Raw genomic sequence first — 230,686 nt, 5'->3', positions numbered from 1 at the left:
GGCGTATCTGCATCTGTAGGTCGAGTACATTCAGGCGAGGAACGCCGTCTCCTCCCACATATCCACCACGTCCTTTGACATGCATATCACCCCCAGAGCAGAAAGCTTTGTCGCCTGCTCCAGTCAGTAATACCACACGAATGTCAAGTGCTTCACGGCAATAATTGAATGCTTGTGACATCTCCCATACCGTACGAGGTGTGAAAGCATTGCGATAACGAGGGCGATTGATGGTTACCTTTGCTATGTGATTATACTCTTCGAAGAGTATTTCCTCAAAGTTAAAGCCCTCTATGGGTTTCCAGTTTCTTGTTTCCATATAATCTTTTTTGTATTTATTTCTGTTTAAAGCTAGGGTTTACAGTATGTGGTACGAGGTATCTCGAAGTCTATTAAAAGCTCTGATAATAGTCTTGTAGCGCCTGTGCATCATCTTCAGGACTGGTAAATACTTCCAAAAGTACCGGTCCTTCTTCTGCATTGAAGAATCTTTCAAGTCCCTTTGTCAGCTCTTCCGTATTATGAGCTGATAGGTAAACAATGTCATGCGACTGACATATACCCTCTGCAGAAGTAGTGTGTTGCGCTGCTATGGCAGTGTCTCGATAGGGAGAACGCCCTAATCCCGGTAGCTGATGGAAGATTCCTCCACCGCCATTGTTAAGTAAAAGGATTGAGAGATTGGGTGAAAGGTTTTCATTCCACAGTGCGTTCTGATCGTAAAAGAAGCTTAGGTCACCAAGAATACAATATACATCTTCTTCCTCTTGTTGTGCTACTGCATATCCAACTGCCGTTGACAGTGAGCCTTCAATGCCATTTACACCACGATTTACATAGATGTATTGATCGGAGAAGATGTTGCCAAGTCGTACAGAAGCGCTGTTACCATAGAATAATTCACCATCAATATCCAGTTCTCTCATCATCTTATGGAACGTCTTAACAGCTAATAGTTGTGAGTATCGAGGAGTTATTTTCTCCCGAATAGCCATAGCTTTGGTAAAGACAGAATCCCATTTATCAACAAATTCCTTTCGTTCTATACCTTCAGCTTCGTTGGCAAAGATGCCAAGAACATCTGTTGGAGCTCCTTGGATGACGTCTGTTGCGTGCATAAAGGTATCACAGCAGTTGCCATGTTCGTCTACAATGATAGAGCTTTTACACTTACTTTTACGTAGGAAGTGCTTAAGTCGTTTGCTAACGACACATCCTCCTATATATAATAGGTGGTCTGGACGGTAAGAATCATCATCTTCTATTATGCTAAGTGCTTCATCAATGGGCAGAGAAGGGCAGATGTCATCATCCGCCAGCTTCTCTTGTATGACAACAGCGACCTTCTTTAGTGCTTCAATAGCTTCGAGAGCGTCACCAACAACTTCGGGTATCATCTGCCCAAGGACAATCATGGGCTTCTCTCCACAGAAGAAATTGCTGGCTATTTCGTAGACTTCAGCATCGTTGATGACAGCCTGGTGTAAGGTGATTCGTCGTTCATCAGGAAGGTTTGCGGTGCTGTAATCGAACAAAGGCTCGGTTATTGGGACATTGATATGGACTGGTCCGCCACCATTTAGCATACAGGCATTGATGACTTCATTGACCAATCGGTTGCAATACCATCGTTCTTCGTCATTGTTTGGTTCGGGAAGAGTCACGCTTTTGCGGACATTTGGCTCTAAGGCTTCATGCTGTTGAATGGTCTGACCATCCTTTTGTTCAATCCATTGTGCAGGTCTGTCTGCTGAAATAATAATCAACGGACGGTTCTGATAGTATGCTTCAGCAGCTGCAGGAGCTACATTGAGCAGTGCAGATCCTGATGTTACACAGATGACAACAGGCTCATTATCGGCTAAAGTCATACCAAGTGCAAAGAAACCAGCCGACCGTTCGTCCGTAACAGGATAACATTCAATGTCAGGACATGCACAAAGGTTATGTACAATGGGTGAGTTTCGTGATCCAGGACAGACCACTGCTTTTGTTATTCCAGCCTTTACGAGTAGGGAAGTGAGGATGTTTACGTTCTCTTTTGTGCTGTACATCGTTGGGTGCAGATTAATTATTGACCTTTTAATAACTGTCTCATGGTATCGAGTTTGGCTTCTGTTTCCTGCCATTCATTCTCCTCCGTACTTTCTTTCAATAATCCTCCACCAGCATAAAGACGGCAAGTCTTGCGTGAAAAATGCATACAACGAAGGGTAACATATAACTTTGCCTCTCCTTTATCACCAAGAAAACCACTGAATCCACTGTAGTATTCTCTCTCTCCGTGTTCGTTTTGATTGATGAAAGAGCGTGCATCTTCCTTTGGTATACCACAAACAGCAGGGGTAGGGTGCAGCGTTGAGAGGAAACTGCCCAGTTGTTGACTCTCCTTGAGGCGGAAAGTGAAGTCTGTACGGAGGTGTACTAAGTGAGCTGCACGGGCTGTATACGGTTCAGTTTCTGTGAGTTCAGAGGTGAATGGTTGCAGACATGTGCGGATATAATCGGCTACTAATCGTTGTTCTTCCTGGTTTTTAGCTGACCACTTCATGTCTTCTCCTTCATATTTCATAGTCCCTGCCAATGCCATAGTCTGATAACCATCTGCGTTACCATGGAGAAGTATCTCAGGACTGGCTACGAGCCACATGCCCGTCTGTGGTGTATAGAACAGAGCAACATACTGTCGTGGATACCGTTTACAGGCACGTAGAAAGATATTCCGAGGTGTCAACGCCTCGTCTTTAGGCTCGATGACTGACCGTGCAAGGACCAATTTGCGGAAGATTCCTTGTTTTAATGCTCCATGAAAGCGTGTGAAAGCATGGTGATAGTCTTCACGTAGGTTGTCAGACTGCGTAAAAACGGCGTCATCTTGCCAGTCAGGAATAACCTGAAAGCCCTCGCTGCCATCCAAAGGAACGTCCATATAACTTCCACTTTCACCATCTAAAAGGCAAATAGGATGGTCTGGACCCTCCGAAAATGGGGATATTACAAATCCTTTATGGTCATTAAGCTCGCCCCAGTTTGTGAGAATAGAAGGTTCCTCCTTCTGTGTATAACAATGACAAAGCTCCTCTAAAGGTTCGCGATAGATAAAGAAAGAGTTCATTTACTTCTTCTGTGGGTCTATGACATAGTTGGTAACTTGTACGCTGGAGACGAGCTCTCCCTCGTTATTTTTGACTTCTATGCTCCACACATGTAGTGTGTGTCCCTTGTGAATCAGCTTTCCGTACGCTGTAACTGTTCCGCCATAGGGCATCGCTTTAACGTGATTACCATGTACATTAATGCCTAATGCCATCTTACCTGGGCATGCTGCCATAGACCCGACACCTGCAAGATTCTCAGCAAGGGCCAATGAAGCACCACCAGAAAGGAAGCCAAAAGGTTGTTTGTTACGGTCGTCAACAGCCATTCGAGCCTTTAAAGTGTCAGGCTCAGGGGTAGAGATAAACTCCATACCTAGCGTCCTGCTGAGTCCATCTTCTCGTTCTATGTTTTTTAATATATTGTCTATGTTCATGCCGCATCCATATTATTGGGTGTAAAAAGTAATGTAAGCCAGATAGAAAAGGGATTTGTTCTTATTTTACCAGCTACTGTTTATTTCATGCAAAGATAATAAAAAGTATATAGAATGCAAAATCATTGCAGTTGAACAAGCGGGAATATCCTTCCTTTGTTCTGCATGTTTTAGTGTGGAGAAAGGAGTAAGGCCAGAAATGTCAGGTGGTTTACCTGACTTTAGAAGAAACTTTAATGTGATGAAAGGAAGGACTCTTTGCTATTTTGAAACACCTTTACAAATAATCAGCAGTAATTCGTTTGGATTTTGATAAAAGCCGTTGTTTTTTACTTTTGTAACTATTTGGATGCCAGATAGTTAATAGATAGGTAAGTAAAAGACGCCCTTTTACGTTGCAAAAGGGCGTCTTTTACACCTCAAAAGGGCATCTTTTACATCGCAAAAGGGCACCTTTTACAATGCAAAAGGGCGTCTTTTATTTTCCGATAGTGAATTAATTTTACATAAAACACGCTCTCTGACATTTCATTATTATAATAATCAGTGTTTCGTTTCCTCTTTCATACAATTGGAATGACCCTGTTTCTGTCTCCTGAAGTTCTACCATGTATGTGGTATTTTAGTCGTTCCCGATAATATTTCTTGCTGCTTTATAGAGGTTTTCTCCAATAATATCTATAAATTTGCCCCAAGAAACTAAATTGAAACATTAACAATTATAAATAGAAAGAAGAATGAAAAGTTTATCATTATTGTTCCCAAATAAGTTTGAAAGTACAAAAACATCGTTGATACTATTGGCTTCTCGCCTTGTGTTCGGACTAACATTCGCCAGTCATGGACTTGAGAAACTGCAGCATTTTACAGAGACAGCAGCTCACTTCCCAGCCCCATTTGGACTAAGCGGAGACGTAGCTGTCGGTCTGAGTATCTTCGGTGAACTGTTTTGTGGATTAGCTTTTGTATTCGGATTCCTTACCCGTCTGACTCTGTTACCAATGATTTTTACGATGATAGTAGCCTTTACTACGGTTCATGGTGGCTCGGTCAGTGCTGGAGAATTGGCTTTCTTGTACCTCGTAATCTTTATTCTTTCTTGGTTCGCAGGTGCTGGTAAGTATTCCATCGATGGCTTTATCGCACGGAAAATAAGTAAATAAGCTATCTACATAGGTGGATTAATCCGTCACATATATAAATGAAACTCCCCCTGAAGCGCATGACTTCAGGGGGAGTTCTGTGTTAAAAACATCCAGATAGATGCATTTATTAACATAAAATGACTATCTTTGCGATATATACAATGTCTTTTAGACGTGATATCTAATATTTGAATGAACCTTAAATGACCTGAGAAGATATGATGTGGAAAATCATTGCCATAGCGCTTTTCGCCTTTATTACCTACTGTTTTGGTGACGTGTCGTACAGTATAGTAACAACTTTGAAGAAGAAAAGATACAGAGCTGCATGCCTTAACTTTGTCTTACTCTTGGCAATGTCTCTGATTTCATTTTTCCTTCTCAGTCCTTTCGACATCCTCAGGAGTGCATTCTGAGTCCGTTTCATCCCAACATTCAATGTCATCAGCTATCTCTGGCATCTGTGTCTTATGGAAAACGGGACTCTTTATGCCTGCATGTTTCTGCCGTAAGTAATCGTCCAGCAGGAAAAAAGCTTGTTTACCCAAGACAAGAATAGCGATAAGATTGCACACAGTTATGAGCCCCATGAAGAGATCTCCAATGCTCCAGACAAGGTCAAGACTGGCTATTGCACCGAATAATACCATCACTCCTCCCGTAACAATGCGCAAAGCAAATACTGCAGAACGGCGATTTGTAAGGAAACGGACATTCGCTTCACCATAATAATAGTTCCCGATAATACTGCTGAAAGCAAAGAAGAAGATGGCAATAGCAACAAAAGTTGGACCAGCACTGCCCACTTCGCTCTGCAAAGCATTCTGTGTCAGGAGGATTCCTGACTCTGTACTGTTTGTATAAACACCACTGATGATGATGATGAATGCCGTACAACTACAAACTACTAACGTATCTGTAAAAACGCCAAGAGCCTGAATCAAACCTTGTTTTACAGGATGTGTGGTGCTTGCAGTGGCTGCTATATTCGGTGCAGAACCCTCTCCTGCCTCATTACTGAACAGTCCGCGCTTGATACCATTCATCATCATAGCTCCTAAACTACCGCCTGCTATAGGACCAATACCGAACGCATTCTCGAAAATCAGACGTATAACATTCGGTACAAGATGGATGTTGAGGGCAATAATAACCAATGCTAAGATGATATAACCAACTGCCATGAAAGGTACAATGATACTACTTACGTTGGCAATACGGTGAATACCACCGAAAACGATACTCAATGAGAGGACAACAAGGATGATTCCCATCCATAAAGGATTTACACCAAAGGCGTTTTGCATGGCTCCACAGATGGTATTACTGTGTACAGAGATATATGCCATACAGAAAGTCATAGTGATTAATACGGCAAAAAGCTTCGACATCCATTTGTTATGCATTCCATAAAGGATGTAATAAGCTGGCCCCCCAATGAATGAACCATTGTGTTTACGCTTATAAAGTTGTGCCAAAGTAGACTCGACAAAGGCTGAAGCAGAGCCCAGAAGGGCTATAACCCACATCCAAAACACTGCACCAGGGCCTCCTATAGCTATCGCACTGGCTACTCCAGCAAGGTTACCTGTGCCTACACGCGAAGCAATAGACACTGCAAAAGCCTGGAATGACGACACATGCTTCTTACCATCATGCTTGTTTGTTGATTCACTCAGCAAGCGAATCATCTCACCAACCATACGAAACTGCACGAAATGAGTCTTCCATGTGAACCATAAGGCACATGCTATCAGTCCTGCAACAAGGATATACGACCAGAAAAAGTCGTTGAATGACACGATTGTAGTGTTTAGCCATCCATCAGCAGAGAATATTTCCATCATAGTAATATACTTTTTAAAGCGCAAAAATAGCAAAAAGGATTGATAATGTCAATCCCATTAAACAAAAAATATAGTTCTTATAGAGTTGAATTCATTATAAATTCACTATCTTTGCAAGCAATTATTTTAGGTATTACCTATACAACTGACCTATAAACTTATCTCTAACAAAAGCCTACTGACTCTTAATGCAGTGGGAATAAGCAGACAAAACACATGGCGAGAAAAAGAAAAAGCAAATTCAAAAACGTCTGGGAGTTCTTCATGATAGCCGTAGCTATGATATTAGGTAGCTTTGGTTGGTGTGCATTCTTACTCCCTCACAAGATTACAATTGGTGGTATTGCGGGTATAGCATCCGTCGTACAATGGGGAACTGGTGTTCCTGTGCAGTACACTTATCTTATTATTAATGGTATTTTACTCTTCGTTGCATTGAAAATATTGGGTTGGAAGTTCTGTGTAAGGACTATCTTCGCTGTATTAGTATTTGCTATTGCCACTTCCATCTTACGACAAGTGTTTGCCGAACATGCACTTTTTGCTGATGAGCCATTCCTTGCTTGTGTCGTTGGTGGTGTCTTGTTAGGTGCAGGAGTTGGTATTGCGTTGCAGTATAATGCAAGTTCTGGAGGCTCAGATGTCATTGCTGCGATGATACATAAGTACCGTGACATATCTCTCGGACGTGTTATTCTTGCGTGTGATTTGTGCATTATCACATCAAGTTACTTGGTTTTGAATGATTGGGAGAAGGTAATCTATGGCTATATCGTACTGTTTGTGATGACTTACTTCGTAGATTATCTCATCAATGGCATGCGTGGATCTGTTCAGTTCTTCGTAATTTCAGAGCATTGGGGCGAGATTGGAACCGCTATTAATAATGATGTAGAACGTGGTTGTACGGTGATTGAAGCCCGTGGGTTCTATACAGGCAAGAAGGTTGGTATGCTTTTTATTATTGCACGACGCTCAGAAGCACGTTCAATCTTCCAAGTTATTGATGAAATAGACCCTAATGCGTTTGTCTCACAAGGTGCTGTGAATGGTGTATATGGCATGGGCTTTGACAGAATGAAGGTTGCACATCGCAAGAAAGAGGCTGAAGAAGCTGTGCACAATAGGTAAGAAAACAAGAAGAAGGTGAAAGGATTGTAGGATGAACATAGAAGAATTAAAGGACAAACGGATTGCAGTTCTGCTTTCAGGAGGAGTAGATAGCTCTGTCGTAGTGTATGAATTTGCACGGCAGGGGTTACATCCTGATTGCTTTTATATCAAGATTGGACCAGAAGAAAAGGAGGAATGGGATTGCAATTCAGAGGAAGACTTAGAGATGGCAACGGCTGTTACACGTCGGTTTAACTGTAATCTGCAAGTAATAGACTGTCATAAGGAATATTGGGAGCAGGTAACTCACTACACAATGGCGAAGGTTAAGGCTGGATTTACGCCTAATCCAGACGTAATGTGTAACCGATTGATTAAGTTTGGAGCCTTTGATGAGAAGATGGGACATGCCTATGACCTCATAGCTACCGGTCATTACGCACAAACTGAGTGGATAAACGGGCGTAAATGGCTCACAACAAGTCCTGATCCAGTGAAAGATCAGACTGATTTTCTTGCTCAGATATATGATTGGCAACTGAAGAAAGCTATCTTTCCTATCGGACATTACGAGAAAAACGAGGTGAGAGAGATTGCTGAAAGAGAGCATCTTATCAATGCAAAGCGTAAAGATTCTCAAGGAATATGCTTCCTTGGGAATATTGATTACAATGAATATGTACGCCGTTACCTTGGAGAACAGGTCGGAGATGTCATTGAATTGGAGACAGGAAAGAAGATAGGGGAGCATAAAGGGTTATGGTTCCATACGATAGGGCAGCGTAAAGGACTTGGTTTAGGCGGTGGTCCATGGTTCGTTATCAAGAAAGATGTTACACAGAACATCCTCTATGTAAGTCATGGGTACGACCCAGAGACAGCCTATAAGAAAGACTTTCCACTGCATGACTTCCACTTCTTGACGGAAGGAGTAACTGATTTACCAGAGAAAATCACCTTTAAGATTCGTCATACACCAGAATATCATCCAGCAACCGTTGAACAATTGTCTGATGGTAAGTGCTTGATTCATTCAGCCGAGAGCATACATGGCGTTGCTCCCGGCCAGTTCTGCGTTGTCTATGATGAGCAACATCATAAGTGTTATGGCTCTGGAGAGATAACACTGTAGCATTATAAGCAACACCATTAATGGGGATGTAATCAATTGAGTATCACCATTAATGGGTATTTTTACCTGCTAAACAAATATATAAGATGCCAAATAAAAAGTTTGGTTATATATTTGTTATCTTTGCTCATGATATGTTTAACAATTAAACAAGTAAGTTATGAGTAAGAAAATTGTAGAACTATTAGGCAAAGATGCTGACTTTTATTTAGCTCATGAGTGCAAAACCATATCTAAATCCATGCTCAATCAGCCTGGAGCAGACTTTGTAGATCGTGTATGGAAAGACAGTGATCGCAACATACAAACCATCCGTAGCCTTTCAACTTTGTTTAATCATGGTCGCCTTGGGGGTACAGGTTACATGTCAATACTGCCTGTTGACCAAGGTATAGAGCATTCTGCAGGTGCCTCTTTTGCTCCGAATCCCGAGTATTTCGACCCAGAAAATATTATTAAACTTGCTATCAATGGTGATTGTAATGCCGTTGCAACAACATTTGGAGTATTGGGTAGCGTAGCCCGTAAGTATGCTGATAAGATTCCGTTTATCGTAAAACTGAACCATAATGAGCTGCTTACCTATCCTAATAGCTTCCAACAGATCATGTTTGGAACCGTCCGTGAGGCGTGGAATATGGGTGCTGTGGCTGTCGGAGCAACAATCTACTTCGGTTCAGATGATGCACATCGGCAGATTATTGAGGTTGCTCAAGCCTTTGAAGAGGCGCACTCTTTGGGTATGGCAACCATCCTTTGGTGCTATTTACGTAACCCAGCTTTCAAGAAAGACGGCGTAGATTATCATACTTCAGCTGACCTTACTTCACAAGCTATACACATTGGTGCAACCATACATGCAGACATCGTAAAGCAGAAACTGCCTGATTGCAACGGAGGTTTCACTGCCTTGAACTTTGGAAAGACAAGTCCGTTGGTATATGATAAGCTGACAACCGCACATCCAATCGACCTCACACGTTATCAGGTTGCCAATGCTTACATGGGACGTGTTGGTCTTATCAACTCTGGTGGAGCATCTTCTGGTAACGAACATGATGATCTTCGTGCAGCTGTCATCACTGCTGTTTGTAACAAACGAGCAGGTGGTATCGGTCTGATAAGTGGTCGTAAGGCGTTCCAGAAGCCGATGAAGGATGGTGTAGAACTACTTCATACAGTTCAGGATGTATATCTTGACAAGGAAATCACTTTGGCTTAATGAAGCTGTGTCTTATTAAACACATTACCAATGAAGGTTTAGTCTGAGTTTACAGGCTATTATTCTATAAGTTATAGGATTATAACAACTATATTTCAGAGAGTTTTATCCAACCTTAATAACGAGGTTTGATAAGACTCTTTTATTGTTTACTACTTCGTATTCGTTTGTATGATTCGAGTCGATTTACGTACGTCTGGACTAAATCATATGAGCAATAGCAAAGCAATACATATACTGACAGATAACAGTTCATACTGCTGTTTTGTAAGATTAATTCCCATGTGGTTTTTAAAAGGGCGTCTTTTGCATTCTAAAAGACGCCCTTTTGCGATGTAAAAGATGCCCTTTTACCATGCAAAAGGGCACCTTTTGAGAGTCAAAAGATGCCCTTTTGTTTTGCCTTCTGTAATCTGTTGGTATATAGACGGTTACAGATGCCTTAAAAATACGTTTTCTTTAAGAATTTAATCGATAGAGGTTCTTTATTTGTAAAGTCTTTTCTAAACACCCTCAACAAGACTTCTTTATGCACTAATCAAGGATTAAGTTATCTCCTATTCATCAGTCTGAGTAATTCCCCAACCCATAGAACGAGTGAAGTAACTAAGATGATTGCAATCCAATCAGTCAGACAAAGTGGAGTAACATTAAACATCTTACCACCGAATTGTACGATGATGATTTGTCCGATGAGGATGACCAGTACAATGATACCAAACCCTTTACAACCTTTGAAGTGGAATGTACTCTTGCCCGTAGCGAATGCCCGCGCATTGAACATGTTCCAGAACTGTAGCATAACAAAGACAGTGAAGAAGATACTTAGCTCATGATTGGTCAGTTCTCTTGGTCCTGTGGGGTGCCATGTGAGCAGGTCTGTCATGCTATTGATAGGTGCATACTCTAACATATAGAGCAGTCCTAAGAGTAAAATGAAGAATAAACCACCCACGCCAATAATCTGTCGTGACATAGATGGGTTGATGATAAATGCCTTTCGGTCACGTGGTTTGTTCTGCATTACTGCTTCTGATGGTGGGAGAGATGCAAGTGCCATTGCTGCAAAGGTATCCATGATAAGGTTTACCCATAGCATCTGTGTCACGGTCAACGGACTCTGTGTTCCAAGTAGTGCTCCTGCCAGTACGATAAGACAAGCTGCTACGTTCACAGTCATCTGGAAAAGGATGAAACGTTGTATGTTCTGATAGAGTGAACGTCCCCACATCACAGCGCGACCGATGGAGCTGAAGGAGTTATCTATAATGGTTATGTCCGATGCTTCCTTAGCTACGCTTGTTCCATCACCCATAGATAAGCCAACGTGGGCAGCCTTTAAGGCTGGTGCATCATTGGTACCATCACCCGTAACAGCCACCACGTGGTGTTTTGCCTGTAATGCTTCAACGAGCCGTTTCTTGTCCATTGGCCGTGCGCGGGCAATGATTTTCATACTGTTTACACGTTCTGATAGTTCTTTATCACTAAGAGCTTCAAACTCAGGACCCGTTATGACGCACCGATCACAGTCCTTTTCAGTCCATATACCTACCTGTCTGCCAATCTCTTTGGCAGTACCAGGAGTGTCACCCGTCACGATTTTCACATCGATACCAGCGTCTAAGCACTCCCGAACGGCATCAGGCACTTCCTTACGTACAGGATCGGCAATAGCAACGATACCTTGAAAAGTCAGTCCGTTATTACCATCTTTTATAGAATCAAGTATCTGACTGATGACACCTTCGTGTAGTTTGAATTCTGAACTGTCTGGTATTATCATGTAGGCGAACCCCAAGGTTCGCATAGCTTGGTTCTGCCATTTAAGCAGTTGTGCCGTAATGTCATCCCATGAGCGGTTCCCCATGATGTCAGAACAGTAGTATCGGATGATGTCTGTTGCACCTTTTAGATATAGTATGGTCTTACCCGGTAGCAGCCCAGAGCGTACTAATGTTCCCATACACTTGCGTTCTGTGGAGAAAGGTAACTCATCAATGATTTCAACATCAGCCCTTAGTTGACGGTAATCATAACCTTTTTCGTGTAACCACAGTAGGAGTGCACCTTCAGTTGGGTTGCCTAAAACGGTCGGATGCTGAGCATCAGAGAGATCAAGTGACGCCGTAGAGTTAACGGCAATCCCTTCTTTGGCTAATGCTTTATGCTCTTCCGAGTTGCAATCAACTTCGATTTTATATACCCGCATCTGATTCTGAGTCAGCGTTCCAGTCTTGTCTGTGCAGATAACTGTTGTCGCTCCCATCGTTTCACAGGCGTGCATCTTGCGTACAAGATTGTTGGTCTTGAGCATACGACGCATGGAGTAAGCCAAGGAAAGTGTAACTGCCATAGGCAATCCTTCTGGTACTGCAACGACGATGAGCGTTACGCAGATCATGATAGAGTCCAGGAGATATTGCAGAAAGTGCACCCATGTGAAGTCATAGCTGAGGAAGAACATCGCTATTCGGGCTATAAGGATGATTACAGCGATGGCATAACTTGACCAGGTGATAAGGTTTCCAAGTCTTTCAAGTTGTTCGGTGAGTGGTGTTTTTACGCTGTTGTCAATCTGCGATGCCACGAAAACCTTACCATTTTCAGTATTGTCACCTACCTTTTCCACACGGAAAACACCGTGTCCTTCCATAACTTTGGTTCCTCGCAACACGTAATCAGAAGGAAAGGTAGCGTCTTTGTCAAAGTCTTCTTCATGGGTACTCTTATTACAGATGGGTTCTCCGGTGAGTGTTGACTCATCTATGTGCAGTGAGATAGCTTCAAGTAGCTTGCCATCAGCAGGCACTTCGGCACCCGTATTCAGTAAGACAATATCGTCAACAACGATGTCACGCTTTGCAATTTTCTTTGGATTGCCATCACGGATAACCTCTACAGGCTCGTCATCATCCACCTGATTGAGTATGGCAAACGCCCTATTGGCTTTCTCTTCAAAGAAGAAAGCCATTCCTGTGGCAAGCAAAATAGCGATAAAGATGCCTACAGGCTCGAAAAAAACTTCTGTTCCTTCGTGTAATCCATGGTATTCATAAAATGAAATGGCGATAGAAAGGACTCCTGCAACAAGTAGAATGATGATCAAAGGGTCTTTGAACTTTGTTATAAAGCGTTTCCATAGTGGTGTTTGTGCAGGGGGAGTGAGGAGGTTCTCACCGTATTTCTTCCTGTTCTCTGCAACTTCCTGTGCGTTAAGTCCTGTGTATATCTTTTTAAGTTCCATAATGTATTGTTATTGGGACTGTACGTTTTGAACGGGATCAGTCCCTTATCTGGTGACTGTTTGGGCATGCAAAGATACAAAAATTAAATGAATAGGAAAGCACTCTCTTTCATAAGAATCAGAAAGAGAGTGCTTTGTCTTATTGTAAATGTGACGTTTCTTCGTTAGATTGTTATCCTTCTCGAAAGAAATCAAGTGCTTCTTTCACATCGTTTTCAGTGATTGACTGGTCGATACGGATGTCTCCTATACCGCCAAGGAGGGTGACATTGATTTCGTTGCCACGGTTTTTCTTGTCGTGATACATTAGCTCGATGAGCTCTGGATAGTCATTGCATGTAATAGGAAGTGTACCGTAATACTCACGGATGAAGCGCACTGTCTGGTGCATACGGTCTGTAGGAAAGCCTGTTTTGATCACTGCCAGATAGAGTTCGGGTATCAATCCAAAGGCAACAGCGTATCCATGAAGAATCGGTTGATGCTTCAGAGCCCATGACTCAAGGGCGTGTCCGAAGGTATGTCCAAGGTTAAGAGCCTTTCGAAGACCCTTCTCATGTGGGTCTTTCTCCACGATTCTCTCCTTAACCTTCACACTTTTACCCAACATAGTGGATAGTTTTTGTAGGTCAGGGTTGGCAAGATTGAATTTGATAAGTTCTGCCCACATGTCTTCATTGGCTATCAATCCATGTTTTAACATCTCCGCATAGCCACTCCGAAGGTTCTCTTCATCAAGTGTCTTCAGCCAGTTCGTGTTGAGAATGACACAGTTTGCATCGCAGAAGACACCAATCTCGTTCTTTAATCCACCAAAGTTGATGCCTGTTTTACCGCCGACACTGGCATCCACCATAGCAAGAAGAGTCGTAGGAACATTGATAAAGTTGATTCCACGTTTGAAGGTTGAGGCTGCAAAGCCACCAAGATCCGTCACCATACCACCTCCAAGGTTAATAAGAAGGCTATGTCGTGTGGCACCCCCTTGCTGCAATGACTCCCATACATGCGTCAGTGTTTCGAGTGTCTTGCTGCTGTCTGTTGTCCCAATCGTTATCACCTGTGCTCCTTTCAGGCAGTAATAATCCTTTATAAGATCCCAGCAAAGATCTTTAGTGGTCTCGTCTACGAGTATAAAAATCCGATCATGTTCACACTCTGCAATGGCTTTTGCCAAGTCGCTCTTGAACTGTTTCGATATAATAACCTGTTGTTTCATAAGCTTTCTCCCTTTCTCTTTCTTACAAAAATACGCTTTTCTTTGTTTTAAAAAGGAATAACGGCATTTTTATTTCACACAATTTAATATGAAATGGATTATTATTGCGCACATTGATTATTGTCTGTGCAGTGGGTCAAGGTCTATCTTTCTCTCTCGAGAGTAGGACAGAGAGCGCTTGTATAGGTAAACTTTTCCACAAGAAAGTTACCCCATGGAGACTCTCACATAGAATGAATATCATATTATTTCTGTATTGATTCTTCTCTTATAGGAATATTTTTTCTTCTATATAATAATAAGATGGGAAGCGAAGGGTAGGGAAGAAAAAATGATTTAGGTATTAAACTTTTAAGAATTGTTGGCATCATATAAAACAGCTAATGATATAATTTATGATAAAAAGACTGTTGATATTCGTTCTTTTGATGACAAGTGCCGTTGCTGTGATGGCACAGAACAGGACGGTTACGGGCTCTCTTTATGATGGAGAACTAAAGGAGAAGGTGCCTTATGCTGTTGTTCAGCTGCTGAAGCAGGACAGTAGTTATGTTGTTGGGGCTGTCTCTGATGATGGAGGAAACTTTAAAATCACTGCACCTGCTAATGGTAGGTATATTCTAAAGGCGTCGTACGTAGGATATAAGACTATCTATCAGGACGTAGCCATAGCCAACGAACAAGATGTTGCGGTAGGTCAATTGGACTTCCATGTGGACTCTCATACACTGAAAGAGGTGAAAGTTGTGGCAAGTGCACCTAAGGTTGTAGTGAAGGCAGATACCTTTCAATACAATGCATCAGCTTATCGTGTACCAGAAGGATCGACGATAGAAGCGCTGGTGAAGAAGCTTCCAGGTGCAGAAGTGTCGGATGATGGAACGATAAAGATTAATGGAAAGGAGGTAAAGAAGATTCTTGTAAATGGGAAAGAGTTCATGGTGGGCGATACAAAGACTGCTATGAAGAACTTACCAACATCCATTATTCAGAACATAAAGGCCTATGATCAGCAGAGTGACCTTAGCCGTGTGACAGGAATAGATGATGGAAATGAGTCAACAGTATTGGATTTCGGTGTGAAACCAGGGATGAACAAAGGACTCTTCTCAAACATCGACCTTGGTATTGGTACTAAGAACCGATATTCTGAACGTGGAATGGCGGCTTACTTCAATGACAAGTTCCGCATGATGGGTTTCGTTTCGGCGAACAATGTCAATGATATGGGCTTTGGAGGTGGGCCTCGTGGCGGCTTTGGTGGTGTACGTCAGGGACTCAACGCTACGAAGATGATAGGATTGAACATGAACTATGATAACGGAAAGACGCTGCAATGGGATGGTAGTGTGAGATGGAATCACTCGGATGGTGACCTCAATACGCGCGTGTCAGCAGAGAATTTCGTAGCTCATATGGGATCTTTTTCTAATCGACTGAGCCAGCAATATACACGGGAGAACTCCTGGGACGGACGTTTCCGGTTAGAGTGGAAGCCTGATTCTGTATGGAATATTATGTTCCGACCAAATATTCAGATTAGTAAGAGTGATGGTCAGACGGTTAGTACATCGGCTGCTTATAGTGCAGACCCATATGAAACTGTTGACGACCCTTTGTCTGCTGCTTCTATTGCACAGCTAAAGGCGTTAGGAGTAATGGTGAACAGCCAGCGTAACATGACGATATCATATGGTGATAAGACTACTTTGGGAGCAATGCTTCAGGTGAACAGGAAGTTAAGTAAGGCGGGAAGGAACGTCACATTACGTGTAGATGGTGATTATAGTGATGCCGATTCGAAGACATTCTCCACACAAGACCTACAATATTTTCAGTTGCGTAATGCGTTGGGTAATGACTCTACTTATCAAGCCTACCGCTATAACCTCATGCCAACGAAGAGTTGGAATCTCGCAGTACAGACAACTTACAGTGAACCGATAGCCCGAAAGACTTATTTACAGTTCAGTTATCAGTTCAAATATGGCTTTTCTAAGAGCGATCGTGATACGTATGATTTCTCTGCTCTGCCTTCTGGAGCCTTCAATAGTCTGCAACCTGCCTATCGTTCGTGGGGAAATTACCTCGGATTGTTACCCAATCCTGTAGGCAGTTATCTGGATAATGACCTGAGTAGGTATTCGGAATATCGTACTTATACGCATGATATGCAAGTGATGTTGCGCATGATTAGGAATAAGTGGAAGATGAATGTCGGTGTAATGCTACAGCCACAACGGTCTACATATATGCAGGATTATCTCGGAGTACATGTTGATACTGTCCGAACGGTGGTAAACTGGAGTCCAACATTCGACTTCCGTTATAAGTTTAGTGAGCAGAGTAACCTACGAATTAATTATAAGGGGACGGTGACACAGCCAACGATGAGTCAGTTGTTGAACATTGTTGATAACACTGATCCACAGAATATCTCTATTGGTAATCCAGGGTTGAAGCCTGCATTCGTGAACCGTTTCCGTCTGTTCTATAATACTTTCAGACAGAAACATGCGCAGGCACTCATGACTTTTGCGAACTTCTCAACCACACGCAATGCCATCGGAAACAGTGTAACCTATGATGCTGCAAGTGGAGCACGAACGGTTCGGCCCATAAACGTCAACGGAAACTGGAATGCAGATGCGGCGGTGATGTTCAATACAAGTATTGATTCAGCTGGAATATGGAATGTACACTCCTTTACACGTGCTAACTTCAACCGTTATGTCAGCTATCTGCAGCCTAATGCAGCAAGTCTTTTAGAGAAGAATATAACGAAATCGCTGACTTTGGGAGAACGTTTGGCAGGCAGTTATCGTATCTCTTGGCTTGAATTGGAGTTAGATGGCTCGGTGGATTACACACGTACAAAGAATAATCTACAGAGTTTCAGCAATCTACGCACATGGCAGTTCGCTTACGGAGGTACGCTTAACTTCAATCTCCCATGGAATATGAGTATCTCAACGGATTTGCATCAGACCAGCAGAAGAGGATATAATGACGCTTCACTGAATACGAACGAGTTATTGTGGAATGCCCAAATCTCACAGAGTTTGCTACGTGGTAATGCGCTGACATTGAGCTTACAGTTCTATGATATACTGCATCAGCAGAGTAATCTCTCACGTGTCATCAGTGACGTGAGCCGTTCAGATACGGAATATAACAGTATAAATAGCTACGTTATGTTACGTGCTACGTATAGATTGAACCTCTTTGGAGGTAAGAATGCAATGCCGAAGCCGCCATCGGGACGTGATTTCGATCGCCAAGGTCCTAGGATGGGACCACCTCCTGGGGGCAGACCTGGTGGTGGAGGTAGACCGCCGATGGGTGGAGGACCTGGTGGTTTCTGATGGCAATACGTAGATTATTACTTGATTATAAGATGGGGGCGCTCTATTCGAGTGTCCCCTTTTCGATTATAATACAAGTGTTAGAAGAATCTTTAGAGTACTTTGGCACCTTATGAATTACCCTTCTCTTTAAAAAAGGTCAACCTTTTTGAAGAAAAAGTTGACCCTTTTTGTGAAAACCGTAGCCCTTTTTCATTGAGACCATGAATCCCTTGCTGGGGGAAGTATCTGCAGATAGAACAAAAAAAGCCCCCGACAGTCCGTAAGCTTGTCAGCTTTTCGGATAGTCGAGGGTATCTTTCTCCTGTAAAAAAGTGCTCGAATATAATGCCGTTATGCCTTGTTTTATTCATTTCTCATGACGATTAAAGGTTGGAAAGTCCATAAGAGTCTATGGTACAATCCTCCTTTTCATCAGAAATCCTCATCATCTTCATCGTCGAACCCAAACATTGCAGGCTCAACAAAGGCATCCATTTGGCGCCGATCTTTCTTTGTTGGTCGTCCCGTTCCACGTGCTCTGTCAACAAATCCACTGATGCGGCTCATTTCAAGTAGCTCATATTGCTTTGCCTCAGTAACATTCTCATACACCTCAGGGATGAGTTTTGCACCTACACGCTGCTCAATAGTCTTCAGAACTTTGAAGGAATATGTGATTGGAGGTTTCTTGACGCTGACCACTTCACCTACCTTTATAGTGTGTGAAGGCTTCACATTTACACCTTTTATTGTAACACGTCCGTTCTTACATGCATCAGCTGCAATGGAACGGGTCTTGAAAATGCGAGCAGCCCATAACCATTTATCTATTCTTGCAACGTCATTCATTATTTCTTTCCAAGCTTATTAAACTGATTCATCGTGATGTCTGTCCCTGCAAGGACGAAACTCTTGATGATATCCACACCTAAATCGATGGACGGTTGGAGTAGCTTCATGTCTTCATCAGAGTAATGCCCAAGAACCCAATCAATCTGACCGCCCCGCGGATAGTCATTTCCTACACCCATACGAAGCCGTGCATAGTTCTGTCCGATAAGCTGTTGGATGTGTCCTAAACCGTTGTGCCCACCGTTTGAACCATTACCTTTCAGTCGGAAAGCACCGAGTGGCAGGGCTACATCATCCGAAATGACAAGCAGGCGGCTCTGGTCTATGTTCTCTTTATTCAACCAATAACGCACTGCATTACCTGATAGATTCATAAAAGTCGTGGGCTTTAGCAAGAACACCTTACGTCCCTTAATACTTGTTTCAGCTACGAATCCGTAACGTTTGTCCTCAAAAACAATATTGGACGCTTTAGCGAAAGCGTCCAATACCATAAATCCTGTGTTGTGGCGAGTCCCATCATATTCCTGTCCGGGATTACCTAAACCACAAATTAGATACTTGTCCAATGTTTCTTATTTACTTGTACAATCTGTCCTGTTTAATGGTTCAGTGAGTAATAAGTATTACTCAGCAGCAGCTTCTTCAGCCTCTGCAGCTGCAGCAGCCTGAATAGAGTTACGTGTTGCCTTGATAGAACAAACAACAACCTCCTTAGGAGTAACCAATTCAAGACCCTCGAAACTGAGATCGCCAACCTTGATGCTCTTACCGAGACGGAGCTCTGTAACGTTGATATCAAGGTGTTCTGGAATCTGCTGGTATGGAGCCATAACATTAATCTTACGGATAGAAAGGTTCATACGACCACCATCGCGAACACCCTGTGCCAAGCCAACAAGCTTAACAGGTACTCCAATTGTGATAGGCTTTTGGTCATTAACCTCATAGAAGTCAACATGAAGCAGAGCGTCTGTTACTGGATGAAACTGGAGCTCCTTGAGAACTGCAGTGTGAGACTCACCATCAATAACCAACTCAACAACATAGATGTGTGGAGTATAAACCAACTTACGTAATTCTGACATTGATGCTGTGAATGACAATGCCAATGGCTTACCGTCCTTATGTGCCTCACCATAGAGGTTACAAGGAACTAAACCTTCCTTACGGAGATGCTTTGAAGCTTTCTTTCCAAGGTCTGTACGCTTCTGACCTGCAACTTTGATTTCTTTCATAATCTTTGTGTTACTCTAAATTAATATGAACTTTAATTCGCCATCACACACTGAGAAACTAAGGATTGGAAAACTGTTACGTTTGCAATTTTCAATTCTCAATTTGCAAAAAGCGATGCAAAGGTAGTTTTTTTCGACGAATTGGGCAAGTAATATGTAAAAAAACATAGAAAAACAAATGATTGTTTGCATGTACGGAGGTTTTTTCCTACATTTGCAAAATAAAGAATTTAATAGAAACACAATCTTTTAGAACAGACAATGATCAATAGGGAACTAATTCGAATCAAGATTGTCCAGTTAACCTATGCATACTATCAGAACGGTAACAGGAACATGGACAATGCTGAAAAGGAACTTCTTTTCAGTCTGGCAAAAGCGTATGATCTTTATAATTACCTCTTGGCTCTAATTGTTTCTGTCACGCAGGAGGAGCGCCATCGTGTGGAGATTGCCGCTAACCGTGCTACCCGTGAAGGGACAGAGGCTCCGTCACAACGGTTTGCTTACAATAAGTTTGCCGTACAATTAGAAGAAAACAAGCAGCTGAATCTCTTCATGGAGAATCAAAAACGTCGTTGGGAAGATGATATGGAGGCTGTTCGTAAGCTCTGTGATCAGATTGAACAGAGTACAATTTATAAGGAATACATGGCAAGTGAAGATGATTCTTATGACGTAGACCGTGAGGTATGGCGTAAGATTTATCGTACTTTGATACAGGAAAATCCTGACTTGGATGCTGTTTTGGAGGAGAGAAGCCTTTACTGGAACGATGATAAGGAAGTGGTTGATACTTTTGTTATCAAGACAATCAAGCGTTTTGATCCAGAAAATAAGGCAGATCAAGAGTTATTACCCGAATACAGAGATGAAGAGGATCGTGAGTTTGCAGTAAAACTATTCCGTGCTACCATTCTTAATGCAGATGTATATCAGCGTTACATGAGTGAAGCAAGTCGTAATTGGGATTTCTCTCGTTTAGCATATATGGATGTTGTCATCATGCAGATTGCCATAGCCGAGATGCTTACCTTCCCAAATATCCCTGTTTCAGTGACAATAAACGAGTATGTTGACTTGGCCAAGTTGTATAGTACACCGCGTAGTGGTGGCTATATCAATGGTATGCTTGATACAATTGCGCGTCATTTGGTTCAGACTGGTAAGATGATGAAAGCGATGCCAGAGCCTCGTCAGCGTCGGAATCGTGATGATCGTCAGGAGGAAAGGGATTTCCGCCGTGAAGGGCGTAGGCCAACTGTAGCAGAGACTTCTGCCCAACGTCTTGCTGAACGTCAGCGAACAGAGGAAGTACAGGCTGAGAATTTGGAGAATGATAACGCGGAGTAATCAGTTCTTCTGTCGTATAATAAAGGAAAACAAATAAGAAAAATAAATGAATACAAGTCTTTTTTTAGCGGCACAAGCCGCACAGCAAGGTGGTAGTGCTATGCCTATGATACTAATGATGGTGGCAATATTTGTCATCATGTGGTTCTTTATGATTCGTCCACAGCAAAAGAAACAGAAAGAAATTCGTGCTTTTCAGAATGCATTGAAGGATGGTGACGCAGTCGTAACAGGTGGCGGTATCTATGGAACAGTAAAGCACATTGATTTGACCAATAATAAGGTTGATATAGAAATAGCACGTGGCGTTGTCATTACAGTAGACAAAGGCTATGTCTTTGGCAGTGTACAAGCTTCTCAGCAGAACCAAAGTAAGTAACACTTATCGGTTGTTAAAGAGATAAGGTATTTGATGAAGACAGGTAAATCGCTTCATGCATTTAGTATTTTCAGGAACTTCTTGTCGAGAATTGTCAGCAAGGAGTTTCTGATTTTTTTGTTCTTCTTAGTGTTAAGTGGGGCATTTTGGCTTGTGATGACGCTGAATGAAACGTACGAACGTGAGTTTAGCATTCCTCTTCGCATAGTAGATGTCCCACGTAATGTAGTGATAACGAGTGATCCTGATACTGTTGTGCGTTTTACAGTACGAGATAAAGGATACATGATAGCTGCTTATGCTACGGAAGAGGCTTTTCATCCAATTTTTATAGATTATAAAGTCTATACGGATGGTAAGGGGCATGGAGAGATTTCTGCTGCAGATATTCAGCGACTGATTTATCTTCAATTAGCTAAAAGTTCGAAGATAACTTCAGTGAAGAGTGGAAATTATACTTTCTCTTTCAACTTTGGACTCCATAAGAAAGTGCCTGTAAAACTGTTGGGAAAAGTTATACCTGGTAACAATTATTATCTTGCACATGTTGAATTCATTCCTGATAGCGTACAAGTGTATGCTACCCGGAGTGTGTTGGATAGTATTCAAACGGTATATACATCACGTCAACATATCTCGAATTTCACAGATGTGAAGGAGATAACAGTTGACTTGCGGCGTTTTACCAATGCTAAGTGCATTCCTTCCAAAGTGAAGATGAAGCTATTCCCTGATGTCTTAACGGAAGAAAGTGTGGAAGTCCCCATTGAAGCTATCAATACTCCGGCGGATAAGGTAATGCGTACGTTCCCAAGTAAGGTAACTTTGAAGTTCGTTGTTGGTGCTTATCGTATGCGAACGATGCCAAAGAATCCAGAAACGAGGGAACTGTTACCTGTTGGTTTCCGTGTTGTTGTTAATTACAAGGAGGTAGAATCGCGTCATTCAGATAAGTGTCACCTCTTTATACAAGCCACTCCTAATGGTGTTCGTGATGTTCGTCCATCAGTAGATGTTGTTGATTACCTCATTGAACAGCGATGATTGTAGCATTGACAGGTGGTATTGGAAGTGGAAAATCTTATGTCTGCCAGTTACTGAAGGCTCATGGGATTGATGTTTATGACTGTGATGCACATGCAAAGCAGTTGATGCGTACATCTGATACTTTACAACGTGAGTTGTCAATGTTGGTAGGCGAGGATGTATACCGTGATGGAGTCTTGCAAAAAGCTGTACTTGCCCAATATCTTCTTCATAGTGATGAGCATATGCAAGCAGTGAATAATATCATTCATCCAGCCGTGGCATACGACTTTGAACAGTCGGGTTTTACTTGGTTAGAGAGTGCAATATTCTTCGATAGTGGGTTTTATAAGCGGACACATGTCGATAAAGTAGTTTGTGTTACGGCCCCAATAGATGTTCGTGTGCAACGTGTAATGATGCGAGACCATATCAGTAAGGATAAAGCCTTAGATTGGATATCACATCAACTTCCACAAGAGGAGGTTTTACAACGAAGCAATTATGAAATAATCAATGATGGTTTACGCCCTTTAGAACCACAGATAACTCACCTATTGAGTCAACTTGGTACTTCTTGTGCCACATTAAAAAGATAGAAAAAAGGATAATTCAATAATTAAAAGTTATATATAAAAATGTTACAGACAATTCTTTCAATTGCAGGTAAGCCAGGACTCTATAAGTTAGTGAGCCGTGGTAAAATGAATCTTATCGTAGAAGCATTAGACGAAACACACCGTCGTCAGCCCGCTTTTGCAACAGATCGTGTGACAAGTCTTGCTGATATAGCAATGTTCACCGATAGTGAGGATGTTCCATTGGGACAGGTTCTTGCTAAATTACGTGATAAAGAGGGTGGAAAAGTTGCTTCTCTGAATTGGCGTAAAGCCTCTGCTAAAGAGTTACAGACCTATTTTGGCGAAGTACTTCCCGACTTTGACCGTGACCGTGTACACAGTAGTGACATAAAGAAGCTTCTCCAATGGTATGAAATACTTGTAAAAGCAGGTATAACAAACTTTGAAGAAGACATGAAACCTACGGAAGGTGATAACATAGATGATAGAAAATAAACAAAGAAAGTCCTCAAGTGTACAAGACACTTGAGGACTTTTCGATTCTAATAAAAACTCAATTAAATAGGGATAATCACTTCATTTGACTTTCGGAAAATATCTTTGCGAGTATCCCAAACTCCTCTTCCATCAGGGCAAGTAGACCCTTTCTTTGTTAACCTACAGTAATTTGGCGAGCAATCTTCTGTACATCAACCTTAATCTTTGGTAAGGTGACGGTCAGAACACCGTTGACTACACGTGCAGCGATGTGCTCTTTCTCAACATCATCAGGAAGAATTAATGTCTGTTCGTACTTACTGTAAGCGAACTCACGACGTAAGTAATGAGCTTTCTGCTCCTTCTCATCAGACTTCTTCTCCATCTTAATAGTCAAGTCACCATCATTATTGATGTTAACCTCAAAGTCATCTTTGCTTAAACCTGGTGCAGCAACCTCTACAGTGTAATCAGTTTCAGTCTCCAAAACATTGATTGCAGGTGCTGTTGCATTTGTTTTTGGCATATTCGTAGTGTTCAAGAAATCATTAAATACTTCTGGTAACCATGAATCTCTGTACATATCTTTATCTCCTTTACTTTATTTTTATTATTAATATTTTGTACAGAGTGTTATGCAATGAGCGTACCAGTGGAGTTTTAGTGACACTTTGACACTTTAATACGTCAATATGTCGTATTAGCTTAGTAGTTCTTTCAATACCACAGCATTGTTATGCTCCTCGTCATGTGCGGCAAAGAGGAGTGTCGCATCAGGATGTTCAGAAAGTACTTTACGAAGATCATCCAGCGCACCAGACTCTGCTAACTCTGCCTTATAGCGTTTTGTGAATTCTGGGAAACGCTCTGGTACGTGTCCAAACCATTTCCTCAAGTCACTACTTGGTGCTACAGACTTCAGCCAAAGATCAATCTTTGCCTTTTCTTTGCTAATACCACGTGGCCATAAACGGTCAACTAGAATACGATAACCGTCGGTTTCTTCAGCCGGCGCATAAGCACGTTTAATCTTTATCATTGTATCTTTATTTTATAGGATCCAGCTTAATGCTACTCCCCGATATTATCCTCTATAATATAATAAGGTGTAATATCTTTGGTTGATTATTCCAAAGCCAATGCTCTTGGGAAGATAATCTCATCCTCCAAGTAGATGTGTTCCAGGAGATAATCACGGAAACGGTGCAAGTCTTCCATTGCTTTCACGTATTCAGGTTCGGCACCTTCAGGGGCAGTATACCCATTTGTGAGTTCCTCAATACGCTTGTGTCGTTCTGTTTCATCACCATGGTCAGCCATCATAGCATTGATTGGGTACTGAATTGACCCACAGTGGAACTGTGCATGTTGCTGTCCTAACTCAGAAGCATTGAACAGTTCGAGAATGAATGGATAGAGAACATTCTCTTCCTTTTGGCAGTGCAGGTCAAGATCTGCGATACTATTGCGGAAATGATCTACTACACGGTCCAGCTCTGGATGCTTAGCAGCGAGCGCATTAAGTCTGTCAAGGAGTTCGTATCCATATTTTCTCGTATTACGATGATGGAACTTCAAAACATAATCTACCAGTAAATCAAGATCCCAAGTTTCAAATGGGATTGTCGTATTAAATTGTTTTTGTGACATATTCTTATTTGTTATTTATTGTTTCTTTGGTTGCAAAGGTATATAGATATAGATAGATGGCAGGTAACAAATGTGCCTGTTATGGATTAAATATTGTTAAAACCCTAAGGTTAGGAAGAAAAGTATTACCTTTGTAACTATGGAAGATAAAGTAATGAGAGCCTTAATAGCCTGCCCTCTCTTTGCAGGAATGAGCCCAATGGAGATAGAAATGATGGTTGGTAACGTCAAGTATCATGTCGTTAAGTTGCCTGCACATGATGTCTATGCCCTTGCTGGTATGCCTTGTCGCTATGTTGACATTGTCGTAAGTGGTTTTCTTATCTGTCGAATGGCATCTTTGTCAGGCAAGCAGGTTGAGGTCAGCCGTCTGCACTGTGGTAATCTGGTAGCTCCAGCCTTTATTTTCTCCAAGGATAATAAGCTTCCTGTTAGTGTGGAGACGGACGGGGCCGTAGAACTCTTCCGTATTTCCCCAAGTGAACTCAAGCTGTTGATAGATACTGATGAGACTATTCGTACCAACTATATTCGTATATTATCTAATATAGACGTCTTCCTGACTCAGAAAATGAAGATTCTCAGCTTGTTTACTGTGCGTGAAAAGGTGGCTTATCTTTTGTTGGAAAGTGCAGGGGAGCAGGGTAGTAATGAGGTTCATCTGCAGCGTTCTCGTCAGGAGATAGCCGACTCTTTTGGTATCCAGAAGTTCTCTTTGCTGCGCGTCTTGTCCGATTTTGAGAAGGAAGGCGCCATAGAAATCAAAGGAAAGGTCATAAAGATATTGAACAGAAGTAAGATGTTGAAATAAATAAGGATGCACAAGTATCCCCTATTTTATTAAGGTGTAAATACATAAAAAGTCAAAAAACGAGTGGGGATAGAAAGATTTTATTTATTTTTGTACCCCCATATTAAAACAAGAACCATATGAAGAAAATAATTTTATTGGCAATATTAGCCGTAGTATCTTTTACTGCTAAGGCACAAGATACTAAGCCATACGAGGAGAAGATGGCTAAACTTGAGAGTGCTTTTAAGGAACTTGAGGATGCATATCACAGTTTTTCAAAACGTGATCCAGCTACTTTCACTGATGCAGAGAAAGCTCAATTGAATCAAATCATGGTGAAAGCAGATTCGTTAGACTCTGTTCAGACTGCAACAGCATTGGAGATTGCAGAAAAGTTCAAGACTACAAAGTTCCCTGCAAGGTATCTTGCAGATGTTATGTACAACTTGGAATATGACCAATTGAAGCAGCTTTGCGATCCATCAACGGGTTATTACAATGAGCCGGGTATGGAGAAAGTGAAGAAACTGCTTGCTTCTTATGAGTTGCGTCACCCAGGACTGATGTACAAGGAGCTTACTATGGAGGATCTTAATGGCAAGCAAGTGAAGCTCAGTGACTGGGTTGGAAAGGGCAAATATGTCTTTGTTGACTTCTGGGCAAGCTGGTGTGGTCCATGCCGTAAGGAGATGCCGAATGTTGTTGAGGCATATAATCGCTACAAAAACAAAGGACTTGAGATTGTTGGTGTAAGCTTTGACAGCAATAAGTTACAGTGGTCTGCTGCTGTTGAGAAGCTTGGTATGACCTGGCCTCAGATGTCTGACCTCAAAGGTTGGGAGTGTGCAGCTGCTAAGGTGTATGGTATTCGTAGTATTCCTTCTAACATTCTTATTGATCCACAGGGCAAAATCGTTGCTATGGACTTAAGAGGAAGCAAGCTGCAGACGGTACTTGCTGAGTTGATAAAGTAGGGGATAGCCCCTTTAAAAATATGAAAGGTATCAAAGGATTCGTCCTTTGGTACCTTTTTCTTTTGTCTTTCCTCTTGCTCGGAAAAGTCTTTACAGATAAAAATGTGACTGAATGCCGAATGGAAAGAAAACCTTTCTTTTTTAGGTTTGTAATCTCTTGACTGATAAATAGTTATGAATAGGGTTGTAAAAGATGCCCTTTTGCAGTTTAAAAGACGCCCTTTTGAAGCATAAAAGGTGCCCTTTTACCATGCAAAAGGGCACCTTTTATGCTTCAAAAGGGCGTCTTTTAAATCCGTTATGCGAATTTATATGACATAAAAGTCATTCCTTCTTTAGTTTCTTTGTGGTGGAGTCGTTATCATACAGACTATAGAAGCCACCACATGTAAGCCACGAAGACAGCTGTGAGAACGGCTCCCTCCCATCGTTCGATGGTACTTCTTGTAAAAGAGAAGAACCAAATGAGAATCATGGAGACAACCATTACAGACAGGTCTGTTGTCGTTATGCCCTTTATTGTCATAGGGCTGATGAGTCCAGTCACGCCTAAGATGGCAAGAATGTTGAAGACATTAGATCCTAAGACATTGCCAATGGCAATCCCACTGTTTCCTTTTCGTGCTGACACCACGCTTGTTGCCAGCTCAGGAAGTGATGTTCCACCAGCCACAATCGTCAGTCCGATGACAGCTTCTGACACCCCTAGCTGTGCTGCAACCTGTGTTGCACCTTCCACAAAGAGGTTACTTCCACCTATCAGGCATGCTAAACCAATGATGATCCATACGGCAGACATGGTTGCTGACATAGGTTTCTTCTCTGTTTTTATGTCTGAAGATTCTTCTTGCAGTTCTGTTTTACTACTCTTTGCACCGTGTAAGGTAATATACATGAAGGCTATGAACATTACGAAAAGCGTTGCAGCATCAAGCCGACTGATATGTCCATCAAGGCACATGATCATCAATACGATTGAAGCTACCAATGCAAAAGGAATGTCTTTGCTGATAGTTACCCTCGTAATAGCCATGGGAGCAACCATAGCTGATACTCCAACAATCAACAGAGCATTGAAGATGTTCGAACCAACAATGTTTCCTACAGCCAAGTCGGGTGTACCTTTGAGAGCCGATACCAGGCTGACACAGAACTCGGGCATGCTGGTTCCCATTGCAACTATTGTTAATCCAATCACAATCTGTGGCATCTTTAGCTTTTCAGCCACGGCTACTGCACCCTCTGTCAGTCGGTCCGCACCCCATAAAACGAGGCTTATTCCCACGAGAATAAAGACAATGTTTAGAAGCATAATTTCTTATCTGATATTTGTTTGGCGGCAAAGTTACGAAGAAAAGTTGAACTCATGCGTCTCTTTCGGCTCCTTATTCTCTGCAGAAGACTCATCTTCTTGTATATATATGAGGTGGAAAGAGTGCGTTTGTGTCTTATGATTTAGTAACTTCCTTTTAATGATTATAGGGCTTTTAACAGTCTGCCGAAAACTAATGTTAATCTTTTTCGTCTTTAATAAATATATAATACGAAAACATTATATTTGCAAACAGAAACGAAAATAGCATGCCTAAGCCACGCTAAATTAACAAATTACAAAACAAATCAAATGTTCAAGTATTTACATTTATCGCTAACACTCCTGTTAGGGTTTGTCTCTGCTGGTGTGTCAGCTCAAAGTCCGCAGCCGTCAAAAGATGGTTATTTCCGCATTGTCAATGCCAATAATCGTGCTGATGGTAAGCAGTATGTGTATGTAACAGGCGCATATGCCGCAATGCCGAATGCCACTAAGACAGAGGCAACGACGCTACCTGGTACGGTAATACATCTGAAAATGGTAGAAAATGGTACCAATACAGGTGTTTATGATGTGCAAACTCTGCGCTCACAGGGCGTTGATGTCATTAATGGATATCTGAATCCTGCTATTGAAAAGGTGGAGAAAGCTTTGAAAGACAAGCTAAATGAAAAGCTCTCAAGTCCTATGGCCTCCCTGGCCTATGGGCTATTTAGTACGAGTGTGATTGGACAATGGGACCTGAAAATGCACCTAAAATCAGTAAGAACCTCTGATGGACGTGATGCTTACTATGCCTATGCAACAGTTCCTTCCATACAACCACTTTGTGATTTCTGGCATACTTATGGGACATTTGCAGGTAGTGCTCTTAATAACTATCCTAACTTAAAGGCAGCTTTAGACAGTGGAAATCCAGACGATGTATGGTATGAGATAGAGCGACTAGCATTGGCTAAAATAGAAAGTAGCTCTTATGCAAGCACTGAACTGGTGAATATTATCAAGCATTACATTGGTACTACACGTGCTGAGAATCGTATCAATCAAGGGCAAACTTACTATCTTATCTCTGGTAATCTAAAGAAGGTTGATCCTTCTGGTACGGCACATAACCCTGCCAATCCTATGGGTACGGCACATAATGAATATGACGGGACGGAGGCAAAGTTCGACTTTGTCAACAACAATACAAATGATCAATACTGGGGTCCAGAACTTCCTGTAACCAAGGATGCCGCTATGTGGATATTAGAGGAGGTAAACAATACAAACTACTTTGCGGTGAAACCTTCTGCAAACATGCGCGGAAAGGATGGCAAATATTACACAACACTTTATGTGGACTTCCCCTTCAAGATAGTTGGTGACGTAAAAGCTTATACCATTGAGGGCGTAAATGCCCAGAATGCACAGGGCTATTACTTTGCTAAAGTGAAGAAACTGGCTCAGCAAGGAGATGTTGTTCCAGCTCAGACTGCCGTTGTCTTGGAATGTAACTCAACTAATCCAGTTGACAATCAGTTGTTGCCTCAGGGTGATGAGACTCCCCAGGCAAGTGGTAACCGTCTCTGTGGAACATACTTTGGAGCAGCTATCAATGGCTTGGAGGTAAAGGATGGTGCAGGAAACGCATACAATGTAACACATGATAACGTGCGTGCTTTCAATATAAACACTGCTGATGCACGTAACCCTATAGGCTTCTATAAGCTGAATAGTGCCGTTACAAGCGTACCAGGTAACAAGGCTTTCCTTGTTCTTACCAGTACAGAAGCACAGGCAAAGAGCTTCGTTTTGAACTTCGATGACGGTGAAACAACAGGTATAGAGACCATCAATGTGGAGAAGAATGCTACAGAAGACGGCGTTTACTATGACCTACAAGGACGTCGTGTAGAGCATCCAACACGTGGAATTTATATCTTGAATGGTAAGAAAGTTGTTATTAAATAAGGAGGAGGACACAAATATGAAGAAGAATTATATGGCTCCTCAATGCGAGCAGGTTGTTCTGAACGTTAGTGAAGAGATACTTGATGGTCATTTTGGTAACCAAAGTGGTGTGCCAGTAGAGCCTTCAACAGGTGGTTCTGGTACTCAAGGTAACACGGGAAGTGGAGTAGATGGCTTTGAAGCAAAGGAAAGTGAATGGGGAGAAGTCTATTATTCACCGTGGGAAGATTAGTATAACACGATAATAAAGGATTATAAAACAGGGATAATGAATGCCTATGAGGTGTAACTTAGGGCTATTCATTATCCCTTTTTCTTGTCCAAATGAAGCTTTTTATGTATGGTACAGCGATAGTTCAGATAAATTATGTACCTTTGCAACCACGTATTTAAGATAGGGGTACTTGCTCAACCCCCTTTAACAAAACAAGACAATGATAAAACAAAAACAACAAGTGAGTGTGCTGTTTATGCTTTTCAGCATCCTCTTTTGCGTTTGCTTGATTGCAGCAAACATCCTCGAGACAAAGCAAATATCTGTGTTTGGTATCTCATTGACGGGTGGACTTATCGTTTTCCCTATCTCTTACATCATCAACGACTGTGTTTGTGAGGTGTGGGGATTCCAAAAAGCACGTCTGTTGATATGGACGGGCTTTGCTATGAACTTCTTCTTTGTGGCGATGGGAGCATTATGCGACTGGATACCAGGTGCACCTTATTGGACAAATGATGCTGGATTCCATGCTATCTTTGGTCTTGCTCCACGTGTGGCAGCAGCCTCTTTCGTTGCTTTCATTGTGGGTTCATTCGCTAATGCCTACGTGATGAGTAAGATGAAACTACGTGATGGAGGTCGTCATTTCTCATGGCGTGCCATCTTGAGTACCATTGCTGGTGAGAGTCTTGACTCTCTCATCTTCTTTCCTTTGGCGTTGGGTGGCGTTGTTCCTACCCCTGAATTGCCAAAACTAATGCTTTGGCAGGTAGTGTTAAAGACGCTTTATGAGGTAATAGCCTTGCCTATAACGATTCGAGTTGTGAAGGCTTTAAAGGCGCATGAAGGGGAAGATGTTTATGATGAAGGTGTGAATTATAGCATCTGGAAGGTCTTCACTCTGCAATAAAGAGCTGATAACTGACAACAAGAAAGGGGATATGCCAATCAACAGGCACATCCCCTTTCGTTGTTTACTTCCCAAAATTCTGTTCGTTTCCCGTAATTCAGACTATCAAAACAGCGTATGTCTTGGTATAGTGGTCGTTACATTGTTTTAAGATGTCTATCCTTTAGTAATGGTAGGAATCAATGTAAATGAGGTTATAGTGGGAATAAGAGGAAGGAATATTACCATAAAGCTGACTGATAATTAGGAATATCTTTCAGGAAATGCGCATAAATCACTTACAATATAGTAACTTTGCAAATAAATTAAAGTATAATAAACGATTATGGAAAGAAATGAAGAGGGCTTGCAGTCGTTAGGTTCTGCAACCAAATATAGAATGGATTATGCGCCAGAAGTGCTGGAAACATTTGTGAATAAGCATCCTGGAAATGACTATTGGGTGCGTTTCAACTGTCCTGAGTTCACGAGTTTGTGTCCTATTACGGGGCAACCTGACTTTGCAGAGATACGCATATCCTATATACCAGATGAGCGAATGGTGGAGAGTAAGAGCCTGAAACTCTATCTTTTTAGCTTCCGTAATCATGGTGATTTCCATGAGGATTGCGTGAACATCATTATGAAAGACCTTATCAAACTCATGGATCCTAAGTACATAGAGGTAACAGGAATCTTCACTCCACGTGGTGGTATCAGCATCTATCCTTATGCTAATTACGGTCGGAAGGGAACGAAATACGAGAAACTTGCCGACCATCGGTTTATGAATCATGAGTAAAATGCTTGGTGGAGCTGTGCGTTGGACACATCAATAATTTGCTTGTCGTGATGTGCCAAGACTGCTTTGATATTCATGATTGGGTAGAATTATGTAAGGATAATTCACGTTAGGCTTTTAATCTATCGTCTTTTACATTCTAAAAGAGCATCTTTTAGAATGGCTTTTGTAAGCACTTGATTCATTGAAAGTTACAAAACGGGAAAAGAACAGTATTTGTTTGAGAATCTATAAATACGCGTTTGATAGTTGTAAATACTTTTCTTTCTCACTACTATCTCATACTTTACTTCTTAGTAGTATCTTTTATAGCAGCTTTTCGTTCAGCTTCCTGTGCTCTCTTGTTGGCTTCTAAGGCGTTAAGCTTGCGATGATACTGCATGACTTTCTTGCCAAAGAGGGCAGCCATGGAGTCATTTGAGAGGTAACGCATTGAGCCTGAGTCGAAGCCAACAGAGTCCTGTGGGATGCGTTGTCCCTGTTCATCAACCGTATCCTTATATATATAAAGTCTGCCATTATAGATATGCCAGCTTGTATATACTGTCACTTTAGGATATTCAACAGGACTTTCATCCTCCAGAGAGTTTGCTTTCATGATGTAACCGACAGGTGAAGCCTGGTTATAACTCTTAAGTGTGAAACCATATTCACGTGGTATGAATAAGGCTTTCTTCATGGAATCACTCATTTCCGCCATGATCTGTTCGTCCGTTTTGGTTGGATTCGGTTTCAGTTTTGGCAGAACCTGGAAAGTCCATGTCCCTTTCATCTGTTCAAGATTGATAACCATGACAGCCTCTAATGGGTCGATAGGATTAGGAAGAATGGCGAGTTCGTCACCAATTTTGGGAGTACCATACACCATTCCATTGCGCATTGCCGTTACGATATCGAACTTTATAGGGTCTCCACCCTCATTAGGAAGGAAAACAATGATAGAGTCTGAACATCCGTCGCATGCCAAACCATAGCGTGTACTGTCGCCCTTCAGTTTCATTTCCATATCTATAGCCCCGTGATCGCTTGTTGTTGCCTGATTATTACATGCTGTAAGAAGCAGTAAGGGGAAGGTTATAAGTGGAAAAAATAATTTCTTCATGTGTCTACTTTTGTGACTGCAAAGATAGTCAATTATTGCAAAAAATATAATTAGTCAGCCGTTTTTTGGAAATTTTTATCTAATTTTGCAGGTCGAGATTGCAGGTTGCAATCGCCCGTTTAGATAACAACAAAATCACATATGGGAAAGAAAATTCAGTTCAGTCTCATTTATCGAGACATGTGGCAGAGCTCTGGTAAGTTCCAGCCACGTAAAGATCAGTTAGTGCGCATCGCACCTGTGTTCGTTGAGATGGGGTGTTTCGCACGTGTAGAAACCAATGGTGGTGCTTTTGAACAAGTAAATTTGCTGGCTGGTGAGAACCCAAACGAGTCAGTACGTGCCTATACAAAGATTCTGCATGAAGCTGGTATCAAGACTCACATGCTTGATCGCGGTTTGAATGCATTGCGTATGTATCCTGTACCTGATGATGTTCGTGCGATGATGTATCGTGTAAAGCACGCTCAGGGTGTAGATATTACTCGTCTTTTCGACGGTTTGAATGATATTCGTAACATTGCTCCAGCTTTGAAATGGGCAAAGGAAGGTGGTATGACTCCACAGGGTACACTCTGTATCACGACCTCTCCTGTTCACACATTGGACTATTATACAAAGCTGGCTGACGAAGAAATTGCAGCTGGTGCAGAGGAACTTTGCTTGAAAGATATGGCAGGTATTGGTCAGCCTGTATTCCTTGGTGAGCTGACTCGTCGTATCAAAGAGAAGCATCCAGATGTTCTTCTTGAGTATCATGGTCACTCTGGCCCAGGTCTTTCAATGGCTTCTATGTTGGAAGTTGCTAAGAATGGTATCGATATCCTCGATGTTGCAATAGAACCACTGTCATGGGGTAAAGTTCATCCAGACGTTATCTCTGTACAAAGTATGTTGAAGAATGCAGGCTTTGATGTACCTGATATCAACATGGATGCCTATATGAAGGCTCGTGCTATGACCCAGGAATTCATTGATGAGTGGTTAGGTTACTTCATCAACCCACAAAATAAGATTATGAGTTCTTTGCTTCTTAGCTGTGGTTTGCCTGGTGGTATGATGGGTTCTATGATGGCTGACCTCGGTGGTATCCGTTCAACCATCAATAATCTCCGCAAGAAGAAGGGTGAGCCTGAGCTCTCTGTTGACGACATGCTTATCAAGTTGTTCGATGAAGTAGCATATGTTTGGCCACGCGTGGGTTATCCTCCATTGGTAACTCCATTCTCACAATATACTAAGAACATCGCATTGATGAACCTCCTCACCCTTGAGCAGGGTAAGGGTCGCTTTGTTATGATGGATGATTCAATGTGGGGTATGATCCTCGGAAAGAGCGGTCGTGTGCCAGGTGAGATTTGTCAGGAATTGAAAGACCTTGCAAAACAGAAGGGACTTGAGTTCACTGATGCTGACCCACATACATTGTTGAAGAATAATCTTGAGGATTTCCGCAAGGAAATGGACGAGAATGGCTGGGATTATGGTCAGGATGAAGAGGAACTCTTCGAGCTTGCTATGCACCCAGAACAGTATCGTAACTACAAGAGTGGACAGGCTAAGAAGAATTTCTTGGCTGACCTTCAGGCTGCTAAGGACGCTAAACTCGGTGCAAAAGTTAGTCCTGAAGAGGCTGCAGCATTCAAACATGCAAAGGCAGATGCACTTGTTTCTCCTGTCAAAGGTCAGTTGTTCTGGGAGTTCCAGGGCGATGCCGAGGCTAGTCCTGCTGTAGAACCATTCATTGGTAAGGCATATAAGGAAGGTGATATATTCTGTTATATCCAGGCTCCTTGGGGTGAGTTCGTCACAATTCCTGCTGCTCTCGGTGGTAAGTTGGTTGAAATCAACGCTAAGCAAGGTGCTAAAGTGAACAAGGGTGATGTTATTGCTTATATCCAAAGAGACGAAAAGTAAGGACTTAAGCTAAACAATATAACTACGATTCATTCACGAATTATAAGGCCGGAACGCTTTCATAGTTTGTGAATGGATCGTTTTTCTTTTTGTATGGGCAACAATGCTCATAATAAAAAGGAAGATAACGGTGATATGTTGAAAGCAGATACTCCCGATACTGATTGCCTCTAAAGTATGGATTTACGCAGCCTATTAACAAAGAGAATATACAAAGAGGAGGTGAAACATCTTGCTTCCATGGTGCAGTCTTCCTTTGATGACCGTGAATTCGCTGAGTTCTTTCAACTCTTATACGATGAGGATGCAAGGGTTTCAGAGAATAGTGCATGGATAATGAGTCATTTTAATAAAGTAGGATGGGGACGGTTAAACAGTAAAAAACAATCCCTCATGGAAAAAGCAATGCATACTTCCAGTACCACAGAACTACGTTTGTTGCTCACTATCATCTCAAAGTTGTCTGTTTCAGAAGAAGAAATAGCAATACCTTTCTTGAATTTTTGCCTTGATAACATCACAACTATGGCTCAATCAGTAGCTGTAAAGTCGCTCTGTATCTATCTTTCTTTTCAGCAATGCAAGTTCTTTCCAGAGCTTTTGCAGGAGTTGCAAACGATATTAACCTCTTATGATGGTGTATCTTTGTCTCCGGGACTGAAGAGTGCACGGTCAAAAGTATTACAAGCAATAGTAAAAAACAATAGAAGAAACAAATAGCAATGAATTATCAAGCCATCATAGACAAGTATTATCCTGAAGAAAATGAATTAAAGCATATCTTGCTTGTACATAGTAGAAGCGTAGCTGATAAAGCATTGATGGTGGCTGAACGCCATCCAGAGTTACATCTTGATTGTCAATTCTTGGAAGAAGCTGCCATGTTACATGATATTGGGATCATTCGTTGTGATGCTCCAGGCATCCAATGTTTTGGTTCTGAACCTTATATATGTCATGGTAGATTGGGGGCAGAGATGCTTCGTAAGGAAGGTTTTCCGCGTCATGCCCGTGTCTGTGAACGGCATACAGGAGCAGGTGTTACACGTGAACAGATTATTAATCAGCATCTTCCACTCCCAGAACAAGACTTTTTGCCAGAGACAATGGAAGAGAAAGTGATCTGTTATGCGGATAAATTCTTTTCAAAAACACATCTTGATAAAGAGAAAACAGTTGAGCAGGCAGAACGAAGTCTTGCAAAGTTTGGTGAAGAAGGAGTCCTACGTTTCCGTGAATGGGAACAAATTTTTTGTTAAAAGAGTATATTTTCTTATTTGTAAAGCTTGTTTTTACATTTTATATAGATATGAAGTAGCATTGCTACTTCATTTTGTTTAATACAGTATAGGTCATTTTTCCTTTGTTTTTGTCTATACTTTGGAATAGTAAGTCTTTGAGCTTTTGATTTTATGAATTTATAAACTTATTGTATATTGATAATTCTTTCTTCTTTCATTGTGTAGGAAGTAATGAATTGTTAATGTATTTCTATGTATCAATATGCTTCTATTATGAAAAATAGGGATAATCTTATTAAAAACTTATAAATAGGTGTTGCCCTTTTATATTTTATGTTTAACTTTGCCAAAGTAGTCTAATGACATTTTACTTGGCGAAGTATCATAAAGCACAACCTTCTACCTCTTTAAATAAAAGGTACAAGATATATATAATTTAAACCAAAAGCGTATGAAGAATATTTACTATTTGCTATTATTAGTTATTGTAACTCTGGTGTCAAGCAATGCCGTGGCTGATACTCCAATCAAGCTAAGGGTTGATGATTCCAGCAGAGTTGTGGTGAAAGTTAATTACCATCCAGTTGATATTTCTAATGGTTTGAATAAACTGGATGTTCCTCAGTACGGCTCAGTACAGATTGAAGCCGTAGACGGATGTTATCTTAAAGAGGTATCTAAGCCTAACAAGAGCGAAGGTGGGAATATTCCTATGAGTATCTCGTCTATGCGAAACTGTAACCTATATATCTCGGATGAAGATAAGAATGTAACTTTTACGGTGAAGAGTGGAATCTTTGATGAAGCGCGTACAGGCTTTTGTATCGTTAAGATTGATGATGCATCTAAGGTTAAAATGGTGCGTTATGAATCTCAGACGGGAGTAAATCTGAAGAATGGAGATAACGATGTAAAGTGGATTCCTGGAGCAGAGAAGACCTTAGTGATTACTAATGCCAATTATGGAGATGCTCCTATTTATCGTGTAACATTAGATGGTGTGGAGGTGGAAAGCTCCAGTAACCAGTTCTTTGTTACTCCTAAGGATGGTAGTGTAGTTAATATTACCGCAAATTATCCCGATGTTGATTATGCAGTAAAGTTTAATTTCTCTGATAATGCTGCTAAAAATGTTATCTCAAAGGTGATGATTGATGGGGTAGAGGTAGCTAATTACAATGAAGAAGGGTTCAAGGTAAAGGCTGGGAAAAAGTTAACGCTTACATTTGATAAGGTAAATTACTCTTTAGATGGGTTTAAAGTCAACGGTGAATCTATATCTCTTTATGGTCCTTATGAATGTATTGTGAAGAACGAAATGAACTTTGAGATATCAGCACATAAGTATGCTACGGTAAAATCTACGCTAAATGTGGATAAAGCTGCTAATGTTACTGTTTATCAAGGACAGAGTTATAATAATAAGGTGATATCAGTCCATGATGGAGAAAATGTTTTGGAGTTGAATGAAACAAATAGTATGATTCAGATAAAGCCGAATAGTGGTTGCAAAATTGATTCGGTGAAGGTCAATGGTAATCATTTCTCTATTGGATATGATGGTGCTTGTGAGATTAAACTGACGGAAGGAATGAGGGTTGATGTTGCAACTTCAGCCATTGTACGTGACCAAAAGGCAACTGTTTTTATAGATGATATAAGTCTGGCAAACTATGGTTTCAATTTCTATCGTACTGATCATTCAACGGTACAGATGCAGTCTGGTGAGAATACACTGATGTTCTCGAAAGATGATCACCACTTCATGTTTGGTGCTTATGGTACTGATATGAGTAAAATGGTGGTGAAACTGAATGGAACAGTACTTGATCCAACTTATCCTGGTGGGTCAAGTTTTGAGTTTGATTTAAAAGATAATGACCGTTTGGAAATCTTATTGAAAGGTGAAACTAATGGTATTGATTCCGTAGGACATGTAAAGGGGAATGAAAGAAAGGTTTATCGTATAGATGGAACTTGTGTGACAGGTGAGAATTTGCCACGCGGTTTATATATTATTGATGGTAAGAAAGTATTAATTAACAAGTGAAAAGCTAATGAGAAAAATTCTACTTACAATTCTTTTGTTTGGAATGGTGGGTGCAGTATTTGGTCAATCCAAACTTGACCTGCAAAGTCAGATGGAGCTGCAGAGGCTTCGAAACACCTCCATTCCCACTTATAATGCTCGTACACGTTCCTTCGAACGCCCTAAAGTTGCCCAACAAAACACTTTAGCCATGGTTGAGCTCATGGGAGGATGTACTCGTGAAGATCTCGAAGCACAAGGTGTGGAAGTCTTAAGGGTACGTGGTAATATTGCAATTGTAGCGTTACCCGTCTCTGATGTTGAGCGTATTTCTACATTGACATGTGTTTATCGCATGGAACTTCCACGTCGGCTTTTTCAGAAGATGGACGTGGTACGTGCAGAGATAGGTGTAGATAAAATCCATAAAGGTATAGAATTGCCTCAAGCCTATACAGGAAAGGGTGTCGTAACGGGTATTGTTGATGGTGGTATTGACCCTAATCACATCAACTTTCTTAAGCCTGATGGCTCAACTCGCTTTGGTTATATCAGTAAGATTATAGCCGCTCCGAATGAAAAGAAAGGCTATCATTATTATAATTATTATCCTCGTGCCGTACTTGACACTTTGTCAAATCGTGATGATACATATTCTATTGAGGATGATTTCACTACAGATTCTCCTACAAACTTCCATGGAACGCACACAACAGGAATTATGGCAGGAGGTTATAAGGGGAATATAACATATGCAAAGACAAATAATGATACGACAAGTTACCTCGTAGAAGCTCCAAATCCATTCTATGGTTGTGCTACAGAGTCTGAGCTTGTGGCTTCATGTGGTGATTTACGCGATATGTATATAGCTTTTGGAGTTGATGATATCGTTCAATATGCATTACTATCGGGCAAGAAACCAAAGCCATGTGTTATAAACCTTTCCTTGGGAAGTAACATTGGAGTACATGATTCTACAAGTGTGATGAACAAGTTCCTTGCAAAAGAAGGAGAACATGCTATCATTTGTATTGCTGCAGGTAATGAAGCTGATAAGGCTGTTGCCCTTAAAAAGAACTTTGAACATGCGAATGAAATGGTTAAGACATTCATTACCCCAATGGTTCCTGATACGCTAAAAATGGGGAAGAAGGCTTACATTAACTTTCGGAATGGTCAGATAGCTGCGTATAGTAATGATTCTACTGCTTTTGATTTTCAGATTGTTGTAACCAATACAAAGCGTGGAAATCATGCTGTAGTACGTATCCCAGTCATTGGCAATAGCGATGGAAAAGCAATAACTTATGCTTCGGGAGGAGATGATTACGCAATCCCTGGTGCTATTATTAACCCAACCTTTGCTAAGGCTTTTGATGGTTATGTTACTGCTGCTTCTGCTATTGATCCTGAGACGGGACGTTATTATGCAATGGCTGAGATAATGACCAGTGATAATCCAACTACAAACAAGGATGGAAACTATAAGTTGTCCTTGGAGATTAAAAGTAAAAAGGATGGTCAGAATGTAGAAGTTTATGGCGATGCACGCTATGTTTATTTCGATAGTAATAAGCAATCAGGATTTGTTAATGGAACACGAAATGGATCTATCAGCGATATGGCATGTGCAGCGAATGTTATTTCTGTAGGTAGTTATAATGTTCGTAATCATTGGTCTTCATTAGATGGCTATGTGTATGGCTATAATAAGAGAGGTGAAAATGATGATTTCCCTCCTGGGGAGGCTTCTCGTTTCTCTTCTTTTGGTACACTTGCTGATGGAAGAAACCTTCCTCTTGTATGTGCACCAGGTGCTTCAGTCATCTCTTCAGTCAATACTTATGCTGTGAATAACCCTGAATTAGGGTATACTGATGCTGGCTTACAAGGTAAACTAAAGAAAGGAGATAAGACTTACTATTGGCATCAGTCACTCGGAACATCTATGGCAACACCGGTTGTTGCTGGTGCTGTAGCTCTCTGGTTAGAGGCTAATCCTAAGCTAACTTGTAAAGATGTGGCACGTATCATTAAGGAAACAGCTCGTAGAGATTCCTTTGTGGTGAATACAGGTGACCCAGTACAGTGGGGAGCAGGTAAGTTTGATGCCTATGCAGGTTTGAAACAAGTTCTAAAAGAGAAGGAGTCAACTGGGATTAATGGTGTTAAGGTAGCTGCTGAAAAGAATATTCCAGTCATCACTTCAACAGGTGAACGTTCATTTACTGTATTCCTTGCCGGTGCAAAACAGTTGAATGTACGTGTTTATACACTCTCTGGTCAACTTGCTCATACACTAGTTACTCAAGGTGATGAGACTAATATTAATGCTTCTGCATGGAGTAAGGGAGTTTATCTTATCCAGGTGAATGGGGGCAGAGCACAACGAATTATTATTTACTAACGTATATGAAGAATAGATTTACTTTCCTGTCATCAACGTTCTTACTATTGATGACAATGTTATTGAGTTCCCTTGCTGTACAGGCACAGGAAGAACAAATCATCAGATTCCATACGAATATACCTGCAAAGGCAAAGAGTGCAGGTATCCCAGCACAAGTATCTTTCGTACTTGGAGCATCTGATGATGATCAGACTGTCAGTATAGACTGTGGTTCTGGTGATCAAGAGTTTGATGTAAAGAAAGCTATAATAGGTGTAGAGAGTGGTGAACAAACCATCAAAGGTTCCCTTTTTACTGGTACTGTCACCGATGAAGGATGGGTAACCATTACTGGTGATCCAACTAACATCTATTATTTCAATGCTTCTGGCAATGAGATTGATAAGATAGAGTTTAGCAAGAACCTTCGGATTAAGGTGTTGAATTTGGAGCATAACACTCTGAATGCTTTAGATATTAACAACCTGAAGAGCCTACAAGTTATCTATTTGCAGGATAATCCTTTTACGGCATCAACTCCATTGATGATTGGTAATTTACCAGACTTGGTTGTTTTGGAGATTCCACAGATAGGACATATCTCTCCTGATTTCACACTTCGTAACTTCCCTAACCTTCGTTCTTTCGATGCATATCACACATTGGGGTTGAAGACTGTTGACCCTGCAGGATGTCCTAAGCTGCAACGTCTGAGTCTTGATATGACGAATGTTGAGACAGTAGATATCTCTAAGAACCCAGAACTGCAGATTTTGAATGTAGGTGACTCTCGTGTGAAGTCTCTTGATCTGAGTAATAACCCTAAAATCACTCAGCTTTACATCTCTCATTCCTCTGGAACAGTAAATACTGATGTTAAGTTTGATAATATAGATGTTACCCATTGCCCTGAACTTTATTATTTCTATTGTGGCGGTAATAATCTGAAGACTCTTGATTTGAGTAAGAATCCTAAGCTCTTTACGCTCTCTTGCGATCGCAACCTCCTGAGAAATCTGGATGTAAGCAATAATCCTGCTCTTTATAGTGTCAATGTTCGTTATAATTACATGGACTTTGCTACTCTTCCTTGGCCAGGTAACTGGTTCGAGTATTACCATGAGCAGAATCCAATGGAGCTTAATGATACATATAAGGTGGGTGACGTTATTGATTTGAGTAATCGTGTTCTGCGTGCAAGGACTACGACTGATGCAAAGCTTTATCGTGTTCCTAAGGCTGATCCAACCAAGCCTGTTGAGTTGGATGATTCTTATTATTCTTATGCTGATGGTAAGGTAACGTTGAAGAAGGCACTCGATGATGAAGTATTTGTACAGTTCACTAACAGCGTTCTAAGGGATTATCCTATTCGTACTGAGAACTTCAGAGTTAAAACTGTTGCTGATTTCGGAAAGGATGTAAAGGCTATCGAACTGACAAGTCTTGGTTCTGCAGGTTCACCAGTGAAGATGTCTGTTGGTATCTTGGGTGCTTCTGAGGCTAATCCTGTTACTGTAAAGGTTGATTTAGGTGATGGTGAGACGACTCCTATTCAGATTAAATCTGATCATCCTTCCCAGGCAAACATTGATGCAATACGTACCGGATCAGGTAATATTATAGTTTATGTCCCACAAGACCGTTATGTAACGACGTTGGAATCAGATGGTCAGTACATTGATAACATTGATCTTTCTGCACTGACAGAGCTACGTGTTCTTACTTTGAAGAATGCTGGATTGATGACAATCGACCTTGGATATAACAATAAACTTCAGAAGCTTGACCTGTCTGGCAACCAGCTTAGACGTGTTGACCTCCGTGGTCCTTCTTCTTATTTCTATAAGAGTAAGCTTTCAGACATTAACGTCAGCCATAATCAGTTGGATTCACTTCTCTTTAATGACCTCTATGCGGTTAGAACTCTGAACATCAGTCACAATAATTTGAACAGTCTGGATGTCTCAGATGCTGATAATCTGCGTACACTTGATATTTCTCACAACAAGTTTACACGCCTCTTGCTCAATCATAGTGAGCTTGTTGAGGATATAAATGCATCAGACAATGCCCTTACTGAGGTGAAGATTCCACCTGTAGCACCAGTTCAGAAGCTGAATGTCAGTGGTAATTACTTCACACTTGCTACTATGCCTAATGACTTTGGCTTAGCTCGTGGTAAGTTTATCTATGCTCCTCAGCACATTCTTGAGATATCAAAATCGTCTCCAGGTATTGATCTTTCAGAGCAGAACATCACGAAGAACGGTGCAAATACACAGTTCATTTGGAAGAAGAAGGACGGTCAGCCTTTGCAGTTAGGTACTGATTACACAATCAGCAATGGCTCTGCGAAGTTCATTAACTTGGCTCTTGATTCTATTTATTGCGAGATGACACATCCTGCTTATCCTGATTTCCAGGGTGCAAATGTGTTCAAGACTACTTATGTTCATCCTATTGCTTACCCAAGATATGAGTTGGCGAACTTCACAACGATTAATCGTACAGACAGTGTTGCTCTATCTTTAGCAAGTCCTGTGGATGGTACTTCTGTTTATTTTGAGTGGAATGGCGATGGTAATGTTACCCAGTATACGCTTGGAACAACCTATAAACTCTTCCGTGCTAAGTCAAAAGAGAACACGAAGGTGCGTGTTCTTGTGGCAGAAGCTAATGATAAGCTGAAGATTTTCAGTGTGTCTGGCGTCAAGATGAGTCAGGCTGACCTCTCTGGACTAAAGGATGCGAAGGTTATAACGGTTGCTGAGGCTGAGTTGCCTGCTATTACTCTTCCTGCAACGGCTCCTAATCTGACCGATTTGAATCTTGATGGTAATGAGCTGACAGAGATTGATTTGTCCAAGTTCCCTAAGCTCTTCGCGTTGTCTTTGGTTAACAATAAGCTCAAGACATTCGATCTTTCTCCTGCAAAGAGCCTTGGTCTGGCTTATCTTTCAGGGAACAAGATGAAGGAGATTAAGTTTGATAACCCACATTTGTGGAATCTTGATTTGAGTAAGAATGACTTTGAAACCATCTCTCTTGATAAGCTTCCAGAGCTGGAGCAGTTGTGGTTGAACTCTAATAAGCTGACGAAGGTTGATGTTTCAAAGAACACTAAGCTGCGTGTCCTCAATGTTGTTGACAACAAGCTGAAGTTCTCTACGATGCCTCTTCCTGAGAGTAACGGCAGAAAGTTCGATAAATACTCTTATAATCTCCAGGCTCCTATCGATGTTCAGTGCGTCAATGGTAAGGTTGATCTGAGCTCTGAGGCTGTTATTGCGGGTAAACCTACTACTTATCGTTGGTTCGATGGTAAGGTTCAGTCTGTTGACGGCGTGCTGCAGGGTGAGGAATTAACTGCGAACGATGAGTATACAGTTGAGAATGGTGTGACAACCTTGAAGCTTACGGACACCTTTACGAAGCTGGTATGTATTCTTGCGAACGAGAACTTCCCTAATGCACTGTTGAATACGAACTATATTACCTTCACACCGACTGACGGTATTGACGAGGTCAAGGCTGGTGAAGAGGTGAAAGTACAGTTCGTTGCTGGCGGAATTAACGTTCTTGGTGCTCGAAACCACACGCTTGCAGTCTATACGATAGATGGCAAACTGGCTTATCAGAGCAAGGTTAATACTGATGAGCAGCGTGTTTCTCTGGCTCCAGGTGCATACATCGTGCGTGTAGGCAACAGAGCTTCTAAAGTTGTTATCAAGTAAATAACACGTTCTAAATAGCCCGATGAAGGGTAGAGAGGGTATGTCCGAAAGGCATATCCTCTCTTTTTTATGCGTAAAGAGGATGCTTCTTATGTGGAATATACTTTACATTTGATTTTCTCATTATAGCTTTTTCCTGCCTTTCTTTATACCTTAAAATCGGTTAGATATGACCTTATAGGGAAAAAGTATATACCTTTTCGGCAAAAAGTATATACTTTTCAGTCAAAAAGTATATACTTTTCAGGCAAAACGATAGTACTTTTTGGGCAAAACGATAGTACTTTTTGCCTAAAATGATAGTACTTTTTACCTAAAACGATAGTACTTTTTGCTTAAAACGATAGTACTTTTCTGAAAACAGCTTAGTTCGTTCTGTTAGAAAGTATGCATGATTTCTGTAAACCGTTGGATATCAATTGCTTACAAAAACATAGCGTTAAACCGCCCAAAACGGGAGTATTTGACCGTAAATATACCCTTTGTGAATAGCACCGTCAGAATGATAGTCGGAATTAACAATATTCTATTACAAAATACTTCCCTACGGTTTATGCGGACATTCCTCATGAATCGTCGCCGTTCTCTCGGTCCGCTGATTGCGCTGAGCATACTTTTTAGCTGACGAGCAGCGTATTTCAATGCCCTAATGTCTTTATACTTATGGGAATTGCTTACCTTTGTATGCAACTAAGAATACATCACAACGATATGAAAAAACATCTTATTTTGCTTTGCGTGTTAGCTTTCTCAGCATCGCTACACGTCGTGGCACAATCAATCAGGAAGCAGATTGAGTCACATCCTGAACTTTCTGCCAACAATTACCTTGCTTATCCCGCACCATCGGGCAAGCTTACGCCTGCACCTTCGGGCTATCTTCCCGTCTATCTATCGCATTATGGGCGTCACGGTTCGCGCTATCTCATTCATGCGCAGCAATATCTTCGCCCGATCGAAACGCTTCAGCGGGCTGATTCGGCTGGCGTTCTGACCAATGAAGGCAAGGAAGTTCTCAAGAAATTACGCCTCATGTACACCGAATCCTATAAACGTTGGGGCGAACTGACACTGCTTGGCGCCCAGCAACATCAGCAGATCGCACGGAGAATGTACAATCGTTTCCCCTCAGTCTTCCGTGATTCAGTCTGGGTAGATGCCAAGTCTACGGATGTTATCCGCTGCATTCTTTCCATGGAGAACGAGCTGCAGGAGCTCATTCGGCATAATCCTCGCCTCAGAATCAGGCATGATGCAAGTGCGCATGACATGTATTACATGAATCAATCGGACAAGAAACTCTCCCATCAAAAGGACAGTAGCGCCGTAAAGAAGACGATTGACGAGTGGGCAAAGCGCAATATTGACACGCAACCTCTGATGTCCCGCCTCTTTAAGGACAAGGAATACGTGGCAAAGAAGGTGGACGCATCGCAGCTTACATTCGACCTTTTCAGTCTTGCAAGCATTGTTCAGAACTCAGAAATACGCCATTCGCTCTCATTATACAACCTCTTTACACCCGAAGAACTGTATCGGCTCTGGCAAAGAAGCAATGCTTGGTGGTATTTACGCTATGCCAGCGCACCGCAAAGTGGAGGCAATCAACCCTTCTCGCAGCGTAATCTCTTGCGTAAGATCATCACTGATGCCGACTCTTGTCTGGCTCTTCCTCATCCAGGAGCAACACTTCGCTTCGGACATGACACGATGGTTATGCCGCTGACATGCCTGCTTAATCTTAATAATAGCGACATCCGAGTGTCAGATATAGACAGTCTTGCCCTTAAAGGTTGGAGTTCCACACGCATTGTTCCCATGGCAGCAAACATTCAGTTCGTGTTCTTTAAGAATCCGAAGCGTCCGAAAGATGATGTTCTTGTGAAGGTTCTGCTCAATGAAGAGGAAGTAACGCTGCCACTTCCCAAGACTTCCACACCGTATTATTACAAGTGGAGTGACTTTAAGAAGTACTATCTTGCCAAGCTGAATGCCTATCGCGGATAAAAACCATAAGCCTTCCTCGGCTGAAGGTCTATAGTAAAAACCCGGAATCATAAAACAAAGAATAGGGACAGACGCTCTTGTCTGCCCCTATTCTTTTGATGTTTTCTCATTTCTGATGTGGACCTGGTGGGAGTCGAACCCACGTCCGCACAAGGAAACCATACGCTTTCTACACGTTTATTCCAGACTTTGGTTTTCGTATGTCGGCAAGACCTGGACCACCAACCGACATCTTATCCTCTAAATCTTCATCAGTGCAGCGAGGCATACACTGACTATTTCCGATTGAACCTGCATCGCTTACTCTCCGGATTCGGAACAACATCCTCGGAGCGATGTCTCGTTCAGCTATCTAATAGCCGAATAAAGCCAGTAACCTACTGTACTTCGGTTAGGCAGCGAGAGCGTAATTGTTTTCGCCAATTAATTGTTTGATAGCTGATATTTAGGAGCAAACTAACGACGCTCCGCGTGCTTACGTACCATTTCGTCTTGCCGTCAAATCCAAACAAGCCCATAGTACAATGAGGATTTCTGTGCTTTTGATGGAAAAAATATTCCCTTCATTGCGCTTTCATGCCTCATTCAGTTCATTTGAACTGGGTTGCAAAAGTAATCAGACTTTGCGAATTTACCAAATGTTTGGCGCTTTTTTAATAAAAATTGCCAGCCTCGTACATCTTATTGTGTGAGGCTGGCAATGTTTTTATAGGATTATCTCCTCGTTTATGCTTCTTTATCGTACTCCAAATGGAAGTTGATAATTGTTTCAATACCCTTTAGCCAGAGATCAACAGGCATATTCTCGTTTGGAGAATGGATGGCATTTGATTCCAGACCGAAGCCCATGAGGACACTCTTAGCACCAAGTAGCTTTTCAAAGGTTGAGATAATTGGAATAGAACCACCAATGCGAACAGGCAATGGGCGCTTTCCAAAGACAGTCTCGAAACCTCTTTCGGCAGCTTTATATGCTGGGAAGTCGATAGGACAGACGTATCCGTAGCCACCATGGTGCTTCTCCACCTTAACTGTTACTGTGTCTGGAGCAACACGATTGAAGTAGTCTACTACTAATTGGCTGATCTTGTTGTGATCTTGATGGGGTACAAGGCGTGATGAAATCTTTGCATATGCCTTTGAAGGTATGACTGTTTTGGCACCATCACCCGTATATCCACCCCAAATACCGCATACATCGAATGAAGGGCGATAGCCTGTGCGCTCAATTGTGCTGTAGCCTTCCTCGCCGAAGAGAGCCTTTACGCCGATAGACTTCTTGTATTCTTCCTCATTGAAAGGTATAGAAGCAACGAGTTTGCGCTCCTCGTCTGATGCTTCTTCCACATCATCATAGAAACCAGGAATACGTATTTTGCCGTCAGGACCAGTGACATCTGCTATCAACTTACAAAGAACATTGATAGGATTAGCTACTGCACCGCCGAAAGTTCCTGAGTGTAAGTCGTGGTCAGGACCAGTAACTTCAATCTGCCAGTAGGACAATCCGCGCAGGCCAGTGGTGATAGAAGGTACGTCAGGACTAATGATTCCCGTATCAGATACGAGGATTACGTCACATTTCAGTAAGTCTTTATGCTCTTCAATGAATGGACCAAGACTTCCAGAGCCAATCTCCTCTTCACCTTCAAAGATGAATTTCATGTTATGTTTCAGCAGGTTATGCTTGTTCAGATACTCAAAAGCCTTTGCCTGCATGAATGATTGTCCCTTATCATCGTCTGCTCCACGTGCCCAGATATGCCCATCCTTAATGACTGGTTCGAATGGTTCTGTCTTCCATAGCTCGAATGGTTCAGCTGGCATCACATCATAATGACCATAAACAAGGACGGTCTTTGCCTTTGGATCAACCATTCTTTCAGCATAAACCATTGGATTTCCCTTTGATGGCATGACCTCAGCTTTGTCTACTCCTGCCTGCAACAAGAGCTCTTTCCAGCGTTCTGCACAACGTACCATGTCCTCTTTATGAGCTGTTTGTGCACTTACGCTTGGTATGCGTATCAGACTGAATAGCTCCTCGAGCATTCTGTCTTTGTTCTCTTCTACATATTTCTTAATCATAGTTATTTGGTATTTTATGGTGTTATATCTTTCCTATTTGAATGTAATTAATTCCTCCATGACACTGATGAATGATTCAACTAATGGAAAGTAAGGTTTCACTTCATCTTCTGTTGCATTATACATATCATCATAATCTCCTGATTGACGCAGTTCATACAAACGTGAGAACAACCTTCCATATGTCTTATCTATCATCCCAGTTGATACAAACTGCTGCCCAATAATATGAATAGTCCCCGCATGTGTCTTGGCTGATAGACCTTTATCTAGCAATAAAGCCTGTGCCATGTGGTAAACCGTGTAATATAAACGATTGCCAACAAGCGTCCAATGCCCGAGCTTAGCGTTATCATAAGCTTCCTTTAGAACCGACTTCGCCTTCTGTATTCTGTAGGTTACGAGTACTCTTCTCTCACCGTTTTTTAGCATAAAGCAATCCCATCTAGTTCTATATTATCCCGGAAAGGAGTGTGAGAGCGAGTGCTCCATTCTTTTAAAGTATATACAATAGGATGAATCATCGCATTGATTTCCCAGCCAAGTTCCCAGAATGGATAAGTGAACTTATCATGGTCTGCCACCTCTATCTTATCCTTGTCTAATAGGATAAGAATATCCCAATCGGAATCCTCACGAGCTTCACCACGTGCCTGAGAACCGAAGAGTATTATCTTTCCATTCTCTGGTTTTAACTTCATTGCAACGTTGCGAATGGAGTTAAATACGTCTGTATGTTTCATCCTCGTAGTCATTTGCTCGCAAATTTAAGCATGATTTATGACTTTTGCAAGTTTTTCCTTTGGTTTTTCTTTTTTGTTTCTTCGTCTGATACAGGTGTTTCCTGCCTCTTGTAACAAATAGAATAGCTTTCTTTGAGTATTGCTTGTAATGTTATTAATGTAAAGATGATTCATAGTTCATTTTCAATAGGTGCCTTTTTGCGTTGTAAAAGACGCCCTTTTGCATTGTAAAAGATGCCCTTTTGACATGCAAAAGGTGCCCTTTTAAACTTCAAAAGGGCACCTTTTAGAATGCTATCTGCAATCATTTGAAAGACTGATAGTTACAAGCCCGGAGAAAAGAGGCTTCCTGTCATCTTGTAGATAATTGTGGAATAGACTTTGTAAAAGTGTTTCTTAAGATTGCTTTTTGTCTATCTCTCTTAAGACTTTAACTGCATCCTCTACACTCTTCACGTCATTTACCACCATAGAACGTTTACCGTTCCGTTCTTTCAGGTTGCAACGACGGGGATGATAACCTATGTAATTAAGTACTTTGTCAAAGGCTTCACTCTGATAGTACATACTGTTTGGGTTGGAAACGAACTGCATCTGCATGCGTCCTTGCTTGAGAATAATCTTCTCACAGCCCAATCGTTTACCCACTCTTCGCAGTGCAACGACCTGCATAAGTTCCTCTCCTTGGCGTGGAATAGGTCCAAATCGGTCTTGAAGACGTTTACGATAAGCATCAAGATCTTCATCTTTCTCTATATTATCCAGCTCCCGATAGAGTAGCATGCGCTCAGAACTTCCTGGTACATAGTTATCAGGGAAGTACATCTCAAGGTCGCTTTCAACAGCACAATCATCAATGAAATCATCGCCTGTAATCTGCTTTCCTTCGTTCATCTCCTCTTCATAGAGATCCTGGAACTCATCATTTTTCAATTCGGTGACTGCCTGACTGAGTATCTTCTGATAGGTCTCATAGCCTAAGTCCTCCATGAAGCCACTCTGTTCAGAGCCTAAGAGATTGCCGGCACCGCGTATGTCTAGGTCTTGCATAGCAAGGTTGAAACCACTACCGAGGTCGGAGAAGGTCTCAAGAGCTTCCAGGCGGCGGCGTGCTTCTGGGTTCAGTGCTGATAAAGGTGGTGCTAAGAGATAACAGAAGGCTTTCTTATTCGAGCGTCCCACACGTCCACGCATCTGGTGAAGGTCGGATAATCCGAAGCGATGGGCATCATTAATAATGATGGTATTGGCGTTAGAGATGTCTATTCCGTTCTCTACTATGGTTGTGGAAAGCAGTACATCATAATCATAATTCATGAAGCCAATGACAATTTCTTCCAACTCTTCAGGTTTCATCTGTCCGTGTCCTATAGCGACCCTACAGTCTGGGACATACTTTTTAATGAGGTTAGCAATCTCAGGAAGGTTACTGATACGGTCGTTAACGAAGTAAACCTGTCCGTTACGGCTCATCTCGAAGTTAATAGCATCAGCTATAACCTCATGTGAGAAGGATGCTATCTCGGTTTGAATAGGGTAGCGGTTGGGAGGGGGAGTGCGCATAATACTCATGTCGCGGGCTCCCATCAATGAGAATTGTAGTGTTCGTGGAATAGGAGTAGCAGACATTGTGAGCGTGTCTACATTGGTTTTCAGCTGGCGTAACTTCTCCTTTGTTGACACACCGAACTTCTGTTCTTCATCAATAATAAGCAGTCCGAGGTCATGCCACTTCACAGATTTACCAATCAGTTTGTGTGTCCCAACGAGAATATCAATCTTTCCTTCAGCCAAATCAGCCAATACTTGTTTGGTTTGTTTCGCACTTCGGGCACGTGAAAGGTAGTCAACACGTACTGGCATGTCCTTCAATCGGTTCTTAAATGTTTGGTAATGTTGGAATGCCAAGACGGTTGTTGGTACCAATACTGCCACTTGTTTGTTATCGACAGCAGCTTTGAAAGCAGCACGAATGGCAACTTCTGTCTTGCCAAAGCCCACATCACCGCATACCAAACGATCCATAGGACGCGCACTTTCCATGTCTTGCTTCAGCTCCTGAGTAGCTTTTACTTGGTCAGGAGTGTCCTCATAAAGGAACGAAGCCTCCAGTTCATGTTGCATAAAGGAGTCAGGAGAGAAGGCAAAACCTTTCTCTTTTCGCCGCTTAGCATACAGCTTGATGAGGTCACGTGCAATGTCTTTGATTCTTTTCTTCGCACGTTCTTTCAGCCGATCCCATGCTCCTGAACCAAGAACTGACAGCCGTGGTGCTTCACCAGAGTCTCCTCTGCGGTATTTACTGATCTTATAAAGTGAGTGGATGGATACATCTACGATGTCGTTATGCTGGTAAACAAGGCGTATCATCTCCTGATAGGAGTCTCCGGCAGGCACTCGGACAAGTCCGGCAAACTTACCAATACCAAAGTCAACATGTACAAGGAAGTCACCAGGTTCCATCTCTTGCAGTTCTTTCATCGTCAATGCCATCTTGCCTTGACGTGCCTTATCCGACTTGAGGTTGTACTTGTGGAATCTATCGAATATCTGATGATCAGTGAAGAAACATACTTTCAGGGTGTTATCAACAAAACCTTCATGCAGCGTTCGGTTGACAGCAGTGAAAGGAAGACCCTCAACGGTTCTGCTTTTATCCCCTTTATTCAACGAAAGAGAACTATCTGCAATAGACAGATTCTCGGAGTCCGGAGATAAGTTTCCGCTTGATAAGGAATCAAATATGTCCCTTAAGCGTATCGTTTGTTTCTCACTGTCAGCGAAGATATACAGCTTATAATCCTGGAGAAGATAGTCTCTCAAGGTCTTTGAGAGAAGCTCAAAGTTCTTATGGAAGAGTGGTTGCGGGGATGTTTGGAAGTTTATTGTTGCTCGATGATCACCTTTTTTCCTTGTATCATCATTGATAGAGTGATTTATTCCGAACTCTATGCGGAGGAAATCGAGCGCGTTATCCATAAAAAGAGAAGCTGTAATGAGTTGGCTTTCCTTGCGGAAAGCTTTCTCAATCTCCTGTTGTTCCACTTCGTTTTTCCCTTCTAAGCTATCGACTAATGCCTGGGATGTAAAGCCATCTTGGTAGATTCCTTCTATGGTGTCACGAACATAGAGGAAGTCTTTGAATGCCAATACCGCATCATTGGGTAGGAAATGGAGAAACGGAACCTTCTCTTCAGAGAGTGTTGCAAGCTCTGGAACAATCTCAATACGTTTTAGTTTCTCGTTGGACAGCTGACTCTCAACTTCAAAAGTACGGATGGTTTCAATGTCATCTCCGAAGAAGTCAACACGATATGGAAGCTCACTGGAGAAAGAATAAACATCGATAATACTACCGCGTACGGCAAATTGTCCTGGTTCATAGACATAATCGGTCTCAGAAAAGCCGAATGAACGTAACGTTCTCTCAACTTCTACAATGTCAATATGCTGATCAATAGTCAGTGTCAGGCGTCTCTCGTCTAATTGTTTTTTGGAAACTACCATCTCTGAGAGGGCAGATGGTTCGGTAACAATATAGAGTGGGAGAGTGGAAGAGTCTTCTTTTTCCGTTGTTAGGGCTGACAAACGCGTCAAGACTTCAGTACGTAGAATCTCGTTTCCTGCATCTCGTTGCCCGTATTTCACGGCACGTCGGTAGGATGAAGGAAAGAAAAGAACCTCTGCAACTTTGTCTTTATTATCATCAGGCATGGCAATTGTTTTCAGATCATTATAGAAATAACCAGCCTCATCGTTATCATTGAGAACAAAAACAGTTGTCTTTTTCCACTTTTCAGCTATAGAAGCAAAGAGCATTGGGGCAGCTGATGCCACGAGTCCTTGCAGGAAAATGGTCTTGATGGACTTATCTTCCTGTGTCTTTATCAATGCACCTACCTGTGGTAAGGTTGCATATAGTTTCTGTATATCCTGTATCTTCATCGCTAGTGCGTTGTAAATGCAAAGTTACAACATTTATCTTACATACTGATAAGAATATAAAATATCGCCTTGCTGGTACACTATTTATAAAGAGTTCGGGAACAGCACGAATGGAGTTGACCATCAGCTCCACTGGTGTTAGGCATCAGCTCCACTGGTGTTAGGCATCAAAATGTTTATGAAAGAGCAAGAATGGCATGTGTTAATCATGTTTTTAAGAGGGTATTTATGAGACTCTTAAGACTGATTCTGTATGGAAAATGTTTACGGAATACTAATGATTAAACGACAACAGCCATAACTCCGAGAAGTTATGGCTGCTGATATATGGTCTTTTGTGTAATCAAATAATGTGTATTCTTGTTGCTTTTCGAAAAGAGATAATTCCCTTTAGTTTTGTGGTTTAGGATATTTCTTGAACCATCCGTCCATGCGTAGGCGCATAACACCAAAGAAAGCTTCAGAGAAAATACCACCTGACATCTTGCTAGTTCCCTCCCTGCGATTCACAAAGATGACTGGTACTTCTTTTATTTTGAAGCCTATCTTATGGGCAGTGTATTTCATTTCAATCTGGAAAGCATAGCCCTTGAAGCGGATTTGGTCTAAAGGAATAGTCTCTAAGACACGACGACGGTAGCAAACAAACCCTGCTGTGGTGTCATGAACATGAAATCCTGTCACTGTTTGGACGTACTTGCTGGCGAAATAACTCATCAAGACCCGTCCTATAGGCCAGTTAACAACGTTCACACCACTTACATAGCGTGAGCCAACTGCAACATCATAGCCTTCATCATGTGTGGCGGCATAGAGACGAGGCAGGTCGTTAGGGTCATGACTGAAGTCTGCATCCATCTCAAAGATATAGTCATAACCATGTTCTAAAGCCCATTTGAAGCCGGTGATGTAAGCCGTTCCCAATCCTAATTTACCTGTTCGCTCAATAATAAAGAGGCGGTCGGTAAACTCAGTCTCCATCAATCGGTGTACAATCTGTGCTGTACCGTCAGGACTTTCATCATCAATTACCAAGATATGAAAGAACTTTTCTAATCGGAAGACGGCACGAATGATTTTCTCGATATTCTCTTTCTCGTTATAGGTTGGTATAATTACGATACTATCACTTGTCATTGGCTTTCAGTTTTTGGGTTTATTAAAAGTAATACAAAAGTAGTACATTTCTCTGAATGAAGCAAATCTGTGTTTCTTTTTATTGTTTTTATTAGGACATGGGTAGAGATATGTGATGTTATTGGTCTGGATTTTCTATGAAACCTTGATACTTTGGTTCTATACCAGACATGACTGCATCATAGGATTCTGCCATTGTTTGTTTCTCGAACTCTGTCCCTTTGCCTTTTGGAAAGATAGGTTCGTGAATGGTAAGGCTAAGAGGGTGCCACATAGGAAAGCTCCAATCTCTTGTACGGGGCATGATATCGAAGGAACCATTGATGGTCAATGGACATACAGGAAGTTGTAGTTCATCGGCAAGCATGAAAGCTCCACGACGGAATTTACCCATATGACCAGTAAAAGAACGGGCACCTTCAGGGAAAACAACGACTGACATACCCTCTCGAAGGGTCTTGCGTGCTTCGTCATAGGTCTTCTTTATCTTGCTTGCTCCACTCTTATCTACGAAGATATGATGGGCATATACACAAGCGATACCTACCAAAGGAATCTTCCGAATACCTTTTTTCATCATCCATTTGAAGTTACGGCCCAAGAAGCCATAGATGAGAAATATGTCAAATGCACCTTGATGATTGCTCACAAAGACATAGCTTTGCTTGGGATCTAAATGCTCTCTCCCTTCAACTTTTACGGGTAAGAAGAGCAAACGGATAGTAAGCCATGACCACCATTTGCCTGGATAGTAGCCCCAGAAGTGTCCATTGCCAAATCTACAGCCAATAACTGTTGTCAAGGCGGTAAGAGTTGATGTTATAATAAAGATGGGAAGCGCAATAAAGAAGGTGTAGACTCCATAGATGAGACGTGCTACCAACGTTATTACAGAAGGATGATTCTTCTTGTTTCTTGGGGAGATAGAATTGCTCATAGAATACTTTTATTTCATTTTTTAGTGTGAAGTGTTATGACTGTAATCTCATTTGGCATATTGAGACGGAAGGGTACAAGTCCTCCAAGGCCTGCAGTGACATACAGATATCGCCCATTTTGCTCATAGAGTCCATGGTCTTCTGCCTGTCGAATACTTGTAGGACGCCAGCCAAAGAACTGCATCTGTCCGCCATGTGTGTGTCCACTGAGCGTCAGTTGGGCTGTTGTCTTGGGGAGAATAGACCTACGCCATGCAGAAGGATCATGTTGTAACATGATGACAAAGGCATCTTTGGGAATCCCGTGGATGGCTTTGTCGTAATCAGAATGGTTGGGGAAAGGTGGTCTTCCGTCGTTTTCCGTGCCACATATATATATGTACTCCTTATGTGAAGATGCTATTTTGATATGTTGGTTGCATAGCAGTTTCCATCCTAAAAGGTTTCTTTCTGCTGCAATTAATCGCTTCTCTTGCTGAAATTCTACCCTTGGCTCTTCTTTTATATATTCGGTATAGTCATGATTTCCTAAGACTGATACAGTGCCTTGCATGGGTTTATGAAGTACGTTCTGCATCTTTTCAATTTCTTGAGGACGCATATTTTGTAGGTCACCAGTAAAGCAGATAAGGTCCGGATGTTGCTTCACGATACTGTCCATCTCTGCCTTTAGTATGCTTTTACGCCATCCATCAAATGTTCCAAGATGCAGGTCGGATACGTGAACGATGCGATATCCATTGAATGATTGTGGTAGATTCCTGAAATAAAGGTTCACATGTTTAACCTTTATGGTAGAAAAACCTGCTGTAAGACCATATACATAAGTTGCAAAAGTACATATCCCAAGGGCGATTCCAATGTAATGTCCCCAGTTGCGGTGCATATGTGTGATGTATTTTCGTACTATCCAACTAAGGAAAGAAGTAAGTGTAAAGATGGCTTTTGGTCCGACGAACATTCCAAGGAGGAAGAGATAAGTGTTCAGCCAAGTGAGGTCTGTGGGTGCAAAGTCCTGTATGGAGGCTAACGCACATGTGTATATTACCATGCTAATGCAGGGTATCCACCATAGTAAACGCAACCACCTACTAATGTGGTATTGCTTCCGGAAGTAATGAATGTCAATGTATAGGTCGGGAAGTACAATGACTAAAATGAGTGGTATGATGATTCGTGCAATCATTTTTTTAGTAGACTGGAACTGAGATACTTCCTGATAGACTCTGTAGGGAGGCCGCGTCGGCGTGCATAATCCTGTAGTTGGTCTTCTCCTATCTTCCCTAAATCGAAGTAACGGCTCTGTGGATGAGCGAATATTAGTCCTGAAACGCTGGCATGAGGAATCATCATTCCAGTCTCAGTAAGGCTAATGTGGATAGCTTTCATGTCCAAAAGCTCTGCTAAAAGGAAGTTTACACTGGTATCTGGAAGCGATGGGTATCCTATGGCTGGGCGTATCCCCTGATATTTTTCAGCAAATAACTCTCTCAAAGTAAGTTGCTCTTCTGGTGCATATCCCCAATATTTCCTTCTGATATCTTCGTGCATTTTCTCTGCTGTAGCCTCTGCTAAACGGTCAGCAAGAGTCTGTGACAGCATCCGTAGGTAGGTATCATCTTCGAAATCATCTGTCAGGGCAGCGTCAACGGAGGTCGCAAAGAGCCCTAAAGTATCTTTAATTCCGGATGATAAGGGACGAAGAAAATCTGAAAGACATAGGTTAGGTTTACCAGGTACGGCTTTTTGTTGGCGTAACATTGGTATGCGTGTTCCCTTAACGATGATATCATCGCCATCACTGTTGGCTTCGCACAGTGCAAAAACAGCATGGGTATGATACTTCTCATTCATCTTAGCCAGCATATCCTCAGCTTCTTTTTGCAACTCTTTTTGTGCATCTTTTGCCTTACCATTCATTGACCAGGCATAGAAGAAGTATGCCCAATTGATGTATGGGGCGACATCATTGATGTTATAAGTGAGAATCTTACTTTTATTATCTACGACTTTCTTGTCCATAAGACCTTCTTTTATCTACTACCTTTTGTTTTTATGAAGGGTTACTTAGTGTTCCTGAATGTTATTTTCTCCCCCCGTAAGGTGGTATTGAACTTGCCATTATTTAATAAGTGATTACCATTTAAGAATGTGTGGACCACCTTCCAATGATATTCATGTCCCATCATAGGGCTCCATTTGCACTTACTTTCGATACATTCTTCGTCTACAATCCATGACTGGTGAGGCTTAATGATGGTGATGTCAGCCTTGTAACCTTTGCGAAGGAAGCCCCGTTCGTCAATGTTAAAGAGTCTTGCTGGTGCATGAGCCATAAGTTCTACAAGCTTTTCTATGGTCAATACGCCCTTATCAACAAGTTCTAACATCGTTACAAGAGAGAATTGTATCATCGGCATGCCCGATGTTGCCTTTGCACATCCACCTTGTTTCTGGCTGAGAAGATGTGGAGCATGGTCCGTCCCTACAGTTGTTATGCGTCCATCCATGAGTGCATGGCGGATGGCATTACGGTCAGAAAGTGTCTTCACAGAAGGGTTACATTTGATAAGTGCATGCTTTGTGAGATAATCTTCTTTGGAAAAAGCAATGTGAGCAATGACAGCTTCTAAGGTTATCCGTCCTTCATCTTCAGGTTGAAGAGCCAATGATAGTTCCCTTTGGGTAGAGATATGAGCTATGTGAAGGTGTGTCTTAAACTTTCGTGCAAGCTTAACTGCCAATTGAGAAGAAACCCAACAGGCTTCTTCACTGCGTATTTCGTAGTGATGTATGATGTCAGGATCATCTCCATAGATCTTCTTTGCCTCTTCCATGTTAGCTTTGATGATATCTGAATCCTCACAATGTGTGACGACTGGAAGTCCTAGTTCTGCTGCGTTATGGAAGGTTTTCTCTAATGCTTCCTGTCTATTTACGAGCATATTGCCCGTTGATGCACCCATAAAGAGTTTGATTCCTGGAATAGTATGTATGTCTAAATGAGCGAAAAGGTCACTGTTCGTATTTGTTGCACCAAAGAAGAAAGCATAATTGATATGACTTGACGATTCAGCCCGTTGCCATTTATCGTTCAAGGCATCTATTGTTGTGGTTTGTGGATTGGTGTTTGGCATGTCAAAATACGAGGTGACACCACCGAAAGCTGCTGCTCTACTCTCGCTTTCAATGTCTGCCTTATCCGTCAATCCAGGCTCACGGAAGTGAACATGTGTGTCTATGATACCTGGAATAACAAAACATCCCGTGGCATCGATAGTCTCTTCGAATGTGCCACGGGGTATCTTGTTGCCTTCAATTATCTCTGTTATACGGTCATCTTCTATGATGAGAGAACCAATAAAGCTTCGCCCTTCATTGACGATTGTACCACTTTGGATGAGTTTTCTCATATGTTTATGTTTTTAGGGGTGTAATATATTCTATGAGAATGTCTGTGTGAGGTTTGAATACTGATGTCTTTCAAACCTCATTTGTTTCTGAATCTTTTCTTTCTTGTCCACCTATTAGCGAACAGAATCACCAGCCATCTGAGCTGGCGTTGGTGGAGTTATGTCAGGATTCGTTGTTGTTCCACTTGCTTCAGGGCTGGTAGTAGCAGGTTCTGCTGTACCATTCATCTCTTTTTGTGTCTGCTGGAAATTAGTATAGAACGCCTTTACTTGTGGATTATTCTTAAACTTATCAGTAGCTTTGGTCATGATGTACTCTACCCATGACGGTAATTGGTTCAGTGCATAGGCGTACATATAGTCATTCATCCATACAGGATAGGCGTTAGGGGTGGTGTCATAACTAATACGTGTTAGGAATCCCCATGGTCCAAGGACATTGTCAAAGTTGTCTGTCACAAACTTTGTGAACAGTTTATCGCCCTTTTCATAGACTACTAAAGCCTTTTTGATGAGTTGGGCATTGATCGTTTCTTCGTCATGTCCATTGAGAATGGCTGCACTTTCTTCGTGGTCAATCTCTCCATATTGGTTGCGTAACTGTGTAAACTTTGTCCAAAAGTCATTGAGTTTGTCATTCAGTGGTGTTCCGCTAACACGCTGTTGTGTGTTATTCAGCTTGACATTGATGTTTCCACTCTCGATAACAACAGGAAATTGTAGGTTAACGTCATCCATAAAGACCTGTGCTACTTTCACAGAATCAATCGTTCCATGAAAAGAAAATTGCCCGTGAACGACATCACAAGAATCCAAATCAATCAGTGAATCAGCCTGATCAACCTTCAGATATAACTTTCTTCCATCTAAAGCAGAGACGTTAGATGTTCCTTGGATAGTGTATGAGTCAGCACATGATGCGAGCATCACAAGTGAAAGTAGTGCATATAGAACTTTATTCATAGTTCATTAAACTGGTTCTTGTCAGACAAATGAGATGTTCTCCACCTCTTATGTCTGTCGTTTTTTCTATTGAAATTATCTCTTATCTCTTGTTCTAATCAACCCTCAAGTGGGCTTTCTTTCCTCAATTCGTAGTTGATTCGATGTGTCGTATACATCTCTAATACGGCTGAGATGAGGAGAAGTATCACCCAATTGTGGTGGATTATGTTGATGTAAGTACTGTATCCACTTATAGAGTTGGCTACAAATGGGCGAAGAAAGAAATACGAATCCTCTACCATAAATAGTCCAGCAAGGATAAATCCGATACCTGCAAACGTCATAATCTTACGCAAACGGCGTATAGTTAGTTGTGTTCCAGTGTATCGTTGTCTTGTTTGCATGAGTACGAATATGATGGCTCCTACCAGCATAACCCAGCATGAAACAGGTTGGATGAGGAAAAAAGCATATAATCCAGCACCTGTAACCATCAGTAATCCTCCGAAGAGGAAGGCTATTGATTCGTATTTATTCAGTTGTTTCATATTTAGAAGGGTTGTCAGCAGGCTGTTCGTCATCACTCAGAACGAAGATATCCTCGTTGTCAGCCTTCATAAAGTAGCGTTCACGGGCAATTCTTGCAACAGCTTTCGGGTCACGTTTCAAGTCTCTCAGCTGTTGTGTGTCATGATGATATTGGCGGTTGTACTTCTGTATCTCCGTCTTTAGATCATCAATCTGGTACGCATACTCTATACGTTTCAGGAAACTGTTCTCATCCAGTACGCCAACTATAAGTATACCAAGGATGATAACGATATGAAATTTGAATCGGCTCAGAAACCTGAGAACATGTCCAGTTATTTTGCTCACTTCTCTCTGTTGTTAAAAAAAAGATGTAAGCGAATGCAAAGTAAGAACTATGTCTTGATTGCTAACGCTATTTTAGTTTTTGCAAAAGTAAGGAAAAGATTGCAGATGTATGCATTAAGCATATAGATTTTTAGCAAATTAACAATTTAATCATATCCTTCTCCTGCTCTTTTCTTAACTTTTATTACCTTTGCACGAAATAATCAGAATGTTAAATTATGAGTGAATATATCGTTTCGGCACGTAAGTACCGCCCGATGTCCTTTGATTCTGTCGTTGGACAACAGGCGTTGACGACTACGTTGAAGAACGCTGTGAAGAGCGGGAAGCTTGCCCATGCTTATCTTTTCTGTGGTCCTCGGGGCGTAGGAAAGACTACTTGTGCCCGCATTTTCGCCAAAGCTATTAACTGCGAGCACCCAATTGCAGAGGGAGAGGCGTGCAACGAATGTGAAAGTTGTAACGCTTTTAACGAAGGACGTAGCTATAATATCTTCGAGTTGGATGCTGCGAGCAATAACTCCGTTGAGAATATCAAGTCTTTGATGGAGCAAACTCGTATTCCTCCACAGGTTGGTCGATATAAAGTCTTCATCATTGATGAGGTTCATATGCTGTCAACGGCGGCTTTCAATGCTTTCCTGAAGACACTGGAAGAGCCGCCTGCTCATGTTATTTTCATTCTTGCAACAACAGAGAAGCATAAGGTTCTCCCCACAATCTTGTCTCGTTGTCAGATCTATGACTTTGAAAGAATGACAGTACGCGACATCATTGGGCATCTAAAGAGCGTGGCTGAGAAAGAAAATATCAAATATGATGAGCAGGCTTTGAACGTCATAGCTGAGAAAGCTGATGGTGGTATGCGCGATGCCCTTTCAATATTTGACCAGGCAGCAAGTTTCTCTCAAGGAGATATCAGTTATCAAAAGGTGATTGAAGACCTCAATGTACTGGATGAGGAGAATTACTTCAACATCATTGATCTTGCTTTGGAGAATAAGGTAAGTGAGATAATGGTACTCTTGAATACAGTCATAAACAAGGGGTTTGATGGTGGAAATCTCATCAATGGCTTGGCTTCACATGTGCGCAACGTACTGATGGCAAAGGATGCACAGACCCTTCCTCTGTTAGAGGTGAGCGATCAGCAACGCCAACGTTATCAAAGTCAGGCACAGAAGTGTCCTACACCTTTCCTGTATGATGCTCTGAAGATTATGAATCGTTGCGATGTGGAGTATCGCCAGAGCTCGAATAAGCGTCTGTTAGTTGAGCTGACACTGATTGAAGTGGCTCAGATAACGCAGAAAGAAGATGATGTTCCAGCCTCGGGGCGCAGCCCTAAGCGTTTGAAATCCCTGTTTAAGAAACTTATAATGAAGGCTCAGAATAAACCGACTCCGCAGGTGGTCGGGAGCCTGAAACGTGCTAATGCTGCATCACAAGGTGTGGCTGATGGGGTAGTATCACCAGTAAAAGATGATGCAGCTCCGAAGATTGAAACATCTATCACCGCTCCCAAGCCTGTTCCTACAGCTATGTCAGGGTCTTTGAACTTAGGTTCCTTGGGGATGTCATTTGATAATCTTCTTAAGAGTAAAGATAAAAAGCCAGCTTATATAGATGAGCCTGAGGTCACAAACAAGGAAGAAAATGAATCATTCTCTCAGCAAGACCTTGTTGTGCAATGGCGTTCCATGTGTTCACGTATGCCGAGTGATATGCAGGCTTTGGCTCAACGCATGAAGAATATTACTCCAACAATAACGGAATTTCCGCATATTCAGGTGTTGGCAGAGAATAAAATCCAACTGAATGAACTGCTATTTATTAAGGCACGCATACGTGCAACTCTGGCAAAGACATTGCATAATGGACAGCTTGAACTGACTATTCGCTTGGCGGAGCAGGATGAAATCAAACCTATGCTCACACCAAGACAGGAATTAGAGAAGCTAAAACAAACCAATAAACCCGTAATGAAACTGATTGAGGCCTTAGGATTAGAGTTGGCATAGAGGATGAATTCTGGAGTATGAAATACTATTACAGTTTTTCTTTTCGCTACAATTAAAAAACAAAAGAATGTGCCTCAAAATAGAATTGGTAACTAACAGAGAATCAGAAGATTAATGTGGTGCTTCGTAAAAGACGCCCTTTTGCGTTGTAAAAGGGCGTCTTTTGGAGTGTAAAAGGGCATCTTTTGCAACTCAAAAGGGCACCTTTTACAAAGCAAAAGAGCCTCTATTGATTTCATGATATGAATTTATCTTACACTGATAACAGTTGTTAGGCTACCGTAATCATGTGATTGTAAGGTGCACAAGCAAAACAATAAGCATCAAACAGTGCTTCATGTACCTGACAACTCGTCATTGTTTATCACTAAAAGAGCATATTTGTGAGGCGTTCTAAAACGTTAAAATAGTGTAATGATATATATATTCACCATTAATTCTGTACTTTTGCACGATATTAGTCAATGAGAAATAAGAGCATCATACTCCTACTATCGATGGCCATCGTCTATGCGATGGCAAGCATTAATATGCCCTTGCCAAAAGGTAAAAGGACCAAGAAGGCTACGGGTAATGCTGTTATTGTTGATAGTCTGTTGCAAGGGAAGCGTCCTGATGTAGCTGATAGCAGTAGATTTGCTGGAGTGGATACAACGAAGATGGACTCTCTTCAATTGGCAATTTACCACCATAATAAACAGATTGATGACTCTATTCGTGCAGATAGTGTAATGCGAGCACGTTCAAACGGTATTGATGCTCCGGTAATCTATTCTGCTGATGACTCAATCGTCTATGATGCTGCTACGGGAACTGCCTATCTGTATGGTAATTCTAAGGTGAATTACGAGAATATGAAACTCGCAAGTGATAAGGTTTATATGAACCTTGATAGTAATACTGTGCGTGCAACAGGTACTGCAGACTCAACAGAAGAGGGCGGAATCAAAGGAAAGCCAATCTTTACAATGGGTAAAGATGAGTATAAGACGGATACCATGGCATTCAACTTCAAGTCGAAAAAGGGTTTGATAAAAGGTATCTATACCGAACAACAGGAAGGATTCCTCACCGGAGAGGTTGGTAAACGTGATTCGACGGGTGTCATTTACCTGCAGCATGGACGTTATACAACCTGTGATAAGCCACATCCTGATTTCTATATTGCGCTTTCTCGTGCAAAAGTTCGACCAGGGAAGGACGTCGTTTTTGGCCCTGCTTACCTTGTCGTAGCTGATGTTCCGTTGCCATTGGCTATCCCTTACGGTTTCTTCCCGTTCTCAAAGAAGTACTCCAGTGGCTTTATTATGCCGAGTTATGGTGATGAGAAAGATCGTGGTTTCTATCTTCGTGATGGTGGTTATTACTTCGCTATCAGTGATAAATGGGACTTAAAACTCTTAGGTGAGATATATACGAAAGGGTCATGGGGCGTTACTGCTGCCAGCAACTATCGCAAGCGCTATCGTTATTCGGGTGCCTTCCTCTTCAGTTATCAGAACACAAAGACGGGAGATAAGGGCCTTCCTGACTATGCAGAACAGGAGAGTTTTAAGTTACAGTGGAACCATCGACAGGATCCGAAGGCCAATCCTTACAGCTCTTTGGCTGCAAGCGTGAACTTTGCTACGTCAAGTTATGAGCGTAATAACCTGACCAGTATGTATAATCCACAGACCTTGACACAGTCAACACGTACGTCATCTGTCAGCTGGAGTACTACTTTCTCAAGTATAGGTCTGTCTTTAAGTGCAACAACCAACCTTGCACAGAACATGCGAGACTCTTCTATTCAGATGACTCTGCCTGATTTGAACATCAGCTTGAGTCGTTTCTATCCTTTCAAACGTAAGCACGCTGTAGGGAAAGAACGCTGGTATGAGAAGATATCTATGAGCTATACGGGTCAGTTGTCAAACTCAATATCAACAAAAGAAGACCGTTTCTTACACTCAAACTTGTTTAAGGACTGGAAGAATGCTTTCCAACACAGTATTCCTGTACAAGCAAACTTCACCTTATTTAATTATATTAATGTCACACCTTCTTTTAATTTCACAGACCGTATGTACTCTAAGAAGATATTACGGTCATGGGATGGAGTGAAACAAAAGGAAGTTAATGATACTACTTATGGATTCCATAACGTTTATAACTGGAGCTTCGGAATGAGTGCCAGTACAAAACTGTATGGTTTCTGGACTCCAAGTAGGAAACTTTTCGGTGATAAGATTCAGGCTATTCGCCACGTCATAACTCCTCAGGTATCATTCTCTTATTCACCAAACTTCGGAGCACGCCGTTACGGATACTATGATAGCTACCAGTATACAGATGCAAGTGGTAATGTGAAGCTTGTAGAATACTCTCCTTATCAGGAAGAACTATATGGTGTTCCGGGTAAGTATAAGACTGAGATGATCAGTTGGGATGTGAGCAACAATATCGAAATGAAGATTAAAAGTGATAAGGACTCCACTGGCTTTAGGAAGATTAGCATCATTGATGAGCTGGGTGCAAGCATGTCTTATAATGCTGCCGCAGACTTCCATCGCTGGAGTGACCTCAGTGTTCGTCTTCGTTTGAAGTGGTGGAAGAACTATACTTTCTCCATGAATGCCCAGTTTGCCACTTATGCTTACGAACTTGATGCAAGTGGAAAACCCTATGTCGGTAATCACACAGAGTGGGGTTACGGTCGATTCCCACGCTTCCAGGGTATGTCACAGAACTTTTCTTTCACTCTAAACCCTGAGAAATTGAAGAAATGGTTCGGACATAAGGATGATACAGATGATGATAAGGTCACCGAAAGCAGTGATGGTCCAGACACAGACATTGAGTCTAACATGGATGATGACCTCGAAAAGGGTAAGTATGCAGCTAAGAAGAAACGTGGAGATATAGCAGAAACAGATGATAATGGATATATGAGTTTTAATATGCCATGGTCATTGACAATCGGATATGGTATCACTATGCGTGAAAATACTGCAGGAAGATTCAATACAAGGACGATGCGTTATCCTTATAAGTTCTCACAAACATTGAATGTCTCTGGTAATATACGCATCAGTGATGGGTGGAATATTAATTTCTCAAGTGGTTATGACTTCGAAAATCATGCTATGAGTATGACAACTGCAAGTCTTTCACGTGACCTCCACTGCTTTAATATGAGTGCTTCTGTGGTATTAGCACCTTATACTTCATACAACTTCACGTTCCGTTGTAATGCTTCTACACTTACTGATGCTCTGAAGTATGACAAGCGTAGCGGTATCAGTAATGCCGTTCAATGGTATTAACCTCTATTTTAAAACATATTGCAGGGAGCAGATATAGCTCCCTGTTATCTTTATAAACAACCCAAACTACAAAGAAATATGAAGAAACAGACACAGGCTATTCATCTGCCTTACAAGCGTCGGGATGCTTATGATGCATTAAGTATGCCTGTATACAATGCCGTTGCCTATGAGTTTGATAATGCGCAATTGATGGCTGATGCTTTCTGTGGGCGCATTGATGCTCCAGATTATTCGCGTGTAGAGAACCCAACAGTAACAAATCTTGAGTTACGTATTAAGGCTTTGACGGGGGCAGAGCGTGTTATAGCCCTTAACTCAGGTATGGCTGCCATCAGTAATACGATGTTTGCTATCGTAGAACAGGGTAAAAATGTTATCACATCCCGTCATTTGTTTGGTAATTCATACTCTTTGCTGACTTCAACATTGAAGAGACTCGGCGTAGAGGCTAAGCTTTGTGATCTCACTGACATCGCTTCGGTAGAGAAACAGATAGATAATAACACGTGTTGCCTTTTTCTTGAGGTAATGACAAATCCTCAGTTGGAGGTAGCTGATGTCAAAGCGTTGTCTGATATAGCACATAAGCATGGCATTCCTGTTGTAGCTGACACTACGATAATACCTTTCACACAGTTCTCCGGTAAGGAGTTAGGAATTGATGTTGAGGTCGTTTCAAGTACAAAATACATCAGTGGAGGAGCTACTTCATTGGGTGGTTTGATCATAGATTATGGTACTTTCCCTACTATCGGAGACCGTCTCATGAACGAAATGCTCTTTAATCTCGGCGCTTATATGACCCCACAGGTAGCTTATATGCAGACATTAGGTTTGGAAACACTTGATGCTCGTTATCGCGTGCAGGCTGGTAATGCTCTGGAGTTGGCTAAGAGACTACGTACACTGAAACCTATTTGCAAAGTGAACTACGTTGGCTTAGATGATAATCCTTACCATCAACTGTCTGTTCGGCAATATGGAGAAACAGCTGGGGCTATGGTTACGATTGATTTAGAGGACCAGGCGGCTTGTTTCAGACTGCTTGACAATCTTAAACTCATTCATCGTGCTACGAATCTCTTCGATAATCGTACGTTGGCAATCCATCCTGCAAGTACCATTTTCGGTCTCTTTACTCCAGAAGAACGGGCTGCTATGGATGTGTTTGATACTACCATACGACTCAGTATAGGCCTGGAGAGTGTGGATGATTTGTTTGATGACATTAAACAAGCATTGGAAGTATGACAAAGACTTATAACTTTGATGAGATAATAGACCGTTCTGGAAGTGGTGATCTGAAGCATGAAGCTCTCCTTCCACGGTGGGGACGAAATGATTTGTTACCTCTCTGGGTGGCTGATATGGATTTTGCTACGCCTGATTTTGTGGTAGATGCATTAAAAGAACGCCTGAACCATCCTATCTTTGGTTATACGGTTGACCCCTCAGACTACCGTCCTGCTATTATTGATTGGATCCGATCACATCATAACTGGGATGTTAAGCCAGAGTGGCTAAGCTTCATTCCTGGTATTGTTAAGGGTATCGGACTCGTAATAAATGTGTTTACCAAACCTGATGAGAAGGTGATTATCCAACCACCCGTCTATCATCCTTTCCGTCTGACACCAGAAGGTAACCGTCGGGAGGTGGTATTCAATCCTCTGCGGCGGCGTGAAGACGGGTACTATGATATGGATTTTGATAACCTGGAGAAGGTCTGTGATGATAAGTGTCGTGTGCTTGTATTGTGTAATCCTCATAATCCTGCAGGGCTGTGTTGGTCCGTAGACACTCTGAAACGATTGGCAGACTTCTGTTATGAACACCATATCATAGTTATAAGTGATGAGATTCACAGTGATATGGCACTCTTTGGGAATCGTCATGTTCCATTTGCGAGTGTGTCGGAGCATGCTGCAGACATCAGTATCACGTTCGGTGCACCTACTAAAACATTCAATATGGCAGGAATTGTAAGTTCCTATTCCATTGTTCCAAATGGTGATTTGCGTGAGCGTTTCTATGGTTGGTTAAAGGCAAACGAACTCGATGAGCCAACACTCTTCGCCCCTATAGCTACGATTGCAGCCTTCCGCAAGGGTGAAGAATGGCGTAAGCAGATGTTAGCATATGTGGAGGAGAACGTGAACTTTGTTGAAAACTACTGCAAGGAGCATATCCCTGGTATACGTCCATTGCGTCCACAGGCCAGTTTTCTGGTATGGTTAGATTGCAATGGATTAGGTCTTAATCATGAACAACTATTAGATCTTTTCATTGATAAGGCTCATTTGGCTTTAAATGATGGTGAGATGTTTGGACCAGGTGGTGAAGGTTTCATGCGTTTAAACATCGGAACGCCTCGTGCAGTGCTTCGTCAGGCATTGGACCAGCTGACAGAAGCTGTAAAGAATCTGTAAAGACTAAGGAGTAAGGTACTATTGTTATTCGGTGAATATTTCCCATATTAGTTAGTCAATAGTACCTTACTGTATTTCATACAGTGATGGGAACAAACGTGTGTTCCTGTCTTTTACTTGTGTGCTATCGTCCCGCACCAATAGTGTTGCAGCTTCGCTCCAATAGTGCTACAGCCTCGCACCATGGGTGTTGATGGTAAGCACGAATGGTGTTGATGGTTTAACACCGTATGAAAGGTTACACATTATACCATTTAATGTCCTCCCATTTATAATACTTTTCTATATATCCACCCAGTGATACATATGTTTGTTTCTAAAAGGAGTGGTATAGTAGGAGAGTACTTTTTCAAGTTTGCTGTCACTACTGTCACTAATAATAAGCCTTTAACCTCTTAAAAGCAAACTGATTATGCGAAGTGTTAAAAGTGACAGCAACTAAAATAAAAAATAAATTAGGAGATTGTGTGGTGTGATAGATACTGTAAAATTATTCAACGTATGAACTTCTCACCCTCTAAATTTAATGTCTAACAATTAAATATACTTGAGTTCGGGATAAGTTTAGTATGAAAAAAGTTCCAACTGCCTTGATTTTTCCACATACACTGGCAGTGCCTCTGGCTTGTTCTCAAAGAAGCAGTATGCTGTAAGGGCAGAACACAAGTTCATGATAAAGTTGTGTATCGAGCGGTGTCTTGAGTGAACAAGGTTGGCTTTGTTCTTGAGTAGTTCGTTAATGCACTCGATAATGTATCTTTTCCTCAGCATAATCTTGTCCCACATAGGCATCAGTTTGTTCTTCATCTTAGCCTTGAGCCCATGAACGAGTTGGATACCTTGACTGAACAGACTATCAAAGAGTTCCTGCTTGATGTACCCTCTATCAGCAAAGATCTTCCCAAATAAGACCTTTGCAAATACCGTCCATACCCTGCTATCTCTGTCATCCACATTTGCTCCTGTAAGACAGAACGTTATCACTTCACCAGAATCATTGCATAGCAGGTGCAGCTTGAATCCATGACACCAGCCCATGGTACCCTTTCCGTCCTTGGCGAGGCCGGCAAAGACTTTGTTGTAATATCGTCGTACATTGTGACATACGGGTATCATTGTGCTGTCAACGAATGTTATACCCGTACACTTGCCGAAGGCATAGAGCTTCATGAACAGCATCATCTTAAAGAACACTCTTGGCATGAGTTCAACGAAGCGGTTATAGGAAACCGCGTCGGGAAAATCCTGACGCATCACCCCTTTGACCCAATTCAAATAATACTCCTTGAAATTGCGATATGCGCCGAAATGATAGCATACCAAAATGGTCATAATCTCACTTTCCGAGAGTCTGCCCTTGCGGTTTCGGTAGCGTTTGCCGTCACTGTTATGGGACGGTAGACGCAGGTTTTTCGCTAATTCGGCACTCAAATTCTTATCAAACTCGTCGATTATACAGAAAATTTCAGTAACTTTGTCCTTGGTAATCATCGTTCAAAAATCTTGTAATCTATTGATTTTCACCTATAAAGATACGAATTTTTGACGAGATTACCAACTTTTTCAAGCCTTTTCTTATCCCGAACTCGCGTAAATATAGGTCGTGTGTTTTTCGGTGAACACCTTTTATGTATTGAGTTTAAGGATGAATCGAGGAGAAAGTTACTGTCAAAAAAGCATTAGTTAACTGCAAAACATTGCATATTACAGGATAAAATCCTATCTTTGCAGCTGACTTAACAAGCTCAAAGAGCAAAAGACAATACTAACCTCAACCAATGATTTATCAGTAAGAAGAACTTTATTGATTGTTGGTTCCTTAAATGTAAACTATTATTCTCTAACTGTTTTAACATGAAAAAGAAAGTAAAAATAGGGCTCTTGCCACGAGTTATCATCGCAATTCTTCTTGGGATATTCTTTGGTTACTTCATGCCCACGCCATTAGCGAGGGTATTTCTGACCTTCAATGGTATTTTTAGTCAGTTCTTAGGCTTTATGATTCCATTAATTATCATAGGCCTTGTGACACCAGCTATTGCTGATATTGGGAAAGGAGCAGGTAAACTCTTATTAGTAACAGTAATCATAGCTTATGTTGATACGGTTGTTGCAGGGGGATTAGCTTATGGTACAGGCTTATGTCTGTTCCCTTCAATGATCGCTTCTACAGGAGGAGCAATGCCACATATTGACAAGGCTACCGAATTAGCACCTTATTTCAGTATCAATATACCAGCTATGGCGGATGTAATGAGTGGATTGGTGTTCTCCTTCATGCTTGGTTTGGGTATAGCTTATGGTGGATTGACGGCAACAAAGAATATTTTCAATGAGTTTAAGTATGTCATTGAGAAAGTAATAGCAAAAGCAATCATTCCTTTGTTACCGTTATATATCTTTGGAGTGTTCCTCAATATGGCGCATAATGGCCAGGCTCAGCAGATACTCTTAGTCTTCTCACAGATTATTATCGTTATTCTTGTTCTGCATGTATTCATCTTGGTATATCAATTCTGTATTGCTGGAGCTATCATAAGACGGAATCCTTTCCGCTTGTTATGGAACATGATGCCGGCTTATCTTACCGCTTTAGGGACGAGTTCATCAGCAGCTACAATTCCTGTCACGCTTGAACAGACCATGAAGAATGGCGTGGGGAAGGAGATAGCAGGCTTCGTAGTACCACTTTGTGCGACGATTCATCTCAGTGGTAGTGCGATGAAGATTACGGCTTGTGCTCTTACCATCTGTTTGTTGGTTGGTCTTCCATATGATCCAGCACTCTTCATCTATTTCATCCTTATGCTTTCTATTATTATGGTAGCTGCTCCAGGAGTTCCAGGAGGGGCTATCATGGCAGCATTAGCTCCCTTAGCAAGTATCTTAGGCTTTAATTCTGAAGCCCAAGCATTGATGATAGCACTGTACATAGCTATGGATAGCTTTGGAACAGCATGTAACGTGACAGGAGATGGTGCAATAGCATTGGTGGTAAACAAAATGTTTGGTAAAAAAGAAAGATAATCTTTGTAGGGTAATCATGCTGATAATATGTTTAAAAAAATATATAGCAAATCCCTATCATTAGTAAATTTAAAAATTAAATTGTATCTTTGCAAGACATACAACTAAATATCCGTACATCATGGAAATAGTAGAAAGATTCATAAATTACACTAAGTTTGATACACAATCGGCAGAAGACTCCGATACAGTACCAAGTACTCCGAAGCAACTTGTCTTTGCTAAATATCTCAAGGAGGAACTTGAACGTGAGGGAATGAAGGATGTCGAGATGGATGAGATGGGCTATATCTACGCCACACTTCCTTCTAACACCAAGAAAAAGGTGCCTACTATCGGGTTCATCTCCCACTATGATACTGCTCTTGATGCGAGTGGTGCAAATATTAAGGCACGAGTTGTGAAGAATTACGATGGTGGTGACATAGAGTTAAACCCTAATATGATCAGCTCGCCACGTATGTTCCCAGAGCTTTTGGAGCACAAAGGGGAAGATCTTATAGTTACTGATGGTACAACTTTGCTGGGTGCAGATGATAAAGCAGGTATTGCTGAGATCGTTCAGGCAATGTGTTTCCTTCGTGATCATAACGAAATAGAACACGGAGACATCCGCATTGCTTTCAATCCAGATGAGGAAATTGGAAAAGGAGCACATCATTTCAATGTTGAAAAGTTTGGATGTGAATGGGGTTACACCATTGATGGTGGTGATCTTGGTGAACTTGAATATGAAAATTTCAATGCTGCTGGAGCTAAAGTCCTTATACATGGTGTGAGCGTTCATACAGGATATGCTAAGGGAAAGATGGTCAATGCTAGTCGTTTGGCATGTGAATTCAATGCAATGATACCATCTGATGAAATCCCTGAGACGACTGAAGGCTATCAAGGTTTCTATCATCTTATTGGTATAGAGAGCCGTTGTGAAGAGGCAAAGCTTAGTTATATCATCCGTGACCATGACCGTGACCACTTCGAAGACCGCAAGCGTTTCATGGAAAACTGCGTGAAGAAGATGAATGAGAAGTATGGTGAAGGAACCGTAGAACTGAAGCTGAATGACCAATACTATAATATGAAGGAGAAGATAGACCCTAATATGCATGTTATAGAGTTGGTTCTTCATGCTATGCAGCAGGCTAATGTTGCTCCTAAAGTACAGCCTATTCGTGGTGGAACGGACGGTGCTCAGCTTTCGTTCAAAGGACTGCCATGTCCTAATATCTTTGCTGGTGGTGTTAATTTCCATGGCCCATACGAGTTCGTTTCCGTACAAGTAATGGAGAAAGCAATGCAGGTTATCATCAATATATGCCGATTAACAGCGGAGTTTAATGATTAAGCTCATGTTTGTCTTTAGATAAAAAGTACTGAGGGGGGACTAAACCTAATTTCTTATACATGTAGGTTTAGCCCCTTTTTCTTTAACAATGAAGTGCTTTATGCCTTTTTCCAATCTGAAAGAAAGGCTGGAAAAAGATTTTTTCGGTATAACTTCTCTAACTTCTTTAACTCCTTAAACTTCTCTAACTCATCCCATTATGGCAGAACTACCATCACTTGTTGAAGATCTTGCACTCATCCTTGTAGTAGCAGGATTCGTAACATTATTATTCAAAAAGCTAAAGCAACCATTAGTATTAGGATACATCGTAGCAGGTTTTCTGGTGTCACCTCATATGCCTTATCTGATGAGTGTCGTAGATAAAAGCGATATTCAGACTTGGGCTGACATAGGTGTTATCTTTTTGTTGTTTGCATTGGGACTTGATTTCTCCGTCAAAAAGATTCTGAAGATGGGCTCTTCTCCCATTGTGGCAGCAAGCACGATAATTGCTTGTATGATGACATTAGGGATGATTGTGGGCTATTGTTTTGGGTGGAAGAAGATGGATTGTATCTTCCTTGGAGGTATGTTAGCCATGAGTTCTACCACTATTATCTATAAAGCATTCTCTGATATGGGGTTAACTCAGCGGAGTTTTGCTGCCACAGTGATGAGTGTGCTTATCCTTGAAGATATTCTTGCCATTGTAATGATGGTAATGCTTAGCACTTTAGCACGTGATGCAAGTCCTAATGGTATGCAGATCTTGGTGAGTGTAGCCAAGATTGGGTTCTTTCTTGTACTGTGGTTTGTGATTGGTTTATTTGCTATTCCTCTGATATTACGTTCCGTTCGTAAGTTTCTCAATAGTGAGACGCTTCTTATAGTGTCATTAGGTCTCTGTTGCTTGATGGCTGTTCTCTCCACACAAGTAGGCTTTAGTGCAGCTTTTGGAGCCTTTGTCATGGGTAGTATATTGGCAGAGACGATAGAAGCAGATAAGATTATCCGTCTTGTTGACCCTGTAAAAAACCTTTTTGGAGCAGTCTTCTTCGTCTCTGTAGGTATGTTGGTAGACCCACAAGTCCTCATTGATTATGCTCTACCGATTTTGTTTCTTGTCTTAACCATCCTTATAGGACAGGCTCTTTTTGGTACATTAGGCTATCTTCTCGGTGGTCAGACACTTAAAAATGCCATGCGATGTGGATTCTCTATGGCTCAAATAGGTGAATTTGCTTTTATCATTGCCTCTTTAGGTCTCTCCCTTCATGTTATTAGTGATTATCTTTATCCTGTTGTTGTTGCTGTTTCTGTCATAACAACGTTCCTTACTCCTTACATGATCCGGGCTGCTGAGCCTATGTATAACTTCCTTATTAAACATCTACCTAAGCGCTGGGTGCGTCGACTTACGCATATTCAGGATAATGATTCTGGTGAAAATGCAGCATCTGAAAGCCAGTGGAAGAGTCTTTTAAAGAGTATGTTGGTCAATACACTCATCTATGGAATACTTTCTTCTGCGGTTATTGCGCTTATGTTCTCTATCGTATTACCTATCTGTAGGAAGTTTTCTGTTGAGTGGACGGGGAGTCATTGGGCGGGTAATGCTGTCTGTGGACTACTTACAGTAGCCTTTATTTCACCCTTCTTACGTGCTATTGTGATGAAGAGAAACCACTCTGAAGCCTTTAAAGCCTTATGGACTGACCGGCGTATAAACCGTCTTCCGCTGATAGCTACGGGTGTTGTACGTGTCATTGTTGCAGTTAGTTTTATCTTTTATATCTGCAATTACCTGACACGCTTCCAAAATGCACTGATGATTGCCATTGCTTTTGGTATACTCACACTTATAATTCTCTCCCGAAGGTTGAAGAAAAGGAGCATAAAATTAGAACGTCTCTTTGTTCAGAACCTGCGGAGTAGAGAGATAGAGGCACAAGTACATGGGCGTAAGAAACCATTGTTTGCTGACCATTTGATAGACCGTGACATACATATTGCCAACATTGAAGTGCCAGAAGATTCTTCATGGGCTGGAAAAACATTGCAAAGTCTTCGCCTACGTAACCGATTTGGTGTGCATGTGAGCAGTATTCTTCGTGGTTCTGTTCGTATAAATATTCCTAATGGGGGTACAATTGTGTTCCCAGAAGATAAACTTCAGGTCATTGGTAATGACGAACAGCTCACGGCATTCTCAACAGCCGTGAAGTCTGAGCTGATACCTGAGGATATACATATAGAAGAACGTGAGATGAAACTGCGCTGTTTCAAACTCTCTTCTACGAGTCCGTTTATTGGAAAAACGCTGAAAGAGAGTGGTATCAGAGACCAATATAACTGTATGGTAGTAGGTGTTGATGAAGGGCAGAAGAACCTTACACTAATCACACCTTCACGTTGTCTGCAAGCAGGAGACGTTCTTTGGATAGTAGGTGAGGAACATAACTTAGAAACTATTCAAGCTTTGGGATGATAGGAGAGTTAGAATGGTTTGCTGGTAAGTGGTAGATTGTAAAATATGAAATGTCTTTACAGAAAACAAAAGCAAATTTACTGTAATGTTGGAGGATATGCATAAATTGCACTTCTGTATCTATCTGTAAAACAGAACGTTATGAATGGCAATGTAAAAGACGCCCTTTTGCATTGCAAAAGATGCCCTTTTAGCATGTAAAAGGGCATCTTTTGTTTGGTAAAAGGGCACCTTTTAGAATGTAAAAGAGCATCTATTAAATCTTAAATGCGAATTAATCTTACATTAAATAGTAGATAGTGGTAGCTCTTGTGGGCACATGTAACCTGTCACATTATTTATAATAAAAGAGAGAATTAAGTATAATAGCACTTAATTCTCCCATAATGATAATTTCTTAGTGACTCCGTTGGGATTCAAACCCAAGACCTTCAGAACATTTTTCTGACCTCATTCGACTAAATGTAATAAGGCTTTTCACTTTCTTAGTGACTCCGTGGGATTCAAACCCAAGACCTTCAGAACATTTTTCTGACCTCATTCGGCTAAATGTAATAAGGCTTTTCACTTTCTTAGTGACTCCGTTGGGATTCAAACCCAAGACCTTCAGAACATTTTTCTGACCTCATTCGGCTAAATGTAATAAGGCTTTTCACTTTCTTAGTGACTCCGTTGGGATTCAAACCCAATACCTTCAGAACATTTTTCTGACCTCATTCGGCTAAATGTAATAAGGCTTTTCACTTTCTTAGTGACTCCGTTGGGATTCAAACCCAAGACCTTCAGAACCGGAATCTGACGCTCTATTCAGCTAAGCTACGGAGCCAAATGATGCTGCAAAGGTACTGTAAAGTTGGCAAAAGTCAAAATAAAACATAAGATAATATGTCCTATAGGTGGTCATGCTACGGTCTTAGGATATGCACAAGATAATGTTTTTGGTAATAGCTGATGTCAAAAAGTTATAATAAATGAGATAAAAGTGTCATTATGACCAAAGATTCTGTTCTTAGTTTTGCAGTTTAATTAATAATATGTAACTTTGTTGGCAATAATGATAATAGGTAGAAGAATATAAAAGAAAGGGATATAATGGGTCAACTTATAAAGCCAGAAAGATACAAAGCATTGCTTAGTAAGCGGCAAACGGAACAAGGAATCAAATTGATAAAGGATTTTTTTCAGCAGAATTTAGCAACAGAACTGCGCTTGAGTCGTGTTACAGCCCCGTTATTTGTATTGAAAGGACTGGGAATTAATGATGATCTCAATGGTGTTGAACGTCCAGTTTCTTTTCCAATAAAGGACTTGGGAGACGCACAGGCTGAAGTTGTACACTCTTTGGCGAAGTGGAAACGACTGACATTAGCCGAGTATGAGATACAGCCGGGCTATGGTATCTATACCGATATGAATGCTATACGTGCTGATGAAGAGCTGGATAACCTTCATTCTCTTTATGTTGACCAATGGGATTGGGAGGCTGTTATTACAGAAAGTGACAGGACAAGACATTATTTAGAGGACATTGTTCGTCGTATCTATGGTGCAATCCTTCGTACAGAGTTCCTTACTTGCGAGGCTTATCCACAGTTGAAGCCTTTCCTTCCTAAGGATATTCATTTTATACATGCGCAGGAATTGTTAGAGATGTATCCTGATAAGACTCCAAAGGAGCGTGAAGATGCCATCTGTAAGAAGTATGGTGCAGTCTTTGTGGAGGGTATTGGTTGCAGATTGAGTAATGGTGAGAAGCATGATGGGCGTGCAGCTGACTATGATGATTGGTCAACTGTGGCAGAAGATGGCAAGGTTGGTCTGAATGGTGACATCCTTATTTGGTATCCAGTATTAGGACGTAGCTTTGAGTTATCATCCATGGGTATCCGTGTTGATAAGATTGCACTACTTCGTCAGTTGGAGATTGAGAGACAGAAAGAGCGCGAACAACTCTACTTCCATCAGCAACTGCTCTCCGATAAGCTACCATTGAGTATCGGAGGAGGTATAGGACAGAGTCGTCTCTGTATGGTAATGCTGCACAAGGCACACATTGGTGAGATACAAGCAAGCATCTGGTCAGACGAGATGCGTCAGGAATGTGAAGCCGCAGGGATGTCGCTGATATAAAAAACAAGAGTGTATCAAATAGCCTATCATAGGTTCTCCCCTATAAACAGGCTATTTAATACACCCTTTTTTGTATGAAATAATAATGGGTTAATCTATAAATCTTTTTGTTATCTCCCCATATTCATCAATCCTTCTGTCGCGTAAGAAGGGCCACCAGCGGCGTACTTGTTCGCTATGACCAATGTTAATATTGATGATAATGCCCTCTTCTTCATTGTCACTGGCACGGAAAAGCAGTTCTCCTTGGGGGCCTGCGGCGAAGCTACTGCCCCAAAACTGAATGCCACCCGTTTGCTTACTTGGGTCAGGTTCATATCCTACACGGTTTACAGCGATGACAGGTAAGCCGTTGGCAACGGCATGTCCGCGCATAACAGTTGTCCATGCTTCACGTTGGCGTTGCTGTTCTTCATCTGTATCACTGGTTTCGTAACCAATAGCAGTAGGGTAGATGAGTATTTCTGCACCCTGTAGCGCCATTAAACGTGCTGCCTCCGGATACCACTGATCCCAACAAACGAGTACTCCAAGTCGCCCGACGCTGGTGTCAATGGGATGGAATCCAAGGTCGCCAGGTGTGAAATAGAACTTCTCATAGTATGCAGGATCGTCTGGAATATGCATCTTCCGATATTTTCCAGCAATACTTCCGTCTTTCTCAATGACTACTGCTGTATTATGATAGAGCCCTGGTGCACGCTTTTCGAAGAGTGATGTTACGATGACAACACCCAGTTCCCGCGCTAGTTCTCCGTAGAATTCAGTAGAAGGACCAGGTATCGTCTCTGCTAATTCGAATTTGTTTACGTCTTCAGTCTGGCAGAAATAAAGCGAGTTATGTAGCTCTTGCAGTATGATGAGTTGTGCTCCGCGTTGTGCAAGGTTGGTTATGTTCTCTGCCAAGCGTTCGATATTATTCTTTATGTCAGCAACATTGTGCTGCTGTATAATACCTATTTTTATTTCTTTCATATAGAAAATTCCTTTGCTTTCTCCATTATCTCTCTATTAATCCTTCTGCATGAGAGGGGTAGAGAGACTATGGATGGTTTGGATTACATATTATTATAGTGTTGGAAATCTTATCTTTCTTTAGGCGAAAGAGAGGGAAATTGCATCGTCAAACAGTGTATAGAACCATGTTGCCTTATGATAGTACGGCTATCAATACCCACGATTTCGCGGTCAGGGAATGCTGTCTGTATTGTTTCCAATGCTACTTTGTCCTTTTCTGGTTGGTTATATGTAGGTACAATAACCGCTCCATTGATGATAAGGAAGTTGGCATGAGTCGCCGGCAAGCGCTCTTCTTCGTCATAGATAGCATCAGGCATGGGCAGACGTAATAGGCGATAAGGTTTGCCTTTGGTCGTACGTAACTGCTTTAGTTGCTCTTCTAAGAGACGGAAATCTTCATAATGTTCATCTTCTTTATCGTCACATCCTATATATAATAAGGTGTCATTTGGAGCAATACGGACAATAGTATCAATGTGTCCGTCAGTGTCGTCGCCAGCTAACTGTCCATGATCAAGCCATATGACACGCTCTACATTTGGGAAGAGTGAGCGTAATTTCTCATCAATCTCCTCTTTTGTTAGCGGTTGATTGCGGTGTGGTGCCATCAAGCAGCTTGTGGTTGTGAAAAGTGTTTGGTCACCATCACTCTCAATGGAACCACCTTCAAGAACAAAATCTTTATGATTTTCCAATGTTCCATGGAATAGTCCGGCCTTGTAAACCTGTCGGTTGATTCTGTTATCTTTCTCTGCTGTAAACTTCTTTCCCCATCCATTGAAACAAAAATCAAGTAGGTGTCTTGGATGGAAGTAATCCTTTGGCTCCCCACTAGACAGGATGGTGATGGGTGCAACATCACGAGCCCACGTGTCATTGTTGTCACAAGCAAAGAGCGTTACTCGTCTTATCTGTTCCTCTGATAGTCTTTCTGCCAACAATAACCTTACTGATTCAATGTCACGTGCAGTGATCAACAACTCCTCATGACGGGTAATGGCATCAGCCATCTGCAGATATACTTCAGTAATCTCCTCCAGATAAGGACGCCAGTCAGTATCTTCGTGTGGCCATATCAGCATAATACCGTCTTGCTGTTCCCATTCTGCAGGTAACCGAAAGCTATGAAATTCGTTCTTATCCATACTGCAAAGATAAGAAAAGAAAATGTTATTCATACTAATACTATATGTGTTTTTTATGGAATGTATCATCGTATATATGCTACATGATATGCATCAATAGGTTTGATGGAGGTCAATTAATTGTAATATTTTTAAATCATGATGGATACTTTCTTTGTATAAATCAGTCCTTACCATTACCTTTGCATCCACAAAACGAAACATTATGGGGTTATAATCCCTAATTTGATGTACTAAAATAGATTGCCACTATTTTTCAGGATAGTATTGTACAGGCTTCAATCTCAATAGGATTAGTGAGAAGTAGTAAAGGTAACAAGATTGTAAAACAAGAAAAAAAGAACACGTTATGAAAGAAAGAATCATGAAGGCAAGCCTTACACGTAAGGTCTTCCATTATCTGACAAACGTCATCAGAGAGTATAACATGGGACGTGTACACTGCTTGGCATAAGTCAGAGACTCGAGTTTGATAGAGTCATAGCAAGAAAAAAAGTTTGAGAGAATAATAGAAAGGTATCGGGCTGTAATCCAAATGGATTTCAGTCCGATTTTCTTTTCCTTGTAATTTTCTCCTTTCAGCTTGCTTCTACTTCCCCTTTGAACATTAAAAAAGGGGATTTTAAAAGGTCTACTATGGCACTTTTGCGCATGAATGTGCGTATTACAGAAGATTACAAGGCCTTTGTAATTCTTCTACAAGGCCTTTGTAATAGTATTACCGACGCCTTGTAATTCTTCTACAAGGCCCTTGTAATTTTGAGAAAGGAAGCCTTTGAAGTTCTAATATGCAATAATGTAGGATTAGAAAGATAAACCTTATATCGTAAATATTGGGGCATGTATATTGTAAGAATTGAATAAATTTCTTATCTTTGCAGTCTAAAACTTATGCGTAGCGTGAAAATAAAGGAAGTAATTGATGCCCTTGAACGGTTCGCGCCTTTGCCCTTGCAGGAAGAGTATGACAATGCCGGCTTGCAAGTTGGATTGACAGAGGCGGAAGTATCAGGGGCTTTATTGTGTCTTGACGTGACTGAAAGGGTAGTGGATGAGGCCATTACAAAAGGTTGCAACTTAATTGTTGCACACCATCCGCTTATCTTTCGGAAACTATCTCAGGTCACTGATGCTAACTATGTACAACGTACGGTGATAAAAGCTATCAAGAATGATATCGTTATAGTAGCTATGCACACGAACTTAGATGCTGCTTTTGGTGGTGTAAACTTCAAAATTGCAGAGAAGTTAAGGCTTAGAGACGTCCGATTCTTTGGACGTGAGAAAGTTGTGACCAATCCTTTGACAGATAAAAAGGTAACAGGCGGAGATGGCGTTATCGGTTGTTTTGATACTCCTTTAGCAGCTGATGACCTGATATTGTTACTAAAGAAGGAGTTTGATGTGGAATGTGTACAAGCCAATGAACTGCTTCGGAGGGATATACGGACAGTTGCTCTGTGCGGAGGTTCTGGCTCATTCTTGTTGCAAGATGCAATTAATGCTGGTGCAGATGCCTTCATTACAGGTGAGATGGGTTATCATGAGTTCTTCGGACATGAGCAGGAGATACAGCTTTGTGTCATCGGCCATTACCAAAGTGAACAATATACGACAGAGGTTTTACGTGATGTAATAGAGCGTGATTGCCCCGGTGTGAAGTGCTGTATATCAGAGATAAATACGAACCCAATAGTTTACTTTAGTTGACAAGAGCCTATTTTGGAATAGGACCGTGGGCTGGTTGAAGAGTAAACTACAATATAAAATGAATTTTGAATTAAGTAATATATAAGAATTATGGCAAAGAAAGATCCAAAAGAGTTACCAGTAGAGGAAAAGCTGAAGAATCTTTTCCAGTTGCAGACAACGTTGTCAGCGATTGATGAGAAGCGTGCATTGCGTGGAGAACTGCCACTTGAGGTACGTGATTTGGAAGATGAACTGGAAGGTTTGCGTACTCGTATTGAGAAGATTGAGCAGGATATAAAGGATTATCAGCGTGCTATTACCCAGAAAAAGGGTGATATTGTTGAGGCTCAAGCAAGCTTAGAGCGTTATAACAAGCAGTTGGATACTGTTGCTAATAACCGTGAGTATGATACACTTACAAAGGAAATAGAGTTCCAAACACTTGAGATTGAGCTCTGTAATAAGAAGATTAAGGAGGCTCAGTACAAGGTTGAGGAGAAACAGAAGGACTTGGAAGCTAATCGTGGGCTCCTTGAAGACCGTCAGAAGGCCTTAGAGGAGAAGCGTAATGAGCTTGATGAGATTATGCAAGAGACTCGTGAGGAAGAAGGTTTGCTAAAAGATAAGGCTTCAGAGCTTGAGACTAAGATAGAATCAGGACTCCTTCGCAGCTTCAAACGTATCCGTCGTGGTGCTCGTAATGGTCTTGGTATCGTTTACGTACAGCGTGATGCATGTGGTGGTTGCTTCAATAAGATCCCGCCTCAGCGCCAGTTGGATGTGAAGATGCATAAGAAAATTATCGTTTGTGAGTACTGTGGTCGTATCTTGATTGACCCAGAATTGGCAGGTGTAAAGATTGAAAAGGCTGGTGAAGAGAAGCCTAAGAAGCGCAGAGCAACACGTAAGAAGAAGGAAGAAGGGGAGGAGTAAGGAAGGTTTTTCCGGCTTTCTCACCTTTAAAAAGAGATAAAAGGATCCTTAGTCCATTGATGGGCTGAGGATTTTTCGTTTATAAAAGGGATTTTGATGGTTTACTTTTTCTTTGCATGTTGTCTCTTATTATCCTTTGTCTAATGGTCTATTCGTTGTTTATCTTGCTATTAGTGGTGTTCTATATGGTTGACTGTTGCTCTGCTTGTATGGGAAGAAGGCTGAGTAATGAATAGACGTTGAGGTACAGAAAAGATGATGACTCATGATAAAAAGACATTCCTATTCATGAGTACTCTGTATCCTATTTTTGTAAGAAGTATTCATAGCTATAAAATGAAAGATGCCCTTTTGTGATGTAAAAGATGCCCTTTTGAATGGTAAAAGGTGCCCTTTTGAATGGTAAAAGACGCCCTTCTGCAATGCAAAAGGGCGTCTTTTACTTGGATGTTTGTAAGCTACTGATAATCTGTATGTTACAAAACGGAAAATAATGTATTTTATCTTGTTTTTCGTTTAGCCTGCTATCTCTATCTGTAAAGAAAACTACAACCCTGTTATGAACATCTGTTGGGATGGTCATAACAGGGTTATTACTATCTATCACATCATGTGATTACTCTCCCAACGGCTTACAGAATTTCAACAGACTCTATCTTTACATCCTTGTTAGGGCGATCATTCTGGTCTGTATCACAGTCCTGAATACGCTCAACGACATCGAGTCCTTCCTCTACTTCACCAAAAACAGTGTATTGGTTGTCAAGGAAAGGTGTACCGCCTATCGTGGTGTAAGCCTCAATCTGCTCTGGGGTAAATCCTGATTTACCTTCTTGTTTGCATATCTTTTTGGTCTCTTCAATAAGTTTATCTTGTAATGTCTGCAGTCCTGCACGGTCACGGTTGCGTCTGAGGTCCATGATTTCATCACGATGCTGCCTTGTAAGTTCATTGAAGACACTTTGTTCTTGTTGCATAGCCATCTGATGTTCCATCTGTTTTAGCTCAGCAGGCTTGTAAGTTTTACCCCAAACGATGTAGAACTGACTACCACTACTTTCCCTGTTTGGGTTCACTTCGTCTCCAGTACGTGCTGCACTTAGTGCGCCACGTTTATGAAAATATTGTGGATAAACAAACTCTGCGGGGATAGTATAGTCTGGTCCGCCTGTTCCTAACATCTTCCCTTTAGGAGCATTCTTACTTTCTGGGTCGCCACCTTGTATCATAAAGTCTTTGATAACACGGTGGAAGATTGTACCATCAAGGTATTTTTCCTTTGCAAGTTTCAGAAAGTTATCACGGTGTTGTGGGGTTTCATCATAGAGCCTTATGATGATATCACCCTCTGATGTCTTTATTTTCAGTCTTGTTGCCATATCTTTCTTTGATTTAAAAGCACGGTATATAATATTGTTTTTATTGTGAATGTTCAGCGCGAGTATTGTTGAATGTTATATTCCTCTTGCTTTAAAGATGCGTTCTTTTGCCTCATTTATCTCTTGGAACTTCTTTTCTGCAGCCTTGCGGACATCTTCTCCTAAGGCTGAGACACGGTCTGGATGATGTCTCAGAGCCATCTTCCGGTAGGCAATCTTTACCTCCTCGTCTGTTGCAGATGAGCTGATTCCCAGAACTTTATACGCATATTCAATGTCGACAGTAGACGTTGAGCCACTTTCAAGATTGAGCATGGAGATCACATCTTGCTCTGATAGCCCTAAATAAGAGGCTATTTCCTTCAGTACTGTGACTTCTTCAGGGCTTACAGTACCATCCACCTTGGCTATTATTACCAGATAGTTGAGTAATTGTAGACGCTGACTGGTATTCATATGGAGTCTTATCTCTACACAGCTTTGGCGGATTGTCTCTTTAAACTGATAAGGTCCTTGCTGCTTTTGCATCTCAAACAACCTTCGTAAGATGCTTTCTCCTTGTTGAACAGACTGTTCTCCGAAGTTCTGACGTAGGAATTGTCTGACGTATTCCATCTCAGAATGCATGATCTTACCATCCGCTTTGATAACATAAGAAGAGAGGACAAGCATAGAAAAGAGGAAGGAATTACGTGCTTCTTCATACGGTCGTGTATTGTTGAAGCCATTTTCATTCATGCCATTGAAGCCATTTCCTGTAGTGTTGTCTGTGTTGTTGCTATCCAAAGCTTCGTCTAACATACTACCAATGCAGAACCCTGCCACTGCACCTAAGATGTTACCACCAGCTAAGATCCAGCCAAGTGCTCCTCCAATCCACCTTCCTATTGCCATATTCTTTGTTTTTATGGGTTGTTCTTTTCTTGTATCTACATTCCTTTATATATTAGTTAATTGGCAAAGATAGTGCCAAAGGAGTGGTAATTTTCTTTTTTATAAGTTGTAGGATCTTGTTTTTGCCTATTCTCCTATATCCTTTCTTGTTTGTCGACACTATCAAAGGCTTATAAGCGGGACTTCTCTGCATTACCAGCTCCTGTCCCTTTGTACTTACTTCGTTTGGTATTGAAGTTATAAGTTACGGTCAGTGATATGGCGCGGGAGTAGTTGTAGCAGTCCTTGTCTAATATTGTTCCATAGCCATGAAGCGTCCATTGTTCACGTTCGGACTTAAAAATATCGTCTGCAGAGAGTATGAATATTAGGCGATTATTGTAGAATGTCTTGCGCAAAGCAAGATTCATTCTTGCCCATCCATTGGATATTTGAAAGCCATCATATATCTTTGTGCGTGCTCTGAAGTCAACTCTTGCCATGAAAGTCTTAGAGAAAGCAAACTGATTACGTAGTGAGATAGCAATGCAGGGATTGTTTTTTACTAATGTACCATTATCCAATGGTGCATGGAAATGCTGTTGTATATAATTGATTTCTGCTGTTGGCTGATAGATTCCAAACTTAGGTGATGCAGTAAGAGTGGCATAGAAGTTCTCGGAATGGTCATAATTGTAGGTTGAAGAGAATGAGATAGCTTGGTTATTGTATAGTTTATGGCTCCAAAACATCACATCTTTGTTGTACTTATAGCCTATAGAGAGACTCAACCAACGATATATCCCGTTTATTTCTACGTTATGTATCTGTTCAGGATGCAGTTCCGGATTACCTCCTTCATAAGCATAACGATTGTTATACTGTATGAAGTTACGCAGAGAACGATAGCTTGGACGATGGATTTTGTTGCTATAATTGAGTTGAAAGCTCCATTTCTCATGATTCCATGATAGTGAGAAGGAGGGAAAGAGATTGCTGTAATGTTTACTGGCATCGTCTTGCTTCACTCCAAAAGAGTAATATTCGGATGTCACATGCTCATATCGTAGTCCTGTGTTAAGTGTGAAATTGCCGAAAGAATGGGTATATTCAGTGAATAGCGCATGATACCTCTCCTTGATATTGGTCTCTGATGCCGCTACAATCTGCTCTTTGTTATTGAAATCTCCACGTGAGTTTGTGCAGGAAAGTTCCGTTCCCCAGTATATATTTCCGCCCCATAACGGGTGACTAAGAACCAGTTTCCCAGCCCAGAGGTTGCTGTGTTGGTTACCCGTGGAGTGTACTTCACGGTTAGGGAACTCGTTGGAGTGTTCCGATTGGGCATGTCTTTCTTTTGTGCCTATACTCATGTAAGAAGCATTGAAGTCTATGCTAAGTTTTCCAAGCCGTCCCACATAATACAAGTCTGCCTGATGTCGAGCAGGAACACGTACTTCCACGTCTCCTTTCTGTGCTATTGTTCCTTCTAAAGTACCATTCTTATAGATGTTTTGGTTGTTATCTATAGACCCATCCATGTGATAGTCGGTGTAATAACGATAAGCTCCACCGATGGTATTGCTATCATTTATCAAGTAAGATGCACCAATATTTTCGTAAAAGATATTATGGTTACCCTCGTATCTGATATGTTGGTGCGTCTCAATATCCTCTCCACTGGTATGTATTTGAGAGCAGAGATAATTCTTCTCTTGGTCTTTATAGTTCATCCAAGTGAGGTTATTGAAAAGCTCCCAGTGCTTAGTTCGATAGGTAAACTTGGTTGCCTCCGAACCTGTCCACTGCCCATTGTATTCTATCTGAGTATCATTGCGAAAGCTAAGACCGTCAGCTTGCCTGCGAATAGTTTTGATTCGGATGACAGACTGTACTTGTGCATCGTATTGAGCGCCGGGACTTGTAATGACTTCTACGCTCTTTATGTTGTCAGACTTTAGTTCCGTAAGTTCTTTCATGTCGCTTATTCTGCGATTATTGACGTATATAAGCGGTGTACCCTTGGCAAACACCTGCACATTATCACCATTGGTTGTGACGCGAGGGAGCTGTCCTAAGACATCCATTGCCGTTCCCAATTTCGATAAAAGGGAATTTTCAACGTTGATACTCATCCCTCCACAGGTCTGTTTGTATAGTGGACGGGACGTTTTAATGGTCACTTCCTTCAGCTTTAGGGCATCGGGTTGAAGCTGAATGATACCTGCTTGTTCTGTTGAAAAGGTACGATAAACTGGTTTATAACCCACGTAACTAATGCGAGCGATGACCTTTGATGGCTCAAATGGTACAACGAAGATGCCACTTTCATTGGTTACTCCACCAGAAATGGCGCTGGAATCAGCAACAGATAATAGTAGAACGTTAGCATAAGGTACTGGCAGTCCGGTCTCATCAATGACCTTCCCTGTCAGATGTCGCCTTGTCTTATGTGTACATTCCACCATGATAACGTCTCCGCGACGTGTCATTCGGATGGGATAGAAGCCTATGAGTTGTTCAATAGCATCTGGAACACTCTTGTTCTTGATGTTAGTAGTAACGCGGAAGTCCTCTAAATCATTGTAAATGAAGTTCACGGTGTATCGGTTTTGCAGGTGGTTTAACTCCTTCAACGCCTGTGCCATGGATACATTATTATATTGTCGACTGATGCGTTGGGCTGATACTCCATGCGAGCCGATGAGGAGTAGCAGAATAATAAGATATCTTTCCATAGCTTTACTCTATTGTTAATGTGTTATCAGAATAGCTAATTTTTACGCGGTTAAAGGCATTGAGCAGTTCAATATTCTGTTGAAGACTATACTGTCTATCCCAGTTGAAGTAGAGACGGATGTGTGTTGATATTGGATTTAGCACTTTCACGTCGACATGATAATATGCTGCCATAGCATCAACGATGGTCTTCAATGATGTATCCTCAAACACAATAGGTTGCGGAGGAATACTATCTGTCTTGTGAAGGAGTACTCGGGTAAGGCTGTCGGAAACTGCTTTGCGTTCAGCCTGCACCTTCTTTATAGAGTCTGTAGCCGTTAGATGAGGAGCTTTTAGGTGTGTTTCAACCTTCTCTTTACTACTAAAGAAGGGTAGAATACCCAACTGAGCTGTAGCAGCAAACGCCAATCCTGATAGGAGAATGACACTGATAACAGATGCTGCAACCCGCTTCCAGTTACGTCTTTGTGGTATAGAATGTTCTATTGCAAAGCTTTCCCACTCGGCATTAACGTCTATGTCCTCATACTCATGCCGGTTCATGGCACGTTTAGTCATAGCCAGATTGTGTGCAAAAGAGCTTATCTCCTCATCCGCAAGTAGTGCTTCAATCTGTTCTTTGGTGTATTCCTCTGGATGATCCAGCATGTTGAGGAATATCCTTTGTTTCTCTTCTGATTGTTTGTTGTTCATTGTCTTGCTTGGTTAAGTTGCCTTTTAATGATGTTAATAGCCTCTGAAAGATGGTGATACACAGTTACTCTGCTCACCCCTAAGTCATCGGCAATGCGCTGAAAGGGTAGTCCTTGCACGTGACGTAGGCGTAGAATCTGGCGACGAATAGGCGGTTCTAAATGTTCAATAATTAGCATTAGGCGGTCAAGTAGGGTGTCGTCATGTTCGGAGAGAATAGTCTCCGTATCATTCAAAAGTAGTTTTGAAGTCCTTTCTCGTATGTCTTTATGTGCAATAATATTCAGGCAACGATTGCGAACAGCCCTTATCAAATAGCCTTCCTCCGTCTCTGGAAGTAGTATTATACCCTCTTCATAGACCTTGACAAAGACCTCACTCACCACATCTTTGCATTCATCGTGGTCGTAGAGAATCCCTTTTGCCACCCGGAACATCGGTTGGTAATAGCATTTGAAGAGTCTTTCTATGTCAGTATTTTCATGTATCATACACTATCCTTACAACTCAGAAGGCGAAAATGTAAAGCTTAACAATGAATTTTTGTATTAGATTACAAAGATAATGATTTTACTTTAATAAGCTATTTACTGTATGGGGAAATGACATAGCGGTATATTAACTACCCTAAAGTTTTGATATCCGATGAATATTTACTGTTGTTCAGTCTGTTATAAGTATTCTTCAAGCTGATTTAGGATGGCTGGCTGACCCATGTTCTTCTGTTTTCTATCAGTGTGTTGCAGCTTAGCACGAATGGTGTTGCAGCCCATCACGTGTGGAGTTGATGGTTAACACTACTGGTGTTGAGGCTTCACTCTAGATCAAAAGTTACTTGTTGTGAGCGTCATTGATAGTAAGAAAAGAGCTGAAGCAATATAAATCAGGCGGAATATATTGGGATAATAAGTTTGTATTTAGTGGGTTATGTGTGGCTTCTTGTTGATAGATAATTCCATAAGGACTGCTTCGTTTTCATACTTATCGGGTAATGGTAATATCAACAAGTCTTGTTTTTTAAAAGATCTTAGGTTCTTTGTTATCTATATATAAATAGAATGCTAAGATAAGTGTGCTTAGGGGGCTTGGTAAGATCGTATTAATTGCGGTTCTTACTCATGTTTTTGCATATTATAATAGCCCTCTTATACTTGTTTTTTTATGTGGTATTATAGGGAATTTATATATAGAAGGCTCTTTTATATGTCAAATATTTTGGTAATTAGGAATGTCTTCTAAGAATAAATATTTTTGATTATCATAATCCATTCTGCAGATATAGGTTTCTAATCCATTTGATACTACGAGATAATCAACGTGAAGTAAAATATTATAGACGAAGATTTGGTCGAAAACCTTCTGTGTAATAGGGACAGATGGTGCCTTATATTCGATTATCATACGCGGACGAAGGTGCTGATCGTATAGTACACTGTCGGCACGAACCTTCTTTTCACCTACTTGTAGAGGAACTTCGTTGGCCAGCAAGGTGGCTGGATAGTTCTTATGTTCAATGAGATAGTGTATGAAATGTTGGCGTACCCACTCCTCAGGTGTGAGTGTTACGTATTTTCTCCGAAGTATATCTAGTATTTGCTTTCGCCCATTTACCTCTTTTACTCTGATGGGATAAGGGGGAAGGTTAAGCTGCATCATGTGTGGATTGTTCTTATATATATAATAAGGTGTAATGAATAAGTTGAAAGTGAAATGAAAATTTTGTTATCTATCTGTTTTCTATTAACTTTGCATGAAGTACTGTAAACCAAATGTGTTGGGGTTTCTTGGCACATTGAATGTACAGTTTCTCTATTGCAAAGTTAATAAAAAAGTAAATGCCAACAAAGCAAGGACCAACTTTTCAGAGTATTATACATGACCTGAAAAGCAGGAAGTTTTCGCCCATCTATGTTCTGATGGGTGATGAATCCTATTATATTGATCAGATTTCTGACTATGTTGCTACTCATGTTCTTTCTCCGGAAGAACGCGATTTTAACCAGACTGTTTGCTTCGGTTCGGATGTTAATGCCATTCAAGTTACTGATATGGCGCGCCGTTATCCAATGATGTCGGAGTATCAGGTTATCATTGTGAAAGAAGCTCAGAATATTCGTTCGTTAGATGCTTTGGAAAAGTATCTCAAAAATCCCGTAAAATCAACCATCCTTGTGTGGTGTCATAAAAACGGGAAAATTGACGCTCGTAAGAAAGTTGTTGGATTAGCACAAACTGTCGGGGTAGTCTTTGAGAGCCAAAAGTTGCGAGATTACCAATTACCTGAATTTATTCAGAATTACTTAAAGCAAAAAAAAGTTTCGATAGATCCCAAGTCATGCCAGATGATAGCTGATCATATTGGCGCCGATCTTAATCGTCTGACTTCAGAATTGGATAAGGTTCTCATTTCGCTCCCATCAGATAATCTTCGAGTAACACCAGAGATTGTGGAAGAGCAGATAGGGGTGAGTAAAGATTTCAATACATTCGAACTTCGAAATGCAATAGTCCAGAGAGACGTTTTCAAGGCAAATCAAATTATCAAATACTTTGACAATAATCCTAAAGCAGGATCACTTTATTCTTTTCTCCCGTTACTTTTTTCTTATTTCCAAAATCTTATGATAGCGTATTATGCCCCTCAAAAAAATACAGAACAGGGTATTGCTGCAGCTTTAGATTTACGTTCAAGTTGGGGAGCAAAGGATTTTTTGATAGGTTTAAAAAACTATTCTGCGCGTAAGACGATGGATATTATTTCCAAGATTAGGGACACTGATGCAAAGAGTAAAGGACTTGATAATCCCAATACTGGTGTTGGAGATTTGATGAAAGAGCTTATTTTTTTCATTTTACACTGATAAAAATAGCAGATTTCTACCTTTTTTGAGCGTAAAAATGGCGCTTATTCTCTAAAATTACTGCTTTTTTGAGCTAGAATTAGCACTCTAAATGAGTGCTTTTTTTGTGATTCTTCCTTTGAAATAGGGCCTTTCAGCAAAATAACCCCTCTCATTTTTGGCGTATTTTTGAGTAACTTATAACCTCTTCAAGAATACTCTAAATTTGAAAAAAATGGTCCTTTACTCCATAAGTAGATTTGCTTTTAAGATTTATTGACGTTTACTTTTGTTTACGATGTTGTGTACGAAAGCGTATTCTATTTAGTTTTGTAATGTAAATTAGTTGCTATTTCTACTTGTGAATTATGCTCACGTGGTTTTAAATGTTATTTTTGTAAATGTATATACATGTATTCGTAAATCATAATGGATAAATATTCATACATGGTATGTTCTACATACCACGCTGATAATCAGCGATATACAATTATTTATTAATGATATTGAACTATGGAAACGATAATATTTAGCTATAAATACGCATAATGCATAGATTTCTCTATGTAGACTCTATATTAGTTGTAATATAACCAGTTAGTTAGGATAAAATTGTTCTATAGTTCGTTATAGCCTTCTTTGTTTTAATAATTTAGCTTTGTTGTTGTAAATGCTATTTGCACAAGATTTATATACGGGATATTTGTAAATGTGTATTTTGATAATTTAATTCGCAGTGATATGTTTATGTAAATCATATTTGCTTATTTAAAATATTATGTTTACCTTTGTAAAATCATAAAGATGGGCTTCAACAGCCTAAAAATCTTAGTATTTTGTTTATGAAAGATAGAATTAGACAGCTTATGGAGAGTCAACATATGACTCAACAGACCTTTGCGGATTTCATTGGAATATCAACTGCATCGCTCAGTAGTATTTTTACGGGTAGGACAAAACCGACTCTTAATACTGTAGAAGCAATCCGAAGTAAGTTTAGTACGATCAATCTTGATTGGCTTATGTATGGTCAGGGTCCAATGTTTAAAGATCAGGCTGACGATTCTGATGTGCTTACAGAATCAAATAGTCAAGATGGTGCATTAAGTTTAGAAGGAGCTCTTGATTTCTCATCATCTTCTTCCCCATCCTCCCAAGGATTTGGTTCATCAAACTCGCAGCGTGTTCTAAGTACACCCAAATCTACTGTTCGAACAGAAGTGAAATATATTGACAAACCTCAGCGTAATATCACTGAGATTCGAATCTTTTTTGATGATCAAACATGGGAGACATTTGTTCCTAAAAAATAGATTATCGTATACAATATATGTACTTTTGAGGAGTGAACATACCATTTCTATTTTGTGTTGGTATCGAACACCTATGGAGTTGGGTGTTAGCACGGGTGGTGATGTTGCTTAGCACGTGTTGTTATGATTGCTTTTTTAGATGATGATATGGTATAGTGGTGTGCATCTCTCTCAATTATATGTGTGAGTAGCATATTATTTATTTTCCTTTTTCATATAGGTTATGATTATAATGCAGGTGGAAAAGGCTCTCTACTGGTTGATTTATATATGTTTTTCTGTTGTAAGTAAAGAAACTTTTTGAGGGCTTTGGGCTTTTATAATGCGTAGAGTGGGCGAGTAGATGAATCTTATGTTTATCTTATTTTAAATTTGCTGTCACTCCCGTCACACTTTGCATATAATTAAGTTGTTGATTATCAATATGTTGTGTATAATGTTAAAAATGACAGCAAAGTAAATTTAAAAAAGACTTAGATCTTAGTTTAGGAAATCTTACTATCATATTACTTGCATGTAGCACTTAAAAGCCACAAAAGTAGTAGTCTGAAAATATCTTTTGATGAAATTCTTTCCAGCTTCTCTCTTAAAAAGGATTTTGTATCTTGTGCTTTCTATGGATATTTTTGTGTATCTTTGCATATAGTTTTTTCAATTCATGTAAAGATGAAAAAGTACATCCTCGATCTTAAGGTTGCATCTATAGAGTATGTTAATCCAAAGAATGTTCTGATTCGATTAACTGATGATAAGCCGTTACCAGAGATGCTTCCTGGACAATTTGTAGAAGTGAGAGTAGACAGCTCACCATCTACTTTTCTCCGTCGTCCAATATCTGTTCATTTCTTTGACCGTGAACGAAACGAGTTATGGTTGCTTGTTGCTGCCATAGGAGAAGGAACGCGTGCACTTGCGCGCCTACACGTGGGAGATATATTAAACTGTGTACTTCCTTTAGGCAATACGTTTACACCAGCTTCTAATCCCGGTGAGCGGATTTTGCTTGTTGGTGGTGGAGTTGGAGTTGCTCCATTACTATATTTTGGCAAGCAGCTTAAGGAAGCTGGCGCCGAGCCTGTCTTTCTTTTAGGTGCCCGGACCGCCTCTGATTTACTCCAACTTAGTGCCTTTGAGCTCTATGGACGTGTTTGTGTTACGACGGAAGACGGTTCTGCAGGGGAGAAAGGTTTTGTTACGAATCATTCTGTTCTTGTTTCAGAACATTTTGACCGTATCTCTACTTGTGGGCCTAAACCAATGATGATGGCAATAGCAAAGTTTGCTCATCAGGCTTCTATCCCTTGTGAAGCATCGTTGGAGAATATGATGGCTTGTGGTGTAGGTGCCTGTCTTTGTTGTGTAGAAAAGACAGTGGAAGGTAATCTTTGTGTTTGCAAGGATGGACCTGTATTCGATACGAATCGATTACTTTGGAATGATAATAAAGTAAAATAAACAGAAAGTTATATGGCTGACCTTAATGTAAAGATAAATAACTTACATTTAAAGAACCCTGTTATGACTGCCAGTGGTACCTTTGGTTATGGATTAGAGTTTGCTGATTTTGTACCTTTGAATGAGATAGGAGGTATTATTGTTAAGGGTACGACATTGAAGGCTCGTGAAGGGAATGACTATCCACGTATGGTGGAAACTCCTCAGGGAATGCTTAATTGTGTGGGATTGCAGAATAAGGGCGTAGATTACTTCATAGAGCATATCTATCCTGAGATTAAGGATATCGACACCAATATGATTGTCAATGTAAGTGGTAACTCTCCAGAGTCGTATGCTGAGACAGCAGAGAAACTGGATGCCTTAGATGGTATTCCTGCTATTGAGGTTAACATCTCCTGTCCTAATGTGAAAGAAGGAGGAATGTCGTTTGGTGTTACTTGTTCTGGTGCTTCAAGCATTGTGAAGGCTGTCCGCCAGCATTATCATAAAACAATGATAGTGAAGCTCTCTCCTAATGTTACAGACATAGCCAGTATAGCTAGGGCTTGTGAAGATGAAGGAGCTGATTCTGTTTCGTTGATAAATACGCTTATGGGTATGGCTATAGATATAGAACATCGTCGTCCTAAGCTTAGTATTCGTACAGGAGGTTTAAGTGGTCCTGCTGTGAAGCCAGTAGCAGTGCGTATGGTAAATGATGTCGCAAAGGCTGTTAAGATACCTGTTATTGGCTTGGGGGGAATATCAACGGCAGAGGATGCTATAGAGTTTCTTATGGCAGGCGCAACTGCAATACAGATAGGTACAGCAAACTTTCTTGATCCACAAGTGACGATAAAGGTGCGTGATGGTATCAATGAATGGCTTGATAGCCATGGTTGTAAGTCCATTTATGAAATTATAAACTGTCTTTCATAAGATCACTTAAATATATTCCTATTTATATTACGCAACTTAGTATCACAAATAAAAGTATAAATGTAGCATGAAAAAAATGTTGTTGGTAGTCGATCCTCAGATCGATTTCATAAATGGTTCACTCCCTGTGGCAGGTGCCGCAGAGGCTATGGATGCGTTGGCAGAGTATGTGAAGACATCTGGTGATGAGTATATTGTGAGGATAGTTACCTCTGATTGGCATCCTTATCATCATAGCTCCTTTGTGGAAGAGGGTGGGCAATGGCCACGCCATTGTGTACAGCATTCTGTTGGTGCTGCTATTTGGCAATCATTACTTGTCGCTCTGAATGAGTCAAGGGGTGGATTTACCTTATTGTATAAGGGAGATCGTGTAGAGAAAGATGAGTATTCCATTATGCAGAATGAGCGATCAGCAAGTGTGATTATAAAGTTGTTGATGGCATTGGGAATTGAACAAGTTGATGTGTGTGGTTTAGCGGGTAATGTTTGTGTGTTGAATACCGCAAAAGATTTGTGTGCCATATCTGCTGGTATGAAAGTGAATGTTCTTGAGGAGTTCTCTCCTTCTCTTGATGATGGTTCTGCTTTAAGAGAGTTTACCAATAGTCTAAGATAAAAAGTCCATTAAGTTTCTTATGGAATAAAAGGTGAGAGGGTGTGTCAAAATAGACACATCCTCTTTTTTGTCGAAACAGTTAGCCCTTTCTGAAAGAACAGTTGACTGTGCAAAAAAACAGTCGACTGTTTTTAAAAAATAGTCGACTGTTTTGATGAAAACGGTTGTTCCTTTTACGGACAGAGTAAGCTTTAAGAAATAAAAAGAGAGGATGTGTCTATTTGGACACACCCTCTTCCTTTTATTTAAAAGATATACATCAATGTTCGTCTTTATTTCTTAACGAACTTCTGAGTCTTGTTACCCATGTTTACGAGGTAAACACCAGGAGCTAAGTTAGCTACGTTAAGAACATTATCACCAGCCTTAACATTTGTCTTGTTAACCAACTTACCAGAAACACTGAACAGACTAACAGTGCCGCTTTCAGCTGTAGAGATAGTGATATCGTTTGTAGCTACGTAAGGTGCAACGCTGAACTGACCCCTAGCAGTCTGTACTTCGTTGATACCTGTTGTATTATTGTCAAGATCGCCACCTTCTGCGCTGTAACCGATAGACTGGAAGTTATCGTTTACATTAGGAGCAACAGCGAATACGTATGTTGGACCTAAAGTAGGTTGACCGTCTTCGCCAACTTGACCATAGTAGTAGCTTCTTACGTAGAATGGAACAGAAGCAGATGGGTAGTAGTACCAACCCTGGTTCTTCTGATAACGCATGTTAACATAGTAGTAGTAACCTCTTGAGAGACTGCTTGTTGGGAATACAACGTCTACGTATCCACGGCCACCAGCGTTAACCTTGATGTTCTTGTCTACCATTGAACCAACAGAATTTGAACCGTTCTTTGTATTGGTGATGTAGAACTTAACAGGACCAGTGTAACCGTTTTCAGACTTCACATAGAAGCGTGCAGTGAAAGTGCTGCTGCTCTTAGAGATGTTTGAATAGTCAGAACCTAAGTAGTTACCGTTCTGATAGAAGCGTACTGTCTCAGGAGATACATCCTGATCTGCATTTGGATCCTCGTCATTATCGTTGTTGCCTTCGATTGTCAATTCACCAATTCTCCATGAATCGTGGTTAGAACCAAGTTTTACAGGAACTTCCTCACCGTTTACAACATAACCTACAACCATGCTGTACTTACCAGCTGCAAGATTCTTGAATGTAGAGCTAGCGCTTGTGTAGAATGAGAATGTTACACGCTGACTTCTTGCAAGTCTACCTGTACCCTCAGAAATAGGTGTAGCAGAACTTAAATCATCAGTATTTGTAGGAAGAACGTATAAGCGTAATGTTCCGTTGTAAGCTGCGCCTCCTTCGTTTGCAAGGGTGATGAGGAACTTAGTATCCTGACCCTGCTGAGCCTTCTCAATGTACTGCTGAACAGAGTACAATGCTGGAGTCTGAACCTCTGGATCTGGTTTTGGATCTGGTTTTGGCTCAGGTCTTGGGTTTGGATTAGGGTTAGGATTGTTGTCACGATCAGGTGTCAAGTAACGAAGCATCTGCTGGTGTTGGCTATAACCACCATAACCACCACCGATACCTTCTGAACCTGGCTGGAGAACATTGAGGAGGTGCCATCCGTTAGATGAACCATTCCAACCCCAGTCTACGTGTACGTAACCGTTTGATGCATAACCATCGAGAACGAAGCAGTGGCCACCACCTGTAGAGAAACCTGCGTATACAACTGGTCCGTAGTCACGCATCTCATCATGAACTTCCCTCAACCAAGCAGCCTGGGTGTATCTGTTGCGCTCAAGGAAACTCAGTCCCTTCTTATAACCGAAGTTGTTTACGAGAACTTTAGGAGCTTTGTATACGAATGCACCAGAACCACCTGCTGAAGCTGGGTTATAGTCCATTTCAACTGCATAAGCAACGTCACGGAGCAAACGACCAATGTTGTCAGCCTGTGTGGTAGTTACTTGACGACCAGTAGCACGGTCATTACCTCTGCTGTCAACAGCTGCAGGCATCTGGCTCCAGTCATAAGGTGCATTCTCAGGTCCATTACCCTCAAAGTTCAAGCTCATGTACTGGTTTTTCCAGTAATAGCTTACAGAACCTCTTGCCTTAAGAGGCCATTTGTGCCAACGAAGAACAGTAGAAATACCAGTTGCAACACAACCAGCAACAGTAGGATATCTTCTACCACCGTATGAATAGTTAGGTGCATAACGGTTGAAAGGCTGATCCTGACCCCAACTGATAGCGTTTGGAAGTTTGGTTCTTCTGTCATTATCATACTGCAACAATGGCTGAATCTCGATAACATAGTTTCCAGCACGGGTAGATGACATTCTTGAGTACTCTGAAGATGGCTTGTCAGGTAAGTTCTCGATAGCCCACTTTACCTCGTTACGATACTCATCGTAGAGCCATTTAATAGAAGGGTGATTCATGATATCTTCCTCAGTAAGGGTACCCTCATCTGAGAAAGCAAGAATAGGCATAACACGGTTATCAGCAGCTACAACGATGTAACCTTGATTATTACCGCGATTGAAGATGTAGAACAGGTTCTCCTCAGCCTGTCCTGCACGTGTGGCAGCTTTATAAGGAGCTTTATACTCCAGTTTCAACTGCGCTCTGGTTGTTCCCTTACCGAAGAAGTTCTCAGCCAGTTTTAACGCTTGTGACTGGTCAACTGGACTTGCCATAAGTCCCTGACATGCGAGCACAAGAGATGATACGATTGTTAAAAATCTTCTCATGTAATCTAAATTTTAAGTTGATAAATAAATTTAATAGGCAACAGAATCTGTTGTTTTTATGTACCGATACAATATATATAGTTTTCTATTTATGTTCTTTCTTTGCTGAATAGAATCGTAAATAGCCGCTTATGATAATGTAGCCGTTTTGTTTTTAAGGGTATAAGTGTGGCGTATTCTACTTGTAGTCGTAAAATATACAGTCGCCTTATAATATATAAAATGGTATCTGTGAGTTCTTTTCTTTCTGTTGGCAAAGTTATAAATATTTTCTTCTTATACAAGTTTGGAAGTAGGAAAAGTTCTTATTATTATGGAATATATATAAATTGCAACGTTTGTAAGTCATTGTTTAATTTTTATAAAAGGTTGTCTTTTTATTTTGGAAAGCATTGATTTGGTTGCTATATGTCATGTTCCTTATTTCAAGATGTTTATTTTTATTGTGGATAAGTCTCTTTTTGTACCTCGGAAAGAGGTTTTATAGGTGAACTTTTTATGTCATTTACTTCGGAAAAAGTATGCTTATGCAATTAGGATAGGTACAGAGAGAAGCATGTTGGGTGGTTTTTGGTATCTGAAACGGTTGTTGAATTGCTTCGCTTGTCTTTATTTAAACACAAAAAATACCTCTTTGTTAAGCTTCAAAGAGGTATTTTTATTTTTGTCTGAACGATGTTATTGAATCTACAGGATATTCTTTTCTGATCTATCAAGCAGTATGCTGTCGAGGATAGTCATGGCAGCCATAGCTTCAACAATGGGTACTGCACGTGGCAAAACACAGGGGTCGTGACGCCCACGAACATCAATAGAAGTTTGCTTTCCGTCTTTATCAACAGTTTGTTGTTCCTGTAACAAGGTTGCAACAGGCTTGAAAGCTACTCGGAAGTATATGTCTTCTCCATTGCTAATGCCACCTTGTATGCCACCACTATGATTCGTTTGGGTGTGAATCTTATGGTCAGTTGAGATGAATGGATCATTCTGTTGACTTCCTCTCCATGATGCTCCAGCAAATCCTTCACCGTATTCAAAGCCTTTTACTGCGTTGATACTAAGCATGGCAGCACCTAATTGTGCATGTAGTTTGCCGAATTCTGGCTCACCTAATCCTACCGGACAGCCCTTGATAACACATGAAATGACTCCTCCAATGGTATCCCCTTCCTGTTTTATTTGTGCTATGAGGCTTTCCATTTGTTTGGCTTTCTCTGGGTCAGGGCAGCGTACTGCGTTGTTCTCTATGAGGTTGAGGTTATGTTTATGGTAATCTTTATCAATTTCTATTTCACCTACTTGACTGGTATAAGCCGTGATTGTAATACCTTTCTTCCGTAAAACAAGTTTAGCAAGAGCCCCAGCTACAACGCGTGATATCGTAATTCGGGCAGACGAACGTCCTCCTCCTCGGTGGTCACGTACATCATACTTCTCATAATAGGTGTAGTCTGCATGTGACGGACGGAACAAGTTGCGTATGTTATCGTAGTCCTTTGAGTGCTGATTAGTATTACGAACGATGAAGCCAATAGGTGCTCCTGTTGTCTTTCCTTCGAATATCCCACTTAGTAACTCTACCTGATCAGGTTCCTTTCTGTCCGTCGTAATACGGCTTTGTCCTGGTCTTCGGCGTGCCAGCTCATTTTGTATGAAGTCTAAATCAACGTCAATTCCTGCTGGCATACCATCAACTACACCACCTATAGCTACACCATGGCTTTCACCAAAGGTTGTAAGCGTGAAGAGTTTCCCAAATGTGTTACTCATAATAATACTGATGTTTCTTAATGGCATCCGCCACAACCGCATCCGCCACAACCACCATCATTATCGTCATGGCTTCCACATCCGCAGCCAGAACCACATCCTTCACCACATCCACCACCGCAATGATGCTGGTTAAGTTGCTCGAAGAAGTTCTTCACTTCCTCCTCTGTAGCCTCTCTGTTCTCTATGATGTGCCCGCGGAAAAACAAATCTTTACCAGCCAAAGGGTGATTAAGATCTATTGTAACCTTGTTATCACTGATGTCAAGAACCTTTCCAAGGAAGCGTTGTCCTTGCTCATTCTGTAATGGAACGATAGCATCCTTATATATATTAGCGGTGTCGAACACCCCATCATGCATAAAAGTCTCTTTGTCTAAAGCAAGAACACTCTTCGGATCGTGCTCACCATAGGCTTGTTCTTTTGGAAGAGAGAATGAAAAATCACTGTCAGTGGCATATTTCGTCACCTCCTGTTCGAAGGCAGGTAGGGCCATTTCGCAATCTGTATAGAATTGCATAGGCTTCTGTTCTTCGGTTTTCTCTATGAGATGTTGCTCTCCGTTCTCTTCGCTATATAGTTCGTAATTGACTGTAATGAGTCTGTGTGTTTTATTTTCCATTATTACCTTATATATATATGATTATATGTTCGTGCAAAGATAACGATTTTAAACGAGAAAAGGATGTGTTAGTTACTGATTTTTCTTTTTCCATGTGTTCAGCTATCTGGGGTGATAGATAGGGTAGGGAATGGTGTTTTTATTTGTTACTGATTTATATCAAATGTATTGATGTGTATCAAAAATACAACAATAATTAATTAAAAAGTGACGAATAGTTATGGTTGATGGCTGTTATTATGTAACTTTGCAATGCAAACAGAGATAAAAACTATAGAATTTAATATACTATAATGTTTCTTTGAAGAGACATTTAAAGATTAAGAAAGGATAAAGATTATGAAGAAGATTGTTTTGACAGTGGTAGCAGTAATGAGTATGACAATGGCTTTCGCAGCTGGTGAGAACGATAACAACACTGCAACAACTAATGCATATAAGTTTAATGTAAGTACATATGCACTGAGTCGTGCACTGAATCTCAATCAGGATCAGGTTGATATGGTAGAAGATATCAATAATACATTCGCTGTTGAGATGATGAACGCTTCTGTTGCTGATGGTTCAGAGCGTGATGTAAAGGTCAAGGCAGCTGTCAAGAAGGATCTTTCTTATATGCGTTACGTTCTTACTGACAGACAGTATCGTGAGTATGTAAAGCTCTTGAATGTAACTTTGAACAATCGCGGTCTGAATAAGTAAGCAGTCAACTTCACACTCTCGTAAGGGAGTTAAGACATAAGATATTAAAGGCTATGAGTCAGGTAACTGACTTGTAGCCTTTTTTATGTTGTCATTTTCCAAGTCGGTAAGTGTTATGACATCGCATTATATGGTGGAGCTATAGTCTGTAATAGTAGCGTTTGTTTTATGAAATGATGTGGTTTGTGTAATAATAATTCAAGTATGTTATTTAAAAGATGCTCTTTTGCGTTGCAAAAGGGCGTCTTTTACATTGCAAAAGGGCACCTTTTACATGGTAAAAGGGCATCTTTTGAAGCGTAAAAGGGCGTCTTTTACAATCGCATTTGTAACCTTTTGATAATCTGTGTGTTATAAATGCGATAAAGAAGTATATTCTTTCGTTTGGCGAATGTACGCCTTGATTTTTTTGTAAAGCTATTTGATATATAAGATTTCCTATGGTTGTTTTGTGTGAAAGAGAAGGAATATCAGTTAAATCCTATCTGCTTGCCGAAACGATCCATTTGGAAGTATCGTTTTTTTTTCGTTTCTTTGCAGGGTGAATCGTGTCTGACAACGGTTCAGAGTACTTATTAATCAGGAATATATTCCATAATAGAATACAAATGAAACATCTGTTATTAATTTCTCTTTTTATATTTTCATTCCAGAGTTTGATGGCTCAACGTCCTCGTTTTGATAAGATGTCACCCTTTGTTCGTGATGCAATGTTATCAGCATCTGCTGTGCAATCAGGTATGAAGACACGCAATCCGCAGAAAGAAGACGATAGGGTGCTGACAGCTTTCGTTCGTATCAACGGAGATTCTAAGCTCATCTTGCAGCAATATGGTTGTAAGGAGTTGGCACGAGTTGGGAATATTAGTATTGCAGCCATCCCTCTTCGTCGGCTGGGTGAGCTTTCTTGTAGTCATCAAGTGAGCAAAATAGAGACGGGAAAGCGTTGCAGTGTGCAGATGGATACTACAAGAATGGTTATAAATGCTGCTCCCGTAAATCTTGGAGAGGGATTGTCAAGAGCTTATACTGGGCAAGGAGTAGTCGTTGGAGTGCAGGATATAGGGTTTGATCTTACGCATCCTAACTTCTATTCTACTGATATGAGTCGTTATCGTATCAAGGCAATGTGGGACCAACTGTCACGTGATACGATCGGTTCTTCCTTGTATGTGGGGCGCGATTATGTTGGACAGAATGCTTTGTTACAGATTGGTCATCCTGTTGATGGATTGACACAGACACATGGAACACATACTGCAGGGATCGCAGCTGGCAGTGGAGCAGAAGGTGGAGGAATTGTTTCTCCTTATAAAGGTATAGCCTATGATGCCGACCTTGTACTTGTGGATAATCTGGCAGGTGATAATGCAGCCTTGGTTGATTCAACTGATTATTACAAATATACTTACGCTACAGATGCACTTGGGTTTAAATATATCTTTGATTATGCTGACCAGCACCATCAGCCATGTGTCATTAACTTTAGTGAGGGTGGTCATGAAGACTTCCATGGCTATGATCAACTGTATTATGAGTTGCTTTCTTCGCTTACGGGTCCTGGACATATCATTGTTTCATCAGCAGGAAATGATGCCGGATATGTCAACTATATCCATAAGCCTGTAGGACAGGAACGAGCCGGATCATTCCTTTTGGGGAATCAGAAGAGGGCGAGTTTTACGTGTAAGGGCAACAAGCCCTTCACGTTTTTGATTACTATATATAATAAGGTGGGGAGTCCTACGGTTGTTTCTCTGCCTACAAGAGACGTATGCAGTGCTTCCGACTCACTCTTTCGTGATACAATCCGTGTGGAAGATAAGGAGTTTCAAGTACGTGTTCTTGCTTATTCTGATAGTTATAATAGGAAAGAAACAGCCTATGACCTGTCTATTAGTAGTGCATCTGGCTTAGGAAAAGACCCTTTAGTCTCGCTTCAATTGGTTGGTAAGGAAGCTGATGTAGAGCTTTATCGTATGTCGGGTTATTTGGTTTCTAATGCTGTTGACCCTACTCTTAATGCTGGAGATAACAGCCATAGTATCCTTTCTCCATCCAGTGCACCCAGTGTTATTTGTGTAGGAGCTACTGGTTATCGTACAAGTTTCTTGAATTATTTAGGTGAAAAGAAAGTATATAATAATGGTGAACATGGTCAACGTACTCCTTTTTCAGGTGTAGGACCAACCTTTGATGGTAGGATTAAGCCTGATGTAATGGCCCCCGGACAGAATATTATCTCCTCTTATAGCTCATTCTTTATAGGTAATCCAGCTAATGCTGGCAGACCATTATCAAGTGATACACGCCATTTCAAGTACAATGGACGTACTTATGCATGGAATGCAAACGCTGGAACATCTATGTCTGCACCAGTAGTTACGGGCGCAATTGCCCTTTGGTTGCAGGCAGACCCTACCTTAACACCTGCTGATTGCTTGGAAATCTTTGCAAAGACCTGTACACATTATGATACTTCACTTACTTATCCTAATAACTTTTATGGATATGGACAGATTGATGTAGCGGCTGGTTTACGTGAAGTATTGCGTAGAAAAGCTACGGGAATCGATGATATTGCAGTCCAAAAGTCCATGGTTGATGACCGTATTTACCTTCTAGATGGCCGTTATGTAGGCACTTCCATGGACAATCTACCTAAAGGTGTGTATATAAGGAATGGTAAAAAGGTCATAAAGTGAAATATTCTGCTCCCTAAAAGTAGGTATTTTGCATAAACCATTACTTTTAGGTATTGCAGATAATAGTTTTTCATCGTATCTTTGCAATCGTAAAGAATAAACAATTAAGAAATAAATCAGTAACAGAAATATGAAGAAGACAATTGTTGTTTACGGTTCATCAACCGGTACATGTGAAAGCATTGCAAATACCATCGCTGAAAAACTCGGCGTTGAAGCTATTAACGTATCAGACTTTAATGCAGATGTAGTTGCAGAAAATGATAACCTTATCCTTGGTACTTCTACATGGGGAGCAGGTGAATTACAGGATGATTGGTACGATGGTATCAATGTATTGAAGGGTGCTGACCTCTCTGGTAAGACTGTAGCTATCTTTGGTTGTGGTGATGCTGAGAGCTATTCAGATACTTTCTGTGGTGCTATGAAGGAAATTTATGATGCAGCACAGGGCGCAAACATCCTTCCTGGTGTTTCAACTGATGGTTATACATTCGATGATAGTGAAGCTGTTGTTGACGGAAAGTTCGTTGGTCTTGCTTTAGATGACGTGAACGAAGACGATAAGACAGAAGAACGTATCAACGCTTGGTTGGAAGCTATTAAGCCAGCATTGTAAGTTGTTTCAAGAGATTAGTACTTACATTATAACTATTCAATATAAGGAATAACTATGATGGCAGATATGATGACAGCCGATATGAAGGTGTTGATGAATCACATCTACGAGTACAAGAAAGGTGTTAGGCAGATGGTTCTGTACACTTGTAATAAGAAGTATGAGTCATTTGCAACACTTCGTCTCGAACATCAGAACATTCCTTACATCATTCAACCTGTTGGTCGTGACCGTATGAACCTGTTCTTCGGTCGGAAAGAATGTCTTGAGGCTATCAGGTTGATGGTGACAAAACCCCTCAACCAGCTCACACCAGAAGAGGATTTCATCCTTGGTGCGATGTTAGGTTATGATATTCGCGTGCAGTGCGAGCGGTACTGTGAACGCAAGTGTCGCACTTGTAAACGTGCAACATAGCCATAATTATTAAATGATAATCTTGTTCGCGAAATAAATTATTTCATAATGTTTTTGTATTATAAATGGGCTTGTCGTGAGATAAGCCCTTTTAGCGTTATAAACTACAGTGTTCGCATAAAAGAAATGAGGGTGTGTCAATTTTGACGCACCCTCATTTTACTTTGATATACCCTCCATTTTTACTTTGATACACCCTCATTTTAAAAGGTGAAGGGGGGATTAATCCCTTCTGAAAATATCTCTTGTGTATACTTTATCCTTTACATCATCCAGGCATTTATCGTATCGATTGGCAATGATAGCATGGCAACGACACTTGAAATCAGCAAGGTTATTAACAACAAGGCTACCAAAGAATGTCGCACCATCTTCTAGTGTAGGTTCATAAATGATAACTTGTGCACCTTTAGCCTTGATGCGTTTCATGACTCCTTGTATGGAACTCTGACGGAAGTTATCGCTGTTAGATTTCATTGTAAGGCGGTAAACACCGATAACACACTCTTTCTCCTCTGCTGGATTATAGTCTCCGCGGTCATTATAGTCATAGTAACCAGCCGTATGTAATACCTGATCAGCAATGAAATCCTTACGTGTTCGGTTACTCTCAACGATTGCTTGAATCAGGTTCTCTGGTACATCTGCATAGTTAGCAAGCAACTGTTTCGTGTCTTTTGGCAGGCAATAGCCACCATAACCAAAGGAAGGATTATTATAGAAAGAGCCAATTCGGGGGTCAAGGCAAACACCTTGTATGATATTGGATGTATCTAGACCTTTCACTTCAGCGTAAGTATCCAATTCATTGAAGTAGCTTACGCGCAATGCAAGGTATGTATTGGCAAAGAGTTTTACTGCTTCTGCTTCGGTAAGACCCATGAATAGGGTAGGAATATCCTCCTTTATAGCTCCTTCTTGCAGTAATTGGGCAAAGAGATGAGCTGCATCATTGAGTCGTTTGTCGCCTTCTGGTCGTCCAACTATGATACGACTTGGGTAGAGATTGTCATAGAGTGCTTTGCTCTCACGTAGGAACTCTGGTGCAAAGAGGATATTATGACAGTTGTATTTAGCTCTAATATTTTCCGTATAACCTACAGGTATAGTGGATTTAATTACCATAATAGCCTCCGGATTCACCTTCATTACCACTTCAATCACCTCCTCAACATGGCGTGTATCAAAGTAATTCTTAACAGGGTCATAGTTCGTTGGCGTGGCAATAACAATAAAGTCAGCATCTTGATACGCTGCTTCAGCATCCATAGTAGCTGTAAGATTCAGTTCTTTTTCTGCCAAATATTGTTCAATATAATCATCTTGAATCGGTGAACGACGGTTATTAATCAGTTCCACCTTATCTTTTACTACGTCAACAGCCGTCACTTGATGGTGTTGACTTAGTAACGTAGCAATACTAAGACCAACGTAACCAGTCCCAGCAACAGCTATCTTTAAGTCTTTTGTGTTCTTATCCATTCTTCAATGTTCAGATTATCTGCAAAGATACGCCTTTTTCTCGGAATAAAAGTTTTTTAGATGGTAAAAGAGAATCTAATAGTTAAGTCGTTAAAGTCTGTAGAGTAGTAATCCAAATCCTTTTATTTGCTGGCATAATTCTATATAAAAAGAAAGTTAAAGAAGATTGGGGGAGTTAAGTAAGTTAGTAGACAAATATCCAGATTAATGTCTTTAAGGCTATTGTCCTTTAACTTTCTTAACTCCCCCTAAGCTCTTTAACTTCTTGAAATATTATCCGCAGTGATAATACTGACGAACAAGTTTCTCCATTAACATTTCCTTTCCTTCAATTTCCTGGCGCAAAGTGCGGTCGTTGAAGGCACGAAGCTGTTTGATGATACCGTCAATCATAGCAGGAGAGAAGACATCATACTCTTCATAAACCTTGCGTTGACGTTCCAAGCAGTCAGCTGATGCTGCACAGCTATCAGGCAGTTGAGCCAATGTAGCATAGCGTTCGGCATTCTTTGGATCGTGGATATCACCGTCAGCAAATGTTCTTTCAGCCTCTGCCTCAGCATTTGCCATTTCAAATCCATGACGACAAGCTACACAAAGACCTGCCAGGAGCTGATAGATGTCAGCCGAAGCATCTGGTGAACGCATCTCAACTGTCTGCTTACCAGAGTAATCACGCTCAGTCAATGGCTCTTTCTCGTTTGCCTTATGGCACATATCTTCACCTGAAGTCCAGCCTAATGGTACGCGTACGAGTACTGAACGGTTGCTCATACCCCAGCAAACATTCGTTGGGGCTTCCTGATGTGGAACGAGACGGAAGTAAGATGTAGGGTTCTTATTACCGAAAGCTGTGATACTTTCAGCCAAGTCCATCATACCAGCAATAGCCTTGCGAGCGTCCTTAGACAGCTTACCACCCTCGAGCATCATGTTCTTTCCGTCCTTCATGATACGCATGTGGATGTGCATACCAGAGCCAGCTTTACCAACAGTGATCTTTGGAGCGAAGGTAACATCAAGTCCTTCTTCATAGCCAAGACTACGGATGATCCATTTAGCAATAAGCAATTGTTCTGCACACTCATTGGCTGGAACAGGTAGGAACTCAATCTCATTCTGCTCATAGCAGCGTCCGTTTTCAATAAAGTTACCTACTTCAGAGTGTCCATATTTAATTTTACCACCGCATTCAGCAATCAACTGCATAGCGCGCATACGGAAATCGTTTCCTTTGGCAAAAGGAGAACTCTCATGATAACCATGCTGATCATCTGCTGGGAACACCCCTTCGTCTTCACGTATTACATAGTATTCCAGCTCACCCATGGCATGGAACTCCATACCAGTTACCTTCTTGAAAGCTGCCATAGCCTTGCAAAGTGTATGTTCTGGTGATGAAGCTAGAGGATTGCCATCACGATCGAAGAACGAACAGAGCATGCAAAGAGTTGGAATCTCAGAGAATGGATCGATGAAAGCAGTAGAGAGGCGTGGCATTACATAGAGGTCACTGCTTCCTGCAGCGATGAAGCTGAAGAGTGAAGAACCGTCAACACGCTCACCACTGGTAAGGATTGTCTCCAGATAGTCAGGTGTGTGAAGCATGAAGTTCAAAGTCTTTAACCGTCCGTCACCAGCAGGATACATGAAATTTACCATCTTGATGTTCAAGTCATTGACAACTTGTTTGATGTCATCTTTAGTAAAGTCATGTACACTCTTGCCCAGATGAGCTTCCAGTCTATTGGCTGAATTTCTGAAAAGGTTATTTTCCATTGTTATAGGTTTTAGAAGTTAGTATTTGATACTGCGGACAAAAATACATATTAATTTCCTCATTCGCAATTATTTTCAGTACTTTCTTTGTACTTTTGTCTTAACATCTTATAAAAGGAGATTACTTTATGAAACAAAGAGATTCTGCTATTCTCTCTTATGGGCGTACGATTCGAAAGGCAACTGCTAATGATGTTTCCTTAATCATGGATTTTATACGACAGGGGAGGGCAAAAATGATTGCTGCAGGCAACGTTAATCAGTGGTCGGATAAGCATCCTTCTCGTCAGACTATAGAGAGGGATATCGCTCAAGGAGCCTCTTATTTGCTTTGCGAAAATGATACTCCCATTGCTACATTTGCTCTTTTAGCGGGGCCAGAGCCCACCTATTCTTATATAGAAGGAGGTCGATGGTTGGATGATCAACCTTATTATGTTATTCACCGTGTCGCTTCAGTAGAGGGGGTTCATGGTGTTATGTCTGATATCATAGCCTATTGTTTGTCACTTACCTCTACCATTCGAATTGATACTCATGCCGATAACTACCCTATGCAGGCTGTATTGAAGCGCTTGGGGTTCAATTATTGTGGTATTATCTATCTTGAGGGCGGTAGTCAACGACAGGCTTATCAACTGTCATTATAGGCCCTTTTGTTTCTTGATGATCAGTTGATTACCCTTCTATTGATGGTATTACATAAAATTACAAAGGCTTTGTAATAGTTCTACAAAGCCTTTGTAATGATATTACAAGCGCCTTGTAATCTTTCTACAAAGCCTTTGTAATTTTCTATAAGATACTCTTTCTTATTCCATTGTCTCTACAGTTACACCCTTAAAGTCAGCCATAAAGTTGATTAATTCACTCTGATAGTGGCTGCGTTTTAGTTTCATTTCCATTGTAACTATATAGTAATGTCCCTCCGAAGTGTCTTTGCGCTGCATCTCATAAGAGTAGAATGTACCGCCTCTCTCACGCAATTGTTCCAAAACAGCCTGTATGTTCTCTTCCTTTGGAGTACTGAATGTCACATTGATATTCCGTGTTCCGAAATGTTGAAGGATAAAATTCAGTGCCTCTAAGCAAAGCAAAACAAGGACAGTTGCTGCTATGGATAGTACGTACATGCCAGCTCCTGCAGTCATACCGATGGCTGATGTTACCCACAAACCAGCTGCTGTGGTGAGTCCACGTACCACATGTTTCTGGAAGATAATTGTTCCTGCACCAATAAAGCCAATACCTGTTACTACCTGTGAGGCAATACGACTGGGGTCAAGTGATACCTGTTGGTGGAGGTTCAGTGCATCAGTGAATCCGAATTGTGACAGAACCATAAACAATCCACTACCTAATGCAACGAGGAAATGGGTTCTGAAGCCAGCTTCCTTCGCTCTATATTCGCGTTCAAGGCCAATGGCACCACCCAGCATGGCGGCAATAAATAGTCTTAAAATGAATTCATAGGTTACTGTATCCATAATTTCTATCTTTTATTATACAATAAGGTCTTCGCTACAAAAATACAAAAATATTGATATAACTTGTTCTTTTCTTCATTAAATTCTTCTTTTCGTGTATGTTATCTTCTCCTTCTATAGAATAAAACCCGTATCTTTGTCTGCATAAACTATAAAGGTGGAACGTATGACGGAAAAAGAAAAGCAACAGCAAGGAATGCTTTATCAGGCTGACAATGCAGAAGTTTTGAAAGAACTTTATTATTGTGAGAATGAGTGTTTTGAGATTAATCAAATCCCTCCATCACGTCGTGAAGAGCGTATGGAACGTCTTCGGAGGCTGTTTGGTAAGGCGGGGAAGAGCATGTTTATAGTAGCTCCGTTCTTTTGTGACTATGGTTATAACATTGAAGTGGGCGATAATTTCTTTGCTAATACCAACTGTGTCATCCTTGATGAAGCTAAGGTGACGTTTGGAGATAATGTCTTTATTGCCCCTAATTGCTCTTTTTATACAGCAGGACATCCACTGAATGTTGAGCAACGTAATAAGAAGATAGAGTATGCACTTCCCATTCATGTTGGTAATAATGTATGGATAGGAGGTAATGTTACGGTCGTACCAGGTGTTACGATAGGTGATAACACCACAATAGGTGCAGGTTCTGTGGTTACACATGACATTCCAAGTGGAGTCTTGGCAGCTGGTAATCCTTGTAGAGTAATAAAGAAGATTGAAGAGTAGGTTGTTTTCCTAATAAATGAGGATTGTCTGTGCGATGTGAACTCTGTACCTTTGTCCTGTAATTTATTTCGTATTGATGAAGCAAGAACTGATTGATAAATATAATGTGTCCGTCCCGCGATACACAAGCTATCCGCCTGCCAATTTCTTTCGTACCTTTACTGAGGAGGAATATTTGCAGGATGTAGAGCTTAGTAACAAAGCACGGAATAATAATCTGTCCTTTTATTTCCACATGCCTTACTGTCGTCGGCTGTGCCATTACTGTGGTTGTAATTCTTATCCAATGCAGAAAGAGGCGCAAGTGAGGGAATATGTTGATGCATTACATAAGGAGATTGACCTCGTTGTTGCTCATTTAGACCGTAATCGGTGTATATCTCAGATTCATTATGGAGGAGGTAGCCCGACAGCAATGCCTGTTAGTGCTCTGAAAGAGCTGAATGAGCATTTACTCTCTTTGTTTGATACGATAGCAAAGCCCGAGATTGCGATTGAATGTCATCCCGGTTATTTGACAAAAGAGGATTGGCAAGGACTTGTTGAGGCTCGTTTCAACCGTTTTAGTATCGGTGTACAGGATTTTAATCTTGAGGTTCTGAAGCTTGTTAATCGTACTCCTTCAGAACTACCAATGGAAGATATCATGCAAATCCTGCGTTCTTCAGGAGCAAGTATCAATATGGATTTCCTCTTTGGCTTACCTCTTCAGACAGCAGATAGCTTCCAACATACTATCGAAAAGGCTGCAGAATTACATCCCGATCGTGTTACAACGTTCAGTTATGGTCATTGTCCGTGGATATTTAAGCGGCAGATGATATTGGAGAAAGCAGGATTACCATCAGCTGATGAGAAGGCTTTGATGTTCCAAAGAGCCAAGGAGGTGTTGCATGCAGCAAGTTATCAGAGTGTAGGACTCGACCATTTTGTTCTCCCAAGTGATGAGTTGGCTGAGGCAGTCACTACACATCGTCTGCATCGTAACTTCCAAGGATATTGCACCCGACGTACAACGGGGCAGGTATATGCCTTTGGTGTGACAGGAATCAGCCAGTTGGAAACAGCTTATGCACAGAATACGAAGTCTATAGAGGAGTATGTCTCTGACGTATTAGCAGGTAAGTTGACAATAAGAAAGGGATATCAACTTACTCAACAAGAACAGATTGTACGGGAAGTGATAGAGACTCTGATGTGTAACTATCATATTGACTGGGTACAATTGGCAGAGGAGTTGTCGCTCACTGTGGATGAAGTGAAGGCTGCCATACATTATGATGAGCCCCGATTGCGTGAGATGGAAGCGGATGGGATACTCCATCTCACGACTAATACCTTGGAAATGACAGGTGAAGGCAATCCTTTCGTGCGCACAGTAGCTGCTACACTTGATCCAATGATGGTTAATACGGATAAGAAGTTTTCGAAGCCTATATAGATGATTTATCCTCTATCTCTTTCTATTCGGAAATAGACTGGAAGATAAGGCATACTGGGAAATATAACAATATGGAACGACAACGAAAGATAATAGTTATTGGAGCGGGGCTGACAGGCCTCACTTGTGCTGCTCACTTGCGCCATAAGGGACAGGATGTACAGGTGTTGGAAGCTACAGAACGTATCGGTGGACTCATGCAAACAGAGGATTTTGATGGATTTATCATGGAACAAGGTCCAAGTACGGGTACTATTAAGTATCCTGAAGTGGCTGAACTCTTCGATATGTTAGGCGATAAATGCACGCTGGAGGTGGCACAGTCTTCTGCAAAATGCCGTTTGATATGGAAAGATGGACACTTTTGTGCATTGCCTTCCGGGCTTTGGAGTGCAGTGACAACCCCTCTCTTCACTCTAAAAGATAAGTTCCGTATCCTTGGTGAACCATGGCGTAGAAAGGGAACTGACCCCAATGAGAGTGTAGGTGCACTGGCTGAACGACGATTGGGACGCTCATTTGTAGACTATGCTGTCGACCCTTTCCTCTCAGGTGTGTATGCTGGAGACCCTTACAAGTTACCAACTCGTCTTGCATTGCCTAAGCTTTACAACTTGGAACAGTATTACGGGAGTTTTATTAAAGGGGCTATGGCACTTGCTAAGGCACCTAAAAGCGACAGAGATAAGCGTGCGACGAAGGAGGTTTTCTCCACACGTGGTGGTTTCAGAAGCCTTGTTTCAGCACTCGCAAAGACTATAGGGGATGATAGGATTACCACAGGTTGCACGCACTTGCATGTAGAACCATTAGGAAATAAGTGGAAACTTTCATGGGGTGAGAACACTATTGTTGCCGATCAGGTTGTTACCACTTGTCCAGCCTATAGTTTACCCGACTTATTAACCTTCCTTCCTAAGGAGCAACTTGATGATTTAAGCAACCTTTATTATGCCCCAGTGATAGAGATTGGGGTAGGGATGAAGCATACAGGTGACGTACATTGGAATGCTTTTGGCGGATTGGTACCTTCTAAAGAACAACAGAAAGTGTTGGGAATCCTTATGCCTTCTGCCTGTTTCGTGGGTCGTTCGCCAGAAGAAGGAGCCACTTATGCGTTCTTTGTTGGCGGTGCTCGTCATCCAGAGTACCTTGATAAGACTGATGAAGAGCTGAGAGAGCTTGTCAATACGTCTCTTCATACGATGTTAGGTTATCCCAAAGGAACGCAGGCAGATGCTATTCGTATCTATCGACATAGCCATGCTATCCCACAGTATATGACGGAGACTGATATTCGTCTTCGTGCTATTGATACTGTTGAACATACTTATCCCGGTTTGCACATCATTGGTAATTTGAAAGATGGTATCGGTATGGGTGATAGAATCAAGCAGGCTGTGGATTTAGCAGAAAGGATTGGTTAAGCATTGAGCCATCTTTTGATAGAAAGACTACCCCTATAGATATACAAGAAAGGCTGAATCTTGAGTAAGAGATTCAGCCTTTCTTTTGTTTAAACTAGTCAAAGTATCGTCTGTTTTAGAACCGATAAGTAACTGTAGCCTTAATGTTTCGTGGTGCACCTGGGAAGGAACGAAGCTTATCATAACCACCAACCCAGTAGATTTTATTCATAATATTATCGAAGTTCAGTTGTACTTGAAGCTTACGAAGACGATAATAGAGAGCTGCATTCAGGAGTCCATAGCCTGGATAAACAACTGTATTTGCGCGTCTTCCTACTTGTCCGTAGCGTTTGCTTACCGCATTTAAGCCCAGTCCGAAGCCAAAGTTATGCAACACTCCAGTCTCTATTATATACTTTGACCAGATGTTGAAGGCATTGCGTGGCGTATTAGGACGCTGCATACCAAAGTCTTTTTCGGAGTCAGTAGCCGTCTTGGTGATAGCAGCATGCGTGTAAGCGTAGTTAGCAACAATGCTCCAGTTAGGGAGAATGAAGCCTGCAATGTCCATCTCTATACCCTTTGAAGTCTCTTCTCCCACTTGTTCCAATCGTTCAGGATTGGCTGGGTCATTGGCATTATAGAGTGTGTTGCGCTTCTGAAGATGGAAGAAAGAGAGTGTTGTACTAAGTCGTTTGTCAAACCATTCACCTTTCAGTCCAGCTTCCAAGAGCTGACTATACTCCGGATCGAATGGTCCGCCAGCGTTAGGATTACCCTGTACTGATGCGCTCTGTGGCTCAAATCCTTTTACCCATGTCCCATATACGTTCAGGTTTTTATTGATAGTGACAACTGCACCGATACGTGGAATGAAGGCATGTTGGGTGGTACGGGTTTCTTTATTGGTCTTATAGTTGAGCACATCAGTGAAGAATTCCTGTCGAATGCCTAAGAGTAGCTTCACAGGACCAGCCTCCAACTGCTCTTGTAGGTAGATACCATGAGAGTATTGCAGGTAAGGAGTGAGGGCTGTAGAGACAAAGACATATTTAGAATAGTCACGTTCAATGTTATTATCGTTGCTTGTCAGATCGTAATAAGGTACGTTTGTCTTAGGATTTCCATCTGCATCCAGCACGTAACGGGCAATGTTGGCAGGCTTGAAGACTGTCGTTGTTGTTCCATCTTTCAGTAGATAACCACCTGCAGTCATTGCTGAAGACCCTGCTTGTTGTGCCATCTGGAAGTAATCGTAACCCAAAAGGATGCGATGACGGAGTGGTCCTGTCGTCACATCATAGTTGAAGTAGGTATTAAAGCTATTGTTACGGAAGTGGCGCTGGCGTATAAGACACTGCATAAGGATACGGGATGGACTTTCTGAACCGTCAGCAAGCTTCACATAAGCATTGGCTTGATTGTGTTCACGCAGGTCTTCATCGTATGAGGAGTTCAGATAAGTAGCATTGAATGATAGCTTATCGGTGAATTTATGTGTCACGCCAAGGGTGATATTCACAAGGTTCTCTTTTAGATAATCGTTCGTTGCAGAGAGCGAACGGCTGATAGGAACAGAGTGAAGGTCGCCGTCTCCGAAGATAGGCTGCCCACGGTCAACCTTTCCATCCGTACGTTGATAGACAATATCTACGTTGAAACGCGTTCTCTTTGTTGGGAGGAACGAGAAGGATGGGGCTACGATGTAATTCGTATTTGCCTGCAGATCACGGTAAGAATCTGTGTGTTCATAGCCAATGTTTAGTCGATAGAGTAGAGTATGTCTCTTGTCTAACGGGCCAGTAAAGTCTGCATAGGTATTCAATGTGTTGAAACTCCCGACCGTTGTGGATACAGTATTACGGTTATAAGGGAGTGGTTTCTTTGTTACACGATTGATGACACCACCTGGGGAAGCATTGCCGAAGAGGGCTGATGCAGGACCTTTTATCACTTCAACACGCTCGATATTGGCCAATGACTGCTGCTTCCAGAGGCTTGTCTGTGCTCTCATACCATTGACGAGGTTACCTGAATTGCGGTTACCTGTTGTGCGGAAGCCTCGAATGGAGAAGTCATTGTAAAAGGTATATGGGCTTACACCACTGATGTTCTTCACCACATCGTTGACTGTTGTTGCACCTTGGTCGCGCACAAGTTCCTTTGTTACGTAGCCAATAGACTGTGGGATATCTTTCAATGGCGTCTCTGTCTTTGTTCCTATGAAGGAGTTTGTGTTCTTATATGACTGCTCGTTGCGTCCGATAACCTCTACTGTCTGTAATGTCTGTTCGTGTAGATAAGGTGCTGCAAGGATAGAGTCCAGAGCTGTACTGTCTGCTTGTGACTCTCTGTTTCCTTTGCTTGTATCGGTCTGGGCATGTACGGTTGTTACGGAAGTACACAGTACTATACCTGTAAGAAGTAATGAATGATGTAATCTTTTTACCATATTGTAATCTCTGAATCTAATAAAACTGTATATATGTAGACTGCAAAAGTATAGATAATATGTTGGATACACAATACCTAATATAGAGTATAAAGAAGGGGATTTCATAGGATGAATATACCTTAGAATGCAATTACCCATTTTGTGAATAAGCTTAGATTAAGAAGGAGTAGAGTGGGGAATGATTGCTTTAAAGGACTATTGAGGGACGTTTCAATAGGAAAACCATTTCTCTTTGGCTGCACTATTATGCTTTATGGAGCAACCTCCCAAGGCAACTACTCTGTGCTTTGAGAGAGTAAGTTGTACCCCTTAGCAGGTTTCAGTGCTTTGTTCTGTACGCTCATATACGGTCTTTGCATTTTGTTTCTGCGTCTTTTGTAGTCTTTATGTGCCTATTTTGTATTTGCAGAATACGTATGTTTTTATATTATCTAAGCGTGATAAAGTTTTATCACGACTTAGATAAAGTATTATCACGCTTAGATAATTAATTATCACGCTTAGATAAAACGATAACACACGTGTAAAAAGAATACAGAACCCTGGGGAAAACAAAAGAAAAACAGAGAAAACAAAATGCAAAACCTATACATTTCGTTTTCTCTGGTTATTCTTTAATATGGGTTATGAGTGATATTCAGCGGTTGGAAGGGGATGTTGTATATCCTTATAAGAGGATGGGCGTCTTTGTCTATACCCATATCAGATATCTGGAATGTCCCTTGATAGTATCTTATAAAGAGTTCTCAAGGAGTATTTATACAGGAGTATAGGATCTGTTTAAGAAGCGTGATTGTGTTTGAACGCCAACAGAACGTAGAAGAAACTAAGTATGGCAACAGCTGTTTCGGCAATGTAAAGACCACGATAGCCTGTGAGGTGGGCAATGCTTCCTGCCAATACGGCTACGAGCAGACCCGTCAGGTGGCTGATAACGATCTGTATGGTGAAGTCAGTTCCTTCTCTTCCTGGTCGGACACATTGCATGGAAGTAGTGTAAAGAACGACGGTTGCCAAACCATAACAGCTCTGGAGATACATGAGTCCGATGAGGAATGCCACCTTATTATACTCCATGAAAGTTGTTGCAAGGAAGTAAGTTGGAGCAAGGATTATCATTGCTGCAACGATAATGCGCGCCTTATGAATTCCGATACGCCGAATAAGTATACCTGAGAACCACGCCATGACGAATGAAGCGAATGTTCCGACGATACCCATCAGGAAGCCAATCTCTTTCATGTCGTAACCTTTATCAACGAGATAAGGGCGGATCATGGAGAGGATTCCAATGATTCCCATGTAGTAGAGTACTAAGAAGCCGAGTTGTGGGAGTATTTCTTTTCGGTTGAAGAACTTGAAGATGTCCGTCCATGTGGCACGATTGGTAGGCTTTTCAGTCTCAATCGTGATATGTTTGTTCAGTACTAAGGGTACAATCATCATCAATACAAAGGCTGCCAGACAGGTTACCACTGTGCTCCAACCATAGCTTTTCAAGGCTATGAGGAGTATTCCACTACCGATGACAGCACCGCCGAAAGCTCCCATAGACTGCATACTGTTGAGCATACTGCGGTCGGTCTTCTTGAAGGAGAGGATGGCGAGTGCATCCGTAGCTATGTCTTGTGTTGCTGAAGCAAGCATGGAGATAATGACAAGGATGATGATAAGCATCATCTCAGAGTGTATATTGAGTAATCCTGTAGCCAGTAATGCAATGGCATAGATAAGCTCTGTTGCTATGATTGTGCGTTTGTAGTCGCCCACTGTGATGCAATGTCGGTCGACGAAGGGCGACCATAGGAACTTTAGAGTCCACGGAAGACGGACGAGATTCAGCAATCCTATCGTTGCCAAGCTGTAGTTTCCTTCTCTCATGATGACCTGTAGGGCCGTCATGAGAAAGGAAGATGGTACCATCTGTGCTATGTAAAGACAGAAGAATGTCCCTAAACTTAGTTTCTTAGCGTTCATAATGTTTTTGTTTTTGAAAGGCTTAAGAGCCCTTGAGAGGTTGAAGTGGCCCTGAGTAGTTAGAGTATTTAAGCCGATACTGTTGTAGTATGGAGTAGTAGGTATGGTCGTCCTGGGTTATAAGGATTATCCTTGTTGCCTTTAATATATGGAAATCCCGCTATTGGATTATAACTTCCCATAACTCTCCCTGGTTCCTTCTGTCTCCTTAACATCTCTCAAAGTTTTAACAATCTTAATTCTTTTAGCTCCTTAAAAAGACACACTTACCGCAGTTCCGAATGTTAATGGCTTTCCTCTCTGTGCATAATTGCCTTGTGAAGCTTTGAAACCATAAGCCATATAGTCCGTTGCTGTGAGGTTTTTGCCCCATACCTCCCATGTAAATATGCCTTTTGTGAGGCTTACTTTGGCGTTGAGTGTAGCATAGAAGTTCTGTCGGACGATGTTATCATCAGCCCAATAGATACGTCCGAGTCCTGTTAAACCCGTGTTGAAGATAATCTTATCAAACCATCCTGCAGGCATAATGGTGTATGTCCCATTGAGAGATAGCGTGTGGTTGGGTACCATTGGAAGTCTGTTACCCGAGAAATCCTCCCTTGCACTCTTCTTGTATTCCAAGTAACGTGCATGGGTATAACCATAGTTCAGGCTAAGTTGCAAGCTTTTTATAGGATGATAAGCCAATGAAAGCTCAAATCCTTTGCTGTCAGTATGACCTGCATTAGCAATCACATTACCCACACCAGGAACGGTATAGGTTGTCTGCATGTGTCTCCAATCTATATAAAAGAGATCAGCTTCAGCAGTCAATCGCCCGTTAAGGAACTTCAAACGTGTTCCAACTTCATAGTTCCAGCTGTATTCTGGGTCGTAAGTTCGTTCGGCATCAGTCTTGAATATGGTATTGAAACCTCCTGGTTTATATCCGCGAGTGATACTGATATAGTAGAGATTATCCTTATTCGTAAGGTATTGAAGTGTGAACTTAGGAGTAAACTGGCGGAAGCTGGCACTGCTAACAAAGTCCTTTGCATGTGTCGTAACACCTGTTGAGAGAGTTGTTTTATCTTGATTATAGGTAGTCTTGGCGTGTTCATAGTCGAAACGTAGGCCAACTGTTGCCGACATTCCTCTCCATATATTATAAGAACTTTGGTGATAAATGGCATATCCTGCTGTTGGATTCTTATAGGTTGTTGGTGTAGAGAAGTCTCTTGTGAAGTAGCTTGTCTCAGCAAACTGGTTCGAATGTAGTAGCATTCCGAACAGTCCTACAATCCATTGATAGCGACCTTTATCGTTCGACTTCAGTGTCAGCTCCTGTGATAACATGTTCTGGTGATAGCTGTTATCAACGAAATAAACGTCCTGGGGTGTGAAGTCTTGGTCTAATCCTTGGTGTGACTTTATGAACTGATAGGACGTCTGGCTATTGAAACTTATATGATTATTCTCGTATTGAGCATTGAGGCCTGTTGATGAGATAAGTCTTCTATATGTGCTGTTACGATTATAACTGATAGGTAACAGCTCGTCTTTTACAATGTCATAAGGTGCATACGGGTAGCCATTCTGCTCACTATAAGTAAGTGTACTATTGAGATGTAAGAGCCAGTTTGTTGTTGGTCTCCAGTAGAACCCAACACGTCCTTCGCCCTCATTGAGCTTATCTGCCTTCTCATTGAGGAAGTGATTGGTAAACATTCCATCGTTATGATGATAGGAAGCAACTGTCGATATGCCGAACTTCTCACTTATTTTTGCATAGTTTGAAGCCTGAGCAATGAAGTCATTGTATCTTCCATAGCCCACCTTTATACGTGTTCGCTGATAGTCAAGAGGGTTATGGGTATATACATTGATAATACCTGCAATGGTGTTTCGCCCGTATAAGGTCCCTTGTGGACCACGGAATACGTTGACGGCAGCAATGTCGCTGAGGTCAATATTGAATGCTGACGATTCAAAATGTGGTACACCGTCAACATAAAAGCCCACAGCAGATCCCTTACTTTTGGTTCCTATACCACGAATGTAGACGGGTGTGTTGGCGTATGAACCATAATCAGGCATGTAGAAGTTAGGCATGACTGCTGTCAGTTCCTTCAGATTCACAATCTGTTGGTTATGTAACTGCTGCACGTTGATGGTTGATACGGCTGTAGATGTTAGGTTTCTCTTGTTCTGTTTAAAGTCTGTAACGACAATTTCGTCAAGTGGTACGTTCTTGTTCGCCGATGAATCAGGGTTGATTCCAGTTGCCCCGTTGAGGGTAAGGGTGGCAATTAATAAAGCATTTAACATAAGAAAGTAGCTTTGTTTTAAGATTTCTTGCTGCAAAGGTACGGACGATGCATAGTTCAGACAATCCTCATTTATAAGGAAATTGCTGCTATAAAAGTGATTTAAGGTATTTTCTTATATCTTATTCTTACTTTCTGAAATACTTTTCTTACCTTTGCAAGGTATATAATAAAATGTGAAAAAGAATGAAGAAGATAAGTTTTCTCCTTGGAATATTAACTGTTGTGCTTGCATTTAGCTCATGTAATAAGACCGAAACATACGCTGATCAGTTAGACCGAGAGAACGAAGCAATCAATGCTTATATAGTAAAGCATGGGATAAAGGTTATCAGTGAAGAGCAATTCGAGAAGCAAGGGAATACTACAGATGTATCAAAGAACCAATATGTTCTATTTGCTAGCTCTGGCGTTTATATGCAAATAATTGATAAAGGTACGGGTGAACCACTAAAGAAAGGCGAGACTGCTACTGTGCTTTGTCGTTTTACGGAGAATAACTTGATAACTGATACACTTCAGTTGACCAATTCTATTCTTTATTTTGGTAAGACAGTTGATAAGATGTCTGTAACTAATACCAGCGGAACATATACCGCTTCGTTTGATCCAAAGTCTAGTGTAATGTATGAAGCTTACCGTAGTACGTCTGTTCCAGCGGGATGGTTGGTTCCATTACAGTATATAAATCTTGGAAGGTTGACTACTCCTACCTCAAAATTGGCGAAGGTGAAGCTGATTGTTCCTTCACAACAAGGACAGATTAATGCAACTCAGAGTGTTTATCCTTGCTCCTATGACATCACCTATCAGCGTGGATTATAGCACTAAGAAACTTATAAGATAATGCAGAGAGGTTTTATACTCTCTCTAAACATATTTAAGTATGACACTTATCAAATCAATTTCCGGCATCCGTGGTACTATCGGAGGTCGTGCGGGTGATACTTTGAATCCGCTGGATATCGTTAAGTTTACTTCAGCTTACGCTACTTTCATTGCTCGTAAGCACCCTGGAAAGAAGTTGAAGATTGTTGTCGGACGTGATGCACGTATCTCTGGACCAATGGTTAAGAATGTTGTGTGTGGTACGTTGATGGGAATTGGCGCAGACGTAGTGAACATTGGGTTAGCAACAACACCAACAACAGAGTTGGCAGTACGCATGAGTGGGGCTGACGGAGGTATTATTATCACAGCTTCTCACAACCCTCGCCATTGGAATGCATTGAAGCTTCTGAATGAAGAGGGCGAGTTTCTCACAGCTGCTGATGGTGCTGAGGTTCTTGATATAGCAGCACGTGAGGATTTCGAATATGCTGATGTAGACGGATTGGGTAGCTATACGGATGATGATTCGTATGATCAGCGCCATATAGATGCCGTGATGGGGTTGGAATTACTTGATCTTGAAGCTGTCAAGAAGCGTAAGTTCCGTGTCGTAGTTGATTCTATTAACTCTGTCGGTGGTGTCATCCTACCCAAACTTCTCGACCGTCTTGGTGTAGAATATAAGTTCCTCAATGGAGAGCCAACAGGTGATTTCGCTCATAATCCAGAGCCTATTGAGAAGAATCTCACAGGTATTATGAATGAAGTTGCTAAGGGTGGATATGATTTAGGTATCGTTGTAGACCCGGATGTAGACCGTTTGGCATTTATTCAGGAGGACGGTAAGATGTATGGAGAGGAGTATACACTCGTCACAGTAGCTGATTATGTCCTCGACCATGTGAAGGGTAGCACGGTAAGTAACCTTTCTTCAACTCGCGCTTTGCGTGATGTTACCGAGAAACATGGTTGCAAGTATTATGCAGCAGCCGTTGGTGAGGTGAATGTAACAACGAAGATGAAGGAAGTTGGTGCCGTTATTGGTGGGGAAGGTAATGGTGGAGTAATCTATCCGGAGAGCCATTACGGGCGTGATGCTCTTGTTGGTATTGCTCTATTCTTGAGTTCTTTAGCACAGAAAGGACTGAAGGCAAGTGAGCTTCGTAAGACTTTCCCAGAGTATTTCATTGCTAAGAACCGTATTGATCTTACTCCTGAAACAGACGTAGATGCTATCCTTGTACGCGTGAAAGAGCTTTATGGCAAGGAGAAAGATGTACAGGTTACTGACATTGATGGTGTTAAACTCGACTTCCCAGAGGCTTGGGTTCATCTTCGTAAGTCGAATACTGAACCAATCATCCGTGTTTATAGCGAGGCAAACACTATGGAAGCAGCTGACGCTTTGGGTAAGAAGCTGATGCAAGTGGTCTATGATATGCAATAATTAGGATATATATAATAGTATAAAAGAGGATGTCTGAAGGTTTTTCAGACATCCTTTTTTTATAGACTTATCGTCTGATATACAAGAATAAAGCGATGCGAAGAGATCCTAATTACACAATTCTCTTTTAGTTTAGAATCTTACTGATTATGTTATTTACTTAGAAAAATTATCCGTATCTTTGTATTGTTAGATCTGAAAGGGATGGAATAATGAGTATGCTAATCCATATTTAAGGCTCTTCTCCTCATCTTTAATCCTTTTATAGTATGAAGATCAGGAAACGAGATCTTGTTCCCTAAAGTGTAAAATAGTAATGAAGGAAATCTTTTTATGCTCATATTTTGCTGAGGTAGCCACTCTTTTGCCTCAGAGTGTTCCCACTTCTTTGTGCGGAAAGACTGTAGCATTTATCCCAACTGCAAGTATCCATGAAGATTTTAATCAATATGTGGAAGAAGGAAGGGAAGCTCTTGCCGCTCTCGGATTGACTATAAAAGAATTAGAGATTACACAATGTGAACAGAAAGAGATAGAAACTGTGTTGAGGAACTGTGACTGTATCTATGTCTCTGGTGGTAATACTTTCTTTCTTATGCAAGAATTACGAAGGACAGGGACCGACAGATTGATAGTTGAACAGGTGGAGAAGGGGAAACTATATATAGGAGAATCAGCAGGGGCTATGGTCTTTGCTCCTAATATAGAGTATGCAACGAAAATGGATAATCATCTTTCTATGACACCAGGATTTGAAGATTTTACAGCACTTGGTATCGTAAGTTTCTATCCTGTTGTGCATTTTAATAGCTTCCCCTTTATTGAAGCGACTCGGATAGTTATGCAAGAAAACACTCATCTGCCCTTAAAACCAATTACAAACAAGCAAGCCATAGTTGTCATTGGTGATACTATCTCTATACAAAGTAAGCAATAGCAGCTGTTTATCTCCTCTATTCAGAGTTTGATTTATAGACATAAAAAAAGCGGAAGTTCAATAATTATTGAACTTCCGCTTACCTTTTGAGGGTGGAGGGTGGGACTCGAACCCACGACATTCAGAACCACAATCTGACGCTCTAACCAACTGAACTACATCCACCGTATTTGGTTATTGCTTAAAAGCGAGTGCAAAGGTACGGGTTTTAAATGAATTGACCAAATAATTCCCGTACTTTTTTTATTTTATCCTTTTACTTTGCAGGGGCTACTGGGGCTGTTGGAGCCTGTGTTGCACCACCTTTCTGTGCAGCAGGAGCAGCTTGTTTCTGCTGACTTGCACCAAAGTTAGGAAGGTTATTAGGGTTGGTTGTATTGCCTTCTGTAGCTGCTTTCTCTATAACACTCTCATCAGTTGTTGCTGAAGGAGCTACGTAAGCACTTGCTACGCTGATGACAACCATGGCAATAGCTAATCCCCATGTTGCCTTTTCTATGAAATCTGTGGTCTTGCGGACTCCCATTATGGCATTAGAAGATGAGAAGTTTGATGCGAGACCACCACCCTTTGACTCTTGAATCAATACGATTCCGATCATCATGAGTGATGCTACCACGATAAGAATAACGAATAACGTGTACATTTTTCTTGTTTTATTTTTTACTATTGTTTATTATCAGTTTCTCTAAAAAACGGATTTGGTCTGCAAAGTAACGATTTTTTTTCGGATAAACCAAATTTAATCGCTTAATAATTTCCAATGCTTTAGAATATCTTCCTTGTTTAATATAAATCCTAGCAAGGGTCTCTGTGAAGTAACCAGTATCCTCATTCTCAGCCTCTTCGGCAGAATCAGCTTCTTCAAGTTCGTATTCTGTCTCTTCTTGTAGTGTGATTTTACCATTTTCTTTGTTGATAAAGTCATCTATAAGTTCCTGACCTTTCAGCTGAGGGATGGTCTCTTGTTTTTGTTCATTCTCACTTTCAAGTAGATAAGCGACGTAGTCTATAGTTGCATCGGCTGGAGTTGGCTTCCGATGTACTTGTGTATCTGCAGGTATCTCCTCCTCTGGAATTTGCTCAAGGAAGTCATCTATGAGGGAAGTGGTCCTGTCTTCGTTGGCTTTGAGGTATTCAGTATCTGTTGTTATAGCTTCTTGTGCATTGTTTCCTTTCTGCTTTTGTTGTGGAATTAGCTGGTAATGAGCTTCTTCTACCAGGTTGAACAATATCTGACGGTCTGCTATATACATTGCTGCACGACGCAATTCTTCGTCGAATGTAGGGTCGTGAAGCAGGAAGAGATTCTGTAGTAAGAGGATACGTGCTGGCTGATAGTAGGGGTAAAGAGCAAGCAAGCTCCGTAAATCGTACAGAGTTTCTTTGTTCAGGTTTTCTGGATGGTTAATGAGATAGGCAATATCCATATGCTGAGTTAGTGTTGATAAGTGTTGATGTTGTTATGGGATAGCTTACCAATTAGCAACTGTTGCATTGAAAATCTGGTCCGTCAAGTCTTTCACCATCTGTGTTACGAGCTCTTCTTGTACTGAGTTCAGGTTCCTGGTTGTCTCATAACTTGATGTAGCAGTAAACTGACGTTCAAAGTCTTCTTTATGGTTCGTATTGTTAGTGAAGCGTACGTTGACAGTGATAGACAGTTCTGTCTGTGCGGAGTAGCCTTCACTTGATACGCTCTTGTTACGTTGCTGGTATTGGGTTATCTCACCTTCAATCTTTAAGTCACCATTACGTTTAACCTGCTGGAGGCGTGTGTGATTTGCAAAAACGTCTTTTAGTTGGTTGTTAAACATAGGTCCCATAGGTCCCCAAACGTAGGTTGAGCGGATAGGGAAGTCCGAAATCTGGATGGTATGTACCTTATTATAATCGATACTTGCGCCATTGAACTTGTAAGATACGCTACATGCAGCCAGCAGGAGCAGGCAGATGGCTGTTACAGTCCACGTTAGATGGCGTGTTGTATTTATGTTTTTTCCTATCTTCATCTTATGTTTGGCTATAGAGGGATAAGTTTTTCCTTATTGTTTTGCTTGTCTTAATCGTTTTCTAATCCGTATTGTTTGATGCGTCGATATAGTGTTCTGTCACTGATACCAAGCTCTTGTGCAGCCTTTTTCCTGTTGCCGTTATTACGCTCTAAGGCCTTTTCAACCAGAAGTTTGCCTATGTCGTTAAGGTTAAGGGTCTCTGGTTCGGATATTTCTTCCGCCTCCGCATCCACTATATGTTCGATAGGTTCAGGTGATCTGATGCCTGGTTTAGTCGGAGCAGATGGTAAATTAGACGTTGTTGGTGCAGCTGCTTGGAAGCCGTTTGCACCGTTGAGTTGTCTGTTTTCCTCTAATTGTTTGCGAACATTGGTCAGATCACGTCGCAAGTCACTGACATTGCCACGTAACTCATAGAGAATTTTATATAGAATCTCACGCTCACTCTCGTAGCTGTGAGCGCCATTGTTCTGTATGGGGGCCAATTGTGTGCTGTCTTGATCACGTGGAATGAAGTGCAATATGGTGTCTGCATCAATCTCGCGCTTCTCACTTAAGACAGACATTTGTTCTGTTATGTTCTTTAATTGGCGTACATTTCCAGGCCATTTATACTGAAGAAGTATCTGACGTGCTTCATCTGTGAGTGTAATCTTAGGCAATCTGTATTTCTCTGCCATCTGCATTGCAAAGAGACGGAAGAGTAAAATGATGTCTTCACCACGTTCACGGAGTGGCGGTATTTGGATTGGAATAGTGTTCAAACGGTAAAAAAGATCCTCGCGGAACTTACCTTCACTGATGGCTTTGCGCATGTTTACATTGGTTGCAGCGACAATACGGACATCAGTCTTGCGTATTTCTTGTCCTCCAACACGTATATATTCGCCTGTTTCCAGTACACGAAGCAGTCGCGCTTGCGTTGCCATGGGTAATTCTCCAACCTCATCAAGGAAGATTGTTCCCTTGTTGGCGATGCCAAAATAACCCTCACTTTCACCAATAGCACCTGTGAAAGAGCCTTTCTCATGCCCGAACAGTTCACTATCGATAGTCCCTTCAGGGATAGATCCACAGTTTATGGCGAAATATTTCTCTCTCTTACGTGGCGAGTTGTCATGGATGATACGGGGAATAATCTCCTTACCGACACCACTCTCGCCGATAATCAGTACTGATAAATCTGTAGGTGCAACTTGAAGGGCAACATCTAATGCTCTGTTAAGCCCATCACAGTTACCTACAATGTTATATCTTTGTTTGATTCTTTGTAGTTCTGTTGTATTCATTTGACTGACAAATTTACTTATTATATTTGTAAAAACTGCAACTTTGGCAGACTTTAACAACTTCTTATGTGCACTTTCAGAGGATGGAAAGTCGGTGAATGAATCTGCTTAATGGGTCTCTTTGGTCTTAATAGTGTGTGAATCCCAAAAGGAATAAATGCTCTCTTTGTGAAATATTTTCCTAATTGATTTTTAAAAGGGCGTCTTTTGTGTTGCAAAAGATGCCCTTTTGCAATGTAAAAGGTGCCCTTTTGACGTGTAAAAGGTGCCCTTTTACAATGCAAAACATGCCCTTTTGAAAGCCTGTTTGTAACTGTTTGGTTTTGTGATAGTTATGAATCCGTAAAAGTCCAATATCTTCCTGTTTTGCTTGTCATGACCTTTTAACTTTTGTAATATAGTTTTACTATTGAGGATTATCGTCATTTTACATTCTTTTTAAGCTTCTTGTTGAGGAGGAAACGGGTGGAGGGGGATAGCTTTTCGTGGTACACTTTTTGTGCAATAAGTAATGATTGATAGAATAAATCTTATTGAGTATGAGAGTAATTTATGTATTTGACACCTATTGTGGTTGGTGTTATGGTTTCGAGTCTGTCTTCTCTAAGTTCTTGAAGAATCACCCCGAGATCTCCCTTGAGATGTATTCTGGAGGATTGTTCGTAGGTGGTGAGACAATAAAAGCTTCTATGTTGGAGCATGTTAAGGAATCAAATGCACGTATAACAAGATATTATGGTGTGCCTTTTGGGGACGCTTATGAAAGGCAATTGGCTGCAGGTAATCTGAAGATGGATTCCGTTAAACCCGCGATAGCTTTTGCATTGGTACGTGAGATGCTTCCAAAAACGCAGTGGGGGGAGTTCATTTATGAAGTCCAAAGGGCATTTTACATAGATGGAAAGGATTTAAACGAACCAGAAATCTTTGTAGATATTGCACGGAATCTGGGTGTTGATGCAGATAAATATGCGTCAGAACTGAAAAATAATTGGGACAATAAGACTCTCGCAGAGGATGATTTCAAGAAGTCTGATAGTTTTGGTGTAGAGAGTTTCCCAACTCTTTTGATAGAGGTGGATGGTAAATATCATAATCTTCTGTCGGGTGCAAACACGGTAGAGAAGCTGGAGCAGAACTTCCGCAACTATAGTCAGTTGGGTGAAGGGGATACTGCTCCATCCTGTAAGATTGATGGTAGTGGGTGTTAATGTAATGAATTGAAAAAAAAGAGGAAATCATTCAGATTTCCTCTTTTCCATTTTTATCAGTAACAACCCTATGGCTGTCCATATTAATTCGCGTATGCGGACGATTAAAGCAACGAAGACTGCAGCACTTGTACTGAGCCCTAAGCCCGTAACAGACATGAGAAATCCGCCCTCTCTACCGCCTAACTGTAGCGGAATGAAGAATAACATGTTGGCAAAGAGCGAGGTAAAAGCAAGGATAAGGATACAATCAATGTAGTTAACGCTTGGCATGAGGACCAGAAGAACAAAGAAAATCTCCAGTGCACTACATATGCGGCAAGCCAATTCCAGCGATACAACCATCAAGAAAGTACGTGGATTCTGATTGTGTAATGATGCAACTTGCTGGTCAATAGTGTCCAGTTGTTCCTTATGTTTCTCTATAAAAGGTTCTGCCCATCTCTTGATAAGAGGGAGATGGCGTACTATATTCATCACTCGTACAGCCAATCCTTTCTTGTAACCAGTGAGGAAGAACCAGATAGCGGACACACAGAACACTCCAACAGCAGTGAGCATAGTGCCCATAAAGAGGTTTATTGGCTGGGTAAAGATGTAAAGGAATATCGAAAGAAGCCAAAACCAGAAGTGGCTAAAGATATGTGTCATGGCATAGAGCAGTACGGATGATGTGGCACGTTCTGCTCCAATCTTAGGCGTAAGTTCCATGATGCGATAGGGCTCTCCGCCCATCAGCCCACCGGGAGTTGCATAATTGAGTGCAAATCCAGAGACTGTAACCTTATAAAGCCAGTGGAAAGAGACTTTTTTCTTATCTGTTTTATCCTTGGTTTGACTACGAATGATGGTAAACCAAGCAGCTGTATTGAATAGATAAAGGAAAGCCCATAGGATAACAACAGCGAAGAACCAGTAGCCAGCATGTTGGATATTATGCCATACGTCAGCAAAGTCAAGTTGTGTTATCATGATGATAAGCACAACTAAACCAAAGATGAAAAAGCCATTTTGATACTTCTTGTTCATGAACTTCCTTTGCTTTCTCTATACGTTACAGTGAGAACAGCACTTTAGTGTGCTTCTTTCTCGTTTTCAGATTGCGGTGTGCGGTCTTCCCGTTTGCGAGGAATAGCAAAACGAACCTTGTCACTTTCATCTCGTTTCTCCTTATACAACTTTGGTAAAGGGTTACCCATTGGGGCATCATAGTCAGCTCTGTTGCGGAAAATATCTATGGCTAAATAGATTGCATGACGAAGACTTTGCTCATCAGCAATACCCTTTCCAGCGATAGACAGGCTATTAGGAAGCTCCGGAGCAGTGCGAACGAGTGGTAATCCGGCGGTGTAATTGATGCCAGGAGATGCTGAAAGTGTCCGGAATGGAGACAATCCCTGTTCGTAATACATCGCTAATACGCCGTCAAACTCCTCTGCTTCGTTACATCCAAAGAAGGTGTCTGCAGCATAAGGACCGAATGCCTGAATGTCTTTCTCTACGAGTTCGTCAATGGCGGGAGCGATAATCTCCATCTCTTCTGAGCCTAGTAGTCCGTTATCTCCAGCCTTTGGGTTTAAGCCAAGTAGGGCTATGCGAGGGCAAGAGATGCGGAAGTCACGGCGTAAACTTTGGAAAAGTGTCGTCACATTATTGATGATACTCGTCTTAGAGAGCGACTCAGACACTTGACGCAGTGGTAGATTACGTGTGGCAAGAGCTACACGTAGCTCGTCGTTTACGAGGATTGACAATCCTTGTCCCTCTGTTTCGAGATGATCTTCTATGTATCTGCTCTGCCCACTGAAGTGGAATTGGTTGTTGTTATCAATAGGCGCGGTCACTAAAACATCAAAAAGGCCCTTTCTGTAATCCTCCAGTGCACAGTCAATAGCTCTCAATCCTGCATTACCAGACTCTTCTGAAGGTACACCGAATTCTACTTTTATCTCCTCATCAAAGACAGGTAGCAGGTTGAGTCTGCCTTCTTGAGCTTCTGAGGCATTATTGATAATCGTAAAGTTTGCCTCTATGTCCAGGGCATTACGGTGATATGTAGCCACCTTTGGTGAGCCATAGATGATAGGAGTACAGAGTTCTAGCATCTCCGACTCCGCAAAAGTCTTGAATATTAGTTCGTATCCGATTCCGTTTGTATCCCCATGTGTTATCGCCACACGGATCTTTTTGTTTTCGTTCATTGCTTTATCTTGTATGAATTTATCTTTTATTATGTCTTTATTTGTCTTTTTCTCTTCAGCTTTTTAGCCTTTATTTCTTTTACTTTTTTACCACTTTGCCTTTTTATCTCTTTTGTTTTTAAGAGTATATAGGGCTGCTTCTGCTTTTAGAAGGAGATTCCTTTTTGATTTGTTGGGTGCAAAAACGAATACTTCAGCAGTGATATCTGTACCTATGGGGTGGTAAGCCACGAAGGGACCACCCATCTCATCGTTCTTCATCTCCCATGTCCCCCAGTTTGTTATGGACTTTCCTGGGTTTATATGTACGGTTGTAAGTGATGCAGTTTGCATGTACATACCGTCATGTTCACCTGGTATGTTGATGCGCATAACACTGTCTCTTTGATGTTTGAAGTCTATATCTGTTGCCCGATATAGGCATATGTTGACACTGTTGGCACCGTCTTCTTGTGAAAACCAAAGGAAATTCTTTCCTTTTTTACTTGCTTTCATCTCAGCAGGGATGAGCATTTGCACGCCAAACATCTTCTGAATGGCTTCTTCTGCAGTCTTGTTATGATGGCTTGCAAGTGCTTCTTGTGCTCTTTCTATCTCGAATTTATTGAGATAGTTGCGCAGTCTGCTTCCGTTTCTCTCCATAAAAAGGCGAAGAACAGTTGTGTTCGGCACTGTAATATGCACAATTACTTGCTTCTGAACATCTACATCACGCTCTGTAGTCAGCTGTATATTTTTCCCTTTTTGTGGGTCAATAGTGACCGTAACGATGGCATGTGAGAGACGGTTTAAGTCGTTCGGCCTCAGTTTTCTTACCTGTATAACATCGAATGATGCCTCTTTCCGTACCAGATCTGGTATTGGAGCACTAAGCGTTTTCGTCACAATACTGTCCTGATCGCCTACGACAACCACTTCATAAGGCTTCCCTCCACTGACGGGCTGACCCTTGTTGATATTGCAACTACTCACTGTTAGAAGTAAAGTGAGCAGTAACAGGCAGGAGAAATATTGTTTACCGACGCTCATCAGCTATCTTTTTAGCTGTTGATAACAGTCCGCAGGCGGCAAAGATATCCTGTCCGCGACTGGCACGGATGGTTGTGAATATCCCATGACGCGTCAGATAATTGCGGAAAACCTCCATTTTTCGGTCGTCACATCCATGCAATGGAATGTTAGGGATAGGGTGGAAGCGTATCAAATTGATACGACAGTCTAACCCTTTGAGCAGGTTTACGATGCTCTTCGCATGCTCTTCGGAGTCGTTGACATCCTTAAAAACAATGTATTCAAATGACAGTCGGCGCTGATGAGAGAAGTCATAGTTGCGTAAAAGTTCCACAATGCTCTCTATGGACATACCTCTTTCTGCTGGCATCAAGGCTGAACGCTGATCATGGAGTGGTGAGTGTAGACTGATGGCAACGTGACAATCGCTCTCTTCCAAGAATCTTTTAAGTTTCCCTTTTATGCCAACACTGCTGACCGTGATACGCTTTGGCGACCAGGCATAGCCGAAGTCGGCAGTCATTATCTCTGTTGTGCGCAACACATTGTCTAGATTGTCCATGGGTTCTCCTTGTCCCATGAAGACAATGTTCGTCAGTTTGTCACGTTCAGGGAGTGAGTATATTTGGTTAAGGATATCCGTTGCTGACAGACTACCTTCGAAACCTTGCTTTCCTGTTTGGCAGAATAAGCAGTTCATCTTGCATCCTACTTGTGAAGAAACGCATAGTGTAGCCCGGTCTTCTTCAGGGATGTATACAGTTTCTACAAACTTTCCGTTGTCAGTTGGAAAGAGATATTTTATCGTTCCGTCCTTAGAATGCTGCGCATCGATGGGAGCTTTGCAACCAATCTCATACGCTGCAGCCAGCTTTTCGCGGTTAGCCTTTGAAATATTCGTCATCTCGTCAATGCTCTTCACATGTTGTGTATAGAGCCATTTGGCAATCTGTCCACCTGTAAAAGCAGGCATGCCAAGTGCCTTAGCAGCCTCTTTCAGTTCACCAAGGGTCATTCCTAACAAATATTTCTTCTCACTTTTCATTCTCGTTCTCAATGTTTTGTTGCTGCAAAGATAACGAAAAATTAGCTAATATACGTGTTTTCTCATGGAGGAATATGCAATATTGCAGTATAAGGCAGCGTGATACAGAAAATTACAAAGGCCTTGTAATACTTCTACAAGGCCTTTGTAATACTATTACAAGCGGCTTGTAATCTTTCTACAAGGCGCTTGTAATTTTCGGTATTGTGCTCCTTCACCATTCAACTTCGTCTTTATAACTGTCGAAAGTGGCTCCTTCTGCATAACCGTAGTCCCTAAACACACTGCTGATATATTCCTGTTCAGCGGGTGTTATGGCTTTTTCTCCGTTCCTGCGGGCGTAATATGAACCGTTACCGAAGTATGTTATAAGAGTGCTACGCATACTTGTGATGTCGCTGGCGAGTACCTTTTTGAATGTTTGTTTCATACCGTATGCCATCTGTACAATGTGGTCTTGCTGGTAATAGGTACAGTTTTCTCCTTCGTTGACAGCTGGGTTTACGCATTCCACAACAGCGTCCTTGTTGATTCCTGCGCATGCAACTAATTGGTGTAGACATGTTTTTGCTTTTCCGCATGTGGTGTTGTAGCATAGAAGATAATGTTCTGGTGCTTCTTGATAATGATTCTTGTTCTTCATTTTGTTTGTAGTTTCTGAAATTGTTAATTATCTCTTGTTCTATTTCTATAGTCTATTAGATGTTGTAAATGCAAAGGTAATAAATTCTGGTTGGTTGGCATGGTATGCCTGAAGATTATTTTTTATGTTTTACAGGTATCTGTTAAGGGGACTTAACGGGCGTCTTTTTGTAGTTGATAGGTGCAAAATGATGTTAAAAAAGAGCGCAAATCGTCTACGATATAGATTATTATTTCTATCTTTGTAACGTCGAGATGAATTTGACACCCACATATGTGTAGTGTCATTTGATGATAAATAAAAACGTTAGGTAGATTGAGGCATGACACCGACTGTGGTGAAAGCTGCAAAAGGTGACATGCCTTTTCTAACAGCGATAGGCTGAAAGAGAGTGGAACAAGCGCTATCAGAGAAGTATAGGGGACTCTATTTTATTGATTTATTTAGGTAAATAGAATAAAAGAGGTTATATCCTTTCCGCCAGTTCGCAATGGTGAGTCTTGACAGATGTTCTTTTAGAGATAAATAAAAATCACATTATAAATATTAAAACAGAAAAGTTATGGCAACAGTTTATGATTTCAAGTTGAAAGATAAGAAAGGTAATGAGGTAAGTCTTGATGCTTACAAGGGTAAAGTTCTCCTTATAGTAAACACAGCAACAGGCTGCGGTTTCACTCCACAGTATGAGGAATTGGAAGCTATGTACCATGAGTTGAAGGATAAAGGATTTGAGATTCTTGATGTTCCATGTGATCAGTTCGGTCATCAGGCTCCTGGTTCTGATGAAGAAATCCATGAGTTCTGTACCGCAAAGTTTGGTGTTGACTTCCCACAATTCAAGAAAAGTGAGGTAAATGGCGCTAATGAACTTCCTCTCTACACATGGTTGAAGAGTGAGAAAGGTTATGCTGGCGGTGCTTATGAGGAGAAGTTGGCTGCTATTATGGAGGATCTTTACAACAAGGCAAACCCAGAACCACGTAAACAGAACGATATCCAGTGGAACTTTACTAAGTTCCTCGTAAACAAAAATGGTGAGGTTGTAGCTCGTTTTGAGCCAACAGTAGACCTCAAAGAGGTGAAGAAGGCTGTAGAAGCACAGCTCTAATCGGTATACTGAAACGAAAGTTAATCATAACAAAGGACGGTCGGATGGATAATATTCTGTCTGGTTGTCCTTTGTCCTTTGTGAACAATATAGCGTTAGATGGCTGTAGATGTTGAGGCTTTCCGTAAGGAAGTATATAATGTTGTAGCATCTATTCCTTTCGGGAAGGTGTTAAGTTATGGGCAGATAGCATGGCTTGTGGGATGCCCAAATCACTCCCGATTGGTGGGAAGGATGCTTCATGGAGCAGCAGAGTCAGAAGGACTGCCTTGTCATAGGGTCGTGAATAATGTAGGGAGGTTGGCACCTGGCTGGATAAAACAGCGCCATTTGTTGGAAGAAGAAGGTGTAACCTTTCGTCCAAATGGTTGTGTAGATATGAAGAAATGGCAATGGAAACTTGATGAATAAGTCTCCATTGCCATTTTTTATAGTCTATTGCTCTGCCTTATGTGGTAATTCTCCTTCAAGAGTATGGCTTTTGGCAGATTTGTTTATCGTTTATAATCCTCTTTGTATTTATCTGTCTCAATATAAATATAGATGTTGTATGCTGGGAATAATGCCCGTACATCTCTTTCAATATCGTTAATGAGTTCAGCTGAATGTGCTTCATACTCACTTTTTACATCTATTTTCGCTGTGAGAAGGATATCTGTTGGGCTGAGATGAACAGTCTTTACATTGATAAGTCGGCTGATTTCTTTTCTATTAAATGATGTCTTGATTCGCACCAGGTCATTCTCAGTTACGCTTTCTCCTATAAGTAGACTATAGAACTCACGTGCAAGGAAGAGAGCTGCAGTACAGAGGAGTACACCAATCAGCACACCAGACAATGCATCATAGAAAGGATTACCCGTGAAATGACTGAGAAGTGTTCCGCCAAGAGCTATCAACAAACCAATAACAGCGCAACTGTCTTCGGCAAAAATGATTAGAATCTCACTGTGCCGGCTCTCTCTTAGGAATCTATAAAGGGATAGTTTGTCCTTATTGAGTTCCTTGATTTCCTTGAAAGCAACACGTAGGCTGATGGTCTCAACTATCAGACCGAAGATTAAGATGCCCATGACAAGCCACGTATTCTCCACACTATGCTCTGGATGAAACAGCTTTTCCGTTGCTTCCATGATGCCTAAAGCACCACCAGCAAAGAACAACATCATGGCAACTACCATGCTATAGAAGTATTTTGCACGTGCTTGACCAAACGGATGTTGGTCTGTTATCTTTGCTTCAGCCTGCTTGTTGCCAACAAGTAACAGTATCTCGTTACCACAATCCACAATACTATGGATTGATTCGTTGAGCATTGCGGCTGAACCGGATACTGCAAAACCAACGAATTTAGATATTGCTACAAGCACATTTGCGCCCAAGGCAGCAATAACACTCATCATTCCACCTTTGTTGTTATCCTTTTCCATTTCCTGTAAGTTATCTTTTCGCAGCTTCTTTAGCTTCCTTTACCATCTTCAAACGCTCTTTATAGATAGGTCGCCATTTATCTATCATAGTCTGAAGATTCTTACTTTGTTGTTCCAGCTCGTGATATTCTTTAGTTTCAGTCTTGTCCTCTTGACTCATGATCAGCATACGTTGTAACATCAACTTCTGCTGTTCGTCAGCTTTTTCAAGCTGTGAACCCAACTTTTCAAGCTGTTCCATGAAAGCCAAAGCACGGTCAATATGATTCTCTTTCACCATCCTTATGATTGTCTTTGTATCTTAATTTGTGGTCACAAAGTTACGGAAAAAGTTCAGATAGGAAAAAGAATACCCTTCTAATTCATACGGAAGAGCAGATTTTGTATTATCTTTGCATATCATAAATAATACTTTCACATGGAGAAGAAAAGACAGATTGATTGCTTCTTACCTTACGGAACAGCCTCAATGGTTGACAGCCTGATAGCTCAGTTGTCCAAAGAGAGGATGGTGAAGGACATATATGTGTTGGCGGCAGAGGGTATGTCGGTAGATACATTGCCCCAACGAACACAGCTTTTGCAGACAGATAGCTTATTGTCTTCTGCTACAATGCGTTTGATTACGGCACAGGCAACAGCTGATTATGCCCTACTTTACCTGAAACAAAGTCCGCTTACATTGGGCTATCAAGCTATTGAACGTATGTTACAAGTGGCTGAAGCGACGGATGCAACACTGGTTTATGCTGATCATTATTCGGTAGAAGGCGGTAAGACTGTCAAGCATCCAGTAATCGATTATCAGTTAGGTAGTATCCGTGATGACTTTGATTTCGGATCAGTAGTACTTCTTAATGTGAAAACTTTGAAGGATTTTGCAGCACAACAGGGCTCTGATGATTATCAATTTGCTGGTTGGTATGCACTCCGTCTCTTCCTTAGTAGACAGGGAAAGGTCTTTCATCTGAATGAATTCCTGTACACTGAGGAGGAAAATGACCTACGTACGAGTGGTGAAAAGCAGTTTGATTATGTTAATCCTCGCAACCGTGAGGTGCAAATAGAGATGGAACAGGCTTCTACAAAACACCTCTCCGCGCTGAATGCGTTGGTAGACACGAAGCTATACACATATCCTGACTTCTCTGAAGGACACTTCCCTGTAGAAGCATCAGTGGTTATTCCTGTCTTTAATCGTGAGAAGACGGTGCGTGATGCAGTCTTATCAGCGCTCTCACAAAGAACTGATTTCCCGTTTAATGTTATTGTTGTGGATAACCATTCAACGGATAAAACAACGGAAATACTTGATGCTTTGGCTTCAGATGATCGTTTGATACATCTCATTCCAGAGCGTACAGACCTCGGAATAGGGGGCTGTTGGAATTATGCCATCAATGATTCACATTGCGGACGCTTTGCAGTTCAACTGGATAGCGATGATCTTTATTCATCGGAAAATACCCTGCAGACCATTATTAATGCCTTTCATGAGCAGCAAGCTGCGATGATTGTAGGTTCATATCGTATGTGTGACTTCGACTTGAATACGCTTCCTCCGGGGCTGATAAGCCATAGTGAATGGACGGAAGATAATGGTTGTAACAATGCTTTACGTATCAATGGACTCGGAGCACCACGTGCATTCTTTACTCCTTTGGCTCGTAAACTACAGTTCCCTAATACAAGTTACGGAGAAGATTACGCCATGGGACTGGCTTTTAGTCGTCGTTTTCGTATCGGAAGAATCTATGATGAGCTTTATCTCTGTCGTCGTTGGGGTGGTAATAGTGATGCTGTGTTGAGCATAGAGAAGGTAAATGCCAATAATTTATATAAGGATCAACTACGAACAATAGAGGTTCTGGCACGTCAAAGGGAGAATAGAAAGATATAAAATGGGACTAACTGATTTCTTTAAAGAGCAACTACATCAGTGGGAAGGGGTGCAGATACGCTTCGAAGAGTTGCGGAATGTACGAACACGTGAGGTTGGTTCAATGCTTGCACAGTACAATCCTGCACGCATGGTGAGCACAGGTGCAAAGATAGATAAGGCTACATTGGCTCTGCGTCCATGCTTTCTTTGTGATAAAAATCGACCTCCTGAACAGATAATCCTGCCTTTTAATGAGGAATTTGATATCCTTGTCAATCCTTTTCCCATCCTTCCTACACATTTTACCATACCTGCTCGCAAGCATCAACCACAGGCAATTGCTGCTAATTATCCGTTGTTGCATCAGCTATTGACGGTTTATCCCCACCTAATGGTGTTCTATAATGGACCTAAATGTGGTGCAAGTGCACCTGATCATTTGCATTTTCAAGCAGGGACAAGCGGAGTTCTTCCGCTACAACAGCATTGGCAACAACTCTATGAGACGTCAGAGACGCTGTTAAAAATCAATGATTACGAGCGAATAGTGCTGGTAAAGGATTATGTTTGTCCTGCTATTGCGATTATAAGTAAGTCTTTGGAACATGACGAGCAGATGTTTCGTTTGGTGTATGATGCCCTTCCAATAAAAGAAGGTGAGACAGAACCAATGATGAACATTGTTGCTTGGCGAGCAAATGACACGTTTATATCAGTCGTTTTTCCCCGTTATAAGCATCGTCCTGACTGCTATTTCGCTGAAAAGGAGCAACAGTTCTTAGTAAGTCCAGGTAGTTTGGATATGGCAGGACTGATGATTCTTCCGCGAGAGGTGGACTTTGAGCGTATTACGCCTACTCTTGCAGAACATATTATGCGAGAAGTTTCATTGTCAGATGAGGCTATGCGTGAAGTGATAAAGCATATTTGTCAGCATAATGTCAGCCCATGGAAGCAGGAGCCAACGGTTTCTGTCGGCATCGTTAGTGCTGAAAAGATCCATTTCAGATTGAACGGTTCCTATCTGATAGATGGTGAATTGATAACAGGAGAACAGACTGTTGAATACTCTAAGGGGGAGATTCTATGGCAAAGTGCGCATCTGAGGGAACTTGTTTTCACTCCTAAGGATCAAGAATCATCATTCTCTTTGGATGATGTTACCATTGGTTTGAATTTCCATTGGGAGCGAAAAGAGGTGCAGACCTTCCTTGGAACACTGCATCTGATCGTTGATAACGGGAAGCTATATGCTATAAATGAGTTGCCAGTAGAAGACTATCTGACCAGTGTTATATCCAGTGAGATGAGTGCAACGTCATCTTTGGAGTTATTAAAAGCCCATGCAGTCATCTCTCGTAGTTGGCTTTTGGCACAGATTGAGAAGCGAAAGAGCCTCGGAAAGGGGACTGAACATCAAGAAGTGTCCACTGTTAGGACGGATAATGAGTTGGTTAGATGGTTCGATCGAGAAGATCATACCTTGTTTGATGTGTGTGCTGATGATCATTGTCAGCGCTATCAAGGCATCACAAAGGCTACAAGCCCACACGTAAAGATGGCTATAGATGCTACACGTGGGCAGGTTTTATTCTCAGAAGGTAGTATTTGTGATGCTCGTTTTAGTAAGTGTTGTGGTGGGATTTCTGAGGAATTCCAATATTGTTGGGAGAACATTCGTAAGCCTTATCTCCTCTCTGTAGAGGATAAAGCACCATTGGGAAGTATACCAACGATGGACTTAACAGATGAAGAAGCAGCACGTGAATGGATTCTTTCATCACCAGAAGCTTTTTGTAACACACATGATGAGGCTGTTCTTGGTCAGGTTTTGAATAATTATGATCAAGAAACGCAGGACTTTTATCGTTGGACTGTAGAGTTCACACAGGCAGAACTATCTGCATTAATAGCCCAAAAGACAGGTATAGACTTTGGAGGAATAAAGAATTTTGTACCATTATCACGTGGAAAGAGCGGAAGAATCTATCGTATGAGGATAGAAGGTACGAAGCGTTCTTATGTCATTGGCAAGGAATTAGAGATAAGAAGAGCATTGAGTGAGAGTCATTTATATAGCTCAGCCTTTGTTGTTGATAGTTATGATATAGTTAATGGCGTTCCTCAATACTTCCGTCTGACAGGCGCTGGATGGGGACATGGTGTTGGCTTGTGTCAGATTGGTGCTGCCATGATGGGTGAGAAAGGGTATGATTACCAGCAAATACTCTATCATTACTATAAGAATGCAGAAGTAAGAAGGTTGTATGAGTGATTGTAAAGAGATAAATTAAAGTTGTAAGACATATTTTATTTTGAGTAACATAAGCGTAATATGCAAGAGAATCAGAAGATAATCAACGGAATACCTATTGCTGGTCAATGGCAAGATTATTGGCGGTGGCTCCCTTCATTGTACATGACACGAGGGCTTCCTTATGTTATTCTGATGATGACATCAATGGTTTTCTTCAACCGGATGGGGATGTCTAACGGCGCAATCACGCTTACAACGTCATGGTTTTTCGTTCCTCTGATCTTCCGTCCATTGCTGGGAAGAATTGTTATTGGGTATAAAAGCAAACGTTTTTGGATTCTGTTGACGGAGTTTATCATGGCTTTATGTCTTGCCGGTATAGCCCATACTGTGACATTCTCACATTGGTTTACATGGTCTGTCACGTTTCTTATGATCATAGCAGTAAGTGCTTCTTTGCATGATGTAGCCATAGAACGGTTCTACAAGAAGGAGTCTAAGCGACGTTATCGTTCAGCTTTCTTCGATAGTCGTGCAGTCTTTTATCTGCTTTCTGCACTCGCAGGATTAGCCATACCTATTACTATTGCGGGAAATTTGGAGGTTATAAACCGTACCGTACGCCCTTCCTGGGCTATGGTATTCTGGTCTTTGGCTGCCCTTATGTTTGGTTTGATGGTTCTCCAAACTGTTCTTCTTCCAAAGAAAGAAGTTGATGTTCGACTTCCGATATGGAGTGGTTTGACGCGTAAGTGGTGGAGTGACGTGAAGTCTTCTGTTGTTATTCAGCCTGGTTATGTGGCAAGTCTCTGTTTCCTTTTTTGTTTTTTGATACCTGAAGGGATGTTCTTCCGAGTGTCTCCTCTCTTTCTTATTGACCCAGGAAGTAATGGTGGAATAGCGCTTTCACCCCAAGAGCTGGGTCTTGTACAAGGAACTGTCGGTACGTTTGCCTTCATAGCAGGGTGTAGTATAGGGACAATGCTCATCAGAAGAGATGGGTTGAAACGTTGGTTATGGGTATTTGTAATGGGCATTACCTTGCCAAAAGCACTCTTTATATATCTTAGTTATTACTTTGTTTCTACGTTATCAATAATCAATATTTGTGTGATTATTGAGCAATTCGGCTGTGGTATGGGGTTGGCTGCCTATGTTATTTGGTTAGTTCATTGTACAAAGAACGAGCATCCTACCTTCACTTATTCCTTAGCTACAGCTATTACGAGCTTCTCCATGTTGATTTCTGGTTGGTTTATAGGGCTTCTTCAGGAGAATATTGGCTATCGTCACTTCTTTCTTCTTGTCTTTTTGTTGGGGATAGTTTGCTTTATCTCGGCTTATTTCATTCCTGTAACCGAAGAAACTGGGCGCCAAAGATTACAGCAGTATAAGCCAGATGCTGTCTGATAGATTATAGAGGGTTGTCCCTTACAGGCTTAAGAGCACTACAGAAATGCCAAGTCTGGAGGAGAAATTCTATGTGCTGGTTGAGGTGTTAGGTGCCAAAAGGGAGGTGGAAGGACAAGTTTTATAAGTGGTAAAGTAATCTTACAGTTTCAAAAGCACAAAGAATAGCAAATTAAGAAAAAACAATCTTTTTCATGCTTTGTAACATCTACATTATCAGATGGTTACAAACAGGTTTGTAAAAGACGCCCTTTTACTCATCAAAAGGGCGTCTTTTACTCATCAAAAGGGCATGTTTTACCATGTAAAAGGGCGTCTTTTACAATGCTAAAGACGCCCTTTTAAAATTCAATTGGGAATTAGTTTTACAAATAGAGGCGGTTTTGAGTCTTTTGAAAGGTAAAAAGGTAAAAGAGTAAAATGGGTGAGAGGCAGAGGGGAAGGTTATGTTGAAGATGATAAAAGGGCTATGAAAAAGACGAAAGAGATGAGAGGAGAATGCGCGAAAGTTGCTGATGAATTTGTAATTGGTTCCTTGATAAGTCCTTATTTCTGAGTTAGTTGATGGCTGAGAGCTATACTAAATGGTAGGAATATAAAAGGATATCCTCTACATGTGATAAGCCGTTAACCTTTATAAAAAAGCATTTTATTTATTTGTTTCTAACGGAAAAAGTAGTACTTTCGCAGTTAGAAAGTTATAAAAAATAGTAGAAATGAAAATTAAGTATTTATTAATGGCAGTCATTGTAGCAACGATGACCGCCTGCGGTACGTCTTCAAAAGTCCCATTGACGGGTCGCACACACCGTATAAGTATCTCTGACGAGCAATTACTTGCTCTCAGTAATCAAGAATATGCAAAGTTCATGGCTTCTGCTACAAAGTCAACTGATGCAAAAAATACGGCAATGGTTCAGCGTGTGGGTAGAAGACTTGCCAACGCAGTAGAGAGTTATCTACGTAGTAATGGCTATGCCAGTGAAGTAAAGAACTTCCGTTGGGAATTCAATCTTATTAAAAACAATCAGGCAAATGCCTTCTGTATGCCTGGAGGAAAGATTGTTGTTTATGAGGGATTACTACCTTATACACAGAATGAGGCAAGTCTGGCAATCGTATTAGGGCACGAGATAGCCCATGCAGTGGCTAAGCATAGTGCCGAACAGATTACCAAACAGATGAACCAACAGATTGGAACCAGTGTCTTGGGTACGGTCTTGAATTCAACAGTAGGCGGTGGAGTAGGTGATATCGCATCCCAGGTAGCGAGTGGAGTATTCTCTTTCCGTAACCTGAAATATAGCCGAGATAATGAAAGCGAGGCTGACTATATGGGATTAATCTTTGCTGCGATGGCTGGTTATGACCCTGCTAATGCTGTTACTTTCTGGCAACGTATGGCGTCAGCTACCAATGGTAGTCGTGCAGAAGTGCTGAGTGACCACCCTTCAGATGAGCGTCGTATAGCGAATATCAAGAAGTGGTTGCCCGAAGCAGAGAAGTATTACCATGGCTATAGACCCCAAAGTGTGTCTTCAACATCAAGTGTTAGAACCCTTCACATTGGTTCTGGTACGACGAATCGTTCTGGTAAGAGACGCTAAGCATAGGCTTTTTGTGTCGTAAACTAACGGCTATCAACTTCTTCTCCTGTTCATTTACTATTCCTTAATGGACCATAAAGCGGAGAAAGTTGATAGCCGTTATATATTTTTATAGAAAGATTTGAAAGGTTCGTATTTTATTCTTATCTTTACAAACGAAATCAAACCTTTACGACTATGATAGATTATCTGGTACAGAACTTATGGTTATCCTGGTTATTAGTGGGCATTATCTGTCTCATTTTAGAGATCATGAATGGTGATTTCTTTATCATGTGCTTTGCTATAGGAGGGTTTTGTGCTTCAGTTGTTGCTGCTTTTACAGACAGTATCGCCCTACAAGTAATCTTCTTTGTTATCTTTACGCTCCTAAGTATCTTCTTTGTGCGCCCTATAGCATTGAAATATCTGCATCAGGGGGAGGACCATCGGGTTAGTAACGTTGAGGCTCTGATAGGTAGAGAAGGTAGAGTTACGGATAAGATAGAAGCAAATGGGTACGGAAGGGTGAAGGTTGACGGTGATTCTTGGAAGGCAAAGTCAGCCAATGGAGCAGAGATTCGCCAGAATACGGACGTACGTATTTTAAGTATCAACTCTGTTATCATAACCGTAGAACCCTGTTAGAGCTTTCAGAATAGAGTGAACTTTTGAATAATTAAATAAATCTTTTATGCTTATGGATATTGCAGCTTATGTGCTTATAGCACTTATTGTCTTGGTAATTGTATTTGCTAAGATGTCAATTGTCATCATTTCGCAGAGTGAAACGAAGATTATTGAACGTCTTGGGAAGTATTATGCAACCCTTCAACCAGGTATTAATATCATCATTCCATTCATTGATCATGCGAAAGACATCGTTGCCCTGAAGGCTGGACGCTATACATATACTAACTCTATAGACCTTCGTGAGCAGGTATATGACTTTGATCGGCAGAATGTTATTACGAAGGATAACATCCAAATGCAGATAAACGCACTGCTTTACTTCCAGATTATTGACCCGTTCAAGGCTGTTTATGAGATCAATAATTTGCCAAATGCCATTGAAAAGCTGACCCAGACAACGCTACGTAACATCATTGGCGAGATGGAATTGGACCAAACACTGACCTCACGTGATACGATTAATACGAAACTTCGTTCTGTTCTTGATGATGCAACCAACAAGTGGGGCATTAAAGTAAACCGTGTTGAGCTGCAAGATATCACTCCTCCAGCAAGCGTTTCACAGGCAATGGAGAAGCAAATGCAGGCAGAACGTAACAAACGAGCTACCATTCTCACCAGTGAGGGACAGAAACAATCAGCTATTCTGCAGTCTGAAGGTGAGAAGCAAGCAGCCATTAACCGTGCTGAAGCAGATAAACAACAGCAGATTCTCATAGCTGAAGGACAGGCACAAGCACGTATTCGTAAGGCTGAAGCTGAAGCTATTGCTATACAAAAGATAACAGAAGCTGTAGGACAAAGTACCAACCCAGCTAATTATCTCATTGCTCAGAAATACATCCAGATGCTTACAGATCTGGCAAATAACAATAATCAGAAGACTGTATACCTGCCGTTTGAAGCCTCAAACCTAATGGGTTCTATCGGAGGTATTAAGGATATGTTTAAAGGATAATAGGAATAATGCAGAAAACAGAGCTTTGTATTTTTTGTGGGGCACGCCCTAATTTTATTAAGGTGGCACCAATCATCAGAGTAATTAACAAACTTGCAGCGGAAAATAGTCCACATAAAGTGACATATTCTCTTGTCTATGCAGGGCTTGCAGATGACCCTACACTTGAAGATGAACTGTTTGATAACCTCTCAATTAGGCGTCCTGATGCCTATCTTGGAGTGGAGTGTGAGAACCTGAATGAGCTTACAGGGCAGGTAATGTCTAAGTTTGAGCAGTATCTACAGAGCCATCCAACAGACGTAGTGATAGTAGTTGATGACCTCGCATCAACGATGGCAGCTGCTATTGTTACAAAGAAACAGGCAATAACCTTGGCACATATCGCCGCAGGTACACGTTCTTTCGATATTACTATGCCTAAGGAAATAAACCGTTTGGTTATAGATGGTCTGTCAGACATCCTCTTTACGGCTGGTTTTAGCAATAATAGTATTGCTAATAAGGAAGGTGCTGAACTGTCAAAGGTATACATGGTGGGTAATATTCTCATTGATAACATCCGTTATAATCGTGAACGTGTTGAGGGAATGAGGCTCAATGACATTGATGCCTTAGCTGGATTACCTCTGAAAGAAGGCAGTTATATTGTGTTTACTCTCAATCGTAAGGCATTGTTAGCAGATCAAGAGAACCTTGAAAAGATGCTTCGTGTACTGTGTGAGACGGCTGGTGACCTACCGATCATTGCACCGTTGCGTGATTCAGCGGTACAGGTTATCATGGCATTGGGCTTAAAGAAGAATATCAGTCTGCATAATCTGCATATTGTAAAGCCACTGAACTATCTCCAGTTTGCTTACCTTACATCGCACGCACAGGGTATTGTGACTGATTCTGGTAATGTTGCAGAGGAGGCAACCTTCAATAATATACCGTGTATTACGCTGAATAGTTACACAGAACATATCGAAACAGTTAAGGTAGGATCAAATGTTCTCGTTGGTGAAGATGCTGAATTGCTGCGCAGTGCATTTACAGATATGGTGTCAGGAACATGGAAGAAGTGTGGAATCCCTGACAGATGGGACGGGCGTTCGGCTGAACGTATTGTTCAGATTCTCTTAGAACACCGTTAAAATATAGATATAATAATGCCGAATAGGGGAAAGAGTCTGTCGGATTCTTTCCCCTATTTTATTTTGTATTGTTCTTGACTATTTGTAATTTTGCACATTATAAAGTACTCGGAGTTATGCACGGACATACAGACAATTACACTTTCCTGACACAAGGACCTCTCCATCGTGTTATTATAACAATGGCTATACCGACCATTATATCAATGCTCGTAACGGGATTGTATAATATTGCAGATACGTTCTTTGTCGGAAAGATCAATACACAAGCCACTGCTGCAGTCGGAATTGTCTTTTCTCTGATGTTTTTTGTGCAGGCAATGGGTTATTTCTTTGGGCATGGTTCAGGGAATTATATATCCCGTGAGTTAGGAGCACGCCGTCATAAGAATGCTGAAAAAATGGCTTCTACGGGCTTTTTCAGCTCTTTCTTCTTGGGAGTTATTGTTCTTATTCTAGGTGAAACCTTCCTTCATCCACTTTCTTTGATGCTTGGAAGTACACCAACGATACTTCCCTATACCAAAGATTATATGCAAATTATTCTCCTTGGTGCACCTTTCTTAACTTCTTCTCTCACCTTGAACAATCAGATGCGTCTGCAAGGGAATGCTAATTTTGCTATGTTTGGCATTGTTTCGGGAGCAGTTTTGAATGTAGTTCTTGATCCTCTGTTGATTTTTACATGCAATATGGGAGTCAGTGGAGCTGCCTGGGCAACAGTGATAGGACAGACTGTATCATTCGTAATATTGTTCCTAATGGCGCGAAGAGGGGAAAATATAGCTATCCATTTCCGTAATTTCTCTCCATCATGGCGTGCCTATAAGGAGATATTCTATGGTGGAAGTCCATCTCTGATGCGGCAAGGTCTGGCTTGTGTGTCTACTATGTCGTTGAATTTAGCAGCTGGTGTCTATGGTGATTCGGCAATTGCAGCGATGAGTATTGTTGGTCGTTTAGCCATGTTGTCGTTCTCTGTTGTCATTGGATTGGGACAAGGTTTCCAGCCTGTATGTGGCTTTTGTTATGGTGCGGGATTGTTTGATAGATTGAAAGAAGCATTTAAATTTACCGTTCTTGTTGGTACAATATTCCTCATTGTTTTGTTAATTATAGGCTGGGCTATTAGTGGTTCACTCATTGGAGTCTTCCGTGATGACCCTGATGTGATTGCCATTGGTATAGTAGCTTTGCGCTGGCAGCTATGTACATTCCCACTGAATGAGTTTATTTTAGCAAGTAACATGTTGCTGCAAACCTGTCGTAAGCCGTGGAGAGCGAACCTTTTGGCAGCTGCACGACAGGGGTTATTCTTTATTCCGTTGATCTTTATTCTCCCATCTCTCTTTGGTTTGAAGGGCGTTGAGATATGTCAGGCTGTAAGTGATGTATTCTCTTTCTCGCTTACAGTTCCTATTATTATTTATACTTTCCGTGAGTTTACACGTGAAGCAGAAGCACGAAAGGCAAAGAAATGAGAACGATTTATATAAAGAATATGGTCTGTGATCGTTGTAAAATGGCTGTTGATCAGGTTTTACAACGTATGGGATTACATCCAACAAAAGTAGATTTGGGCGAAGCTATCATAGAAGTGGAGCCTTCTACAGAGCAACTTGCACAGCTTCGTACATCCCTTGAGAAATTAGGATTTGAACTCCTTGACGATCATAGGCAGCAGACGATTGAGCGTATTAAGGCTGCGTTGGTAAAGCTTGTTCATTATCAAGATAATCAGTCTGCAAGGACTCTCAGCAATTATCTCTCTACAGAACTCCGCCAGGATTACAGTGCATTGTCCAAACTCTTCTCTGAAGTAGAGGGAAAGACGATTGAACGTTATTATATGGAGCTGCGTATAGAGCGTGTAAAAGAGCTTATCCGATATGATGAACTCACACTTACGCAGATAGCTCTTCGTATGAATTATTCTTCAGTGGCGTATCTGTCTAATCAGTTTAAGGCTATTACGGGAATGACACCTTCTGAATTTAAAGGCTTAAAGCAAAATCTACGTAAGCCATTGGATGTTCTTTAATCTGTTAGAATGTATCTTAGACTGTCTATGAAATAGTTTAACAGAAAATGAAGGATATGAGTTTTATAAACAGGAGATAATCCCTTATTTTCGCTTTTATATCTATCAGAGAATCAGGTGATTAAAAACCGTAAAGTAAAAGGTGCCCTTTTGCATTCCAAAAGAGCACCTTTTACATGTCAAAAGATGCCCTTTTACTTCCTAAAAGGGCGTCTTTTAGAATGCAAAAGAGCATCTTTTGTCTCCGTGTTGTGAATTAATTTTACACGTTATGGTATCTTTAATTCTCAGAAGACAGTATCTTGGCAGAATTAGTATTCTATCTTATCTGTTTTCGTGTTCCATAGTTTGAAGGCTTCAAGCGCCTCGTTGCGCAGTAAAATCTCTGATGGTTTCTTGCGGTATTGTGGTTCAACCTCAATCTCCTTATATATAAAATCATCATCAAATCCTATGGCTGCAGCATCTTTTCGGTCATTGGCATAATAGATTTTATCAAGATGTGCCCAGTAAATGGCTCCTAAGCACATTGGGCATGGTTCACATGAGGTGTATATTTCACATCCTGTGAGGTCAAAAGTTCCCAATTTTCGGCACGCATTGCGGATGGCTGAAACCTCTGCATGAGCTGTTGGGTCATTGTCAACAGTCACGTTATTGCTGGCTTCAGCAATGATTTCACCATTGCGTACGATGACTGCTCCGAATGGACCACCACCTTTTTTAACGCTATTGACAGATAGCTCAATAGCCTTTCGCATAAATTCTTCTTTGGTCATTTTGCTGATTTGGAGTTTATTGTCCAGACTCTTCTTTTATCAATTGTGGATAAATGTCGTTGAAAGTCTTACGTAGTTCTTGTTCGTTATCAATCGTCTTGCGGATAGTCTCAAGGTTCTTTGCATTTGGTGAACCTGGAATCCATAGCTTTAAGTATCCTGTTCGGCTATATTTCTCTTTCATGTGATCTCTGAAACGTTTCCACATTTGTTCTTCATTCATCTCTGGATAATTCTCTATACCAAAGAGAATGGCACGTGAAAAAACAACGTTAGGGTCAAGATCACGGTCGGCTTCTGCAACGATCTTACCATATATGCTCCGTGGAGCACGGGAACTGCTTGCTCGATGGTCCTCAACAGCTTCCTTCATGATCTTTATCTGTTCTGCCGAAAACCATTTCTTTAATCGGGCATCAGCAGTAAGTATCTTTCCACTGGTAATATGGTGAATGGCACGAGGTCCTTCCATACCCAGATCATGGTATGCAGCAATGACGTATACCATATTGACATCAGCCCCAGTAACAGCTGTTAAAGCTAGTGAATTCTTAATTACCCGTTGAACATGAGATAGCCCATGACTCTTCCCAAAAGCATTGTATCGAGGTAGAATCTGCTGCTCAACAAAGTTCATTATTTCAAGATTGGGTTGTTGCATAAGCATGTTTCAAAAAGAATTTTGAATGAGAGTCGTTGTTAGTGGTTGCCTTACTTACAAGAAGAGAATGGCTGCAGACGTTGTAATACCATAAATAAGTATGTTGCGTGCAGTCTTTGCTAAGACGATATTCAGGTCTTTTCCTTGGTTAATTCTTGCCATAAAGTTCGCCGTCCTCTTATGTAAGAGGATGTAAGGGGTATAGAATAAGATAAATAAAAGTGTAAATAACAGATTATTGTTACTAAAGAAAAGAGCATAGAACATTAGGAAATATGCAAAGATCCCTAATGCTGAATAAAATCTTTCTGCCCTTTTAGTACCTAACCAGACAATGAGTGTTATCTTTCCGTCCCTTTTATCGTTGTCTCTGTCTCTATAGTTGTTGACTACAAGGAGTGTGTCGATAACCAATCCGCAGGCTATACCTGTAATGAAAACTTCAAGTTGGAAGGCTTGCATATGATCAGGTAGGATGGCGTATGTTGTGAAGACAACTGGGACAATACCAAAAAAGACAAGCACCAGGAGGTCGCCTAAACCAAGATAGGAGAAGTATGTTGTATAAAGAAAGGCGAATAGAACGCAGATAGCACCCACAATGATCATTTCCCACCCACCATATATAATAAGCGGTAAGCCTATGAAGCATGCTAAAAGCGATGTGATGATGAGTCCTATGCGCATGGCTGGGAGGGTTATCCACCCTTCTGAGCAGGCTCGTTTAGGCCCTAATCGGGTGGAACGATCGTCATTTCCTTTCACACAATCAAAGTAATCATTGATGAAATTGGAATCGATCTGCATCAAAAAAGCGAAAAGAAAACAGAGAATAGCAGGAAGAATACGGAAGTTTGCAGCTCCTCCAATCTTCCATGCCCATGCCGTCCCAATCATGACAGGTACCATTGCACCTGTGAGAGTCTTAGGACGTGCAGCAAGAATCCATGCATTTAAGCTATTCGTCTTTATATAATCGTTCTCAGATACCATTCCTTTGATGCCTATAATAGTAAGAATATAGATGTTTAATTAAAGAAGTTCCAGCTGATACCAAATCTTAATATGCGTTGATTCAGTGGGTAGTGAGGGGTGAAGAAGTAATCTCCTCCATCGCTACTATTTACATGTGAGAACATGACAAAGAAGCGAGTGTGCTGTAAACGAAAGTTGGCGTAGGCGTCAAGGACAGGATAATTGCCTATCTTTGTACGGCTTGCAGCAGTCTCCTGGATACCAAAAGCACCAATGCCAGGTATGTATTCTGGCGCATAATAGCTTGTGAAATATCGCATATCAACACCGAAATCACAGTGTAATACCCTTGCTATGCGGAATCTTATGAATAGATTACTGTATGCATTGAATGTTGGTACTGGGAGAATATCATCTTTACTTGACTTCTGTAAGGTTAGAACATTTTCCCAATTGAATATTCCAAACCTTAAGTTCTGCTGTAATTGCAATGTAAGAAGGCTAATTGGACTTCCAGATTGTCTGACGTTCAGCTGATTGTGTTGTACGAGGTAGTTGTCACCACTAAGTGTTCTGTCATTCTGTATACCAAAGTAGGTATAGTTCTTTAGTACATCATATCCTACTCTCAGCTTCGTATGAGTCCTTTCCAAAGATAGTTCTCCGAGCACACGGGAATGTATTTGCTGGTCAAGGTTGTTATCCCACCAGTAATGTTTGCCATGGAATTGATTCATATAAAAGGATGCTGCAGAACGGTGTAGGAAGGCTGTCGCAGCCAGTTTAACCGTGTCTCCGAATAGCGGGAAGTTGATATCTGCATGTCCATCAACGTGGAACTGTCCCGAACGAGTTCCTACTAACCACGCTTCTGCTGAAACATCATAGTGCAAAGTCTTACCTTGTGACTTTAATAGTTGCCCTCCAATGGAGAGATCATGCTGATTCCATTTCTCTTCTCTACCAAGGAATGCAACTGTTGAGCCTGTTGGAGTTTGCATTGATGGTAGTTCATAATGGCGTAACTCGTAAGAAACAAAGGCTTTCAATCCTGCTTTTGCCCATTTGTTGAACCCTTCCAGCAGTGCAATGGCAAAGGTATTTTTAAGAGACCAGTGTTTCGTACGATCGTAAATGGAATCATTTGCTGCAGTACCATAGTTGAAATAGTTCTGAGCATAGAAGTCTGTAGGAGTATTGTAAGCCTGATAGATACGGCGATAATTGTCGAAACGAAGTGTATGGATGAAACTTGTGACGGGGACATATTCGTCTTTCATCCATTGTGTAGTAGAATCCTTGACTGTACCTGACTTCTTATTGTCTGCTACAGAGGTTGAATCATCAAGGTTGACAATGGTTCGTTCGTTCTTGCTTATACTATCTGTACTCTCCTTTTTTGCTTGAGAAGCATCGCCAGCTATCACTGCATTGTCAGGACGTCCAGCAGATCTTTCTTCTTTGTCGTATGCTTCTTCATCGAATTTCTCTCCTTGTGCCTTTGCACGCTGTCGTGCTTTAGCTTTCTCTTGCTTCTCTTCTTGTGCCTTGTGTGACTTGAGTGCAAACTGTTTAGCCTTAATTTCTTCCTCTGTCATAGGGACTCTACGGAAGAAACCAAGGCTATAACGATGGTTGAAAAAGATATGTTGATTATCGTTTCTATTCCAGTTTTGTTGTAATATGGTGGGTATCTCAGACTCACTATATGAATCATTGAACGCTTCTGGGTGTGTGATATATGCATCATTGGCTATACCTCCGTTCTCTGTCACCTTCTGATGATTGAAAGAAAGGAGCAAGTGGGCTTGGTAACGTTCGCCTAAATAACTTCCCCACATACTATAATTGAAGTGAGAAGTACTTTGGTTACTGTAGTAGCCACGTCCGTAAAGGTAATCGAACTTAAAACCAAAGCCCCATTCTTTACCAGCATTTACAGCAAAGATTGCCTTGAAGTGATCTTCTCCATCTGTCCTATTTCCCGCTGTATTATAATCAAGAATAGTAATAGGGGAGAGCGTTGAGGTGAATTTAAAGTCACCTGGCTGTACAATAAACATATCATAAGGGTCGAGGAAGAAGAATTCTGACGGACTCTTACGGTCTATGAATATTCTGTTTTGGCGTGGTGAACCAAGATTACCCAATGAGTTATATTCTCCACGAACTCCTGTATTAAAGACAGTGTTCATGAACATATATGATAATGTGTCGAGGACAGCTGGTTTACGGTCACCGAAACGCTCATCAATAGTCCATACTTTTATGCCACGTGGAATCTCCTTGTGCTGACTTTGGATAGAGTCTGAACGTCCTAAATTACGGTTTTCTTTGTAGCCATCAGCAGTGAAAGTACCGTCATCTACGGGGCGGAGGTTGTTATTCTGTGCAATTGCAGCACTTGCTGTTGCGAATAAAAGAATTAGGGATAATACAGATTTCTTCATTAACGGATAAAACGAAGTATACATTCGATAATCTTAAATACCATTGCAACAAGGATAATGATCGTACCTGTTGTGGTTAAGTCGGCAAGAAAGTAGACAATAACGCCTATGACAGCTCCTAACATAAAGATGATATTGAGCCATTGGCGTATATATAAGAATTTGTCCTTGCGTTCTTGTCTGTGCATACGGTGGTCAGGACGACGTACCGTACTATTCTGATTTTCCATCTTGTAGTTTTTTTATTTATCTTTCTCTCTGGCTGGAGAGGGGTTATTCTTTTCTTTTAATTTGCTTGTTTCATTGCCTGAGCAAAGCCTGAGAATATGCTGTCTTTTCTGTCTATAGTAGCTTTACGGAACTTTCCTGATACGGGAAGTAAGCGAGTATGCTTTTTATTAAGTGCATATTTATCTGTGATCCAGTTCTCTGCAGTATAAGGAGTTATGTTTCCTTGTACATCATAGTTATAGTTCAATCGACTCATGGTGAGGGTTGCATGACCTTCATAGCAGGTTGCTTGTAAGAGATAATTGAACTGTGTAAAATCTAAAGAAAGGAAACCTGATGAGAATATAAGCCTCTCGCGCATAGTTGCTACAATGCTATTCTCTGCTTTATTTACCAAGGCTACCTTACTACCTTCTATTTGATTCTTTCCTTTTGTTAGTTCTGTAAGGAAGGCCAATGCTCTATCATAGAGTTCAGTAGCGCTTACTCCTGGAACACTTACATCCTCAGACCATAGTACTTGCCCGTTTATTTCAGGGACAGCACCATTCTCTATATAATATTGTTTATTGTCATTACTAACTGTTTTGTTGGTTTTAGCAGCTATTGATGTTGGTGTTTCAGGAACGACCCATGCTGCATTAGAGTTGTCCGTAGATGATGTCGGGACAGTGGAAGGTGCTGTTTTAGTACTCTTACTCTTGTTGGTATCTTCAGCAATGCGGGCTGCTTCACGCTGTAACTTTTCTGTTTCAGCTTTGGTTTCCTCTATTTTTTTCTGTAAGTCTGCAGCCTTAGCCTTTGCTTCAGCCTCTGCTTTCGCTTTCTCTGCATTTGCTTTTGCTTGTTCTAGGGCAGCCTTTGCCTGTTCTAATTGTCGTTGAGCTTGTTCTAATTGTTGTTCTGGAGTTAGTGTATTTTGTGCCATAACCATTGTAGGAAGGCACAGTAGTAAGGATACCAAAGCTTTCTTCATAATCTTAAAACTTTTATTAAGTGTCAATATTAATAAGCAAAGATAAGTAAATATGTTTATATTTGTAGTACGTATAGTTACTTTTAACGTTTTCTTTGTTGTTCTGTCTCACTTTGTTTCGCTTCCAATTCTTTCTGTAAGCGAATGATTTCATCTCGGTATTGTGCAGCTTGAAGGAAGTCAAGGTCTTTAGCTGCTTGTTTCATGAGGGTGGTTGTATTGGCAATACTCTTTTCTAATTGTTCCTTACTCATGTGCATTATGATAGGATCAGCAGCAAAAAGCATTGTGTTGTCAGGCTCTGCATAGGCTCCTTTGACACCTTGTGAAATAGAAACAGACTGTGATGTTGTTGTATTATCTCCACCCGTCGGCAACGTTCCTTTGATTGCTTTAACGATTTGTTTAGGTGTAATATGATGATCTTCGTTGTATTTCAGCTGCTTTGTACGCCGTCTCATGGTTTCATCAATGGTCTTTTGCATGCTTTCCGTAATGGTATCAGCATACATAATCACTTTTCCATTGACATTTCTGGCAGCGCGTCCAGCTGTTTGGGTAAGACTCCTATGGCTGCGAAGGAAGCCTTCTTTGTCGGCATCAAGTATAGCTACGAGTGAAACCTCTGGTAAATCAAGTCCTTCACGTAGAAGATTGACTCCCACAAGGACATCGTAAATACCAGCACGTAGGTCATTGATTATTTTGATTCGGTCTAATCCGGCAACGTCACTATGGATATAAGCTGTGCGAATATCATGATTTAGCAAGTATTCGGTAAGCTCTTCAGCCATTCGTTTCGTTAGTGTTGTTACCAGAACTCGCTCTTCTTTCTCAGCACGGATGACTATTTCATTCATCAGATCATCTATTTGGTTCTCTGATGGGCGCACTTCTATTTCTGGATCTAATAGACCTGTTGGGCGGATTAGCTGTTCGACAACTACTCCTTCAGCTTCTTGTAACTCGTAATCAGCAGGTGTTGCTGATACATAGATAATCTGATGGATCAAACTGTGAAACTCTTCAAAGCGTAGAGGACGGTTGTCAAAGGCTGCAGGAAGACGGAAACCATACTCTACAAGGTTGGTCTTTCGGGCACGGTCACCACCATACATGGCCGAGATTTGTGGTACACTGACATGGCTTTCATCAATTACCATTAGGTAATCTTCAGGAAAGAAGTCTAGCAAACAGTAAGGACGTTGACCTGCTTGTCTCCCATCAAAATAGCGTGAATAGTTTTCTATACCCGAGCAGTGTCCAAGTTCTTTTATCATTTCTATGTCATACTCTACACGTTCCTTTATGCGTTGAGCTTTGATGTTATCACCAATTTCGGTGAAAAAGTCTACTTGTTTCACAAGATCATCCTGAATCTGTCGGATAGCTCCTTCTGTTTGTTCCTTTGATGTTACGAACAAATTGGCAGGGTAGATTTCATATTCGTCAAAGGTTGCTATGCGGTGGAAGGCAACAGAGTCTACTTCTTCAATACTATCAATCTCGTCATCCCACCAAGTGATACGAAGAACGTTGTCACTATAAGCCATGGCAATGTCAAGAGTATCCCCTTTTACGCGAAAATTACCACGTTGTAATTCTATATCATTACGTATGTATAAGGCATCAACTAAACGGCGTAAGAAATCATTACGATCTATCTTTTGACCTTTTCGTATGTGTATGACGTTCTCCTTCATGGCAACAGGTGCTCCCATACCGTATATACAAGAGACGGAAGAAACGACGATAACGTCCTTCCTTCCTGATAATAAGGATGATACGGCAGATAATCTAAGCTTGTCGATCTCGTCATTGATAGCCAAATCTTTCTCTATGTAGGTATCTGTCGTAGGCATGTATGCCTCGGGCTGGTAATAATCATAATACGAGACATAATATTCTACGGCATTATTAGGAAAGAATCCTTTCATTTCTTCGTACAACTGTGCTGCCAGAGTCTTGTTATGCGAAAGTATGAGTGTTGGCTTATTCACGTTGGCAATGACATTTGCAATAGTGAATGTCTTGCCTGAACCCGTTACACCCAATAAAACTTGACTCTTATCTCCATGTTCTAGCCCTTCTGTAAGTTCTTTAATGGCTTCAGGTTGGTCTCCTGTCGGCTTATATTTTGATGTTAATTGGAAATCCATTGTCTTTGTCAGAATACGAGTAATCTTAGTATGCAAAGGTACGAAAAAGCCCTGATAATATTTCTTCTATGGTGTTTTTTTGCTAAAAAAGTAAGGTGTCTTTGCTTATTTATAGAATAATGTGTAACTTTGCACTTCAAAGTCAAATTATGAAGAAGAGAATTTTCATAGGTATGTGTGTAGCTTTACTCCTTACTAGCTGTGCTCAGGAGTATAATCAGGTGTACAAAACAACTGATTATGGTTATAAGTATGAGTTTGCCAAGGAGTGTTTTGCAAAGGGAAAGTATGGTTTTGCTGTTCCTTTGTTACAGGACCTCGTGACAATAGAGAAAGGAACTGATAATGCACAGGAATGCCTTTACATGCTGGCAATGGCAGAATATGGTCTGAAAGACTATCAGGCTGCCTCTGAAACTTTTAAAAAGTATTATCAGACTTACCCTCGTGGGCAGTATGCAGAGATGGCTTCGTTCTATATAGGACAGAGTTTGTTTGAAAGTACACCAGAACCGCGACTTGACCAAACGCCTACTGTTGCAGCTATTGCAGCCTTTCAGGATTACCTTGATATCTTTCCAGATGGTAAAATGAAAGGAACAGCCCAGCAACGATTGTTTGATTTGCAGGATAAGTTGATTCGGAAAGAGTATCTTAATGCTAAGTTGTATTATAATCTCGGCTCTTATTTCGGCAACTGTACCAATGGTGGAAATAATTATGAGGCTTGTATCATCACAGCCCAGAATGCTTTGAATGACTACCCATACAGTAATCTGCGTGAAGACTTTGCTATCCTTGTGATGAAAAGTAAGTTTGAATTAGCACAGATGAGTGTGGAGTCAAAGAAGCTACAACGCTATCAGGATGCAGAAGATGAATGTTATGGTTTTATCAATGAGTATCCTGACTCTAAACAACGTAAGACTGCTGAAGAATACATTAAGAAATGTAAGGAGTTTACAAAAGGATAAAATAGAAATAACAGACTAAAATTTATATAATTAGAATGGATTACAAGAAGTCAAAAGCACCGTCAAATACGGTAACGCGGGATGTTCAGGAACTTTGGAAAAGTACTGGAAATATTTATGAGAGTGTTGCTATTATCGCAAAGAGAGCTAATCAGATCTCTGTAGAGATAAAGCAGGACTTAAGTAAGAAGCTTGCTGAGTTTGCTTCTTATAACGATTCTCTTGATGAGGTCTTCGAAAACCGTGAACAGATAGAGATCAGTCGTTATTATGAGAAGTTACCAAAGCCAACATTGCTGGCTACCCAGGAGTTCTTGGATGGTAATGTTTACTGGCGTGATCCTTCTAAGGATGGTCAGGAAGAGGAAGATTTTTAGTTATGATACAGAGAAAACAAACTGTTTTCCTCTTCCTTGCATTGCTTGCTACAATCGCATGTCTTTGTCTACCAGTAGGAAGTTTTGAGCCTCAAGGCATGGGGACAGAGAATCAGCTAATGAACCTTTGGATAAACGAAACCAATGGGGGAAGAAACTTCAGCGTTTGGGCTTTATTTGCAATTCTTCTGGTAACTTGTCCTATAAACACCTTCGCTATCTTCGATTATCATAACCGCAAACGACAGGCACGCTTCTGCATGTTCTCAATGTTGATGATTATTGGGTGGTACATTGTTTATGGAGTGTTTAGCCAAGTGTTGATGCCAGGTTTCACGTTTCACGTTGGGTTCGCAGCCTGTTTGCCACTTATAGCCTTTATTCTTTTGTGGCTTGCCAGACACTCGATACTTGCTGATGAAGCTTTGGTTAGAGCAGCTGATAGAATTAGATAATAAGAAGCACTTTTAGTTAGCACGTTATTGACGTGCCATGTAAATACATTAGAAGGAACATTCTTCATAGTCTTTATGATTATGAAGAATGTTTTTTTGTGAGTAGATGCTGAGTTGTTTGATGGATAGTAGTTGGTTAATTGTTATGACTACCATTGTTGCGCAGTAAATAATTTTAGTATTACTCAATCATCGCTACCTTATCGTAGATAATCTAGTGAAAGAAATGAATGTACCTCTCTGTTTTTGACTTGTGTGCTGTGGCTTAGCACTACTGGTGTTGTTGTCTAACACTACTGGAGTTGATGCTAAACACCAATCCTATTTGTAGTCTAATACCTTATAACGGCGTACTATCTATCCCATTTATCTTTCTCAGGATAGTAATAATTGTTATTATACACAATCAGCTTCAACGAAGTTATATTTAAGAAAAGTAGATACTTTTTTAAAAAAAGTTTGCAGTCATTTCTGTCACTTGCTATTTCCTCTTAACAGATTAATAATAAGAAGGTTATGCTTATAGTTAAAAGTGACAGTAACTAAAACAAAAAATAGATTAGGGGGTAGAGCTAATGATGTCCTCATGGATATACATAAAAAGCTACTTTCTAATTAGCAATAGACATGCTCAAATAGTAAACGTAAAGTCTTTTAGGAATAGTAGTGTGCAAAAATTAAGAATAATACCGAGGTTTTGCATTGTGACAAGGTCTTGCGTTATCTTAAGGAAATATTTAAGAAGTAAGATAAAGGAGGTAGGATCTTTTTTTTATCAGATGTTCCAACATTAATTTGATTTCACTAAATAAATATAAAAGAAAAATAAAAAACAAGATGTATTTAGGAGATTTATCCTTATCTTTGGGGCGTAATTAGAAGAACTTTATTACGAATCAACTAAATTAAAGAGGTTATGAAGAAGTTATTTGTTATGGCATGCACCGTAGGAGTGTTTGCATTGATGAGTTGTAATGGCGGTAAAACGGCTGCGCCAAAGGCTAATGCTGATTCTGATTCGGCAGTGACGGACACGGCTGTGAAGAGTGCTGAGGCAACAGAAGTACCTGCTACGGCTAGTCAATTGGTTGATCAGCTGAATGAGAAGGTTAAGAACAAGGACCAAAAGGGTATGGCTGAGGTTCTGACTGCAGCTCAGACAAAGATCATGGATTTGGCTAAGAGCAATCCAGAGGAAGCAAAGAAGTATGCTGAAGCTCTTCAGTCATGGATGAAACAGAATGCTGAAACGATCAAGTCAGCTGTTGCAGCATCAGGCAATGAAGCTGCTGCAAAGGCTGTTGGTGCTGCTCTTGACGCTATGCCAGCAGGAGACGATCAGAAACCAACAGCTGAACAGGAGCAGAAAGTGAAGGATGCTGCTAAGCAGGCTGCTGAAAAGCTGAAAGGACAGTCAGCTGCTGATGTTAAGAAAGAAGCTGAGAAGGTTATCAAAGACCTCGGTTATTAAAAATAAAACTGATGAATAATAAAAGGCTCTGCAGAAGAATTTGCAGAGCCTTTTTCTTATATATTCGATAGCTGATTACTAATGTTCGGACCTTCTTCCTCCCTTTGTCAGTTCATGATAAGCGTTCTGAGCATACATATCTCTCAGCAAACGTAGTCCCGTTTGGGTTTTGAAGATATTCTTTCCTGCAGCTTCGATGGCATGTGCAGAGCATTGATCTTCATAGAGATTGACGAGAAAATCGGCTTCAACAAGAATCTGATAGTCGGGTCCGTCAATCTTATTATATGTGTGATGATGACCTATGAGGAAACAGATGCGGTCAATCTCCTTTTGTGTGAATCCACCTTGTTGTTTTAATACCTTCTTTGCTTCATCAGGACCTTCTATCTCCTGATATTTACCATTGCTTGATCCATACTTCTTCTCGCTAAGATGAATACCGATGTCATGCAGTATGGCTGCTGATTCAAGTATGTCTTGTGTCTCACTGTCAAGCCCTTCCATGACGCCTATGGTCGCTGCAAGGTTGTGTACCTTCAATAGATGATGTATACGCTTTGGGTCACCTTTATCATATTCCGTTATTGCTTCAATAAGCATAGCATGCTTCTTATCCATATTGTATTTGCTTTTGAGTTCTGTATGCAAAAGTAATCTTTCTGAAGAAGATTGAGGAAAAGAGTGCGTGAAATAATATAAAAACTTCATCTTGCCATAATCTTATAACCTTTATCCATAATATTGTAATACACCTTATATTATATATATGTATCTTTGCACCAAGAAAAAGAAATTAATAACATTAATAATAGAAAGGAAAAAGAATTATGGCAAAGAATGTTTTTTCAGTTAGTGGGATGAAATGTGGTCATTGTAAGTTGAACGTTGAGAATGCTTTGAAGGCTGTTAAAGGCGTACAGAACGCTGAAGTAAGTCTGGAAAATGCTAATGTAACGGTGGAGTATGATGAGAATGTTGCAACTCCTGCACAACTGAAGGATGCTGTTGATAATAGCGGACGTTATGAGATGACAGTGTAAAAGAGCAGTACTGCCCTGATGGAAGAGAACGAATTTAAAAAGAAAGAAGGAAAGAATGAAACAAACTATTCCTGTTATTGGTATGGCATGTGCATCATGCTCAGCCAATATAGAGAGAAAACTGAATGAACTGGACGGCATCAATGAAGCTTCAGTATCGTTGCCTGGCCGTTCGGCTCTCGTAGATTATGATCCAGAGAAGATTTCATTAGAGAAGATGAAGTCGGAGATCAATGGTATAGGATATGATTTGGTAATAGATAAACAGACTTCTGTTGAGGAAGTAGAGAAGCGGGCTTATACCTTATTGAAACGTAAGACACTACTTTCTTGGGTGTTTTCTGTAGCCGTTATGTGTGTTTCTATGCAGTGGATCAACCTTGGTTCGCGAGACATTTCAAACCAGGTTTCCTTGCTGATAGCCCTGGCTAACATGCTTTATTGCGGTAGACAGTTCTATGTTACCTCATGGAAGCAGTTGTTACATGGTACTGCAAATATGGATACTCTTGTTGCTTTGTCAACAGGAATAGCCTTCTTGTTCAGTACTTTCAACACCTTTTGGGGAGATGCTGTATGGGCGAGTCGTGGTATTGTATGGCACACCTATTTTGATGCTTCGGTGATGATTATAACCTTTGTGCTCACTGGTCGGCTCATGGAAGAGAAGGCTAAGGATGGTACAGCATCATCCATCCGGCAGATGATGGGTATGGCCCCCAAGACGGCCCATATTGTTGATGGTGATAAGATAGAGGAAGTTCCAATCTCAACAATTGAAGTAGGGGATGTTCTTGAGGTGCGTCCAGGGGAGAAAGTGCCTGTTGATGGAGAAGTTATCTCGGCAGAGAGCTTCATGACTCCTGATGCTGCATATGTTGATGAGAGTATGATTACGGGCGAGCCGACACCAGCTGAGAAAAAGAAAGGCTCGAAGGTGCTGGCAGGAACAATCCCCAGTCAAGGCAAGTTTCGTATGAAGGCGCGCCAGATAGGTGAAGATACAGCTTTGGCACATATCATTCGTATGGTTCAAGAGGCACAAGGCTCAAAGGCTCCTGTTCAGCGAATCGTTGATAAAGCTGCATTGATATTCGTTCCCGTTGTAGCATGTATCGCCCTTATAACCTTCCTTCTCTGGTGGATAATTGGTGGTAATGCCTATCTACCACAGGCCATTATCTCCGCAGTTGCAGTCTTGGTTATTGCTTGTCCATGTGCTATGGGTCTTGCAACACCAACAGCTCTCATGGTTGGTATTGGTAGAGCAGCTCAAAGACAGATTCTTATTAAAGATGCTGCAGCATTAGAGAGCTTACGAAAGGTTAATGCTTTAGTTACAGATAAGACGGGAACACTGACAATTCCAAATAAGGATGTAGACTTTACCAAGGCAGATAATCTTCCGTTAGAGTCACGTGAGCACTTGAAACCGAACGCTCGTCAGGCGATGGAAGCATTGCAGAAGAGTGGGATAGAGGTTTATATGATGAGTGGTGATAAGGAAGAAGCTGCACATTATTGGGCAGAGAAGGCTGGAATAAAGCATTATCATAGTAAGGTTATGCCTCAGGATAAGGAGAATCTGGTAAAGGATCTACAATCAAAAGGTAAGTTTGTGGCAATGGTTGGTGATGGTATTAATGACACACAAGCTCTTGCTTTGGCTGATGTCAGTATAGCCATAGGCAAAGGAACTGATGTCGCAATGGATGTTGCACAGATAACCTTGATGGGAGACGATCTCTCTGCTATCCCAGAAGCAGTACGTTTGAGTCGTCATACGGTACATATGATATGGGAGAACCTCTTCTGGGCATTTATTTATAACATTGTTTGTATACCTCTTGCAGCAGGTTTGCTTTACGTTTTCGGTATTGATTGGCAGATAACTCCTTCATGGGCAAGTGCTCTGATGGCATTCTCCAGTGTCAGTGTTGTCCTCAATAGTCTTAGACTTCGTTGGTCAAAGTGATCTCATAATACGGTCAATTCTTACCGATTCCAAAAAGAGTTTGCCACTATCCACAGCTGGTTATCAGCTCGGATAGTGGCAAACTCTTTTCTATTCTATCGTCAAATATCTTCTTTATCTTACTGTATTGTCTCTTGCTTATAGTCTTCCCTCTTTGGTGTTGCAGCCTAGCACGTGTGGTGTTAGTGCTCCACACTAGTGGAGTTGATACCTCGCACACATTGTGCGAAGCCCTCGCACATTTTTAAAAGGAGTCCTTTACCTTACAGGATAATCGTATCGGCTCGTGTTATAGAAGCCATTGCGCTGTGTAGGCATATGATCAAATTCAACGTTAACTGATATCGCATTCTGGTTATGTGAGCCCCATTGATACGTTACACCACCACCTATACGATCCATGAATCGGCTTGCGATGGCACTGTTTCCCCAACCCATTGGACCAAAACCGTATCCCATTGGGTCAAAACCATAACCAAAAGGAGTATATCCCCATGCTCCGTAACCAGTCCAGTAGGGTGAACCATAACCCATGTAGCCAAAGGTATTGCCGAAGTTGTTTGAGGTAAAGGCTTTCTGAACAAAGGCATAAGCACTCCAGTGTTCATCAAACTGGTAGCCAAAGACAGCATTAACCCCACCAACAAAGTAATTGTCACCACGATAAGTGAGATGGTTGACATATCCTCCTACAGCCAGTGTTGCTTTCTTTGACAGGTTTGTGACATACATTAATGATACATCTTGTGAGAAACCTGCACCATGATTATAGCCATGTCCCAGACTTGCAAACGCTGAAGCACTGAGGTTGATGTTTAATCCTTTATGTAATCGCCATGGTCCAACGCCATATCCCCACGCAGGATAATAGAAATCGTTGGGTGTAACGGTTTGACCATTCTCAGTAATGATAGGTAGATTATTGTCAATCTGTGCTTGTTGTGCTCGGTCTTCAGCCAATTTCCGAGCATATTCCTTTTCTTCTTCTGTGGCTTCACGTGGTCCTTGCAAGCGTGCTGATTCTATAGGTTGCACGGTGGAGGTGTCCTCTTTGTGAGCCGTCTTCGTATTCTGAGCATACAATGGTATGCATAGAATAGCTGATATTATGAAAGTATATTTCCTCATATGTTTGCAAATATAAATATTTGACAGTCAACTGCCAAGTATTTTAAAGTTAATTAGTGCTTTTTTTTAGTGTGTCCGCATGATAAGAGGTGGGTCTGTCGTGAAAAGAAATACTGTTGCACTGTGGAAAACCTGCCCAGGGTATAGTTTAGTATCAACCCTTTCCATTCCACTGTTGTATCCAGCGTGAATTGGTTGTAGGCTTATTGCTGTGCTCTCAATCCCATGTGTGTTAATATTTATTGTGGGTTCACTTGAATAAACAGTCATAGCCCTACCGCTTTGTGCGTCAAAGAGTATGGCAGCAGGCTTCTGCATATTATCTGGATGACGTAGTTGGAAGGCATTGTCATACCCATTTCTTGTCTTATGTATCTGTTCTCCAATCTCGCGAGGCTTAGTAAAATCAAGTGGAGTATGCTTTGTTCGTTGTAATGTACCCGTTATTTGTCCTTGCTTGTCGTATGAATCAGTCTGTACGGCATCTATCCATAGGTGTTGCTTAAGGATAGAACGGTGCATATCACCAGAAAGATTGAAATGAATACCATTTGTAACCTCTATAGGGGTAGTGGCTGTTGTAGTGATTCGATAGTCTATATCCAGTGCGTTTTGGTCGGAGAGGGTATAGGTAACGTTTACGTTTAACCTTCCATTCAATCCGTTCTCACCTTCTTTTGTAATGTATCTTAGTGAGACAGATTGGTTATCAGAGCTCACAACCTCCCATATCCTGTCAGATAATATCTCCGTTTTATTTTTACCAAAGTAGACGAGTGTAGCTCCGAGAGTCTTATCTGATATGCAGTCATCAGGTCTTTTACAGTCTTTTATAACTGGCTCCAATCGTCCATTCCAGTTGTGTGCTGTCAGTGAAACAAGTCGAGCCCCGTAGTTACTGACTACTGCTTCCATCCCATTCCCATTTACAAGCCGGAACAACTGTTGCTTCTGCGCGTGACAATAGATGGTAACGCAGAGTATAGTTGTGGTTAATATTATGTGTAGATGCTTCATACTATTTTGTTATCTATATAGTGCAAAGATAGCAAAAAGTTTAGATGATATCGATAATTAATGTTTTTTTATTGGCAAGAGAGAATCTTCTGATATCTACTTTATGATGAGAAGTAGACTATAAGTAAAAGGAAACCTGTTATTTTTATAATAAAATGTTTGCGTAAAAGAAATAAAAGTGATACTTTTGCAGAAGATAATGAATGGATTAAGAGTTATGATTACATCTTACACATCTTTCCGTTACTTTTATTTTTACTTTGCAAAGGATTGTAAAGCGGGAAGTTGCGTGTAGATTTCAACTTATGAAAGTCATATATAGAAATAGATAACGAAACGGTCCCGCTCAATAAAGAGTAGGACCGTTTTCCGTTATATACCTTTGAAACAGATATAGAAATACAGATATGAAACGAATAGCAATACAAGGAAAGATTGGAAGTTTTCATGATATAGCTGCTCATGAATATTTCAAAGGGGAGCAGTTACAGCTTCATTGTTGCAGTACTTTTGAAGAAGTCTTTGATAGTGTGCGACGTGATCCTACTGCTATTGCTATGCTTGCTATTGAAAATACGATTGCTGGTAGTTTGCTTCATAACTATGATTTGCTACGTGAGTCGGGGACAACGGTTGTGGGTGAACAGCGTCTTCATATCCAACATTGTATCTGTTGTCTGCCTGATGATGATTGGAGAACGGTGACGGAAGTCTATTCTCACCCCGTTGCACTCATGCAATGCCGATCTTTTCTTGCTCAGCATTCCAGTTTTAGGGCTGTAGAAGCAGAGGATACAGCTGGTGCAGCTGAGGAGATTGTGGCGCAAAAGAGGCACGGTTGTGCAGCGATATGCTCATCAAGTGCTGCCATACAGTATGGAATGAAAATCCTAGAAGATTCGATAGAGGATAATAAACATAACTTTACACGCTTCCTTGTGGCATGTCATCCACAGAAAGCAGACTATCTTCGTCCGTTAGAAAAGGCTGATAAGGCAAGTATAGTCTTTTCTCTGCCACATGAAGAAGGGTCCTTGAGCAAAGTCTTGACTATCCTTTCTTTCTATGATATAAACCTTACGAAGATCCAATCATTACCAGTTATCGGTCATGAGTGGGAATATCTCTTCTATGTTGATGTTACTTTTAATAACCTTACACGCTATCGTCAGGCTATTGATGCCATCACACCGTTAGTGAAGAGTATTAAAATATTAGGAGAGTATAAGGAGTCTTGAGTTTGAAAGAGACCTCTTTAATATGTAGATAAAAATATAATGCCGATGATTCAACCAGCAAAGAGAGTGAGAGAAGTGCAAGAATACTACTTCTCACGTAAGCTAAAAGAAGTGTCAAGACTGAATGCTGAAGGTAAAGATATCATATCTTTGGCTATCGGCAGCCCTGATATGCCACCTTCAAAACTGACTGTTGATAAGCTATGTGAGGTTGCCAGACAACCTTCTGCTCATGGTTATCAACCTACAATGGGTACATGTGAGTTGCGTGAGGCTATGGCAGGCTTTTATAAACGTTGGTATGGAGTGGATATAAATCCTCAAACTGAAGTGCAACCGCTTATTGGTTCTAAAGAAGGGATCCTACATATCACCTTGGCTTTTGTGAATCCTGGTGAGCAAGTGCTGGTACCTAATCCTGGTTATCCTACTTATACATCCCTCTCAAGGATACTTGGTGCAGAGGTTATAAGCTATGATTTGTTGGAGAATAATGGTTGGCAACCAGACTTTGAAGCATTAGAAAGGATGGATTTAAGCCGTGTTCGCTTGATGTGGACAAACTATCCAAACATGCCAACAGGAGGAAATGCACAGCGACAGACCTATGAACGGCTAGTTCATTTCGCACATCAGCATAATATTATAGTTGTAAATGACAACCCATACTCGTTTATTCTTAATGAAGGAGAGAAGCTTAGCATCATGCAAGTGCCTGGTGCTAAGGAATGTTGTATAGAGTTTAACTCTATGTCGAAGGCATATAACATGCCTGGATGGCGTGTAGGAATGTGCGTAAGCAATGCTACTTTCATCTCATGGATACTGAAGATAAAAAGTAATATAGACTCTGGAACGTTCCAAGGGATGCAACTGGCAGCAGCAGAAGCACTGAAGAAGAATACAGATGAGTGGCATAGACGGTATAATATAGAAGTATATAGATACCGAAGAACAATAGCTGAAGAAATAATGAAGCTCTTGGGCTGTTCATTCGACCATAATCAAGTTGGTATGTTCCTATGGGGAAAGATCCCAGAGGTATACTCTGATGCAGAAGAACTAACGGAACGCATTCTGCATAAGGCAAGAGTATTCATCACACCAGGCTTTATTTTTGGCAGTAATGGTACTCGTTATATACGTATTTCGCTCTGTGCAAAGGATAAAAAAATGGCAGAAGCGCGAGATCGTATAGCCACATTATAAACAAGAATTAGGAAAAATAAAAGATATAAGCTTATGGAATTAGAGTTAGAACCTTTGAATCTCCCATGTGATAATGAGCGTCCATGGGTTATAGCAGGCCCTTGTTCTGCAGAAACAGAGGAACAGGTGATGGCAACAGCACGTAACCTGGCTGCAAAAGGATGCCATATGTTCAGAGCTGGAGTGTGGAAACCGCGCACGAAACCAGGTGGATTCGAAGGTAATGGTGAGAAAGCTTTACCATGGATGAAGCGGGTAAAGGAAGAAACTGGTATGCTGATTTCAACAGAAGTAGCCACTCCCGAGCATGTAGAGTTGGCAATGAAGTATGATATGGATATACTATGGGTGGGTGCACGTACGTCTACTAACCCGTTTGCCATGCAGGCTTTAGCTGACGCTATGCGTGGACTTAAGATACCAGTATTGGTTAAGAACCCAGTTAACCCCGACATAGAGTTGTGGTTAGGGGCACTTGAACGTATCAATCAGGCTGGTATTAAGCAGTTAGGGGTTATCCATCGTGGCTTCTCAAGCTATGATAAGAAGATTTACCGAAACCTTCCTATGTGGCAAATACCTATAGAATTACATCGTCGTGTTCCAGAGTTGCCAATCATTTGTGACCCCAGTCACATTGGAGGAAGGCGAGACTTGATAGCTCCTTTGTGCCAACAGGCTATGGATTTAGGCTTTGATGGTTTGATCGTAGAGAGCCATTGCAATCCTGATGAGGCGTGGAGCGATGCCAAACAGCAGGTTACCCCAGACATACTTGACTATATCCTCTCATTGCTTATAGTACGGAGTGAGAGCTCTACTACTGAAGGTATACGCATGCTTCGTGCACAGATTGACGAGATTGACAACACCTTAATGGACCTACTTGCCAAACGATTCCGTGTTTGTAGAGAGATAGGTACCTTTAAAAAGGAACATAATATGACGGTCTTACAGACTGGAAGATACAATGAAATACTTGAGAAGCGTGGTGCGCAGGCAAGTCTTTGTGGCATGAATGCAGAGTTTGCAGCACAGGTGTTTGAGTTAATTCATGAGGAAAGTGTCCGCCAACAGTTGGCTATTGTGAACCAATAAGAGAATGAAAATACTGATTATGGGAGCAGGGAAGATGGGGAGTTTCTTCATCGACCTGCTAAGTTTTGATCATGAAGTGGCAGCTTACGAGAAGGATGCAACCCGTCTTCGTTTTACATATAACTGTCAACGTTTTACAACATTGGATGAAATAAAAGCCTTTCAGCCAGAGTTGGTTATCAATGCCGTGACCGTTAAATATACGATTCCTGCCTTTGAAGAGGTCCTACCTGTGTTACCAAAGGATTGTATCATCTCTGATATCAGTTCAGTGAAGACGGGTTTGAAAGCGTGGTATGAAGAAAGTGGACATCCTTATGCCTCTACTCATCCAATGTTTGGCCCCACATTTGCCAATCTTAACCAACTCAGTGAAGAGAATGCTATTATCATTACGGAGGGTGATCATAAGGGATATATCTTCTTTAAGGAACTCTATCAGAAGCTGGGACTGCATATTTACGAATATAGTTTTGAGGAACATGACAAGACGGTGGCCTACTCTTTGAGTATTCCCTTTGTCTCTACGTTTGTCTTTGCAGCTGTAATGAAACATCAAGATGCACCCGGTACCACCTTCAAACGCCATATGCAAATAGCCAAGGGTGTACTGAATGAAGACGATTATTTACTCCAGGAGATTCTCTTTAATCCTTATACACATGACCAAGTAGCACAGATTCGATCAGAACTGACAGAACTGTTGCAGATTATTGAGGAGAAAGATGCGGCAGGAATGAAGGCTTATCTGAAGAAAATCAGGGCACATGTGGCACGGGATATAGAGATTAGAAGAGTGTAAAAGACTTGTACTATGCGTAAATTGTTAACCTTTATAATCTTTATTGTTCCACTGCTGGCATATGCCCAGTCGTCTTTAACGATTGTTGAACTGAACACAGAGAACCTTTTTGATACTCGGCACGACTCTCTGAAGAATGACTTTGAATTCTTGCCAGACTCCCCTCGCCATTGGACAAGGACTAAATACTGGGAGAAACTGAACCGTATTGGGCAGGAGATTATCTCTTGTGGAGAAGACAGTATGGGTTGGAGATTACCTGATATAGTGGGATTGTGCGAGGTGGAGAATGATAGTGTGCTGTTTGATCTTACCAAACGTTCCCTTCTTCGTAAGGCTCGTTATGAGTATGTGATGACTTCTTCCAACGATGAACGTGGTATTGACGTAGCCTTACTGTACTCTCCCTTTTCTTTCCGATTGATAAAAGCTGATACTCTAAAGGTACAACCTTTACGTGATATGCGTCCTACACGTGACATCCTACACGTAGAAGGAGAGATCGAAAATGGTGATACACTCCACATAATGCTTGTTCATGCACCGAGTAGGATGGGTGGTGAGCTTTATTCACGCCCCTTTCGTATGCATGTCGTTTCCCAGTTGTGTGAGTTTATTGAAGCTCTTCGCCGTCAGCAACCCGATGTAAAGATAATCATAATGGGCGATTTTAATGATTATTCAGACAGCCCTTCGTTACGTATTGTGTATGCACATGGCTTCGTAAATGTAACAGCCAATGCTAAAGGACGGCATGGTGCAAAGGGTACTTACCGTTATCGTGGAGGATGGGGGAGTATTGATCATATTCTCGTAAGTGAGAATTTACAGCCCCAAGTCAGTCATTGTCATATTCATGATGCACCCTTCCTGCTTGAAGAAGATGCTAAATACGGTGGTGTGAAACCTCGTCGTAATTATAATGGTATGCGTTATAACAATGGGTTTAGCGACCATTTACCCCTGGTACTCCGAATGGTTATGAAGGAATAGACTTAGTCTTTTTCTGCCAGAAAGATCTTTACAATAAATAAGCCATTGTTTTTTAAAAGGAGAAAGACAATTGATAAAATATGCCTTTATAACCTTCTGTTATACAGAAGGTTATAAAGAGACTTCTAAAAGGGCATCTTTTACGCTTCAAAAGGGCGTCTTTTACATGTTAAAAGGGCACCTTTTGCAATGTAAAAGGTGCCCTTTTGCGATGCTAATGAGCATCTATTGATTTCATGAAGTGAATTTTTGTTACATCAGAAGTTGATACTTAACCCTGCTTCAACAGAATTATAGAACTTTCTTATAGGGACTATTGGTGCCGTATCATAGATGCAACGATAAGCTCCGTTTATACCAATGGTAGGTGTAATGTTGTATTTAAGATCTACAGCACCACCAAATCGCGCTTCCTTAAAGTAGCTGTCGGGTTTCGCCTGATGGATGACTGTGGTTGTCAGATCCCATTTGTCACCTATCTGTTGCCTAAAACTCAAGGATAGGTGTGTTTTGATACTACGGCTATAGACATGTAATTCTGGAGGGTTAGGGGTTGGATCTTTCCATTTCTCGAACTCGTAAAACAAGCCGACAGCTGCGAACATTAGGAACTTTTCCTTATTTACAAGTCGATAACGTGACTGTAGACCAGCAGAAATCTTGTATTCCATTCCTCTACTGTCTGCCCATTGCGATTCTGCATAAGGATAGACTTCAAAGGCACGGGTCAGGAGATAACGGTACTCAACGTGTACATGTCCACCGCTCATTGTAACCTTGTTGCCATAAGTTGAGAACTCTAACTTGTTGATAAGGTTGATAACGCGTCTATGCTTTATCAAGATGTTTAAGTTAGCTGTGTTCTTTATGGTTAGGATATTCTCAGACTCTGTCTTGAAATCTACGACAGGTAAGAGGGAACCTTGTATGGTTTTCGTACTGTCAATATCCAGTGTCAGATTCTCCGTAAAGAGCATTTGTGAATATATCGGTAAGTGAAACGATAATATTAATAAGGAGAAAAGTACTTTCTTCTTCATGTATGCAAGTAGCTTTATATGTTATTTACTTGAAAAAAAGAAGGGGCGTACGGATCCGTGCGCCCCACCTTTTATTCAGATTTCTTGAATATTACTTGTTGATAATCTCTACTTTCTTATTCAATTGGTCAAGCTTGTCTTGAAGTTTGGCAATCTTCTTCTCCATTTTGCTTAGTTCTTTCTGGCTCTTTGCCAACTTCTTATTAACGTCTTTGGTAGCCTCTAGCTTCTTAACAGTGTCCTTAGCATCCTTTACAGTGCTTGCAGGATCACCTGCGTTGAAGTCGGTTGTGGCTGTATTTGCATCTGCATTAATACCTGCAGCCTTGTTAGAAAGAGCATCACATTCAAGCTTTTTCTTCTCATAGTCAAGCTGCATCTTGTTGAGTTTGGCTGTGAGATCAAGAACTTTCTGCTGATCTTTCAAGTTATTGACTGTTGTGTTACTCTGAGAAAAACCACAAACGGTTATTAATGTCATGATTGTAATTAAAAATAATCTTCTCATAATTTCCTTCTTTGATTAGTGATATAATGCTTATTTTAATTCGTTTCTTTTGAAATATATACTTTTTCTTACCTCTCCAGTAGTACAGAGTTTAGTGAATAGAGTCTGTTGGCTGATGAGACTTGCTGTTTGATTCAGAGTGATCGTTACCCAAACCGATATTGTCTAACAGTCCGTCCAATGCACTACCCAGCATGTTCTCGATAGCGCTGGCGGCAGGCTTGACAACATTGTCCTGTATGATCTTTTGTGCTTTACGCTTGATCTGATCTTCCACCTTTACTTCCGACTGTTTGTAATATTGCTTAGCGGCTTCCTGAAGGTCATCTTCATCAACTGTAAAAATATGTCCCAGAAGTCCTAAAGAGACGATATGATCCTTGCCACCATAGTTTACTTTACCCGTAGAGTATATGATATGGTTGTCTACTGTGACGAGATTGTCAACTGCAGTCTTGATGACTTTTCCTGCAAAAGCGTTGCTGATGCTTCTGAAGGCATTGTCAATGAATTCGTCACCAGTAGTGTTTGTACTATCATTGACAGCGTCATTGACAGTCTTTGTGATGACCCCAGAAAGTGCATCCTTGTGCTGTTCGGGCTTTGGACACGTAATAATCAGTACTGCAACGAGGGCAATTAGTGCTATCAGAATGCCCAATAGGCAACCAGTATGATTCTTTTTAGGAGAATTTTGCTGCTGAACAGTATTCTCTTGTTGCGCTGTCTGCTCTATGGGAGTAGCTTCTACAAAGGGAACTTCCTGTGGTTGTCTCTCTACATCGGCAGGATTCTTTCCTTCCAAGATGGCACGTAGTTCCTCTACTTGCCAAGCTGGGACCCATTGTGTACCCTCAGCTGGCATAACCAAGGTTGTTGCCTGGAGGTTACGTTCTGCCAGTTCGGAGAGGCTATAAGGTCCCCGTTTCTCTTTATCTATTTCTATGTAATATTCCATATCTGCTTTATAATATAATAAGGTGTATTACAAAGCGACCTTATTTGCCACTGTCTACTACCTGTAAGTTCTTAATGGCTGCGAAGTTATATATTATTTCGGGATTGGCAAAGAATTCTAACCAATTTTTATCTATTAGTTATGGAAATATATGTAAGTAGGCATTTGTATGAGTAGAGCGTGTTATTTGGGCTGTTATAATAAGTTTATTTTTAAATATTCATCTATATATTCCCCAGTAATTCATACTTCTGTATGAGAAAAGTTTAAGAGTTTTTTGGTTATAAGTGATGTGGAATAAGAAAAAATGTAGTACATTTGCTGCGTTAAAAATATAATAATAAATAGATTAATCATAAACAAATAACGAAAGATGATTGATTTAATTCAGCCCTACATTGGTATCGCTACCAAACTAATAGTTGGTATGTTAGGCATTTTGGCCTTCTTGCGTATAACAGGAAAGGCACAAATGGGACAGTTGACACCGCTTGATACAGTGAGTGCGTTTGTGATTGGTGCGTTAGTCGGTGGTGTGTTGTACAATCCAGACATGACGATATGGCATCTTATATTTGCCTTTGCAGTATGGACAGGCTTTAATATGTTTGTTCGTTTCTGTATGCGCTTTTCTAGTTTACGTCATTTCATAAAGGGAGAAAGTGTTTTCCTTGTGAAAAATGGTGTTATTAACTTCAAGAATTTTAAGCGTAATAGCCTTGAAATGGAACAGTTCCGAGTTATGTTAAGGCAAAAAGGAATCTTCTCAATGTTTGATGTTGAGGATGTGTTGTTTGAATCAAATGGTTCAGTAACAGTCCTTTCTCCAGGTGAGACATCTAATTCTTTCCTATTTGTGAATAACGGTGAACTTATAGAACATAGCTTAACACAGTGTAACCGTTCACGTGCATGGGTGTTGAAGGCTATCAAACGTAATGGCTTTGATGGTCCAGCAGACTTGTTCTGTATGGAATGGACACCTCATAAAGGTTTCTATTTCGTTTCATATGCCGGTGATGTGAAACGTGGAAAGGACGAGATTGATGCAGAGGAGATTGATGCAGATAATGCACAAGTGTAGACAATATCTATTCTTTTGCGAATTATAGAACGAAGAAGACCGAGGATGAGATTATCTCACCTTGGTCTTTCTTTTTTGCACAAAGGGTATTTATGTGCGCATGAATAGGTGAAAGGTGTTTTAAAATATTTTAAAATAGTGTCGTCTGGCTTGTAATTTTGTTTTCCTTTTTACTATCTTTGTAAAATAGAATAGGAAATAAGAATACTTTTAATAACAATGTTTGAGAATTTAAGTGATCGTCTTGAACGCTCTTTTAAGATACTGAAGGGTGAAGGAAAGATAACAGAAATAAACGTAGCAGAGACCCTGAAAGATGTGCGCAGAGCGCTACTCGATGCCGATGTTAACTATAAGGTAGCTAAGACCTTTACAGACACAGTAAAGCAGAAAGCATTAGGTATGAATGTGCTTACAGCCGTTAAACCAGGACAACTCATGGTGAAGATTGTTCATGATGAGCTGGCTGAATTGATGGGAGGTGAGTCTGTAGGGTTGAATCTGGCTAATCGTCCTGCTATTATCTTGATGAGTGGTTTACAAGGTTCTGGTAAAACAACTTTCACAGGTAAGTTAGCTCATCTGTTGAAGACGAAGGAACATAAGAATCCTTTGTTGGTTGCATGTGATGTTTATCGTCCTGCTGCTATTGATCAGTTGAAGGTTGTTGGCGAACAGGTAGGTGTTCCTGTATATAGCGAGCCTGAGAATAAGAATGTAAATGAGATAGCTGATCACGCACTTGCTGAGGCTAAAGCCAAAGGAAATGACGTGGTTATCATTGATACTGCTGGTCGTTTGGCTGTTGATGAGGAGATGATGAATGAGATCGAGAGTCTCAAAAATCATGTAAATCCTGATGAAACCCTGTTTGTTGTTGACTCAATGACGGGTCAAGATGCAGTAAATACAGCAAAAGAGTTCAATGACCGGTTGGACTTCGATGGTGTTGTTCTCACTAAGTTAGACGGTGATACACGTGGCGGTGCTGCATTGTCAATCCGGACTGTGGTCACAAAACCAATCAAGTTCATTGGTACGGGTGAGAAGATGGGAGCTATTGATGTGTTCCATCCTGGGCGTATGGCTGACCGTATCTTGGGTATGGGTGATGTTGTTTCGCTTGTTGAGCGTGCACAAGAGCAGTTTGATGAAGAAGAAGCTAAACGTTTACAAAAGAAGATACAGAAGAACCAGTTTGATTTTAATGATTTCTACAATCAGATACAACAGATAAAGAAGATGGGTAACCTCAAGGATCTTGCATCAATGATTCCTGGTGTAGGGAAGGCTATCCGTGATGTTGATATTGATGATAATGCCTTTAAGGGTATTGAAGCAATCATTCAGAGTATGACTCCAAAGGAGCGTACTAATCCAGAACTGCTTAATAACTCACGCCGACAGCGCATAGCAAAAGGTTCTGGTACGAATATACAAGAAGTGAACCGGCTTATTAAGCAGTTTGATCAGACTCGTAAGATGATGAAAATGGTGACGGGATCAAAGATGGCAGGTATGATGAGTCGCATGAAAGGAATGCCTGGAATGCCGAAGATGTGACAATTTTTTTGTTAAATAATATAATCTATTAATGTAAACTATGGAATATCAGTTAATTGACGGAAAGGCAACAGCATCCGCTATTAAGCAAAGTATAGCGGAAGAAGTGAAAACTATAGTTGCCGCAGGTGGTAGACAACCTCATTTAGCAGCCATCTTAGTAGGACATGATGGTGGCAGTGAAACGTATGTTAAGAACAAAGTTATTGCTTGTGAACAATGTGGCTTTAAGTCTACGCTTATGCGTTATGAAGCTGATGTTACAGAAGAAGAACTGTTAGCATGTGTTGATAAGTTAAACAAGGATGAGGATGTTGATGGTTTTATAGTTCAACTTCCTTTGCCAAAACACATAGATGAACAAAAGATAATCATGGCGATAGACTATCGCAAGGATGTTGATGGCTTTCATCCCATCAATGTTGGACGTATGTCAATAGGTCTTCCATGTTTTATCTCTGCTACACCATTAGGAATTTTGACACTCTTGCAGCATTATCATATAGAGACTTCTGGGAAAAAATGCGTTATATTGGGTCGTAGTAACATCGTTGGTAAGCCTATGGCACAGCTGATGATGCAGAAACAATATGGTGATGCTACTGTGACTGTGTGTCATTCTCATTCAAAAGATTTGAAGAAAGAATGTCAAGAAGCTGATATTATCATTGCTGCTATTGGTCGGCCAGACTTTGTAACAGCAGATATGGTGAAGAAAGGTGCAGTTGTTATTGATGTTGGTACAACGAGAGTACCAGATCCAACACGTAAGAGTGGCTTCCGATTGAATGGTGATGTGAAGTTTGATGAGGTAGCTCCGCTTTGTTCATATATAACTCCTGTTCCAGGTGGAGTCGGTCCGATGACCATTTGTTCATTAATGAAGAATACGCTTGCTGCAGGCAAAAAAGAATATTATAAGTAATGACAGCAGATGAATATTTCCACTTAGGTAATGAATGTCGCAAAAAAGGTGATTGGCAAAATGCATTAGTTAATTATATGGAAGCCATAGAGTTGGATCCAGACTCTCCGGCTGTTGCGGCAAAAGAGATGTTGGAAGATATTCTCAACTTTTATAACAAGGATGCATATAATCCTTAAAATACAAAAACTATGAGCAAGATGAAAGGTGCCATCGTAGTGAACACTGATCGGTGCAAGGGATGCCAGTTGTGTATCGTCGCATGTCCGAAAGATGTGATTGCCCTGGCTCAGAAAAAAGTTAATGTCCACGGATATCCGTATGTAGAATCAGCTGTTCCCGATAATTGTATCGGATGTGCTGCTTGTGCAACTGTTTGTCCAGATGGTTGTATTACGGTTTATCGTAAGAAAGTGGAGGAATAATTATGGTAGAACAAGATGTTAAGTTAATGAAGGGGAATGAGGCTATTGCTCATGCCGCAATACGTTGTGGTGCGGATGGGTATTTTGGCTATCCTATTACCCCTCAGAGTGAGATAATTGAGACTCTGGCTGCATTAAAGCCGTGGGAAACTACAGGTATGGTTGTCCTTCAGGCTGAAAGTGAAGTCGCTTCTATTAATATGATCTATGGTGGTGCAGGTGCCGGAAAGAGGGTACTTACGAGTTCTTCATCGCCTGGTGTCGCATTAATGCAGGAAGGAATCAGCTATATGGCAGGTGCAGAGCTACCTGGCGTGTTTGTAAATGTGCAACGTGGTGGTCCAGGTCTTGGTACTATACAGCCAAGTCAGAGTGACTATTTCCAGGCTACACGTGGTGGTGGTAATGGTGACTATAATGTTATTGTACTAGCCCCGAACTCTGTACAGGAGATGGCGGATTTCGTTGATCTAGCTTTTGAGTTGGCCTTTAAATATCGTAATCCCGCTATGATTTTATCAGATGGTGTTATTGGTCAGATGATGGAGAAAGTTATTCTTCCACCAATGAAGCCGCGCCGGACTGAAGAACAGATTCAAAAAGAGTGCCCTTGGGCCTCAATGGGACGTAGTGGCGATAGAAAACCAAATATAATCACTTCGTTAGAGCTTAAACCAGAAGTAATGGAAGTACGTAACCTTCATCTTCAAGAGAAGTATCGACAGATTCGAGAGAATGAGGTTCGTTTTGAATCACATCTATGTGAAGATGCTGATTACGTTATTGTAAGCTTTGGTAGTGCTGCTCGTATCGGTGAAAAGGCCGTAGAACTGGCTCGCGAACGAGGCCTGAAAGTCGGATTATTCCGCCCAATAACCTTATGGCCTTTCCCAAGTAAGCAAATTGCAGAGCTTTGTAAGGGAAAGAAAGGTGTTCTTGTCAGTGAAATTAATGCTGGCCAGATGGTGCAGGATGTACGTTTGGCAATTAATGGGGCATTACCTGTTGAGCACTTTGGACGTTTAGGTGGTATCGTTCCGGACCCCGAGGAGATTGTTAAGGCTCTTGAAGAGAAGTTGGTTAAGTAAGTTGGGAGGAGTATATTATGGCAAATGATATAATATCACCAGAGAATCTGGTGTATAAGAAGCCGACACTTATGAATGATACAACCATGCATTACTGTCCTGGTTGCTCACATGGCGTGGTTCATAAGTTAGTTGCAGAAGTAATAGAAGAGATGGGTATGAGTGACAAGACTATAGGCGTTTGTCCTGTTGGTTGTGCTGTGTTTGCTTATCGTTATCTTGATATCGATTGGCAAGAAGCCCCTCATGGTCGTGCTCCAGCTGTCGCAACAGGTGTGAAACGACTATGGCCAGACCGTTTAGTCTTTACTTATCAAGGAGATGGAGACTTAGCTTGTATTGGTACAGCTGAGACTATTCATGCTTTAAACCGAGGAGAAAATATTCCTATTATCTTCATCAATAATGCCATTTATGGTATGACAGGTGGACAAATGGCACCAACAACTCTCTTAGGACAGAAGACTGCAACATGTCCTTACGGACGTGATCCAGAGTTGCATGGCTATAATTTGAATATTACAGAGTTAGCAAGTCATCTTAAGGGAACATGTTATGTAACTCGTCAAAGTGTAGATACTGTTGCCTCTATTAATAAGGCAAAGCGTGCTATCCGCAAGGCTTTTGAAGCAAGTATGCAAGGTAAAGGAAGCTCTTTGATTGAAATTGTTGCTACTTGTAACAGTGGTTGGAAGCTTTCACCAGTTAAAGCCAATGAGTGGATGCGTGAGAATATGTTCCCAGAGTATGAAAAGGGAGATCTGAAAGATACGACAGGATTATAAAGTTCTTCGTTACTTAAGCTCCTATATAATTAAGGTGTAAAATGAAAAAAGAGATAATAATTAGTGGCTTCGGTGGCCAGGGCGTTCTCTCTATGGGTAAAATCCTCGCCTATTCGGGGCTCATGGAAGACAAGGAAATAACCTGGATGCCAGCTTATGGACCGGAACAACGTGGTGGTACGGCCAATGTAACGGTAATTGTTAGCGATGATCGCATATCTTCCCCAATCCTTAGTAAGTATGATGTGGCTATTGTCTTGAACCAACCTTCATTAGATAAGTTTGAACCAAAGGTAAAACCTGGTGGTATTTTGATTTATGATGGTTATGGAGTTATTAGCCCTCCTAAGCGTAAGGACATAACAGTTTATCGTGTTAATGCGATGGATAAGGCTGCAGAGATGAAGAATGCAAAAGTCTTCAATATGATAGTTCTAGGCGGATTGCTTAAGGTTTGTCCCGTTGTAAGTACTGATGGACTGAAGAAAGCACTCTTCAAAAGTCTTCCAGAACGCCATCATGGCTTGATTCCGCTGAATATGCAAGCTGTGGAAGAAGGCATGAAGATAATTGCTCAGCAGTAAAACTAAAAGTAAAACCTGATTTTTTATAACTCTCTAATTTGTTTAAGGAGTCTAAGCAGTGATGCTTTGGACTCCTTTTTCCGTTTATATAAATTTGGTATAATGCTTTTACATATACTATAATATGGAGGTTTTTATAGATAAGTGTGTCCTATATTACCACGTTTTTGATTGTTTCTACTCATATAAGGGTACTTTGTGCATACTTTTTATTAAAAATATTTGGAGGTTTCATTTATTTTTTATTACTTTGCACCCGATTAAGATATAGATATAATACAATTTATAAATATTAATTAATTCAGAGAGAAATGAAAAAGTTAGTTTTAATGTTGGCAGCTGCTTCTATGGCAGCATCTGTATCAGCACAGACTGTTGCAGAGAGCAAGACATTTGATAACATCTACGTTGGTATCAACGGTGGTGTTGCAACAAAGACAACTGGTCACAAGTGGTTGAGCGATCTCGATCCAAACGCTGGTCTTCGTATCGGTCGTTACTTCACACCAGTATTTGGTTTGGCTATTGAGGGTAACGCATACTTCTCAAATAAGCCTTGGGGTTCAACAGGTACAGTAGTTCGCGCTACTAACGCAAGCTTGCTCGGTACTGTAAACCTTAGCAACTGGTTCGGTGGTTACAAGGGTGAGCCACGTACATTCGAGGTTAGTGCACTCTATGGTCTTGGTTGGATGCACGTGTTCACAAATAATAAGGCATTTGAGGCTGCTACATCTGAGAATCGTAACCGCATGACTTCTAAGGCTGCTCTTGACTTCGCATTCAACTTCGGTTCAGCAAAGCAGTTCCAGTTCTATGTAGAGCCTTCTATCAACTTCGCATTCTTGGGCAAGTCTCACTCACATAATGTAGCTGTTACTCCTGCAGGTCTTACTTACCCAGAGTATAACGTAAACTATGGTTACAAGGCAACTGCACAGGCAGGTCAGCCAGCTTACAACATCAACAACTCATTCGTTCAGTTGAATGCTGGTCTCGTTTACAAGTTTGCTAACTCTAACGGTACACACAACTTCACTATCGTAACTCCACGCGATCAGGCTGAGATCGATGCTTTGAATGCTCAGATCAACGAACTCCGCAACCGTAAGCCAGAGGTTATCACTAAGGAAGTTGTTAAGGAGGTTCCTTCTGTTAAGGTTAAGGAGCTTTCAGTATCTGACCTCGTATTCGTAACCTTTGCACAGGGTAAGTCTAATCTTACAAGAGAGGCTAAGGCAGCTCTTAACAACGTTAAGGAAGGTAGCCACGTACAGGTTGTTGGTACAGCTTCTCCAGAGGGTTCTAAGGAAATCAACGATCGTTTGTCACAGGCTCGTGCAGATGTAGTTGCTAACTACCTCAAGAGTCGTGGTGTAAACATTGACGATGCAACTGGTAAGGGTGTACAGGGTGTAACTTCTAACCGCCTTGCAGTAGTTTACGTAAAGTAAGTAATCACTGATAGAAGGGTATATCCTTCGAACAGTAAAATAATAAGGATGTGTCAGTTTTGGCACATCCTTTTTTTATTTCAATATGTTTTCTGTAGTTTGATCACTTTGTTTTTGTTTTTAATACAATATGTTTTTAGCAGTTTGATTACCTTGTAGTGTGGTTACTTCTACATGTTTTATAGCCTGCTCATTCTGTATTTAGAGTCAATACAATATGTTTTCAGCAGTTTGATTACTTTGTATTATGGTTAATTCAATATGTTTTCTATAGTCTGCTTATTCTGTATTTAAAGTCAATACAATATGTTTTCAGCAGTTTGATTACTTTGTATTATGGTTAATTCAATATGTTTTCTATAGTCTGCTCATTTTTGTATTTAGTGTTAATAGATAGTTTTCTGCAGCTTGATCACTTTGTAGCTGGTATTAGAATGATATGTTTTCTATAGTCTGATCACTGCGTATTGGTAGGGTAATATGATACGTTTTACAATGGAAAACATTTTCTTTTTTGTTTGTTATTAGTAGTGTTTGCTGTACTTTTAATTATTTGTTCCTACGAAACTTCTGCCTATTGATATCTGCTAAAAATTGAAAGTTGAGAAATCATGTGGTCATTGCGTAGATAACCGGAGGTGTCGGGATTACCTTTTATTGGGGAGAGCATAAGTTCATATAATTGATGTTTGAAAACTGTTTATTTAGCACTAAATAGTTTTATTAACTACTAATAGTTTGATATAAGATTCCCTCACGATTTGTGTATCCATGTATTTCATGTGTAATTCGTGAGTATGTTTATTTTGAGAAATACTTTTACAGTTTTGCAGTCCATTTTGATTATGGATCGTTAGTCAGTGTCTGATTTTGTAGTCGGTAATGTATTGATTTTCAATATATTATAAATAGGGGTGTGAAAGGTGCTCTTTTGCAATGTAAAAGGTGCCCTTTTGCATGGTAAAAGATGCTCTTTTGAGTTGCAAAAGGGCATCTTTTGAAAGCTAAAAGGGCGTCTTCTGAAACCTTAATACGAATTAGTTTTACATTATTTGAGTTTGATTTCTATTTCTCTTCTTATATTTGTGGTTTCATAATCGCTGATTGCTATGTACGTTTAAAACGCATTTTTGTATTCTATGGGGGTGTATAGTCCTGTATATAATATCATGGCGTGTAGTATAATATTATACTATGCATAGTGTATTTCTTCTAAATTGTTGCTAAAATACTTCTTTATGTTTATAATTGTTTGGTTAATACGTAAAAACTATCTACCTTTGCAAAATAAATTGTTGATTATGTCAGACGAATTATTATACAGGAATACAGAGATAAAATAAGTATAGTGTATGAAACATCAGTTGAGGAGCGCCGTATGTACAGAGGGTAGAAAGATGGCAGGAGCACGTGCTCTGTGGGTTGCAGCAGGAATGAAGCCGGAACAGTTTGGCAAGCCTATTATTGCAATTGTTAATTCTTTTACTCAGTTTGTACCTGGTCATACCCATTTACATGAGGTAGGACAGATTGTAAAAGATGAGATAGAGAAACTGGGATGTTATGCAGCTGAGTTTAATACGATAGCTATTGATGATGGTATTGCTATGGGCCATGATGGTATGTTATATTCATTGCCCTCACGTGATATTATTGCCGATTCCGTAGAATACATGGTGAATGCGCATAAGGCAGATGCTATGATCTGTATTTCTAATTGTGATAAGGTTACACCTGGCATGTTGATGGCATCTATGCGTCTGAATATTCCGACGATATTCTGTTCTGGAGGCCCAATGGAAGCTGGTAGATGGCGTGGCGAAAATGCTGATCTTGTTACTGCAATGATTGGGGGTGCAGATAAAGAGTTAAGTGATGAGGAGGTTCATCAGCTTGAACAGTGTGCTTGTCCAGGCTGTGGTAGTTGTTCAGGAATGTTCACTGCGAACTCAATGAACTCCCTCACAGAGGCAATTGGGCTCGCTTTGCCAGGGAATGGTACTATTCTTGCGACACATAAGAATAGGATTAAATTATTCAAAGATGCTGCTCATCAGATAGTTAAGAATGCAATGGCTTATTATCAGGATGGAGATGACAGTGTTTTACCACGTAATATTGCTACGCGTAAAGCCTTCCTTAATGCAATGACATTGGATATTGCCATGGGCGGTTCTACTAATACGGTCCTTCATCTGTTAGCTGTTGCACAGGAAGGGGAAGTTGATTTTTCAATGAACGATATAGATACGCTGAGTCGTAAGACCCCTTGCTTGTGTAAGTTGTCTCCTAATACTCAGAAATACAGTGTCCAGGAGTGTAATCGAGCAGGTGGAATCCTTGGTATTCTGAACGAGTTGGACAAGGGTGGTCTTATAGATGGGAGTGTTAAACGTGTTGACAGACAGACTTTATCAGAAGCTATGCAAAGGTATAACATTACTGGTGAAGCTATTGATTCAGAAGCAGATAGGATCTATCATAGTGCACCTGGGCATCGTTTCTCCACAAAAATGGGAAGCCAGGATACGCAGTGGGAATCGCTTGATACTGATCGTATGACAGGTTGCATTCGTGACATAGAACATGCTTATACCAAGGATGGTGGATTAGCTGTGCTGTTCGGTAATATAGCAAAGGATGGTTGTGTTGTGAAAACGGCAGGAGTAGATGCTAGTTTATGGCATTTTGAAGGTCCAGCAGTTGTCTTTGACTCACAGGACGAAGCTTGTGACGGCATTCTTAATGGTAAAGTTAAGGCTGGCGATTGCGTTGTTATCACTCATGAAGGTCCCAAGGGAGGTCCTGGAATGCAAGAAATGCTTTATCCGACATCATATATTAAGAGTCGGCATTTAGGAAAAGAGTGTGCATTGATTACTGATGGGCGTTTCTCAGGTGGAACAAGTGGATTGAGTATTGGTCATATTTCGCCTGAAGCAGCTAATGGTGGGAACATCGGAAAGGTGAAGGACGGTGATATTATCATTATTGATATTCCGCAAAGGAGTATTAATGTAAAGCTAAGTGATACGGAGTTGTCAGCCCGTCCACAGCAACCTCTAAAGCGTAAACGTGTTGTTTCTAAGGCATTACGAGCCTATGCACAAAGTGTTTCCAGCGCAGATAAAGGTGGAGTAAGAATCATTGATTAAGGAAACAAGAGAGAGGTAAGACACTATTTACATGTTTGAAAGATTTATCTTATGACAAGATCAAAAAATAAAGGGGATATAACAGGAGCCGTTTCACCATCCAACAAACCTCGCCGTCCGCAGTTCCCCAAGATAGGAGAGCTGTGTAATGGTTCAGAAATATTGATGCGAGCTTTATATCAAGAGGGAGTAAAGACTATTTTTGGTTATCCAGGCGGTGCAATTATGCCTGTTTATGATGACTTGTTGAAGTATACTGAAGGCGATGATGCTTGGTTTCATCATGTTCTTGTACGTCATGAGCAGGCTGCAGCACATGCGGCAGAAGGTTATGCAAGGGTTAGTGGCGAAGTTGGAGTTGCTATTGTGACAAGTGGTCCTGGTGCAACAAATACTCTGACAGGTGTTGCCGATGCCATGATGGATTCTACTCCTATCGTAGTTATCGCAGGTCAAGTTGGTGTAAGTTCGTTGGGTACAGATGCTTTTCAGGAGGTTGACCTTGTTGGTGTAGCTCAGCCAATCTCCAAATGGAGCTATCAGATACGTCGCCCAGAGGATGTTGCGTGGGCTGTGAGTCGTGCTTTTTATATTGCTCGTAGTGGTCGTCCTGGTCCAGTTGTACTTGATTTTCCACGAAATGCACAGACTGGACAGTGTGAGTGGTGCCCTGGTAAGGTCGACCGGGTGCGTTCTTACTCTCCATATCCTAAACTTGATATGAGTGCTGTGGCTGCAGCGGCTACGTTAATTAACAGTGCAAAGAAGCCAATGGCGCTGGTAGGGCAGGGTATTGAGTTGGGTGAAGCACAACAAGAATTGCGTGATTTTCTTGAAAAGGCAGATATTCCGGCTGGTAGAACATTGTTGGGTTTGTCAGCTCTTTCAAGTGATCACCCTCTGAATGTTGGTATGCTTGGCATGCATGGGAACTATGCTCCTAATGTGAAGCAACAAGAATGCGATGTCTTGATAGCTATTGGCATGCGCTTTTCCGACCGTGTTACAGGCCGTTTGGATACTTATGCTAAGCAGGCGAAGGTTATTCATTTGGATATAGACCCTTCTGAAATAGGCAAGAATGTGTCTGTTGACGTGCCTGTTATTGCTGATTGTAAAGAGAGTTTGCCTGCTATTACAGCCTTATTGGAGAAAGCTGATCATAAAAAATGGCGTGATTCGTTTGTTCCATTGCATACTAAAGAGACTGAAGAGGTTATCGAACCCCACATACATCCTACAGATGGACCTTTATTGATGGGTGAAATAATAAACCTTGTGGCTGAGAAGACAGCGGGAAATGCCGTGTTGGTCAATGACGTTGGGGAGAATCAGATGTTCTCATGCCGTTATTTTAAGTATAATAATAGTCATTCCGTTGTGACAAGTGGGGGCTTAGGTACGATGGGATTTGGTCTTCCTGCTGCTATAGGTGCTACTTTCGGGAGTGACCGTACAGTTTGTTTCTTTGTGGGAGATGGTGGTTTACAGATGAGTATTCAGGAATTCGGAACCATTATGGAGCAACAAACTCCTGTAAAAATTATACTTTTGAATAATAATTATTTAGGAAATGTGCGCCAATGGCAGGATTTGATGTTCGGACATCGTCATTCTTTCACTCGCATGTTGAACCCACATTATTCAGAACTTGCCAAGGCTTATAATATTCCTTATGCGTTAGTAACAGACAGAAAAGACCTTGAAGCTAAGGTAAATACAATGTTGTCAACCGAAGGACCATTCTTTTTGGAGTGTGCAGTGAAGGAGAATGAGAATATTCTTCCTATGGTTGTGCCTGGAACTTCAGTTGATGAGATGGTGTTACACCTTGATATTTAATGTACTTTATGCAATAAAACAACGACTCATGGTAGATAATAAGATAGCAAAAGAAAGTGTTAAACGTGAGGTGATAGCTGGTGAGAGGTTGTATACCTTACTGGTTTATTCAGAAAACGTTGCTGGTGTACTGAATCAAATCGCAGCAGTTTTTACGCGAAGGCAAGTGAATATAGAGAGCTTGAATGTGAGTGCATCGAGTATAGAAGGTATTCATAAGTACACAATAACCGCATGGAGTGATGCTGCTACTATAGAAAAGATTACCAAACAGGTTGAAAAGAAGATTGATGTTATCAAAGCTGACTATTATGAAGACAGTGATCTTTTCATCCATGAAGTTGGTTTGTATAAGATTGCAACGCCCATCCTGTTAGAAAATGCAGAGGTCAGCCGTGCAATTCGTAAGCGTAATGCGCGTATGATGGAAGTAAATCCTACCTACAGTACGGTGTTACTTGCTGGAATGACAGATGAAGTGACAGCTCTGTATCATGATTTGAAGAACTTTGATTGCCTGCTTCAGTATTCACGCAGTGGTCGTGTTGCAGTGACACGTGGGTTCAGTGAGCCTGTATCTGATTTCCTTAAGAGCGAAGAAGAGTCGTCTGTACTCTAAGATACAATAAAGAATAGACAGAGGAGAATGGCTATTTGCTATTTGAATCCTCGAAATTTACGTACGAGAAAAATGGAAAAATTATCAAAGATTGGAAGGTATCAGTTCTTAGCTGAGCCTTTCCATTGTGACTTTACCAACCATTTGTTCATGGGACATCTAGGAAATCACATGCTTAATGCTGCTGATTTTCATAGTAATGAACGCGGTTATGGTATGAACTATCTCAATACTATAAATAAGACCTGGGTCTTAAGTCGATTGACAATAGAGATGTATGATATGCCGAAAGCATATGAAAAGTTTTATGTTGAGACTTGGGTAGATAGTGTTATGAAGTATTTCACAAGTAGAAATTTTAAGGTTGTTAATGAAGAAGGGCATGTCTATGGTTACGGAAAGAGTATTTGGGCAATGATAGACATGGATACTCGCCAACCGACAGATATCTTTGCTGTTCGTGAAGGACTGATTAATGAGTATATTGAGACATCCTATGAATGCCCAATAGAGAAGTTTTCACGTGTAAAAGTTACTGGAGAAAAAGAGCTGTTGCGCTCAATAAACACCTATTATAATGATGTTGACGTCAATGGGCATATTAATTCGGTGAAGTATATTGAGCATCTTCTTGATTTATGGGACCTTGATTGGTATCGTACGCACTTCATTAAACGGTTTGAAATAGCCTATGTTGCCGAGGCACATCATGGCGATCAGCTTAATTTCTATCGTGAACATCGTGAGATAGAACGGGAAAATGATTTCAATTTCAAAATAACCAAGACTACAAGCGATAATACAGAAGTAGAAACTTGTAGGTGTAGAGTGTTGTTTAATAGTATTTTATAACTTTATAAGTATAATGATAAAAGATTGAAATTATTTTGGTCGTTTTATTATAAAACCGTAACTTTGTGCCTGTTAAGTATAAGAAAGAAGCACATATAACAACTGTGACTGATGTAAAGTCACATTAAAACAGAATAATTATGGCAGAATTGAATTTCGGTGGAGTAGTAGAAACCGTCGTTACAAGCAAGGAATTTTCTTTGGAAAAGGCACGTGAAGTTTTGAAGGATGAAACAATTGCAGTCATTGGTTATGGTATTCAGGGACCTGGTCAAGCTGGGAATCTAAGGGATAACGGCTTTAATGTTATTGTAGGTCAGCGTCAAGGCAAAACTTATGATAAGGCTGTTGCTGATGGTTGGGTCCCAGGTGAAAGCTTGTTCTCTATCGAAGAAGCTGCTCAAAGGGGTACTATCATCTGTATGTTACTTTCCGATGCTGGTCAGATTGCCGTTTGGCCAACACTAAAGAAATATCTTACTCCTGGTAAGACCTTGTATTACTCACATGGTTTCGCTATCAATTGGCAGGACCGTACAGGTGTTGTACCACCAAAAGATATTGATGTCATAATGGTAGCACCTAAAGGCTCAGGTACATCATTGCGTACAATGTTCCTTGAGGGGCGTGGCTTGAACTGCTCTTATGCCGTTTATCAGGATGCTTCTGGTAAAGCTGAAGAGAAGACACTTGCCTTCGGTATAGGTATTGGTGCAGGTTATTTGTTCAAGACAACATTTCAACGTGAGGCAACATCCGACCTTACTGGCGAGCGTGGTTCACTGATGGGGGCCATCGAAGGGTTGTTTGAAGCACAGTATGATGTGCTTCGTGAGCATGGACACTCTCCTTCTGAGGCTTTCAATGAGACAGTGGAGGAGTTGACACAGAGCCTTGCTCCACTCTTTGGAGACAAGGGTATGGACTGGATGTATGCTAACTGTTCAACGACAGCACAGCGTGGTGCGCTTGATTGGGCACCGCGCTTCCGTGAAGCTATTAAGCCTGTGATGGAATGGCTTTATCTCTCGGTAAAGACTGGTAATGAGGCACAAGTTGCTATTGACAGTAACTCTAAGCCTGATTATCGTGAGAAGTTGAATGCTGAATTGAAGGCTATGCGTGATATGGAAATGTGGCAGGCTGGTGTTACAGTACGTACACTACGCCCTGAGAATAACTAATTTTTTTCTCGTACATAATGTTAGAAGGGAGTTCTCTGTTTGAAGAGAGCTCCCTTTTTGATTGATGTTTCTGAAGGGAATAGGTATGGTTAGAAGGGTAATCTCTATTGGTTAATCTTTGTTTTTCTGCCCTTTAGGTTTCATATATTTGTCCTCTCTTCCTACTTTCAGTACGGTCTGTTGTAAAATAAATTCTCTTCTTGATTTTAAAAGGGCGTCTTTCGCCTTCTAAAAGATGCCCTTTTGCATGGTAAAAGGTGCCCTTTTGAAGTGCAAAAGACGCCCTTTTACATGGTAAAAGATGCCCTTTTGCGAGCCCTTTTGTAACTGTCTGATAATGTTAATGTTATGAATCAAGAAAAAGAAGGTTTCTTCTTGTTTTGTGTATTCCCATGGTTTCTTATTTGTAAGATTATTTCTTTACTTATAACTTCTGTTCTTTTATATTGAGATTTGTGTTTTTACATTGTCGTTTGGTTGTATATATGTTTTGTAAATCCGCCCTTTTTATGGTTCTTTCTTGCTTGATTTGAATGGGTTAGTCAGTCTCTTTCTTTTTTAATAAGTGGAAAACAGAGTTTAAGATCTGGTGGAATGTTATATTAAGGCTTAATTAAATAGCTACCATTCATGAGTAGAATATCTTCTGCTATAAGTTCTTCCATGATCTCTGCTGTGAGATCCCAGTTGTCATCTAGTTGACGTATCTCTGTAATATGATGCTTTTCCCCGTCTTCTACAAGGGCAAGGAGCTTCTCTCGGATAATCTTCTTGTGGTCTTTATCCTCATTGTTTGTGTGTGATAGGCATACATCACATTGCCCACAATCTGATGCTTTCTTCTCTCCGAAATAGCTTAATAATTGTCGACTTCTGCATATGTAATCATTCTGAGCATAGTTAATAACAGAATTAATACGCTCTATAAAAACCTCTTTACGCTCCTCATACACCTCCTTCTTAAGGATAATCTCTTCTCCATCAACGCGATCTTGGGTGTAAGTGATAAGAGGAATGTTCTTGCGTGGGATGAAATTGATGATTCTCTTCTTGCTTAGATTTGTCAGAACGATATAAGTCTGGTTCTGATCTAAGCCTGCCTCCTGTGCAATATAGCTCTCATCAACATATCCATAGTCTGAGAAAAGTCCGCCATAGTTGCGAAGTAAGGCTATTACAACATTGTTTTCCTGGTCACTAAGCGCGTCAAGACGGTAAAGCTCTTCGCGGTTTAGCAGGAATTTTATTCGTGCACTGGTATCTGGGTTCTGCTCATATTCAATGTACCCAGCACGTTGAAGGATGTTTAAAGCTGCATTGGCACGGATAGGGAAGTGTTTGAATGTAGTGCAGAATTTATCAATTGGAAATTCAAAAGTACATCCAAAGCCACTTCCTACACCAATCTGATAGAAGTAAGCAAGGTGATTATAGAGCATTTGTATATACTCTTTTGGTGGGAAAGTGTCCTCAATACGCTTTCTGAGGGTATGATTATCATGCCCATTATATAACAAAACGGCATAAGCTTTGTTCCCATCGCGCCCTGCACGTCCTGCTTCCTGAAAGTAAGCTTCTATAGAATTCGGACAGTCTATGTGTATAACGACACGCACGTCGGGCTTGTCAATACCCATACCGAAAGCATTTGTTGCTACGATAACCCGTGTTTTGTCATTTTGCCAATCGTTCTGTCGCTGATCTTTAATGGCTGGTTCTAATCCCGCATGATACCATGTTGCTGGGATTCCATTCTGTATTAGTTTTTGGGCGATCTCCTTTGTGCGCCTTCTACTGCGACAATAGACGATAGCAGTCTTAGGTATGGAGCTCAGAATGTGTATCATTTCGGTTTCTTTATCTTCTACCTGTCTGACAACGTAAGCGAGATTCTTACGTTCAAAGCTCATGCGAAAGGCGTTCTTCTCCTTAAATCCCAGTCTTTCTTGTATATCATCAACAACCTCAGGGGTAGCAGTTGCAGTCAGAGCGAGGATAGGAGCATGTGGAACAAGTTTACGGATTTCTGTGATTTGCAGGTAAGATGGGCGGAAATCGTAGCCCCATTGGCTTATACAATGGGCTTCATCCACGGTGATGAAGCTAACTTTCATGTGACGTAACTTCACCTGAAAGATATCAGAACCAATACGTTCTGGTGAGATATAAAGTAGTTTGACACCTCCAAAGATACAATTCTCTAACGTTGCAACAATTGCATCACGTGTCATACCTGAGTATATGGCTGCCGCAGGGATACCTTTGTGGCGAAGATGATCAACCTGATCCTTCATCAAAGCAATGAGTGGGGTAATGACAATGCACACACCTTCTTGCGCTAATGCAGGAACTTGGAATGTGATAGACTTACCACCACCTGTCGGCATTAGCCCTAATGTATCCTTCCCTTCGCCTATACTCTCAATAATTTCTTTTTGAATGCCGCGAAAGTCAGGGTAACCCCAATACTGATGAAGAATGTCTATATACGACATTAAGCTGTATACTCTGTGAAAAAGCTTGGGTATAGAAACATAACAATCGTCTCGCTAACTCTCTTCTGTAGGCCTAATATCTTCGATCTGTAATTGAATGGCACCACGTTTAAAGACGTTATCTTCAATAGTATAAGCAATATCGAATGAGCGTTTTGACTTAATGTATCGGGCAGAGGCACTCTGTCCGAAAGCAATACCATTCATTACATTGTTAGATTTCGAATCTACTAATTCTAACTTGATATGTTCTTGCTCTCGTCCAACGACTTTACTTGTACCAAAATCATAGACATCTAATGTACAGAAAATAGGCTTCGGGTTACCGGGACCAAATGGTGCAAAGCGTTTCAAGTCACTATGTAGCTTCTTGGTAATGTCCTTAAAGTCGACTACTGCATCAATATCAAGGATTGCTTCACGCTGCTCTGGCTGAATATGTTCCTCAACATAAGCCTGGAAACGCTTACGGAACTCTTTAACATCAGCCCACTTCATGGTGAGCCCGGCTGCATATGTATGTCCTCCAAAGTTGAGAAGTAAGTCGCGGCAACTCTTAATTGCTGAATAGACATCAAAGCCCGCAACACTTCTAGCAGACCCTGTAGCTAAGTTATCATCCCGTGTTAAAACGACAGTTGGTCGGAAGTAAATCTCAGTTAAGCGTGAAGCAACAATACCGATGACACCTTTCTTCCAGTGTTCATCGTAGAGAACAATACTTGAATGGTGCTTCTGGCTTTCTAATCGAGCTACAATCTGGTTTGCTTCCTCGGTCATCTGGCGGTCTACATCCTTTCGTTGCTCATTGTATTCATCTATATGTTTAGCTTCTTTTAGGGCTATAGCATATTCCCTTTCGACCAAAAGATCAACGCTCTTTTTGCCATTTTCCATTCTACCACTTGCATTAATGCGTGGTCCAATCTTGAAGATTATATCACTCATGGATAGCTCGCGACCGTTCAGACCGCATATATCGATGATTGCTTTTAAGCCTAAGTTGGGATTTTGGTTAAGTTGTTTTAATCCATGGAAAGCCAAAATGCGGTTTTCATCAGTAACAGGGACAAGGTCAGCTGCTATGCTGACAGCGCAGAAATCAAGCAGAGGAACGAGTCGTGAGAATGGTATGTTGTTGTTTTTAGCAAATGCTTGCATAAACTTGAAGCCCACTCCGCAGCCGCAAAGTTCTTTGAATGGATAGCTGTCATCAGGCCGTTTAGGGTTGAGAATAGCTACTGCAGGTGGCATGACTTCGTCAGGAACATGGTGATCACAGATAATAAAATCGATACCTTGTTCCTTTGCATATGTTATTTCTTCGATTGCCTTGATACCGCAATCAAGTATAATAATGAGCTTTACACCAGTCTCTTTTGCAAAATCTATCCCTTTTTTGCTTACTCCATACCCTTCATCATAACGATCAGGGATATAATAATCAATGTTTGAATAGAACTGTCGTAAGAATTTATATACCAAAGCTACAGCCGTACAACCATCTACGTCATAATCTCCGTAGACAAGAATACGCTCTTTATGCCCCATTGCATCATTCAGACGGTCGACAGCCGCATCCATATCCTTCATCAAAAACGGGTTGATAAGGTCTGCTAATTGCGGACGAAAGAATCGTTTTGCCGCACTTTCTGTTGTTATCCCACGTCGGATAAGCAGGGATGCTAGGATGGGATTGATACCCAATTTCTCGCCTAAGTCTTTAGCTGCATTCTCCTGTTCTGCTGCAGGTGGTGTGTAATTCCATTTAAAATGCATCTTAAATTATTTTTATTTCTGAGCGTAAAGGTACAAAAAAAAAGCCAATTCCCCATTGTGAATTGGTGAATAGTTTGTCTTTACCTTTATTCAAGATGGAAGATGACTTGTATTCAAGACGGAAGATTACTTGCAATGAAAGGCTATTTCTGAAGACTTATGCCTAATTAAAATAACAATCCCACTCCTATGATTGGAGTGGGATTGGATACTTTTCTTATTAATGTTTATTGGAATAAAGTTGTATCAAGGTGAGTCTTTGCACGATTCTGATACCAATTCCAATACATGAGACTATTTATAAGCCCATTTTCTTTCTGATATCTTTAGGAATAGCGTTCTTGTTTACCATGTAATCCATGGTGTTAGCGGCAATAAAGTTTTTGGTCATGTACCAAATACCCTTGTATTCACCAGTCTCACCCCATGAGTTCTTTACCATGTAATATTCCTTACCATTCTGGTCCTTTGCTATACCAAAGATAAGCATTCCGTGGTCATCAGTAAGCTCCCAGTTGTCAAAACGCTCTTGACGTTGCTGTTGTGTAGGAACAACTTCAGGTACATTTACACCGAGTGAGTCGATAAGATTCTTCTTCTTTGCAGCAGAGAGACCCAGCCAGCGAGCCATGTCACTACCTTTCATGCTCTCAACTTTCTTACCATCTACCATGTAAGCCAATCCATTGCGAGTGAAACCTGGTTCACTAACATCACCTCCCCAAGCTACAGTGTAGCCATTCATGACAGCATTATCAATGATTCTCATCATCTCGTCCATTGGAAGGTTGTAAGAAAGAGGGTTACGCCAGTTGTCTTGTACCTCTACTGCGAATTGAGAATAGAATGGATGATGTGTGTAAGAAGTGATAGTTACATAGTCACTCCAGTTCAAACCAAGACTCGCAGCGAAGCTCTTTGGGGTATATTTCTTACCTTCGTAAGTGAAGCTCTCTGGGCATTTACCGAGATAAGCATCAATGATTCCCTGGAGTCCTACCTTCCATTGACCAGATATTTTGTTAGCTTTGTTCTTGGCAATAGCACTTACATAAGGTTCCATCAATGAGAAAAATTCATTGAAATTATTCAGAGAATCGCCATAAAGTGAGCCTGGGAAAGGCATAGCACTCTCTGGACAGATACCGTAATGTTCAAGTGTATAGAGGACATCGTAGGCTGATCCACCTTGTGCAAACTGACAATCGCCATGCAAACGGACAACCTGGGTAGCACGATCCATGTAAGTCTTGTTTGCAACAAAGCTTTCACAGAGGTCATAAGTCTTACCAGTTTTCTTCAGAATCTCTGCTTCAAAGTAGCTAAGAGTAGAATAATCCCAGCACGTACCAGAACGATTCTGGTCCTTGATACTCGTGATAGGTATCTGTTTAACGACTGTGAAAACCGGCTTGTTAGATTTAACATTCTCATTTTGGCCTGCTGCATTAATGTTTATCGCTACCAAAGCGAGTAGTGCAGCTACTAAAGTTTTTCTCATAAGTTTTAAAGATTAGGATGCCGATATGGACATTTACATGCCATATCGGCCTTGAAATATTAATAAGTAATTGTTTTTTATTTCCGATTTGCTGCGATGAACTCCTCAACATCCTTAGGATGATATGGGATACGGTCCTTACGGTCCTTACCAATGAAGCGGCAACCATCTTTTGTGATAAGAATGTCATCCTCTAAGCGGATACCTCCAAAGTCTTTGTACTCATCCAGCTTATCAAAGTTAAGGAACTCTGCGCAATGTTTCTTTGCTCTCCACTCATCAATCAATGCTGGAATAAAGTAGATTCCAGGTTCATCTGTAACAACAAATCCTTCTTCTAAGCGTCTTCCCATTCGCAAGCAGTTAGTTCCGAATTGCTCAAGGTTAGGACGTGTCTCCTCATCGAAGCCCACATTAATCTGGTCAAAGGATTCCATGTCATGGACGTCCATACCCATCATGTGACCCAATCCGTGAGGTAAGAACATTGCATGTGCACCAGCTGCTACGGCAGCATTTGTGTCACCCTTAGCCAATCCCAGTTCTTTCATGCGATCGAAGAGGATATGGCAGATGGCAAAGTGTACATCAGCATACTTTGTTCCAGGCTTTGCATACTTCAATGCAGCGTCATGACATTCCTCTACCACCTTATATATATCTAACTGTCGTTGGGTGAATTTACCATTAACAGGGAATGTTCGTGTGTTATCTGAGCAATAATGGTTGATGGTTTCAGCACCAGCGTCGCACAGAGCAAGGCGTCCTGATTCCAAAACAGCCATGGATGGATTCCCATGCATTATCTCTCCATGCTGTGAAAAGATTGTTGGGAACGCTACCATAGAGCCATAAGAGTGGGCAATACCATCAACTTGTCCTCCGACGAACTTCTCTGTTACGCCAGGTTTTGCAAGTATCATAGCTGTTGTATGCATCTTGTATCCGATGACAGCTGCACGCTCGAGTTCTTCAATTTCCTCTGGAGTCTTTACCGAACGCATTTTGACAACAGCATGGATAAGGTCCATACTTGCTGATTCTTTCTGCTGATTAGGATGAATACCCAAAAGATCAAATATCTGGATCTTGATGTCTGCACGGTAAGGTGGTAAGAAATGTATCTTTTTATGTTCACGAAGAGCATTGTTACAGATCGTTTTCAGCCCTTTCATGTTTGTAGTATTGGCTACTCCGACAGCTTCAGCCATGTCTTTTACAGAGTCAACACTACCGTACCAAACGATGTCATCAATGTCAATATCATCACCAATGAGCGTTTCTGTGTCGTTGTCAATGTCGATTACACCAACAAGTCCGTCACGCTTTTGTCCGAAGTAATAAAGGAATGATGAATCCTGGCGAAATGGATAATACCCATTTGCCGGGAAGTTAGCAGGCGATTCGTTGTTGCCAAAGATGATTATTAATCCGCTTTTGACAAGTTTCTTAAGCTCTGCACGGCGCTTTACATAGGTTTCTTTGCTAAACATATTTCAAAAAATTAGATGGTTTGATTGCAAAGATAGTTATTTTAAGTTGAAATTCATTAACTTTGCAAGTGTTTTTTACGAGTTTTTTTTATGCAGATTGATAGAGAAACAGGATTGATTTTAGAGGGTGGAGGTATGCGTGGAGTGTTTACTTCTGGGGTCTTGGATGCCTTTATGAAATACGATGTGTATTTCCGATATACTGTTGCTGTATCTGCAGGTGCGTGTAATGGGTTGTCTTATGTCAGTCGACAGCCCCGTCGAGCACGTATTTCCAATATAGACATGTTGGCAAAGTACGACTATATAGGTTTGCGTCATTTGGTTACGCAGGGCTGTATCTTTGATCCTGAGTTGCTTTATCATCGTTTTCCTTACGAACTTGTTCCTTATGATTATGATGAATATTTCCGAAATTGCCGGCGAGGAGAGGTCTTCGAGATGGTTACAACAAACTGTCAGACGGGCTTTGCTGAGTATCTGACAGAGACATCTGGCGATTCCCATCGGTTGAATGAGCTTGCACGAGCTTCTTCAAGTTTGCCTTATGTGAGCAAGATCGTAAATGTTGACGGTAAACCGATGCTGGATGGTGGAATTGTTGATTCCATCCCTGTGATGCATTCTATAGAGATGGGGCATAAGACGAATGTCGTTATTTGTACACGTAACAAAAGATGGCGTGATACAGGACGTGATCATAAGCAGCCGAAGTTTGTCTATCGCAATTATCCCCGTCTACGTGTAGCCTTGAGTCATCGCATAGAAGTTTATAATCGTCAGCTTGATTTGATAGATGAGTTGGAAGAACAAGGAAAGATTCTCGTTGTTCGTCCAATGAATCCTGTTGTTGTTGGGCGGATGGAAAAGGATGTTAATAAGCTTGAAGCACTGTATGAGGAAGGCTTCCAGTTGGGTGAACAGTTTGTTAAGGAGCATGTCCTATTAGCGGATAAGTAATGTTTTTGATGAGAGTTATATAGTCCTTTATGTTTTAGAAATAATCTTACATTATTTCAAAGTTGCATTAGCTATTAATGATAGGAAATCAACTTGTTACAGATTTGTAACTATTAGGAAATCAATCGTTTACAAACTCCGAAATAAAAGACGCCCTTTTGCAATGCAAAAGGGCGTCTTTTACGTTGTAAAAGGGCATCTTTTGCAATGCAAAAGAGCACCTTTTAAGATGCAAAAGGATACCTTTTAGAATCCTGATGTGAATTTATCTTACATCAGTCTCTCATCTTGAGTCTTTCCTTTTGTGGTTGTTCGGGTTTATTCTTCTGCTACATTCTCTGCTACATACTTAGGAGAATCACCATACTTGTTAGCTTCTGGCTTACTGTCTAAGAGCGTTAATGCGAAAAGAACGAGGCCTAAGATAGAGGCTACGAGGTAGAAAATAAGTCCAAGAACACCTGAGGTGCCAGTCAAACCATCCGAAATAACCTTAATGATTTCCGTAGCATTATTCTCTGCTACAGCCTGCATATAGGCGTGAAAGTCAATGGCTGTGGCAAAAAAGATAAGAGATACAAAACCAAGGCAGAACTGACAGCCCCACCACCAGCCACTTCTGCCAGTGTCATGTAGGCGACGGAACAGCATGGATGTTGCAGCAATGTAGAGGAATAGTACGGCAATCTGCCCAATGAAAGGAATGAGAGAGAGTACAATAGCACAAATAGTAAGTACCAATACACCCCACCAGTACTCTGAACGACGTATGCGTCCTTTGAACTGGAACATCTTCTTGAATACGTTTTGTGCAGCTTCAGCGAAGCTTACCTGTGGCAATTCTTTTAACTGTGACATAATAATAGTGTATAAAAAGTTAATAAAAAAATAACGTTTTCTTATTCTTTCAATAAGTCTGGGCGTAGTCTTTTAGTGCGTTCCATAGCTTGGTCAAATTCCCATTGCTTGATTTTAGCTTCGTTTCCACTAAGTAGTATCTCTGGAACATCCCATCCTTTGTAGCTACGTGGTCGGGTGTAGATAGGAGCTGATAGCATATCATCCATAAAACAGTCGGAGAGCGCACTCTGATCATCGCTTATAACGCCAGGAACCAGGCGTACTACAGCATCAGCAATGATAGCCGCAGGAAGTTCTCCACCCGTTAAAACGAAATCTCCTACAGATATTTCACGTGTAATGAGATGATCCCGTACACGTTGGTCAATCCCTTTATAATGTCCTGCAAGTATAATAAGGTTTCCACCTAATGACAAATCATTAGCTATTTTCTGGTTGAATTGCTCACCATCAGGTGAGGTGAAGATGACTTCATCATACTCTCGCTCCTCCTTAAGGGCTGTGATGCAACGATCTATAGGTTCTATTTGCATCACCATACCAGCCTGTCCGCCGAAAGGATAGTCGTCAACGCGACGCCATTTGTCCTGTGTATAATCACGAAGATTATGCAGACGAATCTCTGCAAGTCCTTTTTTCTCTGCTCTGGCAAGGATACTTTCGTGTACAAACCCTTCCAGCATTTCTGGCAAAACGGTAATGATGTCTATTCTCATATTGGCACAAAGTTAAGGTTTTTTTTTATATTAGATAGATTGCTTAGTATTTTTTTGTAACTTTGCGATCGATTCTAATATAAAACAAAAAGCAACATGAGAAGATTTTCTACCCTTGCTATCCTGTTGGTAGCAGCCTTTGTAGGTGTTAAAGCACAAAATGTTCAGCTTCATTATGATTTGGGGCACAATCTTTACAATGACCTTTCTTCACGTACGACAGTTACGTCGACTGTTGAGATGTTTAAACCTGACACCTGGGGTTCTACCTTTATGTTCACTGATATTGACTATAAGAGTGATGGTGCTATCGGTGCTTACTGGGAAATTTCACGTGAATTCAATCTTACGAAGAACAAACGTTGGGCTGCCCATGTAGAGTATAACGGTGGAGTTGGCTCTGGTAAGACACAGAACAACTATTACGGGAATCGTTATCAGCATGCAGTTCTCCTTGGTGGAGCATGGAACTGGGCATCAAAAGATTTCTCTAAGACATTCAGTGTACAGTTGATGTATAAGTATTACTTCAAGAATAGTCATACTGGTGCTCGTCCGTTCAGTGGTTTCCAGTTGACAGAAGTATGGGGAACGACCTTTGCTCATGGCCTTTGTACCTTTGATGGATTCTGTGATCTTTGGTATGATCCCAATGTAAACGGGAAGTTGATACTTCTTTCTGAGCCACAGTTCTGGGTAAATCTTAATACATTGAAGGGTATGAAGAATGTAAATCTCTCTTTAGGTTCAGAGGTTGAGATTAGTAATAACTTTGTTTGGAACGATCGTGGAGAGCATAACCGTTTCTATGCTATTCCTACAATAGCAGCTAAATGGACGTTCTAAGTTGTGTGGAAAGAAAGTGAATAACAGAAAGTATCTACCATAGTATATAATAATAGGTGGAATCCTAAAATATGAAAAGTCTCAGTAAATGCATCACCTTTGCATGTACTGAGACTTTTATCAATATGGGAAAGACCTGTTTTAGGCATGTTTCCCTTATTTCATCCTGATGTTTCTTAAATAGTTTTGTAGTTGTTGGGTGAATTCGTAGTTCTTAAGTCCCCAGTGTGGAGCGATGAGCAGCTCTGCAGGACTTTGACTAACGAATCGTTCAAGAACAAGGTCTGATCGCAGTAGGGATATATATTGCGCTATGAGCTGGATGTATTCATCCACTGTATAGAGGTGGAAGGGCTCTTCAGCATACATCTTTGCAAGACGTGTTCCACGGATAATCTGTAGTTGATGAATCTTTAATGTAGTCAGTGGGAGCGAAGAAATGATAGGGGCTTGGCGCAAACTCTCTTCTGCATCTTCTCCAGGAAGTCCGAGAATGATGTGTGCTCCGACACGAATACCTCGGCGTGCCGTCTCTTCTATAGCGTGGCGTGAACACGCAAAATCGTGGCCTCGATTGATAAGCTGCAGTGTTTTGTCATTGCAGGTCTCTACACCATATTCTATAATAAGGAAGGTTCGGTGGCTAAGGTCTTCGAAATAGGTGAGTAGTTCATCATTGATGCAATCTGGTCTTGTCCCAATTACTAAGCCAACAACGTCCTCCATGGCAAGTGCTTCTTCATAAAGAGCTTTTAGATGTTCATTGGAACCGTATGTACTTGTGTATGCTTGGAAGTAAGCAAGATACTTCATTTCTGGATATTTCTTTGAAAAGAAACGCTTGCCATCAATGAGTTGTTCGGTAACAGTCTTGCCATTATCGCAGTAAGCTGGGTTGAAGGTCTGATTGTTACAATAGATACAACCACCATATCCTACACGTCCATCGCGGTTAGGACATGTGAAACCAGCATTAACAGATATTTTCTGTACTCTGAAAGGAAACTGTGAGCGAAGCCAACTGCCGAAATCAAGATAATAATTTTCCATTCATTTGCAAATGTACGGATTATTTTATATTTTTGCGAGGTTAAAACTTAAATTTTATGAGACGTATATTACTTATGTGTGCTACTGTTTTTACGGCACTTCAGTTGATGGCTGGGGAACCTCTTTCCTTGAAAGACATTACGAATGGGACGTTTTCTGCTAAGAGAATATCAGGAATGAATCCGTTAGAGGGCACTTCTGACTATGCTCAGATATCATCTGACGGACGGCAGGTGGTGAAGTTCTCGTTTAAAACGGGTAAACCAACAGGTGTTATTTTCTCTCTTTCTGAAGTTAAAGGGGAGAAGATTGAGTCGTTTGATGATTATCTAATATCGGATGATGGGAGCAGACTATTGTTGCAAACGAAGACAAAGCCTATCTATCGTCGTTCGTTTACTGCAAACTTCTATCTCTATGACGTGAAGACAAAGGTACTGAGCAGACTATCTAAGGATGGTGCAGAGCAGATTCCAACGTTCTCCCCTGATGGTAAATGGATAGCCTATGTTCATAAGAATAATATCTATATTACCAATGGTTCTGATGTGAAGCAGGTTACAACTGATGGTGAGTTTAATAAGATTATCAATGGCCTTCCTGACTGGGTGAACGAAGAGGAGTTTGGATTTAGCAATGCTTTGGCATGGAGTGCAGACAGTAAGACATTGAGTTGGATAAGATATGATGAGAGCAAAGTACGGACTTATACTTTGCAACTCTTCAAGGGTTCTTTCCCAACGCTTAATCAGTACAATACATATCCTGGTGAATACAGTTATAAGTATCCAAAGGCTGGAGAGGAGAACTCTACAGTGACTGCCTGGTCATATAATCTCAGTAATGGTGCTGTACGTAAGTATGATTTGCCTTTGGCTGCTGATGGATATATCCCACGCATCAAAACAACTTATGATGCGAATCGTATTATTCTTTATACTATGAACCGTCATCAGGACGAGTTGAACCTTTACGCAGCCAATCCTCAGACGGGTGCTTGCTCTCTGTTGATTAAGGAGCAGGTTCCAAAGTATGTCAAGGAGGAGGCTATGGAGGGAATCAGTATCATGAAGGATTATATTCTTTTGCCTTCAGACCGTGATGGCTTCATGCATCTGTATCTATATGATAAGGACGGAAAGCTACTCCGGCAGGTTGATAAGGGCAATTATGATGTCACGGCAGTATATGGCTATGATGAGAAGACGGGGAATACTTATTTCCAGGCAGCTGCTCTTCAGCCAATGCAACGAGAGATTTATGTGGTTGATAAGGCTGGGAAGCGAACTGTTTTGTCGGAAGGAAGGGGATGGAATTCGGCTTCTTTCTCTGGCGATTATAAGTTCTTCCTGAATACATGGAGCGATCATGATCATCCTTATGTCTATGCTATCTATGATAATCAGGGCAAAAAGATACGTGAGGTGTTGAATAATACGGAGTTGATAGCCAAGATAGCGAAGTATGGTAAGGTAAGCAAAGAGTTCTTTGCGTTTACCACTTCTGAGGGAGTTAAGCTCAATGGATGGATGATTAAGCCAGCGGATTTTGATAAAACGAAGAAGTATCCAGTCATAATGCATCAGTACAGTGGCCCTGGAAGCCAGCAGGTTGTTGATAGTTGGAGTATGGGTTCGATGGGTAATGGAGGTTTATATGATCAGTATCTGACCCAGAAAGGCTACATTGTCGTTACTGTTGACGGTCGGGGAACAGGTGCGCGAGGAGCTGATTTTGAGAAGTGTACCTATTTGAAGCTTGGTGATTTGGAATCGAAAGATCAGGTTGAAACGGCTCAATGGCTTGCCAAACAGTCATATGTTGATGGTTCAAGGATCGGAATATGGGGCTGGAGTTTCGGCGGATTCAATACGTTGATGAGTATGAGTGAGGGTCGGGAAGTCTTCAAAGCAGGTGTGGCTATTGCGCCTCCAACCGACTGGCGTTTTTATGACTCCGTATATACAGAGCGTTATATGCGTACGCCGCAGGAGAATACTGCTGGTTATTCCATCAATCCTATTAATAGATCGGGGAAGTTGCATGGGAAACTTTTGATCTGTCATGGTATGGCTGACGATAATGTTCATCCGCAGAACACCTTTGAATATTCTGAGGCTTTGGTGCAGGCAGATAAGGATTTTAAGGAGAATCTCTATACGAATCGTAACCATGGTATCTATGGTGGCAACACCCGTAACCATCTTCTCCGTCAGGTTGCAGAGTGGTTTGAGGAGAATCTATAGGCGTCTTAGGCTGTAAAAGGTTAGAAAGTAGTATAGGTCAAGGGTATGAGAACTTTGTAGCTCTGCCTATTTTAATTGAGAAAGAGGATATGCTGATGCGGGCATATCCTCTTTTTTGTATCAGAAGTAAGCGTCTTTTATAGTGAAATATGTTTTACATTTGATTTTCTTGTTATAGCTTTTTATGGTAAGTCTATCACCCTTAGAATCATAATGAATACCCGTTTTTTAGGTAATGTATCTCCGTTTTAGGCAAAAAGTATATACTTTTTGAGTGAAAAGTATATACCTTTTGGATGAAAAGTATATAGTTTTTGGGTAAAAAGTATGGTCTTTTGGGGTGAAAAGTATATACTTTTAGACTGAGAAGCATATTCTTTCTTCTTTTATAAAGGCTTATTTCTTTGTAACTTTCATATTATCAGATAGTTAAATGGATAAGGAATAAAGTCAGGTATAATTCTGTTATTTGCGTAGGAATATGTCCCTCATGGATAAAAACGTCAGAATGGGTGTGGAAATTAACAATATTCCATTACAAAAACAATAAGTTTCTGTGCATGAAAATCAGTAGAAAAAGAAAGAGGGCGTGCTCATTATTTGCACGTCCTCTTATTCTAATTGTGTATATTCGCTGATTAGAGACGAGTTGCTCTCTTGTTTCTTTCGTTGTTTTTACCTCTCATTCTGATGCTGATACCCGCCCTTCTAGCAAGTAGATAGGGCAGTGAGAAGATGCTTTTAGCCAAAGAGACGTTTGAAGAAACCTTTCTTCTTTGGTTGCTCTTGGGCTGAATTGTCTGCCTTAATCGTTGCAGAATCACACTTTTTCGGCTCCGTTTCAATTGTTGAGACTGTCTCTATTGAGCCTTCTGGAATATCATTTCCCTCAATGATACCCGCTTTCCCCCATTGTGCAGCCAGTGCTTCGGCATCTTTCTTAGCGGTTTCTTTATCAACTTCATATTGTGAACAGAGGATATTTACTAAGTCATCAATGCTGAATGATTCCATCTTTTGCACCTCTTCCCATAGGAAAGCAGAGCTTTCATTCATTGAGATTATATTGCTGAAGTCGATGTTCTCATCACCTTCTGCAACGATAATGTGTTCTCCGCATACCTCACGGAGGTTGAAACCTTTCTTTACTTTCATTTTATTGGTGGTTTTGTAGTTGTATGATGATATGAATTTTACGGTTCTTATTGCCTGATTCTTGTTAAGACGAAGGTTATATCGTCCCGAAAAGTGGGATCCACAGACGGCGATAGATACCTAAGATATATCTTCTTAAAGGGAAAAGACGTGTCCAGATATAGCTGTAAAGTCTCCACTTCCATCCGTCAGTCCGGTCTAAACGCTTCCTGTTTTTCCGATAGAACCCTATTACAGCCCCCAGAACATTCTTACGTTTGCAATGTTCTACGCCTATGTTGCCATCACCACGCAGAGTAATATCCTCCCCGTCAATCTTTATTATCCGGTGTAAGACGAAGTGAAGTGGGGCAATTTCACAGAGAACCGGGTCGCCAACATTAATCGTTGATGGCTTTATGAGTAGTGCCTTGTCACGATTATCCTCTAAGAAAGGGCGCATAGAGAAGCCGCGAAGTCGCAGTGTTACGGTATGTCCCTCATTAAGTAGTGTGACAACCTCAGGGAGTAAGTCTGCATTTGCAAACTGAACCTCGGTAGTATTGAGACAATCTTTCTGCATCTACGTTTATTTTATAGCGATAGCCTTGTAGCAAACTTCAGCTGCTTCCTTGTTAGGAAGGCAGTGCAAAGTATACACTTTCCCCATTTCAACTATCTTGGTTATCGTGTCGCAGATAGCATTATAAATGGCTGAATCCCACTTCATGCTTGAACAAGAAGGGAGAAGAGAAGCAAATGCAGCGATGGGAGCTGGCTTATCAACAGAGTTTTGGCTTGCCCGGTCAATACGGGTGATGGCTCCTAATCGTGCTTTAATATTACGATAACAAGGTGTTTTGCCGCTCCAAGGACTGCCATATATCCATGCTTCGCCATCAATAATCCTAACGATAGGATTGTCATCGTTCATAAGATCGCTGCCAGGGATATGTCTTAGCCACATGCTTACTTGTGTTGACTTACCTGTTCCGCTCTTTGCAATGAAAGCATAACCATAATCATTGTTTCTCACCAAGGAGGCATGGATCAGCAAAAGGTGCTGATGTGCTCCTGCAAAGGCAAAGATAAGCATCAGAGCATTATTGAGTCCGAAGGTCCGCATGTTATGATTCCCCCTGAGAGCACATTGACAATCCGAGAAATCTTTGTTACTTTCAAGCAGACTACATTCGTTGCCTTCAATGTCTTTGATAATGTATTGGTAGCTACCGTCATCTATTCGGTCAACAACCGTGTCACCATTTCCCGTGTCAAAAGCCCTAATACGTTGTCTTCTCTCCTTTGGGATTGGTGTAAGACTGTCATCAACAGTAAGGCGGAAGAAAGGCTTTTCAGCTATCTTGTTAACTCTAAACGGTTCAAAAGAGCGTAGCAGATGCATTCCGTTGACAGTCGTGTCGCGGAAAATAATCTGTACATCAAGTTCTGCTATTTGAAAGTTATGTATCTCCATCCTTGTTGTTGGTTGGCTTTTATCCTGTGCTTTAGTTTTCTTAGCTTATTGTCTTTAGCCCTTATTTCTTCTCTGTACTCTGCGATTGTTCATTATCTGCAGTTTCTTCAGCTGGAATGACAGTCTTATAAACGAATTGTCCAGAAGTAATATCCTTAATGAAGTACTTGTTTTTCGACTTCATATACCTGTTCTTCAAACTCTGATATTTCTTCATTGCACTCTTCTCGTTCTCTGCGAAGAGGGTAATACAAGTAGGGTGAGCCTCTATACTATTAGCCTGAAGATAGTCTCGAAGCTGATAAGAATAATCCTCTCTATTTGCCAGAAAGTGTGTCCTGTTGTTTACAAGATAGACGTTTACTTGCTGAATATCTGTCAGATAAACTGTGGAGTCATTGAATGAAGCTGCAAAGCCAAACATATAGACTTTGGCTGATTTGTATCCTTTTGCATAAATACTACTAACACATCCCAGCATAAGTACTGCGATGATGAATAGATGGCGAAGTTTCATCTTTCTTATTTGGTTTATGTATGTGTTATAATTATTGTCCTGTTCAAGCGTTTTTACCTCTATTGTCCTAAGTAAGCTTTCAGAACTCTACTGTTTGTTTGCTGTCTGAGCTTGCGTATAGCCTTCTCCTTAATCTGTCTTACACGTTCGCGAGTGAGCCCATATTTATCACCAATCTCTTCAAGAGTCATCTCCCGCTGGTTGATTCCGAAGTAAGCTTCAATCACTTTGTGCTCTCTTTCATCAAGAACCTGCAGCACTCTGCTGATTTCGTCACGTAGACTTTCTTCAACAAGTGACTTATCTGTAGACGGGGCATCGTAGTTAGGAATAATATCTAAAAGACTACTTTCCTCATCTCCTATGAAAGGAGCATCCATAGATATGTGACGGGTATTTACCTTTATAGCATCTGCGATCTTGTCTTCGGGTAAATCAACACTTTGTGCAATCTCGCCAATACTTGGATGGCGTTCGTTTTCTTGTTCAAACTTGTTGGAAGCCTTGTTTATTTTATTAACAGAGCTTACTTGATTCAGTGGTAATCTGATGATGCGACTTTGATCCGCAATGGCCTGAAGGATGCTTTGTCTGATCCACCACACTGCATAAGAAATGAACTTAAAGCCACGAGTTTCATCAAACTTCTCAGCTGCTTTTATCAATCCCAAGTTACCTTCGTTGATGAGATCGGGCAGAGAGAGACCCTGATTTTGGTATTGTTTGGCTACAGAGACAACAAATCGAAGATTGGCTTTCGTGAGTTTCTCTAATGCTTTGTGATCACCTTTCTTGATTCTTTGAGCAAGCTCAATCTCTTCTTCTATGGTAATCATTTCCTCGTGACCTATCTCTTGGAGATACTTATCAAGAGATGCACTCTCTCGATTTGTGATCGATTTTGTGATTTTCAGTTGTCTCATTTGCGTGGCATTAATAAAGTGTAGGCAAAGATATACAAAATCAATGAGTTGAGCAAATAAAAACTGAGAAAATAAGGTGTGCTTTAAAAATCCTATTTACATCCTATCTTTCTGTGAAAGGTTAGCTTTTGTATATGTGTTTGGCATCAGCACGAATGGAGTTGACGTCCAGCACTAATGGAGTTGATGCTAAGCACTAATGGAGTTGATGCCCAGCACAAAGACAAAATGATATGCCTCTCTATAAAGAAGAATCCCTCATTCTTGCGTTTTGTAGCAAGAATGAGGGATCAATCTTTGTCCTTTTATCCTTCCAGGGGAAAGGATTCTGTCTTGTTCTTAGGTTTAATTGCTGAGAGGAACAGCAAAGTAAGCCTTTTTCCCAGTAGGATAAATACCCTGAATGTAAAGAACTGGGTCCTTACTTGTTGATGCTTTCTTGACAAGACCTTGCAAGTCATCAATGTTCTTAACGATATTATCGTTTACTTTCTGGATGATGAAACCTCGATTAATACCTGCCGACTTCAAGGCACCACTGTTTACTTTCAATACTTCAAGCCCATAGTTGATATTCAGTTGCTTCTTTATCGCATCTGTAACAGGTCGGAACTGTCCACCAAGTACATCTATGTCAGCCTGCTCAATAATCTTGGTAGTACCCTGAGCATTCTTCAAAGTTATTGTCTTTGTTATCTCTTTCTTATGGCGTATGTATGTTACTGTAGCATTGTCGCCAGGCCGTTTACTGTTAAGAGCCTGTTGGAGCTCAGACATACGAGTTACCTTATGCCCATCAAACTTTATGATAACATCACCCTTTGTCAGACCGAGTGCAGCACCATTACCGTCTTCTGACACTTCAGAAACGTATACACCTTCATTCGTTCCGAGGTCAACGTTCTTGCCTTCTTCCTTCTGTGCATTGATGTAATTTAGTACATCGCCACCCTGAATGCCAAGCATTACACGCTGAACACTACCATACTTCTTGATATCTTCGACAACTTTGGTCATGATGTTGGTTGGGATAGCAAATCCATAACCGCTATATGCACCAGTCTGAGAATAGAGCATGGCGTTAATACCAACTAGTTCACCCTGTGTATTGACTAAAGCACCACCAGAGTTTCCTGGGTTAATGGCAGCATCTGTCTGTATAAAGCTTTCTATTCCATTCTGAGTTGCTCCTAATCCACGAGATTTTGCACTGACAATACCTGCTGTCACCGTAGAGCTGAGGTTGTATGGGTTGCCAACAGCAATAACCCATTCGCCCACTTTCAGCTTGTCTGAATCACCAATAGGAAGGGTTGGGAGGTTCTTTGCATTTACTTTTAGGAGGGCAAGGTCTGTTTGTTTATCAGTACCAACAACACGTGCAGAGAATTCACGGTTGTCATTTAATGTAACTGTCAATTCGTCAGCACCTTCAACAACGTGATTGTTAGTTACAATGTAACCATCAGATGAGATGATGACACCGCTACCTGTTGCCTCTTTCTTAGGGGTCTGTATTTGTTGTCTACGTGATCCTCCGTTGCCTTGATTAGGATTTCCGAAGAAACCAAACGGGTCGAAGAATCCACCAAATGGATCATCCTGCACGTCTACAGTCTGTGTTTTAGAGTTCTGTACATATTTAATATGTACTACAGCTGGTAGAGCTTTCTCTGCAGCATATGTGAGATCGACAGGTTGGCCAGCCGTTACTGCTGGGGCTTCTGCTGCATAAACTTTGATGAATGCACCTGTCGAGAAGGCCAGTGCAGTAACACATGCAGCGCCAGCCAGATACTTTGATAAATTTTTCATTGTTAATTCTATTTTAATGATTACTTTTTTCTTTTGTCGTTATGGATATCTTGAGATATTCAGTCAGATACAATTGTGGATGCAAATATAGATGCAAAAAATGTAATTACGCCATTCTGTCAGTTATCTTTATCCGATTTTAACATTTGAAGTCCGTACTTAACGGATCTTAATTAGAACTGTTAATTAATTGACATACGTTTATCTTATGACCTTGTTTTGTTTATGGATGTCATAAATATATGGTTTTATGTTTGTAAAGTGCTATTTTGTAGTATAATCAGTTGAAAAATACATAAAAAGTTTTGCCTTTTCCGTGTTTTACAGTATCTTTGCACCTATTACAAGGCAGTATTCCGGCACTGTCGCTGGCATCTTTTTAAGATGCGAGAGGAAAGTCCGGGCAGCATAGGGCATCCTGCTTCCGAAAGTAGAAGCTATTGGTGACAGTAGATGTAGGCAGAAGAGAATGACCGCCATCTTTGTTGATGGTAAGGGTGAGAAGGTAGTGTAAGAGACTACCAGCAGGTGGGTGATCACTTGGCTGTGCCGTTCAGGAGCTGCAAGTTCATGTAAACCGTTGTTTGAGGGCTGCCCGCCCGAGCTTTAGCACAATGGAGGGTAGAATGCTTGAGTTGCAGGGTGACCTGCAAATTAGATAAATGACAGGCATCTTCCTATTATCGAAAGATGAGGAAGAGACGGAACCCGGCTTATAGGATTACTGCTTTGTTTTGCTATACCCATCTTCTCTCTCCGGTAATTCTATAATTGTTAGGGGAGAGAAGGATGGTGTAGTAATCATTATTAAAGCTTGAATAATCATGAGAGATTTAGAACAACAATATGTTACAGTGTTGGATGACTTTCAGCATCAGGTAGAGAACAGAATTCGAAATCACAAGGATGAAGCGAATTTTCCACAACTCCCAGAAGGTGTTGATGAGATGATCCTTTCTGATTATTTGTTTGAATACCAAGCAGCTCTGGATAGTGAGGGAACTGAACGTTCACGTTATACAATAGCAGGTATCTTACTTTGTCTGCCAATATTAGTAATGTCTGGATTTCCTGACACCTCTTTACCATTCAAAGGAGTATGGAATGTTCTTGCAGCTATAGGTGTCGGCTTGGTTCTCTTTTTGCTTTATAGGATACTAATGAAAGCTTATGTGCGCAGTCGTATTCAACGTGTTAACCGGGATTATCCTGAAGTTAAGAAGTACGTTGATAGCGTTATGACTTTTCAATAAGTTTTATTTAAGAATAAATAGATGATGGAATTGCCTGATTTGCAGAAGTATAAAGAGAAGTTTTCTCAGAAGAATTTTATAGAAAAGATACAAAGAGTGGCAAAGCGTGCAGGTGTTAAGCTTGTCTATGTTGCTTTAATACTTTATTATCTTATAGAAAGTAACAAAGTATCTGTCAAGGATAAGGCTATCATTATAGGAGCTTTGGGATATCTTATCTCTCCAATAGATATTGTCCCTGATGCTATTCCTATAGCTGGATTAGGTGATGATATGGCAGTAATGCTTTATGTTTTAGATAAGGTGTGGGGACAGGTTGATGATGAAATAAAGTCAAAGGCCCAGCGAAAACTATCTAAATGGTTTGATGACGATGAACTTGACATTCCAAAAGATTTGTTTTCAGAAGACACTACGGATGGTCCTGTCTAATTAATATAGAGAAAGGAGGAGGGTCTATGTGGCAATATATTGTTTTGAGTGTTGTACTGGTACTTGCCATTGGGTATATCTGTTATCGAGTCTGGATGTCTTTTAAAGTAGCAAATGACCCTTGTGGTGGCTGTACAGGCTGTGCTATTCATGATCAGTTGAAGAAGCAGCGTCAACAGAAAGGGCGTAAGAAGCCAGCCTGTTATAAGTAATATGACATGGGAATACTTCTTTTTGATTGTGTTCTTCAGATACGTTGTTTTACTTTATGATCCTAAAATAATACTTGAAATGTTTGGTAAAATGGAATAAAGTAACTATCTTTGCACTCGCAAAACTCAAGAAGTTATAAATAGCAATGGTGCCTGGGCCGGTCGGTTAGGTAACGGTCTGCAAAACCGTGTAGGGCGGTTCGATTCCGCCAGGCACCTCAAGAAAAGAGATTCTCAGTATTGAAAATCTCTTTTTTTATTATATACTTATGGTTTTTATCTTTCTCCTTTTGTATCTCAATTCCTCTTTCTATGTAGTGTTATGTTTCCTCTTCTTGTAAAATAAAATACTTTTCAGTTTTCAATAGGTCATGTATTGCCTCTTAAAAGGTGCCCTTTTGCATGGTAAAAGATGCCCTTTTAGCATGTAAAAGACGCCCTTTTGAGAGCTGGTTCGTAATTATCTGATAATAATATTGTTATGAATTGGGGATAAGATGATTCTTGCTTATCTTGCTCTCTTTCGTAGAGTATTCTTTGTAAAAGTATTTTGTAGTACTTTGCTTTTTTATAGTTGTCTTAAGCTATATTGATGAGTTCTATATCGAAAATTAATGTGGAGAAAGCGGGTATATCGGCGTTACGTTTACTTCCATATCCCTCTTGATAGGGGATGTAAATGCGCCAGGAATCGCCTTTATGCATTGCACAAAGAGCAATCTGAAGACCTGTGATAAGTTCGTTTAAGCGGAAAGCTTCTGGAGTTGGTTTTTGCCAACTGTCATCAAAGACTTGTCCAGAGATGAGACTTCCTCGATAATTACATATTACAATGGAGCGTGGCTGTACTGTCCCTTCTCCGTTTCCTTCCTTGATTATTTCGTAGAAGATACCATGTGGTAGAGTTTTAATGCTATCCTTTTTACTAATATTATGCAGAAATTCTTCGTTTCTTAGTTTATATTCTTGTTTCTTTCCCATGTCCTTTGATCGTGTTGATGTACGCAAATTTAGCTAATATCTTTTGATTTCACAATTATTTCATTTAATTTTGCTGATGGTTTACAGTAGATTATCTTAAAATGAATTTCGATAGAGAAGAGAACGATACACGGCGTGCAGAGTTGGTTAGATTATTGGAGCATTCAATAGAACGGCTTACGTTAGCAGAGTTAGAAGCATTGTATTATGACCTTGTTGCGAAAGATTATATTCGGCAGTAGTCTCTAATGATGTTGAATAATAGCAAAAATCGTGAGATTCTTCGGTTAGCGATACCGTCTATTATAAGTAATGTGACGGTCCCTCTCTTGGGTTTGGTTGATTTGTCAATAATTGGACATATTGGCAATGAGGATTATATTAGTGCTATTGCCGTTGGTTCAATGATTTTCAATGTCATGTATTGGTTGCTTGGATTCCTGAGAATGGGAACCAGCGGTATGACATCCCAAGCCTTTGGACGAGAGGATACGATGGAGTGTATTCGTATTTTAGTTCGTAGTTTGACTATCGGGTTAGCCTTTGGTCTTTTGTTTATTCTTACTCAAGACGGATTAGAGTGGGGTTTGTTACGCCTCATGAATACGCCAGAAGCTTCATGGGAGTATGTAACGATCTACTTTCAGATTGTTATATGGGGGGCTCCCGCTATGCTTGGCTTATATAGTCTGACAGGTTGGTTTATAGGAATGCAAGATACGCGTACGCCAATGGTTGTCGCTATATTGCAGAATTTGGTGAATATACTCGCTTCTTTGTCCTTGGTGTTTGTCTTGGGGTGGGGGATTGCTGGTGTTGCAGCTGGAACTTTATTGACTCAGTGGATAGGTTTCCTTGTAGCTCTGTTGGGTGCGTGGAAGCGGATTCATAAGGTTAATGGTTTACAGAACAAACAGGGGTTAGCAACTGAGACTTGGTCTCGTTTAGTCCGTGTTCTTTCCGTAAAAGCAGCATGGATAAACTTTTTCCTTGTGAATAAGGATATCTTTCTCCGTACATTATGCTTGATAGTGGTTAACTTCTACTTTACTTCAGCTGGAGGAAAACAAGGTGCTATGATGTTGGCAGTAAACACATTGTTGATGACATTGTTCACCATCTTCTCTTATGTGATGGATGGTTTCGCCTATGCGGGAGAAGCTTTGAGTGGAAAGTATTATGGAGCAGGTGATAAACAAGGATTGCATGCCACAGTCCGCAATCTGTTTCAGTTTGGTTTTCTGATGGCTGTAGTGTTTATGGGTATATATATGATAGGTGGTACCGGATTTCTTCATCTCCTTACAGATGATAATACTGTAGTTGAGGCTGCACGCCCTTATCTCCCATGGGCTTGCTTTATTCCAGTTGTTGGTGTGACAGCCTTTATTCTTGATGGTGTGTTTATAGGGCTTACAGATACGAAAGGAATGCTCTTTTCTACTGTTATGGCAATGGTATTATTTTTTATAGTTTACTTTGTTTTTAGAGATTGGCTCGCTAATTATGCGTTATGGTTAGCCTTCCTTTCATTCCTATTAATGCGGGGTGCAGCGTCAATGCTTTGGATGCGTTTTTTCTCAACTATTGACGTTTAAGTTAAAGTGTGATTGGACTTTAACTTAAAGTACAATTGATGTTTAAGTTAAAGTATAAGAGGAGTCTAAGTTAAAGTACAATTAAGGTTTAAGTTAGAGTATAGATAATGGTTAAATTAAAGTATAAAGGTAGGAGTATGAATGTAACAATGATAATAATATTTGCCTTGATTCTCTTGGTTGGTTGTGGGTATATTGGTTGGCATATCTGGCAGTTATTGCCATTGAGTAATGTCGGCAAATGGACAGTAACAGGAGTGATGTTCCTCTGTTTCTTAAGTCTGTTTACAAACTTTTTCATAGACAAGCTACCAATGTCTGTTGCCACTATTCTGTATGAGGTAGGAAACTCGTCCCTTTTCATAGGTTTGTATTTGATCATATTGTTTCTTATCCTTGACTTAGGTAGAGTTGTACACTTGGTTCCGGCTGCCTTTCTGCGTAATAGTTGGGTAGGGACAACTTCCGTTCTTATTATTATTGTAGGTTTATTCGTTTATGGGTATCTAAATTATTTGCATAAGGAGCGTGTCCCTTTGACTTTAAATTCAGCTAAGATGATGCATAAACGGCATCGTATAGTTATGCTTACAGACTTGCATTTAGGTTATCATAATCGAGTTGATGAGTTTCGTAAATGGATAAATAAGGTGAATGCTGAACAACCAGAAGTAATCTTGATAGCTGGAGATATTATAGATGGAAGTATACGTGCACTACTTGACCAGAATATGGCTGCGGAATTCAAGAAACTGAAGGCACCTATCTATGCTTGTCTTGGTAATCATGAATATTATAGTGGAGAACCACGTGCAAAACAGTTTTATAAGGAAGCTGGGATTCATTTATTGATAGATAATCATGCACTTATACCTCTGAGCGATGGTGATACTTTGTTAGTTGTGGGGCGTGATGATAGGACCAATAAGCGTCGTGCTACCCTTGCAACATTGATGCAAAAGGCTCCAAAGGGTTATTATACAATTCTTATGGATCATCAGCCTTATCATTTGGAGGAAGCGCAGCAATCGGGAATTGACTTTCAGCTCTCCGGACACACGCATTATGGTCAAGTATGGCCTGTTAGTTGGATAGAGGATGCCATTTATGAAGATGCTTTCGGGCCATTAAAGAAAGGTAATACCCAGTATTATGTTTCTTCTGGTATTGGTATCTGGGGTGGTAAATTCCGTATTGGAACAAGATCAGAATATATAGTGGCTGATATTGAATAACATTAGAGGATGGAACCAAAGACAGTCTTGCACAGACTCCCCTTGTATGTGTTGGTGAGTTTAGCAATATTTATGTTGGATAGCTGCTTCTCCAGCTTTAATTCTTCTGAGGAAGTCATGGCTTATCTTGAGAAAAATTATCCAGGGCAGCGTATTGTGCTTTCTGATGAATATGAAACAACTCGTGGGTTGTCAAACGATATAAGAATTTGGACATTCACATTGTCAGACTATCCTAAAGATACCTTTCATGTGGCAAGTTATATCAATAGTTATCCGTTTCCGATGATGAAAAACCAGCATGGAATCATCGATGACTTTGAGAAAGTCGTTATCCTGCGTCGGGCAAAAGAATTTGAACATGGGCCTTTGAAGAAATTCGATGCTCTCACACGACGTCTCTGGACCCATTTCCCTGTGTCAGATTTCTCTCTGAAGCCAGCTAGGTTAGAGCTGAGAGCAGTTGATGATATCTGGCGTGCAAAGCATCTGATAGATGCTTTCGAACAGTTCCTTGGTGAAAAAAGGCTGACTGATGAAGTTCAATATTATCTGCGAATGTATATGCAAGGACCTTGTTATGACCTGGGACATGGTGAAAGTGTACCGCCTTCGGATAATGATTCCATTGACAAATCTAGTAAGAAGAAGGGTTGCTACATTGAGCGTCAGATCTATTTTGCCGTTAATCGACAGGAGTTATGTCAGCAGTTTTACAATGATGTGATGGAGTTTCATCAGTTAATGGTCAGCTATGGTAATGGTGTTAATAAAGAGACATCTCAGGCATGGGCAGAAAACCAACTGAGACTCGTTAAGCTGTTGCCAGATCTCCCATCTGAGGAAAAACGTGATTCACTTCTTAAATTACTAGTAGTACAGGATGATTATGTAAGCAGTGTATTTATCGATACTGGAATGAAACCTTATATGCTTGTAACCTTGTCGAAAAAGGGAGAAAATCCTGGTTCTTACAATCTCTTTTTCACTTATCCACAATTACATGCATTCTGCTTACGCAGTGGGTTGCAGGTGCAAGGCTCTGGTGATCATTTTAAAGTGAAAGGAGTAGATGGAATGCATTACGAGTTTTCTGCACAGTTTTATAAAGAGAAGAAAGGTGCCATCGGCTTTGATGAAGATGTCTGCTATTATCTGAGAAATGGTAGTAAGGTTTTGGTTAAGAATTTTAGTAGTCCTTATGAGTGTATTAGCGATGCTCTAGTGCACCGAATAACTGGACGGAATGTAAAACGAATGGTTGTGAACGGGCAGATATCTTTAAATAGATAGGTCTTTGGCAGAGGTCTTAAATAACAGAAGTATTTATAATCTTTGATAGTTCAAGGAGATAAATGAAGGTTGATAATATTCGTTTTTGGGAATAGTATCCACAAGTATCTACTTATTAGGATTGTAGATACATAATCCTTCTACTTCCAATTTTAGTAAACACCAGTAATCTTGAATTAATAAAGGTAAGGTTTATACAGTATAAGTTATTGCTATATACAAAAAAGAGCGGCCTCTAATGAGAACCGCCCTGATGAAAGGAGGAGTGGTACCACCAGGAATCGAACCGGGGACACAAGGATTTTCAGTCCTTTGCTCTACCAACTGAGCTATGGCACCATCATGTCTGCAATTCTTTATGATTGTAGTCATTTCTTAATTGCGGTGCAAAGGTAATGCTTTTCTTCTGAACTGGCAAACTTTACTAAAGATTTTTTAATGATTAGTTTGCTTTAACAGTTTTCTTAATTTCTGTTTAAAACCCAGCCTTGTGCTTGTATTTCGAATTCATTACCATCTCTTGTGATAAGATAAGCTCCTAAACTCTCTTTCGTTATATAGCCAATCTGTCTGATACCGTCAATCTTATCAATCTTTTCATGATCACCAATAGGTACAGTAAAAAGTAATTCATAATCTTCACCACCATTTAATGCTGCTGTTGTGAGATTCATGTTGAATTCTTCACATGTCGCAGCTGTCTGATAATCAATTGGAATATTCTTCTCATAGATCCGACATCCACAGTGGCTGTTCTCACAAATGTGTTTAATTTCACTTGCTAATCCATCTGAAATGTCAATCATAGAAGTTGGGTGTATGTTAGCTTCCTTAAGGAGTTGAAGGACATCTCCCCTTGCTTCAGGTTTCAGTTGCCTGTCTATGAGATATTCTTTGCCAGCAAAGTCTGGCTGGAAATCGTCAAAGGAAGAACGTTCTTTGCGCAATGCTTCTAAACGAGCCTTATCATTTGTACGTTGTGCATCCTTTACTTTGTTGTTATATTCTTCAATCTGTTGGTAGTAAACAGTCTTCTCGCGTTCAAGGATCTGTAATCCCATATATGCAGAACCAAGGTCACCTGAGACACAGATGAGATCAGTTTCCTGTGCCCCGCTTCGGTAGACTATATCTTCTTTTTGGGCTTCTCCTATACAAGTGAGATTTATGGCAAGGCCTGTATATGAAGATGTTGTATCTCCTCCGACTATATCCACGCTCCATTTCTCACATGCTTTCTTTAATCCTGTATAGAATAGTTCTATATCTTCAACTTTGAATCGTTTACTTAAACCTAATGATACTATAATTTGGCGAGGATGACCGTTCATAGCAAATATGTTGCTCATTACAATCATAGCAGCTTTGTATGCCAAATGCTCCATGTCTATATAAGTAAGATCAAATTGTACTCCCTCCATAAATATTTGTGAAGAGACAAGTACCTCTTTCTTGTTATATTGTAGAACAGCAGCATCATCACCAACTCCTTTTATCGTTGATGGATTTATTGGCTTGATATTCTTGGTGAGTTGGTTAATTAAGCCAAACTCTCCGAGATCTTTTATTTCCATTTATTATATTAGATAAGTAATGAAAAAATACTTTTATGACCGTTTAATCATTTCGCGCATAATTTCAGTCATACGTGGCTGAGCTGCATTTGCAGCCTCCTGTACTTCCTCGTGGCTTACTTTTACAGGTACGTCAAAGCCTCCCAGGTCTGTTATTACGCTAATTCCAAAAACTTTTATGTCACTATGACGTGCAACTATGACCTCTGGAACAGTACTCATTCCTACTGCATCTGCACCTAATTTATGGTACATACGGTATTCTGCAGGAGTCTCAAAGGTTGGTCCTTGTACTCCCATATAGATACCATGCATGATGCGGATACCCTTTTCTTTAGCAATTGAATTTGCTAATTCAACTAATTTATGGTCGTAAGCCTCATGCATATCGGGGAATCGTGGTCCAGTCGGATAGTTTGGACCATGTAAAGGATGTTCTGGGAAAAAATTAATGTGGTCAGTAATAATCATCAAGTCTCCAATTTTGAAGTCTGGATTCATACCACCCGATGCATTTGACACAAACAAAGTTTTAATCCCCAACTCGTGCATTACGCGGATAGGGAATGTGACCTCTTTCATGTTGTAACCTTCATAAAAGTGGAAACGTCCTTCCATGGCCATAATATCTTTATCTCCGAGTTTTCCGAAAATAAGTTTCCCTGCATGTCCTTCTACTGTGGAAACAGGGAAATTAGGAATATCTTTATAAGGGAACTCGTAACTATCAGTTATCTCTGAAGCTAATTGTCCGAGACCGGTTCCCAGAATGATGGCGGTTTTTGGATTTGTTGTCATCCTCTTTTTTAGCCAGGATGCTGTTTCTTGAATTCTTTCGTACATAGGATATTATTTTATCATTGAAAGTTTTTTCTTTATCAAGCATGAATCTAACCTTGATAGGAAGAGAATAAATATTTTCTTTTATTTCTGCAGATAATCCCTCAATACCGATAAGACGAGCTTTGTCTTTCTCGGTGGTTATAATAATCTTTGGAGTAGACATTCTTTCAAAAGTCTCATTTATAAGCCTGATGTCTTTTTTCGTGAAAGCATGGTGGTCTGGGTATGAGAGCGTGGTGAGTGCATTGTTACCAGTATACTCATTAAGATCTTCTTTTAAGTGTTGCGGTGTTGCAATTCCTGTGAGAAGAAGAATATTCCATCCTCGTATATCTGTCAGAAGTAGGTTCTTCTTATTTGAGAAGATAGGTTCTAATTCACAGTACTCCAATGTAGTGAAATAAAGTTGTTGAAATGGATAAAGATCCATAGCTTTACTCAATACTCGATAGTCTATTGGGTTGAGGTCTTTAGGACACTTCGTGATAATAACGATATCCGCTCTATGCTTGCCGGAAAGGGGTTCGCGTAATCTTCCTGCAGGTAATAGCCTGTCATAGATAATAAGCCGATGATAATCAACTAACAGAATATTAATCCCTGGCTGTACATATCTATGCTGAAATGCATCATCTAAAAGAATGACATCTGTATCACATGTTTCTTTGTCTGTAGTCAATCTGCTTATGCCTTCGCAGCGGTTCTTATCAACAGCTACATGAACTTTAGGATATTTTGTCTTCATTTGATATGGTTCATCACCAATATCTTGCATGGGAGTATCTGTTGTCGCTAAGACATACCCATGACTCTTCCGTTTATATCCTCTTGACAGAACAGCAACGTTCATTTTATCCTTCAATAACCGGATGAGATATTCAACGTGAGGGGTCTTTCCTGAACCGCCCACGGTTATATTTCCTATAGATATGACAGGTATATTAAAACGGCGTGTCTTAAGAATTTTCAATTCAAACAGTTCATTCCGTATGCCCACTATAAGCCCATATAGCCAGCTGAGTGGTAATAACCATTTATTGATTTTGATATGATCTCCTTCCATACGTTATTAATGAATGTTAGGGAAATAAGGTATACGAGCTTGGATTGCACTTTGATGATTCAATGTCTTTAATAAAGCAAATGGCTCGTAGTAATCCCCTAAGTTGACGCGTAATTGCTCACTAAGGTAATTATTCGGGTTTGACTCCTGTAGTAGTTGATCCATTAAACTGGGTTGTTCTGGATAGATATGTAAGCTATGATCTGATATCTTGGCAAGTTTTATAGCCTTTGCTATCGCGACCTCCAGTCCACCTAATTGATCAACTAATCCGATCTTTTGGGCATCCTGTCCTGAAAAGACATGCCCCTGTGCAATTCTTTCTACTTGTACGTCAGTCATCTTACGCCCTTCTGCTACACGATGACGGAAAAGTTTGTATCCTCGATTAATATATTGTCCCAGAAAGGCCATCTCTTCAGGAGAGAAAGGGCGAGTAGTAGTTCCAAATGAAGAATATTTATTAGTTCTAACTTCATCAAACTTGATTCCTAATTTTTCTGTAAAAAGACCACTCATATCTGGGAACATACCGAAGATACCTATAGAGCCTGTTAGTGTCGTTGGCTCTGCAACAATCCAATCTGCTGGTGCAGAAATGTAATAACCTCCTGACGCAGCCATACCTCCCATGCTAATAACGACTGGCTTTTGTTTTTTCAATTCTATTATCTGGTGCCATATTTGTTCTGAAGCATAAGCAGACCCACCTCCAGAGTTAATTCGAATAACAACAGCTTTTATCTTTTTGTCATCAGACAATTTTTCTAAATCTTTGCAGACTTTTTGTGCATCTATTGTATGGTTCTGGGCAAAAAGGCCTTCAACTGTTCCATCGACAATATCACCATAGGCATAATAGATAGCTATTTGATTATCTTTATTGCCTTCTTTCTCATTAGAATCTTGCAGGTCTGCCACTGTTACTTGGCTAATATCTTCGCTATTCTCTATGCCAAGTTCCTTTTTGATTAATTGTTTTACTTGGTCTGTATATAGTAATCCATCTACCATTTTTGTTTTAAGATAATCTTCCTGAGGGGCAAGAGTCATCATACTATCGGCATATTGATTTAGTTTCCCAGCAGGTATATTCCTACTTTTGCTGACATCATTGGTTATGTTCTGCCAAATACTATTAAGATAGGCTGTGGTTTGTTCTCTGTTTGCTTCGCTCATCTTGTCTCCTGTAAACATCTCTGTGGCACTCTTATAAGCGCCAACTTTCACAACTTGCATCTTCACTCCAAATTTAGCCAGTAGATCTTTTATGTAGATAGGTTGAGAAGCTAAGCCACGCCAATCAATTTGTCCTTGAGGGTTTAGATAGACTTTGTTGGCAGCAGATGCCAAATAGTAAGTACCTTGTGTATATGTGTCGCCGTATGCTATAATCCACTTCTTACTTTTTTTAAAGTCTATAAGGGCATTGTGTATTGCCTGTAGGGATGCGTAGGAGTCAGCTGAAAAGGCACCAGCTTCGATATATATGCCTTTGACATGATCATTCTCTTTTGCATTTTTAATGGCGGTTAGAATATTGTCGAGTCCAATGGAGCCTTTATCTGTACCTTGGATTTGATTGATAATATTGTCTTCTGCTCTCTCTGAGAGCTGTCCTGACAGGTCTAATACAAGAATAGAGTTTTCAGATGGTTCTTTTGTTGATTGTGAAGAAGCAATCATGCCTGTTATAGTTATAACTCCAAAAAGAACAGTTATAATGCTGAAAAGAAGCATTCCAACAAAGGATGCAAAGACAAATTTGAAAAATTGTTTCATGAAAAACCTAATTCTTATTTACTTTGCAAAGATATATATAATAGGTGGAAATTCCAAATATTTCATGATTTCTTGATATCTTTGCAGAGAAAGAGTAGGTAATATTGTAATGACAGTTTTCATTTAGGCTATCCTGCTTGTTCTTTTTGTATAGATATTAATATAGAGGTAAATGTGATGCGAATTGTTCTAGCCATCGATAGTTTTAAAGGTTGCTTGTCTTCTGTAGAGGTTGAGTCTTCTGTAGAAAAGGGTGTGAAACTTAGTTGCCCTCAAGCTGAAGTTGAAAAGATTCCTGTTAGCGATGGAGGAGATGGGATGTTAGAAGTTTTTTCACAACTGGTAGGTTGCGAGAAAGTTACGGTTGCTTGTCATGATGCTCTTATGCGTCCTATTCAGGCAGAGTATGCTATAAGCCCTTCTGGTGTGGTTGTCTTGGAAACTGCTGTTGCTTGTGGAATTAATCTACTGAAGTCAGAAGAGCTGAATCCTTTACGAGCAACTTCTTATGGTGTTGGAGAAGTCATTGCGGATGCTCTACTACGTGGCTATCATAGTTATATTATAGGGTTAGGTGGCTCGGCTACTAGTGATTGTGGTTTAGGAATGTTGGCAGCTTTAAAGAGGAAATTAGGTGAAGACTGGCAGAATAAACTGCCTAAAGATTTAGATATCATATTGGCCTCAGATGTAGCTAATCCTCTTTTTGGGGATACTGGAGCAGCTGTAGTTTTTGGACCTCAGAAGGGTGCGACGCCGGAAATGATTGCTTGTCTTGACCGTCGAGCTCGTACTTTTGCGAGACTTGCGGCAAAGCACTTTGGTTTTGATCATTCTGAAGATAAGGGAGCTGGTGCAGCAGGTGGCTTAGGTTATGCTTTTCTTCAGTTCCTTGGGGCAAAGATAAAATCTGGAGCAGGCGTTATGTTGCAGATGTCGGGGTTTGAAAACCTTGTAAAAGAAGCAGATTTGATAGTCACGGGAGAGGGAAGAGCTGATGCACAGACATTGATGGGTAAGATACCTGCGTGTGTACTAGCTTATGGTAAGCGTTTGGGTGTTCCTGTCGTGTTGCTTGCTGGACAAGTTAAGGATAAAACAGCCTTGCTTTCTGCGGGCTTTTCACAGGTGTGTTGTATCAATCCGACAGCATTACCACTTGTTGAAGCCATGGTCCCTTCTGTTACTAAAGAAAATATCCGAAAGACAGTTATGAGAAAGTTTAAAGGCTGGTTGGATTTGTAGTAGGCTAATTTTTTTATGTGAATAATAAATAGTACCTTTGTAGCCGTTATAAATAAAAGATTGGTTTATGGACGAGAATCAAATGATATGCTCAAAAAGAGTACTTCGTAAAAAACTTGACTTGCTCCTCCGGACAGGTCAAATTCTTATGGAAAGCTCTGCAGATACGAGTCGTGTGAAGCGTAATATGGAGCGTACGGCAGCCTATCTAGGGCTTCCAAAAGAAAATTTGCATATGCATGTTGACTATTATATGCTACAAGTCAATGTGAGTGATGAGTTTCATAGCTTCTCTAAGATGCAACGTTGTGATAAGCATGTCATTAATATGCTTGCTATTCAGGAGGTCTCAAAGCTCTCATGGAGGGCCATTCAGGAGGATTATTCGTTAGATCGTTATGAAGAAGAGCTTGAGAAAATTGCTCATGGCAAACATTATTATACGGATTGGATGATTGCCATTGGTGCAGGTTTTGCTTGTGGAGGATTCTGTGTTCAGTTCGGATGCGACTGGACAGCTTTCTTCTATGCGTCTATTGCTGCAATCTTAGGTAATCGTTTGCGTATGTTCTTGAATCATGCTGGTTCGAATATTTATGCTAATTTTGCTGTAGCAGCCTTTGTTAGTACGATATTGGCTTGGCTTTCATCCTATTTGTCTACGCCATCTGTTCAAGCAATGCTTCCTGAATTCTTACGTCCTATATTATTTACGAAAACACCGTGGCATCCACTCCTCGCATGTGCACTCTATATCGTTCCTGGAGTTCCGTTAATAAATGCGGTCAATGATCTCTTAGATAACCATATAAATACAGGTTTGGTACGGGCTATGAACACCATGCTTATAGTCATTGCAATGGCATTTGGTATAGCGTTGACCATTAAATGTGGGGGGATTGATAATTTTGTGAAAGACCTATCTATGACACCGCATCATAGCTTCTTTGAGTATGCACTTGCAGCTGCTATATCGGCTATGGGCTTTGCTACTATCTATAACATTCCATATCGATTAATGCCTTGGATTGCTATAGGTGGTATAATCTGTGTTTGTTCTCGTAATTTCATAAACCTTGGTCCAGCAACAGGTAATATTGGCTTAGGAATGGGGCTGGTTGTAGGCTCACTTTGTGGGTCGGCTCTGATTTCAATTATAAATATCAAAGCAGTCCATATCTTGCATACTCCTCATCAATGTATTACGATTCCTGCAGTTATTCCAATTGTTCCTGGTGTGTTGATGTATCGTGCTCTATACGGTTTTATGGAAATGCAGGGAGTTGTTGGTGAAGTAACATTTGCCATGTTCAATGCTATTAATGGGTCATTGGTCCTGGTATGTATCGCTTTAGGTGTCGCTATTCCAAATATTTTTGCTCGCAAATGGATTGCTCCGCATCGTAGAGCTAAGCTAGAACGCTTAATAGAAGAGCGCAGAATGCGCGGTAAATTTGTTGATTTACACAATTTTGAGGTCTAGTTAAAGATAGAGCCTTATATATTTGAGCCGATGAGGAGATGTTAATCCTCATCGGCTTTTTCCTTACAGAGCACAGTGCGGTTTTCCATCAGTCATCTATTTGTAGATACTACGTGTCAAATCTTGATGGAGCTGTTGGTCAACTCCATAGGTGCTGATGGTAAGCACGCTAGGAGTTGATGCCTCGCACGAGGCAAAGTTGTCTCATGTTGTTCTATAGATGATTGATAGGGACTTCTAATGGTATGGGTGGCTTATAGCTATAATATGATGGTATAGGGATTACTGTCATAAGGACTGACAAAAATGTCAGTATTAATTTTGTCCTTGTCAGTCTTCGCCAGTTGGCACAGTTTTCGTAATCTTAAAAGCGAAGTGTTTTCAAATACTTTGTGGACAGTGATATAAGATAAACTTTAAAAATAATATAATTATGACAATTAAACCATTAGCAGACAGAGTACTTGTGCTTCCTGCACAGGCAGAAGAGAAAGTAGGCGGAATTATTATCCCTGATACAGCAAAAGAAAAACCACAGCGTGGAAAAGTAGTCGCTGTAGGTAATGGTACGAAGGATGAAGAAATGATTCTTAAAGCTGGTGACGAAGTGCTGTATGGTAAATATGCTGGCACTGAAATCGAGAATGATGGCGAGAAATATCTGATGATGCGTCAGAGCGATGTGTTAGCAGTAGTAGAATAAATAGTTCCGGAATTGTCGATTAATGATAATCGATTGTGAAATTCGGAATTCGAGAAAGTAATTCAAAAAAAGAAATAATATTATGGCAAAAGAAATAAAATTTGATACAGATGCTCGTGAACTTTTGAAGAGTGGTGTTGACCAGTTGGCTAACGCGGTGAAGGTTACACTTGGCCCTAAAGGTCGTAATGTCGTCATTGGTAAAAAGTTTGGTGCTCCACAGATTACAAAAGACGGTGTGACTGTAGCTAAAGAAGTTGAACTTGAAGATAACTTTGAAAATGCTGGAGCACAGCTTGTGAAGAGTGTAGCTAGCAAAACAGGTGATGATGCAGGTGATGGTACAACTACTGCAACAATCCTTACTCAGGCTATTGTGAATGAAGGATTGAAGAATGTTACAGCTGGTGCTAACCCAATGGACCTTAAGCGTGGTATTGATAAGGCTGTTGCCAAAGTTGTAGAGCACATTAAAGATTCTGCAGAGGTTGTTGGTGACAACTATGATAAGATAGAGCAAGTAGCTACTGTTAGTGCAAACAATGATCCTGAGATTGGTAAATTGTTGGCGGATGCTATGCGTAAAGTTTCTAAGGATGGTGTTATCACGATCGAAGAGAGCAAAACCCGTGAGACAAGTATTGGCGTTGTTGAGGGTATGCAATTTGATCGTGGATACCTTTCTGGCTATTTTGTGACAGATACAGATAAAATGGAGTGTGTAATGGATAACCCTTACATTCTTCTCTATGATAAGAAGATTTCAAACGTTAAGGACTTTTTGCCAATTCTCCAGCCAGCTGCTGAGAGTGGACGGCCGTTATTGGTAATTGCAGAAGATGTTGATTCTGAGGCATTGACAACATTGGTAGTAAACCGTCTACGTGCAGGTTTGAAGATTTGTGCAGTTAAAGCTCCTGGCTTTGGCGATCGTCGTAAGGCTATGTTGGAGGATATCGCAACCTTGACAGGTGGTGTTGTTATCAGTGAAGAGAAGGGACTTTCTCTTGAGAAAGCTACACTTGAGATGTTAGGAACTGCTAAGAAAGTTACGGTTTCTAAAGATAATACAACTATTGTTGATGGTGCGGGCTCAAAAGATGCTATTAAAGAGCGTGTTGCTCAAATCAAAAATGAGATTGCAGCCTCAACAAGTTCTTATGATAAGGAGAAACTACAGGAACGTCTTGCGAAGCTTTCAGGTGGTGTTGCTGTCTTATATGTAGGCGCTAACTCTGAAGTTGAGATGAAAGAAAAGAAAGATCGTGTTGATGATGCTTTATGTGCTACTCGTGCAGCAATGGAGGAAGGTGTCGTTGTAGGTGGCGGTACCACATACATTCGGGCTCAAGAATCATTGAAAGATCTGAAGGGTGAGAATCAAGATGAGCAAACAGGTATAAACATTGTATGCCGTGCTATTGAAGAGCCTTTGCGTCAGATAATTGCAAATGCAGGTGGTGAAGGTGCCGTAGTAGTAGATAATGTCCGCCAGGGTAAGGGTGACTATGGTTACAATGCTCGTAAGGACACTTATGAGGACCTTCGTGCAGCTGGTGTTATTGATCCAGCTAAGGTTTCACGTGTAGCCCTTGAGAATGCTGCTTCAATTGCAGGTATGTTCCTGACAACAGAATGCCTCATCGTTGATAAGGCTGAAGAGACACCAGCTATGCCAGCAGCTCCAGGTATGGGCGGTATGATGTAATCTGAGAAAATAATAGTTTTGGTAAAAAAAGAGGGGAAGATGCTGAGAGGTATCTTCCCTTTTTGGGTATAGAAGAATAGAGGCTAAAGTCTTTATGGTATTATATTAAATAGTGTTTGTTTTTGACCTGGCATAATGTAAAGGCGGTAAATTCGTGTAACTGCTTTTGAATAATTCTAAAAACTTCAGTCTTTCAATCTTAGTCTGTAATCTTTTCGTTAACTTTGTAGCATGAAAAGAATCGTCAATTGGAAAGAATTTGCCGTACTCTTTATAGTTATTGGGTGCGTATATTATCTGAGTAAGTCTCTGTTAATAACAGGTGGTATCCTTGTGCTTCTGTTGTTAATTGATGGCTTGTTACGTGAATATGACAATAAAAGGCGAGGCGAGAAACAAGCTGATGAGATAAGAAAGAAGCTAGAAGAGTAGGATGGAGCAGTTGTTAAGGCTATATAAGGAATGGAAGGGCTGTGCCCCTTTTAATATAGAAAAGCTTGCAGGTGCAGGGAGTAATCGCGAATATTATCGTTTGACAGATGCTGATAGTAATACAATCATAGGTGTTGTCGGTACGAGTAGGGATGAGAATCATGCCTTTGTTTACCTTGCCAAACATTTCGAAAAGCGCCAATTGCCCGTTCCACATGTATTAGCTGTCTCAGAAGATGAGAGTTGTTATTTACAATCTGATCTTGGAGATACTTCTCTTTTTGATGCTATTCGTGGTGGACGTGATGCAGGAGGAAGGTATAATCTAGCAGAACAGGAACTTTTACGTAGAACCATTCGTGAGTTGCCCAATATACAGTTGCGCGGTGCACGTGGCTTAGATTTTTCGAACTGTTATCCACAACCAGAGTTTGATCAAGAGGGGGTTCTTTTTGATTTGAATTACTTTAAGTATTGTTTCTTAAAGGTAACGGAGCTTGATTTCCATGAATTAAAACTTGAGGCGAACTTTAGAATGTTTGCAAAAGACCTGACCTCTGAGAATATGGATTCGTTTTTGTATCGTGATTTTCAGGCAAGGAATGTCATGTTAAAGGATGGACAGCCTTATTTTATTGACTTCCAAGGGGGGAGAAAAGGGCCTTTTTATTATGACTTAGCTTCTTTTTTGTGGCAGGCAAGTGCAAGATATTCTTTCAAGCTACGTCGTGAACTAGTGTTTGATTACTACCAAAGTCTTAAGAATTATACAGAAGTCCCTTCAAAGCGACATTTCGTAAATCGCCTTTCACTGTTTGTTCTTTTCCGTACATTGCAGGTCTTAGGCGCATATGGTTTCCGTGGCTATTTTGAAAGGAAGAAACATTTTATTGATTCAATTCCCCCTGCTATACAAAACCTACGTGATTTGCTGTCATTGGGTGAGGAGGTTTTCCCTTACCCTTATATGTTAGACATGTTGAAAAGGCTTACACAGCTACCACAGTTTGCTTATACTGAGGAGTCTATGATGAGTAGAACAGATGGTTTTAAGACGGTAGAGAAGGATGTTTATCAGGCTAATCCATTAGATGGACCGGCTACTTTTTCAAAATATGATGGGAAAGGGCCATTGGTAGTGCGTGTATTCAGTTTTTCATTTAAGAAGGGAATACCTGAAGATACATCAGGCAATGGTGGAGGTTATGTCTTCGATTGTAGAAGCACGCATAATCCTGGACGATATGAACCATACAAGAAAATAACAGGGTTAGATGAGCCTGTTATTCGATTCTTGGAAGATGATGGGGAGATTCTTGATTTTCTTAAACCTGTTTATAAGTTAGCTGACCATCATGTAGAACGTTATATGCAGCGCGGCTTCACGGATCTTATGTTCAGCTTTGGTTGCACTGGTGGGCAACACCGTTCGGTTTATTGTGCACAACACCTTGCAGAGCATCTTAATCAAAAATATGGAGTAGAAGTAAAGATACAACATAGAGAACAAGGGATAGAACAAGTATTGGAAGCTAAATAAGAGTAATTACTTAGTTTTTTCATTTATGTTTATTTTTCCTTTTGTCAACTGGAATAAAAACAGTACTTTTGTACCATAAAAAGAATAGCTAATGCAAGCAATGATTTTCGCAGCTGGGCTTGGTACTCGGCTGAAACCTTTAACAGATACGATGCCAAAGGCATTGGTAAAGGTGGGGGATGCACCACTGTTGGAACATGTTATCAGAAGATTGATTGATGCAGGATGCAAGCGGATGGTCGTAAATGTCCATCATTTTGCAAATAAAATAGTAGATTACCTAAAGACGAATGATTTCGGGGTAGACATTCAAGTGTCGGATGAAACAGAGCAGCTCCTTGATACAGGTGGTGGTATCAAGCGAGCTGCTCTGCTTTTTGATGCTACATTGCCAGTACTTATACATAATGTAGACATACTAAGTAATGTCGACTTGGCTTCATTTTATAAACATGCTTTAGAACAGAAGATAGATGCACTGCTGCTAGTAAGTTGTCGTGTTACCCAACGTTATCTTATATTTGACCATCATATGCGTTTGGTTGGTTGGGCGAACGTTGCTACAGGTGAGGTAAAATCTCCACACGACAATATCCTTCATATGCGTTTCATTTCCCCAACGGAGGATGTGACATCCTATTACCAGCAAGGTTATTATCTGTATGCTTTCTCTGGTATACATATTTTAGCTCCATCTGCTATTAAAGGTGTGGAGGCCGTTAAAGAAGAGAAATTCCCTATTATGGATTTCTATCTGCGTAACTGTGGCGCTCTGAAGATATATGGCGAATTGAAGACCGACCTCCAACTTCTTGATGTCGGCAAACTTGATACACTGCGTAAAGCAGAAGAATTTATAGAAAAATCAGATAATCAATGTTCTTCTAAAGGGCAATGATTCTCTCTAAAATCTTATCAATACATGCAACAGAAGATTATCATTTTGGATTTCGGCTCACAGACAACACAGCTTATAGGGCGACGTGTACGTGAGTTGGACACCTTCTGCGAAATCCTTCCTTACAACAAATTTCCTAAGGATGATCCATCAGTAATTGGCGTAATCCTTTCAGGATCACCTTATTCAGTACATGACCCTGAAGCTTTCAAGGTAGATCTTAGTCAGTTTATAGGTAAGATTCCAGTCCTTGGTATCTGCTATGGTGCTCAGTTTATATCATATTCAAACGGAGGTAAAGTTGAACAGGCTGGTACACGTGAGTATGGACGTGCTAATTTAGAGACTATTAATCTTGATAATCCCCTCTTCAATGGATTTGAAAAGGGGTCTCAAGTATGGATGAGTCATGGTGACACGATTACTGCTATTCCTTCTGATTATGATATTATTGCTTCTACAGGGGATGTGAAGTTTGCTGCTTTTGCCTCTACAAAGCAACCTGTATGGGCCGTTCAATTCCATCCAGAAGTGTATCATACTCTGCAGGGGAAGCAATTGCTGAAAAACTTTGTTGTAGATATCTGTGGTAGTAAGCAGGAGTGGAGTGCGGCTTCATTTGTTGAGAGTGCCGTTCAGGAGATACGTGAACAAGTTGGAAACGATCGTGTTATACTTGGCTTGTCGGGAGGTGTAGACTCTTCTGTCTGCGCTGTACTGCTTAATAAGGCTATTGGTAAGAATCTGACTTGTATCTTTGTAGATCACGGGATGCTTCGTAAGAATGAGTTCTCAAAGGTCATGGATGCTTATAAAGGATTAGGTTTAAACGTTATAGGGGTGGATGCTTCTGAAAAGTTCTTCAAGGATCTTGAAGGAGTGTCTGATCCTGAACAGAAACGTAAGATTATAGGCAGAGATTTCGTTGAGGTTTTTAATGCTGAAGCAAAGAAGATAACAGATGCAAAATGGCTGGCGCAGGGAACTATTTACCCTGACCGTATAGAGAGTCTAAGCATAACAGGTATGGTTATTAAAAGCCATCATAATGTTGGAGGATTACCAAAAGAGATGCATTTGCAACTCTGTGAGCCTTTGCGTTGGCTTTTTAAGGATGAAGTTCGTCGAGTAGGTCATCAACTTAAAATGCCAGAACGACTTATCAAACGTCACCCATTCCCTGGTCCAGGGTTGGCAGTGCGTATTCTTGGTGATATTACACGTGAAAAAGTCCGCATCTTACAAGATGCTGATGATATATATATTGAGAAGATGCATGGCTATATGATGCCAGACGGAACGAGCCTTTATGATCATATTTGGCAGGCTGGTACGGTACTTCTCTCTACTATTCGCTCTGTGGGAGTCATGGGTGATGAGCGCACTTATGAACATCCAGTTGCACTTCGTGCGGTAACATCAATGGATGCGATGACTGCAGACTGGGCACATCTCCCTTATGATTTCATGGCAGATGTATCAAATGAGATTATACGAAAGGTTAAGGGAGTTAATCGAGTATGTTATGACATATCTTCTAAACCACCTTCGACAATAGAGTGGGAATAATAACTAAAAACAAGGAGAGGCTATTTAGCTTCTCCTTGTTTCTTTCTACTCCTAAGGATTTAGTATGTTTAATGTAAAGAAAAATATATTCGTAAATTCAATAGGTGATGTTTTACGTTGTAAAAGGGCGTCTTTCACAACGCAAAAGGTGCCCTTTTACAATGCAAAAGGTGCTCTTTTGAATTGTAAAAGAGCACCTTTTATAAAGCTAGTTGTAATAGCCTGGATATCGGGAGGTTACAAACTCAATTTTTATATTTTGTTTTTAGTTCCCTAATGTGTTATAGGAGAAAGTTTGTATTATATTTTCTTAAAGAATATATATACTCCTGTTGGTATCCAAAGCTAATTCAAGTTTCTTCTTATTTACCTTAAATATTACTGAGTGTTACTGCTTCTTCAATAGGTCACGAATCTCAGTGAGAAGTTTCTCCTCATTAGTTGGCTCTGGGTCTGGTGCGGGAGCTGCTGGCTCCTCAGCCTTCTTCTTAGAAAGTTTATTGATACCTTTCACCATAAGGAACACACAGAAAGCAATTATAAGGAAATCAAATGTGGTCTGGAGGAAGTTACCGTAGTTAATAGTAGCGGGATCCGGACTTGTTACTCCAGCGATATCAACTTGAGGAAGAGTGAACTTTAAGTCAGTAAACTTCACACCACCAATAAGCCATCCGATAGGTGGCATGATAATATCGTCAACAATAGATGAAACAATCTTGCCGAAAGCACCACCGATGATTACACCGACCGCCATATCTACGGCATTACCTTTTACTGCGAAATCTTTAAATTCTTGGATTAATTTACTCATAATTTTAAGTTGTTAATTTAATGAATGCCTCGTGCCTATCTATCCCATTATGTCTCTTCCTTTGATATTTGGATATTACAATCTTTACGCATAGATTGTTCTCATTTTACTTCTATAAAGGATGAACTCATTTTTTATAATATTTAATACACAATGCGATTGCAAAAATAAAAAAAAAATTGTATCTTTGCAATCGTAACATTAAAAATGTTCAATAGGAGGTAAAAAGAGAATTGTTTTTATAAACTTTTTAAAATAAATTAAGGTAAAAATGGTAAATGTAGCTATTAACGGCTTTGGCCGTATTGGTCGTCTCGCATTCCGTCAGATGTTCGAGGCTGAAGGTTATGAGGTTGTTGCAATCAACGACTTGACAAGTCCTAAGATGCTTGCTCATCTGTTGAAGTATGATACCGCTCAGGGTGGTTTCGCTGGCAAGTTCGGCGAGGGTAAGCACACTGTAGAGGCTACTGAGGACTCAATTATCGTTGATGGTAAGGAGATTAAGATTTCTGCTGAGAAGGACGCTGCAAACTGCCCATGGGCTGCTAATAAGGTAGACGTTGTACTCGAGTGTACAGGTTTCTATACATCAAAGGAGAAGGCTTCTGCTCACCTCAAGGCTGGTGCTAAGAAGGTAGTTATCTCTGCTCCAGCAGGTAACGATCTTCCTACAGTTGTTTTCAATACAAACCACAAGACTTTGACTGCAGCTGATACTGTTATTTCTGCAGCTTCTTGTACAACAAACTGCTTGGCTCCAATGGCAGCTGCTTTGAACGCATATGCTCCAATCCAGTCAGGTATCATGTCAACAATCCACGCTTACACTGGTGATCAGATGATTCTTGATGGTCCACAGCGTAAGGGCGACCTCCGTCGTTCACGTGCAGGTGCTTGCAACATCGTTCCTAACTCAACTGGTGCAGCTAAGGCTATCGGTCTTGTTATTCCAGAGTTGAACGGTAAGTTGATTGGTTCTGCACAGCGTGTTCCAACTCCAACAGGTTCAACAACTATCCTTGTTGCTGTTGTTAAGGGTAAGGACGTAACTGTTGAAGGTATCAACGCTGCAATGAAGGCTGCTGCAACAGAGAGCTTCGGTTACAACGAGGATCAGATCGTTTCTTCTGATATCATCGGTATGCGTTTCGGTTCTTTGTTCGATGCAACTCAGACTATGGTAAGCAAGATCGACG

The 230,686-nt window shown here is 40.8% G+C and carries 191 protein-coding genes, 4 tRNA genes, 2 other RNA genes and 1 pseudogene (2 of these 198 cut by a window edge); 106 read left to right on the top strand and 92 right to left on the bottom strand.

The genetic code is table 11. From position 1 onward, the window contains the following. The 4 genes from menB to ACZ48L_RS03645 form a co-directional block, all read right to left on the bottom strand. Nucleotides 1–319, bottom strand: partial view of a 1,4-dihydroxy-2-naphthoyl-CoA synthase gene (gene menB, locus ACZ48L_RS03660; protein WP_464722012.1) — the 5' portion only. 509 nt of this gene lie to the left of the window's left edge; 319 of the gene's 828 nt are visible here — the first part of the coding sequence; the start codon lies at nt 317–319; the stop codon falls past the left edge of the window. A 73-nt stretch (nt 320–392) separates the two neighbouring features. Further along, nucleotides 393–2,054, bottom strand: a complete 1,662-nt coding sequence (menD, locus tag ACZ48L_RS03655; protein WP_025792297.1) for a 2-succinyl-5-enolpyruvyl-6-hydroxy-3-cyclohexene-1-carboxylic-acid synthase — start codon at nt 2,052–2,054, stop codon at nt 393–395. Between the two features lie 17 nt (nt 2,055–2,071). Then, nucleotides 2,072–3,115: an isochorismate synthase gene (locus tag ACZ48L_RS03650; RefSeq protein WP_025792299.1), complete on the bottom strand. Its 1,044-nt coding sequence runs from the start codon at nt 3,113–3,115 to the stop codon at nt 2,072–2,074. Then, nucleotides 3,116–3,532: a PaaI family thioesterase gene (locus ACZ48L_RS03645; RefSeq protein ID WP_025792300.1), complete on the bottom strand. Its 417-nt coding sequence runs from the start codon at nt 3,530–3,532 to the stop codon at nt 3,116–3,118. Between the two features lie 737 nt (nt 3,533–4,269). Here ACZ48L_RS03645 and ACZ48L_RS03640 point away from each other — a divergent pair. Beyond that, nucleotides 4,270–4,695, top strand: a complete 426-nt coding sequence (locus ACZ48L_RS03640) for a DoxX family protein (RefSeq protein WP_025792303.1) — start codon at nt 4,270–4,272, stop codon at nt 4,693–4,695. Between the two features lie 350 nt (nt 4,696–5,045). On the opposite strand, the gene ACZ48L_RS03635 is transcribed toward ACZ48L_RS03640, so the two are convergent. Continuing rightward, complete coding sequence (locus tag ACZ48L_RS03635) at nt 5,046–6,524, bottom strand: alanine/glycine:cation symporter family protein (protein ID WP_081767862.1); 1,479 nt, start codon at nt 6,522–6,524, stop codon at nt 5,046–5,048. Between the two features lie 216 nt (nt 6,525–6,740). Between ACZ48L_RS03635 and ACZ48L_RS03630 the strand changes: the two genes are divergently transcribed. The 3 genes from ACZ48L_RS03630 (at nt 6,741) to ACZ48L_RS03620 (ending at nt 9,991) form a co-directional block, all read left to right on the top strand. After that, the gene (locus tag ACZ48L_RS03630; protein WP_008822838.1) at nt 6,741–7,655 is read left to right on the top strand and encodes a YitT family protein; all 915 of its coding nucleotides are present in this window, start codon (nt 6,741–6,743) and stop codon (nt 7,653–7,655) included. 31 nt (nt 7,656–7,686) lie between these two features. Continuing rightward, nucleotides 7,687–8,769: a tRNA 2-thiouridine(34) synthase MnmA gene (gene mnmA / locus ACZ48L_RS03625; protein WP_025792306.1), complete on the top strand. Its 1,083-nt coding sequence runs from the start codon at nt 7,687–7,689 to the stop codon at nt 8,767–8,769. Nucleotides 8,770–8,929: 160 nt separating this feature from the next. Next, a complete protein-coding gene (locus ACZ48L_RS03620) occupies nt 8,930–9,991 on the top strand; it encodes a class I fructose-bisphosphate aldolase (RefSeq protein WP_025792308.1) in 1,062 nt (353 codons plus the stop codon). Between the two features lie 550 nt (nt 9,992–10,541). Here ACZ48L_RS03620 and ACZ48L_RS03615 read toward each other — a convergent pair. Both ACZ48L_RS03615 and aroB read right to left on the bottom strand, forming a co-directional pair. After that, nucleotides 10,542–13,238 (bottom strand): calcium-translocating P-type ATPase, PMCA-type, encoded by a 2,697-nt coding sequence (locus ACZ48L_RS03615; RefSeq protein WP_025792309.1) that lies wholly within the window; start codon nt 13,236–13,238, stop codon nt 10,542–10,544. Between the two features lie 172 nt (nt 13,239–13,410). Further along, nucleotides 13,411–14,457, bottom strand: coding sequence for a 3-dehydroquinate synthase (gene aroB / locus ACZ48L_RS03610; protein WP_025792311.1), 1,047 nt, complete (start codon nt 14,455–14,457; stop codon nt 13,411–13,413). A gap of 395 nt (nt 14,458–14,852) precedes the next feature. Between aroB and ACZ48L_RS03605 the strand changes: the two genes are divergently transcribed. Then, a complete protein-coding gene (locus tag ACZ48L_RS03605; RefSeq protein WP_464722011.1) occupies nt 14,853–17,822 on the top strand; it encodes an outer membrane beta-barrel protein in 2,970 nt (989 codons plus the stop codon). Nucleotides 17,823–18,236: 414 nt separating this feature from the next. Here ACZ48L_RS03605 and ACZ48L_RS03600 read toward each other — a convergent pair whose 3' ends face one another. From ACZ48L_RS03600 to ACZ48L_RS03590, 3 genes are read right to left on the bottom strand one after another with little or no spacing between them, the layout of a single operon-like run. Then, the gene (locus ACZ48L_RS03600; protein ID WP_025792313.1) at nt 18,237–18,653 is read right to left on the bottom strand and encodes an RNA-binding S4 domain-containing protein; all 417 of its coding nucleotides are present in this window, start codon (nt 18,651–18,653) and stop codon (nt 18,237–18,239) included. Then, nucleotides 18,653–19,225 (bottom strand): aminoacyl-tRNA hydrolase, encoded by a 573-nt coding sequence (gene pth / locus ACZ48L_RS03595; RefSeq protein ID WP_008822831.1) that lies wholly within the window; start codon nt 19,223–19,225, stop codon nt 18,653–18,655. The genes ACZ48L_RS03600 and pth overlap by 1 nt, the downstream gene beginning before the upstream one ends. A gap of 57 nt (nt 19,226–19,282) precedes the next feature. Then, a complete protein-coding gene (locus ACZ48L_RS03590; RefSeq protein ID WP_008822830.1) occupies nt 19,283–19,894 on the bottom strand; it encodes a 50S ribosomal protein L25/general stress protein Ctc in 612 nt (203 codons plus the stop codon). 261 nt (nt 19,895–20,155) lie between these two features. Between ACZ48L_RS03590 and nusB the strand changes: the two genes are divergently transcribed. Genes nusB through ACZ48L_RS03565 form a run of 5 tightly spaced genes read left to right on the top strand, consistent with a single transcriptional unit; the run spans nt 20,156 to nt 23,728 of the window. Further along, on the top strand, nt 20,156–21,247 hold the full coding sequence (nusB, locus tag ACZ48L_RS03585) for a transcription antitermination factor NusB (protein WP_025792315.1): 1,092 nt from the start codon (nt 20,156–20,158) through the stop codon (nt 21,245–21,247). Nucleotides 21,248–21,293: 46 nt separating this feature from the next. Then, nucleotides 21,294–21,626, top strand: coding sequence for a preprotein translocase subunit YajC (yajC, locus tag ACZ48L_RS03580; RefSeq protein WP_008822827.1), 333 nt, complete (start codon nt 21,294–21,296; stop codon nt 21,624–21,626). A gap of 33 nt (nt 21,627–21,659) precedes the next feature. Further along, on the top strand, nt 21,660–22,670 hold the full coding sequence (locus ACZ48L_RS03575; protein ID WP_025792317.1) for a CdaR family protein: 1,011 nt from the start codon (nt 21,660–21,662) through the stop codon (nt 22,668–22,670). Next, the gene (gene coaE / locus ACZ48L_RS03570; RefSeq protein ID WP_025792319.1) at nt 22,667–23,251 is read left to right on the top strand and encodes a dephospho-CoA kinase; all 585 of its coding nucleotides are present in this window, start codon (nt 22,667–22,669) and stop codon (nt 23,249–23,251) included. The genes ACZ48L_RS03575 and coaE overlap by 4 nt, the downstream gene beginning before the upstream one ends. 39 nt (nt 23,252–23,290) lie before the next feature. Further along, a complete protein-coding gene (locus ACZ48L_RS03565) occupies nt 23,291–23,728 on the top strand; it encodes a DUF5606 family protein (protein WP_008822824.1) in 438 nt (145 codons plus the stop codon). 157 nt (nt 23,729–23,885) lie between these two features. Here the strand turns inward: ACZ48L_RS03565 and ACZ48L_RS03560 are convergent, their stop codons facing one another. From ACZ48L_RS03560 to ACZ48L_RS03550, 3 genes are all read right to left on the bottom strand, one after another. Continuing rightward, the gene (locus ACZ48L_RS03560; RefSeq protein ID WP_008822823.1) at nt 23,886–24,293 is read right to left on the bottom strand and encodes an Hsp20/alpha crystallin family protein; all 408 of its coding nucleotides are present in this window, start codon (nt 24,291–24,293) and stop codon (nt 23,886–23,888) included. 117 nt (nt 24,294–24,410) lie between these two features. Further along, complete coding sequence (locus ACZ48L_RS03555) at nt 24,411–24,746, bottom strand: DUF488 domain-containing protein (protein ID WP_025792322.1); 336 nt, start codon at nt 24,744–24,746, stop codon at nt 24,411–24,413. 89 nt (nt 24,747–24,835) lie between these two features. Beyond that, entirely contained in the window at nt 24,836–25,360 is a 525-nt protein-coding gene (locus tag ACZ48L_RS03550) for a hemerythrin domain-containing protein (protein WP_025792323.1), read from the bottom strand. Between the two features lie 139 nt (nt 25,361–25,499). Here ACZ48L_RS03550 and ACZ48L_RS03545 point away from each other — a divergent pair, with 139 nt between their 5' ends. After that, complete coding sequence (locus ACZ48L_RS03545; protein WP_025792326.1) at nt 25,500–26,171, top strand: Crp/Fnr family transcriptional regulator; 672 nt, start codon at nt 25,500–25,502, stop codon at nt 26,169–26,171. A gap of 119 nt (nt 26,172–26,290) precedes the next feature. Beyond that, a complete protein-coding gene (locus ACZ48L_RS03540; RefSeq protein WP_025792328.1) occupies nt 26,291–27,127 on the top strand; it encodes a peroxiredoxin family protein in 837 nt (278 codons plus the stop codon). 370 nt (nt 27,128–27,497) lie between these two features. Here the strand turns inward: ACZ48L_RS03540 and ACZ48L_RS03535 are convergent, their stop codons facing one another. Further along, nucleotides 27,498–28,439 carry a calcium/sodium antiporter gene (locus ACZ48L_RS03535; RefSeq protein WP_219447011.1) on the bottom strand — a complete coding sequence of 314 codons (942 nt, stop codon included), beginning with the start codon at nt 28,437–28,439 and terminating at the stop codon, nt 27,498–27,500. 312 nt (nt 28,440–28,751) lie between these two features. Between ACZ48L_RS03535 and ACZ48L_RS03530 the strand changes: the two genes are divergently transcribed. The 4 genes from ACZ48L_RS03530 (at nt 28,752) to queF (ending at nt 32,306) form a co-directional block, all read left to right on the top strand. Then, on the top strand, nt 28,752–30,398 hold the full coding sequence (locus tag ACZ48L_RS03530; RefSeq protein ID WP_025792330.1) for a hypothetical protein: 1,647 nt from the start codon (nt 28,752–28,754) through the stop codon (nt 30,396–30,398). A 16-nt stretch (nt 30,399–30,414) separates the two neighbouring features. Then, nucleotides 30,415–30,630 (top strand): hypothetical protein, encoded by a 216-nt coding sequence (locus ACZ48L_RS03525; protein ID WP_025792331.1) that lies wholly within the window; start codon nt 30,415–30,417, stop codon nt 30,628–30,630. Between the two features lie 202 nt (nt 30,631–30,832). Then, complete coding sequence (locus ACZ48L_RS03520) at nt 30,833–31,525, top strand: queuosine precursor transporter (protein ID WP_025792332.1); 693 nt, start codon at nt 30,833–30,835, stop codon at nt 31,523–31,525. Nucleotides 31,526–31,850: 325 nt separating this feature from the next. Beyond that, a complete protein-coding gene (gene queF, locus ACZ48L_RS03515) occupies nt 31,851–32,306 on the top strand; it encodes a preQ(1) synthase (protein ID WP_008822814.1) in 456 nt (151 codons plus the stop codon). Between the two features lie 286 nt (nt 32,307–32,592). Here the strand turns inward: queF and ACZ48L_RS03510 are convergent, their stop codons facing one another. Beyond that, complete coding sequence (locus tag ACZ48L_RS03510) at nt 32,593–33,408, bottom strand: hypothetical protein (protein WP_025792335.1); 816 nt, start codon at nt 33,406–33,408, stop codon at nt 32,593–32,595. Between the two features lie 141 nt (nt 33,409–33,549). Between ACZ48L_RS03510 and ACZ48L_RS03505 the strand changes: the two genes are divergently transcribed. The 7 genes from ACZ48L_RS03505 to ACZ48L_RS03475 all read left to right on the top strand — a co-directional run bounded on the left by ACZ48L_RS03505 (nt 33,550) and on the right by ACZ48L_RS03475 (nt 46,731). Then, a complete protein-coding gene (locus tag ACZ48L_RS03505; RefSeq protein WP_008822812.1) occupies nt 33,550–35,325 on the top strand; it encodes a biotin/lipoyl-binding protein in 1,776 nt (591 codons plus the stop codon). 177 nt (nt 35,326–35,502) lie between these two features. After that, nucleotides 35,503–36,045 carry a hypothetical protein gene (locus ACZ48L_RS03500; protein ID WP_025792337.1) on the top strand — a complete coding sequence of 181 codons (543 nt, stop codon included), beginning with the start codon at nt 35,503–35,505 and terminating at the stop codon, nt 36,043–36,045. Nucleotides 36,046–36,047: 2 nt separating this feature from the next. After that, a complete protein-coding gene (locus tag ACZ48L_RS03495; protein WP_025792338.1) occupies nt 36,048–36,584 on the top strand; it encodes an HDIG domain-containing metalloprotein in 537 nt (178 codons plus the stop codon). Between the two features lie 433 nt (nt 36,585–37,017). Beyond that, complete coding sequence (locus tag ACZ48L_RS03490) at nt 37,018–38,616, top strand: hypothetical protein (protein WP_025792340.1); 1,599 nt, start codon at nt 37,018–37,020, stop codon at nt 38,614–38,616. Between the two features lie 7 nt (nt 38,617–38,623). Then, on the top strand, nt 38,624–41,005 hold the full coding sequence (locus tag ACZ48L_RS03485; RefSeq protein ID WP_025792341.1) for a S8 family peptidase: 2,382 nt from the start codon (nt 38,624–38,626) through the stop codon (nt 41,003–41,005). Between the two features lie 5 nt (nt 41,006–41,010). After that, the gene (locus ACZ48L_RS03480) at nt 41,011–44,724 is read left to right on the top strand and encodes a leucine-rich repeat domain-containing protein (protein ID WP_025792343.1); all 3,714 of its coding nucleotides are present in this window, start codon (nt 41,011–41,013) and stop codon (nt 44,722–44,724) included. A gap of 711 nt (nt 44,725–45,435) precedes the next feature. Beyond that, nucleotides 45,436–46,731 (top strand): histidine-type phosphatase, encoded by a 1,296-nt coding sequence (locus ACZ48L_RS03475; RefSeq protein WP_025792344.1) that lies wholly within the window; start codon nt 45,436–45,438, stop codon nt 46,729–46,731. Nucleotides 46,732–46,846: 115 nt separating this feature from the next. Here the strand turns inward: ACZ48L_RS03475 and ssrA are convergent. The 13 genes from ssrA to ACZ48L_RS03410 form a co-directional block, all read right to left on the bottom strand. Next, nucleotides 46,847–47,247, bottom strand: a transfer-messenger RNA (tmRNA) gene (ssrA, locus tag ACZ48L_RS03470). 210 nt (nt 47,248–47,457) lie between these two features. Beyond that, a complete protein-coding gene (locus tag ACZ48L_RS03465; RefSeq protein ID WP_008822803.1) occupies nt 47,458–48,819 on the bottom strand; it encodes a dipeptidase in 1,362 nt (453 codons plus the stop codon). A gap of 33 nt (nt 48,820–48,852) precedes the next feature. Beyond that, a complete protein-coding gene (locus tag ACZ48L_RS03460) occupies nt 48,853–49,251 on the bottom strand; it encodes a HEPN domain-containing protein (RefSeq protein ID WP_025792346.1) in 399 nt (132 codons plus the stop codon). Further along, a complete protein-coding gene (locus tag ACZ48L_RS03455) occupies nt 49,245–49,562 on the bottom strand; it encodes a nucleotidyltransferase domain-containing protein (protein ID WP_025792347.1) in 318 nt (105 codons plus the stop codon). Before ACZ48L_RS03455 ends, ACZ48L_RS03460 begins: the two co-directional genes overlap by 7 nt. 396 nt (nt 49,563–49,958) lie before the next feature. Next, nucleotides 49,959–53,507: a transcription-repair coupling factor gene (gene mfd, locus ACZ48L_RS03450; RefSeq protein WP_025792348.1), complete on the bottom strand. Its 3,549-nt coding sequence runs from the start codon at nt 53,505–53,507 to the stop codon at nt 49,959–49,961. Nucleotides 53,508–53,897: 390 nt separating this feature from the next. Continuing rightward, nucleotides 53,898–54,644, bottom strand: a complete 747-nt coding sequence (locus ACZ48L_RS03445; protein ID WP_025792349.1) for a polyprenol monophosphomannose synthase — start codon at nt 54,642–54,644, stop codon at nt 53,898–53,900. Between the two features lie 118 nt (nt 54,645–54,762). Then, entirely contained in the window at nt 54,763–55,581 is an 819-nt protein-coding gene (locus tag ACZ48L_RS03440; protein WP_025792350.1) for a lysophospholipid acyltransferase family protein, read from the bottom strand. A 14-nt stretch (nt 55,582–55,595) separates the two neighbouring features. Next, complete coding sequence (locus tag ACZ48L_RS03435; protein WP_314695256.1) at nt 55,596–56,768, bottom strand: metallophosphoesterase; 1,173 nt, start codon at nt 56,766–56,768, stop codon at nt 55,596–55,598. Then, nucleotides 56,765–57,604 carry a vitamin B12 dependent-methionine synthase activation domain-containing protein gene (locus ACZ48L_RS03430; RefSeq protein ID WP_025792351.1) on the bottom strand — a complete coding sequence of 280 codons (840 nt, stop codon included), beginning with the start codon at nt 57,602–57,604 and terminating at the stop codon, nt 56,765–56,767. The genes ACZ48L_RS03435 and ACZ48L_RS03430 overlap by 4 nt, the downstream gene beginning before the upstream one ends. A 41-nt stretch (nt 57,605–57,645) precedes the next feature. Next, nucleotides 57,646–58,995 (bottom strand): dihydroorotase, encoded by a 1,350-nt coding sequence (locus ACZ48L_RS03425; protein WP_314695253.1) that lies wholly within the window; start codon nt 58,993–58,995, stop codon nt 57,646–57,648. Nucleotides 58,996–59,109: 114 nt separating this feature from the next. Next, nucleotides 59,110–59,958 (bottom strand): DUF4369 domain-containing protein, encoded by an 849-nt coding sequence (locus ACZ48L_RS03420; RefSeq protein WP_025792353.1) that lies wholly within the window; start codon nt 59,956–59,958, stop codon nt 59,110–59,112. 98 nt (nt 59,959–60,056) lie between these two features. After that, the gene (locus tag ACZ48L_RS03415) at nt 60,057–60,488 is read right to left on the bottom strand and encodes a hypothetical protein (protein ID WP_025792354.1); all 432 of its coding nucleotides are present in this window, start codon (nt 60,486–60,488) and stop codon (nt 60,057–60,059) included. Further along, entirely contained in the window at nt 60,472–60,816 is a 345-nt protein-coding gene (locus ACZ48L_RS03410; RefSeq protein ID WP_008822793.1) for an FtsB family cell division protein, read from the bottom strand. The genes ACZ48L_RS03415 and ACZ48L_RS03410 overlap by 17 nt, the downstream gene beginning before the upstream one ends. 218 nt (nt 60,817–61,034) lie before the next feature. Between ACZ48L_RS03410 and ACZ48L_RS03405 the strand changes: the two genes are divergently transcribed. The 4 genes from ACZ48L_RS03405 to ACZ48L_RS03390 all read left to right on the top strand — a co-directional run bounded on the left by ACZ48L_RS03405 (nt 61,035) and on the right by ACZ48L_RS03390 (nt 68,577). Then, nucleotides 61,035–62,837 carry a DNA polymerase III subunit gamma/tau gene (locus ACZ48L_RS03405; RefSeq protein ID WP_025792356.1) on the top strand — a complete coding sequence of 601 codons (1,803 nt, stop codon included), beginning with the start codon at nt 61,035–61,037 and terminating at the stop codon, nt 62,835–62,837. A gap of 464 nt (nt 62,838–63,301) precedes the next feature. Then, a complete protein-coding gene (locus ACZ48L_RS03400; RefSeq protein WP_025792357.1) occupies nt 63,302–66,145 on the top strand; it encodes a putative LPS assembly protein LptD in 2,844 nt (947 codons plus the stop codon). Nucleotides 66,146–66,223: 78 nt separating this feature from the next. After that, the gene (locus ACZ48L_RS03395; RefSeq protein ID WP_025792358.1) at nt 66,224–67,399 is read left to right on the top strand and encodes a trans-sulfuration enzyme family protein; all 1,176 of its coding nucleotides are present in this window, start codon (nt 66,224–66,226) and stop codon (nt 67,397–67,399) included. After that, complete coding sequence (locus ACZ48L_RS03390) at nt 67,396–68,577, top strand: MalY/PatB family protein (RefSeq protein ID WP_025792360.1); 1,182 nt, start codon at nt 67,396–67,398, stop codon at nt 68,575–68,577. The genes ACZ48L_RS03395 and ACZ48L_RS03390 overlap by 4 nt, the downstream gene beginning before the upstream one ends. A 564-nt stretch (nt 68,578–69,141) precedes the next feature. Here the strand turns inward: ACZ48L_RS03390 and ACZ48L_RS03385 are convergent. Then, the gene (locus ACZ48L_RS03385; RefSeq protein ID WP_006045714.1) at nt 69,142–70,068 is read right to left on the bottom strand and encodes an IS982 family transposase; all 927 of its coding nucleotides are present in this window, start codon (nt 70,066–70,068) and stop codon (nt 69,142–69,144) included. Nucleotides 70,069–70,431: 363 nt separating this feature from the next. Between ACZ48L_RS03385 and ACZ48L_RS03380 the strand changes: the two genes are divergently transcribed. From ACZ48L_RS03380 to ACZ48L_RS03370, 3 genes are all read left to right on the top strand, one after another. Next, complete coding sequence (locus ACZ48L_RS03380; RefSeq protein ID WP_025793045.1) at nt 70,432–71,604, top strand: dicarboxylate/amino acid:cation symporter; 1,173 nt, start codon at nt 70,432–70,434, stop codon at nt 71,602–71,604. A gap of 121 nt (nt 71,605–71,725) precedes the next feature. Continuing rightward, nucleotides 71,726–72,949, top strand: coding sequence for a peptidase T (gene pepT, locus ACZ48L_RS03375; protein WP_025793046.1), 1,224 nt, complete (start codon nt 71,726–71,728; stop codon nt 72,947–72,949). A 199-nt stretch (nt 72,950–73,148) separates the two neighbouring features. Continuing rightward, a complete protein-coding gene (locus tag ACZ48L_RS03370) occupies nt 73,149–75,419 on the top strand; it encodes a monovalent cation:proton antiporter family protein (protein ID WP_025793047.1) in 2,271 nt (756 codons plus the stop codon). Between the two features lie 752 nt (nt 75,420–76,171). On the opposite strand, the gene ACZ48L_RS03365 is transcribed toward ACZ48L_RS03370, so the two are convergent. Then, nucleotides 76,172–76,245, bottom strand: a tRNA-Arg gene (locus ACZ48L_RS03365). 266 nt (nt 76,246–76,511) lie between these two features. Between ACZ48L_RS03365 and asnA the strand changes: the two genes are divergently transcribed. Continuing rightward, nucleotides 76,512–77,549 (top strand): aspartate--ammonia ligase, encoded by a 1,038-nt coding sequence (gene asnA / locus ACZ48L_RS03360; protein ID WP_025792687.1) that lies wholly within the window; start codon nt 76,512–76,514, stop codon nt 77,547–77,549. Nucleotides 77,550–77,639: 90 nt separating this feature from the next. On the opposite strand, the gene ACZ48L_RS03355 is transcribed toward asnA, so the two are convergent. Together ACZ48L_RS03355 and ACZ48L_RS03350 are read right to left on the bottom strand one after the other, a co-directional pair. Beyond that, on the bottom strand, nt 77,640–78,524 hold the full coding sequence (locus tag ACZ48L_RS03355; protein WP_025792689.1) for a carbon-nitrogen hydrolase: 885 nt from the start codon (nt 78,522–78,524) through the stop codon (nt 77,640–77,642). 110 nt (nt 78,525–78,634) lie between these two features. Then, a complete protein-coding gene (locus tag ACZ48L_RS03350) occupies nt 78,635–79,714 on the bottom strand; it encodes an agmatine deiminase family protein (RefSeq protein WP_025792690.1) in 1,080 nt (359 codons plus the stop codon). Between the two features lie 891 nt (nt 79,715–80,605). On the opposite strand from ACZ48L_RS03350, the gene ACZ48L_RS03345 reads away from it, so the two are divergent. Further along, complete coding sequence (locus ACZ48L_RS03345; RefSeq protein WP_025792691.1) at nt 80,606–81,424, top strand: Nif3-like dinuclear metal center hexameric protein; 819 nt, start codon at nt 80,606–80,608, stop codon at nt 81,422–81,424. Nucleotides 81,425–81,514: 90 nt separating this feature from the next. Then, the gene (locus ACZ48L_RS03340) at nt 81,515–82,339 is read left to right on the top strand and encodes a zinc ribbon domain-containing protein (protein ID WP_008822778.1); all 825 of its coding nucleotides are present in this window, start codon (nt 81,515–81,517) and stop codon (nt 82,337–82,339) included. A 632-nt stretch (nt 82,340–82,971) separates the two neighbouring features. Here ACZ48L_RS03340 and ACZ48L_RS03335 read toward each other — a convergent pair. The 6 genes from ACZ48L_RS03335 to ACZ48L_RS03310 all read right to left on the bottom strand — a co-directional run bounded on the left by ACZ48L_RS03335 (nt 82,972) and on the right by ACZ48L_RS03310 (nt 89,682). Beyond that, nucleotides 82,972–83,718, bottom strand: coding sequence for a peptidylprolyl isomerase (locus ACZ48L_RS03335; protein WP_025792693.1), 747 nt, complete (start codon nt 83,716–83,718; stop codon nt 82,972–82,974). Nucleotides 83,719–83,793: 75 nt separating this feature from the next. After that, on the bottom strand, nt 83,794–84,612 hold the full coding sequence (locus ACZ48L_RS03330; RefSeq protein WP_025792695.1) for a TerB family tellurite resistance protein: 819 nt from the start codon (nt 84,610–84,612) through the stop codon (nt 83,794–83,796). Nucleotides 84,613–84,782: 170 nt separating this feature from the next. Further along, on the bottom strand, nt 84,783–87,329 hold the full coding sequence (locus ACZ48L_RS03325) for an outer membrane beta-barrel family protein (RefSeq protein WP_025792697.1): 2,547 nt from the start codon (nt 87,327–87,329) through the stop codon (nt 84,783–84,785). 4 nt (nt 87,330–87,333) lie between these two features. Next, nucleotides 87,334–88,026: a DUF4974 domain-containing protein gene (locus tag ACZ48L_RS03320; RefSeq protein ID WP_025792698.1), complete on the bottom strand. Its 693-nt coding sequence runs from the start codon at nt 88,024–88,026 to the stop codon at nt 87,334–87,336. Next, on the bottom strand, nt 88,023–88,517 hold the full coding sequence (locus ACZ48L_RS03315) for a sigma-70 family RNA polymerase sigma factor (RefSeq protein ID WP_025792700.1): 495 nt from the start codon (nt 88,515–88,517) through the stop codon (nt 88,023–88,025). Before ACZ48L_RS03315 ends, ACZ48L_RS03320 begins: the two co-directional genes overlap by 4 nt. Before the next feature lie 715 nt (nt 88,518–89,232). Next, complete coding sequence (locus ACZ48L_RS03310; protein ID WP_025792701.1) at nt 89,233–89,682, bottom strand: type I restriction enzyme HsdR N-terminal domain-containing protein; 450 nt, start codon at nt 89,680–89,682, stop codon at nt 89,233–89,235. Nucleotides 89,683–89,861: 179 nt separating this feature from the next. Here ACZ48L_RS03310 and holA point away from each other — a divergent pair, with 179 nt between their 5' ends. From holA to ACZ48L_RS03285, 5 genes are all read left to right on the top strand, one after another. Next, the gene (gene holA / locus ACZ48L_RS03305) at nt 89,862–90,887 is read left to right on the top strand and encodes a DNA polymerase III subunit delta (protein ID WP_025792703.1); all 1,026 of its coding nucleotides are present in this window, start codon (nt 89,862–89,864) and stop codon (nt 90,885–90,887) included. Between the two features lie 821 nt (nt 90,888–91,708). Beyond that, nucleotides 91,709–92,179 (top strand): helix-turn-helix domain-containing protein, encoded by a 471-nt coding sequence (locus ACZ48L_RS03300; protein ID WP_219450941.1) that lies wholly within the window; start codon nt 91,709–91,711, stop codon nt 92,177–92,179. A 666-nt stretch (nt 92,180–92,845) separates the two neighbouring features. Continuing rightward, complete coding sequence (locus tag ACZ48L_RS03295; RefSeq protein WP_008822766.1) at nt 92,846–93,634, top strand: dihydroorotate dehydrogenase electron transfer subunit; 789 nt, start codon at nt 92,846–92,848, stop codon at nt 93,632–93,634. Between the two features lie 12 nt (nt 93,635–93,646). Further along, nucleotides 93,647–94,555, top strand: coding sequence for a dihydroorotate dehydrogenase (locus ACZ48L_RS03290; RefSeq protein ID WP_025792705.1), 909 nt, complete (start codon nt 93,647–93,649; stop codon nt 94,553–94,555). Between the two features lie 67 nt (nt 94,556–94,622). Next, on the top strand, nt 94,623–95,174 hold the full coding sequence (locus ACZ48L_RS03285) for an isochorismatase family protein (protein ID WP_025792706.1): 552 nt from the start codon (nt 94,623–94,625) through the stop codon (nt 95,172–95,174). 272 nt (nt 95,175–95,446) lie between these two features. Here the strand turns inward: ACZ48L_RS03285 and ACZ48L_RS03280 are convergent, their stop codons facing one another. The 3 genes from ACZ48L_RS03280 to ACZ48L_RS03270 all read right to left on the bottom strand — a co-directional run bounded on the left by ACZ48L_RS03280 (nt 95,447) and on the right by ACZ48L_RS03270 (nt 100,296). Further along, nucleotides 95,447–97,903 (bottom strand): C10 family peptidase, encoded by a 2,457-nt coding sequence (locus ACZ48L_RS03280; protein WP_025792708.1) that lies wholly within the window; start codon nt 97,901–97,903, stop codon nt 95,447–95,449. A 687-nt stretch (nt 97,904–98,590) separates the two neighbouring features. After that, nucleotides 98,591–99,673 (bottom strand): chorismate synthase, encoded by a 1,083-nt coding sequence (aroC, locus tag ACZ48L_RS03275; protein WP_025792709.1) that lies wholly within the window; start codon nt 99,671–99,673, stop codon nt 98,591–98,593. 17 nt (nt 99,674–99,690) lie between these two features. Further along, nucleotides 99,691–100,296 carry an FKBP-type peptidyl-prolyl cis-trans isomerase gene (locus tag ACZ48L_RS03270; protein ID WP_025792711.1) on the bottom strand — a complete coding sequence of 202 codons (606 nt, stop codon included), beginning with the start codon at nt 100,294–100,296 and terminating at the stop codon, nt 99,691–99,693. A 339-nt stretch (nt 100,297–100,635) separates the two neighbouring features. On the opposite strand from ACZ48L_RS03270, the gene ACZ48L_RS03265 reads away from it, so the two are divergent. The 4 genes from ACZ48L_RS03265 to ACZ48L_RS03250 all read left to right on the top strand — a co-directional run bounded on the left by ACZ48L_RS03265 (nt 100,636) and on the right by ACZ48L_RS03250 (nt 104,739). After that, nucleotides 100,636–100,998 (top strand): hypothetical protein, encoded by a 363-nt coding sequence (locus ACZ48L_RS03265; protein WP_008822760.1) that lies wholly within the window; start codon nt 100,636–100,638, stop codon nt 100,996–100,998. 608 nt (nt 100,999–101,606) lie between these two features. Next, the gene (locus ACZ48L_RS03260; RefSeq protein ID WP_025792713.1) at nt 101,607–103,703 is read left to right on the top strand and encodes a S8 family serine peptidase; all 2,097 of its coding nucleotides are present in this window, start codon (nt 101,607–101,609) and stop codon (nt 103,701–103,703) included. Nucleotides 103,704–103,833: 130 nt separating this feature from the next. After that, nucleotides 103,834–104,322, top strand: coding sequence for a flavodoxin FldA (fldA, locus tag ACZ48L_RS03255; RefSeq protein WP_025792715.1), 489 nt, complete (start codon nt 103,834–103,836; stop codon nt 104,320–104,322). A gap of 57 nt (nt 104,323–104,379) precedes the next feature. Beyond that, nucleotides 104,380–104,739 carry a DUF2023 family protein gene (locus ACZ48L_RS03250; RefSeq protein ID WP_008822757.1) on the top strand — a complete coding sequence of 120 codons (360 nt, stop codon included), beginning with the start codon at nt 104,380–104,382 and terminating at the stop codon, nt 104,737–104,739. A gap of 222 nt (nt 104,740–104,961) precedes the next feature. Here ACZ48L_RS03250 and ACZ48L_RS03245 read toward each other — a convergent pair whose 3' ends face one another. After that, nucleotides 104,962–106,221 (bottom strand): nucleotide sugar dehydrogenase, encoded by a 1,260-nt coding sequence (locus ACZ48L_RS03245; RefSeq protein WP_219495933.1) that lies wholly within the window; start codon nt 106,219–106,221, stop codon nt 104,962–104,964. Between the two features lie 273 nt (nt 106,222–106,494). Beyond that, nucleotides 106,495–108,000 (bottom strand): glutamine synthetase family protein, encoded by a 1,506-nt coding sequence (locus tag ACZ48L_RS03240; protein WP_025792717.1) that lies wholly within the window; start codon nt 107,998–108,000, stop codon nt 106,495–106,497. 128 nt (nt 108,001–108,128) lie between these two features. On the opposite strand from ACZ48L_RS03240, the gene ACZ48L_RS03235 reads away from it, so the two are divergent. Then, a complete protein-coding gene (locus tag ACZ48L_RS03235) occupies nt 108,129–108,650 on the top strand; it encodes a GNAT family acetyltransferase (RefSeq protein ID WP_025792718.1) in 522 nt (173 codons plus the stop codon). Between the two features lie 162 nt (nt 108,651–108,812). Here ACZ48L_RS03235 and ACZ48L_RS03230 read toward each other — a convergent pair whose 3' ends face one another. Then, a complete protein-coding gene (locus ACZ48L_RS03230; RefSeq protein WP_025792719.1) occupies nt 108,813–109,487 on the bottom strand; it encodes an MgtC/SapB family protein in 675 nt (224 codons plus the stop codon). Between the two features lie 166 nt (nt 109,488–109,653). Here ACZ48L_RS03230 and ACZ48L_RS03225 point away from each other — a divergent pair, with 166 nt between their 5' ends. The 3 genes from ACZ48L_RS03225 (at nt 109,654) to hemG (ending at nt 113,079) form a co-directional block, all read left to right on the top strand. Then, nucleotides 109,654–110,211 (top strand): sugar O-acetyltransferase, encoded by a 558-nt coding sequence (locus ACZ48L_RS03225; RefSeq protein WP_025792720.1) that lies wholly within the window; start codon nt 109,654–109,656, stop codon nt 110,209–110,211. 76 nt (nt 110,212–110,287) lie between these two features. Then, entirely contained in the window at nt 110,288–111,652 is a 1,365-nt protein-coding gene (gene hemN / locus ACZ48L_RS03220) for an oxygen-independent coproporphyrinogen III oxidase (protein WP_464722010.1), read from the top strand. A gap of 71 nt (nt 111,653–111,723) precedes the next feature. Further along, nucleotides 111,724–113,079, top strand: coding sequence for a protoporphyrinogen oxidase (gene hemG / locus ACZ48L_RS03215; protein WP_025792722.1), 1,356 nt, complete (start codon nt 111,724–111,726; stop codon nt 113,077–113,079). A 115-nt stretch (nt 113,080–113,194) separates the two neighbouring features. Here hemG and ACZ48L_RS03210 read toward each other — a convergent pair whose 3' ends face one another. From ACZ48L_RS03210 to ACZ48L_RS03200, 3 genes are all read right to left on the bottom strand, one after another. Continuing rightward, nucleotides 113,195–115,513, bottom strand: coding sequence for a TonB-dependent siderophore receptor (locus tag ACZ48L_RS03210; protein ID WP_025792723.1), 2,319 nt, complete (start codon nt 115,511–115,513; stop codon nt 113,195–113,197). 783 nt (nt 115,514–116,296) lie between these two features. Then, nucleotides 116,297–117,493, bottom strand: coding sequence for an MFS transporter (locus ACZ48L_RS03205; RefSeq protein ID WP_025792724.1), 1,197 nt, complete (start codon nt 117,491–117,493; stop codon nt 116,297–116,299). A 252-nt stretch (nt 117,494–117,745) separates the two neighbouring features. Continuing rightward, complete coding sequence (locus ACZ48L_RS03200; RefSeq protein ID WP_464722009.1) at nt 117,746–119,803, bottom strand: TonB-dependent receptor; 2,058 nt, start codon at nt 119,801–119,803, stop codon at nt 117,746–117,748. Nucleotides 119,804–119,988: 185 nt separating this feature from the next. Between ACZ48L_RS03200 and ACZ48L_RS03195 the strand changes: the two genes are divergently transcribed. The 3 genes from ACZ48L_RS03195 (at nt 119,989) to ACZ48L_RS03185 (ending at nt 123,017) form a co-directional block, all read left to right on the top strand. Further along, entirely contained in the window at nt 119,989–120,627 is a 639-nt protein-coding gene (locus ACZ48L_RS03195; RefSeq protein WP_025792725.1) for a DUF4827 domain-containing protein, read from the top strand. A 61-nt stretch (nt 120,628–120,688) separates the two neighbouring features. Next, nucleotides 120,689–122,080 carry a phosphoglucosamine mutase gene (glmM, locus tag ACZ48L_RS03190; protein ID WP_025792727.1) on the top strand — a complete coding sequence of 464 codons (1,392 nt, stop codon included), beginning with the start codon at nt 120,689–120,691 and terminating at the stop codon, nt 122,078–122,080. Between the two features lie 316 nt (nt 122,081–122,396). Next, nucleotides 122,397–123,017 (top strand): Type 1 glutamine amidotransferase-like domain-containing protein, encoded by a 621-nt coding sequence (locus tag ACZ48L_RS03185; RefSeq protein ID WP_025792728.1) that lies wholly within the window; start codon nt 122,397–122,399, stop codon nt 123,015–123,017. Between the two features lie 90 nt (nt 123,018–123,107). Here the strand turns inward: ACZ48L_RS03185 and ACZ48L_RS03180 are convergent. The 5 genes from ACZ48L_RS03180 to ACZ48L_RS03160 form a co-directional block, all read right to left on the bottom strand. Further along, a tRNA-His gene (locus ACZ48L_RS03180) sits at nt 123,108–123,183 on the bottom strand. Nucleotides 123,184–123,273: 90 nt separating this feature from the next. After that, a complete protein-coding gene (gene secG, locus ACZ48L_RS03175; RefSeq protein WP_025790916.1) occupies nt 123,274–123,663 on the bottom strand; it encodes a preprotein translocase subunit SecG in 390 nt (129 codons plus the stop codon). 10 nt (nt 123,664–123,673) lie between these two features. Then, nucleotides 123,674–124,447, bottom strand: a complete 774-nt coding sequence (locus ACZ48L_RS03170) for a hypothetical protein (RefSeq protein WP_025790918.1) — start codon at nt 124,445–124,447, stop codon at nt 123,674–123,676. Nucleotides 124,448–124,492: 45 nt separating this feature from the next. Next, nucleotides 124,493–125,029: an LPS assembly lipoprotein LptE gene (lptE, locus tag ACZ48L_RS03165; RefSeq protein ID WP_008822741.1), complete on the bottom strand. Its 537-nt coding sequence runs from the start codon at nt 125,027–125,029 to the stop codon at nt 124,493–124,495. 50 nt (nt 125,030–125,079) lie between these two features. Continuing rightward, on the bottom strand, nt 125,080–126,321 hold the full coding sequence (locus tag ACZ48L_RS03160; RefSeq protein ID WP_025790919.1) for a sigma-54 interaction domain-containing protein: 1,242 nt from the start codon (nt 126,319–126,321) through the stop codon (nt 125,080–125,082). A gap of 539 nt (nt 126,322–126,860) precedes the next feature. Between ACZ48L_RS03160 and ACZ48L_RS03155 the strand changes: the two genes are divergently transcribed. Further along, the gene (locus ACZ48L_RS03155; protein WP_025790920.1) at nt 126,861–127,532 is read left to right on the top strand and encodes a DsbA family protein; all 672 of its coding nucleotides are present in this window, start codon (nt 126,861–126,863) and stop codon (nt 127,530–127,532) included. A 27-nt stretch (nt 127,533–127,559) separates the two neighbouring features. Here ACZ48L_RS03155 and ACZ48L_RS03150 read toward each other — a convergent pair whose 3' ends face one another. From ACZ48L_RS03150 to ACZ48L_RS03130, 5 genes are all read right to left on the bottom strand, one after another. Continuing rightward, nucleotides 127,560–128,561: a lysylphosphatidylglycerol synthase transmembrane domain-containing protein gene (locus ACZ48L_RS03150; RefSeq protein ID WP_025790922.1), complete on the bottom strand. Its 1,002-nt coding sequence runs from the start codon at nt 128,559–128,561 to the stop codon at nt 127,560–127,562. Between the two features lie 44 nt (nt 128,562–128,605). Then, nucleotides 128,606–129,733: a PdxA family dehydrogenase gene (locus ACZ48L_RS03145; protein WP_025790923.1), complete on the bottom strand. Its 1,128-nt coding sequence runs from the start codon at nt 129,731–129,733 to the stop codon at nt 128,606–128,608. An 87-nt stretch (nt 129,734–129,820) separates the two neighbouring features. After that, a complete protein-coding gene (locus ACZ48L_RS03140; protein WP_464722008.1) occupies nt 129,821–130,705 on the bottom strand; it encodes a DUF4837 family protein in 885 nt (294 codons plus the stop codon). A 43-nt stretch (nt 130,706–130,748) separates the two neighbouring features. Beyond that, on the bottom strand, nt 130,749–131,789 hold the full coding sequence (gene rlmN / locus ACZ48L_RS03135; protein ID WP_025790927.1) for a dual-specificity RNA methyltransferase RlmN: 1,041 nt from the start codon (nt 131,787–131,789) through the stop codon (nt 130,749–130,751). A gap of 214 nt (nt 131,790–132,003) precedes the next feature. Beyond that, nucleotides 132,004–132,432, bottom strand: coding sequence for a DUF6078 family protein (locus ACZ48L_RS03130; protein ID WP_025790928.1), 429 nt, complete (start codon nt 132,430–132,432; stop codon nt 132,004–132,006). A gap of 562 nt (nt 132,433–132,994) precedes the next feature. Here ACZ48L_RS03130 and ACZ48L_RS03125 point away from each other — a divergent pair. Continuing rightward, a complete protein-coding gene (locus ACZ48L_RS03125) occupies nt 132,995–133,543 on the top strand; it encodes a glutathione peroxidase (RefSeq protein WP_008822731.1) in 549 nt (182 codons plus the stop codon). A 99-nt stretch (nt 133,544–133,642) separates the two neighbouring features. Next, entirely contained in the window at nt 133,643–133,954 is a 312-nt protein-coding gene (locus tag ACZ48L_RS03120) for an MGMT family protein (RefSeq protein ID WP_025790929.1), read from the top strand. An 83-nt stretch (nt 133,955–134,037) separates the two neighbouring features. Here ACZ48L_RS03120 and ACZ48L_RS03115 read toward each other — a convergent pair whose 3' ends face one another. Both ACZ48L_RS03115 and ACZ48L_RS03110 read right to left on the bottom strand, forming a co-directional pair. Further along, entirely contained in the window at nt 134,038–134,973 is a 936-nt protein-coding gene (locus ACZ48L_RS03115; RefSeq protein WP_025790931.1) for a cation diffusion facilitator family transporter, read from the bottom strand. A gap of 10 nt (nt 134,974–134,983) precedes the next feature. Further along, nucleotides 134,984–135,253 (bottom strand): hypothetical protein, encoded by a 270-nt coding sequence (locus tag ACZ48L_RS03110; protein WP_025790932.1) that lies wholly within the window; start codon nt 135,251–135,253, stop codon nt 134,984–134,986. Between the two features lie 138 nt (nt 135,254–135,391). On the opposite strand from ACZ48L_RS03110, the pseudogene ACZ48L_RS03105 reads away from it, so the two are divergent. The 8 genes and pseudogenes from ACZ48L_RS03105 to ACZ48L_RS03070 all read left to right on the top strand — a co-directional run bounded on the left by ACZ48L_RS03105 (nt 135,392) and on the right by ACZ48L_RS03070 (nt 146,939). Further along, a pseudogene (locus ACZ48L_RS03105) lies at nt 135,392–139,130 on the top strand (DUF4922 domain-containing protein). Nucleotides 139,131–139,190: 60 nt separating this feature from the next. Further along, nucleotides 139,191–140,522, top strand: coding sequence for an MFS transporter (locus ACZ48L_RS03100; RefSeq protein WP_025790935.1), 1,332 nt, complete (start codon nt 139,191–139,193; stop codon nt 140,520–140,522). Nucleotides 140,523–141,238: 716 nt separating this feature from the next. Next, complete coding sequence (locus tag ACZ48L_RS03095) at nt 141,239–142,129, top strand: M48 family metallopeptidase (RefSeq protein ID WP_008822723.1); 891 nt, start codon at nt 141,239–141,241, stop codon at nt 142,127–142,129. 177 nt (nt 142,130–142,306) lie between these two features. Next, nucleotides 142,307–142,756, top strand: a complete 450-nt coding sequence (locus ACZ48L_RS03090) for an NfeD family protein (RefSeq protein ID WP_008822722.1) — start codon at nt 142,307–142,309, stop codon at nt 142,754–142,756. 52 nt (nt 142,757–142,808) lie between these two features. Continuing rightward, nucleotides 142,809–143,759: an SPFH domain-containing protein gene (locus ACZ48L_RS03085; protein ID WP_008822721.1), complete on the top strand. Its 951-nt coding sequence runs from the start codon at nt 142,809–142,811 to the stop codon at nt 143,757–143,759. An 8-nt stretch (nt 143,760–143,767) separates the two neighbouring features. Continuing rightward, complete coding sequence (locus ACZ48L_RS03080) at nt 143,768–144,898, top strand: UDP-N-acetyl glucosamine 2-epimerase (RefSeq protein ID WP_219493477.1); 1,131 nt, start codon at nt 143,768–143,770, stop codon at nt 144,896–144,898. Between the two features lie 116 nt (nt 144,899–145,014). Continuing rightward, nucleotides 145,015–146,379, top strand: coding sequence for an MATE family efflux transporter (locus tag ACZ48L_RS03075; RefSeq protein WP_025790936.1), 1,365 nt, complete (start codon nt 145,015–145,017; stop codon nt 146,377–146,379). Then, nucleotides 146,376–146,939 (top strand): helix-turn-helix domain-containing protein, encoded by a 564-nt coding sequence (locus tag ACZ48L_RS03070; protein ID WP_025790938.1) that lies wholly within the window; start codon nt 146,376–146,378, stop codon nt 146,937–146,939. The genes ACZ48L_RS03075 and ACZ48L_RS03070 overlap by 4 nt, the downstream gene beginning before the upstream one ends. Nucleotides 146,940–147,250: 311 nt before the next feature. Here the strand turns inward: ACZ48L_RS03070 and ACZ48L_RS03065 are convergent, their stop codons facing one another. The 7 genes from ACZ48L_RS03065 to uvrB form a co-directional block, all read right to left on the bottom strand. Continuing rightward, nucleotides 147,251–147,718 carry a nucleoside deaminase gene (locus ACZ48L_RS03065; RefSeq protein WP_025790939.1) on the bottom strand — a complete coding sequence of 156 codons (468 nt, stop codon included), beginning with the start codon at nt 147,716–147,718 and terminating at the stop codon, nt 147,251–147,253. 16 nt (nt 147,719–147,734) lie between these two features. Beyond that, nucleotides 147,735–148,379, bottom strand: a complete 645-nt coding sequence (locus tag ACZ48L_RS03060; protein WP_025790941.1) for an HD domain-containing protein — start codon at nt 148,377–148,379, stop codon at nt 147,735–147,737. Nucleotides 148,380–148,433: 54 nt separating this feature from the next. Next, nucleotides 148,434–149,372 (bottom strand): 1,4-dihydroxy-2-naphthoate octaprenyltransferase, encoded by a 939-nt coding sequence (menA, locus tag ACZ48L_RS03055; protein WP_025790942.1) that lies wholly within the window; start codon nt 149,370–149,372, stop codon nt 148,434–148,436. Between the two features lie 35 nt (nt 149,373–149,407). After that, complete coding sequence (locus tag ACZ48L_RS03050; protein WP_464722007.1) at nt 149,408–151,804, bottom strand: putative porin; 2,397 nt, start codon at nt 151,802–151,804, stop codon at nt 149,408–149,410. Continuing rightward, nucleotides 151,804–152,034 (bottom strand): hypothetical protein, encoded by a 231-nt coding sequence (locus ACZ48L_RS03045; protein ID WP_025790943.1) that lies wholly within the window; start codon nt 152,032–152,034, stop codon nt 151,804–151,806. Before ACZ48L_RS03045 ends, ACZ48L_RS03050 begins: the two co-directional genes overlap by 1 nt. Before the next feature lie 56 nt (nt 152,035–152,090). Further along, nucleotides 152,091–153,011, bottom strand: coding sequence for a DUF4468 domain-containing protein (locus tag ACZ48L_RS03040; protein WP_025790945.1), 921 nt, complete (start codon nt 153,009–153,011; stop codon nt 152,091–152,093). An 83-nt stretch (nt 153,012–153,094) separates the two neighbouring features. Then, a complete protein-coding gene (uvrB, locus tag ACZ48L_RS03035; protein ID WP_025790947.1) occupies nt 153,095–155,170 on the bottom strand; it encodes an excinuclease ABC subunit UvrB in 2,076 nt (691 codons plus the stop codon). Nucleotides 155,171–155,319: 149 nt separating this feature from the next. Between uvrB and ACZ48L_RS03030 the strand changes: the two genes are divergently transcribed. From ACZ48L_RS03030 to ACZ48L_RS03015, 4 genes are all read left to right on the top strand, one after another. Then, a complete protein-coding gene (locus tag ACZ48L_RS03030; RefSeq protein WP_025790949.1) occupies nt 155,320–156,144 on the top strand; it encodes an outer membrane protein assembly factor BamD in 825 nt (274 codons plus the stop codon). Nucleotides 156,145–156,179: 35 nt separating this feature from the next. Beyond that, the gene (locus ACZ48L_RS03025; RefSeq protein ID WP_025790951.1) at nt 156,180–156,521 is read left to right on the top strand and encodes a DNA-directed RNA polymerase subunit omega; all 342 of its coding nucleotides are present in this window, start codon (nt 156,180–156,182) and stop codon (nt 156,519–156,521) included. Nucleotides 156,522–156,523: 2 nt separating this feature from the next. After that, on the top strand, nt 156,524–156,976 hold the full coding sequence (locus ACZ48L_RS03020; protein ID WP_025790952.1) for a DUF4293 domain-containing protein: 453 nt from the start codon (nt 156,524–156,526) through the stop codon (nt 156,974–156,976). Nucleotides 156,977–157,892: 916 nt separating this feature from the next. Beyond that, nucleotides 157,893–158,447, top strand: coding sequence for a biopolymer transporter (locus tag ACZ48L_RS03015; RefSeq protein WP_025790954.1), 555 nt, complete (start codon nt 157,893–157,895; stop codon nt 158,445–158,447). 78 nt (nt 158,448–158,525) lie between these two features. Here ACZ48L_RS03015 and ACZ48L_RS03010 read toward each other — a convergent pair whose 3' ends face one another. Further along, a complete protein-coding gene (locus ACZ48L_RS03010; protein WP_025790955.1) occupies nt 158,526–159,068 on the bottom strand; it encodes an HD domain-containing protein in 543 nt (180 codons plus the stop codon). A 209-nt stretch (nt 159,069–159,277) separates the two neighbouring features. Here ACZ48L_RS03010 and ACZ48L_RS03005 point away from each other — a divergent pair, with 209 nt between their 5' ends. Then, nucleotides 159,278–159,490, top strand: a complete 213-nt coding sequence (locus ACZ48L_RS03005) for a heavy-metal-associated domain-containing protein (RefSeq protein WP_025790957.1) — start codon at nt 159,278–159,280, stop codon at nt 159,488–159,490. Between the two features lie 55 nt (nt 159,491–159,545). Continuing rightward, on the top strand, nt 159,546–161,465 hold the full coding sequence (locus ACZ48L_RS03000; protein WP_008822704.1) for a heavy metal translocating P-type ATPase: 1,920 nt from the start codon (nt 159,546–159,548) through the stop codon (nt 161,463–161,465). Nucleotides 161,466–161,723: 258 nt separating this feature from the next. On the opposite strand, the gene ACZ48L_RS02995 is transcribed toward ACZ48L_RS03000, so the two are convergent. Both ACZ48L_RS02995 and ACZ48L_RS02990 read right to left on the bottom strand, forming a co-directional pair. After that, nucleotides 161,724–162,593 (bottom strand): hypothetical protein, encoded by an 870-nt coding sequence (locus tag ACZ48L_RS02995; RefSeq protein ID WP_025790960.1) that lies wholly within the window; start codon nt 162,591–162,593, stop codon nt 161,724–161,726. 66 nt (nt 162,594–162,659) lie between these two features. Continuing rightward, entirely contained in the window at nt 162,660–163,610 is a 951-nt protein-coding gene (locus ACZ48L_RS02990; protein WP_025790961.1) for an aldose epimerase family protein, read from the bottom strand. A 407-nt stretch (nt 163,611–164,017) separates the two neighbouring features. On the opposite strand from ACZ48L_RS02990, the gene ACZ48L_RS02985 reads away from it, so the two are divergent. Genes ACZ48L_RS02985 through ACZ48L_RS02965 form a run of 5 tightly spaced genes read left to right on the top strand, consistent with a single transcriptional unit; the run spans nt 164,018 to nt 168,950 of the window. Continuing rightward, entirely contained in the window at nt 164,018–164,848 is an 831-nt protein-coding gene (locus tag ACZ48L_RS02985) for a prephenate dehydratase (RefSeq protein WP_025790962.1), read from the top strand. A 45-nt stretch (nt 164,849–164,893) separates the two neighbouring features. Continuing rightward, nucleotides 164,894–166,057 (top strand): pyridoxal phosphate-dependent aminotransferase, encoded by a 1,164-nt coding sequence (locus ACZ48L_RS02980; protein ID WP_025790964.1) that lies wholly within the window; start codon nt 164,894–164,896, stop codon nt 166,055–166,057. A 33-nt stretch (nt 166,058–166,090) separates the two neighbouring features. Then, entirely contained in the window at nt 166,091–167,155 is a 1,065-nt protein-coding gene (locus ACZ48L_RS02975) for a bifunctional 3-deoxy-7-phosphoheptulonate synthase/chorismate mutase type II (RefSeq protein WP_008822699.1), read from the top strand. Between the two features lie 4 nt (nt 167,156–167,159). Continuing rightward, nucleotides 167,160–167,957, top strand: a complete 798-nt coding sequence (locus tag ACZ48L_RS02970; protein ID WP_025790966.1) for a prephenate dehydrogenase — start codon at nt 167,160–167,162, stop codon at nt 167,955–167,957. A gap of 12 nt (nt 167,958–167,969) precedes the next feature. After that, on the top strand, nt 167,970–168,950 hold the full coding sequence (locus ACZ48L_RS02965; RefSeq protein WP_025790968.1) for an endonuclease/exonuclease/phosphatase family protein: 981 nt from the start codon (nt 167,970–167,972) through the stop codon (nt 168,948–168,950). A gap of 257 nt (nt 168,951–169,207) precedes the next feature. Here the strand turns inward: ACZ48L_RS02965 and ACZ48L_RS02960 are convergent, their stop codons facing one another. The 3 genes from ACZ48L_RS02960 to ACZ48L_RS02950 all read right to left on the bottom strand — a co-directional run bounded on the left by ACZ48L_RS02960 (nt 169,208) and on the right by ACZ48L_RS02950 (nt 171,456). Next, the gene (locus ACZ48L_RS02960) at nt 169,208–169,990 is read right to left on the bottom strand and encodes a DUF481 domain-containing protein (protein ID WP_025790970.1); all 783 of its coding nucleotides are present in this window, start codon (nt 169,988–169,990) and stop codon (nt 169,208–169,210) included. Nucleotides 169,991–170,081: 91 nt separating this feature from the next. Then, entirely contained in the window at nt 170,082–170,498 is a 417-nt protein-coding gene (locus ACZ48L_RS02955; RefSeq protein ID WP_008822695.1) for a hypothetical protein, read from the bottom strand. Between the two features lie 91 nt (nt 170,499–170,589). Beyond that, nucleotides 170,590–171,456 carry a GYF domain-containing protein gene (locus tag ACZ48L_RS02950; protein WP_025790972.1) on the bottom strand — a complete coding sequence of 289 codons (867 nt, stop codon included), beginning with the start codon at nt 171,454–171,456 and terminating at the stop codon, nt 170,590–170,592. A 373-nt stretch (nt 171,457–171,829) separates the two neighbouring features. Between ACZ48L_RS02950 and ACZ48L_RS02945 the strand changes: the two genes are divergently transcribed. The 14 genes from ACZ48L_RS02945 to ilvC all read left to right on the top strand — a co-directional run bounded on the left by ACZ48L_RS02945 (nt 171,830) and on the right by ilvC (nt 187,016). After that, nucleotides 171,830–172,540 (top strand): DUF421 domain-containing protein, encoded by a 711-nt coding sequence (locus tag ACZ48L_RS02945; protein WP_025790973.1) that lies wholly within the window; start codon nt 171,830–171,832, stop codon nt 172,538–172,540. Nucleotides 172,541–172,759: 219 nt separating this feature from the next. After that, nucleotides 172,760–174,103, top strand: a complete 1,344-nt coding sequence (ffh, locus tag ACZ48L_RS02940) for a signal recognition particle protein (protein ID WP_025790974.1) — start codon at nt 172,760–172,762, stop codon at nt 174,101–174,103. A gap of 40 nt (nt 174,104–174,143) precedes the next feature. Then, the gene (gene folD, locus ACZ48L_RS02935) at nt 174,144–175,028 is read left to right on the top strand and encodes a bifunctional methylenetetrahydrofolate dehydrogenase/methenyltetrahydrofolate cyclohydrolase FolD (protein ID WP_008822691.1); all 885 of its coding nucleotides are present in this window, start codon (nt 174,144–174,146) and stop codon (nt 175,026–175,028) included. Then, complete coding sequence (locus tag ACZ48L_RS02930; RefSeq protein ID WP_008822690.1) at nt 175,028–175,207, top strand: tetratricopeptide repeat protein; 180 nt, start codon at nt 175,028–175,030, stop codon at nt 175,205–175,207. The genes folD and ACZ48L_RS02930 overlap by 1 nt, the downstream gene beginning before the upstream one ends. 12 nt (nt 175,208–175,219) lie before the next feature. Continuing rightward, entirely contained in the window at nt 175,220–175,453 is a 234-nt protein-coding gene (locus ACZ48L_RS02925) for a 4Fe-4S dicluster domain-containing protein (RefSeq protein WP_008822689.1), read from the top strand. Between the two features lie 2 nt (nt 175,454–175,455). Then, on the top strand, nt 175,456–176,541 hold the full coding sequence (locus ACZ48L_RS02920; protein WP_008822688.1) for a 3-methyl-2-oxobutanoate dehydrogenase subunit VorB: 1,086 nt from the start codon (nt 175,456–175,458) through the stop codon (nt 176,539–176,541). A gap of 17 nt (nt 176,542–176,558) precedes the next feature. Beyond that, nucleotides 176,559–177,326, top strand: a complete 768-nt coding sequence (locus tag ACZ48L_RS02915; protein WP_008822687.1) for a thiamine pyrophosphate-dependent enzyme — start codon at nt 176,559–176,561, stop codon at nt 177,324–177,326. A 41-nt stretch (nt 177,327–177,367) separates the two neighbouring features. Then, nucleotides 177,368–177,910 carry a 2-oxoacid:acceptor oxidoreductase family protein gene (locus ACZ48L_RS02910; RefSeq protein WP_008822686.1) on the top strand — a complete coding sequence of 181 codons (543 nt, stop codon included), beginning with the start codon at nt 177,368–177,370 and terminating at the stop codon, nt 177,908–177,910. 311 nt (nt 177,911–178,221) lie between these two features. After that, nucleotides 178,222–179,364, top strand: coding sequence for an OmpA family protein (locus ACZ48L_RS02905; protein WP_025790978.1), 1,143 nt, complete (start codon nt 178,222–178,224; stop codon nt 179,362–179,364). A 1,352-nt stretch (nt 179,365–180,716) separates the two neighbouring features. Next, nucleotides 180,717–182,519, top strand: coding sequence for a dihydroxy-acid dehydratase (gene ilvD, locus ACZ48L_RS02900; protein ID WP_025790979.1), 1,803 nt, complete (start codon nt 180,717–180,719; stop codon nt 182,517–182,519). A 51-nt stretch (nt 182,520–182,570) separates the two neighbouring features. Beyond that, nucleotides 182,571–184,361: a biosynthetic-type acetolactate synthase large subunit gene (gene ilvB, locus ACZ48L_RS02895; RefSeq protein ID WP_311562483.1), complete on the top strand. Its 1,791-nt coding sequence runs from the start codon at nt 182,571–182,573 to the stop codon at nt 184,359–184,361. Nucleotides 184,362–184,389: 28 nt separating this feature from the next. Continuing rightward, nucleotides 184,390–184,980, top strand: coding sequence for an acetolactate synthase small subunit (gene ilvN / locus ACZ48L_RS02890; protein WP_025790981.1), 591 nt, complete (start codon nt 184,390–184,392; stop codon nt 184,978–184,980). Nucleotides 184,981–185,052: 72 nt separating this feature from the next. Further along, on the top strand, nt 185,053–185,832 hold the full coding sequence (locus ACZ48L_RS02885; RefSeq protein WP_025790983.1) for an acyl-[acyl-carrier-protein] thioesterase: 780 nt from the start codon (nt 185,053–185,055) through the stop codon (nt 185,830–185,832). Nucleotides 185,833–185,972: 140 nt separating this feature from the next. Then, the gene (gene ilvC / locus ACZ48L_RS02880) at nt 185,973–187,016 is read left to right on the top strand and encodes a ketol-acid reductoisomerase (RefSeq protein WP_025790985.1); all 1,044 of its coding nucleotides are present in this window, start codon (nt 185,973–185,975) and stop codon (nt 187,014–187,016) included. A gap of 602 nt (nt 187,017–187,618) precedes the next feature. On the opposite strand, the gene ACZ48L_RS02875 is transcribed toward ilvC, so the two are convergent. The 4 genes from ACZ48L_RS02875 to ACZ48L_RS02860 all read right to left on the bottom strand — a co-directional run bounded on the left by ACZ48L_RS02875 (nt 187,619) and on the right by ACZ48L_RS02860 (nt 194,284). Further along, nucleotides 187,619–189,511: a RecQ family ATP-dependent DNA helicase gene (locus ACZ48L_RS02875; protein ID WP_219523808.1), complete on the bottom strand. Its 1,893-nt coding sequence runs from the start codon at nt 189,509–189,511 to the stop codon at nt 187,619–187,621. 54 nt (nt 189,512–189,565) lie between these two features. Next, nucleotides 189,566–191,290: a single-stranded-DNA-specific exonuclease RecJ gene (recJ, locus tag ACZ48L_RS02870; protein ID WP_008822678.1), complete on the bottom strand. Its 1,725-nt coding sequence runs from the start codon at nt 191,288–191,290 to the stop codon at nt 189,566–189,568. Nucleotides 191,291–191,588: 298 nt separating this feature from the next. Next, the gene (locus tag ACZ48L_RS02865) at nt 191,589–192,791 is read right to left on the bottom strand and encodes a C1 family peptidase (RefSeq protein ID WP_025790992.1); all 1,203 of its coding nucleotides are present in this window, start codon (nt 192,789–192,791) and stop codon (nt 191,589–191,591) included. Nucleotides 192,792–192,868: 77 nt separating this feature from the next. Continuing rightward, nucleotides 192,869–194,284, bottom strand: a complete 1,416-nt coding sequence (locus tag ACZ48L_RS02860) for an aminopeptidase P family protein (protein ID WP_025790993.1) — start codon at nt 194,282–194,284, stop codon at nt 192,869–192,871. 90 nt (nt 194,285–194,374) lie between these two features. Between ACZ48L_RS02860 and ACZ48L_RS02855 the strand changes: the two genes are divergently transcribed. Further along, the gene (locus tag ACZ48L_RS02855; RefSeq protein WP_025790995.1) at nt 194,375–195,244 is read left to right on the top strand and encodes a patatin-like phospholipase family protein; all 870 of its coding nucleotides are present in this window, start codon (nt 194,375–194,377) and stop codon (nt 195,242–195,244) included. A gap of 318 nt (nt 195,245–195,562) precedes the next feature. Here ACZ48L_RS02855 and ACZ48L_RS02850 read toward each other — a convergent pair whose 3' ends face one another. Together ACZ48L_RS02850 and trmD are read right to left on the bottom strand one after the other, a co-directional pair. Next, nucleotides 195,563–196,102 carry a DUF805 domain-containing protein gene (locus ACZ48L_RS02850; RefSeq protein WP_025790996.1) on the bottom strand — a complete coding sequence of 180 codons (540 nt, stop codon included), beginning with the start codon at nt 196,100–196,102 and terminating at the stop codon, nt 195,563–195,565. Between the two features lie 41 nt (nt 196,103–196,143). Then, nucleotides 196,144–196,821, bottom strand: coding sequence for a tRNA (guanosine(37)-N1)-methyltransferase TrmD (gene trmD, locus ACZ48L_RS02845; protein ID WP_025790997.1), 678 nt, complete (start codon nt 196,819–196,821; stop codon nt 196,144–196,146). Nucleotides 196,822–196,917: 96 nt separating this feature from the next. Here trmD and ACZ48L_RS02840 point away from each other — a divergent pair, with 96 nt between their 5' ends. After that, the gene (locus ACZ48L_RS02840) at nt 196,918–197,667 is read left to right on the top strand and encodes a nucleoside-specific channel-forming Tsx family protein (protein WP_025790999.1); all 750 of its coding nucleotides are present in this window, start codon (nt 196,918–196,920) and stop codon (nt 197,665–197,667) included. A 156-nt stretch (nt 197,668–197,823) separates the two neighbouring features. Here the strand turns inward: ACZ48L_RS02840 and mnmL are convergent, their stop codons facing one another. Then, a complete protein-coding gene (mnmL, locus tag ACZ48L_RS02835; protein ID WP_025791000.1) occupies nt 197,824–198,717 on the bottom strand; it encodes a tRNA modification radical SAM protein MnmL/YtqA in 894 nt (297 codons plus the stop codon). Between the two features lie 56 nt (nt 198,718–198,773). Here mnmL and ACZ48L_RS02830 point away from each other — a divergent pair, with 56 nt between their 5' ends. Beyond that, nucleotides 198,774–200,963: a S9 family peptidase gene (locus ACZ48L_RS02830; RefSeq protein ID WP_025791002.1), complete on the top strand. Its 2,190-nt coding sequence runs from the start codon at nt 198,774–198,776 to the stop codon at nt 200,961–200,963. A gap of 741 nt (nt 200,964–201,704) precedes the next feature. Here ACZ48L_RS02830 and ACZ48L_RS02825 read toward each other — a convergent pair. The 6 genes from ACZ48L_RS02825 to ACZ48L_RS02800 form a co-directional block, all read right to left on the bottom strand. Further along, nucleotides 201,705–202,118 (bottom strand): PqqD family protein, encoded by a 414-nt coding sequence (locus ACZ48L_RS02825; RefSeq protein ID WP_025791004.1) that lies wholly within the window; start codon nt 202,116–202,118, stop codon nt 201,705–201,707. 76 nt (nt 202,119–202,194) lie between these two features. Further along, nucleotides 202,195–202,680 carry a peptidase S41 gene (locus ACZ48L_RS02820; protein WP_025791006.1) on the bottom strand — a complete coding sequence of 162 codons (486 nt, stop codon included), beginning with the start codon at nt 202,678–202,680 and terminating at the stop codon, nt 202,195–202,197. A 6-nt stretch (nt 202,681–202,686) separates the two neighbouring features. Then, nucleotides 202,687–203,574, bottom strand: a complete 888-nt coding sequence (locus ACZ48L_RS02815) for a hypothetical protein (RefSeq protein WP_025791007.1) — start codon at nt 203,572–203,574, stop codon at nt 202,687–202,689. Between the two features lie 61 nt (nt 203,575–203,635). After that, nucleotides 203,636–204,091 carry a hypothetical protein gene (locus ACZ48L_RS02810; RefSeq protein WP_025791009.1) on the bottom strand — a complete coding sequence of 152 codons (456 nt, stop codon included), beginning with the start codon at nt 204,089–204,091 and terminating at the stop codon, nt 203,636–203,638. A 59-nt stretch (nt 204,092–204,150) separates the two neighbouring features. Beyond that, nucleotides 204,151–205,014, bottom strand: coding sequence for a sigma-70 family RNA polymerase sigma factor (locus ACZ48L_RS02805; RefSeq protein ID WP_008822664.1), 864 nt, complete (start codon nt 205,012–205,014; stop codon nt 204,151–204,153). A 345-nt stretch (nt 205,015–205,359) separates the two neighbouring features. Next, complete coding sequence (locus ACZ48L_RS02800; protein ID WP_025791012.1) at nt 205,360–206,829, bottom strand: trypsin-like peptidase domain-containing protein; 1,470 nt, start codon at nt 206,827–206,829, stop codon at nt 205,360–205,362. Nucleotides 206,830–207,177: 348 nt separating this feature from the next. Between ACZ48L_RS02800 and rnpB the strand changes: the two genes are divergently transcribed. From rnpB to ACZ48L_RS02775, 5 genes are all read left to right on the top strand, one after another. Further along, nucleotides 207,178–207,561: RNase P RNA component class A (gene rnpB / locus ACZ48L_RS02795), an RNA gene on the top strand. A gap of 92 nt (nt 207,562–207,653) precedes the next feature. Then, entirely contained in the window at nt 207,654–208,082 is a 429-nt protein-coding gene (locus tag ACZ48L_RS02790; RefSeq protein WP_025791014.1) for a hypothetical protein, read from the top strand. Nucleotides 208,083–208,106: 24 nt separating this feature from the next. Beyond that, complete coding sequence (locus ACZ48L_RS02785; RefSeq protein WP_008822661.1) at nt 208,107–208,514, top strand: YkvA family protein; 408 nt, start codon at nt 208,107–208,109, stop codon at nt 208,512–208,514. 26 nt (nt 208,515–208,540) lie between these two features. Beyond that, nucleotides 208,541–208,726, top strand: a complete 186-nt coding sequence (locus ACZ48L_RS02780; protein ID WP_025791015.1) for a hypothetical protein — start codon at nt 208,541–208,543, stop codon at nt 208,724–208,726. A 148-nt stretch (nt 208,727–208,874) separates the two neighbouring features. After that, nucleotides 208,875–208,945: transfer RNA gene (locus tag ACZ48L_RS02775), tRNA-Cys, on the top strand. Nucleotides 208,946–209,305: 360 nt separating this feature from the next. Here ACZ48L_RS02775 and ACZ48L_RS02770 read toward each other — a convergent pair. Continuing rightward, nucleotides 209,306–209,707 carry an FKBP-type peptidyl-prolyl cis-trans isomerase gene (locus ACZ48L_RS02770; protein WP_025791017.1) on the bottom strand — a complete coding sequence of 134 codons (402 nt, stop codon included), beginning with the start codon at nt 209,705–209,707 and terminating at the stop codon, nt 209,306–209,308. A gap of 101 nt (nt 209,708–209,808) precedes the next feature. On the opposite strand from ACZ48L_RS02770, the gene ACZ48L_RS02765 reads away from it, so the two are divergent. The 4 genes from ACZ48L_RS02765 (at nt 209,809) to ACZ48L_RS02750 (ending at nt 213,833) form a co-directional block, all read left to right on the top strand. After that, a complete protein-coding gene (locus ACZ48L_RS02765; protein WP_196794664.1) occupies nt 209,809–209,949 on the top strand; it encodes a hypothetical protein in 141 nt (46 codons plus the stop codon). A 6-nt stretch (nt 209,950–209,955) separates the two neighbouring features. After that, complete coding sequence (locus tag ACZ48L_RS02760; RefSeq protein WP_025791018.1) at nt 209,956–211,305, top strand: MATE family efflux transporter; 1,350 nt, start codon at nt 209,956–209,958, stop codon at nt 211,303–211,305. A 137-nt stretch (nt 211,306–211,442) separates the two neighbouring features. After that, the gene (locus ACZ48L_RS02755) at nt 211,443–212,540 is read left to right on the top strand and encodes a metallophosphoesterase (protein WP_025791019.1); all 1,098 of its coding nucleotides are present in this window, start codon (nt 211,443–211,445) and stop codon (nt 212,538–212,540) included. 9 nt (nt 212,541–212,549) lie between these two features. Next, the gene (locus ACZ48L_RS02750; protein WP_242401678.1) at nt 212,550–213,833 is read left to right on the top strand and encodes a hypothetical protein; all 1,284 of its coding nucleotides are present in this window, start codon (nt 212,550–212,552) and stop codon (nt 213,831–213,833) included. A 266-nt stretch (nt 213,834–214,099) separates the two neighbouring features. Here ACZ48L_RS02750 and ACZ48L_RS02745 read toward each other — a convergent pair. The 5 genes from ACZ48L_RS02745 to sppA all read right to left on the bottom strand — a co-directional run bounded on the left by ACZ48L_RS02745 (nt 214,100) and on the right by sppA (nt 219,095). Beyond that, a tRNA-Phe gene (locus ACZ48L_RS02745) sits at nt 214,100–214,172 on the bottom strand. Nucleotides 214,173–214,297: 125 nt separating this feature from the next. Continuing rightward, on the bottom strand, nt 214,298–215,407 hold the full coding sequence (locus ACZ48L_RS02740) for a thiamine-phosphate kinase (protein ID WP_025791022.1): 1,110 nt from the start codon (nt 215,405–215,407) through the stop codon (nt 214,298–214,300). Nucleotides 215,408–215,440: 33 nt separating this feature from the next. Beyond that, nucleotides 215,441–216,250 (bottom strand): purine-nucleoside phosphorylase, encoded by an 810-nt coding sequence (locus tag ACZ48L_RS02735; RefSeq protein ID WP_081472517.1) that lies wholly within the window; start codon nt 216,248–216,250, stop codon nt 215,441–215,443. After that, on the bottom strand, nt 216,135–217,313 hold the full coding sequence (lpxK, locus tag ACZ48L_RS02730) for a tetraacyldisaccharide 4'-kinase (RefSeq protein WP_025791025.1): 1,179 nt from the start codon (nt 217,311–217,313) through the stop codon (nt 216,135–216,137). The genes ACZ48L_RS02735 and lpxK overlap by 116 nt, the downstream gene beginning before the upstream one ends. A gap of 6 nt (nt 217,314–217,319) precedes the next feature. Then, a complete protein-coding gene (gene sppA, locus ACZ48L_RS02725) occupies nt 217,320–219,095 on the bottom strand; it encodes a signal peptide peptidase SppA (protein ID WP_464722006.1) in 1,776 nt (591 codons plus the stop codon). A gap of 177 nt (nt 219,096–219,272) precedes the next feature. On the opposite strand from sppA, the gene ACZ48L_RS02720 reads away from it, so the two are divergent. The 8 genes from ACZ48L_RS02720 (at nt 219,273) to guaA (ending at nt 228,673) form a co-directional block, all read left to right on the top strand. Next, nucleotides 219,273–220,340 (top strand): glycerate kinase family protein, encoded by a 1,068-nt coding sequence (locus tag ACZ48L_RS02720; RefSeq protein ID WP_464722005.1) that lies wholly within the window; start codon nt 219,273–219,275, stop codon nt 220,338–220,340. A 67-nt stretch (nt 220,341–220,407) separates the two neighbouring features. Next, the gene (locus ACZ48L_RS02715; RefSeq protein ID WP_008822650.1) at nt 220,408–221,823 is read left to right on the top strand and encodes a threonine/serine exporter family protein; all 1,416 of its coding nucleotides are present in this window, start codon (nt 220,408–220,410) and stop codon (nt 221,821–221,823) included. Between the two features lie 433 nt (nt 221,824–222,256). Next, nucleotides 222,257–222,526, top strand: a complete 270-nt coding sequence (locus ACZ48L_RS02710) for a co-chaperone GroES (RefSeq protein ID WP_008822649.1) — start codon at nt 222,257–222,259, stop codon at nt 222,524–222,526. Between the two features lie 82 nt (nt 222,527–222,608). Continuing rightward, a complete protein-coding gene (groL, locus tag ACZ48L_RS02705) occupies nt 222,609–224,234 on the top strand; it encodes a chaperonin GroEL (protein WP_219495864.1) in 1,626 nt (541 codons plus the stop codon). 231 nt (nt 224,235–224,465) lie between these two features. After that, complete coding sequence (locus ACZ48L_RS02700; RefSeq protein WP_008822647.1) at nt 224,466–224,666, top strand: hypothetical protein; 201 nt, start codon at nt 224,466–224,468, stop codon at nt 224,664–224,666. A 1-nt stretch (nt 224,667) separates the two neighbouring features. Then, on the top strand, nt 224,668–226,206 hold the full coding sequence (locus ACZ48L_RS02695; RefSeq protein ID WP_025791028.1) for a RapZ C-terminal domain-containing protein: 1,539 nt from the start codon (nt 224,668–224,670) through the stop codon (nt 226,204–226,206). A 91-nt stretch (nt 226,207–226,297) separates the two neighbouring features. Beyond that, entirely contained in the window at nt 226,298–227,104 is an 807-nt protein-coding gene (locus tag ACZ48L_RS02690; RefSeq protein WP_025791030.1) for a nucleotidyltransferase family protein, read from the top strand. 24 nt (nt 227,105–227,128) lie between these two features. Continuing rightward, nucleotides 227,129–228,673 carry a glutamine-hydrolyzing GMP synthase gene (gene guaA, locus ACZ48L_RS02685; protein WP_219495858.1) on the top strand — a complete coding sequence of 515 codons (1,545 nt, stop codon included), beginning with the start codon at nt 227,129–227,131 and terminating at the stop codon, nt 228,671–228,673. A 388-nt stretch (nt 228,674–229,061) separates the two neighbouring features. Here the strand turns inward: guaA and mscL are convergent, their stop codons facing one another. After that, nucleotides 229,062–229,487, bottom strand: coding sequence for a large-conductance mechanosensitive channel protein MscL (gene mscL / locus ACZ48L_RS02680; protein ID WP_008822643.1), 426 nt, complete (start codon nt 229,485–229,487; stop codon nt 229,062–229,064). A gap of 271 nt (nt 229,488–229,758) precedes the next feature. Here mscL and gap point away from each other — a divergent pair, with 271 nt between their 5' ends. Continuing rightward, nucleotides 229,759–230,686: the 5' portion of a type I glyceraldehyde-3-phosphate dehydrogenase gene (gene gap / locus ACZ48L_RS02675; protein ID WP_025791033.1), read on the top strand. The gene runs 101 nt beyond the window's last position; the window shows 928 of its 1,029 coding nt (coding positions 1–928); the start codon lies at nt 229,759–229,761; its stop codon lies off the right edge, out of view.

The sequence above is a fragment of the Prevotella histicola genome (assembly GCF_055385135.1).
This window is presented reverse-complemented; position numbering and strand designations above follow the sequence as displayed.

Excerpts from the sequence above, each read along its gene's own strand:
- menD (WP_025792297.1), bottom strand. The coding sequence starts at position 2,054 with ATGTACAGCACAAAAGAGAACGTAAACATCCTCACTTCCCTACTCGTA.
- ACZ48L_RS03650 (WP_025792299.1), bottom strand. The coding sequence starts at position 3,115 with ATGAACTCTTTCTTTATCTATCGCGAACCTTTAGAGGAGCTTTGTCAT.
- ACZ48L_RS03645 (WP_025792300.1), bottom strand. The coding sequence starts at position 3,532 with ATGAACATAGACAATATATTAAAAAACATAGAACGAGAAGATGGACTC.
- ACZ48L_RS03640 (WP_025792303.1), top strand. The coding sequence starts at position 4,270 with ATGAAAAGTTTATCATTATTGTTCCCAAATAAGTTTGAAAGTACAAAA.
- ACZ48L_RS03635 (WP_081767862.1), bottom strand. The coding sequence starts at position 6,524 with ATGATGGAAATATTCTCTGCTGATGGATGGCTAAACACTACAATCGTG.
- ACZ48L_RS03630 (WP_008822838.1), top strand. The coding sequence starts at position 6,741 with ATGGCGAGAAAAAGAAAAAGCAAATTCAAAAACGTCTGGGAGTTCTTC.
- mnmA (WP_025792306.1), top strand. The coding sequence starts at position 7,687 with ATGAACATAGAAGAATTAAAGGACAAACGGATTGCAGTTCTGCTTTCA.
- ACZ48L_RS03620 (WP_025792308.1), top strand. The coding sequence starts at position 8,930 with ATGAGTAAGAAAATTGTAGAACTATTAGGCAAAGATGCTGACTTTTAT.
- ACZ48L_RS03615 (WP_025792309.1), bottom strand. The coding sequence starts at position 13,238 with ATGGAACTTAAAAAGATATACACAGGACTTAACGCACAGGAAGTTGCA.
- aroB (WP_025792311.1), bottom strand. The coding sequence starts at position 14,457 with ATGAAACAACAGGTTATTATATCGAAACAGTTCAAGAGCGACTTGGCA.
- ACZ48L_RS03605 (WP_464722011.1), top strand. The coding sequence starts at position 14,853 with ATGATAAAAAGACTGTTGATATTCGTTCTTTTGATGACAAGTGCCGTT.
- ACZ48L_RS03600 (WP_025792313.1), bottom strand. The coding sequence starts at position 18,653 with ATGAATGACGTTGCAAGAATAGATAAATGGTTATGGGCTGCTCGCATT.
- ACZ48L_RS03590 (WP_008822830.1), bottom strand. The coding sequence starts at position 19,894 with ATGAAAGAAATCAAAGTTGCAGGTCAGAAGCGTACAGACCTTGGAAAG.
- nusB (WP_025792315.1), top strand. The coding sequence starts at position 20,156 with ATGATCAATAGGGAACTAATTCGAATCAAGATTGTCCAGTTAACCTAT.
- yajC (WP_008822827.1), top strand. The coding sequence starts at position 21,294 with ATGAATACAAGTCTTTTTTTAGCGGCACAAGCCGCACAGCAAGGTGGT.
- ACZ48L_RS03575 (WP_025792317.1), top strand. The coding sequence starts at position 21,660 with ATGAAGACAGGTAAATCGCTTCATGCATTTAGTATTTTCAGGAACTTC.
- coaE (WP_025792319.1), top strand. The coding sequence starts at position 22,667 with ATGATTGTAGCATTGACAGGTGGTATTGGAAGTGGAAAATCTTATGTC.
- ACZ48L_RS03565 (WP_008822824.1), top strand. The coding sequence starts at position 23,291 with ATGTTACAGACAATTCTTTCAATTGCAGGTAAGCCAGGACTCTATAAG.
- ACZ48L_RS03560 (WP_008822823.1), bottom strand. The coding sequence starts at position 24,293 with ATGTACAGAGATTCATGGTTACCAGAAGTATTTAATGATTTCTTGAAC.
- ACZ48L_RS03550 (WP_025792323.1), bottom strand. The coding sequence starts at position 25,360 with ATGTCACAAAAACAATTTAATACGACAATCCCATTTGAAACTTGGGAT.
- ACZ48L_RS03545 (WP_025792326.1), top strand. The coding sequence starts at position 25,500 with ATGGAAGATAAAGTAATGAGAGCCTTAATAGCCTGCCCTCTCTTTGCA.
- ACZ48L_RS03540 (WP_025792328.1), top strand. The coding sequence starts at position 26,291 with ATGAAGAAAATAATTTTATTGGCAATATTAGCCGTAGTATCTTTTACT.
- ACZ48L_RS03535 (WP_219447011.1), bottom strand. The coding sequence starts at position 28,439 with ATGCTTCTAAACATTGTCTTTATTCTCGTGGGAATAAGCCTCGTTTTA.
- ACZ48L_RS03530 (WP_025792330.1), top strand. The coding sequence starts at position 28,752 with ATGTTCAAGTATTTACATTTATCGCTAACACTCCTGTTAGGGTTTGTC.
- ACZ48L_RS03525 (WP_025792331.1), top strand. The coding sequence starts at position 30,415 with ATGAAGAAGAATTATATGGCTCCTCAATGCGAGCAGGTTGTTCTGAAC.
- ACZ48L_RS03520 (WP_025792332.1), top strand. The coding sequence starts at position 30,833 with ATGATAAAACAAAAACAACAAGTGAGTGTGCTGTTTATGCTTTTCAGC.
- queF (WP_008822814.1), top strand. The coding sequence starts at position 31,851 with ATGGAAAGAAATGAAGAGGGCTTGCAGTCGTTAGGTTCTGCAACCAAA.
- ACZ48L_RS03510 (WP_025792335.1), bottom strand. The coding sequence starts at position 33,408 with ATGAAGAAATTATTTTTTCCACTTATAACCTTCCCCTTACTGCTTCTT.
- ACZ48L_RS03505 (WP_008822812.1), top strand. The coding sequence starts at position 33,550 with ATGGGAAAGAAAATTCAGTTCAGTCTCATTTATCGAGACATGTGGCAG.
- ACZ48L_RS03500 (WP_025792337.1), top strand. The coding sequence starts at position 35,503 with ATGGATTTACGCAGCCTATTAACAAAGAGAATATACAAAGAGGAGGTG.
- ACZ48L_RS03495 (WP_025792338.1), top strand. The coding sequence starts at position 36,048 with ATGAATTATCAAGCCATCATAGACAAGTATTATCCTGAAGAAAATGAA.
- ACZ48L_RS03490 (WP_025792340.1), top strand. The coding sequence starts at position 37,018 with ATGAAGAATATTTACTATTTGCTATTATTAGTTATTGTAACTCTGGTG.
- ACZ48L_RS03485 (WP_025792341.1), top strand. The coding sequence starts at position 38,624 with ATGAGAAAAATTCTACTTACAATTCTTTTGTTTGGAATGGTGGGTGCA.
- ACZ48L_RS03480 (WP_025792343.1), top strand. The coding sequence starts at position 41,011 with ATGAAGAATAGATTTACTTTCCTGTCATCAACGTTCTTACTATTGATG.
- ACZ48L_RS03475 (WP_025792344.1), top strand. The coding sequence starts at position 45,436 with ATGAAAAAACATCTTATTTTGCTTTGCGTGTTAGCTTTCTCAGCATCG.
- ACZ48L_RS03465 (WP_008822803.1), bottom strand. The coding sequence starts at position 48,819 with ATGATTAAGAAATATGTAGAAGAGAACAAAGACAGAATGCTCGAGGAG.
- ACZ48L_RS03460 (WP_025792346.1), bottom strand. The coding sequence starts at position 49,251 with ATGCTAAAAAACGGTGAGAGAAGAGTACTCGTAACCTACAGAATACAG.
- ACZ48L_RS03455 (WP_025792347.1), bottom strand. The coding sequence starts at position 49,562 with ATGAAACATACAGACGTATTTAACTCCATTCGCAACGTTGCAATGAAG.
- mfd (WP_025792348.1), bottom strand. The coding sequence starts at position 53,507 with ATGAAGATACAGGATATACAGAAACTATATGCAACCTTACCACAGGTA.
- ACZ48L_RS03445 (WP_025792349.1), bottom strand. The coding sequence starts at position 54,644 with ATGACAAGTGATAGTATCGTAATTATACCAACCTATAACGAGAAAGAG.
- ACZ48L_RS03440 (WP_025792350.1), bottom strand. The coding sequence starts at position 55,581 with ATGAGCAATTCTATCTCCCCAAGAAACAAGAAGAATCATCCTTCTGTA.
- ACZ48L_RS03435 (WP_314695256.1), bottom strand. The coding sequence starts at position 56,768 with ATGATTGCACGAATCATCATACCACTCATTTTAGTCATTGTACTTCCC.
- ACZ48L_RS03430 (WP_025792351.1), bottom strand. The coding sequence starts at position 57,604 with ATGGACAAGAAAGTCGTAGATAATAAAAGTAAGATTCTCACTTATAAC.
- ACZ48L_RS03425 (WP_314695253.1), bottom strand. The coding sequence starts at position 58,995 with ATGAGAAAACTCATCCAAAGTGGTACAATCGTCAATGAAGGGCGAAGC.
- ACZ48L_RS03420 (WP_025792353.1), bottom strand. The coding sequence starts at position 59,958 with ATGAATAAAGTTCTATATGCACTACTTTCACTTGTGATGCTCGCATCA.
- ACZ48L_RS03415 (WP_025792354.1), bottom strand. The coding sequence starts at position 60,488 with ATGAAACAACTGAATAAATACGAATCAATAGCCTTCCTCTTCGGAGGA.
- ACZ48L_RS03405 (WP_025792356.1), top strand. The coding sequence starts at position 61,035 with ATGAGTGAATATATCGTTTCGGCACGTAAGTACCGCCCGATGTCCTTT.
- ACZ48L_RS03400 (WP_025792357.1), top strand. The coding sequence starts at position 63,302 with ATGAGAAATAAGAGCATCATACTCCTACTATCGATGGCCATCGTCTAT.
- ACZ48L_RS03395 (WP_025792358.1), top strand. The coding sequence starts at position 66,224 with ATGAAGAAACAGACACAGGCTATTCATCTGCCTTACAAGCGTCGGGAT.
- ACZ48L_RS03390 (WP_025792360.1), top strand. The coding sequence starts at position 67,396 with ATGACAAAGACTTATAACTTTGATGAGATAATAGACCGTTCTGGAAGT.
- ACZ48L_RS03385 (WP_006045714.1), bottom strand. The coding sequence starts at position 70,068 with ATGATTACCAAGGACAAAGTTACTGAAATTTTCTGTATAATCGACGAG.
- ACZ48L_RS03380 (WP_025793045.1), top strand. The coding sequence starts at position 70,432 with ATGAAAAAGAAAGTAAAAATAGGGCTCTTGCCACGAGTTATCATCGCA.
- pepT (WP_025793046.1), top strand. The coding sequence starts at position 71,726 with ATGGAAATAGTAGAAAGATTCATAAATTACACTAAGTTTGATACACAA.
- ACZ48L_RS03370 (WP_025793047.1), top strand. The coding sequence starts at position 73,149 with ATGGCAGAACTACCATCACTTGTTGAAGATCTTGCACTCATCCTTGTA.
- asnA (WP_025792687.1), top strand. The coding sequence starts at position 76,512 with ATGGGTCAACTTATAAAGCCAGAAAGATACAAAGCATTGCTTAGTAAG.
- ACZ48L_RS03355 (WP_025792689.1), bottom strand. The coding sequence starts at position 78,524 with ATGAAAGAAATAAAAATAGGTATTATACAGCAGCACAATGTTGCTGAC.
- ACZ48L_RS03350 (WP_025792690.1), bottom strand. The coding sequence starts at position 79,714 with ATGGATAAGAACGAATTTCATAGCTTTCGGTTACCTGCAGAATGGGAA.
- ACZ48L_RS03345 (WP_025792691.1), top strand. The coding sequence starts at position 80,606 with ATGCGTAGCGTGAAAATAAAGGAAGTAATTGATGCCCTTGAACGGTTC.
- ACZ48L_RS03340 (WP_008822778.1), top strand. The coding sequence starts at position 81,515 with ATGGCAAAGAAAGATCCAAAAGAGTTACCAGTAGAGGAAAAGCTGAAG.
- ACZ48L_RS03335 (WP_025792693.1), bottom strand. The coding sequence starts at position 83,718 with ATGGCAACAAGACTGAAAATAAAGACATCAGAGGGTGATATCATCATA.
- ACZ48L_RS03330 (WP_025792695.1), bottom strand. The coding sequence starts at position 84,612 with ATGGCAATAGGAAGGTGGATTGGAGGAGCACTTGGCTGGATCTTAGCT.
- ACZ48L_RS03325 (WP_025792697.1), bottom strand. The coding sequence starts at position 87,329 with ATGGAAAGATATCTTATTATTCTGCTACTCCTCATCGGCTCGCATGGA.
- ACZ48L_RS03320 (WP_025792698.1), bottom strand. The coding sequence starts at position 88,026 with ATGAACAACAAACAATCAGAAGAGAAACAAAGGATATTCCTCAACATG.
- ACZ48L_RS03315 (WP_025792700.1), bottom strand. The coding sequence starts at position 88,517 with ATGATACATGAAAATACTGACATAGAAAGACTCTTCAAATGCTATTAC.
- ACZ48L_RS03310 (WP_025792701.1), bottom strand. The coding sequence starts at position 89,682 with ATGATGCAGCTTAACCTTCCCCCTTATCCCATCAGAGTAAAAGAGGTA.
- holA (WP_025792703.1), top strand. The coding sequence starts at position 89,862 with ATGCCAACAAAGCAAGGACCAACTTTTCAGAGTATTATACATGACCTG.
- ACZ48L_RS03300 (WP_219450941.1), top strand. The coding sequence starts at position 91,709 with ATGAAAGATAGAATTAGACAGCTTATGGAGAGTCAACATATGACTCAA.
- ACZ48L_RS03295 (WP_008822766.1), top strand. The coding sequence starts at position 92,846 with ATGAAAAAGTACATCCTCGATCTTAAGGTTGCATCTATAGAGTATGTT.
- ACZ48L_RS03290 (WP_025792705.1), top strand. The coding sequence starts at position 93,647 with ATGGCTGACCTTAATGTAAAGATAAATAACTTACATTTAAAGAACCCT.
- ACZ48L_RS03285 (WP_025792706.1), top strand. The coding sequence starts at position 94,623 with ATGAAAAAAATGTTGTTGGTAGTCGATCCTCAGATCGATTTCATAAAT.
- ACZ48L_RS03280 (WP_025792708.1), bottom strand. The coding sequence starts at position 97,903 with ATGAGAAGATTTTTAACAATCGTATCATCTCTTGTGCTCGCATGTCAG.
- aroC (WP_025792709.1), bottom strand. The coding sequence starts at position 99,673 with ATGAGTAACACATTTGGGAAACTCTTCACGCTTACAACCTTTGGTGAA.
- ACZ48L_RS03270 (WP_025792711.1), bottom strand. The coding sequence starts at position 100,296 with ATGGAAAATAAAACACACAGACTCATTACAGTCAATTACGAACTATAT.
- ACZ48L_RS03265 (WP_008822760.1), top strand. The coding sequence starts at position 100,636 with ATGAAGAAGATTGTTTTGACAGTGGTAGCAGTAATGAGTATGACAATG.
- ACZ48L_RS03260 (WP_025792713.1), top strand. The coding sequence starts at position 101,607 with ATGAAACATCTGTTATTAATTTCTCTTTTTATATTTTCATTCCAGAGT.
- fldA (WP_025792715.1), top strand. The coding sequence starts at position 103,834 with ATGAAGAAGACAATTGTTGTTTACGGTTCATCAACCGGTACATGTGAA.
- ACZ48L_RS03250 (WP_008822757.1), top strand. The coding sequence starts at position 104,380 with ATGGCAGATATGATGACAGCCGATATGAAGGTGTTGATGAATCACATC.
- ACZ48L_RS03245 (WP_219495933.1), bottom strand. The coding sequence starts at position 106,221 with ATGGATAAGAACACAAAAGACTTAAAGATAGCTGTTGCTGGGACTGGT.
- ACZ48L_RS03240 (WP_025792717.1), bottom strand. The coding sequence starts at position 108,000 with ATGGAAAATAACCTTTTCAGAAATTCAGCCAATAGACTGGAAGCTCAT.
- ACZ48L_RS03235 (WP_025792718.1), top strand. The coding sequence starts at position 108,129 with ATGAAACAAAGAGATTCTGCTATTCTCTCTTATGGGCGTACGATTCGA.
- ACZ48L_RS03230 (WP_025792719.1), bottom strand. The coding sequence starts at position 109,487 with ATGGATACAGTAACCTATGAATTCATTTTAAGACTATTTATTGCCGCC.
- ACZ48L_RS03225 (WP_025792720.1), top strand. The coding sequence starts at position 109,654 with ATGACGGAAAAAGAAAAGCAACAGCAAGGAATGCTTTATCAGGCTGAC.
- hemN (WP_464722010.1), top strand. The coding sequence starts at position 110,288 with ATGAAGCAAGAACTGATTGATAAATATAATGTGTCCGTCCCGCGATAC.
- hemG (WP_025792722.1), top strand. The coding sequence starts at position 111,724 with ATGGAACGACAACGAAAGATAATAGTTATTGGAGCGGGGCTGACAGGC.
- ACZ48L_RS03210 (WP_025792723.1), bottom strand. The coding sequence starts at position 115,513 with ATGGTAAAAAGATTACATCATTCATTACTTCTTACAGGTATAGTACTG.
- ACZ48L_RS03205 (WP_025792724.1), bottom strand. The coding sequence starts at position 117,493 with ATGAACGCTAAGAAACTAAGTTTAGGGACATTCTTCTGTCTTTACATA.
- ACZ48L_RS03200 (WP_464722009.1), bottom strand. The coding sequence starts at position 119,803 with ATGTTAAATGCTTTATTAATTGCCACCCTTACCCTCAACGGGGCAACT.
- ACZ48L_RS03195 (WP_025792725.1), top strand. The coding sequence starts at position 119,989 with ATGAAGAAGATAAGTTTTCTCCTTGGAATATTAACTGTTGTGCTTGCA.
- glmM (WP_025792727.1), top strand. The coding sequence starts at position 120,689 with ATGACACTTATCAAATCAATTTCCGGCATCCGTGGTACTATCGGAGGT.
- ACZ48L_RS03185 (WP_025792728.1), top strand. The coding sequence starts at position 122,397 with ATGAAGGAAATCTTTTTATGCTCATATTTTGCTGAGGTAGCCACTCTT.
- secG (WP_025790916.1), bottom strand. The coding sequence starts at position 123,663 with ATGTACACGTTATTCGTTATTCTTATCGTGGTAGCATCACTCATGATG.
- ACZ48L_RS03170 (WP_025790918.1), bottom strand. The coding sequence starts at position 124,447 with ATGGATATTGCCTATCTCATTAACCATCCAGAAAACCTGAACAAAGAA.
- lptE (WP_008822741.1), bottom strand. The coding sequence starts at position 125,029 with ATGAAGATAGGAAAAAACATAAATACAACACGCCATCTAACGTGGACT.
- ACZ48L_RS03160 (WP_025790919.1), bottom strand. The coding sequence starts at position 126,321 with ATGAATACAACAGAACTACAAAGAATCAAACAAAGATATAACATTGTA.
- ACZ48L_RS03155 (WP_025790920.1), top strand. The coding sequence starts at position 126,861 with ATGAGAGTAATTTATGTATTTGACACCTATTGTGGTTGGTGTTATGGT.
- ACZ48L_RS03150 (WP_025790922.1), bottom strand. The coding sequence starts at position 128,561 with ATGAACAAGAAGTATCAAAATGGCTTTTTCATCTTTGGTTTAGTTGTG.
- ACZ48L_RS03145 (WP_025790923.1), bottom strand. The coding sequence starts at position 129,733 with ATGAACGAAAACAAAAAGATCCGTGTGGCGATAACACATGGGGATACA.
- rlmN (WP_025790927.1), bottom strand. The coding sequence starts at position 131,789 with ATGAAAAGTGAGAAGAAATATTTGTTAGGAATGACCCTTGGTGAACTG.
- ACZ48L_RS03130 (WP_025790928.1), bottom strand. The coding sequence starts at position 132,432 with ATGAAGAACAAGAATCATTATCAAGAAGCACCAGAACATTATCTTCTA.
- ACZ48L_RS03125 (WP_008822731.1), top strand. The coding sequence starts at position 132,995 with ATGGCAACAGTTTATGATTTCAAGTTGAAAGATAAGAAAGGTAATGAG.
- ACZ48L_RS03120 (WP_025790929.1), top strand. The coding sequence starts at position 133,643 with ATGGCTGTAGATGTTGAGGCTTTCCGTAAGGAAGTATATAATGTTGTA.
- ACZ48L_RS03115 (WP_025790931.1), bottom strand. The coding sequence starts at position 134,973 with ATGGAAAAGGATAACAACAAAGGTGGAATGATGAGTGTTATTGCTGCC.
- ACZ48L_RS03110 (WP_025790932.1), bottom strand. The coding sequence starts at position 135,253 with ATGGTGAAAGAGAATCATATTGACCGTGCTTTGGCTTTCATGGAACAG.
- ACZ48L_RS03100 (WP_025790935.1), top strand. The coding sequence starts at position 139,191 with ATGCAAGAGAATCAGAAGATAATCAACGGAATACCTATTGCTGGTCAA.
- ACZ48L_RS03095 (WP_008822723.1), top strand. The coding sequence starts at position 141,239 with ATGAAAATTAAGTATTTATTAATGGCAGTCATTGTAGCAACGATGACC.
- ACZ48L_RS03090 (WP_008822722.1), top strand. The coding sequence starts at position 142,307 with ATGATAGATTATCTGGTACAGAACTTATGGTTATCCTGGTTATTAGTG.
- ACZ48L_RS03085 (WP_008822721.1), top strand. The coding sequence starts at position 142,809 with ATGGATATTGCAGCTTATGTGCTTATAGCACTTATTGTCTTGGTAATT.
- ACZ48L_RS03080 (WP_219493477.1), top strand. The coding sequence starts at position 143,768 with ATGCAGAAAACAGAGCTTTGTATTTTTTGTGGGGCACGCCCTAATTTT.
- ACZ48L_RS03075 (WP_025790936.1), top strand. The coding sequence starts at position 145,015 with ATGCACGGACATACAGACAATTACACTTTCCTGACACAAGGACCTCTC.
- ACZ48L_RS03070 (WP_025790938.1), top strand. The coding sequence starts at position 146,376 with ATGAGAACGATTTATATAAAGAATATGGTCTGTGATCGTTGTAAAATG.
- ACZ48L_RS03065 (WP_025790939.1), bottom strand. The coding sequence starts at position 147,718 with ATGACCAAAGAAGAATTTATGCGAAAGGCTATTGAGCTATCTGTCAAT.
- ACZ48L_RS03060 (WP_025790941.1), bottom strand. The coding sequence starts at position 148,379 with ATGCAACAACCCAATCTTGAAATAATGAACTTTGTTGAGCAGCAGATT.
- menA (WP_025790942.1), bottom strand. The coding sequence starts at position 149,372 with ATGGTATCTGAGAACGATTATATAAAGACGAATAGCTTAAATGCATGG.
- ACZ48L_RS03050 (WP_464722007.1), bottom strand. The coding sequence starts at position 151,804 with ATGAAGAAATCTGTATTATCCCTAATTCTTTTATTCGCAACAGCAAGT.
- ACZ48L_RS03045 (WP_025790943.1), bottom strand. The coding sequence starts at position 152,034 with ATGGAAAATCAGAATAGTACGGTACGTCGTCCTGACCACCGTATGCAC.
- ACZ48L_RS03040 (WP_025790945.1), bottom strand. The coding sequence starts at position 153,011 with ATGAAGAAAGCTTTGGTATCCTTACTACTGTGCCTTCCTACAATGGTT.
- uvrB (WP_025790947.1), bottom strand. The coding sequence starts at position 155,170 with ATGGATTTCCAATTAACATCAAAATATAAGCCGACAGGAGACCAACCT.
- ACZ48L_RS03030 (WP_025790949.1), top strand. The coding sequence starts at position 155,320 with ATGAAGAAGAGAATTTTCATAGGTATGTGTGTAGCTTTACTCCTTACT.
- ACZ48L_RS03025 (WP_025790951.1), top strand. The coding sequence starts at position 156,180 with ATGGATTACAAGAAGTCAAAAGCACCGTCAAATACGGTAACGCGGGAT.
- ACZ48L_RS03020 (WP_025790952.1), top strand. The coding sequence starts at position 156,524 with ATGATACAGAGAAAACAAACTGTTTTCCTCTTCCTTGCATTGCTTGCT.
- ACZ48L_RS03015 (WP_025790954.1), top strand. The coding sequence starts at position 157,893 with ATGAAGAAGTTATTTGTTATGGCATGCACCGTAGGAGTGTTTGCATTG.
- ACZ48L_RS03010 (WP_025790955.1), bottom strand. The coding sequence starts at position 159,068 with ATGGATAAGAAGCATGCTATGCTTATTGAAGCAATAACGGAATATGAT.
- ACZ48L_RS03005 (WP_025790957.1), top strand. The coding sequence starts at position 159,278 with ATGGCAAAGAATGTTTTTTCAGTTAGTGGGATGAAATGTGGTCATTGT.
- ACZ48L_RS03000 (WP_008822704.1), top strand. The coding sequence starts at position 159,546 with ATGAAACAAACTATTCCTGTTATTGGTATGGCATGTGCATCATGCTCA.
- ACZ48L_RS02995 (WP_025790960.1), bottom strand. The coding sequence starts at position 162,593 with ATGAGGAAATATACTTTCATAATATCAGCTATTCTATGCATACCATTG.
- ACZ48L_RS02990 (WP_025790961.1), bottom strand. The coding sequence starts at position 163,610 with ATGAAGCATCTACACATAATATTAACCACAACTATACTCTGCGTTACC.
- ACZ48L_RS02985 (WP_025790962.1), top strand. The coding sequence starts at position 164,018 with ATGAAACGAATAGCAATACAAGGAAAGATTGGAAGTTTTCATGATATA.
- ACZ48L_RS02980 (WP_025790964.1), top strand. The coding sequence starts at position 164,894 with ATGATTCAACCAGCAAAGAGAGTGAGAGAAGTGCAAGAATACTACTTC.
- ACZ48L_RS02975 (WP_008822699.1), top strand. The coding sequence starts at position 166,091 with ATGGAATTAGAGTTAGAACCTTTGAATCTCCCATGTGATAATGAGCGT.
- ACZ48L_RS02970 (WP_025790966.1), top strand. The coding sequence starts at position 167,160 with ATGAAAATACTGATTATGGGAGCAGGGAAGATGGGGAGTTTCTTCATC.
- ACZ48L_RS02965 (WP_025790968.1), top strand. The coding sequence starts at position 167,970 with ATGCGTAAATTGTTAACCTTTATAATCTTTATTGTTCCACTGCTGGCA.
- ACZ48L_RS02960 (WP_025790970.1), bottom strand. The coding sequence starts at position 169,990 with ATGAAGAAGAAAGTACTTTTCTCCTTATTAATATTATCGTTTCACTTA.
- ACZ48L_RS02955 (WP_008822695.1), bottom strand. The coding sequence starts at position 170,498 with ATGAGAAGATTATTTTTAATTACAATCATGACATTAATAACCGTTTGT.
- ACZ48L_RS02950 (WP_025790972.1), bottom strand. The coding sequence starts at position 171,456 with ATGGAATATTACATAGAAATAGATAAAGAGAAACGGGGACCTTATAGC.
- ACZ48L_RS02945 (WP_025790973.1), top strand. The coding sequence starts at position 171,830 with ATGATTGATTTAATTCAGCCCTACATTGGTATCGCTACCAAACTAATA.
- ffh (WP_025790974.1), top strand. The coding sequence starts at position 172,760 with ATGTTTGAGAATTTAAGTGATCGTCTTGAACGCTCTTTTAAGATACTG.
- folD (WP_008822691.1), top strand. The coding sequence starts at position 174,144 with ATGGAATATCAGTTAATTGACGGAAAGGCAACAGCATCCGCTATTAAG.
- ACZ48L_RS02930 (WP_008822690.1), top strand. The coding sequence starts at position 175,028 with ATGACAGCAGATGAATATTTCCACTTAGGTAATGAATGTCGCAAAAAA.
- ACZ48L_RS02925 (WP_008822689.1), top strand. The coding sequence starts at position 175,220 with ATGAGCAAGATGAAAGGTGCCATCGTAGTGAACACTGATCGGTGCAAG.
- ACZ48L_RS02920 (WP_008822688.1), top strand. The coding sequence starts at position 175,456 with ATGGTAGAACAAGATGTTAAGTTAATGAAGGGGAATGAGGCTATTGCT.
- ACZ48L_RS02915 (WP_008822687.1), top strand. The coding sequence starts at position 176,559 with ATGGCAAATGATATAATATCACCAGAGAATCTGGTGTATAAGAAGCCG.
- ACZ48L_RS02910 (WP_008822686.1), top strand. The coding sequence starts at position 177,368 with ATGAAAAAAGAGATAATAATTAGTGGCTTCGGTGGCCAGGGCGTTCTC.
- ACZ48L_RS02905 (WP_025790978.1), top strand. The coding sequence starts at position 178,222 with ATGAAAAAGTTAGTTTTAATGTTGGCAGCTGCTTCTATGGCAGCATCT.
- ilvD (WP_025790979.1), top strand. The coding sequence starts at position 180,717 with ATGAAACATCAGTTGAGGAGCGCCGTATGTACAGAGGGTAGAAAGATG.
- ilvB (WP_311562483.1), top strand. The coding sequence starts at position 182,571 with ATGACAAGATCAAAAAATAAAGGGGATATAACAGGAGCCGTTTCACCA.
- ilvN (WP_025790981.1), top strand. The coding sequence starts at position 184,390 with ATGGTAGATAATAAGATAGCAAAAGAAAGTGTTAAACGTGAGGTGATA.
- ACZ48L_RS02885 (WP_025790983.1), top strand. The coding sequence starts at position 185,053 with ATGGAAAAATTATCAAAGATTGGAAGGTATCAGTTCTTAGCTGAGCCT.
- ilvC (WP_025790985.1), top strand. The coding sequence starts at position 185,973 with ATGGCAGAATTGAATTTCGGTGGAGTAGTAGAAACCGTCGTTACAAGC.
- ACZ48L_RS02875 (WP_219523808.1), bottom strand. The coding sequence starts at position 189,511 with ATGTCGTATATAGACATTCTTCATCAGTATTGGGGTTACCCTGACTTT.
- recJ (WP_008822678.1), bottom strand. The coding sequence starts at position 191,290 with ATGCATTTTAAATGGAATTACACACCACCTGCAGCAGAACAGGAGAAT.
- ACZ48L_RS02865 (WP_025790992.1), bottom strand. The coding sequence starts at position 192,791 with ATGAGAAAAACTTTAGTAGCTGCACTACTCGCTTTGGTAGCGATAAAC.
- ACZ48L_RS02860 (WP_025790993.1), bottom strand. The coding sequence starts at position 194,284 with ATGTTTAGCAAAGAAACCTATGTAAAGCGCCGTGCAGAGCTTAAGAAA.
- ACZ48L_RS02855 (WP_025790995.1), top strand. The coding sequence starts at position 194,375 with ATGCAGATTGATAGAGAAACAGGATTGATTTTAGAGGGTGGAGGTATG.
- ACZ48L_RS02850 (WP_025790996.1), bottom strand. The coding sequence starts at position 196,102 with ATGTCACAGTTAAAAGAATTGCCACAGGTAAGCTTCGCTGAAGCTGCA.
- trmD (WP_025790997.1), bottom strand. The coding sequence starts at position 196,821 with ATGAGAATAGACATCATTACCGTTTTGCCAGAAATGCTGGAAGGGTTT.
- ACZ48L_RS02840 (WP_025790999.1), top strand. The coding sequence starts at position 196,918 with ATGAGAAGATTTTCTACCCTTGCTATCCTGTTGGTAGCAGCCTTTGTA.
- mnmL (WP_025791000.1), bottom strand. The coding sequence starts at position 198,717 with ATGGAAAATTATTATCTTGATTTCGGCAGTTGGCTTCGCTCACAGTTT.
- ACZ48L_RS02830 (WP_025791002.1), top strand. The coding sequence starts at position 198,774 with ATGAGACGTATATTACTTATGTGTGCTACTGTTTTTACGGCACTTCAG.
- ACZ48L_RS02825 (WP_025791004.1), bottom strand. The coding sequence starts at position 202,118 with ATGAAAGTAAAGAAAGGTTTCAACCTCCGTGAGGTATGCGGAGAACAC.
- ACZ48L_RS02820 (WP_025791006.1), bottom strand. The coding sequence starts at position 202,680 with ATGCAGAAAGATTGTCTCAATACTACCGAGGTTCAGTTTGCAAATGCA.
- ACZ48L_RS02815 (WP_025791007.1), bottom strand. The coding sequence starts at position 203,574 with ATGGAGATACATAACTTTCAAATAGCAGAACTTGATGTACAGATTATT.
- ACZ48L_RS02810 (WP_025791009.1), bottom strand. The coding sequence starts at position 204,091 with ATGAAACTTCGCCATCTATTCATCATCGCAGTACTTATGCTGGGATGT.
- ACZ48L_RS02805 (WP_008822664.1), bottom strand. The coding sequence starts at position 205,014 with ATGAGACAACTGAAAATCACAAAATCGATCACAAATCGAGAGAGTGCA.
- ACZ48L_RS02800 (WP_025791012.1), bottom strand. The coding sequence starts at position 206,829 with ATGAAAAATTTATCAAAGTATCTGGCTGGCGCTGCATGTGTTACTGCA.
- ACZ48L_RS02790 (WP_025791014.1), top strand. The coding sequence starts at position 207,654 with ATGAGAGATTTAGAACAACAATATGTTACAGTGTTGGATGACTTTCAG.
- ACZ48L_RS02785 (WP_008822661.1), top strand. The coding sequence starts at position 208,107 with ATGGAATTGCCTGATTTGCAGAAGTATAAAGAGAAGTTTTCTCAGAAG.
- ACZ48L_RS02780 (WP_025791015.1), top strand. The coding sequence starts at position 208,541 with ATGTGGCAATATATTGTTTTGAGTGTTGTACTGGTACTTGCCATTGGG.
- ACZ48L_RS02770 (WP_025791017.1), bottom strand. The coding sequence starts at position 209,707 with ATGGGAAAGAAACAAGAATATAAACTAAGAAACGAAGAATTTCTGCAT.
- ACZ48L_RS02765 (WP_196794664.1), top strand. The coding sequence starts at position 209,809 with ATGAATTTCGATAGAGAAGAGAACGATACACGGCGTGCAGAGTTGGTT.
- ACZ48L_RS02760 (WP_025791018.1), top strand. The coding sequence starts at position 209,956 with ATGATGTTGAATAATAGCAAAAATCGTGAGATTCTTCGGTTAGCGATA.
- ACZ48L_RS02755 (WP_025791019.1), top strand. The coding sequence starts at position 211,443 with ATGAATGTAACAATGATAATAATATTTGCCTTGATTCTCTTGGTTGGT.
- ACZ48L_RS02750 (WP_242401678.1), top strand. The coding sequence starts at position 212,550 with ATGGAACCAAAGACAGTCTTGCACAGACTCCCCTTGTATGTGTTGGTG.
- ACZ48L_RS02740 (WP_025791022.1), bottom strand. The coding sequence starts at position 215,407 with ATGGAAATAAAAGATCTCGGAGAGTTTGGCTTAATTAACCAACTCACC.
- ACZ48L_RS02735 (WP_081472517.1), bottom strand. The coding sequence starts at position 216,250 with ATGTACGAAAGAATTCAAGAAACAGCATCCTGGCTAAAAAAGAGGATG.
- lpxK (WP_025791025.1), bottom strand. The coding sequence starts at position 217,313 with ATGGAAGGAGATCATATCAAAATCAATAAATGGTTATTACCACTCAGC.
- sppA (WP_464722006.1), bottom strand. The coding sequence starts at position 219,095 with ATGAAACAATTTTTCAAATTTGTCTTTGCATCCTTTGTTGGAATGCTT.
- ACZ48L_RS02720 (WP_464722005.1), top strand. The coding sequence starts at position 219,273 with ATGCGAATTGTTCTAGCCATCGATAGTTTTAAAGGTTGCTTGTCTTCT.
- ACZ48L_RS02715 (WP_008822650.1), top strand. The coding sequence starts at position 220,408 with ATGGACGAGAATCAAATGATATGCTCAAAAAGAGTACTTCGTAAAAAA.
- ACZ48L_RS02710 (WP_008822649.1), top strand. The coding sequence starts at position 222,257 with ATGACAATTAAACCATTAGCAGACAGAGTACTTGTGCTTCCTGCACAG.
- groL (WP_219495864.1), top strand. The coding sequence starts at position 222,609 with ATGGCAAAAGAAATAAAATTTGATACAGATGCTCGTGAACTTTTGAAG.
- ACZ48L_RS02700 (WP_008822647.1), top strand. The coding sequence starts at position 224,466 with ATGAAAAGAATCGTCAATTGGAAAGAATTTGCCGTACTCTTTATAGTT.
- ACZ48L_RS02695 (WP_025791028.1), top strand. The coding sequence starts at position 224,668 with ATGGAGCAGTTGTTAAGGCTATATAAGGAATGGAAGGGCTGTGCCCCT.
- ACZ48L_RS02690 (WP_025791030.1), top strand. The coding sequence starts at position 226,298 with ATGCAAGCAATGATTTTCGCAGCTGGGCTTGGTACTCGGCTGAAACCT.
- guaA (WP_219495858.1), top strand. The coding sequence starts at position 227,129 with ATGCAACAGAAGATTATCATTTTGGATTTCGGCTCACAGACAACACAG.
- mscL (WP_008822643.1), bottom strand. The coding sequence starts at position 229,487 with ATGAGTAAATTAATCCAAGAATTTAAAGATTTCGCAGTAAAAGGTAAT.